Source organism: Cytobacillus sp. IB215316 (assembly GCF_033963865.1).
In the GTDB taxonomy this organism is placed as follows: domain Bacteria; phylum Bacillota; class Bacilli; order Bacillales; family SM2101; genus Nanhaiella; species Nanhaiella sioensis.
The window spans coordinates 1-230,686 of the sequence record NZ_JAXBMC010000001.1; the positions used below are offsets into that span (position 1 = coordinate 1).

General features: G+C 34.7%; 209 protein-coding genes, 1 riboswitch and 5 other annotated features (1 of these 215 cut by a window edge). Of the genes, 162 read left to right on the forward strand and 47 right to left on the reverse strand.

The features are described 5' to 3' along the window. The first annotated feature begins 722 nt into the window (after positions 1–722). The 6 genes from glgB (at position 723) to SLH48_RS00030 (ending at position 10,911) form a co-directional block, all read left to right on the forward strand. Complete coding sequence (glgB, locus tag SLH48_RS00005; protein ID WP_413785381.1) at positions 723–2,537, forward strand: 1,4-alpha-glucan branching protein GlgB; 1,815 nt, start codon at positions 723–725, stop codon at positions 2,535–2,537. Positions 2,538–2,541: 4 nt separating this feature from the next. Then, entirely contained in the window at positions 2,542–3,666 is a 1,125-nt protein-coding gene (locus SLH48_RS00010) for a glucose-1-phosphate adenylyltransferase (protein WP_320256586.1), read from the forward strand. An 85-nt stretch (positions 3,667–3,751) separates the two neighbouring features. Continuing rightward, complete coding sequence (locus SLH48_RS00015) at positions 3,752–4,777, forward strand: sugar phosphate nucleotidyltransferase (RefSeq protein WP_320256587.1); 1,026 nt, start codon at positions 3,752–3,754, stop codon at positions 4,775–4,777. Then, entirely contained in the window at positions 4,774–6,228 is a 1,455-nt protein-coding gene (glgA, locus tag SLH48_RS00020; protein WP_320256588.1) for a glycogen synthase GlgA, read from the forward strand. The genes SLH48_RS00015 and glgA overlap by 4 nt, the downstream gene beginning before the upstream one ends. Beyond that, the gene (locus SLH48_RS00025; RefSeq protein WP_320256589.1) at positions 6,218–8,626 is read left to right on the forward strand and encodes a glycogen/starch/alpha-glucan phosphorylase; all 2,409 of its coding nucleotides are present in this window, start codon (positions 6,218–6,220) and stop codon (positions 8,624–8,626) included. The genes glgA and SLH48_RS00025 overlap by 11 nt, the downstream gene beginning before the upstream one ends. A gap of 284 nt (positions 8,627–8,910) precedes the next feature. Continuing rightward, on the forward strand, positions 8,911–10,911 hold the full coding sequence (locus tag SLH48_RS00030; RefSeq protein ID WP_320256590.1) for a methyl-accepting chemotaxis protein: 2,001 nt from the start codon (positions 8,911–8,913) through the stop codon (positions 10,909–10,911). Positions 10,912–11,014: 103 nt separating this feature from the next. On the opposite strand, the gene SLH48_RS00035 is transcribed toward SLH48_RS00030, so the two are convergent. Beyond that, on the reverse strand, positions 11,015–11,812 hold the full coding sequence (locus SLH48_RS00035; protein ID WP_214483744.1) for a TIGR00266 family protein: 798 nt from the start codon (positions 11,810–11,812) through the stop codon (positions 11,015–11,017). Positions 11,813–12,264: 452 nt separating this feature from the next. On the opposite strand from SLH48_RS00035, the gene SLH48_RS00040 reads away from it, so the two are divergent. Then, entirely contained in the window at positions 12,265–12,465 is a 201-nt protein-coding gene (locus tag SLH48_RS00040) for a cold-shock protein (RefSeq protein ID WP_214483743.1), read from the forward strand. 151 nt (positions 12,466–12,616) lie between these two features. Here SLH48_RS00040 and SLH48_RS00045 read toward each other — a convergent pair whose 3' ends face one another. Then, entirely contained in the window at positions 12,617–13,381 is a 765-nt protein-coding gene (locus SLH48_RS00045; protein WP_320257130.1) for a yteA family sporulation protein, read from the reverse strand. A 364-nt stretch (positions 13,382–13,745) separates the two neighbouring features. Between SLH48_RS00045 and SLH48_RS00050 the strand changes: the two genes are divergently transcribed. Next, positions 13,746–14,432, forward strand: coding sequence for a DUF3885 domain-containing protein (locus SLH48_RS00050; RefSeq protein ID WP_320256591.1), 687 nt, complete (start codon positions 13,746–13,748; stop codon positions 14,430–14,432). Positions 14,433–14,502: 70 nt separating this feature from the next. Here SLH48_RS00050 and SLH48_RS00055 read toward each other — a convergent pair whose 3' ends face one another. Continuing rightward, entirely contained in the window at positions 14,503–15,441 is a 939-nt protein-coding gene (locus SLH48_RS00055) for a 1,4-dihydroxy-2-naphthoate polyprenyltransferase (protein ID WP_320256592.1), read from the reverse strand. Between the two features lie 523 nt (positions 15,442–15,964). On the opposite strand from SLH48_RS00055, the gene SLH48_RS00060 reads away from it, so the two are divergent. The 10 genes from SLH48_RS00060 (at position 15,965) to SLH48_RS00105 (ending at position 25,435) form a co-directional block, all read left to right on the forward strand. Next, entirely contained in the window at positions 15,965–17,383 is a 1,419-nt protein-coding gene (locus tag SLH48_RS00060; protein ID WP_214483740.1) for an isochorismate synthase MenF, read from the forward strand. Then, positions 17,376–19,124, forward strand: coding sequence for a 2-succinyl-5-enolpyruvyl-6-hydroxy-3-cyclohexene-1-carboxylic-acid synthase (gene menD / locus SLH48_RS00065; RefSeq protein ID WP_320257131.1), 1,749 nt, complete (start codon positions 17,376–17,378; stop codon positions 19,122–19,124). Before SLH48_RS00060 ends, menD begins: the two co-directional genes overlap by 8 nt. After that, positions 19,114–19,914 (forward strand): 2-succinyl-6-hydroxy-2,4-cyclohexadiene-1-carboxylate synthase, encoded by an 801-nt coding sequence (gene menH / locus SLH48_RS00070; protein ID WP_320256593.1) that lies wholly within the window; start codon positions 19,114–19,116, stop codon positions 19,912–19,914. The genes menD and menH overlap by 11 nt, the downstream gene beginning before the upstream one ends. A 35-nt stretch (positions 19,915–19,949) precedes the next feature. After that, positions 19,950–20,768, forward strand: coding sequence for a 1,4-dihydroxy-2-naphthoyl-CoA synthase (gene menB / locus SLH48_RS00075; protein ID WP_214483738.1), 819 nt, complete (start codon positions 19,950–19,952; stop codon positions 20,766–20,768). A gap of 132 nt (positions 20,769–20,900) precedes the next feature. Then, a complete protein-coding gene (locus tag SLH48_RS00080) occupies positions 20,901–22,379 on the forward strand; it encodes an o-succinylbenzoate--CoA ligase (RefSeq protein ID WP_320257132.1) in 1,479 nt (492 codons plus the stop codon). Positions 22,380–22,415: 36 nt separating this feature from the next. Continuing rightward, positions 22,416–23,525, forward strand: a complete 1,110-nt coding sequence (gene menC, locus SLH48_RS00085) for an o-succinylbenzoate synthase (RefSeq protein WP_410629437.1) — start codon at positions 22,416–22,418, stop codon at positions 23,523–23,525. A gap of 93 nt (positions 23,526–23,618) precedes the next feature. Next, entirely contained in the window at positions 23,619–23,966 is a 348-nt protein-coding gene (locus tag SLH48_RS00090) for a sulfurtransferase (RefSeq protein WP_320256595.1), read from the forward strand. A gap of 25 nt (positions 23,967–23,991) precedes the next feature. Continuing rightward, positions 23,992–24,252 carry a metal-sensitive transcriptional regulator gene (locus SLH48_RS00095; protein WP_214483736.1) on the forward strand — a complete coding sequence of 87 codons (261 nt, stop codon included), beginning with the start codon at positions 23,992–23,994 and terminating at the stop codon, positions 24,250–24,252. A 179-nt stretch (positions 24,253–24,431) separates the two neighbouring features. Beyond that, positions 24,432–24,746, forward strand: a complete 315-nt coding sequence (locus SLH48_RS00100; RefSeq protein WP_214483735.1) for a rhodanese-like domain-containing protein — start codon at positions 24,432–24,434, stop codon at positions 24,744–24,746. A 101-nt stretch (positions 24,747–24,847) separates the two neighbouring features. After that, complete coding sequence (locus tag SLH48_RS00105; protein WP_320256596.1) at positions 24,848–25,435, forward strand: nitrous oxide reductase accessory protein NosL; 588 nt, start codon at positions 24,848–24,850, stop codon at positions 25,433–25,435. Between the two features lie 599 nt (positions 25,436–26,034). Here the strand turns inward: SLH48_RS00105 and SLH48_RS00110 are convergent. Genes SLH48_RS00110 through nosD form a run of 4 tightly spaced genes read right to left on the reverse strand, consistent with a single transcriptional unit; the run spans position 26,035 to position 29,381 of the window. Next, the gene (locus tag SLH48_RS00110) at positions 26,035–26,766 is read right to left on the reverse strand and encodes an ABC transporter ATP-binding protein (RefSeq protein WP_320256597.1); all 732 of its coding nucleotides are present in this window, start codon (positions 26,764–26,766) and stop codon (positions 26,035–26,037) included. Further along, complete coding sequence (locus SLH48_RS00115; RefSeq protein ID WP_320256598.1) at positions 26,759–27,589, reverse strand: ABC transporter permease; 831 nt, start codon at positions 27,587–27,589, stop codon at positions 26,759–26,761. The genes SLH48_RS00110 and SLH48_RS00115 overlap by 8 nt, the downstream gene beginning before the upstream one ends. After that, positions 27,589–28,053 carry a nitrous oxide reductase accessory protein NosL gene (locus SLH48_RS00120; RefSeq protein WP_320256599.1) on the reverse strand — a complete coding sequence of 155 codons (465 nt, stop codon included), beginning with the start codon at positions 28,051–28,053 and terminating at the stop codon, positions 27,589–27,591. The genes SLH48_RS00115 and SLH48_RS00120 overlap by 1 nt, the downstream gene beginning before the upstream one ends. A 2-nt stretch (positions 28,054–28,055) precedes the next feature. Next, entirely contained in the window at positions 28,056–29,381 is a 1,326-nt protein-coding gene (nosD, locus tag SLH48_RS00125) for a nitrous oxide reductase family maturation protein NosD (protein ID WP_320256600.1), read from the reverse strand. 260 nt (positions 29,382–29,641) lie between these two features. Here nosD and SLH48_RS00130 point away from each other — a divergent pair, with 260 nt between their 5' ends. The 10 genes from SLH48_RS00130 to SLH48_RS00175 all read left to right on the forward strand — a co-directional run bounded on the left by SLH48_RS00130 (position 29,642) and on the right by SLH48_RS00175 (position 37,902). Further along, a complete protein-coding gene (locus tag SLH48_RS00130; RefSeq protein ID WP_214483730.1) occupies positions 29,642–30,121 on the forward strand; it encodes a DsrE/DsrF/DrsH-like family protein in 480 nt (159 codons plus the stop codon). A 158-nt stretch (positions 30,122–30,279) separates the two neighbouring features. Next, entirely contained in the window at positions 30,280–30,507 is a 228-nt protein-coding gene (locus tag SLH48_RS00135) for a sulfurtransferase TusA family protein (RefSeq protein WP_320256601.1), read from the forward strand. 45 nt (positions 30,508–30,552) lie between these two features. After that, the gene (locus SLH48_RS00140) at positions 30,553–31,125 is read left to right on the forward strand and encodes a sulfurtransferase TusA family protein (protein WP_320256602.1); all 573 of its coding nucleotides are present in this window, start codon (positions 30,553–30,555) and stop codon (positions 31,123–31,125) included. A 17-nt stretch (positions 31,126–31,142) separates the two neighbouring features. Next, positions 31,143–31,388, forward strand: a complete 246-nt coding sequence (locus SLH48_RS00145) for a glutaredoxin family protein (protein ID WP_214483727.1) — start codon at positions 31,143–31,145, stop codon at positions 31,386–31,388. A gap of 34 nt (positions 31,389–31,422) precedes the next feature. Continuing rightward, positions 31,423–31,818, forward strand: coding sequence for a DsrE/DsrF/DrsH-like family protein (locus tag SLH48_RS00150; RefSeq protein ID WP_320256603.1), 396 nt, complete (start codon positions 31,423–31,425; stop codon positions 31,816–31,818). An 18-nt stretch (positions 31,819–31,836) separates the two neighbouring features. Then, complete coding sequence (locus tag SLH48_RS00155) at positions 31,837–32,973, forward strand: MBL fold metallo-hydrolase (RefSeq protein ID WP_320256604.1); 1,137 nt, start codon at positions 31,837–31,839, stop codon at positions 32,971–32,973. Positions 32,974–33,417: 444 nt separating this feature from the next. Then, a complete protein-coding gene (locus SLH48_RS00160) occupies positions 33,418–35,073 on the forward strand; it encodes a solute carrier family 26 protein (RefSeq protein WP_320256605.1) in 1,656 nt (551 codons plus the stop codon). Positions 35,074–35,094: 21 nt separating this feature from the next. Continuing rightward, a complete protein-coding gene (locus tag SLH48_RS00165; RefSeq protein ID WP_320256606.1) occupies positions 35,095–35,640 on the forward strand; it encodes a carbonic anhydrase in 546 nt (181 codons plus the stop codon). A 248-nt stretch (positions 35,641–35,888) separates the two neighbouring features. Continuing rightward, entirely contained in the window at positions 35,889–36,242 is a 354-nt protein-coding gene (locus tag SLH48_RS00170) for a YidH family protein (protein ID WP_214483722.1), read from the forward strand. Positions 36,243–36,381: 139 nt separating this feature from the next. Beyond that, the gene (locus SLH48_RS00175) at positions 36,382–37,902 is read left to right on the forward strand and encodes a cobyric acid synthase (RefSeq protein ID WP_320256607.1); all 1,521 of its coding nucleotides are present in this window, start codon (positions 36,382–36,384) and stop codon (positions 37,900–37,902) included. A 228-nt stretch (positions 37,903–38,130) separates the two neighbouring features. Here the strand turns inward: SLH48_RS00175 and SLH48_RS00180 are convergent, their stop codons facing one another. Further along, positions 38,131–38,601, reverse strand: a complete 471-nt coding sequence (locus SLH48_RS00180; RefSeq protein ID WP_320256608.1) for an S-ribosylhomocysteine lyase — start codon at positions 38,599–38,601, stop codon at positions 38,131–38,133. A gap of 345 nt (positions 38,602–38,946) precedes the next feature. Here SLH48_RS00180 and yidD point away from each other — a divergent pair, with 345 nt between their 5' ends. The 3 genes from yidD (at position 38,947) to SLH48_RS00195 (ending at position 39,867) form a co-directional block, all read left to right on the forward strand. Continuing rightward, positions 38,947–39,198 carry a membrane protein insertion efficiency factor YidD gene (yidD, locus tag SLH48_RS00185; protein ID WP_320256609.1) on the forward strand — a complete coding sequence of 84 codons (252 nt, stop codon included), beginning with the start codon at positions 38,947–38,949 and terminating at the stop codon, positions 39,196–39,198. A gap of 238 nt (positions 39,199–39,436) precedes the next feature. Next, a complete protein-coding gene (locus tag SLH48_RS00190) occupies positions 39,437–39,589 on the forward strand; it encodes a DUF1540 domain-containing protein (protein ID WP_214483718.1) in 153 nt (50 codons plus the stop codon). Positions 39,590–39,672: 83 nt separating this feature from the next. Continuing rightward, on the forward strand, positions 39,673–39,867 hold the full coding sequence (locus tag SLH48_RS00195) for a hypothetical protein (RefSeq protein ID WP_320256610.1): 195 nt from the start codon (positions 39,673–39,675) through the stop codon (positions 39,865–39,867). A gap of 243 nt (positions 39,868–40,110) precedes the next feature. Here the strand turns inward: SLH48_RS00195 and ytzI are convergent, their stop codons facing one another. Beyond that, entirely contained in the window at positions 40,111–40,260 is a 150-nt protein-coding gene (gene ytzI / locus SLH48_RS00200) for a YtzI protein (protein WP_320256611.1), read from the reverse strand. Between the two features lie 235 nt (positions 40,261–40,495). Next, positions 40,496–40,756 carry a DUF6154 family protein gene (locus SLH48_RS00205; protein WP_214483716.1) on the reverse strand — a complete coding sequence of 87 codons (261 nt, stop codon included), beginning with the start codon at positions 40,754–40,756 and terminating at the stop codon, positions 40,496–40,498. Between the two features lie 189 nt (positions 40,757–40,945). Here SLH48_RS00205 and SLH48_RS00210 point away from each other — a divergent pair, with 189 nt between their 5' ends. Both SLH48_RS00210 and SLH48_RS00215 read left to right on the forward strand, forming a co-directional pair. After that, the gene (locus tag SLH48_RS00210; RefSeq protein WP_214483715.1) at positions 40,946–41,344 is read left to right on the forward strand and encodes a holin family protein; all 399 of its coding nucleotides are present in this window, start codon (positions 40,946–40,948) and stop codon (positions 41,342–41,344) included. A 79-nt stretch (positions 41,345–41,423) separates the two neighbouring features. Further along, complete coding sequence (locus SLH48_RS00215; RefSeq protein WP_214483714.1) at positions 41,424–41,762, forward strand: hydrolase; 339 nt, start codon at positions 41,424–41,426, stop codon at positions 41,760–41,762. Between the two features lie 381 nt (positions 41,763–42,143). Here SLH48_RS00215 and SLH48_RS00220 read toward each other — a convergent pair whose 3' ends face one another. Continuing rightward, positions 42,144–42,947, reverse strand: coding sequence for a DUF6612 family protein (locus SLH48_RS00220; RefSeq protein WP_214483713.1), 804 nt, complete (start codon positions 42,945–42,947; stop codon positions 42,144–42,146). Between the two features lie 245 nt (positions 42,948–43,192). Between SLH48_RS00220 and ytkD the strand changes: the two genes are divergently transcribed. Next, a complete protein-coding gene (ytkD, locus tag SLH48_RS00225; RefSeq protein ID WP_320256612.1) occupies positions 43,193–43,669 on the forward strand; it encodes an RNA deprotection pyrophosphohydrolase in 477 nt (158 codons plus the stop codon). Between the two features lie 113 nt (positions 43,670–43,782). On the opposite strand, the gene SLH48_RS00230 is transcribed toward ytkD, so the two are convergent. The 3 genes from SLH48_RS00230 to SLH48_RS00240 are packed head-to-tail and all read right to left on the reverse strand — an operon-like array spanning position 43,783 to position 46,352. Further along, positions 43,783–44,589: an ABC transporter permease gene (locus SLH48_RS00230; protein ID WP_320256613.1), complete on the reverse strand. Its 807-nt coding sequence runs from the start codon at positions 44,587–44,589 to the stop codon at positions 43,783–43,785. After that, the gene (locus SLH48_RS00235) at positions 44,567–45,346 is read right to left on the reverse strand and encodes an ABC transporter ATP-binding protein (protein ID WP_320256614.1); all 780 of its coding nucleotides are present in this window, start codon (positions 45,344–45,346) and stop codon (positions 44,567–44,569) included. The genes SLH48_RS00230 and SLH48_RS00235 overlap by 23 nt, the downstream gene beginning before the upstream one ends. A 13-nt stretch (positions 45,347–45,359) precedes the next feature. After that, the gene (locus SLH48_RS00240) at positions 45,360–46,352 is read right to left on the reverse strand and encodes an ABC transporter substrate-binding protein (RefSeq protein WP_320256615.1); all 993 of its coding nucleotides are present in this window, start codon (positions 46,350–46,352) and stop codon (positions 45,360–45,362) included. Positions 46,353–46,741: 389 nt separating this feature from the next. Between SLH48_RS00240 and SLH48_RS00245 the strand changes: the two genes are divergently transcribed. Further along, complete coding sequence (locus SLH48_RS00245) at positions 46,742–47,530, forward strand: alpha/beta hydrolase family protein (RefSeq protein ID WP_214483708.1); 789 nt, start codon at positions 46,742–46,744, stop codon at positions 47,528–47,530. 53 nt (positions 47,531–47,583) lie between these two features. Beyond that, entirely contained in the window at positions 47,584–47,826 is a 243-nt protein-coding gene (locus SLH48_RS00250) for a DUF2584 domain-containing protein (protein ID WP_214483707.1), read from the forward strand. 230 nt (positions 47,827–48,056) lie between these two features. Here SLH48_RS00250 and pckA read toward each other — a convergent pair whose 3' ends face one another. Next, positions 48,057–49,652 (reverse strand): phosphoenolpyruvate carboxykinase (ATP), encoded by a 1,596-nt coding sequence (gene pckA / locus SLH48_RS00255; RefSeq protein WP_320256616.1) that lies wholly within the window; start codon positions 49,650–49,652, stop codon positions 48,057–48,059. 235 nt (positions 49,653–49,887) lie between these two features. Continuing rightward, positions 49,888–50,033, forward strand: a riboswitch (SAM riboswitch). 164 nt (positions 50,034–50,197) lie between these two features. On the opposite strand from pckA, the gene metK reads away from it, so the two are divergent. Then, positions 50,198–51,406, forward strand: a complete 1,209-nt coding sequence (gene metK / locus SLH48_RS00260; RefSeq protein ID WP_320256617.1) for a methionine adenosyltransferase — start codon at positions 50,198–50,200, stop codon at positions 51,404–51,406. A 192-nt stretch (positions 51,407–51,598) separates the two neighbouring features. On the opposite strand, the gene SLH48_RS00265 is transcribed toward metK, so the two are convergent. After that, complete coding sequence (locus SLH48_RS00265; RefSeq protein ID WP_320256618.1) at positions 51,599–51,805, reverse strand: hypothetical protein; 207 nt, start codon at positions 51,803–51,805, stop codon at positions 51,599–51,601. A 503-nt stretch (positions 51,806–52,308) separates the two neighbouring features. Here SLH48_RS00265 and asnB point away from each other — a divergent pair. Beyond that, on the forward strand, positions 52,309–54,204 hold the full coding sequence (gene asnB, locus SLH48_RS00270; RefSeq protein WP_320256619.1) for an asparagine synthase (glutamine-hydrolyzing): 1,896 nt from the start codon (positions 52,309–52,311) through the stop codon (positions 54,202–54,204). 295 nt (positions 54,205–54,499) lie between these two features. Here the strand turns inward: asnB and SLH48_RS00275 are convergent, their stop codons facing one another. Together SLH48_RS00275 and SLH48_RS00280 are read right to left on the reverse strand one after the other, a co-directional pair. Next, on the reverse strand, positions 54,500–55,198 hold the full coding sequence (locus SLH48_RS00275; RefSeq protein WP_320256620.1) for a C39 family peptidase: 699 nt from the start codon (positions 55,196–55,198) through the stop codon (positions 54,500–54,502). Positions 55,199–55,481: 283 nt separating this feature from the next. After that, positions 55,482–56,000 (reverse strand): gamma carbonic anhydrase family protein, encoded by a 519-nt coding sequence (locus SLH48_RS00280; protein WP_320257133.1) that lies wholly within the window; start codon positions 55,998–56,000, stop codon positions 55,482–55,484. 369 nt (positions 56,001–56,369) lie between these two features. Here SLH48_RS00280 and SLH48_RS00285 point away from each other — a divergent pair, with 369 nt between their 5' ends. Then, on the forward strand, positions 56,370–57,170 hold the full coding sequence (locus tag SLH48_RS00285; protein WP_320256621.1) for an alpha/beta hydrolase: 801 nt from the start codon (positions 56,370–56,372) through the stop codon (positions 57,168–57,170). Between the two features lie 17 nt (positions 57,171–57,187). Continuing rightward, positions 57,188–58,285, forward strand: coding sequence for a tetraprenyl-beta-curcumene synthase family protein (locus SLH48_RS00290; RefSeq protein ID WP_320256622.1), 1,098 nt, complete (start codon positions 57,188–57,190; stop codon positions 58,283–58,285). Positions 58,286–58,365: 80 nt separating this feature from the next. On the opposite strand, the gene SLH48_RS00295 is transcribed toward SLH48_RS00290, so the two are convergent. Beyond that, the gene (locus SLH48_RS00295; protein ID WP_320256623.1) at positions 58,366–58,938 is read right to left on the reverse strand and encodes a class I SAM-dependent methyltransferase; all 573 of its coding nucleotides are present in this window, start codon (positions 58,936–58,938) and stop codon (positions 58,366–58,368) included. Next, a complete protein-coding gene (locus tag SLH48_RS00300; protein WP_214483697.1) occupies positions 58,935–59,897 on the reverse strand; it encodes a TIGR01212 family radical SAM protein in 963 nt (320 codons plus the stop codon). Before SLH48_RS00300 ends, SLH48_RS00295 begins: the two co-directional genes overlap by 4 nt. A gap of 217 nt (positions 59,898–60,114) precedes the next feature. On the opposite strand from SLH48_RS00300, the gene SLH48_RS00305 reads away from it, so the two are divergent. The 5 genes from SLH48_RS00305 to SLH48_RS00325 all read left to right on the forward strand — a co-directional run bounded on the left by SLH48_RS00305 (position 60,115) and on the right by SLH48_RS00325 (position 65,916). Continuing rightward, positions 60,115–60,378: a YtzC family protein gene (locus SLH48_RS00305; RefSeq protein WP_320211001.1), complete on the forward strand. Its 264-nt coding sequence runs from the start codon at positions 60,115–60,117 to the stop codon at positions 60,376–60,378. Between the two features lie 27 nt (positions 60,379–60,405). Beyond that, positions 60,406–60,576 carry a glycogen biosynthesis protein GlgD gene (locus tag SLH48_RS00310; RefSeq protein ID WP_320256624.1) on the forward strand — a complete coding sequence of 57 codons (171 nt, stop codon included), beginning with the start codon at positions 60,406–60,408 and terminating at the stop codon, positions 60,574–60,576. A gap of 642 nt (positions 60,577–61,218) precedes the next feature. After that, entirely contained in the window at positions 61,219–62,409 is a 1,191-nt protein-coding gene (locus tag SLH48_RS00315; RefSeq protein WP_320256625.1) for an MFS transporter, read from the forward strand. 95 nt (positions 62,410–62,504) lie between these two features. Then, positions 62,505–62,755 (forward strand) — a binding site (T-box leader). Between the two features lie 73 nt (positions 62,756–62,828). Then, entirely contained in the window at positions 62,829–65,246 is a 2,418-nt protein-coding gene (gene leuS, locus SLH48_RS00320; protein ID WP_320256626.1) for a leucine--tRNA ligase, read from the forward strand. A gap of 364 nt (positions 65,247–65,610) precedes the next feature. Next, positions 65,611–65,916 carry a rhodanese-like domain-containing protein gene (locus SLH48_RS00325; protein ID WP_320257134.1) on the forward strand — a complete coding sequence of 102 codons (306 nt, stop codon included), beginning with the start codon at positions 65,611–65,613 and terminating at the stop codon, positions 65,914–65,916. A gap of 168 nt (positions 65,917–66,084) precedes the next feature. Here the strand turns inward: SLH48_RS00325 and SLH48_RS00330 are convergent, their stop codons facing one another. Next, positions 66,085–67,347 carry an NAD(P)/FAD-dependent oxidoreductase gene (locus SLH48_RS00330; RefSeq protein WP_320256627.1) on the reverse strand — a complete coding sequence of 421 codons (1,263 nt, stop codon included), beginning with the start codon at positions 67,345–67,347 and terminating at the stop codon, positions 66,085–66,087. A gap of 556 nt (positions 67,348–67,903) precedes the next feature. On the opposite strand from SLH48_RS00330, the gene SLH48_RS00335 reads away from it, so the two are divergent. Both SLH48_RS00335 and SLH48_RS00340 read left to right on the forward strand, forming a co-directional pair. After that, entirely contained in the window at positions 67,904–69,535 is a 1,632-nt protein-coding gene (locus tag SLH48_RS00335; RefSeq protein ID WP_320256628.1) for a polysaccharide biosynthesis protein, read from the forward strand. 54 nt (positions 69,536–69,589) lie between these two features. Further along, complete coding sequence (locus SLH48_RS00340; RefSeq protein ID WP_320256629.1) at positions 69,590–70,318, forward strand: pseudouridine synthase; 729 nt, start codon at positions 69,590–69,592, stop codon at positions 70,316–70,318. 755 nt (positions 70,319–71,073) lie between these two features. Here SLH48_RS00340 and SLH48_RS00345 read toward each other — a convergent pair. Beyond that, positions 71,074–71,292 carry a DeoR family transcriptional regulator gene (locus SLH48_RS00345; protein WP_214481683.1) on the reverse strand — a complete coding sequence of 73 codons (219 nt, stop codon included), beginning with the start codon at positions 71,290–71,292 and terminating at the stop codon, positions 71,074–71,076. Between the two features lie 430 nt (positions 71,293–71,722). On the opposite strand from SLH48_RS00345, the gene SLH48_RS00350 reads away from it, so the two are divergent. The 10 genes from SLH48_RS00350 (at position 71,723) to SLH48_RS00395 (ending at position 83,760) form a co-directional block, all read left to right on the forward strand. Beyond that, positions 71,723–72,442 (forward strand): ABC transporter ATP-binding protein, encoded by a 720-nt coding sequence (locus SLH48_RS00350; RefSeq protein ID WP_320256630.1) that lies wholly within the window; start codon positions 71,723–71,725, stop codon positions 72,440–72,442. Further along, positions 72,429–73,574: an ABC transporter permease gene (locus SLH48_RS00355; RefSeq protein WP_320256631.1), complete on the forward strand. Its 1,146-nt coding sequence runs from the start codon at positions 72,429–72,431 to the stop codon at positions 73,572–73,574. The genes SLH48_RS00350 and SLH48_RS00355 overlap by 14 nt, the downstream gene beginning before the upstream one ends. A 117-nt stretch (positions 73,575–73,691) precedes the next feature. After that, positions 73,692–74,699 carry a potassium channel family protein gene (locus tag SLH48_RS00360; RefSeq protein WP_320256632.1) on the forward strand — a complete coding sequence of 336 codons (1,008 nt, stop codon included), beginning with the start codon at positions 73,692–73,694 and terminating at the stop codon, positions 74,697–74,699. Between the two features lie 29 nt (positions 74,700–74,728). Continuing rightward, positions 74,729–76,153, forward strand: a complete 1,425-nt coding sequence (gene pepV / locus SLH48_RS00365) for a dipeptidase PepV (RefSeq protein WP_320256633.1) — start codon at positions 74,729–74,731, stop codon at positions 76,151–76,153. A 149-nt stretch (positions 76,154–76,302) separates the two neighbouring features. Next, positions 76,303–77,490, forward strand: a complete 1,188-nt coding sequence (locus SLH48_RS00370) for an MFS transporter (RefSeq protein WP_320256634.1) — start codon at positions 76,303–76,305, stop codon at positions 77,488–77,490. 188 nt (positions 77,491–77,678) lie between these two features. After that, positions 77,679–78,260, forward strand: coding sequence for an RNA 2',3'-cyclic phosphodiesterase (gene thpR, locus SLH48_RS00375; protein ID WP_320256635.1), 582 nt, complete (start codon positions 77,679–77,681; stop codon positions 78,258–78,260). A 346-nt stretch (positions 78,261–78,606) separates the two neighbouring features. Further along, complete coding sequence (locus tag SLH48_RS00380) at positions 78,607–79,596, forward strand: NERD domain-containing protein (RefSeq protein WP_320256636.1); 990 nt, start codon at positions 78,607–78,609, stop codon at positions 79,594–79,596. A 12-nt stretch (positions 79,597–79,608) separates the two neighbouring features. Next, on the forward strand, positions 79,609–80,589 hold the full coding sequence (locus SLH48_RS00385; RefSeq protein ID WP_320256637.1) for a diacylglycerol kinase family lipid kinase: 981 nt from the start codon (positions 79,609–79,611) through the stop codon (positions 80,587–80,589). Positions 80,590–80,591: 2 nt separating this feature from the next. Continuing rightward, positions 80,592–82,748 carry a type I pullulanase gene (gene pulA / locus SLH48_RS00390; RefSeq protein ID WP_320256639.1) on the forward strand — a complete coding sequence of 719 codons (2,157 nt, stop codon included), beginning with the start codon at positions 80,592–80,594 and terminating at the stop codon, positions 82,746–82,748. Positions 82,749–82,974: 226 nt separating this feature from the next. Further along, positions 82,975–83,760, forward strand: a complete 786-nt coding sequence (locus tag SLH48_RS00395; RefSeq protein ID WP_214481674.1) for a phosphotransferase family protein — start codon at positions 82,975–82,977, stop codon at positions 83,758–83,760. Positions 83,761–84,079: 319 nt separating this feature from the next. Here SLH48_RS00395 and SLH48_RS00400 read toward each other — a convergent pair whose 3' ends face one another. After that, positions 84,080–84,358, reverse strand: coding sequence for a YtzH-like family protein (locus SLH48_RS00400; RefSeq protein ID WP_214481673.1), 279 nt, complete (start codon positions 84,356–84,358; stop codon positions 84,080–84,082). A gap of 192 nt (positions 84,359–84,550) precedes the next feature. On the opposite strand from SLH48_RS00400, the gene trmB reads away from it, so the two are divergent. Continuing rightward, a complete protein-coding gene (gene trmB, locus SLH48_RS00405; RefSeq protein ID WP_320256640.1) occupies positions 84,551–85,189 on the forward strand; it encodes a tRNA (guanosine(46)-N7)-methyltransferase TrmB in 639 nt (212 codons plus the stop codon). Between the two features lie 89 nt (positions 85,190–85,278). Then, the gene (locus tag SLH48_RS00410; RefSeq protein WP_320256641.1) at positions 85,279–86,121 is read left to right on the forward strand and encodes a YtnP family quorum-quenching lactonase; all 843 of its coding nucleotides are present in this window, start codon (positions 85,279–85,281) and stop codon (positions 86,119–86,121) included. Positions 86,122–86,346: 225 nt separating this feature from the next. On the opposite strand, the gene SLH48_RS00415 is transcribed toward SLH48_RS00410, so the two are convergent. Continuing rightward, the gene (locus tag SLH48_RS00415; RefSeq protein ID WP_320256642.1) at positions 86,347–86,649 is read right to left on the reverse strand and encodes a PepSY domain-containing protein; all 303 of its coding nucleotides are present in this window, start codon (positions 86,647–86,649) and stop codon (positions 86,347–86,349) included. Between the two features lie 358 nt (positions 86,650–87,007). Here SLH48_RS00415 and SLH48_RS00420 point away from each other — a divergent pair, with 358 nt between their 5' ends. The 8 genes from SLH48_RS00420 to murC all read left to right on the forward strand — a co-directional run bounded on the left by SLH48_RS00420 (position 87,008) and on the right by murC (position 95,950). After that, positions 87,008–87,145 (forward strand): hypothetical protein, encoded by a 138-nt coding sequence (locus SLH48_RS00420; protein ID WP_320256643.1) that lies wholly within the window; start codon positions 87,008–87,010, stop codon positions 87,143–87,145. 111 nt (positions 87,146–87,256) lie between these two features. Continuing rightward, on the forward strand, positions 87,257–88,333 hold the full coding sequence (locus tag SLH48_RS00425) for a M42 family metallopeptidase (protein WP_320256644.1): 1,077 nt from the start codon (positions 87,257–87,259) through the stop codon (positions 88,331–88,333). Between the two features lie 203 nt (positions 88,334–88,536). After that, positions 88,537–89,046, forward strand: a complete 510-nt coding sequence (locus SLH48_RS00430; protein WP_320256645.1) for a hypothetical protein — start codon at positions 88,537–88,539, stop codon at positions 89,044–89,046. Between the two features lie 415 nt (positions 89,047–89,461). Next, positions 89,462–89,773, forward strand: coding sequence for a thioredoxin family protein (locus SLH48_RS00435; RefSeq protein WP_214481667.1), 312 nt, complete (start codon positions 89,462–89,464; stop codon positions 89,771–89,773). A 66-nt stretch (positions 89,774–89,839) separates the two neighbouring features. Further along, positions 89,840–90,637 carry a DUF1444 domain-containing protein gene (locus SLH48_RS00440; RefSeq protein WP_320257135.1) on the forward strand — a complete coding sequence of 266 codons (798 nt, stop codon included), beginning with the start codon at positions 89,840–89,842 and terminating at the stop codon, positions 90,635–90,637. Between the two features lie 123 nt (positions 90,638–90,760). Then, positions 90,761–93,079, forward strand: coding sequence for a DNA translocase FtsK (locus SLH48_RS00445; RefSeq protein WP_320256646.1), 2,319 nt, complete (start codon positions 90,761–90,763; stop codon positions 93,077–93,079). A gap of 95 nt (positions 93,080–93,174) precedes the next feature. Next, positions 93,175–94,275, forward strand: a complete 1,101-nt coding sequence (locus tag SLH48_RS00450; protein WP_214481665.1) for a nicotinate phosphoribosyltransferase — start codon at positions 93,175–93,177, stop codon at positions 94,273–94,275. Positions 94,276–94,651: 376 nt separating this feature from the next. After that, positions 94,652–95,950: a UDP-N-acetylmuramate--L-alanine ligase gene (murC, locus tag SLH48_RS00455; protein ID WP_214481664.1), complete on the forward strand. Its 1,299-nt coding sequence runs from the start codon at positions 94,652–94,654 to the stop codon at positions 95,948–95,950. Positions 95,951–96,214: 264 nt separating this feature from the next. Here the strand turns inward: murC and SLH48_RS00460 are convergent, their stop codons facing one another. Then, positions 96,215–97,330, reverse strand: coding sequence for an aminopeptidase (locus SLH48_RS00460; protein WP_320256647.1), 1,116 nt, complete (start codon positions 97,328–97,330; stop codon positions 96,215–96,217). Between the two features lie 292 nt (positions 97,331–97,622). Between SLH48_RS00460 and SLH48_RS00465 the strand changes: the two genes are divergently transcribed. From SLH48_RS00465 to ytxJ, 3 genes are all read left to right on the forward strand, one after another. After that, positions 97,623–98,036, forward strand: a complete 414-nt coding sequence (locus tag SLH48_RS00465; protein WP_320211036.1) for a DUF948 domain-containing protein — start codon at positions 97,623–97,625, stop codon at positions 98,034–98,036. Positions 98,037–98,158: 122 nt separating this feature from the next. Continuing rightward, positions 98,159–98,629 (forward strand): YtxH domain-containing protein, encoded by a 471-nt coding sequence (locus tag SLH48_RS00470; protein ID WP_320256648.1) that lies wholly within the window; start codon positions 98,159–98,161, stop codon positions 98,627–98,629. Positions 98,630–98,849: 220 nt separating this feature from the next. After that, positions 98,850–99,176 (forward strand): bacillithiol system redox-active protein YtxJ, encoded by a 327-nt coding sequence (ytxJ, locus tag SLH48_RS00475; protein WP_214481660.1) that lies wholly within the window; start codon positions 98,850–98,852, stop codon positions 99,174–99,176. 116 nt (positions 99,177–99,292) lie between these two features. On the opposite strand, the gene SLH48_RS00480 is transcribed toward ytxJ, so the two are convergent. Continuing rightward, positions 99,293–101,458, reverse strand: a complete 2,166-nt coding sequence (locus SLH48_RS00480) for a cell division protein FtsA (RefSeq protein ID WP_320256649.1) — start codon at positions 101,456–101,458, stop codon at positions 99,293–99,295. A 277-nt stretch (positions 101,459–101,735) separates the two neighbouring features. On the opposite strand from SLH48_RS00480, the gene SLH48_RS00485 reads away from it, so the two are divergent. The 4 genes from SLH48_RS00485 (at position 101,736) to motS (ending at position 105,968) form a co-directional block, all read left to right on the forward strand. Then, positions 101,736–102,812 (forward strand): bifunctional 3-deoxy-7-phosphoheptulonate synthase/chorismate mutase, encoded by a 1,077-nt coding sequence (locus SLH48_RS00485; protein WP_214481658.1) that lies wholly within the window; start codon positions 101,736–101,738, stop codon positions 102,810–102,812. Positions 102,813–103,362: 550 nt separating this feature from the next. After that, positions 103,363–104,361, forward strand: coding sequence for a catabolite control protein A (gene ccpA, locus SLH48_RS00490; RefSeq protein WP_214481657.1), 999 nt, complete (start codon positions 103,363–103,365; stop codon positions 104,359–104,361). Between the two features lie 61 nt (positions 104,362–104,422). Then, positions 104,423–105,241 (forward strand): flagellar motor protein MotP, encoded by an 819-nt coding sequence (gene motP / locus SLH48_RS00495; protein WP_214481656.1) that lies wholly within the window; start codon positions 104,423–104,425, stop codon positions 105,239–105,241. Next, a complete protein-coding gene (motS, locus tag SLH48_RS00500; RefSeq protein WP_214481655.1) occupies positions 105,231–105,968 on the forward strand; it encodes a flagellar motor protein MotS in 738 nt (245 codons plus the stop codon). Before motP ends, motS begins: the two co-directional genes overlap by 11 nt. Before the next feature lie 129 nt (positions 105,969–106,097). On the opposite strand, the gene SLH48_RS00505 is transcribed toward motS, so the two are convergent. Genes SLH48_RS00505 through SLH48_RS00515 form a run of 3 tightly spaced genes read right to left on the reverse strand, consistent with a single transcriptional unit; the run spans position 106,098 to position 108,591 of the window. Beyond that, positions 106,098–107,273, reverse strand: coding sequence for an acetoin utilization protein AcuC (locus SLH48_RS00505; RefSeq protein WP_320256651.1), 1,176 nt, complete (start codon positions 107,271–107,273; stop codon positions 106,098–106,100). Continuing rightward, positions 107,270–107,917 carry an acetoin utilization AcuB family protein gene (locus SLH48_RS00510; protein ID WP_214481653.1) on the reverse strand — a complete coding sequence of 216 codons (648 nt, stop codon included), beginning with the start codon at positions 107,915–107,917 and terminating at the stop codon, positions 107,270–107,272. The genes SLH48_RS00505 and SLH48_RS00510 overlap by 4 nt, the downstream gene beginning before the upstream one ends. 41 nt (positions 107,918–107,958) lie before the next feature. Next, on the reverse strand, positions 107,959–108,591 hold the full coding sequence (locus tag SLH48_RS00515; RefSeq protein WP_214481652.1) for a GNAT family N-acetyltransferase: 633 nt from the start codon (positions 108,589–108,591) through the stop codon (positions 107,959–107,961). A gap of 215 nt (positions 108,592–108,806) precedes the next feature. On the opposite strand from SLH48_RS00515, the gene acsA reads away from it, so the two are divergent. Continuing rightward, positions 108,807–110,525, forward strand: coding sequence for an acetate--CoA ligase (gene acsA, locus SLH48_RS00520; protein ID WP_214481651.1), 1,719 nt, complete (start codon positions 108,807–108,809; stop codon positions 110,523–110,525). A gap of 190 nt (positions 110,526–110,715) precedes the next feature. Here the strand turns inward: acsA and SLH48_RS00525 are convergent, their stop codons facing one another. Next, positions 110,716–113,796 carry a transglycosylase domain-containing protein gene (locus SLH48_RS00525; protein WP_320256652.1) on the reverse strand — a complete coding sequence of 1,027 codons (3,081 nt, stop codon included), beginning with the start codon at positions 113,794–113,796 and terminating at the stop codon, positions 110,716–110,718. 612 nt (positions 113,797–114,408) lie between these two features. After that, positions 114,409–114,661: a binding site (T-box leader), on the forward strand. A 211-nt stretch (positions 114,662–114,872) separates the two neighbouring features. Here SLH48_RS00525 and tyrS point away from each other — a divergent pair. The 3 genes from tyrS (at position 114,873) to SLH48_RS00540 (ending at position 117,668) form a co-directional block, all read left to right on the forward strand. Continuing rightward, a complete protein-coding gene (gene tyrS, locus SLH48_RS00530; RefSeq protein WP_320256653.1) occupies positions 114,873–116,135 on the forward strand; it encodes a tyrosine--tRNA ligase in 1,263 nt (420 codons plus the stop codon). 549 nt (positions 116,136–116,684) lie between these two features. Further along, the gene (locus SLH48_RS00535) at positions 116,685–116,960 is read left to right on the forward strand and encodes a hypothetical protein (protein WP_320256654.1); all 276 of its coding nucleotides are present in this window, start codon (positions 116,685–116,687) and stop codon (positions 116,958–116,960) included. A gap of 84 nt (positions 116,961–117,044) precedes the next feature. After that, positions 117,045–117,668, forward strand: coding sequence for a histidine phosphatase family protein (locus SLH48_RS00540; protein WP_320256655.1), 624 nt, complete (start codon positions 117,045–117,047; stop codon positions 117,666–117,668). A gap of 112 nt (positions 117,669–117,780) precedes the next feature. Here SLH48_RS00540 and rpsD read toward each other — a convergent pair whose 3' ends face one another. After that, a complete protein-coding gene (rpsD, locus tag SLH48_RS00545; RefSeq protein WP_320256656.1) occupies positions 117,781–118,383 on the reverse strand; it encodes a 30S ribosomal protein S4 in 603 nt (200 codons plus the stop codon). 405 nt (positions 118,384–118,788) lie between these two features. On the opposite strand from rpsD, the gene SLH48_RS00550 reads away from it, so the two are divergent. After that, positions 118,789–120,657, forward strand: a complete 1,869-nt coding sequence (locus SLH48_RS00550) for a sensor domain-containing diguanylate cyclase (protein WP_320256657.1) — start codon at positions 118,789–118,791, stop codon at positions 120,655–120,657. Positions 120,658–120,960: 303 nt separating this feature from the next. Beyond that, the gene (gene megL, locus SLH48_RS00555) at positions 120,961–122,148 is read left to right on the forward strand and encodes a methionine gamma-lyase (protein ID WP_214481645.1); all 1,188 of its coding nucleotides are present in this window, start codon (positions 120,961–120,963) and stop codon (positions 122,146–122,148) included. A 223-nt stretch (positions 122,149–122,371) separates the two neighbouring features. Here the strand turns inward: megL and SLH48_RS00560 are convergent, their stop codons facing one another. Beyond that, on the reverse strand, positions 122,372–122,863 hold the full coding sequence (locus SLH48_RS00560; RefSeq protein WP_214481644.1) for a GAF domain-containing protein: 492 nt from the start codon (positions 122,861–122,863) through the stop codon (positions 122,372–122,374). A gap of 439 nt (positions 122,864–123,302) precedes the next feature. Between SLH48_RS00560 and refZ the strand changes: the two genes are divergently transcribed. Next, on the forward strand, positions 123,303–123,944 hold the full coding sequence (gene refZ / locus SLH48_RS00565; protein WP_320256658.1) for a forespore capture DNA-binding protein RefZ: 642 nt from the start codon (positions 123,303–123,305) through the stop codon (positions 123,942–123,944). Here refZ and hisJ read toward each other — a convergent pair. Beyond that, entirely contained in the window at positions 123,941–124,762 is an 822-nt protein-coding gene (hisJ, locus tag SLH48_RS00570; RefSeq protein WP_320256659.1) for a histidinol-phosphatase HisJ, read from the reverse strand. The genes refZ and hisJ overlap by 4 nt on opposite strands. A gap of 345 nt (positions 124,763–125,107) precedes the next feature. Between hisJ and ezrA the strand changes: the two genes are divergently transcribed. The 6 genes from ezrA (at position 125,108) to SLH48_RS00600 (ending at position 133,598) form a co-directional block, all read left to right on the forward strand. Further along, positions 125,108–126,799: a septation ring formation regulator EzrA gene (gene ezrA, locus SLH48_RS00575; protein ID WP_320256660.1), complete on the forward strand. Its 1,692-nt coding sequence runs from the start codon at positions 125,108–125,110 to the stop codon at positions 126,797–126,799. Positions 126,800–127,107: 308 nt separating this feature from the next. Then, the gene (locus SLH48_RS00580; RefSeq protein ID WP_320256662.1) at positions 127,108–128,247 is read left to right on the forward strand and encodes a cysteine desulfurase family protein; all 1,140 of its coding nucleotides are present in this window, start codon (positions 127,108–127,110) and stop codon (positions 128,245–128,247) included. A gap of 125 nt (positions 128,248–128,372) precedes the next feature. Continuing rightward, positions 128,373–129,584, forward strand: coding sequence for a tRNA uracil 4-sulfurtransferase ThiI (gene thiI / locus SLH48_RS00585; RefSeq protein ID WP_320256663.1), 1,212 nt, complete (start codon positions 128,373–128,375; stop codon positions 129,582–129,584). Between the two features lie 259 nt (positions 129,585–129,843). Beyond that, the gene (locus SLH48_RS00590) at positions 129,844–130,050 is read left to right on the forward strand and encodes an alpha/beta-type small acid-soluble spore protein (RefSeq protein ID WP_214481638.1); all 207 of its coding nucleotides are present in this window, start codon (positions 129,844–129,846) and stop codon (positions 130,048–130,050) included. Between the two features lie 216 nt (positions 130,051–130,266). Continuing rightward, positions 130,267–131,865 (forward strand): acyl-CoA synthetase MbcS, encoded by a 1,599-nt coding sequence (mbcS, locus tag SLH48_RS00595; protein WP_320256664.1) that lies wholly within the window; start codon positions 130,267–130,269, stop codon positions 131,863–131,865. A gap of 131 nt (positions 131,866–131,996) precedes the next feature. Continuing rightward, complete coding sequence (locus SLH48_RS00600; RefSeq protein ID WP_320256665.1) at positions 131,997–133,598, forward strand: amidohydrolase; 1,602 nt, start codon at positions 131,997–131,999, stop codon at positions 133,596–133,598. A gap of 117 nt (positions 133,599–133,715) precedes the next feature. On the opposite strand, the gene SLH48_RS00605 is transcribed toward SLH48_RS00600, so the two are convergent. Beyond that, positions 133,716–134,516, reverse strand: coding sequence for an NAD kinase (locus tag SLH48_RS00605; protein ID WP_214481635.1), 801 nt, complete (start codon positions 134,514–134,516; stop codon positions 133,716–133,718). A gap of 170 nt (positions 134,517–134,686) precedes the next feature. Here SLH48_RS00605 and sppA point away from each other — a divergent pair, with 170 nt between their 5' ends. From sppA to SLH48_RS00650, 9 genes are all read left to right on the forward strand, one after another. Next, positions 134,687–135,700 (forward strand): signal peptide peptidase SppA, encoded by a 1,014-nt coding sequence (sppA, locus tag SLH48_RS00610; protein WP_320256666.1) that lies wholly within the window; start codon positions 134,687–134,689, stop codon positions 135,698–135,700. A gap of 11 nt (positions 135,701–135,711) precedes the next feature. Next, complete coding sequence (locus SLH48_RS00615; protein WP_320256667.1) at positions 135,712–136,287, forward strand: RDD family protein; 576 nt, start codon at positions 135,712–135,714, stop codon at positions 136,285–136,287. Between the two features lie 99 nt (positions 136,288–136,386). Then, entirely contained in the window at positions 136,387–137,091 is a 705-nt protein-coding gene (locus SLH48_RS00620) for a DUF2953 domain-containing protein (protein WP_320256668.1), read from the forward strand. A gap of 18 nt (positions 137,092–137,109) precedes the next feature. Then, positions 137,110–137,589 carry a GerW family sporulation protein gene (gene ytfJ / locus SLH48_RS00625; RefSeq protein ID WP_320256669.1) on the forward strand — a complete coding sequence of 160 codons (480 nt, stop codon included), beginning with the start codon at positions 137,110–137,112 and terminating at the stop codon, positions 137,587–137,589. Positions 137,590–138,326: 737 nt separating this feature from the next. Next, a complete protein-coding gene (tpx, locus tag SLH48_RS00630; protein ID WP_214481630.1) occupies positions 138,327–138,827 on the forward strand; it encodes a thiol peroxidase in 501 nt (166 codons plus the stop codon). Between the two features lie 193 nt (positions 138,828–139,020). Further along, entirely contained in the window at positions 139,021–140,004 is a 984-nt protein-coding gene (locus SLH48_RS00635) for a class I SAM-dependent methyltransferase (RefSeq protein WP_320256670.1), read from the forward strand. 141 nt (positions 140,005–140,145) lie between these two features. Then, entirely contained in the window at positions 140,146–141,336 is a 1,191-nt protein-coding gene (locus tag SLH48_RS00640; RefSeq protein WP_320256671.1) for an acetate kinase, read from the forward strand. Between the two features lie 563 nt (positions 141,337–141,899). Next, entirely contained in the window at positions 141,900–142,742 is an 843-nt protein-coding gene (locus SLH48_RS00645) for an EcsC family protein (protein ID WP_320256672.1), read from the forward strand. Beyond that, positions 142,739–143,251, forward strand: coding sequence for a molybdenum cofactor biosynthesis protein B (locus tag SLH48_RS00650; RefSeq protein WP_214481626.1), 513 nt, complete (start codon positions 142,739–142,741; stop codon positions 143,249–143,251). Before SLH48_RS00645 ends, SLH48_RS00650 begins: the two co-directional genes overlap by 4 nt. A gap of 375 nt (positions 143,252–143,626) precedes the next feature. On the opposite strand, the gene SLH48_RS00655 is transcribed toward SLH48_RS00650, so the two are convergent. Beyond that, positions 143,627–143,941 (reverse strand): hypothetical protein, encoded by a 315-nt coding sequence (locus tag SLH48_RS00655; protein WP_214481624.1) that lies wholly within the window; start codon positions 143,939–143,941, stop codon positions 143,627–143,629. A 183-nt stretch (positions 143,942–144,124) separates the two neighbouring features. On the opposite strand from SLH48_RS00655, the gene SLH48_RS00660 reads away from it, so the two are divergent. After that, positions 144,125–145,330 (forward strand): argininosuccinate synthase, encoded by a 1,206-nt coding sequence (locus tag SLH48_RS00660; protein WP_320256673.1) that lies wholly within the window; start codon positions 144,125–144,127, stop codon positions 145,328–145,330. After that, a complete protein-coding gene (gene argH, locus SLH48_RS00665; protein WP_320256674.1) occupies positions 145,327–146,706 on the forward strand; it encodes an argininosuccinate lyase in 1,380 nt (459 codons plus the stop codon). Before SLH48_RS00660 ends, argH begins: the two co-directional genes overlap by 4 nt. Before the next feature lie 50 nt (positions 146,707–146,756). Here argH and SLH48_RS00670 read toward each other — a convergent pair whose 3' ends face one another. Continuing rightward, positions 146,757–147,206, reverse strand: a complete 450-nt coding sequence (locus SLH48_RS00670) for a universal stress protein (RefSeq protein ID WP_214481621.1) — start codon at positions 147,204–147,206, stop codon at positions 146,757–146,759. A gap of 116 nt (positions 147,207–147,322) precedes the next feature. Here SLH48_RS00670 and SLH48_RS00675 point away from each other — a divergent pair, with 116 nt between their 5' ends. Beyond that, complete coding sequence (locus SLH48_RS00675; protein WP_214481699.1) at positions 147,323–147,484, forward strand: hypothetical protein; 162 nt, start codon at positions 147,323–147,325, stop codon at positions 147,482–147,484. Between the two features lie 184 nt (positions 147,485–147,668). After that, positions 147,669–148,430: an SDR family oxidoreductase gene (locus tag SLH48_RS00680; RefSeq protein WP_214481620.1), complete on the forward strand. Its 762-nt coding sequence runs from the start codon at positions 147,669–147,671 to the stop codon at positions 148,428–148,430. A gap of 87 nt (positions 148,431–148,517) precedes the next feature. Here SLH48_RS00680 and thyX read toward each other — a convergent pair whose 3' ends face one another. Continuing rightward, positions 148,518–149,231, reverse strand: coding sequence for an FAD-dependent thymidylate synthase (thyX, locus tag SLH48_RS00685; RefSeq protein WP_214481619.1), 714 nt, complete (start codon positions 149,229–149,231; stop codon positions 148,518–148,520). A gap of 416 nt (positions 149,232–149,647) precedes the next feature. After that, entirely contained in the window at positions 149,648–150,742 is a 1,095-nt protein-coding gene (locus SLH48_RS00690) for a Xaa-Pro peptidase family protein (RefSeq protein WP_320256676.1), read from the reverse strand. A gap of 176 nt (positions 150,743–150,918) precedes the next feature. On the opposite strand from SLH48_RS00690, the gene SLH48_RS00695 reads away from it, so the two are divergent. The 3 genes from SLH48_RS00695 (at position 150,919) to SLH48_RS00705 (ending at position 154,925) form a co-directional block, all read left to right on the forward strand. Next, entirely contained in the window at positions 150,919–151,599 is a 681-nt protein-coding gene (locus SLH48_RS00695; protein WP_320256677.1) for a metal-dependent hydrolase, read from the forward strand. 417 nt (positions 151,600–152,016) lie between these two features. Next, positions 152,017–153,021, forward strand: a complete 1,005-nt coding sequence (locus SLH48_RS00700) for an aminoglycoside phosphotransferase family protein (protein ID WP_320256678.1) — start codon at positions 152,017–152,019, stop codon at positions 153,019–153,021. 584 nt (positions 153,022–153,605) lie between these two features. After that, positions 153,606–154,925, forward strand: coding sequence for a CBS domain-containing protein (locus tag SLH48_RS00705; RefSeq protein ID WP_320256680.1), 1,320 nt, complete (start codon positions 153,606–153,608; stop codon positions 154,923–154,925). Positions 154,926–155,052: 127 nt separating this feature from the next. Here SLH48_RS00705 and SLH48_RS00710 read toward each other — a convergent pair whose 3' ends face one another. Next, entirely contained in the window at positions 155,053–155,352 is a 300-nt protein-coding gene (locus tag SLH48_RS00710) for a YtpI family protein (protein WP_320256681.1), read from the reverse strand. 127 nt (positions 155,353–155,479) lie between these two features. Between SLH48_RS00710 and SLH48_RS00715 the strand changes: the two genes are divergently transcribed. Further along, positions 155,480–156,415 (forward strand): bifunctional oligoribonuclease/PAP phosphatase NrnA, encoded by a 936-nt coding sequence (locus SLH48_RS00715; protein WP_320256682.1) that lies wholly within the window; start codon positions 155,480–155,482, stop codon positions 156,413–156,415. 38 nt (positions 156,416–156,453) lie between these two features. Here SLH48_RS00715 and ytrI read toward each other — a convergent pair whose 3' ends face one another. Together ytrI and SLH48_RS00725 are read right to left on the reverse strand one after the other, a co-directional pair. Continuing rightward, positions 156,454–156,984 (reverse strand): sporulation membrane protein YtrI, encoded by a 531-nt coding sequence (ytrI, locus tag SLH48_RS00720; protein ID WP_320256683.1) that lies wholly within the window; start codon positions 156,982–156,984, stop codon positions 156,454–156,456. Then, positions 156,954–157,295, reverse strand: coding sequence for a YtrH family sporulation protein (locus SLH48_RS00725; RefSeq protein ID WP_214481611.1), 342 nt, complete (start codon positions 157,293–157,295; stop codon positions 156,954–156,956). Before SLH48_RS00725 ends, ytrI begins: the two co-directional genes overlap by 31 nt. Before the next feature lie 293 nt (positions 157,296–157,588). Between SLH48_RS00725 and dnaE the strand changes: the two genes are divergently transcribed. The 8 genes from dnaE (at position 157,589) to SLH48_RS00765 (ending at position 168,382) form a co-directional block, all read left to right on the forward strand. Beyond that, positions 157,589–160,951, forward strand: a complete 3,363-nt coding sequence (dnaE, locus tag SLH48_RS00730; protein ID WP_320256684.1) for a DNA polymerase III subunit alpha — start codon at positions 157,589–157,591, stop codon at positions 160,949–160,951. Between the two features lie 220 nt (positions 160,952–161,171). After that, positions 161,172–162,407 (forward strand): NADP-dependent malic enzyme, encoded by a 1,236-nt coding sequence (locus tag SLH48_RS00735; RefSeq protein ID WP_214481610.1) that lies wholly within the window; start codon positions 161,172–161,174, stop codon positions 162,405–162,407. A 2-nt stretch (positions 162,408–162,409) separates the two neighbouring features. After that, positions 162,410–163,030 carry a FadR/GntR family transcriptional regulator gene (locus SLH48_RS00740; protein ID WP_214481609.1) on the forward strand — a complete coding sequence of 207 codons (621 nt, stop codon included), beginning with the start codon at positions 162,410–162,412 and terminating at the stop codon, positions 163,028–163,030. Positions 163,031–163,108: 78 nt separating this feature from the next. Next, positions 163,109–163,969, forward strand: a complete 861-nt coding sequence (accD, locus tag SLH48_RS00745; protein ID WP_214481608.1) for an acetyl-CoA carboxylase, carboxyltransferase subunit beta — start codon at positions 163,109–163,111, stop codon at positions 163,967–163,969. Next, entirely contained in the window at positions 163,963–164,940 is a 978-nt protein-coding gene (gene accA, locus SLH48_RS00750; RefSeq protein ID WP_320256686.1) for an acetyl-CoA carboxylase carboxyl transferase subunit alpha, read from the forward strand. Before accD ends, accA begins: the two co-directional genes overlap by 7 nt. A gap of 195 nt (positions 164,941–165,135) precedes the next feature. After that, positions 165,136–166,095 carry a 6-phosphofructokinase gene (gene pfkA, locus SLH48_RS00755; RefSeq protein WP_320256687.1) on the forward strand — a complete coding sequence of 320 codons (960 nt, stop codon included), beginning with the start codon at positions 165,136–165,138 and terminating at the stop codon, positions 166,093–166,095. Between the two features lie 30 nt (positions 166,096–166,125). Further along, positions 166,126–167,886 (forward strand): pyruvate kinase, encoded by a 1,761-nt coding sequence (gene pyk / locus SLH48_RS00760; RefSeq protein ID WP_320256688.1) that lies wholly within the window; start codon positions 166,126–166,128, stop codon positions 167,884–167,886. A 106-nt stretch (positions 167,887–167,992) separates the two neighbouring features. After that, entirely contained in the window at positions 167,993–168,382 is a 390-nt protein-coding gene (locus SLH48_RS00765; protein WP_214481604.1) for an FxsA family protein, read from the forward strand. Positions 168,383–168,440: 58 nt separating this feature from the next. Here SLH48_RS00765 and ytvI read toward each other — a convergent pair whose 3' ends face one another. Beyond that, positions 168,441–169,559 carry a sporulation integral membrane protein YtvI gene (gene ytvI, locus SLH48_RS00770; protein WP_320256689.1) on the reverse strand — a complete coding sequence of 373 codons (1,119 nt, stop codon included), beginning with the start codon at positions 169,557–169,559 and terminating at the stop codon, positions 168,441–168,443. A gap of 154 nt (positions 169,560–169,713) precedes the next feature. On the opposite strand from ytvI, the gene SLH48_RS00775 reads away from it, so the two are divergent. From SLH48_RS00775 to SLH48_RS00900, 26 genes are all read left to right on the forward strand, one after another. Next, positions 169,714–170,181: a DUF441 domain-containing protein gene (locus SLH48_RS00775; protein ID WP_413785377.1), complete on the forward strand. Its 468-nt coding sequence runs from the start codon at positions 169,714–169,716 to the stop codon at positions 170,179–170,181. 496 nt (positions 170,182–170,677) lie between these two features. Continuing rightward, the gene (gene citZ / locus SLH48_RS00780) at positions 170,678–171,793 is read left to right on the forward strand and encodes a citrate synthase (RefSeq protein WP_320256691.1); all 1,116 of its coding nucleotides are present in this window, start codon (positions 170,678–170,680) and stop codon (positions 171,791–171,793) included. A 132-nt stretch (positions 171,794–171,925) separates the two neighbouring features. After that, a complete protein-coding gene (icd, locus tag SLH48_RS00785) occupies positions 171,926–173,194 on the forward strand; it encodes an NADP-dependent isocitrate dehydrogenase (RefSeq protein ID WP_320256692.1) in 1,269 nt (422 codons plus the stop codon). A 41-nt stretch (positions 173,195–173,235) separates the two neighbouring features. Further along, positions 173,236–174,174: a malate dehydrogenase gene (gene mdh, locus SLH48_RS00790; protein WP_320256693.1), complete on the forward strand. Its 939-nt coding sequence runs from the start codon at positions 173,236–173,238 to the stop codon at positions 174,172–174,174. 255 nt (positions 174,175–174,429) lie between these two features. After that, entirely contained in the window at positions 174,430–174,906 is a 477-nt protein-coding gene (locus SLH48_RS00795) for a MaoC/PaaZ C-terminal domain-containing protein (protein ID WP_214481598.1), read from the forward strand. Positions 174,907–175,593: 687 nt separating this feature from the next. Further along, positions 175,594–176,313, forward strand: coding sequence for a response regulator transcription factor (locus SLH48_RS00800; protein WP_214481597.1), 720 nt, complete (start codon positions 175,594–175,596; stop codon positions 176,311–176,313). After that, positions 176,306–178,066 carry a two-component system histidine kinase PnpS gene (gene pnpS / locus SLH48_RS00805; RefSeq protein ID WP_320256694.1) on the forward strand — a complete coding sequence of 587 codons (1,761 nt, stop codon included), beginning with the start codon at positions 176,306–176,308 and terminating at the stop codon, positions 178,064–178,066. Before SLH48_RS00800 ends, pnpS begins: the two co-directional genes overlap by 8 nt. A gap of 279 nt (positions 178,067–178,345) precedes the next feature. Next, positions 178,346–179,317 (forward strand): FtsH protease activity modulator HflK, encoded by a 972-nt coding sequence (hflK, locus tag SLH48_RS00810; RefSeq protein ID WP_320256695.1) that lies wholly within the window; start codon positions 178,346–178,348, stop codon positions 179,315–179,317. After that, positions 179,310–180,242: a protease modulator HflC gene (locus SLH48_RS00815; RefSeq protein WP_320256696.1), complete on the forward strand. Its 933-nt coding sequence runs from the start codon at positions 179,310–179,312 to the stop codon at positions 180,240–180,242. The genes hflK and SLH48_RS00815 overlap by 8 nt, the downstream gene beginning before the upstream one ends. Positions 180,243–180,339: 97 nt before the next feature. Next, positions 180,340–182,973, forward strand: coding sequence for a DNA polymerase I (gene polA / locus SLH48_RS00820; RefSeq protein ID WP_320256697.1), 2,634 nt, complete (start codon positions 180,340–180,342; stop codon positions 182,971–182,973). Positions 182,974–183,014: 41 nt separating this feature from the next. Next, complete coding sequence (mutM, locus tag SLH48_RS00825) at positions 183,015–183,887, forward strand: bifunctional DNA-formamidopyrimidine glycosylase/DNA-(apurinic or apyrimidinic site) lyase (protein WP_320257137.1); 873 nt, start codon at positions 183,015–183,017, stop codon at positions 183,885–183,887. Between the two features lie 318 nt (positions 183,888–184,205). Then, complete coding sequence (ytaF, locus tag SLH48_RS00830) at positions 184,206–184,841, forward strand: sporulation membrane protein YtaF (protein ID WP_320256698.1); 636 nt, start codon at positions 184,206–184,208, stop codon at positions 184,839–184,841. A gap of 72 nt (positions 184,842–184,913) precedes the next feature. After that, a complete protein-coding gene (gene coaE, locus SLH48_RS00835) occupies positions 184,914–185,528 on the forward strand; it encodes a dephospho-CoA kinase (protein WP_214481695.1) in 615 nt (204 codons plus the stop codon). A 337-nt stretch (positions 185,529–185,865) separates the two neighbouring features. Further along, the gene (locus SLH48_RS00840; RefSeq protein WP_320256699.1) at positions 185,866–186,897 is read left to right on the forward strand and encodes a glyceraldehyde-3-phosphate dehydrogenase; all 1,032 of its coding nucleotides are present in this window, start codon (positions 185,866–185,868) and stop codon (positions 186,895–186,897) included. A 394-nt stretch (positions 186,898–187,291) separates the two neighbouring features. Next, on the forward strand, positions 187,292–187,444 hold the full coding sequence (locus SLH48_RS00845) for a hypothetical protein (RefSeq protein WP_320256700.1): 153 nt from the start codon (positions 187,292–187,294) through the stop codon (positions 187,442–187,444). Between the two features lie 327 nt (positions 187,445–187,771). Further along, positions 187,772–188,155 carry an adenosylmethionine decarboxylase gene (gene speD / locus SLH48_RS00850; protein ID WP_214481590.1) on the forward strand — a complete coding sequence of 128 codons (384 nt, stop codon included), beginning with the start codon at positions 187,772–187,774 and terminating at the stop codon, positions 188,153–188,155. A 345-nt stretch (positions 188,156–188,500) separates the two neighbouring features. Next, on the forward strand, positions 188,501–188,959 hold the full coding sequence (gene nrdR / locus SLH48_RS00855; protein ID WP_214481694.1) for a transcriptional regulator NrdR: 459 nt from the start codon (positions 188,501–188,503) through the stop codon (positions 188,957–188,959). A gap of 89 nt (positions 188,960–189,048) precedes the next feature. Then, complete coding sequence (locus tag SLH48_RS00860; protein WP_320256701.1) at positions 189,049–190,461, forward strand: replication initiation and membrane attachment family protein; 1,413 nt, start codon at positions 189,049–189,051, stop codon at positions 190,459–190,461. Positions 190,462–190,478: 17 nt separating this feature from the next. Beyond that, positions 190,479–191,423 (forward strand): primosomal protein DnaI, encoded by a 945-nt coding sequence (gene dnaI, locus SLH48_RS00865; RefSeq protein WP_320256702.1) that lies wholly within the window; start codon positions 190,479–190,481, stop codon positions 191,421–191,423. 390 nt (positions 191,424–191,813) lie between these two features. Further along, positions 191,814–192,662, forward strand: a complete 849-nt coding sequence (gene ytxC, locus SLH48_RS00870; RefSeq protein WP_320256703.1) for a putative sporulation protein YtxC — start codon at positions 191,814–191,816, stop codon at positions 192,660–192,662. Positions 192,663–192,750: 88 nt separating this feature from the next. Then, positions 192,751–192,995, forward strand: a binding site (T-box leader). A gap of 93 nt (positions 192,996–193,088) precedes the next feature. After that, on the forward strand, positions 193,089–195,020 hold the full coding sequence (gene thrS / locus SLH48_RS00875) for a threonine--tRNA ligase (RefSeq protein WP_320256705.1): 1,932 nt from the start codon (positions 193,089–193,091) through the stop codon (positions 195,018–195,020). A gap of 133 nt (positions 195,021–195,153) precedes the next feature. Further along, positions 195,154–195,282, forward strand: a sequence feature (ribosomal protein L20 leader region). Between the two features lie 117 nt (positions 195,283–195,399). After that, positions 195,400–195,903 carry a translation initiation factor IF-3 gene (gene infC / locus SLH48_RS00880; RefSeq protein ID WP_214481693.1) on the forward strand — a complete coding sequence of 168 codons (504 nt, stop codon included), beginning with the start codon at positions 195,400–195,402 and terminating at the stop codon, positions 195,901–195,903. A 21-nt stretch (positions 195,904–195,924) separates the two neighbouring features. Further along, complete coding sequence (gene rpmI, locus SLH48_RS00885; protein ID WP_214481585.1) at positions 195,925–196,125, forward strand: 50S ribosomal protein L35; 201 nt, start codon at positions 195,925–195,927, stop codon at positions 196,123–196,125. A 155-nt stretch (positions 196,126–196,280) separates the two neighbouring features. Next, positions 196,281–196,640: a 50S ribosomal protein L20 gene (rplT, locus tag SLH48_RS00890; RefSeq protein WP_214481584.1), complete on the forward strand. Its 360-nt coding sequence runs from the start codon at positions 196,281–196,283 to the stop codon at positions 196,638–196,640. 232 nt (positions 196,641–196,872) lie between these two features. Then, on the forward strand, positions 196,873–197,145 hold the full coding sequence (locus SLH48_RS00895) for a DUF1294 domain-containing protein (RefSeq protein WP_214481583.1): 273 nt from the start codon (positions 196,873–196,875) through the stop codon (positions 197,143–197,145). Positions 197,146–197,282: 137 nt separating this feature from the next. Then, positions 197,283–197,852 carry a TVP38/TMEM64 family protein gene (locus tag SLH48_RS00900; protein WP_320256706.1) on the forward strand — a complete coding sequence of 190 codons (570 nt, stop codon included), beginning with the start codon at positions 197,283–197,285 and terminating at the stop codon, positions 197,850–197,852. Positions 197,853–198,042: 190 nt separating this feature from the next. Here the strand turns inward: SLH48_RS00900 and SLH48_RS00905 are convergent, their stop codons facing one another. After that, on the reverse strand, positions 198,043–198,423 hold the full coding sequence (locus SLH48_RS00905) for a sigma-w pathway protein ysdB (RefSeq protein ID WP_320256707.1): 381 nt from the start codon (positions 198,421–198,423) through the stop codon (positions 198,043–198,045). 143 nt (positions 198,424–198,566) lie between these two features. Between SLH48_RS00905 and SLH48_RS00910 the strand changes: the two genes are divergently transcribed. Beyond that, positions 198,567–199,655 carry a M42 family metallopeptidase gene (locus SLH48_RS00910; RefSeq protein ID WP_320256708.1) on the forward strand — a complete coding sequence of 363 codons (1,089 nt, stop codon included), beginning with the start codon at positions 198,567–198,569 and terminating at the stop codon, positions 199,653–199,655. Between the two features lie 351 nt (positions 199,656–200,006). On the opposite strand, the gene SLH48_RS00915 is transcribed toward SLH48_RS00910, so the two are convergent. After that, the gene (locus tag SLH48_RS00915) at positions 200,007–200,555 is read right to left on the reverse strand and encodes a PadR family transcriptional regulator (RefSeq protein WP_320256709.1); all 549 of its coding nucleotides are present in this window, start codon (positions 200,553–200,555) and stop codon (positions 200,007–200,009) included. Positions 200,556–200,742: 187 nt separating this feature from the next. Here SLH48_RS00915 and SLH48_RS00920 point away from each other — a divergent pair, with 187 nt between their 5' ends. Then, a complete protein-coding gene (locus SLH48_RS00920; RefSeq protein ID WP_320256710.1) occupies positions 200,743–202,260 on the forward strand; it encodes an NAD(P)/FAD-dependent oxidoreductase in 1,518 nt (505 codons plus the stop codon). Between the two features lie 81 nt (positions 202,261–202,341). Here the strand turns inward: SLH48_RS00920 and sspI are convergent, their stop codons facing one another. Continuing rightward, positions 202,342–202,551: a small acid-soluble spore protein SspI gene (gene sspI / locus SLH48_RS00925; protein ID WP_320256711.1), complete on the reverse strand. Its 210-nt coding sequence runs from the start codon at positions 202,549–202,551 to the stop codon at positions 202,342–202,344. A 287-nt stretch (positions 202,552–202,838) separates the two neighbouring features. Between sspI and SLH48_RS00930 the strand changes: the two genes are divergently transcribed. From SLH48_RS00930 to SLH48_RS00945, 4 genes are all read left to right on the forward strand, one after another. Next, positions 202,839–203,594, forward strand: coding sequence for an RNA methyltransferase (locus tag SLH48_RS00930; RefSeq protein WP_320256712.1), 756 nt, complete (start codon positions 202,839–202,841; stop codon positions 203,592–203,594). Between the two features lie 111 nt (positions 203,595–203,705). After that, positions 203,706–203,951: a binding site (T-box leader), on the forward strand. A gap of 247 nt (positions 203,952–204,198) precedes the next feature. Further along, positions 204,199–205,233, forward strand: a complete 1,035-nt coding sequence (gene pheS, locus SLH48_RS00935; RefSeq protein WP_320207690.1) for a phenylalanine--tRNA ligase subunit alpha — start codon at positions 204,199–204,201, stop codon at positions 205,231–205,233. Positions 205,234–205,248: 15 nt separating this feature from the next. Beyond that, on the forward strand, positions 205,249–207,663 hold the full coding sequence (pheT, locus tag SLH48_RS00940; protein WP_320256713.1) for a phenylalanine--tRNA ligase subunit beta: 2,415 nt from the start codon (positions 205,249–205,251) through the stop codon (positions 207,661–207,663). A gap of 175 nt (positions 207,664–207,838) precedes the next feature. Beyond that, entirely contained in the window at positions 207,839–208,459 is a 621-nt protein-coding gene (locus SLH48_RS00945; protein ID WP_320256714.1) for a C1q-like domain-containing protein, read from the forward strand. A 177-nt stretch (positions 208,460–208,636) separates the two neighbouring features. On the opposite strand, the gene rnhC is transcribed toward SLH48_RS00945, so the two are convergent. Next, positions 208,637–209,587: a ribonuclease HIII gene (gene rnhC, locus SLH48_RS00950; RefSeq protein WP_320256715.1), complete on the reverse strand. Its 951-nt coding sequence runs from the start codon at positions 209,585–209,587 to the stop codon at positions 208,637–208,639. A gap of 390 nt (positions 209,588–209,977) precedes the next feature. Here rnhC and zapA point away from each other — a divergent pair, with 390 nt between their 5' ends. The 10 genes from zapA to trxA all read left to right on the forward strand — a co-directional run bounded on the left by zapA (position 209,978) and on the right by trxA (position 220,647). Continuing rightward, positions 209,978–210,238 carry a cell division protein ZapA gene (gene zapA / locus SLH48_RS00955; protein ID WP_214481569.1) on the forward strand — a complete coding sequence of 87 codons (261 nt, stop codon included), beginning with the start codon at positions 209,978–209,980 and terminating at the stop codon, positions 210,236–210,238. A 7-nt stretch (positions 210,239–210,245) separates the two neighbouring features. Beyond that, the gene (locus tag SLH48_RS00960) at positions 210,246–210,788 is read left to right on the forward strand and encodes a CvpA family protein (RefSeq protein WP_214481568.1); all 543 of its coding nucleotides are present in this window, start codon (positions 210,246–210,248) and stop codon (positions 210,786–210,788) included. A gap of 568 nt (positions 210,789–211,356) precedes the next feature. After that, positions 211,357–213,072, forward strand: coding sequence for a DNA polymerase/3'-5' exonuclease PolX (gene polX / locus SLH48_RS00965; protein ID WP_320257138.1), 1,716 nt, complete (start codon positions 211,357–211,359; stop codon positions 213,070–213,072). 45 nt (positions 213,073–213,117) lie between these two features. Continuing rightward, complete coding sequence (locus SLH48_RS00970) at positions 213,118–215,475, forward strand: endonuclease MutS2 (RefSeq protein ID WP_320256716.1); 2,358 nt, start codon at positions 213,118–213,120, stop codon at positions 215,473–215,475. Positions 215,476–215,486: 11 nt separating this feature from the next. Next, positions 215,487–215,894 (forward strand): DUF350 domain-containing protein, encoded by a 408-nt coding sequence (locus SLH48_RS00975; RefSeq protein ID WP_214481566.1) that lies wholly within the window; start codon positions 215,487–215,489, stop codon positions 215,892–215,894. 402 nt (positions 215,895–216,296) lie between these two features. Further along, positions 216,297–216,890, forward strand: coding sequence for a TetR/AcrR family transcriptional regulator (locus SLH48_RS00980; protein WP_214481565.1), 594 nt, complete (start codon positions 216,297–216,299; stop codon positions 216,888–216,890). A 209-nt stretch (positions 216,891–217,099) separates the two neighbouring features. After that, positions 217,100–217,873, forward strand: a complete 774-nt coding sequence (locus tag SLH48_RS00985; RefSeq protein ID WP_320256717.1) for an enoyl-CoA hydratase — start codon at positions 217,100–217,102, stop codon at positions 217,871–217,873. 51 nt (positions 217,874–217,924) lie between these two features. Next, a complete protein-coding gene (locus SLH48_RS00990) occupies positions 217,925–218,698 on the forward strand; it encodes an electron transfer flavoprotein subunit beta/FixA family protein (protein ID WP_214481563.1) in 774 nt (257 codons plus the stop codon). A gap of 373 nt (positions 218,699–219,071) precedes the next feature. Beyond that, the gene (locus SLH48_RS00995; RefSeq protein WP_320256718.1) at positions 219,072–220,049 is read left to right on the forward strand and encodes an electron transfer flavoprotein subunit alpha/FixB family protein; all 978 of its coding nucleotides are present in this window, start codon (positions 219,072–219,074) and stop codon (positions 220,047–220,049) included. 283 nt (positions 220,050–220,332) lie between these two features. Continuing rightward, the gene (trxA, locus tag SLH48_RS01000; RefSeq protein WP_214481560.1) at positions 220,333–220,647 is read left to right on the forward strand and encodes a thioredoxin; all 315 of its coding nucleotides are present in this window, start codon (positions 220,333–220,335) and stop codon (positions 220,645–220,647) included. Positions 220,648–220,822: 175 nt separating this feature from the next. Here the strand turns inward: trxA and SLH48_RS01005 are convergent, their stop codons facing one another. Beyond that, positions 220,823–221,434 carry a cupin domain-containing protein gene (locus SLH48_RS01005; RefSeq protein ID WP_320256719.1) on the reverse strand — a complete coding sequence of 204 codons (612 nt, stop codon included), beginning with the start codon at positions 221,432–221,434 and terminating at the stop codon, positions 220,823–220,825. A gap of 358 nt (positions 221,435–221,792) precedes the next feature. On the opposite strand from SLH48_RS01005, the gene SLH48_RS01010 reads away from it, so the two are divergent. From SLH48_RS01010 to uvrC, 8 genes are all read left to right on the forward strand, one after another. Continuing rightward, complete coding sequence (locus tag SLH48_RS01010) at positions 221,793–223,001, forward strand: hypothetical protein (protein ID WP_320256720.1); 1,209 nt, start codon at positions 221,793–221,795, stop codon at positions 222,999–223,001. A 362-nt stretch (positions 223,002–223,363) separates the two neighbouring features. After that, positions 223,364–224,314: a lysylphosphatidylglycerol synthase transmembrane domain-containing protein gene (locus tag SLH48_RS01015; RefSeq protein WP_320256722.1), complete on the forward strand. Its 951-nt coding sequence runs from the start codon at positions 223,364–223,366 to the stop codon at positions 224,312–224,314. Further along, positions 224,311–225,768, forward strand: a complete 1,458-nt coding sequence (locus tag SLH48_RS01020; protein WP_320256723.1) for an alkaline phosphatase family protein — start codon at positions 224,311–224,313, stop codon at positions 225,766–225,768. Before SLH48_RS01015 ends, SLH48_RS01020 begins: the two co-directional genes overlap by 4 nt. Continuing rightward, a complete protein-coding gene (locus tag SLH48_RS01025; RefSeq protein ID WP_320257139.1) occupies positions 225,768–226,529 on the forward strand; it encodes a glycosyltransferase family 2 protein in 762 nt (253 codons plus the stop codon). Before SLH48_RS01020 ends, SLH48_RS01025 begins: the two co-directional genes overlap by 1 nt. Before the next feature lie 404 nt (positions 226,530–226,933). Next, the gene (locus SLH48_RS01030) at positions 226,934–227,695 is read left to right on the forward strand and encodes a hypothetical protein (protein WP_320256724.1); all 762 of its coding nucleotides are present in this window, start codon (positions 226,934–226,936) and stop codon (positions 227,693–227,695) included. Between the two features lie 70 nt (positions 227,696–227,765). Beyond that, positions 227,766–228,698, forward strand: coding sequence for an FTR1 family iron permease (locus tag SLH48_RS01035; protein WP_320256725.1), 933 nt, complete (start codon positions 227,766–227,768; stop codon positions 228,696–228,698). A 391-nt stretch (positions 228,699–229,089) separates the two neighbouring features. Further along, complete coding sequence (locus SLH48_RS01040; RefSeq protein WP_320256726.1) at positions 229,090–230,415, forward strand: nucleoporin-interacting protein; 1,326 nt, start codon at positions 229,090–229,092, stop codon at positions 230,413–230,415. A 17-nt stretch (positions 230,416–230,432) separates the two neighbouring features. Continuing rightward, positions 230,433–230,686: the 5' portion of an excinuclease ABC subunit UvrC gene (uvrC, locus tag SLH48_RS01045; protein WP_320256727.1), read on the forward strand. The gene runs 1,525 nt beyond the window's last position; only the first 254 of its 1,779 coding nucleotides appear in the window; its start codon is at positions 230,433–230,435; its stop codon lies off the right edge, out of view.

Consider the following 230,686-nt stretch of genomic DNA (forward strand, 5'->3'; position numbering starts at 1 on the left):
GTCAAGTGGTTAAGACACCGCCCTTTCACGGCGGTAACACGGGTTCGAATCCCGTACGGGTCATCCATTTAGACATTGCACATTGTGCAGTGTCTTTTTTGTGTTGTGTTTGGAATGACAAAAATAAAATATGAAGGGCGGATTGATTAATTGGTTTGCTTAGCAAGTTTTACTTTGTCATTTTTTTTACTCCTCTTCACAGTAGTTCCCTTTTGTTCATTCCATAAGGTAGATTCATACTGTTTATTCGAAGTACTTAATTTACGGAATCATAGTGTTTGAACTATATGAATGGTTAGGACGAAAGTAACTCCGAAACGAATAGATAATTTGATTACTTTTACAACGTGAGCATTCTCAGTGTAATTATTAACCCTCAAAGATAAATAATATTGTAAAGTTATTCTTCATATGAAAATGTAATTGCGTTTTTAAAAATATACCGAATAAATTAAATAACCTTTTATTTCAAATGAACATTCTAATTGTATGCGCTTACATTATTCGTTTTTTAACTATGATATGAGCTTTTATGACATATTATGTAGAATGATGTAGTAAAAATACGAATCATTTTAAAAGGAATTATTATTTTATTCGTGAATAATTAATATTAATGAAAACTATATTTTGAAAAGAGGGGAAATACATTGACAGTAAGCGCGCCTCCAACAGATTTTGATTTGCATTTATTTCATGAGGGCTCTTTATTCCAAAGTCATATGCTATTCGGTGCACATATTTGTCAAAAGGGTGACGTCATTGAGGGAACACGATTTTGTGTTTGGGCGCCACATGCTCAGAGTGTAAGTGTAGTAGGGACTTTTAATGATTGGAATGGAAAAAACTTTGAGCTTGAGAAAATAAATGATGAGGGAGTATGGCATCTTTTTATGCCTGTTAATTTAGCGGGTGAGATTTACAAGTATGAAATTGTCACACCGTCTAATCAAAAAATACTAAAATCAGATCCCTATGCATTTTACTCTGAAGAACGTCCTCAAACAGGGTCAATTGTTTATAATATGAGTTCCTATAAGTGGAAAGATAAAAAATGGCAAAATCGAAAACAAAAGAACGTACAATCTAAACCTGTTTTTATTTATGAGTTACATTTTGGGTCTTGGAAAACAAAAGCTGATGGGAGCCATTATTCATATAGTGAATTGGCGGAGTTGTTAATTCCGTATGTTGTAGAAAATGGCTATACACACATAGAACTATTACCACTTATTGAACATCCATTGGACATTTCTTGGGGTTATCAAGGAGTAGGTTATTTTTCAGCTACGAGTAGATATGGATCTCCACATGAGTTAATGAAGTTTATAGATCTATGCCATCAACAAGGAATTGGCGTTATTTTAGATTGGGTTCCAGGTCATTTCTGCAAGGATAATCATGGGCTATATATGTTTGATGGGCAGCCGACATATGAATATGAAAATTCACAAGATCGAGAAAATCCAGTTTGGGGAACTGCTAACTTTGATCTAGGCAAGCCTGAAGTTCAAAGCTTTCTAATTTCGAATGCACTTTTTTGGATTGAGCATTTTCATATTGATGGTTTTAGAGTTGATGCTGTAGCTAATATGATTTATTGGCCTAGTACAGATGGACATCAACATCTTAATAAAGGAGCCATATCATTTTTACAAAAAATTAATGAAGTTATTTCCTTTTATGCACCTGAAACGTTAGTAATTGCGGAGGATTCGACTGACTTCCCTCAAGTAACAGGAAGTGTATCAGCAGGAGGTTTAGGATTTAGTTACAAATGGAATATGGGTTGGATGAATGATATCTTGACTTACATGAAGGCTGAGTTCATTGACCGTCAATATTTACATGATAAAGTAACTTTCTCACTTCTATATGCATTTTCAGAGAAATTTGTATTACCACTATCGCATGACGAGGTTGTTCATGGTAAGAAATCACTGTTAAATAAAATGCCTGGTGACTATTGGCAGAAATTTGCCCAGCTTCGCCTTTTATACGGCTATTTAATAGCACATCCTGGTAAGAAATTGTTATTTATGGGTGGAGAATTTGGACAATTTGATGAATGGAAAGATCAAGAACAATTAGATTGGAACTTGCAAGATTTTGTCATGCATCAAAAACTTCATGCATATGTTAAAGAGTTACTTAAAATTTATAAAAGAAATAAAGCTTTATATGAAATGGATGATACTCATGACGGTTTCGAATGGATTGATGTAAACAATCATGAGCAATCAATATTTTCATTTATTAGAAAAGGAAAAAATGAACAGGACTTTTTAATTATCGTATGTAATTTCACTGCTACAGTTTACCATGATTATATAGTTGGTGTTCCGAGCAAAGGTGAGTATCGGGAAATTCTAAATAGTGACGAATTGGATTTTGGAGGTGCTGGAAATAGAAATAGCAAAAAAATAATTAGTAACAAAGGCACATATCATGGGAAGCCATATCACTTAGCAGTTACAATTCCTCCATTAGGGATATCGATTATACGTCCTATTAAAAAAAGAAAGGAGAAGAAGTAAACTGATGGGCAAAAAAAAATGCATAGCAATGATCTTAGCAGGAGGAAAAGGTAGCCGACTACGGTCATTAACAAAAGAGATAGCAAAACCAGCAGTGCCATTCGGAGGTAAATATCGAATTATTGACTTTGCGTTAAGTAATTGTACAAATTCAGGAATTGATACTGTTGGAATTCTTACTCAATATCAGCCATTAGAATTACATGATTATATTGGTATAGGCAGTGCTTGGGATCTTGATCGTAAAAATGGTGGCGTAACACTATTACCTCCGTACATTGCGGAGGCAGGAATGAAATGGTATACGGGGACAGCCTCAGCAATATATCAAAATATTAATTACATTAAACAGTATAACCCTGAATATGTACTGATTTTGTCTGGAGATCATATTTATAAAATGGATTATGCGTATATGCTTGATTACCACATTCAAAAACAGGCAGACGTATCTATTTCTGTCATCGAAGTTCCGTGGGAAGAAACGAGTCGCTTTGGCATTATGAATACCGACGAAACCATGAATATTACTGATTTTGAAGAGAAACCAACGAATCCTAAAAATAACCTTGCTTCAATGGGAATTTATATTTTTAAGACATCTATTTTACTTGATGTATTAGAAAGAGATGAACTTAACCCTGAATCAACGCATGATTTTGGCAAAGATATTATTCCTTTATTACTCGGTGAACAAAAAAAATTAGTCGCTTATCCTTTTCAAGGGTATTGGAAAGATGTGGGTACTGTTAATAGTTTATGGGAAGCCAATATGGATTTATTACACAATGATACAGATTTAAATATATATGATCATTCATGGCGAATTTACTCAGTTAATCCTAATCATCCTCCACAATATATAGCCCCAACTGGAGACATAAGAGAGTCCATTGTATGTGAAGGGTGTATCGTAGAAGGAGAGATTGATCAATCTGTTCTCTTCCAAGGTGTACATATTATGGAGGGAGCAGTTGTGAAAAATGCTGTAATTATGCCTGGAGCAACTATTGGGAAAAATGCTTATATAGATAACGCCATTATTTCTTCAGGTGTTAATATATGTGATGACATGATTATACGTAAAAAGGACGAAAGTGATGAAATCATTTTGGTTAGTGAGGAATAATTTGCATTATAAGAACATATGAAAATTATATTACTTATTTCACATATGTTTGTTCATAAATGAACAAGGAAAGGATGGCGAATAAATGAATCAAACGATGCTTGGGATCATTGATGCAACACAAAGCTTTGACTCTATACAACAACTAACTATCAATCGCTCAGTAGCAGCAATCCCATTTGCTGGGAGATATAGATTAATTGATTTTGTACTTTCCAATATGGTGAACTCTGGAATTACTAGTGTCGCTATTTTTCCGAAAGATCAATATCGTTCACTTATGGATCATATTGAATATGGCAAGCAGTGGGATTTAAATCGTAAAAGGGATGGATTATTCTTTTTTCCTTCTGCGGTAGATTCACAGAGTGAGGAATTCAATGTTTTCCGGCAGTATAAGAACAACATCGATTATTTTCTTCGTAGCAAACAGCAATACGTATTAATCTCAAATTGTTTTACAGTTTGTAATATTGACTATCAAGCTATTTTACAACAACATATAGAATCACAGTGTGATATTACTGAAATTGCACATAACGGCAAACCTATGGGTATGTACATCTTTAATTTTTCTCTATTGTTTGACTTAATCACTAACTATGAAAAGTTTGGATATACGACGATTCAAGACGTGGTATTAGATCCTTCACATCATTTACAAATATGTAGATACGAATATGAGGGATATGTTGCAAAAATAAACACCATAAAAGATTACTATACACATAGTCTAGAACTATTAAAACCTCAAGTATGGAAAGAGTTATTTAACCAAATTAATCCAATTTATACTAAGGTGAAAGATGAACCCCCTACAAAATATATGAATGGCTCGAGGATAAAAAATTCATTTATTGCAAATGGATGTAAAATTGAAGGTGAAGTTGAAAATAGTATCATCTTTCGCTCGGTTAACATAAGTAAAGGGACAGTAGTAAAAGACAGTATTATTATGCAAAAGAGTCAAATAGGTGAAAATTGTGTATTAAACGGTGTCATTTTAGATAAAGATGTTAAAGTAGAAAATAATGTCATACTTACAGGTGATTACACGACACCATATATAGTTCCAAAGGGAACAATTCAAGGAGCGTTGATGAATACATGAAAGTTTTATTTGCTGTTTCAGAATGTGTACCATTTGCAAAAACAGGCGGACTAGGTGATGTAGCAGGAGCGTTACCGAAAGAACTTAAACAACTCGGTACAGATATTAGAGTGATCTTACCAAAATACGGAACGATTCCTGTCCAGTATAGAGAAAAAATGAAAAAAGAAGCGAATATAACTGTTCAAGTCGGTTGGAGACAGCAGTATTGTGGAATTGAGTCATTAGAGCAAGATGGAGTCACATTTTATTTTATCGATAATGAATATTATTTCAAACGTGATTTTATCTTATATGGTCATTATGATGATGGTGAACGTTTTTCATTTTTTTGCCAGGCGGTATTAGCATCGTTACCCATCTTAGACTTTAAGCCAGATGTCATACATGCTCATGATTGGCATACTGGAATGATTAGTTATTTGTTAAAAGAAAAATATAGTAAAGTGCCCTTTTACGAGAAAATAAAGACTGTTTTCACTATTCATAATCTTCAGTATCAAGGCGTTTATCCGAAAGAAATTTTACCAGAATTATTTGGTTTAAATGAACAATCATTTGCATCAACTAGCCTGGAGTTTTATGGGAATGTAAACTTTATGAAAGCAGGTATAGTTACCTCAAATGTTGTTACAACGGTAAGTCCCACATACAAACATGAAGTTCAGACACCTTATTATGGTGAGAAATTAGATGGAGTTCTTAGAGATAGAAAACAGTCGCTCGTTGGAATATTAAATGGCATAGATGATCAATCGTATGATCCCAAAAATGATCCATATATTACTAAGAATTTCGATAGAACCTCTATAGATTCAAAAGTATTGAATAAACAACATCTACAAGAACATTTTTCATTACCTGTTAGAAAAAAAACACCAGTTATCGCAATGGTAACAAGGTTAACCCAACAAAAAGGGATTGATTTACTTATAAATATTTTCCATGAACTTATGCAAGAAGATATACAATTAATTGTCATTGGGTCTGGAGATCATCAATATGAGTCATTCTTTAATGAAATGGTAAATCATTATCCAGATAAGTGTAAAGCATACATCGGTTTTCACGAAGAGTTAGCCAGGATGATATATGCAGGAGCAGACCTATTCCTCATGCCTTCCTTATTTGAACCGTGTGGATTAGGTCAATTAATAGCAATGAGATATGGAGTTATTCCTATTGTAAGAGAAACAGGTGGCTTAAACGATACGGTTGAATCATTTATTGAAGAGACAATGACAGGAAATGGCTTTACATTTACGAATTATAATGCTCACGATATGTTGTATACAATTAAGAGAGCATTATCCTATTATCATAAAACTGATTTGTGGAATAAGTTGATTATAGAAGTGATGGGTCGTGATTTTAGTTGGGCACAATCGGCTTTTAAATACAATCAGCTATATGCTGATTTGATGACTCGGAGTGGTAATCGTGTTCTCTAACAAAGAGACGTTCAAAGAAGCATTTATCAAAAAATATGAGACCATATATGGGAAGGGATTTCGTTATTCAACTATACGCGATCAATATTTTACGCTAGGAAACATGGTAAGAGAACATATAAGCACCAAATGGATCGAAACTAATGAAAGGAACCGCCTGAATGAAAATAAACAGGTGTATTATTTATCAATTGAATTTTTACTAGGAAGATTGCTTGGTAATAATTTAATTAATTTAGAAATTAGAGAAGTTGTTGATGAGGGATTAGCGGAACTTGGTATTAGTTTAGCTGAAATAGAGGAAAGTGAAGCAGATGCAGGACTAGGTAACGGAGGATTAGGACGTCTTGCAGCATGTTTTCTAGATTCATTAGCTTCTTTAAATCTTCCGGGACATGGATTCGGTATTAGATATAAGCATGGGTTGTTTGATCAAAAAATAGTTGATGGATATCAAGTAGAACTACCTGAACAATGGTTGCGACATGGTAATGTGTGGGAGGTTCGAAGACCAGATGAAGCAGTAGAGGTCCGTTTTTGGGGTGAGGTTGAAACAACTAATAAAAATAATTATTTATCATTTCGACATGTTGAAACGGAAATAGTGATGGCTGTACCATACGATACACCAATTATAGGTTACGGCTTACATTCAGTTAATACCCTTAGAATTTGGAGCGCGGAAGTTTCTCCTCATGCAGTTCGTAAAAATATGATGGATTATAAAAGTGAAACTGAAGCAATTTCAGAATTTTTATATCCAGATGATACACATGTTGAAGGAAAGCTACTAAGGTTAAAACAGCAGTACTTTCTAGTATCTTCTAGTCTGCAAAGTATTGTTCGTTCATATAAGCTTAATCACAGTAGTTTAAGAGATTTTCACGAACATATTTCTATTCATATTAACGATACTCATCCTGTATTAGCTATTCCTGAATTAATGAGGATTCTACTTGATGAGGAGCGTATGAACTGGGATGAAGCGTGGAATATAACAACAAATACAATTTCATATACGAATCATACTACATTAACAGAAGCACTTGAGAAATGGCCAATTGACATTTTTCAACCGCTTCTTCCGAGAATTTATATGATTGTTGAAGAAATTAACGAGCGATTTTGTAGAGACTTGTGGCAAAGGTATCCTAATGACTGGGAACGAATTGAACGTATGGCTATTATTGCTCATGATGTTGTAAAGATGGCACATCTTGCTATCGTAGGCAGTCATAGTGTAAATGGAGTAGCAAAATTGCATTCTGAAATTTTAAAGAAGCGAGAAATGAAGTTATTTCATGATGTTTTTACTGATAAATTTAATAACAAAACAAATGGCATAGCGCATAGAAGATGGTTATTAAAGGCAAACCCTCAATTGACAATGCTATTAAATGAAACAATAGGAGATTCATGGATTTCATCACCTGAAAAACTAATTGAAGTCCAAAAATATTGTGAGAACTCAATCTTTCAGGAACAGTTGTATCATGTGAAGCAAGAGAGAAAAAAAATACTAGCACGCAGGATAAAGGATCAAACTGGTCTTGTCGTTGATACACATTCTATATTTGATGTCCAAGTTAAGAGGCTTCATGCATATAAAAGACAATTGTTAAATGTACTGCATATTATGTACTTATATAACAGGCTAAAAGAAGATAGAAGTTTCATGGTCTTCCCAAGAACTTTTATTTTTGGTGCTAAAGCATCACCAGGATATTTTTATGCAAAAAAAATAATTAAATTAATTAATTCAGTTGCCGACATTGTGAATAATGATTCGGATATAAACGACATAATAAAAGTAGTTTTTTTAGAAAACTATAAGGTATCACTGGCTGAAGAGATCTTTCCTGCTACAGATGTTAGTGAACAAATATCGACGGCGAGTAAGGAAGCCTCTGGAACAGGAAATATGAAATTTATGATGAATGGTGCTATTACTATTGGGACACTTGATGGAGCTAATGTAGAAATGAATGAGCGGATTGGTCAAGAAAATATGTTTACATTTGGCCTTTCGGCAAACGAAGTCATCCAATACTATGAACATGGAGGCTATCAATCTACTGAATACTACCATCATGACGAACGAATTAAACAAATAATTAATCAATTAATAAATGGCTTTTTTCCACATGTGTTAGATGAGTTCGAGGTCATTTATGACTCTTTACTTATACAAAATGACCATTATTTTGTTCTTCGAGACTTTGATTCTTATGTTTGTACACAAGAGAAGATAGGAATTTCCTATCAAATTAGGGATGAATGGTTAAAAAAGAGTGCTATAAATATTGCACATTCTGGCTACTTTTCTAGCGATAGAACAATACAACAATATGCAGACAACGTTTGGAAAATAACTGCTGGTTTATTAGAAAAAAACTGATCTAATATTTACTTGTTCATATAGAGAGTGGCGAACGATCATTTGATAGGCCACTCTCTTTTTTTTATTTACAGAGTTCAGACCCCGCCTCTTAAGGTGGGGTTTTGCAATTAGGTGGGATTAATTTTGCACCTGCTTATCCGAAGTTAAAGCTTACATAGGTTAAATACATTATTTCTATGGGTATAGTGTAATTTTATGCTTGTGTACTTTGTGAATTATGTTAAACTTTGAAAGGTGTGGAAAAAAACCAAAAATTATACAGCAGGATGGTGAATTAGCGATTGTTTACATCAATTAAGAGGAAGCTTCTAGTGTTATTTATGCTATTAATGATAGGTACGTTATTATTTGTTGCTTTGTTTTTGCAATATCAAACGGAGCAACAAATTGAAAAAGACGTCAAAATACAGGCTGAAAACCTTGTCGAGCAAATAAATAATTACGTAGATTCATTTGTTGAGAAATATGCGATTAGCATTGAAGAGATTAGTAGAGAAAAAGACTTTGAAGCATATGTATTAGCTATGTTATCTGCCAATGAAAGTGACATTAAGGAATTAGACCCTATTATTCTGGACAGATTTAATAATTACTTAGATCTTTATTCCGATGCGTATTTAATTTATGTGGCTGCTAGAAATGACACACTGAAAATTCAGCCACCCGTGGAATTAGGTGAAAACTTTACCGTGTTTGATAGACCTTGGTATACGTTAGCAGAGCAAACCAAGGATAAGGCCATATGGACAGAACCTTATATTAGTGAAGACGGTGAATTAGTAGTAACAGTGTCAAAAGCAATGATAATTGACAACGAGTTTAAAGGGGTCATTGCTGCTGATCTTAAGCTTGAACAATTAGAATCAGTGATGCAGAATATTGATCTAACGAATAACGGTTATCCTTTTATACTTGATAAAAATAAAAATGCCATTGTGCACCCGACAGAGAGAGGGAACAACTTATCTAATCTTGAATTTATAGGCAAGATGTATGGAGAAAATGAACAGGGCTTTTTCCATTATAATTTCAACGGTGAGGAGAAGGTACTTGCATTTGAAACTGTTGATCAAACGGGTTGGAAACTTGGGACGTCTTATACATATAAAGATTTAATGGCCAGTTCCAATAAATTACGTAGTTGGATTATGATTATTTCATTAACAGCTGTAGTTTTATCATTAATTATCGTTTATGTTGTTACGAGTCGCATATTAAACCCAATCATACATTTGAAGAAAGATGTAATGAAGGTAGCTGCTGGAGATTTAACTGTTAAGACAAAACAAAAAACAAGAGATGAAATAGGTGATTTGACTATTCACTTTAACGATATGGTGAAAAATATGCGCCATTTAATCTTAGCTATTGAACAATCTAACAACCATGTATTTGAATCGGTTCAAGGGTTAAGTGCTGTCTCAGAAGAAACAAATGCTTCAAGTGAAGAAATTGCCAAAGCGATAAATGAAATTGCACTTGGAGCATCACGATCAGCGGAGGATATAGAGAAATCCAATCAATTAATTAGTGTACTATCTACTCAAATAAAAAATGTTACAACTCTTACTGATAAGATGTCATTACTATCCGTAGATGCCGAGAAAGCAAATGAAAATGGGTTTGAGAAGATTGAGGAATTAAAAAGCATATTTTCAAAGACTGAAGAGAATTTTAATACAGTTGATGAAATTATCGTTCATTTAGAGAAGAAAATAGCGGAAATTGAATCTGTCATGAAGACGATTAATGATTTTTCTGAACAAACAAATTTATTGTCTTTGAATGCAAGTATTGAAGCTGCTAGAGCTGGGGAGCACGGTAAAGGATTTGCTGTAGTAGCAAACGAGGTTCGAAAATTAGCTGAGCAATCAACTGTTGCTACTGATCAGGTTCGTAGAACAATACAAAGTATTCAATCAGAATCAAAGCGAACGGTACATGAAATGGCAAATACAAAAAGATATTATAAAGAACAAGCCCTAGTTGTGAATGATACTGAACAAGCGTTTAATACGATTTCAACAATTGTAGACCAATTAAAGAGCTCAATAGATGATGTGCAAGAAGATATGACGAATATTCATAATCATCGACAAGAAGTTTCGCAATCAATTGAGAATATTGCGGCAATGTCACAACAGGCTGTTGCTGCTTGTGAAGAAGTGAGTGCTTCAACTGATGAGCAATCAATAGCATTTAATTCGGTTACAAAAGTATCAGAAGATTTATTAGAGTCAAGTGAAGAATTAACAGAGAGGATTAGCAGATTTAAAGTATAAGAAAGGAGTATATTTAATGTGACTTGGATGACTGGCAAGCGCTAAAGTATGATGGCTTGCCGAGTCACCTTGATATTTTTATAATTTTGACAGATTGTGCTTATTAGTTATCTCCGTCAAGGAAGTTACCTAAACCGCCCAAAATGCTACCTTCTCCTGTTGTTTTACCTGGAGTTTGAGGGGCACTTGCAAAAATACGATCAGCCAAGCGACTAAATGGCAATGATTGTACCCATACTGTACCTGGACCTCTGACAGTAGCAAAGAATAAGCCTTCACCACCAAAAAAAGCTGTTTTTACTTTTCCAACAAATTCAATATCATAATCTACTTCTTTTGTCATGGCAACTAAACAGCCAGTATCAATACGTAACATCTCGCCAGGCTGAAGCTCACGACGATGAATTGTACCACCAGCATGTAAGAATGCCATTCCATCTCCCTCTAGTTTTTGCATAATAAAGCCTTCGCCACCAAAGAATCCTGCACCAAGCTTACGCTGGAATTCAACGCCAACAGATACCCCTTTAGCAGCACATAAAAAAGCATCTTTTTGACAAATTACTTTCCCATCTAAATCACTTAAGTCAATAGGAATAATTTTACCAGGGTAAGGTGCGGCGAATGAAACGTGTTTTTTCTCGTTCCCTTCATTTGTAAATACAGTCATAAATAAACTTTCCCCAGTAATAACGCGTTTTCCTGCACCCATAAGTTTACCAAACAATCCAGATCCACCACGTTTTGAGCCATCCCCAAAAATTGTTTCCATCTCAATTCTATCTTCCATCATCATCATTGCGCCTGCTTCTGCAATGGTACTTTCACCAGGGTCTAGTTCAATTTCTACAAACTGCATGTCGTCTCCGTATAATTTGTATTCAATTTCATGTGCGTTCACGATAATCACCTCAATAAATTTTGTATCATTACGTATATTACATTCGATGTAAATAATGAATCTCCCTGTCTATTGTATAAGATTGTTTCATTTTATCAAATATAAAGTGATGAATTAATGTAGCAATGTGAAGAGATTTGTAACATTATGTATAGTTGTATAAATTGGTTTACTTAAGATCATCATTTTGTAGAAAAACCACTTAGGAAATATGCTAGAAACATGTAGAATATCAGTGTTTTATCGTGTTTGACTTAGGTTCAGATGGTATGCTATTGTAAGCTTACTATTGATTATAAAAGGGCGAAAGTAAGGCTGACAATAGACTTTTAAGAAGTGTGAGTTATATTTGTTACTCAATCTTCAAGTTTTCTTTTTAACCACCATCTTTTGCAATCGGTAGGAATCTTGTTTTACACGAGTTGAGTGTATATTTAGGAGGAAAAAGATTAATGCAAAACGGTACAGTAAAATGGTTTGATAAAGAAAAGGGTTATGGGTTTATAGAAGTGGATGGCGGTGGAGATGTATTTGTACATTACAGTGCAATTGCTGGAGATGGATTTAAAACTTTAGAAGAAGGCGAAAAAGTTAGTTTTGAGGTAGTTGAAGGAGCTCGAGGCCCACAAGCTTCAAACGTCGAAAAGCAATAACATTTGCTTACTTTTGATTGACCTCTTTCTATAGAGGTTATTTTTTTATTCCTATTGGTATATAGCATATTTTTTAATTAATTTACATAAAAAAAGCCATTCTTGTTTCGACTCACAAATGGCTTTTTATTTGAATACGAATCAATCTGTATCATTCTGAATCTTCTAAAGATTCTTCTGTGTACGGGTTTTTCTCGTAAGGTAGTAAATCACCAAATGGTGTCATCATACCTTCCTCGTCTAACAATTGTTCATATTTCTCATGCTGTATATTAGGGTATACCTTTACATTTTTTCCTTCGATATCTGTTCCCGCAAAGTTCTCATAGTCCTCTACATAACCTAAGTTTTCATCCGATTCAATATACATATCATTATAGTGGTCTGGTGGATTAACGAGATCAGATGGTGATTCTGAAGTACCAAAACGTGCTACTTCCTGCCATGAATCTTCAGCATCAAAACTCACAGCATCTTTATCATCATTATTAAACTTCCCATATGGAGGTAATAATACTCCCTCTTCAATAGGTCTGTTGTGAGATACAGCCTGATCAGGACTATGTTCTTTGCAATGTAATGCGGTAGGCAGAGCTTGCAAACGTTCTATCGGTATATCCTTTCCACAAACAATGCAAGTGCCATATGTTCCATTGTCTATTGCATCAAGAGCATTTTCGATATCAGTTATTTCTTTTTCAACGTGCTCTAAAAGTGATATATCCTTTTCACGTTCATATAACTCTGTCCCTAAGTCACCTGGATGGTTGTCATAGCTTGATAATTCACCAACCGAATCATGTGCGTCAGAAAGCTTCAGGTTAAAATGATTATTTGCTTCTAGTTGGGACTTAAGTTGGTTTCTAGTAGTAATCAAACTTGAACGGAAGGCTGAAGATTGGTCTTTTGTTAGCATAGCTAGTCTCCTTCCTGTATAGTCAATAATCGAAACGACAGTGCCTGCTTTGATATCCAAGGCATATTATTCAATGTCTAGCTCAAGTGTCAAACGCGTCGAGTGGTTGGCCTGTAGCGCTTAATTGAGCAGCCTGCATGGGTGATAACAGGGCACTTACGCATTATTATGTCTAGCTCAACATCGTAGCCTCTTTAGGTTCCTTCGCCATACCATTTCAAAACAAAAGCTCATTCAAATGATTATGCCTTAAATGCTTGGCGAGACTAACCTAGTAGGCTCTACTTTTCTTATTGTTTACTTATTGCGGAAAAAAATAATTAAAAATTGTCTTATTTGCAGATTAATTTTATGAGGTGTTGGAATGACATTAAACGATTTTATGCAGGAAACATTCCCTAATTTAGAGCTAAGACCACCTTTGTTTTATAGTTGGGATACTGGCATACGGTTTGAACTTGGGGTAGACTGGAAAAAGGACTATGATTATCCAAATAATCCATATGTATTAGGGTGCTATCAAAGAGCAATTACATTATTTGAAGCTCTACATTCTTCTACGGACGATATATTTGTAGTGATGGATGTAAATGATTTTAATCAAGGTAAAAACATTAAGCGTGTATTAACAAACTTTTCACCCTATGTTGAGAAGTCGTTATTGTATACTTTAAAGCACCAAATAATACCCTATATTTTTCCTGAAGTTGATGAACAAGGAACATATAGAACACATAGATTTACTCTAAAGTGTAAATCTACAGAATTTAAATACAAACGTTTGTTAATGGCATTATGCAATCATGATTTAGGAATAAAACCAAGTATTTATCATAGGGTTTATTTCATAAATATAGACAAGAAAACGATCTATCATGTTTACGATGACAGAGGTTGTGATTTATTGGCAACTTCACCTGAAACAATAAGAGGTATGTATAACAGGTATAATAATTGGATTTTGGATTATGACAAACCTGAAATTAACAAGATTTTTAAATTGAAATATGTTGAGGGAAACACCGTAGCTGGTGTTTCCCTCACATATTAATAATCAACATACCATTACTAAAAAACATTAATCGATGTGAACACAAAAAAAACACGACGATGAGCCGTGTTTAAAACCAGTAACTTAATAGTAAGCCAAGTGAGAGTAAAAAACCAAAATGAGTATTTGTTTTGGCTGTAGCCTTCATAGCGGGCATCATTTGTATCGGAATGTTTTTTCCAACGAAGCCCTTTGTAGCTTTAATTGCACTTGGAATACTTATCAATACTAACAAAACCCATGGTGAAGAAATATTAGCTAACACTAAGATAACAACCCAGCCATATGAGATGATAAACATACCAGCTAATAATTTTATTGCATTGGGTCTACCTAGAATAATAGCTAATGTATTTCGTCCATTTTCTTTATCACCATCTAAGTCACGAATATTATTTGCAAGCAGTATAGCTCCAACTAATATTGAGACGGGTATAGATACAAGTATACTTGCTATTGAAACCGTATCAGTTTGAATAAAATAGGAAAGTAATATGATAATTAGCCCCATAAATGTGCCAGCAACTATTTCTCCAAAAGGTGTGTACGCAATCGGGATAGGTCCGCCTGTATAATAATATCCAGCTAGCATACAAATTGTCCCTATAAGTGCTAACCACCAGCTACTATTCAAGCATATATATATACCTAAAAATGTTGCAATAGCAAACAAAAGAAAAGCGGCTATTAGGACAGTCTTTGGCTTTACTCCATCTCTTACTATTGCTCCTCCAATTCCGACTGACTCTTCATTGTCCAATCCCCGTTTAAAATCGAAATATTCATTAATCATATTTGTTGCTGCTTGAATGAGTATACAAGCAATTAACATGACTAGAAATAGCGGCGTATTTATCTGGGTTTGCTCTAAAGCAAGTGCTGTACCGATAAATACAGGGACGAAGGCAGCAGTAAGTGTATGTGGCCTTGTTAAATTCCACCACACCTTCCATCCTTTATTTTGTTTGGGCATTATGGATTTTTGTTTCATATTTATTTGTGATTCCATAATTTCTCCTCCCCTCTTAAAGAGAAATTTAACATAAAAAAGGCTGTTTTCATATCGATTGTTGTTTATAAATTAAAGCACGAATACAACGAGGATGTGTTAGCTTTTAAAAAGTTCCAACTTTAAAAGACCTCATCTAGCTATGCTTTAGTAAAATAGCAACAATTTTAACGAAAAGAGCTATAAAAAATTATGAATACAAATTAAGTGTAGAAAAAGGGTAAGACCCTGTCAATCATTTTAGGGGATTTTGACAAATACTTTTGCTGTTAACTTTTAGGTAAAGAAAATTGTATGTCATTTTAGTTTTCTTATTTTAAAAAGAGTAATATAATAATGAATGGATTCGTATAGAAAATTTGATATGAAGTATGAAGAAATGTAGCGGATATATCTTAGAAATTACCAATATTGACAGTGTATATGACTAAGTGTATCTTAAAATGTGTGTTTGTTAAAGTAGAAAGAGAATTAAGCATTTATTATATATAAGAATAACGTTTCATCATTCGGGGGGATTATTGTGGTTGCAGTACAACAAACTGCTGCGTATGAACAACTATTACAAGGAATTAGTAGATCGAAAAAACATACAAAGCCTATACTAACAAGTATAGTAAAAAAAACTCCATATAAAGATCCCCTGTTATTTTATGAGGCTGCGAAACAATCCTATGAAGGAGAACGCTTTTTTTGGACAGACCCTAGTGATGAAATCATTTTAGTCGGGCTAGGTACCGTATTTTCAATAGTAGCCCAAGAGCATAGATTTGAGACTGTTGAAAAAGAATGGGAACGCTTTTTAACTAATTGTGTTAAGCAAGAACAAACTTGTCCGTTTGGGACTGGGCCCATTCTGTTAGGTGGTTTTTCCTTTGATCCATTAAAACAATCAACTTCTTTATGGGGTAAATATCCCCCTGCGAAATTTATATTGCCAGAGCTCATGCTCACGATAAATAAAGGGGATGCTTGGATAACTTCTAATATCATTTGTCAACACTCATCTGATCCTATAGAAATATTGAAGGATTTGGAAAATAAAATGGAACATATTCTACAATCAGAATGGTCTTGGCAGCCTAATGATAAATGGAAACATTCATATCGTCAAACTGAAATTGAACCTGAACTTTGGATAGATTCTGTTGACAATGTAACACAAGATATTAAACAAGGTGAGCTAGATAAAGTTGTGTTAGCAAGGGAGACAAGACTTCATTTTGACAGTAAAGTAAACGTGACGTCTGTACTAAATAATCTTCGAGCTGAGCAGCCTATGAGTTATATATTTGCTTTCGAAAGTGGTGAAGATTGTTTTATTGGTGCCTCTCCCGAAAGATTAATAAAAAAAGAAAATAGTAAGGTATTATCTACATGTTTAGCAGGCTCTATCAAAAGAGGGAAAACATTGAACGAGGATAAAATGCTTGGTAATTCCTTATTATGTGATAAAAAGAATTTACATGAACATGAGCTTGTCGTCCAAATGATCAAAAAAGCAATGTTAAACTTCTGTAATACAATAGAAGCTCCTAGTCACCCAACATTGCTTAAAATGCGTCATATTCAGCATTTATATACACCTGTTATATGTACAGTAAAAGATCATATTTCGTTTTTATCTATGGTGGAAAAGCTTCACCCAACCCCTGCATTGGGAGGGTTTCCAACAGATAAAGCTATTAAGAAAATAAGAGAAGTTGAACAATTAGATAGAGGATGGTATGCAGCTCCTATCGGCTGGGTTGACGCTAATAATAGTGGAGAATTTGCAGTAGCTATTCGATCAGCTCTTTTTCAGGGACAGGAAGCTTCGCTATTCGCTGGTTGTGGGATTGTAGCTGATTCCGATCCACAAAGTGAATATGAAGAAACTAAATTAAAACTGAAGCCTATGCTCTCAGCAATAGGGGGTATGAGTCATGAAGAAAATGAATAATAATAATTCTTTAACTGCTTTTGTGTTGGCTTTTGTAGATGAATTAATAAAAGTCAATGTCACAGATGTTGTGATTAGTCCTGGATCTCGTTCCACACCTATGGCTATGATAATGGCTGAGCACCCAATGATGAATGTTTATGTAAACATTGATGAGCGCTCAGCCGCTTTTTTTGCTTTAGGTATAGCTAAGTCGAAAAGAAAGCCAGTAGCCATATTATGTACATCAGGAACAGCAGCTGCTAATTATATGCCTGCCATTGTCGAGGCATATTATTCAAGAGTTCCCTTAATCGTACTTACAGCAGATCGACCACATGAATTACGTGATATCGGTGCACCACAAGCTATAAATCAAATTGGATTATTTGGGGAGTATACGAAATGGTTTGCTGAGATGGCAATACCTGAAGATACACCTGAAATGCTTAATTATGTAAGAACCTTTGCAAGTCGAGCATCAGGAACAGCTATGCAAGCACCAAAAGGTCCTGTTCATTTGAATTTTCCATTTAGAGAACCACTTGTACCATTAATGGAAGCAATTGAACATCATGATCAAGGCAGTTATGTGAATGTTACAATAGGTGCGCCTAGCTTAACAACAAATCAATACGACAGTATTCACGATCGTATAGCAGCTAAGAAGAAAGGGCTAATTATTTGTGGAGCCATAGATGATCCTTCCTTTGCTGAAGCGGTAATAGAGTTAGCTGAAAAATTACAATATCCAATATTTGCTGATCCGTTATCTCAACTTAGAAGTGGTCACCATAATAAAGAACTAATTATTGATAGTTATGATACGATCTTAAGAAATAAACAAATTCTTCAATTGTATAAACCTGAGGTTATTATTCGATTTGGTGAAATGCCAGTTTCAAAAGCATTAACATTATACATAAAACAGCTTGATCATATTGATCATATAGTCATTGATGGTGGAGGGGGCTGGAGAGAGCCAACTTTATCTGCTTCAGACATGATTCATTGTGATGAAGTGAATTTTTGTAGTGGGCTTAGTGATGTTATTAAAGAACTTAATAATAAATCCCATTGGGTAACACAGTGGATAGAAATGAATGCGATGATAAAATCAATATGGAATGGTTTAGAATATGAAGAGGACTTGTTTGAAGGGAAAGTATTTTCTGAATTAACAAAAACACTTCCTTATAACACTACATTATTTGTAGGAAATAGTATGCCAATAAGAGACTTAGACTCCTTTTTTCTTACAAATGATAAATCAATTAGAGTATTGGCAAACAGGGGAGCTAACGGAATAGATGGGATTGTTTCTACGGCACTCGGTGCTAGTATAAAATGCTCACCTCTAGTACTTGTCATTGGAGATCTGTCATTCTATCATGATTTAAATGGATTGTTGGCAGCGAAAATGCACAAACTTAATATGACAATTATTGTTATAAATAATGATGGTGGTGGTATTTTTTCATTTTTACCACAGGCTCAACACCAAAATCATTTTGAGACTTTATTTGGAACACCATTGGGTCTTGATTATGAGTATGTTGTTAATATGTATGATGGTGAATTTAACCGTGTTACTAAGTGGAACGACTTTCGAGAAAAGGTTCAACAGTCTATTCACACTGATGGATTATCCGTTATTGAATTAACAACTGATAGAACTAAGAATGTTGAAATGCATCGCTCCTTATGGAACATGGCAGTCGCTGAAATTGATGCCTTTTTAGGTGTAGATCATGAAAATTGAGTTAAATAATGTGCTCTACAATATTGAGATTGTAGGGGAAGGTCCACCATTAATACTGTTACATGGCTTTACAGGCTCTATCAAGAGTTGGCAACCATTTATTCGTATGTGGGGAGCTAAGTCAACTCTTTATTTAATAGATATAATAGGTCATGGAGATACAGCATCACCCATAGATAGTAATAGATACAATATGGAATCTATTTTGTTAGATTTGGTTCAACTTCTAAACAATTTTCACATAACAAAAACGAATGTTCTCGGCTATTCAATGGGTGGTAGAATTGCATTATCACTAGCAATGTTATACCCTGAACGAGTAGATAAGCTAATACTAGAGAGCAGTTCACCAGGCTTAGAAAAAGAACAAGAACGACTACTCAGAAAAAAGACTGATGAACAATTAGCTGAAGCGATCGAACAATATGGAATGGAGTGGTTTGTGGATAAATGGACAAACCTCCCACTTTTTCATAATATGAAGCAACTACCTGTTCAAACCAAGGAGTTGATTCGTAAACAACGCCTGGAAAACAATCCAATTGGCTTAGCTAATAGCCTTAGAGGATTTGGAACAGGAGCGCAACCATCATGGTGGGACAAATTATCTTCGTTTCCTCATCGAACCTTATTAATAACAGGTATGGATGATATAAAGTTTCACAATGTCGCAAAAAAAATGGTAAAATTATTACCACATGCTAAGTGGGAGACAATTAATCATGCTGGTCATACAATTCATGTGGAACAACCAAGAATTTTTGGTAAAATAGTATATGAGTTTTTGTAAGCGTAAACTACATAAATATAAGGGGGATTACATAAGTGGGAAGAGAGTGGGTTTCTGAGAGAAAGTACGAAGATATTTTATATGAGACTTATAATGGCATTGCAAAGGTAACGATTAATCGTCCTGAAGTACGCAATGCATTCCGTCCAAAAACTGTAGTGGAGTTGATAGATGCTTTTGCATATGCTAGAGACGATGCTAATATTGGTGTTATTGTTTTAGCTGGTGCAGGTGATGAAGCGTTTTGTGCAGGAGGAGATCAAAAGGTTCGAGGGCATGGAGGCTATGTAGGTGAAGATGAAATTCCTCGTTTAAATGTATTAGACCTTCAGCGCTTAATTCGTGTCATTCCAAAGCCAGTAGTTGCGATGGTATCTGGATATGCTATTGGTGGAGGACATGTATTACATGTTGTGTGTGATTTGACAATTGCAGCAGAAAATGCTGTTTTTGGTCAAACAGGGCCTAAAGTCGGTAGCTTTGACGCTGGCTATGGATCTGGCTACCTAGCTAGAATTGTTGGACATAAAAAAGCTCGTGAAATATGGTATTTATGTCGACAATATAGTGCACAAGAAGCGATGGATATGGGATTAGTAAATACTGTTGTTCCTCTAGAACAACTTGAAGACGAAACCGTACAGTGGTGTGAAGAGATGCTAGAGAAAAGCCCAACAGCTCTTCGTTTCTTAAAAGCAGCATTTAATGCTGATACTGATGGCTTAGCAGGCATCCAGCAATTTGCAGGAGATGCCACTTTATTGTACTATACGACAGATGAGGCAAAAGAAGGTCGTGACGCATTTAAAGAAAAACGTAGCCCTGACTTTAAACAGTTTCCACGTTTTCCTTAATTTGAGCAATTAAATAAGATTTTTAGTCCTTTATAATAAATAGGATAAGTGTAAAAGACAGCTTGGTGGGTAACTTCATCAAGCTGTTTTACTATCGTTATAAGGACATCTTGTGAGGTGGTTTTCATGAGTATGCAACAAGTCATTCCAAACTTTTTACTACAACGGGCTAAATTAACTCCTAACCGTATTGCCGTTACTTATCATAAAGAGCAAATTACATTTTTAAATTTACACGAACGGGCTATAACGAAGGCAAGAAAGTTACACTCTTTTGGTGTGAAAAAGGATGATACAGTAGCAATATTAATGAATAATAGTATAGAATTTATCGAAATCATCCATGCGTTAAAACATATTGGTGCTATTACTGTTTTCCTTAATACTCGGCTAACTGAAGCAGAAATTGCATGGCAAATTGTTGATGCTAGAGTAGATTATTTTATTACTGAGGATGCATTTTCTAACATTTCTAAAGGGATAGCTAATGAAAATCCTTTATTGAATATAGTAAGTGTGAAACAACTTGATCGTTTACAAGAAACGGAATTTTCGTTAAATGAAGAATTTCCTTTACATGAAATCGATACAATCATGTATACATCAGGAACGACTGGCAAACCGAAAGGTGTTATTCAAACATACGGTAATCATTGGTGGAGTGCTGTTGGCTCTGCTTTGAATTTAGGTTTACATGAGAAGGATCGTTGGTTGTTGGCGGTTCCTATATTTCATATAAGTGGATTATCAATTTTGATGAGGAGTGTTATATATGGAATGACTGTCATTCTTCATGACCGGTTTATTCCATCTCAAATAAATCAATCGATCATGCGTGATGGGGTAACAATTGTTTCTGTCGTAGCTGTTATGCTTCAAAAAATGATAGATGAGCTAGAAGATCATTCTTACCCTCCCTATTTTCGATGCATGTTAACAGGTGGTGGGCCTGTGCCAACACCATTACTTAAAAAGTGTAAGGAAAGAGCCATACCGGTTTTTCAAACATATGGTATGACCGAAACAGCATCGCAAATCGTTACACTCACACCTGAAGATAGCCTCAACAAGGTCGGGTCGGCGGGAAAACCATTATTCCCTGCTCAAGTACGAATTGAGAAAGACGGAGACATAGTTGCAGCAAATGAAACTGGTGAAATTGTTGTAAAAGGTCCAAATGTAACAAGCGGTTATTTATTTCAAGAAGAAATTACTAGAAAAGCAATTATTAACGATTGGTTTTATACAGGAGATATAGGCTATATTGATGATGATGGATTTTTGTATGTACTCGATCGACGATCTGACCTCATTATATCTGGTGGGGAAAATATCTATCCAGCAGAAATAGAATCCGTCCTACTTTCACATCAAGATATTGACGAAGCAGGAGTAATAGGAGTGTTTGATAAAACGTGGGGACAAGTACCATGTGCTTTTATCAAATGTAAGAATGATGTAGACGTTTCAGAAAGTGAGCTTATTCAATATTGTTCGACTAGGCTTGCAAAGTATAAAGTTCCTAATAAAATTGTGTTTGTTCAGGAGCTGCCAAGAAACGCAAGCAATAAACTATTACGTAGGAAACTATATGAGTATATAAGAAATTAATTATCATGTGTGATAAATAGAGGGGGAAATGAGAAGCTGGATATACATACTATTACGCTCCATGTAACTAAAATGAAGTTATTATCCCCATTTGTGTCAAGCTTGGAAACTGTTCAAAATAGGGAATCAGTATTAATTGAAATAAAAGATCGTGAAGGTTTTATTGGGTGGGGAGAAGTAGTTGCGTTCTCTTCACCATGGTATACAGAGGAAACGATTAAAACGTCGCTACATATGTTAGAAGATTTTTTAATTCCAAAGCTATTTGCAGAGTCTATTACACATCCGTCCGAAGTATTTGGTGTGTTAGCTAATGTAAAACGAAATCGAATGGCAAAAGCAGGTTTGGAAACAGCAGTATGGGATTTATTTGCGAAAAGGCAAAATGTTTCACTAGCTAGCTTGCTTGGCGGTAAGAAGATGTCTGTTGATGCTGGGGTTGTAGTTGGGTTGGATAGCACGAAAAACATGCTGAAAACTATAGAAAGGAGATTGTTAGAAGGGTACCGAAGAATAAAAATAAAAATTGCACCTGATGAAGATGTGGAAATTATTAAGGAGATTAAAAAAGAATTTCCTAAGATTCCTTTAATGGTAGACGCCAATTCAGCTTACAACCTAGCAGACATAGATCGATTAAAGGCTTTAGATGAATATGAATTAATGATGATTGAGCAGCCCCTTGCCTCTGATGATATTATCGACCATGCTAAGGCTCAACGCGTGCTCAAAACACCAATTTGTTTGGATGAGAGTATAACATCATATGATGATGCTAGAAAAGCAATCGAGCTAGGCAGCTGTCAAATTATGAATGTTAAAATTGGTCGTGTAGGTGGTTTATATGAAGCTATTCGGATTCATGATATTTGTAAATCAAATAATATACCTGTGTGGTGTGGTGGCATGCTTGAAACAGGGATATCGAGGGCACATAATATAGCTTTAGCTTCTTTAGAAAACTTTTCTATTCCTGGAGATATTTCAGCGTCATCGAGGTATTGGGAACGAGATGTCATTATTCCTGAAGTTACTGTTAATCGTGGACAAGTGGATGTTCCGAACAACCCAGGGATTGGTTTTGATATTAATTATAAGTTCCTTGAAGAAATTACGATAACTAAAAAACAGTTCCTGAGGAAATAGTCTAGAAACTGTAATCGTAATGTGAATCTCTTGACATTATACCCTCTCAGGTATAGAATGAGTATAATTTTATAAGAGTGAGGGGGATGATGATTGGATTATCTCTTAATAATTATACTGATTAGCTTAACTTATTTATTTTACACAAGATATTTCCCTATAATCGGTGTACGATGTGTAGATGTAAAGCGACACGATAACCATCAAGAAAAATTTACATTAGTAGACATTAGGGATTATAATGTTTCGCATAAGTTACCTTATAAAAATGCTGTTAACGTACCTATGGCTTACTTGAAGCGAAATTATAATGACTTACCTAAAAATGATGTTCATATTATCGCCTCAGACAAAATAGAAAAAAACATGGGTATCCGTTTTTTACGTAGTAAAGGATATAAAATAATTAGTTATACGATGACTGACTGCACTTGTAAATGAATATAAGTTTTTAGGTGGTGTAAAAATGGAATACAATAATCAAGTGAAGAATAGAGTAAAAAGAACTGAAGGACAAATTAGAGGAGTCTTAAAAATGATGGAGGAAGACAAAGACTGTAAAGAGGTAATTACACAATTATCAGCAGCACGAGCTGCCATCGATCGTACAATTGGTGTAATCGTTAGCTCTAATTTAGTTGAGTGTGTCGAAAACGCTGATGAAAAGGGCTATAAAAAAGAAGAAATAGTGAAAGAAGCAGTAAATTTATTAGTTAAAAGTAGATAATTAATTTTTGAATGAGGACTCTTTGTTAAGATTTGCTGCTATTGATATTTACGATACTATAAGCAGTTGAATACGTGTTTATATCTTAGTACAAATAGCAATTAGCGTAAGTGAAAGGGCTGAGACCCTTTTTTTAGAAAAAAATATACCCTTATGGGTAAAAAGACTGGAGAATGAAGATGAAGCAGATAACTAGTAAAGAAGTTGAGGAAACGTTAAGAAATAATAAAACCTTAAATATCATTGATGTTCGTGAAGTAGATGAGGTAAGGACAGGGATCATTCCAAATGCGATTCATATACCATTAGGTTTATTAGAATTTCGTTTACATGAATTAGACAAATCTAAGGAGTATATTATAGTATGTCGTTCAGGAAATAGAAGTGGTCTAGCTACACGCTTCTTAGAAGGACAAGGTTTTAGAGCAATAAATATGATTGGTGGTATGCTCTCTTGGAAGGGAGAAATAGGATATCATGATTTAGTCGGATAAAAATGACAATATAGTGAAGAAAATACTTTTAAATAATTTTCTCATAGTTTCCTCACATTTAGTTGCTAAGCTAACGTAGAAAATACTAAGGGGGGATGCATATGAGGAAGTTTTTTATTTTCTCGGTTTTTCTTACGATTAGTTTAGGAGTATTGGTGGGGTGTAGCAATAGCGAAAATGGCGTAGAGAAAGCTTCGGAGGTGGCTAGTGGTGAGCAGCTATCCTCACAACAAAATATTGATACACATGAAGTTGTTGCTGTTGAACCCACTGATGAACATACGTGTGCGTTCTGTGATATGAAGGTATATGGTATGGAACATGAAATGGGGGTATTTACAGCACAAATTCAAATGGAAGATGGTGAGCATTATTTTTTTGATGATGTTGGCTGTTTACTTAATTATGAAAGAGGCAAGGATGAACAAGCAATTGCAAAATGGGTGAGAGATTACAATTCATCAGAGTGGATTGATCTGGACGGCTCAGTTCCGGTAAAAGCGGATATCATAACACCTATGAAATATGGTTACGCATTATTTAACTCAGAAAAAGCTGCTCAAACCTTTGTTGATGAGCGTAAAGACATCAATGCTGTTATCTCTTCATGGGATGAAATTGATCATGTGTCTCATGAACGTTACATGAAAAAAATGGGGCAAAACGAAGAAGGCCATGATGGGAATTAAGCATTAATAATAATAGATCATTACTTACACAAAACAATTGATTGAAAAAAGATGATGCCATATATTGCTGCCAGAACGTATATTGTGAAATATGTTAATGAAATCGTAATCCTGGTTAACGATGTAAAGCTGTTAATAACTTTAATGGATTCGTGTTTTTATACGTAGGCTCTTTTTGTAAATTTCGCTGTGTTTTATAAAAAATCTGAAAATTATCAAGGGTTGATCCGTGCCCCATAATTTAAAAGTAGTAAAGATGCTGTGAATGCGATTTGTGCAAGTGTAATAAACATCATACAACATAAAGTTAGCCTAAAGAAAAGACTGTACGCGATCATTAATTCGTATGGAAAAAACAATATTCTGTGCAATATGCAAAAATAGTTCTACTAAAAACACCGTCCAAGATTTAGATTCTGGTCGGTGTTTTTTAGTAGAGCTATTTTCGTAAACATTGTTGCTATTGTTATCAAATTAATATTATAAAAAGTGGTTTTATATTGTTCGGCATTGTTGTTCAGAAGAAAAGATTTTCTTAATAAAAAAACACAATCAATGAGAAAACAGCCTTTAGTATAATAAGTTTGTTCATTGGCTTATTATACGCTGGAGTGAACTGAATGAAAGAAAACTTCTTCAAGAGATCGATATTCGCCATCTCTACTGCACAGATTGTGAATTGAATCATTGATTAGCATTTGACCTTGATTGATAAAAACAACTGTATCTGCAAGATCTTCAACAACTGAAAGGACATGAGATGAAAAAATGATCGTTTTGCCTTTCTCTTGTTCATGTTTGATAATTTGTTTAAAGCGACGTACCCAGTATGGGTCCAGTCCGTTAGTTGGTTCATCTAATACGAGGATAGGTGATTCAGATAACAAAGCTTGAGCGAGTGCAAGTCTTTGCTGCATCCCCTTTGAATATTCTTTTACTTTTTTATGTTGGTCGTTCTCTAACCCGACTAAGCGAATAAATTTTGTTACTTGATTGAGTGGCAATTTTTCTAGCTTTGCAAAAAAAGTGAGTACTTCATATCCAGTTAAAGTTTTCGGGAAAACCATGCTATCCGGCATATAAGAAAACATTGATTTATAGAAGGTGTTTTTAGCAGAAACTGTATGTTTATTCAAATAGATTTCTCCAGATGTGGGAGTAATAATACCGATTAGCATCTTTATAATAGTACTTTTCCCAGCACCATTACTGCCACAAAGAGCAAGACATGTTCCTTTTTGAACTGTAAAATGGATATTTTGTACTTGATTATTGTTATTATAAATTTTTGTGACATTATGGCATTCTATCACGATGTCCAGTTTACTCATTTCTAATCCCCTTCTTCACAAATAGGTTTGCTAGTATTAATGGCGATATTATCCATAAGGTCGTTGCTGAAGAAAATGCGATATTGCCTATCATTCCTTGTGCCCAAACTGTGAAATCATACAATGTCGGTCCAAATATTTCTCCGCTATTCATCATCAATATTGTCCACACTCTTATAATTTCTACTGGATTTAATAATGTTGATACCGTAATGATTGGTAAAACAAATGAACGATCAACAAATGTAATTAAACCTACGACGCCAAATTCGTAAAATAACACGAGTGTAGCCCAAACTACTAGACTAAGTCCTAATGCTTCAAAACGATTAGTAGATATAACTCCGATGCATATTGCAACCGCTAAAAACATCATCGTTAATAGTAATGTAAAAAATACGAATAATAAAAATAATGTAGTTGATATACTACCATGCTGTAATAATAGTATCACTCCAGCTAAGCCATAGCCTAGGAAAATAACAGAAGCTAGAGCTATCAACATGCCAATATATTTCCCAATTAGAATCTTTCGAGGCGGTAGCGCGTATGTTAATAACAAAGAAAAGCCACCGTCTTCCTTTTCACCAGCAATAAATGAGCTCCCTGTTAATAGAGTGACTAAAGGAATAAGAAATAAAGATAGATTTAAAAGACTACCAGTCATTCTAGTAAAACCATCGTAGCCCGCTTCAGTATTTATTCCACTAAAATAAACAATAGTAACTGCTAAGGTCGTAAATAACAAAGCAAAACTTGGAATCCATCTACTTCTCGTCATAAGCTTTAGTTCTTGTTTCGCTATAATCCATATGCTCATCATTAAAATCCATCCCAGTTATGATTGAACAAATCAACATATTTTAGCAGCTCACCTTTTTTTTCTTCTTCAATATAAGACTCGGCTTGTTGTTTCGTGGCAAAAGATATAACTCCATAAGCCATCGGTGTCCAAAATTCTTGATGATAGGCAAAGTGTGCATCTTGTAATTCAATCCATTCGTTAGATTTAATATCGCGAACATATGATTTGTTGATTGCTGTATTATTTTCTTCACTACTTTCTATGTATTCGATCATACAACCAATATCATCGAAAGTTAGAATTTCACCATTGTCTAATATGACCTCTGTTGCATGATCGATATGTGCAACACTCATGTTACAAATCGTACAAATATCTATATCTGGATTAATTTCTCGTGGTTTAAAAGAAATCTCTTTACTACAAGATGATAATAGGATTGTAATCATTATTGTAGAAAGCAGTACATAATTTCGTTGCATCACTACATCCTCCCAATATAAAATATAAAGCTACTTATAAGTAGAAACAATATTGCAATAAAGCCAATGGCTATATTTCTTTCATGCATCTCAGTAATGTCTGTTGAAATAGAAATTGGTTCCACAAGTGGAAATGGATCAACAATGTTTGCAACGCTTAACGATGGGACCATTGATTCAACGGTAGTCCATATTTTAATAGCAGGACTTTCAAAATAGAACTGAATATAAGGCTGCTTACTTAGTATTTCGTTATACATTGAACCTGTTTTATATGGTAGTTCTCCTATGCCATCCCCGCTTAAATCAAATGAGCGATAATCATCCCAATAGTTGTTGTAAAATCCCTTTTCTTCTGTGATCAATTTTATTTGAGCTACGTTTCCTATAAAGTTATTGTTAGTAATCTTGCAATCTTCATTGTTAGCTAAAATACTTATACCTACATGATTTCCAGCAACGACATTATGATTGACTTCACATTGACGTGCATTTTGTAGAGCTATACCGTTACTATTTTGTATCATTTTGTTGTCAATTAAGGAAATATCATCGGAATCATAAATAAGCGCTCCGTATCCATGGTAGCTAAGCTGCTTTGCGAAAGTATTGGCATAAATGTAAATTCTTTCGGATGCCATAATCATTAATCCATTGATGTTGGAGACTAAATAATTCCCCTGTACAACTCCACCTTCACCATACATGAAATGTACAGCATAACGTGATTGAGTGATTTCATTATCAATAACTTTACTATTTGTTGCAAAATCAATATACACGCCATCTTGCACTTTGTTAATTGTATTTTCTTTCACAACATTGTTATTGCCAGAAAACAGGTGAACACCGTTACCACGTTTAGCAAAATGTACAGGGTAGCTCGTGATAAAATTATTAACAATGAGGTTGTCATTTCCTTCAACGTAAATACCAAAATGAACATCAGTAAATGTATTAGATTTAATTGTCACGTTAGAGGACTTGACGAAGATACCTGCATCATTGTCATCTCTTCCGCTTTGAGTAATGTGAAAACCTTCTACAATCACCTCTGGTGATTTGATTGTAATTACTGAACCGGTGTTATTTCCGTGTAGGATTACCCCTTCTTCAGCAATTAAGTAAATAGGTTTTTCAATAAAGATGTTTTCCTTGTATACTCCTTTTGTTATAACGACTTTTCCTCCTTCTGGTGCTTTGTTTATAACCTGTTGAATAGAAGTGCCAGGCATTACGATCAATAAATGGCTCTGTTGAGCGTTTGACTCCATTGGAAACATAGTAAAACTAATAAATAATGTGAAGGTAATCATTTTCTTTATCATTGATTTCCACCCTAGAACACTTTTTTATCGGTAGTATACTTAAGAGTTGTGAAAAAACAAGAAAGTTTCAGTGACATAACGTTGACAAATACGTGTTTTAAAAAAAAATTCATAAATAAGATTTATTTGTTGATAAAAATTAAAATATATAATAAAATACTCATAGGGGTAAAGGTAATAAGTCGAAACATTAAATATGGTATCTAAATTTTTTTGTTAAACAATATACCCTTAGGGGTAAAAAAGGGAGGGTTGAAGCAATGGGAGAAGTAAAAAAGACAACAATTGTCTTATTCAGTGGTGATTATGATAAGGCAATGGCAGCATATATTATTGCGAATGGTGCCGCAGCATATGATCATGAAGTAACTATTTTTCATACTTTTTGGGGCTTAAATGCTTTAAGAAAGGATCAGTCAATTCAAGTGAAAAAAGGCTTTGTTGAAAAAATGTTTGGCAAAATGATGCCTAGAGGTGCAGATAGAATGGGACTATCCAGGATGAACTTTGGAGGAATGGGTCCAAAACTAATTAAAAATATTATTAAAAAGCATAATGCTGTGCCTGTTCCGCAGTTGATAGATATGGCGAAGGAGCAAGAAATAAAACTGGTAGCTTGTCAAATGACTGTAGACTTATTAGGGCTTAAAAAGGAAGAAATTATCGATGGCGTTGAGTTTGCTGGAGTTGGTGCTTATTTAGCGGACGCAGAGGATGGAAATGTAAACCTGTTCATCTGAGACTATTTGCGTATATTGCTCGTAGTTCTAGCCGTTTGTAACAGCTGAGATAATACCCCGAATGTATATTGAATAAACTATTTAATTACACTTGATCATATTGAATAAAAAAATTTATATATATAAATACCCTTATGGGTATATAAGGAGGAGACAAATTGATTTCAAATAAAGTACTCGACACAAAAGGCTTATCATGTCCAATGCCAATCGTAAAAACAAAGAGAGCAATTAATGAAATGAATTCAGGTGAAATTTTAGAAATACATGCTACTGACAAAGGTGCAACAAAAGATCTTACAGCATGGGCAAATGCTACAGGCCATGAATTGTTGAAATCGACTGATGAAAACAACGTATTTAAATTTTGGATTAAAAAAGGGTAGATGTGAGTAAGTGATTCAGAAATTATTATTTTGGAGGTATTTCAAGTGAACTCGATTAAAACAGATCATGTTTTAGATGCAAAAAATTTATCATGTCCAATGCCTATCGTGAAAACAAAAAAAGCTATGAATGACATACGGCCAGGTCAAGTACTAGAAATTCAAGCAACAGATAAAGGCTCTACAGCAGACCTTAAGGCTTGGTCAGAAAATACAGGAAATCAATATTTAGGAACGATAGAAGAAGGTGCCATCATAAGACACTATTTACGTAAATCAGCTGATGAAGAATTAGCTGAAACAAAACATCCCATTGTAATAAACAATGAACAGTTATTAACAAAAATAAATACAGATGAGGATATTGTAATCCTAGACGTAAGAGAACCATCTGAATTTGTCTTTAATCATATTCCAGGTTCAGTATCAATTCCGTTTGGTGAATTAGCAAGCCGCATCCATGAAGTAAATGAAGATGATGATATTTATGTAATATGTCGAACTGGTAGTAGGAGTGATTTAGCAGCACAGCAATTAACAAAAAAAGGATTTAAAAAAGTTACTAATGTCATCCCTGGTATGAGTACTTGGAAAGGTAAAACCACTAAATTAATTTAATGAAAGGGGGATTGGTTATGGCAAATGTAACTGTCTATACGACGTCTACATGTCCTTATTGTACTAAAATGAAAAATTTTTTAGCCTATAAAGGAATTCCCTATAAAGAGGTTAACCTTGAGAGTAATCAGCAAGCTGTAGAAAAAATTCTTGCCGCAACTGGTCATATGGGTGTTCCTCAAACAGAAGTAAATGGAAAATGGGTATTAGGATACGATCCGAACAAGTTGATGGAATTGGTAGAGCCTTTAATAAACAATTAAAAAAAATTTAAAAAATGATACGGAGGAAAAAAAGATGTCAAACAAAGTAGCAATCATTGCATCCAATGGAGGATTATTTGATGCTTATAAAGTGTTTAATATAGCCACTGCTTCAGCTGCAACTGACGCAGAGGTTGGTATTTTCTTCACCTTTGAAGGACTTAACCTGATTCATAAGGAAGCACATATGAACCTCCCGCTTCCACAAGGCAAGGAGCATTTTGAAGAAGGTTTTACAGCTGCTAAAGTACCACCGATTGCAGAGTTAGTTCAAATGGCAAAAGATTTAGGTGTGAAAATGATTGCATGTCAAATGACAATGGATGTTATGCAATTACAAAAAGAGGATTTTGTTGAAGGTATTGATGTCGGCGGTGCGGTGACGTTTTTAGATTTTGCTAAGGATGCAAATGTTTCACTAACATTTTAATGAAAGAAGGGAAAATACATGAGTGTAAGAGAAATTACAAGCGCTGAAATATTAGAGAATATCCTTGAACGAGAACAAGTATTTATTCTTGACGTGCGAAATGAGAGCGACTTTAAAGATTGGAAAATTGAAGGGGTGAATATTGACCATTTAAACATACCTTATTTTGAACTGTTAGATGGTGTTGAAGATATTATTGAGCAATTACCAAAAGATACAGAAATACTTGTTGTTTGTGCCAAAGAGGGATCTTCGAAAATGGTAGCTGAAATGCTCAGTGAGGAAGGGTTAGCTGCCTCTTATTTAAAAGGTGGTATGAAGTCGTGGAGTGAATATTTGTATAAAACAGAAGTTTATCGTGATAAAGATATGAAAGTATATCAGTTTATTAGAGTTGGTAAAGGGTGCCTATCATATATGATCGTTTCTGGCGAAGAAATATTAATCGTAGATCCCGCACGTTTTACTAATATTTATAAAGAAATAGCGGATGATGAAGGGGCTACAATTACGCATGTTGTTGACTCTCACCTCCATGCTGACCATATATCGGGTGGGCGTCAACTTGCAGTAGAAACAGGCGCTAAATATTATGTCATGAAAAGTGAAGGCGCAGTGTTCAATCATGAACCGTTTGAGGAGCATGAAACAATTGAGTTTGAAAAGGTTACTCTTGAAGTCATTGCTATTAAAACACCTGGACATACCCCAGGGAGTGTTTCTTTCTTTGTGAATGACAAGCTACTCTTTTCAGGAGATACAATTTTTGTAAGTGGATTAGGACGACCAGATTTAGGTGGTAAGGTAAGAGAATGGGCAAAGGACTTATATACCACTGTATACGATAAAGTAGCTAAAATTGCTGATGATGTAATTGTACTACCAGCTCATTATGCTGACTTTGATGATGAAGTCAATCAACAAGGTTATATTGGTGAGAAATTAGGAACCATTCGTGAGCAAAATGAAGTGATGTTAAACCAAAGAGAAGATGAATTTGTTGAATTTGTAGCACAGTCAGCAAGTACAGAAACTCCACCAAACTTTGAAGAAATCATAGCGATTAACCGTGGGGTTGAGAATGCGTCAGTAGAGAAGCAACAAGAATTAGAAATTGGACCTAATCGCTGTGCAGTTCATCATACACATTCATAAGTAATAAAAGGCTGTTTTTGTATGGACAGTTGGTTTTCGAAGGATCTTTTCTTAAACTTTGTTGCCTATATCACTTAAATTAGAGCCACCGATGTGTATTATATGATTCTTATCACATTTTGAGGTGGAAAGGTGCCTAGAAGGTTAGATATATTCGTGTTTAGTTTATATTACGTAAACTATCAATTAAAGCGAAAATAGCCTTTTCGAAATACACACAAAAAGAGAGTACGAGGCAATTTATCTTTTTCAAGGGGATAAAGCGCCCCTTTTACTGTTGTAATTCAGTTTTAAATAGCACCAGAATTAACAAAAGAGAATTTATAATAAGATAAATTTTTTGGACAATGTTCATGTAAGTGACATTGTCCTAAACACCCTTTTGTTACACCCAAACTAAACATTTTATACAATAATTATGATAAAATGAAGGAATGATTAAAGATGTTAAAGAACCTTATCCCTGCTGTTGATTGGATGAAGAGTTATAAAGGGTCATATCTTAAGGGAGATTTATCTGCTGGTCTTATCGTTGCTATCATGTTAATTCCTCAAGGTATGGCCTATGCAATGCTCGCGGGCTTACCTCCTGTGATAGGACTTTACGCCTCCACTATCCCCTTAATCATTTATGCTTTATTTGGATCATCAAAACAATTAGCAGTAGGCCCTGTAGCAATGGTGTCTTTACTTGTATTTTCAGGTGTATCAACATTGGCTGAACCTGGATCAAGTGAATACTTGTCTTATGCATTATTGCTCTCACTCATGGTTGGGGTGATTCAGTTCGGAATGGGTATATTTCGACTCGGGTTCATCGTTAACTTTTTGTCACATGCAGTTATTAGTGGATTTACATCTGCAGCAGCACTAATTATAGGTTTAAGTCAGCTAAAGCATTTATTAGGAGTTGATATCGCAAGAGGAAGTGTATTCGAAGTATTATATGGTGCAATTGTTCAAATTGGAAATGTCAATTTTATCACTTTATCAATAGGGGCATTAAGCATTGCGATTTTACTTTACTTTAAGAAAAACTATCCCCGTTTCCCTGCAGCATTAATTGTTGTAGTCGGTGGATCATTACTTGTATACTTTTTAAACCTTCAAGCGTTAGGTGTAAGTATTGTTGGAGAAGTCCCTAGAGGGATACCATCAATATCATTACCTGCATTTGACATCAGCTCGATCACAAGCTTGCTTCCGATTGCTTTGACTATTTCATTTGTTGGTTTTATGGAATCAATTGCAGTTGCAAAAGCAATTGCAGCGAAGGAAAATGATAAAATAAACTCAAATCAAGAATTATCAGGTTTAGGACTAGCCAATATTGTCGGTTCTTTCTTTTCAGCATACCCAGTGACGGGTGGATTTTCGAGATCAGCAGTTAACTATCAAGCAGGTGCTAAAACTGGATTAGCTTCAATCATTACCGCAGTTTTAATTATTATCTCATTGTTATTTTTTACACCATTATTTTACTATTTGCCTAACGTCGTGTTAGCGGCGATTATTATGGTAGCTGTCTTTGGCTTAATTGATGTGAAAGAAGCAGTGCATTTGTTTAAAATAAAAAAGGTAGACGGTTGGACACTTATCGTAGCCTTTATAGCTACATTAGTTACAAGTATCGAAGAAGGTATTTTAATTGGTATTGCTTTTTCACTACTTGTGTTTATTTGGAGAAGCGCATATCCTCATGTTGCACAATTAGGGTATATTGAACAAGAAAATGTGTTCCGAAATATTAAACGGTATGAAAACGCAAAAACGTTCAAAGACACCATTATTTTTCGGATAGATGCTTCATTATATTTTGCAAATATGGGTTTCTTCGAAGAACAACTAAGAAAAGAAATTGCAGACCATCCCACTACGACTAAGATCGTCTTAGACTTTTCAAGTGTCAATGCGATAGATGCTGTTTCAATTGATGAGCTTGAAAAGATCATTGATGACTACAAGCAAGCGAATATAGAAATATTAATTGCTGGCATGAAGGGTCCAGTAAAAGATTTAGTGAAACGAGCAGATTGGGAGAGCAAATATGGGAAAAATATTAATTATCTTTCCTTACAGCATGCGTTAAATCTGCAATAAGACCATTACAGGAGGCTTATAATGGACATTCAAAAACAAAATGAACTATTTGTTAAGGAAACTATATCTGAAAATAAACTATATTTCTCAGAGCTTTCAAAAGGACAAAGCCCTGAATATTTCGTGTTAAGTTGTTGTGATTCAAGAGTCAGTCCTTCAGTGATAAGCCAAATGCCGTTGGGTACAATGTTTGTTCATCGTAATATTGCCAATCAAGTAAATAAAGACGATGAGAGTTTTTCGGCGAGTTTATACTATGCTCTTCATCATCTGAAAGTAAAAAAAATAATTATAGAGGGTCATACAAATTGTGGTGGTGTTGCAGCTGCATGTAATAATAATCAAGAACCAGAGCTCCAATACTGGGTTAATAGTATTAAGGAAAACTTACCGTTAGAAGACCGATCAGAGAGTTTATCCTTAGACGATATGTCTAGAGTCAATGTCATAAAGCAAATTGAAAAGCTAAAAAGTCATCCAATCTATAAAAAGTATGGGGAAGGGATACAAATCTTAGGCTTTTTATTTCATTTAGATTCTGGAAGACTAGAGCAGTTAGAGAATTAACTTTAAAAATGGGACTTTTGATAATACAAACGTCTCATTTTTTCATTTAAGCTCTTTTCGTAAAGCTCTTTTCGTAAACAATGTTGCCATTGAGACTATTTTAGGACAGCATCAAATAAATTGATGCAATTGACGTCATATAACATAAGAAAAGATACCAGGACCGCTTGGCTTAAGCGTATTTTAATTCTTAGAGGGAAAAGCAACAAACGATGTGAAAATAGCCATAATTTAAGAAGGTGAATTTTATGAAGGAAACGACTGATTCAAAATATATACAACAACATTTAGCTAATGAAAGAACGTATTTAGCTTGGATTAGAACTGCAATAGCTATTATTGGAGTGGGTTTTCTCATTGCAAATTTACATTTTACGTTTCCACGAACTATGACAAAGTCTGTGAGTTTTATTGCGAATATTGTTGAAATTCTATCTGTAATATTGGGGATAGCCACAATCATTTTTTCTACAAAGAACTATCTACAAAAACAACATGATATAAATGAAGGGACATTTCAATCACCAAAGTTATTCATTTTCTTTTTATCTTCATTCTTTATTGTCATCATTATAATTTTTACAATTTATTTCTTGTTGTAATTACAAACTCTCGGGTTTTGATATAAACATTGAAACAAATTTTTCTCAAATTCACAAAATATTGAGTTTGTTTTGTTTCAGAACACAACATTTTATATGATCTAACATGATAATAATCTATTAAATTGAGGGGATAACAGTGGAAAAAGGATTTCCAATTATGATTCAGGGTACACATTCAGATAGTGGAAAAAGCGTAATTGCGACAGCATTTTGTCGGATGTTTGCTAATGCTGGATATAAAACAGCACCCTTTAAATCACAAAATATGGCTTTGAACTCCTATATTACACAAGATGGTAAAGAAATAGGGAGAGCACAAGGCGTTCAAGCTGAAGCTGCTCGTGTTCTACCAACAACAGATATGAATCCCATATTAATTAAACCTACTGGAGATAGCCAATCTCAAATTGTTGTGCACGGTAAGCCTATGAAAAATATGAAGGCTACCGAGTATCGGCAAGATTTCTTTGAACAAGGCTTACAGATTATTACTGATTCATATCAGAGGCTTGCTGAAAAATATGACCGCATCGTGATTGAGGGAGCAGGAAGCCCAGCAGAAATAAATTTAAATGACCGAGAGCTTGTTAATATGCGGGTAGCCAAAATGGCTAACGCTCCTGTAATCTTGGTTGGGGATATTGACAAAGGAGGGGTATTTGCGAGCTTAGTTGGTACATTACAGTTACTTACAAAAGAAGAGCGTGACAGAGTGGTAGGTGTAATAATTAATAAGTTTCGTGGAGATATAAACTTATTAACATCAGGGCTAACATGGTTCGAAGGTTATACGGGTAAAAAAGTATTAGGTGTGGTCCCTTTTATTCCTAAGCTTCATATAGATGCCGAAGATTCTGTTGTTTTAGATACATACAATAGGTCTCAAAATGGTGTAAAAGATATTGATATTGCTGTCATAAGGTATCCATTTATCTCAAATTTTACAGATATAGATCCATTTCATATTGAAGAAGATTGCCATGTGAGGTTTGTCTCAAACATAGAGGAGTTGGGCAAGCCAGATTTAGTTATTTTACCTGGAAGTAAAAATACAATTGATGATTGTACATTTTTGCATAATAGCGGATTGACAGAGGGGATTCAGTACCTTCATCAAGAACAAAATACGCTTATTTTTGGCATTTGCGGTGGTTATCAAATGCTAGGTGAAATGATTGAAGATCCATTTTTAATTGAAACATCACAAGTTAGTTGTCATGGGCTAGGTATTTTACCTATTCAAACGACAATTACAAAGGAAAAGAAGACGACCCTTTCTGAGGGTTATGTGGAATTTGAAGATGAGCAAGTATTTGTAACAGGATATGAAATACATATGGGAGTGACTAGCAAGCTTAACCAATGTAATCCTTTTGTTATTACAGGCAAACATACAGATGGATGTGTAAAAGGCAAGTATGATGTCATCGGCACATATTTTCATGGTATTATGCATAATGATTTATTTCGAACAAAGCTGTTGAATCACCTTAGAGTTAAGAAAGGTTTGTCGCCGATTAATTTGCGTCCATCATTTAATGGATTAAGGGAGGAAAGCTTTGAAAAATTAGCTGAAATCGTAGAACAACATCTTGATCTTGACACTATTCAAACAGAAATGAAGAAATTCAGTAACAACTTTAGTGGAATGAAGTGATTTGTCTTTTATACGGGTCAGACCCCACAACATATAGTACTTATTTATACTATATGAAGTGAGGTCTGCCCTTTGTTAGATTTGGTTTTGTGGAATAGATTGATAATTATCATACTAAGAAAAAACTGTATATACAGTTTGTGCGATGTTGTCTTCTTTATAAGCACGTCGATTTTATCCAGCTGAGTTTTTCAGTGAAAATAGCACACAGTCTTTCAGAAGAACATGTTAAAATACTTGGTGAAGGTCTTCCTTGGTTTGTTCTAACCAAAAACGCATAAGGCGTTTAGCACCTTCAAGGTCATGTAGCTTCGCTTGACCACATTGTTTTTCGTTCGCAGCTGGAATTTCAGTAATTTCTACAGCCTCTTTAAATGTATCTTCTAATAAATCAATGATTTCACTTACAGATGGTTCTCCACTGACAACTAAATAGAAGCCAGTTTGACATCCCATAGGAGACACATCAATGATATCAAAGTGGTTGTATCTTTCAGCATATTTACGAATATTAAAAGCTAATAAATGTTCAAGTGTATGAATGGCGTCAGGGTTCATCGCCTGTTTATTTGGCTGACAAAAGCGAATATCAAATTTATTGACTAAACCGTCGCTTCCTACTTTGTGAACGCCACAATGTCTTACAAAAGGCGCTTTTACAATACAATGATCTAATTCAAAACTTTCAACAGATGGCATGGATGACCACTCCTATATAAATTGTCATTTTTTCTTTTTTTATTATACATGTCCAAGCACAAATTTTCACTAATGATGATTGTGTAATGAGTCCCGATAAACATAATATTTTCTATACAGCTAAAAATAGTATATCATTTATTAAGGCTGTTTTCGCATTCATTGTTGCTTGTTCGTAAAAAGGAGCTAAACACGTATACAACTAACCTTTGGGGCATCTTTTCTTCTCCAAAGACTATAAAAACCATATAATACACTTCAGTTACTCATATGTAAAGTAAAGAAAAGTCACAAGTTTACGAAATGACCTTTATTAAAGGTATTATAAAGTTAGGGTGAGTCACTTTGCTTAAAAAAATATTTATTGGATTTATTCGTTTTTATCAACTTGTTATATCGCCTTTAAAACCACCAACATGTCGTTTTTATCCAACTTGTTCTCACTATGGACTTGAAGCTATTAAGCGCTTTGGACCGCTAAAGGGTGGCTGGTTAACAATGAGACGCATTGTAAAATGTCATCCTTTTCATCCGGGTGGCTTTGATCCAGTACCAGAAAAAAATTCATCAATGCATCCATCAAAAATTGAGAAGTAGGATACTTACCGACATTGTTTTTGCATAGATTGTTGTTTTGTATACTAAAAATACATGGACAATAACTTTCGTTATTGGATATTAAACAGCTTCTGTTTGTTTAGAAAAAAGAAATCCAATTAATTTATGCAAATGAATGTAAAGTGAATAGGGGTAATTTTACAATTATTATATGGTATGAAAAATTCCTAAAAACAAATGATATATTATGTATCATTTTTTTAGGGGGTAAGGAATTATGGCAAAAGATGTTTTATGTGAGGTAAATAATTGTCATTATTGGAAACAGGGAAACCAATGCAATGCGCAGGAAATATATGTAATTAGCCACAGTGGTACTTCTGCAAATAGCACAGAAGAGACAGACTGTAGAACATTCACACCAAGTTAATCATTTTTCATAAGGAAAATAAGCTGGCGCAGGCTCTTCATCGGGTCTGCCCTATTTATTTATTCACTAAGGAGAGATAAATGATGGTTATGAATCAAGAAAGTCTAATTAAGGCGTTTAAAGAAGAAGCTAAGTATGCTAATCAATTAACATTTCCATCGTGTGTTGATTCATTTGCTAACATTTGGGAACATGAATTTGGATCTTTGGACGGTCTACCAAGCGATGTAGATGATTTAATCGCTCATCGTGCAGTTGAACTAGGGTTAATGGAGTGAGGTTTACATATCGTGAAAAGTTTAACATAACTTAATATTAAAGGAGGGTCTTTTATTCTCTCCACGGAACGAAAAATTTATGGTAATGTTTTATTGTACTTGCCCCACCTCTTCCAAGGTGGGTTTTTTGCAATTTAGTTACTAAACTGTCAACTGTTTCATCGATAACAATAACGAATAGTAAGATCAGTTTTTGGCTTGTACACAATGATTTGTAATTTATGTAAATATAGCAGTTGTTAGTTAAGGTGTTTTATCTTCGGTTTTGATATTGGGGTTTTCTTGTAAATCGTCAACTGTATGCTCATATTGATATGCTTTTGAGGTTGTCATTAAGGTTATAAAAAGAACACCAAGGACGATAATAATTGATATTATTAAAACAGCAAGCAAAATTTACCCTCCTTCATGAATACTCATAATGACCGAATATGTTGTTTATAAAAGGCTATTTTCGCATAGTTTGTTTGTTTTTCGTATAAATAATATAAATACGTATACACCTAGATTTCGTGTCATTTTCTCTTACAACGATGACTGTTGGGTAAATCGACATCTATATCTTCTAGTTTAGGAACTGTTACAACAAAGTTTACGAAAAGAGTCTTATGAAATGAAGGAGAGAAAATCAATGAAGATTTCGTAATTCAGAAATGGATGATCGTCTGTTATTACCTACTCCATCTCGCGCTATTTTCCCCTTTAGCTTTTCAGTGATATATAAGCTAACTAAACCAACTAATTCATAATCACTTAGTTCCTCAACCATTGACAAGATATCATTTCGATCTAATTGTTCTAGTAGCGCCAATGTAAGAATTTCAGCATCTTCTTCGTCACCTGTTAATTTATGACGATACATATCATAAAGTTCATCGACTAACTTCATTCTTCTCACTCCAATATATTGATTATCCTATAGTCTATGACTGTCAAACAAAATAAATTCATAATAATTAGGTTACAATGTCCACTTTATAAGGCATTCACTCAATCAATATGTTAAGTTTCTCATAACTTGAAGTAAGGGAAAAGCTTAATTTCACTTGTTAACCAGATATCCAAAGAAAGGAAGGTAATGTTGGAAAAATATATTTTTATCGTGGCTTTTTCATTTTTATGTTCCACAGTGACATTCCTATTCGGTGGTTGGGACAAATTAATGGTAATTTTACTCGTATTTGTAATCATTGATTATGTGACCGGAATGATATCTGCAACTATAGAGGGGTCTTTGTCCAGCAGAATAGGGTTTAAAGGAATTATGCAAAAGATATTTATATTTGCATTAGTTGCAATTGCTCATTTAATAGACCTCATTCTAGGAGAATATCATTTTTTACGTGATACCACAATCTTTTTTTATCTTTCTAATGAATTGCTATCGATTATTGAAAATGCCGGAAGGGCTGGAGTACCTGTTCCAAAAGTTCTTACTCGAGCGATTAAATTGTTAAGAGATCGCAATAATCAGTAAGCAAGAGGGATATATTATGTGTATATTTTACTCTTGATAGAAAAACCTATATTTAAGCAAATATAGGAGTTGAATAATTATGAGTAAAGAGAAGGAAGCTTATTATATCTCTTTAGGAAGTGGAGAAATTTCTAGATTAAGTACAGCATCTCCTTGGAATTATAAAGTATTTGCAACAGACGAAGAAATTACAACATTACGTGAATATTTTGACCAAAATTATTCAACAGAATGGCAAAATTTTTTCAGGGCACACATCCCGTATATTCAATATCATGATGATAAACAAAATGACGCCTATGATGAAACCCTCGAAAAAATACTTCAATTAATTTACCAATTAGGGGATAAAAAAACTAGAGAATTTATTGAAGAGCAAGGACTGTTACATGATGTATTTTTCAATGAAAAAACATAAAATGTATTACTTGTATAGTTTATGTCGTGAGTAAAGCTGTGGAGAAGTGCACTGAAATTCATAGTACAATAGGTGGGTTTGGAACGACAAATTTTAAGATAGGTTCTTTCTATAAAATTGTTTAATTTTTTCTAAATTAAAGACTGTTTTCGATTAATTGTTGATTTTCGTTCCTAGCGTTCGTGTCATCTTTTCTACTACTAAAATTATCGAGTTTTCATAAGACCATCATACTGTCCAGTTTTAGAAAAAAATAGTAAAAAAGTTAACGAAAAGAGCCTAATCAAAGCAGTTTCTTGGTGCTTTGTTAGAAGAGGTGAAGGTGCCTTGGAACACTTTATGGAGAAAGGTCACTCTTAACTATGAGTGACCTCAATATGATTAAAAAGGACTTTCAGTTGCTGTGTTTATAACTTCTTCAGGAACAGAAATTTCATTGACTTCATTAAAGTTAGAGTATTCACCTGTCATTTCTTGGTAGAATCCGACAGTCTCTCCCTCCATTGTCATCGTTGAGTCCATAATCATTGAAATATTTTTTGGATAGTAAGTCTCTTTATCAATAGTTATCTCATATTCTAACGTTGAGATAGTCATATTCTCCATTAATTGGTCTATATCGTCTGCCATTCCAGCACCAGCAAGTTGATCCTGTGGAATCATTGAAGTAATTAAATCTTTCATTTTTTCATCTGTAGAAGAAAGTTTAAAGATGTATTGGCTATCTTCTTCGATAAGTTCAAAATCATCAACAAACTTTTCCATTTGCTTCAGAGAATTGATAGGTGATTGTTGATTATCAGCCATTTGCATAATGTTTTCAAATTGCTCACTAGGAAGTTTTTGCCACATGTTACTCATTGAATCATACATGAAAAATCCTTCATCAGTAAAATATGATTCTGTATCTATATTCATCATATCGCCCATAGATATAGACATCTGTTGATACATCGTTAGTGGTTCTTGCACCATATCTAAATAAATTTCCATGTTTTGGGGCATACTCTCTGTTCCCACTTCAATTGTTTGATCCATTACCATATCAACTGAAAAACTATTTAGATCTTTAGCAGCTTCCATTGATTTGTTAAACAAATCATTTACATCAGCATCTGATGAAGAACAAGCTGCGAGTAGTAATATAAAAGATACAGCAAACATAGTAGTTATTAGCTTTTTCAATATCGTTCCTCCTCATAAAGTGTATACTATGTATACGATTTAACATAAAGGAAGTTTCACAAACCTTATTTTTAATATATATTAGTAGATAAATCTGGGAGATTTGTTTGATTCGTTCCTCAATATGTATTATAACAAGTGTACTTTTAATTGAAAATAAAAATTTACAAATCTTACTAGTCATGATAAATTTAATAAATTATGTTAATATTTTTATAATTAAACAGTTGGAGCGGAGAAGTGCAATGGAAATACAATTTAAGGACTATTATTTTAATGATGTTTACCTCTCATTTGACAATCATCCATTTTCTTTATCTCCTAAGCATGTATGGGTCATATGTAGGTTTTACAAACAATGGCTTGTAACAAATCATGCTACACGAGGTCTAGAATTTCCTGGAGGTAATGTCGAAGAAGGAGAAACTCCAGAACAAGCGGCAATTCGTGAAGTGAAGGAGGAAACAGGTGGTAACATTATTGATCTTCGGTATATCGGTCAATATATGGTGATGGGAAAAGAGAAGAGGATTATAAAAAATATCTATTTTGCAAATATCAATTCAGTTGAGGAACAACCAACATACTACGAAACAAAGGGGCCTGTGTTACTCGATCATCTCCCTGATAATATTGCTTATAATGATTCTTATAGCTTTATCATGAAGGATGGGGTACTACAAAATAGTCTTAAACGAATAAGAGAATTAATTAATGAATAACCAATAAGCTCGCAACAAGGTCTATATATCTTCAGGTCCTTGTGCGAGCTTTAAATGTCTTTAGCTTTCGATTAGGAAGACTGTTGCACATTTCTTTTACCCTTTAGCTCCATTTAAACATCTTTGATCAGTTTTCTTTCTAGGTATTCAACGCCATGGTACATAATTGTAGCAAAAACTGCAATAATTAATAAACTTAGGAGAACGAGTGTGAAGTTAAATACTTGAAAACCATATATAATCATGTACCCAAGTCCTTTACCAGATACTAAAAATTCCCCTACGATTACACCAACCCATGAAAGTCCTACATTGACTTTAAGTGTCGAAATAATCGTTGGAAATGAAGAAGGAAGTACTGCTTCAAAAAATGATTGTCTTTTGGAAGCTCCAAATGAGTGTAATACTTTTAAATAATTTGGATCTAACTCTTTAAAAGAGGTATAAACAACAATCGTTGTAATAATTACTGATATGATAGTTCCCATAGCGATAATGGAAGTAAATCCAGGTCCTAAGGCAACGATTAATATAGGTCCTAGTGCAACCTTTGGCATCGCATTTAAAATAACAAGGTAAGGGTCTAGTATGTTGGAAAGGCGTGGTGACCACCATAAGAGTGCAGCCAAGATGGTTCCTAATAAGGTGCCTAAAATAAAGCCAAGCACGGTTTCGAATAATGTGACACCTATATGAACAAATAGCGTCCCATCTGTTACTTTTTCAATTAATAATTTTGTGATTTTTGAAGGAGAACTGAATAATAGTGGATCTATCAACTTAAAGTAGCTAGCTATTTCCCAACTTGAAAAAAATACAATAAAAATGAGCAGTTGATAAATTCTTACTACGCGTTTTTCTTTTTTTAGCTGATACAAGTATTGGGCATGAAGGTCGCTATATTTTGTTTGAGATGTCAAGTTTATCCAACTCCTTCCAAACCTTCTGGAAAAGATCAGCATATATGGGGTGTTGCCTTGCATTAAATGGAGGTAGTTTACTTAATGTGTTTGGAATAACGAATGTTTCGGATATTCTACCTGGATTTGCATTCAGTAATATAATGCGGTCGCTCATTGCAATTGCTTCTCCAATATCATGTGTTACAAGTAGGGTAGTTTTTTTGTATTCCTTTAAAGTGTTTGATACGAGATCTTCTAATTTAAGTTTCGTTTGAAAGTCAAGTGCAGAAAAAGGTTCATCTAGTAAAAAAATTTGTGGGTCAGTAACTAAAGTTCTAACTAGCGCTGCTCTTTGACGCATCCCCCCAGAGAGCTGCCTTGGGTACAGCTTTTCGGTTCCCTCTAACCCGATTTCTTGTAATAGTTGAATAGCTTTCTCTTTTGTTCTCTCACATAACTTATGATTGAGTTTTAATCCTAATAAAATATTTTCTTCAATCGTTCTCCAAGGAAATAAATAATCTTGCTGGAGCATGTAGCCGATAGTGTGGGCAGCTGCTGTCACTTTTGTGTCTTTTAGAAGAACATCACCTTTAGTAGGCTGTAAAAGTCCAGCAATAATGGAAAGTAGCGTTGTCTTCCCACAGCCACTTGGTCCAATAAATGAAATAAATTCCCCTTCGTTAATTGCTAGGTTAATATTTTCGAGTGCGGTGGTTGCTGATGATTTAGAAAAGTATGTGTGATGAATATTGTTGATTAATAAAAAACTCATGAATCATCACCTCTTATTTGGACATCACCTTTTCGGCAATATCAGTGTTGACTAATGTTTCATGATCTACTCGTAAAGGTAGTTCACCAGCTTCGTCCATTATGTCCTGAAGGTTATTCCATTCAGTTGCATCTAAAATTGGATTGGTTGCATATGAGCCTTGACTTTTGTATCGATCAACTACTGTTTCAATTAATTCTATTGATGTATCCTCAAAAAAGCTATGAATTGATTGAGCAATTTCTGCTGCATCATGAGAGTCAACCCATTGTTGTGCTTGATATATCGCTCGAGTAAATTTTTCTATTGCTTCACTATTCTCTTCCATAAAGCTGTTTTTTGCCATAAAAGTAGTATATGGGACATATCCAGACTCCTTGCCAAATGATGCAATAATATATCCTGTTCCTTCTTGTTCAAATATACTTGCTGTTGGTTCAAAAAGCTGCACATAATCTCCTGTTCCAGCTGCAAATGCGCTTGCAATGTTAGCAAATTCAATATTTTGAATTAAATCTAAATCTTTGTGTGGATCAATACCTTGTTTCTTCAACACGAACTCTCCAACCATTTGAGGCATGCCACCTTTGCGTTGACCGAGGAAAGTACTTCCTTTCAGTTGATCCCAGGAAAAGTTATCGATGTTTTTGCGTGAAACTAAAAAAGTCCCATCCGTTTGAGTTAGTTGAGCAAAATTTATTACTGGATCATTAGCATCTTGAGCATGGACGTATATTGTCGTTTCTGAGCCAACTAATGCAATATCGGCACCGTCAGATAGTAAAGTAGTCATCGTTTTATCGCCGCCCCATGTCGTTGTCAACTCTACCTCCAGCCCTTCCTTTTCAAAGAACCCTTCAGAAAATGCGACATACTGTGGAGCATAAAATATTGAATGGGTTACTTCAGCAACACGTAATTTTTGTATTTGTTGTTCATTACACCCAGACAATGGTATGAAGATTAGAAATGCTACAAGAAATATAAAGCTTATTTTTTTCTTCATCGCCAGTTCCTCCTATATACTTTTCTAAGCTAAGATAGTTTATGAAGCACCATTCGAAAAGGTGAACGCCTATGAATGTCACTTCAATACTTACACTGTTTGAATGTAGTTGTTGACATGTGAAAATAGTATGTAGAGAATTTAACATAGAAGCTAATAATAACTTTAGTTACTTATTTTGATTGTTTACCCAGGGATTGTTGTTTTTCGGGCCTAAGAGATAAATTGTTCTACAACCATCCTCTTGTTATCATCTTGCTTCTCAAAGTCTACCTAACTGTACAGAATTAGTAACAATTGTTGCTTTATTAATTCATTGTGGGTATCGCAGCATAAACAACATAAATACTCTGCCATGCTATATTCTTAAGTAGAAGGAGGAGATCAGCTTGGAATGTAGAGATGGACATATTATTGAAAGACAACGGCTACCTTCGCCTAATCCAAATATCCATTTATATGAATTAACATATTTAAGTAAAGGTTTGAAAGTGAAGGGATTATTAGCTGAACCGAAAAACGTTGGTAAGTATGATGGTTTTTTATATTTAAGAGGTGGAATAAAAAATGTTGGTAAAGTTCGAGTTGGACGCATCGTCCAATTTGCTTCAGAAGGTTTTGTAGTCATGGCGCCCTTTTACCGTGGAAATCAAGGTGGAGAAGGTAATGAGGACTTTGCTGGAAATGATCGGCACGATGCCGTTGCAAGTTATCGAGTACTAGAACAGCTTGAAAGCGTTCATGAAGATAGGATTCACGTTTTTGGTTTTTCACGAGGAGGTGTCATGGCGCTTTTCACAGGGATTATAGAACACAATGTAAAATCAGTTGTCACTTGGGGTGGTGTTTCTGATATGACGCTTACATATAACGAAAGAATTGATTTACGACGTATGCTGAAAAGAGTTATTGGAGGAACGCCTAATAAATATCCAGATAGATACAAAATTCGTACACCTCTTTTTATGCTAGAACAAATACATGCACCAATTTTAATTATCCACGGTAAAAACGATAGCAATGTGACCATTCAACATGCATATAGACTTGAAAATAGACTGAAAGAGCTTAATAAAAGCGTAACTACATGGTATTTTGACGAATATACTCATTACTTTCCTCCTGCTGAAAATAGAAAAATTGTAAAAAGACTTACTGAGTGGATGAAAAATCAATAAACACCATGATAAAATAGTCATAAAAGGATAACTATGTTAAAGGAGCGTTTAAAATGGGTATGCCTCTTGAATTAAATACAATGATTGTTACGAAGGGAAAAGAAAAAAGGTTAGGAGAAAATATTTTCACTCTTGAAAAAACAGGTTACCGTCTATATCCACTCGACATCCCATTAGAGGTAAAAAGAACTATAGGGGGAGATATAAGTGGAGAAGGGGTTATTGATAAGGTGGAATTAGCAAATAATAAAACTGTGATCACTTACCGGCTGATTTCTTTACATTCAACAAACTAAGGAATGGAGATACTATATCGAGCAAAAACAAAGCTGTTTTGCATTTTGAGGTTGTTGTACAACATATAACAGTAAGAATACAGCAATCCTAGTCGAATGATTAAAATAATACTAACCTTAGTAAAGAGTAAAAGGGTCAGACCCATTTCAATTGATGGGGTCAGACCCTTTATTGTTATCATTATTCTAAGTATCGTGCATGATGAAAGTGTAATTAGAGTAGTAAGTAATTAGTTAGCTGTTAATGGAGGTCCACCTAATTGTCCTATCTTCTCATCAATATTATTAAACTTTTTGAAGTTTTCCTGGAATTTTGCTGCTAGTTCAGTTGCTTTATCAACGTATTCTTGCTGGTTTGCCCATGTTTTTATTGGCTGTAGTACATCATCAGGAACACCAGGAACATGTAATGGTATTTCTAAACCAAATATACCTTCTTTTATTGTTTCAACGTTGGTTAATTCTCCTTCTAAAGCAGAACGAACCATTGAACGAGTAAATTCAAGCTTCATTCGGTTGCCTACACCATATTCTCCACCAGTCCAGCCTGTATTCACAAGATATACTTGAGCACCATGTTCATCAATCTTATCACCTAACATTTTTGCATACCTAGTTGCTGGCAATGGTAAGAATGGTGAACCAAAGCAAGTTGAAAATGTAGCTTGTGGAGAAGTGATTCCTCGTTCTGTTCCAGCAAGCTTACTCGTATATCCACTTAGAAAATGGTACATTGCTTGTTCCTTCGATAGTTTACTAATAGGAGGTAAAACACCGAAGGCATCAGCTGTTAAAAAAATGATCGTATTAGGATGACTTGCAATGCTAGGAAAAATGATATTATCGATTGCCTGTATAGGGTAAGCAGCTCGAGTGTTTTCTGTAAGAGAAGAATTGTCATAATCAGGGTTTCTTGAGCAATCATCAACGATGACATTTTCTAGTACTGAACCGAATCGAATCGCATCGTAAATTTGTGGTTCTTTCTCTCGGGATAGGTTTATACACTTGGCGTAACAGCCACCCTCTATATTAAACACTCCATTTGCTGACCATCCATGTTCATCGTCCCCTATTAATCGTCTGTTGGCATCAGCTGAAAGGGTTGTTTTACCCGTTCCTGACAACCCGAAGAATAAAGCGACATCTCCTTCTTGACCAATATTGGCTGAACAATGCATGGATAAAATCTCTTTTTCAGGGAGAACATAGTTCATAACAGAAAATATGGATTTTTTCATCTCACCTGCATACTCTGTTCCACCAATAAGTACTGTGCGCTTTTCAAATGAAATAATAATAAATGTTTCCGATCTCGTTCCATCAATTGCAGGATCTGCTTTAAAATTTGGTGCAGAAATGACAGTGAAGTCAGCGATATGCGATTGTAATTCCTCCTCAGTAGGACGAATAAATAGCTGATGTGCAAATAAATTGTGCCATGCATATTCATTAATCACTTGAATAGGAAGTTGGTATTTTTTATCAGCACCTGCGAACCCATTAAATACATAAATTTCATCTTTGTTAGCTAAATAATCGAGTACTTTATTATAGAGATTGTCAAAAGATTCTTGTGAAATAGGCTGATTTACTGTTCCCCAATCTATTTTACCTTTTGTAGATGGTTCATCTACAATATATTTATCTTTAGGTGATCGTCCAGTATATTTTCCTGTTGTAGATAGTATGGCACCTGAAGAAGTTAAAGTGCCTTCTTTTCTATTTAACACACTTTCAACGAGAGTAGGGACGGATAAATTGTGTAATGTATTTTTACGAGCTAGTAAACTTGATAATTCGCATGATACACTAACAGAATTCATGATCAAAACCTTCCTTTACGTTTTAATAATGTCGTTAACAATTCATAACTTAAAAATAGTATAACACATTAACTCAAATAGTCTATACTATTTATAATTATTTTATACTGGATTCAACATAATCGTACCATTCTTTGTAAAAGATACATAACGAAAATTTAATGAACAATTCAGCTCTTAACTATGTTGACATGTAACGGTTTACTACGTTAATATATTGTGTTGAACGGATACTCTCTTATCCCGAGCTGGTGGAGGGACAGGCCCTATGAAGCCCAGCAACCATCACTATATTTTCAGATTATGAGAAAATAATCTGCTTTGTTCTTAATGTGATAAGGTGCTAACCTGGTGCAAGGCACTTGTCTTGAACGATAAGAGTGAAAGGCGTGAATCGAGTATCTCAAACCTTTCCTCATGATTTGTAGGAGAGGTTTTATTTATTTCCAGTAAAAAGTTTGAAATTTTGGAAAGTAATATGGGAATGAGTTCCGTTTCAAAATATAACTATATGAAGTGGTTGCTTCATAAAGGAGGAAAAAGCTATGACAAAAAAACGTCACTTATTTACTTCTGAATCTGTAACTGAAGGTCACCCTGATAAAATTTGTGACCAAATATCAGATTCCATTCTTGATGCTATATTAACAAATGACCCTAACGCTCGTGTTGCATGTGAAACGACCGTGACAACAGGGATGGCCTTGGTTGCTGGGGAAATTACTACATCGACGTATGTTGATATTCCTAAGATCGTACGTGAAACTGTACGGAGCATTGGCTACACACGTGCAAAATATGGTTTTGATTCAGAAACCTGTGCGGTATTAACATCTATTGATGAGCAGTCTCCTGACATTGCAATGGGTGTCGATCAAGCACTTGAAGCTCGTGAAGGGTCAATGACAGATGAAGAGATAGATGCGATAGGAGCTGGTGACCAGGGCTTAATGTTCGGATATGCTTGTAATGAAACAAAAGAATTAATGCCGTTACCAATCTCATTAGCTCATAAATTAGCACAACGCTTAACAAAGGTAAGAAAAGAAGAAATTCTTCCATACTTACGACCTGATGGTAAGACCCAAGTAACTGTTGAGTATGATGAAAATGATAAACCTGTTCGCATAGATACGATTGTAATTTCTACTCAACATCACCCTGAGATCACATTAGAACAAATTCAACGAAATATTAAGGAGCATGTTATAAACCATGTTGTTCCTAAAGAATTGATTGATGCTGATACAAAATACTTTATAAATCCGACAGGTCGATTTGTAATAGGTGGCCCACAAGGAGACGCTGGATTAACAGGGCGTAAAATAATTGTTGATACGTATGGAGGATATGCCCGTCACGGTGGGGGAGCATTCTCTGGTAAGGATCCTACAAAAGTTGATCGATCAGCTGCATATGCTGCACGTTATGTTGCGAAGAATTTGGTGGCAGCTGGCTTAGCTGATAAGTTGGAAGTTCAGTTAGCGTATGCAATCGGCGTTGCACAGCCTGTATCCATTTCAGTTAATACATTCGAAACAGGTAAGGTTGCTGATGAAGTGTTAGTTGACCTCATTCGTAATAATTTTGATTTACGTCCAGCAGGGATTATAAATATGCTTGACTTACGACGTCCAATTTATAAGCAAACAGCAGCATATGGTCATTTTGGACGCACTGATGTTGATCTTACGTGGGAACGTACTGATAAAGCAGAAGTGTTAAAAGAACAAGCATTATCTCGAAGTAATTAATAAAGGTTGTTTTTGCAATGATTGTTGCTTTTCATATTAAGGAATCATTATTGCTGTTCTATTTTAATGATAATAGCTACAAAATATACGAAAATTACCTTAATAAATAACTAGTGCATATCCCACATACAACATATTCTGTATGTGAGATATGCCCTTACTATGAATGACAATATTTTTTATAGGTAATAACTAAGATGGACTCTTAACTTCTGCCACATTAGGAAATATCGTTTTAACACTATCAGCATAAGGACAGTAGTATACGAATATCTCATAGCCATTAATATCTATAATTCGTTTGCCAAAAGGAAACAAAGACAAGTTCTGAATTTCAAGTTCTAGGTTAGGAAAATTTTCGTAAATGAATTTTAGTACCTCATGTTCACGGTAGTCCACAAGTAACCCTCCTGATTTTTCAGAATTTTACAAACTATTTCTCTACTCTTATAAAAAATTCCTTTATAAATGAAAGAAAATAATTCATACTAAGCGAAATATAGGAGAGTTAAATTTTTGCCGCTGGCTGTTTTGACATTGATTTTTGTTTTTTCTTCTAGGATTTTAGGATGTATATATCTAGTGTTCGTGGCATTTTTTCTTCTGTACAACGATGACTAACATATAAAACAACTTTTTACGGAACTAGTTTGGTACCAACAACAGAGTTTTACAAAAAAGCATTTAGTAAACATAGCAATTTTACAAAAAAAAGCATTTAGTAAACATAGCAAGTTTACAAAAAAAAGCATTTAGTAAACATAGCAACAAAGTTTACGAAAAGAGCGTTTCTGATTAGACAAAAAGGAAAATTGTGTATACTACTAACACTGCTCAATTCACTAGCTAAATATGATATAATTCTTAAATATATAAATACGAATTAGTAGGTGACTTACATAATGTGTGGATTCATTGGCTGTGTAAACAATACAGCAAATCATCAACGTAACGAAAATGACAAAGCTTTGTTTGAAAATATGAATAATATTATTACTCATAGAGGACCAGACGATGAAGGGTTTTATTTCGATGAACATATACAGCTAGGTTTTAGACGTTTAAGTATTATTGATCTTGAAGGGGGACATCAGCCTCTTACTTATGAAAATGAACGTTATTGGATAATCTTTAACGGTGAAATATATAATTATGTAGAGCTTCGTGAATCTTTAGTCAAGGAAGGCTTTCATTTTAATACGAGCTCTGATACAGAAGTTATATTAGCTCTTTATAGCCACGAAAAGGAAAAAGCTGTAGAAAAGCTAAGAGGAATGTTTGCATTCGTCATTTGGGATAAAGAGACGAAAACTATATTTGGGGCACGGGATCAATTTGGAATTAAACCGTTTTTCTATATGGAGCAGGATGATTTAACATATTTTGCATCAGAAAAAAAGAGTATTTTGGCAGCGCTGAAGAACGGCTTAATAAACTATGAGGCATTGCAAAACTATTTAACGTATCAATATGTACCTGAACCGGAAACGATGTCATATGGCATTCGTAAATTGGAGCCTGGGCACTACTTTACAAAAAAAATTGGTGAGCCTATGAATATCTCACAATATTGGAAAGCCAGTTTTCATACGATGCATAAGTCAGAGGATAAGCTCATCAAGGAAATTCGTGATGTATTATACGATTCGGTGAAAATACATATGCGTAGTGATGTGCCTGTTGGATCCTTTCTTTCAGGTGGAATCGATTCTTCGATTATCGCATCAATAGCAAAGGAATTTCACCCTAATATAAAAACTTTTTCTGTAGGCTTTGAACGTGATGGTTTCAGTGAAATAGATGTAGCGAAGGAGACAGCTGCAAAGCTTGGTTTGGAAAATATAAGCTATGTTATCTCTCCAGAAGAGTATATGCAAGAGCTTCCAAAAATTATTTGGCACATGGACGATCCGCTTGCTGACCCTGCAGCAGTTCCGTTATATTTTGTCGCCAGAGAAGCCAGAAAACATGTTACTGTTGTATTATCTGGAGAAGGTGCAGATGAATTGTTTGGTGGGTATAACATTTATCGTGAGCCGCAATCTCTTGAAATGTTTAGTAATTTACCTAACTTTGCAAAATCTGCTCTTGCTAAAATTGCTACAATGTTACCGGATGGTGTGAAGGGAAAAAGTTTTATTGAGCGAGGAATAACACCAATGGAGGAGCGGTACATTGGTAATGCCAAAATGTTTGAAGAAGCAGATAAACGTAAGCTTTTACGTGACTATAACTCACAACTAGACTATCGAAAAATTACAGCACCATTTTATGAGGATATCCAAGGCTATGAACCTGTAAACAAAATGCAGTACATTGATATTCATACGTGGTTGCGTGGTGATATTTTATTAAAGGCAGATAAAATGACGATGGCTCATTCACTTGAATTACGTGTTCCCTTTTTAGATAAAGAAGTTTTCAAAGTGGCTTCAAAAATTTCACCAGAAATGAAAACAGCTCAAAATACAACGAAATATATTTTACGCAAAGCTGTTGAAGGAATTGTACCAGCTCACGTGCTACAAAGAAAGAAGCTAGGTTTTCCAGTACCAATTCGTCACTGGCTGAAAGATGAGATGTACGATTGGGTAAAACAGATCATTCAAACTAGCGAAACAGATCATATCTTTAATAAAGAGGTACTTTTATCACTACTAGATGATCATTGTGCTAATAAGGGTGATTACAGTAGGAAAATTTGGACAGTTGTTATATTTATGATTTGGCATCAGGTGTATATTGAAAAGAAGTTTGATTTCGAGTCAATGTATGAGCAAGCAAATGAAACAGCTTAAACGATAAGATAAGTGCAAGTGTATTGCACTCTCACGAGAAGCGCTAGAGTTGACTCACTCGAAGGCGCTTTTTGTCTTTGGAAAAGAATGGTGTAGCGAGGTTAAGGGATAATCTCTAAGCACTTAATGTAGCTTAAATAAAAATTTTTTGTTGCTATTATTACTTATATAGAAGAGTTAGAACTGCTTTTAGGTGACATTCATTTTAACGAAGAAAAAGGATCCTCCAAGCGCTAGTCATTGTGATTATTTTGCGAGAATGCGAAAACAGACATGCATGAAAAAAGCCAGGTCATTACTCCATGTAGGTAATGGCCTGACTCCCCATTTGTTGCCAAGCTGCGATGAAATGGTCTCTAGGAACTTTTTTATTTTTTTCGCCAGTAAGAGGGTCATTAAAATAGATGAACTCTGAATCGTATCCTGTAATTAGAACCGAGTGTTCAAAATAAGTAATTTTTATTTTTCCATTAGGAGTTTCCCAGTGTTCAAATTTATCATTAGATAATTTTTGATATGTAGTATTAGTAATCACCCATACAGGTGATCCAATTGATAAATACATTTCAATTTCTTTGAAGTCACGATCAGTTAGATCAATAATCTTTGAAGGTAAATATTGATCTGCAAGCTGTTTTATTGGTTTAACATACACACCATACCCTCTGTTATTACGATTATACATATCTCCTACAAACCCATTGTTTGGATGCCCGTAAGAAATAATGCCATTTTTCTTTTTGTATGGTGTTGGATCTTTTGCTATTTTTTCAGCTAATTCCATTTTATCAACAACGACACCCGCATATTGTAAAAACATTGCTAATGCCGTTACTTCACAACCACGAGGAAGTTCAGGAAGTTGTGAAAGTGCTGGTGCTTGTAATAGTACAGAATCTTTGATTTTTATCATCGTATTTTGTATGATTTCAACATCATTTTCAGGTGCTTGAGCTTCTACCGAAGTATGATTTGCTTCTCTCAATGTCGACACAGGTAGTTTTTTTATGAGCAAAATAATACATATTATGAATAGAATGAGTATACAGGATATAATTGTTTTCTTTGCTTTTTTTTGAGTTTTGTATAGGTATACAAGATACCCAATTATGATAATAATTAGTAGCCAAAATAAAAATATCATTTTTTCTCCTCAAATATTATATAATACAAGTCAATTGTAGCCATTGTAATTCTATTGTTGAATTTATGATTTTCTGCTAGAATATCCCCACTTTAAATAGAATAAATATTTCAACTTTAGCTGCTCTGCAGTATTATTGTTTATCTTGTAGACTCTTATAATATTGGCCCTTCTCTACATATTCACTGCGAATTCTGTGCATTTCCTTTAGATCATCTTCAGTTAATTTCCTAATAACTTTTGCAGGACGCCCAAAGGCTAATGTATACGGTGGGATTGTCTTGCCTTGTGGTACAAGGCTTCCCGCTCCAATAAATGCGCCTTCTCCAATCTCTGCCCCATCAAGAACAATTGAGCCCATACCAATTAGTGCTTTTTTTCGAATAATTGAGCTATGGAGAATCACCTGATGGCCAACTGTCACATCATCTTCTATAATTAAAGGTTTATTGGGACTTTGATGTAAAACAGAGTTATCTTGAATATTAACACGGTTGCCTAAAGTAGTCGGTGCAACATCACCACGAATGACAGTATTAAACCAAATTGAGCACTCATCACCTATAGATACATCACCAGTGATTGTCACGTAATCAGCAATAAATGCTGTATTTGCTATTGTAGGGGTTATACCCTTGTACGGATAGATCATGTTCACAATCCCTTTCATTAATAGTAATAAACGCATTTCAATCTGTCCAGCTTCAGTGCCTATCTCCTCGAGTCGCTTCACCAATACACCCGAAGTCAAAAAGCGCCTTCATGTGTATTGGTTCCAGCGCTTGTCGGAGATGAACAAGTCACTTCCGCATTTCAATCTGTCCAGCTGCGCCTCCTAGCCTCTCGAGTCGTTTCGTCAATGCCCATAAAGGAAAAAGCGCCTTCATGGCAATTTACTCCAACGCTTGTCGAGACTGTACAAGTCGGCTTCGCATTTCTTACTAAGTATAGTTTTAAATAAGTGTAACAAATTATTAACACATTCGAAATGAATTTATTATACGATTAAGGGGGGATCATAATGAGATTATGGCATGCTGAACAGCCTCTAGGGGTGATCGTGATCATTCATGGTGCTTGTGAGCATATAGGAAGGTATAAGTGGCTTCTGGAGATGTGGAGGTCGATCGGTATGCATGTTGCGATGGGGGATTTACCTGGACAAGGTACGTCAAGAAGAAGACACCGAGGTCATATTGATTCTTTTGATGATTATATTGAGGAAATAGAAATGTGGGTGCAAGAAGCACTTACATTTAAACTCCCTGTTTTTATATTAGGTCATAGTATGGGTGGACTTGTTGCAATTAGAGCCATGCAGGAAAAACAATTACCTATTCATGGTTTAATGCTATCTTCTCCTTGCTTAGGGCTAGTGGAACATCCTCCAAAGGGTTTGGAGTGGGTCTCAAAGGGGTTAAATTACCTATTTCCTGAAAAACTGTTTGAAGCAAAGTTGTCTGCTGAAATAGCAACTCGTAATAAAGATATTCAAGAGCAGGATAATAATGATTCTTTGTACGTTACAAAAGTGTCGGTTCGTTGGTATCATGAATTATTAAAGGCAATGAAACTTGCTTATCGAAATATTCATAAACTACCAGATATACCGTTGTTGCTAATGCAAGGTGGTAGCGATAAAATTGTTGATAAAGTTGTTGTAAAAGAATGGTTTGATCACGTAAAATGTACAGATAAAACATATAAAGAGTGGATTGGCTTATACCATGAAATATTTAATGAACCAGAACGTGAAAATGTGTTTAACTTCGCAAAAAGTTTTGTTGAAAAAGAAATTAAGCTATATGAAAACTTGAATTGATACATAGAGGTGATTTTTTGAAAATACCAAGTGAACCAGTAGGCTTGATGAAAAAAGTGTATAAAGAGGTATTACCGACTGTACATCATTATTTAGCATATTGGCGACACAAAGCGGAAAACATACCGAATAAAGAGCTTAGAAAGCAGGCAATTGCTAGCATAAATGACAAGACATTTCATTGTGAAGGTGGATCTATTTTGGCACTGCTTGCGAAAGAGCACCTGGATGATTGTATAGAATTTATTGTCGCATATCAAACGATCAGCGATTATTTAGATAATTTATGCGATCGCAGTACATCACTTGATCCAAATGATTTTCGTGCCTTACACAATTCAATGCCGCATGCACTTACGATTCACAGTGATAAGGAGAATTATTACAGATACCGTGATGAACAAGCTGATGGTGGATATTTACATGATTTAGTAACTACTTGTCAAAGAATTTTACAAAAGAGTAAGCATTATGAGCAGATTGCTCCTTATTTACTAGAGCTTTCTCTTTACTATTGTGATCTACAAGTCCATAAGCATGTAACTGTCGAAGAAAGGGTACCACGTTTAGAAAAGTGGTTTGAAGATTATGAATCGCAGTTACCAAAAATGGAGTGGTACGAATTTTCAGCTTGTTCAGGATCTACATTAGGAATCTTTTGTTTAGTTGCCTATTCATTTAATGACTATTTTGAAGAAGGTATGGCACAAAAAATTCGTAATAGCTATTTTCCTTATATTCAAGGTCTGCACATACTATTGGATTATTTTATTGACCAGGAAGAAGATCGACAAGGTGGAGATTTGAATTTTTGTTTTTATTATCAGAATCAGGAAGAAATGATTCAGAGATTTATCCATTTTGTTGAAGAGGCAGATAAAAATACAGCTGGGTTACCTGACGAGAAGTTTCATCGTCTAATTAACAGAGGGTTATTAGGCATTTATTTATCAGATGAAAAGGTTAGTAAACAAAAGGATGTTAAGCAAGCAGCTAAGAAGATTATTAAACTCGGCGGATCAATATCAAAGTTTTTTTATTTTAATGGTCGAGCATATCGAAGGCTACAACGTTGGAAACCAAATTTGAATGTAGCGACAGCCAAACCGAATTAGGGTATACCATTTTGTTGTAATTCGGATAAAGAATTAATTTTCGTGAAATAACATGACTAAAGCCCAATTGATATTGGGCTTTAACGTTTTTCAATGGCTATAATGAACGGTGGATTATTAATTTGATTAATAAACTTATATTGTAATACACTGGCATCCTTTTGATTGAGGGTGGAAGCGTAATGTAATATTTCATCACGTTCAATTTTCCCTTCAGGGTGCCCAGAATAAATAACAATTATAATAATTCCTCCTACTGCCAAAACCGATAACAACTGTTCTAGAGCTTGAATCGTGCTAGTGGGCTTTGTTACAATTTCCTTATTTCCTCCAGGCAAATATCCTAAATTAAAAACAGCTGCTTTTATATGACCGTGTAGCTCAGTTGGAATCGTATCGATGATCGTATCATGACTAGCCTGATATAGTGTAACGCCGTTATAAACATTATGAGTTTCTAACAGCTTCGTTGTACTTAAAATTGCTTGTTCCTGTATATCAAATCCATATATATGTCCAGATTCTCCGACAAGCTGGGATAGAAATAATGTATCATTACCATTTCCAACTGTTGCATCAATTGCGAGATCACCTTTAGATAATGTTGCTTGTAATAATGTTCTCATATACGGTAAGACACGTTCTAATTTCATTTAATGCTCACCTTGTGTACTGCGTGCTTACCTTGATAGCTGTCACGACGCTTGAGTTCCGCATCAATTGCGTTAAGAACTTCCCACTTATTCACACTCCACATTGGACCAACCATTAAATCGATTGGACCATCACCTGTAATACGGTGAATGACCATTTCAGGTGGTAATATTTCCAACTGGTCACATACTAAATTGACATAATCCTCGAATGATAAAAATTCAAGTAAGCCCTTTTCGTATTGTTTGACCATAGGTGTCCCTTTTAACAAGTGTAATAGGTGAATTTTCATGCCTTGAACGTCCAATCCAGCAACAAATTTAGCCGTTTCCATCATCATTTCGTTTGTTTCTTGAGGTAAGCCATTAATTATATGAGAACAAATATTAATATTGTGCTTTCTAAGCTTCTGTACGCCCTCAACATAGCAAGCTAAATCATGTGCTCGATTAATAAGATCGGCTGTACTTTGGTGCATTGTCTGTAATCCTAGCTCCACCCATAAATATGTTTTCTCGTTTAATTCTGCTAAATATTCTACTACATCATCAGGCAAGCAATCAGGTCTTGTTGCAATTGATAGTCCAACAACTCCATCTAAATTTAACACGGATTCGAATTTTTCCCTTAAGACATCAACAGGGGCATGTGTATTCGTATATGCTTGGAAATAAGCTAAATACTTACCGTCTTTCCATTTATCATGCATTTTATTTTTTATTGAATGAAATTGCGTAATAAGATCATCAACACGATTTCCTGCAAAATCTCCTGAGCCTGCTGCACTACAAAATGTGCATCCTCCATGTGCAACAGTGCCGTCTCGATTGGGGCAGTCAAATCCCCCATCTAAGGCAACCTTAAAAACTTTATGGCCAAATGTTTGTCGTAAATGGTAATTCCAAGTATGGTATCGTTTATCATCAGTAGCATATTGAAATAGGTTATTCTGAGTCAAGTCAGTAACCTCCTTATAAAAATTTCCAAAGAATAGCACAAATAGGCTGTAACTTAGCCAACGTCCATATCTTAAGCATTTTATCACGATTAATAAAATTTATACAAATGTAATTATTGTGTTGGAAATGATTAGATGGAGTCTTAAATGATAGAAAAGAACGAATAGGTAAAACTAATTATTGAATTAAATTGAAATAAAGGAGGCAAGTAGCGAGATGGCTACACGTCAGTCAGTACAAGAATTTATTCACAGATGTGAAGAAACATTAAACTTTGCGGAAGAGCAACTAACTGAGGCGAGAAGACAAGAGCATTACAATGATTATGAGTTCTCTCAAGCACAGCAGCAGCTGGAGAATGCAAATAATGATTTAGCTCATCTTGCCCTTAGCTGTAATGCCCAACAAAAAGAACAATTGCACAGAATGCGGCTACAAATTCAGGAACTACAGAACGAGATGATCTTACAAGATCATTAGGAATATTCAATATAGCTGGAGGGTATTATGAAAAAAAGATCTAAACAAAACAATCCTGAGCAGAAAACGAAAAATGGAATAAATAATAATAATAATGATATTGAATTAGGTCGTGAGTTTGATCCTAAAAAAATTGCTAAGCAAAATTACGCCGAAAAGGGGCAACCAGTAACATCAAAACAACACAAAAATAAATAAAGTAAAAATAATTAGAAAGCAGTGTTAGCAATTATGGACACTGCTTTTGTTAGGCTTTTTTCGCAAACTCTGTAGCTATGTTTACTAAAGGCTTTTTTTTTGTAAACACTGTTGTCGTTACCAAATTAGTACCATAACGGTTTTATATGTTAGTCATCGTTGTCCAGAAGAAACAATAACAAGGATGCTAGTTGTCTATCTGGTTATTTCTTAATACGAAAAAAAACAATCCATGAGAAGATGGCATTACTTTACTTGGACAATATGACAGTTTTATGAAAGCTTATTAATTTTTTATGGGACTATATATGCAAAAATAAGCAATAACCAATATGAAAACAGCCTTCGTTAATTAACCAATAATGTAAACTGTTAGGGATTTTCACACGGATATATTCAAGCTTGTGTTGGGGAATTTTAGGATGTGTTGTTGCTTTTCGTGTTATTCCGTTTGAATTTTGAGGTGCCATTTCTTCAACTAAATCGTTTACTTCTCGTTCTACTGTTATGTATGAAAAAGCAACAAATTTCAGAAAAGGTGTCTATTTTAAAGATATTTTTTATTGCTATTCTAGCTTAGAGCGAATACAATATGTGCGGTGAACTATGTAACAATTTAAGCGCATATGAGGAGGAATATTTATGCCTCGGTCATTGTATTTTGTTGTGGTTGGTATGGCAATTTTAGTTACAGGGTCATCGTTTCTTTGGCCTTTAAGTACGATTTATGTTCATGATTATTTAGGTAAAAGCTTAACAACAGCAGGTGTCGTTATTATGTTTAATTCTGCTGCTGGTGTAGTAGGAAATTTGCTAGGTGGAGTCATTTATGATAAGTTTGGAAGCTTTAAAACAATTGTTTCAGGTGTATCTGTTACTTTATGTGCCTCAATAATGTTGATATTCTTTCATGATTGGCCTCATTTTGTATTGTTATTAATAATTATTGGATTTGGCTCTGGAATAATATTTCCAGCTATGTATGCTCTAGCTGGTGCGGTGTGGCCTGAGGGCGAAAGGAAAGCATTTAATGCAATTTATGTTGCTCAAAATATAGGTGTAGCACTTGGAACAGCACTTTGCGGTTTTATTGCGTCATATTCATTTAACTATACGTTTATGGCAAGTGGCCTATTGTATTTAATCTTCTTTTTAATTGGAGTGATATGGTATCGACAGTTAGATGTTAAAGGGAAGAGTTCAGCTAATCATGACACAGAAACGATAGCAAGGAAAAGCAAGGTTAACTTTTATTCATTAATTATTCTTTGTGTGGGATATTTATTATGCTGGGCTGGATATGTGCAGTGGTCTACTACGATATCAACATATACCCAGGAATTAAACATTAGCTTAAAGCAATACAGTGTGCTGTGGACAGTAAATGGAATATTAATCGTCTTGGGACAACCATTGGTCTCTGCTTTTGTAAAACGCTTTGCAAAAACATTGAAATCTCAGATAGTCGTCGGAAACATCATATTTATTTGTTCATTCATTGTCGTTGCGAATGCGTCGGAGTATTCCTCTTTTATTACTGCGATGGTAATCTTAACAATTGGTGAAATGTTAGTATGGCCGGCTGTTCCAACTATTGCTCATCAACTTGCGCCTGAGGGACGAGAAGGATTTTATCAAGGTATTGTAAATAGCACAGCTACAGGTGGAAGAATGGTTGGACCATTGCTTGGTGGATTGTTGGCTGATATTTATGGAATGAATATATTATTCATCGTTTTAATTATCTTCTTGGTAATATCAATCATAACGACTACCTCATATGATTACAGGTTAAACCGACAAAATCAACAAGAGGAAATCAAGATGATGTGATAGGTAATATGTTAGTTTTGAAAAAATTTCTATATACAACTTGCAGTTTTATTTTAAATTCTATACAATACATAATAATGATGAAATATAATGATATAACAACATTGATAAGGAATAGTAATGAATGTTACACGTTATAGAGAGCTGGCGGGTGGTGCAAGCCAGACGTTGTATATTCATGAACTCACCTTTAAGTTGCAAGTGTGAAAATTCTGAGGTATGTTAAAACCCTCATAAGTAATGCTTGCCGTTGTCCGCGTTATGGAATGAAAAGCGAGTGTCATATTATGATACTAATGTGGGTGGTACCGCGGGAAGAATTAATTCTAATCCTCTCGTCCCTTTTTAGGGATGGGAGGTTTTTTACTTTATTTTAATGGTTAAATTTGTAAATAAGATGTTTGTAAGGAGGAAATACAATGAGTTTTAATCATGAACAAATTGAACAGAAGTGGCAATCATATTGGGAAGGGAACAAAACATTCAAAACATCTGAAGATAAAGGAAAAGAAAATTTTTATGCTTTAGATATGTTTCCTTTCCCTTCTGGAGCAGGGCTTCATGTAGGTCACCCAGAGGGGTATACTGCAACTGATATTATATCTAGAATGAAGCGCATGCAAGGTTTTAACGTTTTACATCCAATCGGCTGGGATGCATTTGGCTTACCTGCGGAGCAATATGCATTAGATACAGGGAATGATCCAGCTGAATTTACCGAACATAATATTAATACTTTTCGTCGACAAATTAAATCTTTAGGATTTTCGTATGATTGGGACCGAGAAGTGAAAACGACTGATCCAAATTATTTTAAATGGACACAATGGATTTTTTTAAAGCTGTATGAAAAGGGTCTTGCATATGTTGATGAAGTTGCAGTGAACTGGTGTCCTGCTTTAGGGACTGTGCTTTCTAATGAAGAAGTGATAGATGGAAAAAGTGAACGTGGAGGTCACCCTGTTGAACGACGTCCAATGAAGCAATGGATGTTAAAAATTACTGCTTATGCTGATCGTTTATTAGAGGATTTAGATGATCTAGACTGGCCTGAAAGCGTAAAGGATATGCAACGCAATTGGATCGGACGTTCAGAAGGTGCTGAGGTTACTTTTAATATTGCAAATTCCAAGGAAACGTTCACAGTATTTACTACTCGTCCGGACACTTTATTCGGTGCTACTTATACTGTACTTTCACCAGAGCATCCTTTAGTAGACATTATTACAACTAATGAGCAAAAGGAAGCAGTGAATGTATATGTAGACAAAGTAAAAAGCAAAAGTGATTTAGAACGTACAGATTTAGCCAAAGATAAAACAGGTGTGTTTACTGGTGCATATGCAATAAATCCAGTGAATGATGCAAAAATGCCGATTTGGATTGCAGATTATGTGTTGATGAGCTATGGTACTGGTTCAATAATGGCTGTTCCAGGACATGACGAGCGTGACTGGGAGTTTGCCACAAAATTCGGACTGGAGATTACAGAAGTTGTAGCAGGTGGTAATGTTTCTGAAGAAGCATACACAGGAGACGGTGAACATGTGAATTCAGACTTCCTTAACGGGTTAAATAAAGAAGAGGCCATTTCTAAAATGATTGAATGGTTAGTAACAAATGATCGAGGAGAAAAGAAGATTACTTATCGCCTTCGTGATTGGTTGTTTAGTCGTCAAAGATACTGGGGAGAGCCAATACCGGTCATCCATTGGGAAGACGGCTCGATTGAAGCGATCCCGGAAGAGGAATTACCGTTAACACTTCCAAAGGTTGATGACATTAAACCTTCGGGTACTGGGGAATCACCTCTAGCAAAAATTACTGACTGGGTAAATGTGGTTGATGAAAAGACTGGAAGAAAGGGTCGTCGTGAAACAAATACGATGCCTAACTGGGCAGGAAGTTGCTGGTATTATTTGCGCTATATTGACCCAGTAAACGAAGAAAAACTAGCTGATCCTAAAAAATTAGAAGATTGGCTGCCGGTCGATATATATATTGGTGGGCAAGAGCATGCTGTATTACATTTGCTTTATGCTCGATTCTGGCATAAGTTCTTATACGATATCGGTGTTGTACCAACGAAAGAACCTTTCCAAAAATTATTTAACCAAGGCATGGTTCTTGGAGAAAACAATGAAAAAATGAGTAAATCAAAAGGGAATGTTGTTAATCCAGATGATATAGTCGCTAGTCACGGAGCTGACACACTAAGGTTATACGAAATGTTTATGGGGCCACTTGATGCATCAATTGCATGGTCAACTACTGGCTTAGATGGAGCTCGTCGTTTTATAGACCGCGTGTGGAGATTAATTATGGATGATAACGACAACTTAAGTTCGAAAATTGTTGCTAATGACAATACTGGTGCATTAGAGAAAACGTATCATCAAACGGTAAAAAAGGTAACGGAAGACTATGAGGGGCTAAGGTTTAATACAGCTGTATCACAGTTGATGGTATTTATTAATGAAGCATACAAAGCTGATGATTTACCAATACGTTATATCGAAGGTTTTGTAAAACTATTGGCACCTATATGCCCACATGTAGCTGAAGAACTGTGGGAAAAGCTAGGACATTCCGAAACGATTGCATATAGTGCATGGCCTGCATACGATGAAGCTAAGCTAGTTGATAATGAAGTTGAGATTGTTGTACAAATTAACGGCAAAGTGCGTGCAAAGCTGAATGTTCCTACAGAGATTTCAAAAGAACAGCTTGAACAAATCGCTATGGACGACATGAAGGTAAAAGAACAAATTGAAGGGAAAACAGTACGGAAAGTCATTGCTGTTCCTGGAAAATTAGTTAACATTGTTGCAAATTAATATTTAAAGGCTCTTTCCGTAAAACCTGTTGCTATTACTAACAAATTAGTACCATAAAAAGTAGCTGTATATATTAGTCATCATTGTACAGAAGAAAAGATGCGACGAACGCTAGATGTATACGTGCTTTTATCTAAGGACGCAAAGTAACAATCAATGCGACAACAGGTTATGTAAAAGACAAACGCATAAAGATCTCCTAAAATAGCCCACATTCTGTGGGCTATGGCGGGTTGTTGTCATTTGGATTCAAGGTGCTTGTTGCTTCTTTTTACAAGGAGATATTTTTTTTGATACTTTGTGCATACTTAAAACTATAATAAATGTGGATATGTTTTTATTAAAGGAGGCATTTTTCTATATGATGAATTCGGTAAAAGAGATTTCAACAACTGAGTTAGAAGAGAAGTTGAATAGAGAAGAAAAGCTAAACTTAGTAGATGTGCGAGAAGATGATGAAGTAGCTACAGGTATCATTCCTAGTGCCAAGCATATAAAAATGGGGGATATCCCTAATCATCTCGATCACTTTTCAAAAGATGAAGAATATATATTCATATGTCGTTCTGGTGCGCGAAGTGAGCGTGTATGTCAATACATGCAGCAGCAAGGTTATAATGTGAAAAATATGGTTGGTGGTATGTTAGAATGGTCAGGGGATAAAGCATAAGTGATCTATTCTGAGTAGAGAAAGAGGTATTTTTCTCTACTCTCTTTTTTTTGTGCATTACGATAAAAGTATGGAATTGACCCAAAAATAAATATAATTGATCGTAAAAAGAATGAAATTGACCGATAAACAATGTAAATCGGTCAATAATTACGCTAGCCCTAACAACTAGTTAGCATTTTCACCTGCATTTATTCCAGCTAGTCTTCCTGTGACTAATGCGGCTGTAATATTATAGCCACCTGTGTATCCATGGATATCAAGAATTTCCCCACAGAAATATAGCCCTCTCGTTAGCTTCGAAGACATTTGTTTCGGATTAATTTCTTTTACAGAAACGCCGCCACCCGTAACGAAGGCTTTTTCAATTGATAAAGTCCCATTTACTTTAAAAGAAAATTGTTTGCAGTCGACAACAAGAGCCCGAAGCTTGTCTTTTGCTATATGTGACATTGTGGATTGTGGATCAATGTCATTCTTATCAAATAAAAATAGTAAATATCTTTCTGGCACGATACCTTTCAAAACATTCCTAATTGCTTTTTTCGGTTCATTCTCCATTTTCCTTAATATCATTTGGTAGAGTTGCTCAGTATTTTTGCCTGGTAGTGCATCAAGTTGCATCTCTACTTCTTTTAGATTAAATTTCTTCATTGTTTTTAATACAAATTGACTACAGCGCAGTGCAGCTGGACCCGATATGCCGAAATGTGTAAAAATCATATCCATTTGATGTGCAATGACATTTTTTCCTTTTGGATTTATCACCTTTAATTCAACATCTCGTAGGGAAAGGCCTTGCAATGATTTTTCTTTAATAAACTGTTCATTAGATGTAATTGGCACTTCTGTTGGATAGAGTTCGGTAATCGTATGTCCTGCTTTTTTAGCCCATGCATAGCCATCCCCAGTTGATCCTGTATGCGGAACTGATTTACCACCAACTGCGATTACTACACTTTTAGCACGGATAAGTTCATCATTTTTTAATTCCACACCTATCACTTTTCCATCGTCATATATTACTTTTTTTACAGGTGTATTTGTTCTTATATGGACTTTTAAACGCCTAAGCTCATCAAGAAGAGCGTTAACAACAGATTGGGCATTATCTGTTATCGGGAACATTCTTCCGTGGTCTTCTTCCTTTAGTTGTATTTTTAGCCGTTCAAAAAAAGAGATGATATCTTCATTGTTATAAATCGAGAAAGCACTATGGAGAAAACGGCCATTACCTGGGATATGTTTAATTATTTCATCCACTGGTAGACGGTTAGTTACATTACAGCGTCCACCACCTGAAATTGCTAGCTTTCTGCCAAGCTTTTCTCCTTTATCAAGTAATAAAACGCGTTTTTTTTGTTCTGCTGCTGCAATGGCTGCCATTAAGCCTGATGGACCTCCACCGATTACAACTACATCATATTTCATAGCATTACACCAACCTTATGTTTAAATACGAAATGTGTTATTTGTTCAAAACTGCTTTAACCATGCTATTGATATTGGCTAGTTATATTACTTAGTCTAATTTATTGTTGTCAATGACTATCGAGGCGAAAGGTGCTCTCTTAGTCAAAAACTACAAAGGTTACCGATTAAGCTGTTTATACCCTACTTACTATACTATCCACTATGCCCTACCGATCACTACACATTACATCCGAAAGCCTAATCTACCTTCTAGTGATGTGACTCGAGCTATTTCCTCTTTGTCCACAGCATCCACTGTTCCCTTAAGGTCATAAGCTATCCAAAAAGAAGGTTCAAAAAACACCTCAGATGTGTCAAAAAAGTAGGGTGACGACATCCACTGTGACTCACTGGAAAGTGGAGCGATTTTAAGTCGATTCTAGGAACAAGCTTTTCTAAACTACCAACCATTATAACTGTAACAAAAGCAACATGAAAGTGATCATTATGATACAATACATAAGTATTTATACTAATTTTACTTTTTGAAGTTTAATGATAGGGTAGTGATCATATGAGTTCGAAGCTTTTAAGAGGTACTTTTATTTTAACGTTAGGTACAATGCTATCCAAGGTGTTGGGTATATTATACGTCATTCCTTTTACTGCAATTGTTGGGTCTGAAGGGACAACATTGTTTTCATATGCTTATGTCCCATATACAATCTTTTTAAGCATAGCTACAGCTGGTGTCCCATTAGCAGTCTCAAAATATGTAGCCAAGTATAATGCTATGGGAGAATACGGAGTAAGCAGAAGACTGTTCGAATCAGGCAAGGTCGTTATGCTTATTACTGGTATCCTATCATTTTTGTTATTATATAGTATTACTCCTCTGATTACTCCTTTTGTCATCTCAGAGGGTGAGAACACATTTTCAGAAGAAGACGTGGCTCTGGTCATTAGATCTGTAAGTTTTGCACTATTAATCGTTCCTGTAATGAGTTTAATTCGTGGTTTTTTCCAAGGTCATGAATCGATGGGTCCAACGTCTGTTTCCCAAGTCATTGAGCAAATAGCTAGAATACTATTTATCCTAATGAGTACATTTATCGTGGTTGTTATATTAGATAGGAGTGTGACAGTAGCAATAAGTTTTGCGACGTTTGGAGCTTTTATTGGTGCACTAGGTGGTTTGGGGGCATTAATTTGGTATTGGTATAAACGAAGAGATCATCTTAATCAAACTTTAACGCATGCAAAAGGGCAAGTACAAGTGTCTTTAACAGATATGTATAAAGAGCTCCTTTTATATGCAGCACCATTTGTTTTTGTTGGAATTGCAAACCCGCTATTTCAAGCTATAGATATGTTTACTTTTAATCGAGCGATGGGGGCAATTGGCAAAGCTGATGTTGCTGAAAGTGCCTTTGGTATTTTAACGTTTCAAACCCATAAGCTTGTATTGATTCCTGTATCTTTAGCTGTATCCTTTGGGCTAGCTTTAATTCCGACAATTACAAAAGCATTTGTTGAGCAGAAGGGACAGTTGTTAACAAAACATTTAAATCAAACTTTTCAAATTGTATTTTTTGTAACTTTCCCAGCTGTAATTGGGTTATCTCTATTAGCTGATCCAGCATATATCATGTTTTTCGGACTTGAAGATGTAGAAATTGGTGGGAAGATATTACGCTGGTATGCACCTGTTGCCATTTTATTTGCTCTATTTTCTGTGACAGCGGCTATTTTGCAAGGAATCAATCAACAGAAATTTACGGTGATTAGTTTAGGAATCGGACTTTTTGTTAAACTATGCTTAAACTATATTCTTATTATCCAGCTTGGAGAAATCGGAGCTGTTATTGGTACAGGGCTAGGCTATGCAGTTAGTGTGCTATTTAACTTTTGGGTTATTCGCAAATATGCTAATTATAGTTATCACTTAGTAATCCGTAGAACCATGTTAATGACTGTTTTTACGGTTATCATGGTCATTGTAGTTGCCACTACACTATTCATCATGTCCAGCTTAGGAATATCATCTGAAAGTAGCAGAGTTTTATCGATTGGAATTGTAATCATATGTGCTATAACCGGCGGAGCGAGTTATTTTTATTTAAGTTATCGTACAAAATTATTATATCTTTTACTTGGAAATAGACTACCATTTTTACGAAAAAGGCAGGCTGTTGGTAAAGAATAAAATGATAAAAAAATTAGCGAGCAGAAAAACAATCTCAGGAGGGAGTTTGTCAAAATGAGAATTGATAAATTGTTGGCAAACGTTGGCTATGGTAGTAGAAAAGAAGTAAAGAAACTATTAAAGTCAGGAGCTGTCAAGGTAGACGGTGTGACTATAAAAGATGCAAAGACTCATATTAATCCAAATGAACAACAAATTTCTTTACTTGGTGAAATAGTTGAATATAAAGAGTTCATTTATTTAATGATGAATAAACCTCAAGGGATTATATCTGCAACTGAGGATGAAAGACATGAAACGGTGATTGATTTACTTGAATTTGAGGATGTAATCTACGAACCATTTCCAGTTGGGAGACTTGATAAAGATACGGAGGGACTTTTACTCATTACAAATGATGGTAAGCTGTCTCATCAGCTCTTATCTCCTAAAAAACATATACCGAAGACGTATTATGCAATTATTAATATGGAAGTAACAGAAGAAGATATTACTGCATTTAAAAACGGTGTTCAATTGGATGATGGGTATATAACAAAACCAGGTCACTTAACGATTATAAGATCTGGTATTCGTTCTGAAATAGAATTAACGATAACAGAAGGAAAGTTTCATCAAGTGAAACGAATGTTTGAAGCTGTTGGAAAAAAAGTAACATATTTAAAACGTCTTAAGATGGGAAGTCTTAAATTAGATGAATCACTTGAGCTTGGGGAATATCGAGAGTTGACAGATGAAGAAATAGATTTGTTAAAAACGGGAAACACTTCAATATCGGATTAGCTATAAGTTCGTCATGTTTGTGAAGGATAATGTTAAGTGCCATTAATAATGGCACTTTTTATTGTGTTAAATATAGGAATCATTAGTGATGAAAGTCCACTGTGTGGGTACACAAGTCCAAGGTGCTTATCATCATGTAAGTAGAGAGATGGATAAAGGCGTGGATTAAATTCTTGGCTTACGAACAGACAGCTGATACGAACGCTTTAAATAGGAATGAGACTTCACGTCAAATCAAAAGATGTTTGTAACTCTATAAAGTAATCAGGTTACTAAAAGAGGAAAGATAGTTATCTTACTATGTGAGATCATTCAGTCGCACATTAGTACAGTCCAAAAATATTAGCCGCAAGAAGTCACCAGTTGAAGCAATAGGTGGCTCCTAAGAAAAAAACAAATCGTTAACTCAACTAGGGAGGTTGGAGGAGGAAGCGAACGGTGTGTGGGGAGAAAATAAATCCTTATATTCTTTTCCTCATTTTATAGTTGAATTACAAAGAAAAAAGGACCTGTTTTAGGTCCGTATGTAACAGCTTTTATAATTAATATTAGTTGTTTTAAGATTGATTGTTATTTATTTGTACAAAGTAATAAACACGTATACGATAAGAGTTCAGGCACCTTTAACTAATAAAATCTCATTTGGTTAGTTTATAGAAAAAAACTATTTATATTTGAGATTATTAGAATTAGATGTAACTGGAACTTCATTACATTGTACGTGTATACCATTTCCTATATTTTAAATTAGTTGGCTAAGAAATTTTAACTCTCTTTTTTGTTGTTGTCCATTTACCTCGACTAGGACTGCGTACTAAATTGTTGAATGCTAGTACGTGAAGGTCTCGTTGAATTGTTCTTTGAGTTGTACCGAATTCTTCTACTAGCTCCTTTGTTGTGACAGTTCCTTTTTCATTAATAAACATGTAAACTGATTTAATACGAGTTAGCATACGATCTGTTGTAGGTTTCAAAAAACCACTCCTTATAGTATGGTTTCGCATAGTACAACGTACTCATCTAGCTGTATTCATGTTTTACTGTCATACGTATATATTTATTTTACACAAAAAAAAGAGAAAAAAACCATAAAAATTTATAATTTACAAAATAATTATACATTTTTGTGGTTTTTAATAAGACGCAAACAGTTCCTAGTAAATTAAAATGATTCATTTTTAAAGGCTGTTTTCGCAATGATTGTTACTTTACGTACTAAGAAATAAATACGTATTGACTTATTTAATTTTGGCATCAAATTATTTATTGCTGTGTTAAATTAATTTCAATAGCAACTAGTTTTCAAAAAGAGCTTCTGTAAGGGATTGATGAGAATCACCCTAGCCCTCTAATTGAGGAAACCTTTTTTATGTTTAACCGTATAAGAATTAGGGGGAGATATACATGCAATTACTCGATGTGAATATTAATAAAGCAGGCTACGATGCACAAGACCTAATCATTTCAGACATCCATTTTAGCTTGCAAAAAGGTGAATTAGTTGGATTAATTGGCCCAAACGGTGCTGGTAAAAGTACGACGATTAAAGCGATATTAGGAGTACTTAATTATTTAGAAGGGGATATTAATTTTAGTAATGAAACGACTTACGCATATATACCTGAACAGCCAATCTTTTACGATGAACTTACCTTATGGGAGCATTTAGACTTAGCTGCTTCGACTATGAATATTGATGATCGAACATTTAAGAATCGAGCAGAACATCTATTAGAAGTGTTTAAGCTTAATCATGTCATTCATCAATTGCCTAGCACCTTTTCTAAAGGCATGCAGCAAAAAGTAATGATTATAATAGCGTTTTTAATTAAGCCAGACATTTTCATTATAGATGAACCTTTTATAGGTTTGGATCCACGAGCCGTAAAAGACTTGTTATTTTTACTTGATAAAGAGAGAGAGCAAGGAGCTAGTATTCTTATGTCAACACATGTATTAGATACAGCTGAAAAAATTTGTGAACGATTTTTACTTGTTTCTAATGGGGAGTTGCTCGCAAATGGAACGATGCAAGACATTAGGAATAAAAGTGGGTTAATAGATGGTTCTTTATTTGATTGCTTTTATCATCTAACAGAGGTGGATGATAATGATAGGAAGTAGCTTGTTTTTTGAAAGGTTGAAACGGGAATGGAAGTTTCAATGGGGGATTTTTCGTTCGATTGCAGACTGGACGATTATTGTTTATATAATCATACCTACATTATTAGCATGTAGTTACATATATGGTTTATGGTGGATTACAATTCCAAGTTGGATCGTTCCTGTACCAGAGTTATATTTATTTTTAGTAGTATATCTATATTGTTGGCTAGGTGCATGTAGATTTTTTATTGAGGAAGCTGATCAGCTTTATTTAATTCAAAAGAAGCAAATCGTTAGGAATTTGAAAAAAATAGCCGTGAGTTATAATGTCATTAGTAATAGCATTAAAATGAGTATCATAATGATAATATTTGCACCCTTTTTGTTTATTCATTACAATTTGAACGTGCAAACAGTAATGATTGCATTTATATTTTTTTTAAGTCTGAAACTTCTAATCTTAATGCTAAAAAAATGGCTATCTGTTATTAAACGTAGCTGGCTTAAAAAGGGTATTTTATTAATATTGTTCTTAATATTAGGGAGTATCATATGTTTTACAAATATGTTATACAATCCTCAGTTCATCATTACGATGACGTTTGTATTTTTGCTAACATATTTATTTATAGTAAGACGAATGATCCGTCAAACTGGTACTTTTTTTGAAGATGTTATTACAGAAAAAGAGGAAAAGTTAAAATATGCGAGTACTATATTACAAATATCAAAAATTGACCAACCTGCGAAAATAAAAAGAAAACGACCATTGTTGTTTAGCAAATCACAGCGAATTTTTTCATATTGGACTAAACAGAATACGCTCGTTGAAGTTTTTATAAAAATTCTGTTGAGAAATAAGCAGTACATATTTTCGCTTTTAAGGCTAATTGGTATTTCAGTACCTACGGTAATCATCGTTCCTGCTATTTGGTTGAAATGGTTACTATGTATTGGAATCATTATCGTCATAAAAATATGGCTATCATCGATGTGGGATCACATCCAAAATAAGCACTTTATTATGCATGTTAATCAAGATCAGAAGGAGCTAGCTCTAGCAAGAACAAAGGCAGTTAATATATTTTGGGTGCCGTCCATGCTGTTTATTATCACACTATTATTAGGGGCCACAATGATTAGTCTTTAACCATTGCTTTAATAAATCAATCTTTAATCCACAATTATAGTTTGATAAGCTAAAAGAAGATCAAAAAGTGAAAAATATTAAATCATTATCCTATGACTCTGGGAGAGGGGGGGAATTGTGATTATTATTAAAAAAATTATTGTCAAATTAGTAAGGTTTAATAATTGGATTTTATTCACTTCCACAATTGCACTAATAGCATGTAGTTCACTTATTATGATGTATCTAGAGCCAGAAACATTTACTACACCTTTTGAAGGTGTATGGTGGGTGATGACAACTGTCACAACTGTAGGATACGGTGATCTCTATCCTGTCACTACGCTAGGAAGATTATATGCTATATTTCTCTATTTAGTTGGAATTGGTTTAATTGGTGTCATTATTGGTAAGATTGTTGACTTCTTTGCTACATTCAGAAGGAAGAGGGAGGAAGGAAGAGTGCATTATAAAGGCGAAAATCATCTAGTTATTATTGGGTGGTCAAGAAAAGCAAATTTTGCCATCGAAGAAATACTACAATCAGAAAGTAAAATCGAGTTAGTCATCATTGATACACTGGAAAAGTCACCGATCATAAATGATAGGGTTCACTATGTGCAAGGCTATGCTGCTGATAATGAAACGCTGTCGAAAGCAAATATTTCAAAATGTAAAGCAGCTATCATCTTTGCAGATGACTCAATTCACGATGTTCAATTAATTGATGGAAAATCATTGCTTATTGCTACTGCAATTGAACGTCTTGTTCCGAATATACATACGACTGTGGAAATTTTATCGGAGGAACATATTCAAAATTTTGTCCATGTAAAGGTAGATGAATTTGTCTTAACCCATGAAACTGTCTCGCGTATGGCTGTCCGTTCTGCATTTACAAAAGGAATATCTGCTGTATATACTCAATTAATAAGCAGAAATGTTGGTGACGATCTATATCAAATTAAGGCGAAATCTGAGTGGAAAACGTATCGTGATGCTTTCGAACAGTTGTTAGAAGCAGGTGCGACTTTAATCGCAGATAAGGATAAACTAAATATAAATCGCATGTTAGATAAACCTATTCCGAAGAATACATACTTATATGTCATTTGTGATAAAAATACATACCAAAAGATAAGTTAGCAGGAGCAAAAATTATAGAAGAGGTGAAGATGATGGTTGAGCAAATAAATTGGTTAGCTGAGGTTAACAAGCAAAAAGATAGCATCATTCAGACTACACAGGAGTTATTAAAAATTAAAAGTATTTTAGACGAAGAGAATACATCAAAGGAATTCCCTTTCGGGGAAGGCGTTGCTCAAGCTTTGCATTATTTACTTAACAAAGGTAGTGAAGATGGGTTTCAATCAAAGAATGTTGACAACTATGCTGGTCATATAGAATTTGGAGAGGGAGAAGAAAGCGTTGGTGTTCTATGTCATGTCGATGTTGTGCCTGAAGGTAGCGGCTGGTCAAGTGACCCATTTGGTGCAGAAATTAGAGACGGAAAAATCTATGCACGTGGTGCGATAGATGACAAAGGCCCAACGATTGCTGCATATTATGCTATGAAAATCGTTAAAGAACTTAGCTTACCATTATCACGCCGTGTCCGTATGATTATCGGTACAGATGAGGAAAGTAACTGGCGCTGTGTAGAGCACTACTTTAAGCATGAAGAAATGCCGACGATGGGATTTGCTCCAGATGCTGACTTCCCGATTATATATGCTGAAAAAGGAATAGCTGATATTCATCTCATTAAGAAAAAAAATCAAAATCATATATCATCACAAAGCGATATCGTATTAGAAAGCTTTCAATCAGGTAGCCGCTTTAACATGGTTCCAGAGTTCGCTGAAGCAAAGCTAACAATCAAAGGAGATGCTGAGCAAATACTGCTACATTTTGATTCCTTTAAATCTGAGCATAAGCTTCAAGGGAAGGGCTATGTTGAAGACACCGATATTATATTACAGCTTGAAGGAAAATCTGCACATGGATCACTACCTCATCTCGGTATTAATGCTGGTATACATTTATTAAGCTTTTTGAAAAAAATACAGCTAGATGAGGAAGCTCAAACGTTTGTTACATTTGTTACTGATTATTTTGAAGAAGATACTAAAGGAAAAGCGCTTAACGTAGAATTTGAAGATGACATAACGGGAGAGCTTACAATCAATGCTGGGATCCTATCTTATCATCGTAACCGTGAAAGCAAAATTGGGATAAATGTCCGTTACCCAGTAACAAACGATTTCGAAAAAACTAAATCATCAATAGAGGCAGCATGTGAGAAGTATGATATGACAGTACAAATTGTCTCACATATGGAGCCAAACCATGTGGATAAAGACCATGAATTAATTAAGACATTACAAAGAGTTTACCAAGAACAAACAGGTGAAGATGCTACTTTATTATCAATTGGTGGGGGGACGTATGCTCGTTCATTAGAAGCAGGAGTAGCTTTTGGTCCATTATTTCCAGGGCGAGAAGAAACAGCACATCAAAAGGATGAGTATATCATTATTGATGATCTATTAAAAGCAACAGCAATTTATGCACAAGCTATTTACGAATTAGCTCAATAATTTAAAATTGTCCGTAAGACATTAAATTGAAGATGTCTTGCGGACTAATACTGTATATAGACATAATAATAAGATTAGTGAAATTGCACACTAATTGTTTTGTCGTTATTTAAGAAAGAATGGAATAATCTAGTTGGATGGTGCTTTTTATGGAATTACTTATGAAACGAAACATCAATGTTCAATTGTACTTCGTCTTATTTTATTTTTTCGTTTTCTTTGGAATAGGATCTTTATACCCACTTCTAGGTGTTTATTTAAAAGATGATATAGGATTAACGGGTACACAAATTGGTATCATTATGTCTATTAGTCCTGTTGTAATGATTGTCATTCAACCTATGTGGGGAATGTTAAGTGATTATACACAAAAGCCTAGACAATTGTTAACGTTAGCAATTGTATTGACAGGCGTAGTTGGTATTGTATATTCATACGCTTCATCGTACATGATGTTTATTATAATTGCTGCATTATTAGCAGTCATGCAAAGTGCTATCGTTCCAATTTCAGATAGTATGACGCTGACATATACTGAAAGACATCGTAAAAATTATGGGTCTATTCGTTTATGGGGGGCAATTGGTTTTGCATTCTCTGTGTTTATCGTTGGTAAATTAGCTGATTTTTATGGTTTAGGTGTCATTTTTTTTGCTTTTGCAATTATTTTATTTATTTCAGCCCTTTTTGCAATAAAGTTACCAAATGAAAGCCAATCTATGAAAGTAAATCTTAGAGCAGGTCTCTCTCAACTCATTCGATTGCGAAGATTTGTTTTGTTTTTATTAACCACTTTCCTTATTTTTGGTCCTATTCACGCAAATAACACTTACTTCGGTATTTTAATAACTGAAATGGGTGGTTCAACTGGACAGGTAGGAATGGCCTTTCTTTTAGCTGCTGGTAGTGAGGCTCCATTTATGCTATTTGCAGGTCGGTGGATTAAGCGTATTGGAATATTACAAGTACTTTTATTCGCTTCTTTTGTTTCTGGTGCAAGATGGTTATTTTATTTTTTTGAACCTTCTCTAACCGTTATCTATGCTACAACAATTGCACAAGGAATTTCTGTAGGCTTTTTTATTCCTGCTGCTCTGCAGTATGTTAGAGATATTGCCCCTAGTAAAGTGCGCGCAACAGCTATTTCTCTTTATTCAGCTGCGGGGATTGGCTTAGGGTCATGGTTTTGTAATTTTTTTGGAGGTGTCATTTTAGAGCGTTTTTCAATAAATAATGTCTATTTATTTTTTAGTCTTCTTACTGTTGTAGGATTAATTACATTACTTTTTGTTATAATTATTGATAATAAAAGAAGAACAGTAAGCTCATTATCTTAGCACGAACATCAATTTTTAAAAATTACTAAGCCAGCTTGAAGAAGATTTCTGGATTTGTCATTATTATTTAAGTAAAGAAGACGCTTCCATGTTTAGTTATATGTGCTTTCAGTCATTGTACGGTACGAAAATTAGTGTGAATTATGTTCTAAAGAGCTAAGACAAATTAAATTAGATAGGTGAGAATAATGGGTAGAAAACCACATTATTTTTTGGCAATTGGCTTACCAGATGAAACGAAAAGAGAATTATATTTAAATAATGAAAAAATTAAATCTCATTTTCCTTTTAAGACGTGGGTTTATGAACAAGATTATCATATTACATTAGCGTTTTTAGGAAGTATAGAAGATCCACAGCAATTATTAGCATTGATAGAAAAAGTTTCAACAATCGCTGAACAATACAATCGCTTTCAGCTTGAGCTTACGTCTTTCGGTACTTTTGGACAAGATGAACATCCACGCATTTTATGGTATGGAATACATAACAATGAAACTCTTTTTTTGCTGCAGAAGGATATCTACAAAGCATGTATTGAACTAGGTTTCTTATTAGATACTCGACCGTATTCCCCTCATATTACTATAGGGAGGAAATGGAAGGGTGAAAAAATATTTAATATAAAAGCACTAAACAACGCGTCGTGGCTTTTAACTAATCATAAGGTATTTAAAGTCAATCAACTTTCACTCTATCAGACCGATATAGAAAGCATACCAAAATATAAACCGATTAAGTTTTTTTCTCTTGAAAATAATCGTCAATAAATATTAATTAACATAGCAACTAAGTTACGAAAAGAGCCTTGGAAAATGATTATGTAAGGCTGTATTAGCATGAGTTCTTTTCGTATAAAGCTAAACAAGTATGTAACTAAAGTTCGAGGAATCTTTTCTTCTCTAATGACTATAGATACTCTATAACACTTCAGTGACTTAAATATAAGTGTGAAAAGCAACAAAGTTACGAAAAGAGCCTTAGTAAAAATCCGAGTAATGATACTTACAATAAGTTACCAGTAATATAATAGTTAATACGGTCGTTAAACTTCGCATGAACATGTGTGAGAGATGTAAAATGATGAAAACTTCAAGTTGAAAGTTGGTGAAGTTGATGGGACAACTTATAAAACTTCAAAATTATGTTTCACGTTACGAAATAGATACTTATCGTTATCCAAGTCAATATATTAGAATGAAGAAGCAACAATGGAATAGAATTCGATTAGCTTGGGAAAATGGAGATTTAGCGACAAAGGAAGATTTTGCTCATGATAGGGACTGGGATTCTTTACTAGATAATAAAGATGACAATATTCTATTAAAGTTAAAATCTATGTTTCAACGTAAGCAAAAGGATTCTCAAATAAATAATCACTTGGTAAATGATGCGGAGAATAATGATAATAAGGTTGAATGGCAATTGAATCATAAAGAAAATAACCCTGAAACAATGGAAGAGCTAATGCAACTATTTTTAGATCGTTTGTTTCATATTCAAATGAAGTGGGCTAGTTCAACGATACGTGAAAAGTCGTTAATTGATCGAGATTATTATTACAATCAAGAAATTAAATTTTTTCTTCAAAGATTTCCCGATACATTCTTAGTTTTGTATAAGCCCATTTTTTTAGTAAAGCAAGCACCTGTTGAATTTGATATTGTTGTTATTACACCTATTCATACGTATTGTATTGCAATACTAGAAGATGAGGAAGACAGTGTATTCATTGGCTCGAACAAACGATTTTGGTTAAAAAAACATGCTGGCAAAGAAAATAAAGTGTTATCACCTACGATATCTTTAAATAGAATGGAAAAGATTGTTCGAAACATATATGACACTGAAGAAATTGAGATGCCGGTGAAAAAGATAATATTGAATCGTTCTGGATATGTTGATTATCTTGATAAACCAATCGATCTTGATATTATTGAGAAAAGAAATTATAACGATTGGTTTAATCAGCAGCGACAGATGGTTTCGCCACTAAAACATGTCCAATTAAAGGCGGCAAAGTCATTATTATCATATTGTCAAACATCATCTATCAAACGCTATGAATGGGAAGATGATCATACAGATCTTATGAAATTAACATAGAAGGTAGATACTATGAAAATTCTTTTTTTTATTGTAAATATTGCTGCTGGAAATGGCAAAGCAAAAACAATTTGGAACGAGGTCAAACAGGAGCTTGGTAAACAGAATATTGAATATCGATCTTTTTTGACAAAGTCACCTGGACACGCAGAGCATCTAGCGAAAGGAATTGTTAAGAGACATCCGTGGAAGGTTGCTGGCATTGTTGTTGTTGGTGGTGATGGGACAATGCATGAAGTAATTAACGGCTTAGCAGGTACTTCTAATATAAATGTAGGCTTTATTTCAGCAGGCTCAGGAAATGATTTTGCAAGAGGCTATTCTGTTCCTCAAGCACCAATAGAGGCTCTAAAACATATAATAGATGATAAGGAGCCAAGTCATTCTTTATTTGATTTAGGGCAATATACTATAAGTAACCCTCTTAAGAAAGTAAGGTACTTTGTTAATAATTTGGGGGTTGGCTTTGATGCTGAAATTTCTAGTAAAGCGAATCAATCATATCTAAAAAAACGCTTAAATAAAATTGGCTTAGGATCACTTATTTACGTCATTATTTTAATACAATCTTTATTTACTTATAAAAGAACAGATGTAACTATAACGATAGATGGAAATATTCATCGTTTTCAAAATGTATGGTTTATTACTGTTTCCAATCAAGCATATTATGGTGGAGGGATGAAAATAGCTCCACTTGCACAACCAGATGATGGAATATTAGATGTAACAATTGTTCATAATGTATCACGTATAAAATTATTAGCGGTATTTATGAGTGTGTTTTTTGGTCTGCACACAAAGTTTAAAGGTGTAAATATGAAATCAGGTGAGTGTATTGATATTTCAAGTAGAGACTCACTTTTAGTACATGCTGACGGTGAGATAGTAGGCATGTCACCAGTAAATGTAAAAATACAGAACAAAGCAGTCTCCTTTTTTACGACTCACTCTGTAGGAAAATCACATGGAGAAACAATTAGGAGTGAATGAATTTGTTACAGATTAGACGTACCTATGAGGCATTTTTAGATGAAATGAATTTGATCACGATTATTATGCCAAAAATATATAGACAAGGGTTGTCTAACTCTTTTACACTCCAAGGTGACGAGGATGTTAACGAACCATTACAAATTTGTTCTACATTTGATGATCGTTTGTATATAAAGTATGAATGTAAAGCCGCTTGCCATATAGAAGTAGGTAAAGCATATGCTGTTTATGATGATGAAGGCTGTAGTACTGATTTACAGGTTGGGGCTGTTATTAGAACAGCTAAATTTGATGAGCTATATGCTTATGATGGGAATGATTTAGGAGTTACATTTTCTAAAGAATACTCACTATTTAAATTATGGGCTCCAAGTGCAACGAAGGTGAAATTAAAAATAACGAATCCCATCGATCACGAGAAGAAATATTACGAGATGAATCGTGGAAATCATGGAGTATGGGATTTACTAGTACATGAAGACCTAGAAGGTGTATATTACTCATACCTTGTTTGTGTAAATCTTATTTGGAAGGAAGCCATCGATCCGTATGCTGTAGCTTTATCTGTAAATAGTGAGTATGGTGTCATTGTCGATTTAAATAAAACAGCTATGCAAGATTATAAATTGCCACCTTTAGAGCATGCAACAGATGCGGTTATTTACGAAGTCCATACACGGGATTTTTCAAAACATCCTAATAGCGGTATTAACGAGAAAGGTAAGTATAAAGGACTAATTGAATCGCAAACTTCTGAAAGTAGTGGTTCATATACAGGACTTTCTTACTTGGTAGATTTAGGTGTTACACATGTAGAACTTATGCCTTGTAATGATTTTGCTGGTGTGGATGATCTTACTCCAGAAAAAACATATAATTGGGGATACAATCCACTGCACTATAATGCTCCAGAGGGTAGTTATTCTAGTAATCCTCAAAACCCTTATAATCGTATTAATGAGTTAAAAAAAGTTATTACTACTTTTCATAAAAATGGCTTAAGAGTCGTGTTGGATGTCGTATATAACCACGTATATATTCGAGAACAATCATCGTTCGAAAAAATTGTGCCAGGGTATTTTTTTCGACACGATGAGAATGGGCTTCCATCAGATGGAACGGGTGTTGGCAATGATATTGCTTCAGAACGACGAATGGTGAGAAAGTTCATTATTGACTCTGTTCTCTTTTGGCTTAATGAGTATCATGTTGATGGCTTTCGTTTTGATTTAATGGGTATTTTAGATGTTGATACGATGAATAGAATTAGAACAGCTGTAGATAAGATTGATTCAAGTATCATTTTATTTGGAGAAGGATGGGATTTACCAACATCACTGCCAACTGAAATGAAAGCTACAATACAAAATGCAAAAAAACTCCCTAGAATTGGACATTTCAATGACCAATTTAGAGACCGTATAAAAGGTAGTACTTTTAAACTTGAGGATAAAGGATTTTCTTTAGGTAATAGCTTTCAACTCGATAAGGTTAAGGAAGTTATTACGGGAAGTATAAGCTATGATCAAGCTAAGATAGGTATGTTTGATGATCCTGTACAATCAATTAATTATGTAGAATCACACGATAATCATACGATGTGGGATAAGATGATTAAAAGCAACCCAGATGAAAATGAAGAAACTCGAATGAAAAGACAGCGCTTAGCTACAGCAATCGTACTCCTATCGCAAGGTATTCCATTTGTTCATAGTGGCCAAGAATTTTTTCGTACTAAATTGGGTGTTGAAAATAGTTATAAATCACCTGATGAAATCAATTGGCTGGACTGGGATAGAAAAGGCATATATGAATCTAGTGTGCATTATACGAAAGGATTGCTGTTACTCAGAAAAAAGCATCGCGCCTTTCGATTTCCTGACTCCAGCCTCATTAGAAAACATTTAAAGTTTATTTCAGATAATGATCAAGTAATTGCTTACCAATTGCTTGATGTTGGTAACTATGGTCAGTGGGCATATATAACTGTTATACACAATAATAGTAAAGATGAACAATTGGTTAAAATTGATAGTGGAGAGGTTTGGGAAGCTATTTGTCATGGGGATAAAACAGGTATTACACCGCTAGTAAAAATGACAGGAAATCAAATAATTGTACCATCAATTAGTACATTGGTATTAATTCGTAATTAGAACTTGTTATTTTTACTTGACTAAAAAAGTAAAAGAGATATAAAATTTAAAGGATGGCTATTATTAAATACTCATATAGCCGTCTTTTTTATTCTAATGAAAAATAAGTATAACTTTATCTGAGCTATTTTTCGTAGTTCATCTAAGAATAGATATAGCGCCTATCCCCAAGAGGTGACTTTTCTTATACAAGACGACATGTGTGTTGACATTGAGGGTGAAATAGTTGGAGCATATATTAGGTAATGAGTGGGAGATATATCCTGCTGGTGGAGCAACTGGAGAAGCGTACTTTGCTCGATTCAATGAACGAAAATTATTTTTAAAACGTAATTCTTCACCATTTCTAGCTGTGTTATCAGCTGAAGGAATCGTACCTAAGTTGGTATGGACAAAACGTATGGCAAATGGTGATGTAATTACAGCTCAACAATGGTTGAATGGTCGCGAGTTAAAGCATGCGGATATGATTGATATTAGAGTTGTGGATTTATTAAAGAAAATTCATAACTCGACAGAATTATTACGGATGCTTACACGGTTAGAGAAAAAACCACTGTTACCAGAGATGATTATAAATGAACTGTTAATTTATTTTCCTATTGAAGAAACAGCAATTCCGGACATCAAGTCTGCGATAACATTTTTACAAGAAGAGCTTCCAGCTATAGAATACAATAATAAAGTTGTTTGTCATTGTGATATTAATCATAATAATTGGTTATTATCTGAAACAAATGAACTTTATTTAATTGATTGGGATGGAGCGATGATAGCTGATCCTGCTATTGATATAGGTATGCTATTGTACCGTTATATTCCAAAGCATGAATGGAGTTCATGGCTTGAGCGTTACGGAATAGAACTGACTTCAAATTTACATGCACGAATGAAGTGGTACGTTATCGCTCAAACATTAATGTCTATACATTGGTATAAAACGAAGAATAAAGAAAAAGAATTTCAAAACTGGTTAAGCTATTTAAATGAACTTTTAAATATTGATAAATAAAGGCAATCGGATTAATTTCCGATTGCCTCATATTATGTGATATAACAAAGGTTTTGTCATAAACTTTGTAGCTGTTGTTACTAATAATAGACAGTTTAAAGAGGTTGATAAAAATGCCACCAACGCTAGATGTATACTTGCTTATATCTAAGGGCAAAAAGCTACAACTAATGTGAAAACAGCCAATTAAATTAGAATAGTAACAAATGACTTTAATCAGTTCTCATCTTTTTAACAAGACAAGATGTAATGAACGCAGGGTTGTACGTGTCTATTCATTTGTACGAAAAGGAACAATCAATGCAATAAGAGCAATGGTTTATGTTAATTGTGTAATATCATCAACCCATTGAGACAACTCTTCTCGATGTGTAGAAATATGATTTTCTAAATTATGGCTGTTCTTTCCGCTTTGACTGTAACTATATATGTTCTCGAATGTGTCATTCAATTTTAATTGACTGTTCGTGTTATTCATTAACGATTTAACAAGACGTTCTACTTGTTCACATTCTGAAACTGTTCCACAGCAATCGGATAGATGGTTTTCTAATATATCTTTTAATAAATTTATTTGATGATTTTGGTCTAGAGGCATTATGACACATCCTTTATGTGATTTTGAAAATGATTTATTGTTAGTGTTAATGATATATGCAAGATCTTCATTATCTGAGAGGGATATAAACCTTCAATAGTAGGATAAAGCTAATGACAATGAATGATTAAAACCACGCTTTTCTTAAAGTATGTAATAAGACAGTTTTTATTCAATATGGAGGGAATTATCATGCGTTTACGTAATAAACCTTGGGCAAAAGAACACCTACTTCAATATCCTCAATTTGCAATACAACACCCTGAGAATAATCGAGGGAAATGGCATGAGGTTTTTGGAAATAAGAATCCAATTCATATTGAAGTAGGAACAGGAAAAGGAAATTTTATTACAGAAATGGCGAAGGAACATCCACATATAAATTATATCGGGATTGAGGTCTATGAAAGTGTAATCGTGTCAGCACTTGATAAGCTAATTGAGGCTGATCTTCCTAATGTTAAAATAATTAATGCAAATGCAGTTGATTTAGCAGAGCTTTTTGCTAAGGGTGATATTGAAAGAGTTTATTTGAATTTCTCTGATCCATGGCCAAAAAATCGACATGAGAAACGTAGGTTAACATACCAGTCATTTCTGCAATTATATGAGAATTTATTAGTTGACGGTGGAGAAATTCATTTTAAAACAGATAATCAGTCATTATTCGAGTACTCATTAATGAGCTTTTCAAAATATGGCTTGCAGTTAACTTATGTTAGTTTGGACCTTCATAAAAGTGATTTTGAAGGCAATATTATGACTGAATATGAACAAAAGTTTTCAGCTAAAGGACAAAGGATTTACCGGTGTGAAGTGAAATATTTATGAAATAAGAGAGATAGACACATATGAGAACTCATATGTGTCTATTTTTGCTCTAAGTGTTAAAATGTATTAAATAGGAGAGGTGGGATAATATGGAGCAATTACGTCTTGGAAATTTTACATTAACATGGTTAAATGGTGGGGTAACTCATCTGGATGGTGGAGCTATGTTTGGTGTAGTACCAAGGCCTCTTTGGTCAAAGAAATACGCCGTAAATGACTTCAATCAAATTGAACTAAGGACTGATCCGATTTTAATACAATATGAACATAAAAACTACTTAATAGAGTCTGGGATCGGGAACAATAAATTAACGAGTAAACAATTACGTAATTTTGGAGTAATTGAAGAGTCGTCAATAGATCAATCCTTAGCAAAGCTAAATTTAACAACAGCCGACATTGATTTTGTATTAATGACACATATGCATTTTGATCATGCCTGTGGATTAACAAAGTGGGAAAACGATAAGCTTATGCCTACATTTCCAAAAGCACAAATAATTACATCTGAGGTTGAATGGCATGAAATGAAGCATCCCAATATACGTTCAAAAAACACATATTGGGAAAACAATTGGGTACCCATTGAAACACAGATTAGAACATTTACTGATGAAATTGAACTCGTCAAAGGTTTGAAGATGATTCATACTGGTGGTCATAGTGATGGCCATTCAATTATTGTCATCGAAGAGGGAGACGAAATGTTAATACATATGGCAGACTTAATGCCAACACATGCACACCAAAACCCATTATGGGTAATGGCATACGATGACTATCCAATGAATTCTATTGAGCAAAAGCAGGAATGGATGCAGCATGGAATGAAAATGGGAGCATGGTATAGCTTTTACCATGATGCATTATATCGAGCGATAAAATGGGATGAAGTGGGAGAGGTTATTTCTACAATTAAAAGAGAGAAATGAGTAAGGTCACATATTCCCAATCACCTTTGAGTTAATTGAACTTTTTAATAGGATCTTAACGGAAACTACATGTCCCTTATTTACAAAATTACAACAGCAGGTTATATGTACTTACAGTAAATGAAAATAACAAGCTTATGCGAGCACTGCTATCTAAAATAGCGAGTTTCACCATTTCTATTCACTATAGTATAGGAAATGGTGAAACTGATCTATGTACGTTAGTTAAACTACTTCTAATATGGTACCTGTTTGTGCATCAACAATAAATGTATATTGTGTGCTTTGCCCATCCTCATTTCTACTAATACCGCCCTCATATACTCTGTAATTAATATGATCCTTTTTTATACTCTTTGGGGACATATTGATCCAAGATCCATTAATACTACCATTTTCCTTAAAGGTATCTTTCACTATTTTTAGCGCTTTTTCAGGTGATAATAAAGTGTTTGACATTGAATTTTGAATAACATATGCTCCTGCTAGTCCAACACCAATACCAAGGATAAACTTTTTCCAACCCATCTAAAATCTCTCCTTTGCAAATAAAAGTAGTGTCATTTCTTTTAAGCAATATTTAGACGATTACGCTATTTTTCAGAAACGATATTTCTCTCTTTTAGATAATTCTACTAATATGTGTAATTTTAATCAAATGAAGGATATACAGTGTTTGTTGTGGATGAGCAAGGGTCTATCACTTTTATTATTGTCCAGCACCAGTGCCAATCCCCTCTAGTCGTTTCACTAATTCACCCGAAGGCAAAAAGCGCCTTTACGTGAATTAGTTCCAACGCTTGTTAGGGATGAGTAAGGCACTTCCGTATTTATTTAAGTATACAAAACTGTTTGCTTAATTGTAAGGATTTTGAAGTGAAAAAGGTTGAAGTGGAAACAATATAAAAAATTCGCTACAATGAACGATGTACAAACTAAATATAATGTTGCAAAGTTTTCATCTGAATTATTCGAAGAGAGTATACTTGGTGTACGTTTGACAAGAAATCTATTAATGATTTAGTAACCCCTGATTTTTGACGAATGAAGAGTGAGATATTATGCATTAGCACATTTAATACAATTTAAGAACTTCAACGACAAAAGAAATAGCACTAAAGAGAGGAAAATGAAAATGAATAAAGACACACTAGATTTGTTTAAAACTTTAACGGAATTGCCAGGAGCACCTGGGAATGAGCATGCAGTTCGTAATTTTATGCGACAAGAAATTGAAAAATATTCAGATGAGATTGTGCAAGATGGACTCGGTAGTATTTTTGGTGTTAGAAGAGGGGATAAGAATGGTCCAACTATAATGGTAGCGGGACATATGGACGAAGTAGGCTTTATGGTAACCCAAATTACTTCTAGTGGACTTATTCGTTTTCAAACACTAGGTGGTTGGTGGAGTCAAGTGTTACTTGCACAACGTGTACAGATAATTACTGACAATGGTCCAGTTATTGGTGTAATTAGCTCAATTTCACCACATTTGTTGGAAGAGGAACAAAGAAACAAACCAATGAAAATTAAGGATATGCTAATCGATATTGGTGCAGACAACAGAGAGGATGCTTTGGAAATTGGAATTAGACCAGGTCAACAGATAGTGCCTTTCTCTCCATTCACACCTATGGCAAATAGTAAAAAGATACTGGCTAAGGCATGGGATAATCGGTATGGATGTGGACTTTCGATTGAATTATTAAAGGAGCTAAAAGGTGAACAATTACCTAATGTTCTTTATTCAGGAGCAACTGTACAAGAAGAGGTAGGATTAAGAGGTGCACAAACAGCAGCAAATATGATAAAACCAGACCTCTTTTTTGCTTTAGATGCCAGTGCTGCCAATGATACTACAGGGGATAAAAGTGCTTTTGGACATCTTGGACAGGGAGCACTTCTCAGAATATTTGATCGCTCTATGATCACACATCGTGGTATGCGAGAATTTGTTTTAGATACAGCAGAATCAAATAACATTCCTTATCAATTTTTTGTTATGCCTACAGGTGGTACAGATGCAGGGAGAGTCCATATGTCTAATAACGGTGTACCTTCAGCTGTAATTGGTATTTGTTCACGCTATATTCATACTCACGGTTCGATTATTCATGTCGATGATTATGCTGCAGCCAAAGAGCTAATCGTAACATTAGTAAAAGCGTGTGATCAAACAACGGTTGACACAATACGTAATAATAGCTAGGAAAGATATTTTCTCCAATAGGACTTTTCTATGATTATTACAAAATTAGTAAAGCTTTTGTCATACTCAACAATAGAAAGTTATGATAGTATATAGGGTATGGTTTAGGTATTTTGTCTGATAGAGGATGACCTATGTAGAAGAACAATAGAATTCATTTATAGCCAATCATCTTGTTTTTCAAAGGAGGAGAAAATAATCATATGAAAAAAATATTTAGTGTACTTTTCATAAGTATCCTTTCTCTTGTGCTATTTGGTTGCAATGCTTCAATAGAAGAAGAAATTACACAAACAAAAGATCAAATGACAACATTGTCTCAAAGTGAACCTTCAGAACCAAATAAGAGTAATGAACAATTTTCCTATTTTTTGCCGGATAATATGAGGATAGAAGATGATGAATCGTTAAATAATATTGTATTTATCGAAGGTAAACAGCAATATATATTATTTGTTAATCCTCAAGAGGATGTAAAAAGTAAGGTATTGTATGAGGATATTAAGAAATCTAATGGTGACAACATAATTGATGAGACAATAGAAAGTGATGAGGATTTTACCTATACTGTAGTGAATCAAACAGAAGATAAGTCGTATGAAGTAACTGTTGGAATTGGGGGAGTTAAAATGACGACCGTTACTAAAGCGAATGCTATCTCTGAGAGTGCTGAAAAAATGTTGAATATTGTAAAATCAGTATCTGTTAAATAGTTTTTTTCTGAAAAGTGGGGAATTCGAAATGGCAGCTGTCATTAGAATTCCTTTTTTTGTTAGTCTCCTATTCTTATTAAATTGGACAGGATGATGAGTTTTACGTGAGCTCATAATTGTAAGGGGAGAAAAAGTTCCACGTTAAATCAAGGTAATAACCAATGGCTGTTTTCACATTGATTGTTGCTTTTCTTTCTAAGGTATAAGCACATATTCATATAGCAGTTAAACTTTTTATGTTATCTCATACGAGCACAAGGTAAGAAGAGCTTCATTGGTTTAAAACTACGTTTTTTAGGCTAAATAAGTCCGCTTTGTTTTTCTTAAGTACTGTTTACTTGTATGAGATTAATTAGTTTGGTATGATCCGAATTAAGAAAATGAAATGATGAAACATAGGGGGCATGAATTTATTATGCAAAAGTTAGAAAGTGTACAGCAGTACAATGAGGTTATTCAAAATGATAAAGTGATTCTCATGTTTTCAGCAGACTGGTGTCCTGATTGTAGAGTAATCGAACCTGTTCTTCCAGAAATTATGGAAAAATATAATACTTACTCATTTTATTATGTAGATCGGGATAAGTTTGTAGATTTATGTGTGGAATTAAATATATTTGGTATTCCTAGCTTTCTTGCATTTCACAATGGTGAAGAAGTTGGTCGGTTTGTAAGTAAAGATAGAAAAACAAAAGAAGAGATTGAGCAGTTTATTAATGAATTGTAAATAAATCTTTATAACCTGAACACATGAGATTATAAGAGAGAAGGGCGAGGTGGGATAAAGTTGAAGATGGACAGTAACAAAATGAGAAATAAGCTTACTGAAAGATTATCCCGTCCCAATTGGAACATAGTTTACGATCGCGAAAAGGATAATCTACGTATAGAAGATGTAAAAACTAAAAAAGGGCTAACTCTTTCATTACCTGGAATTATATCAAAATGGGAAAATGAGAAAGAAAAGGCGATCGATGAGGTTGTTTATTATATCGAGGAATCGCTAACAGTTATGAATGAGCAGCTACATTTAGAAGGGAAAGAAAAGAATATTTTCCCGGTCATTCGCTCAACATCTTTTCCAACGAAATCAAATGAAGATTCTAAATTAGTATTTGATGAACATACTGCGGAAACAAGAATCTTTTATGCACTCGATTTAGGAAAGACATATCGGTTAATAGATGAAAAAATGTTAGATCAAGAAAATTGGAATATTGATCAAGTAAGAGAAATTGCAAGTTTTAATGTGCGATCCTTAGACGTCCCAGTTAAAGAAGATCAAGTTGCTAATAATATTTATTATTTTATTAATTCTAATGATGGTTATGATGCGAGCAGGATATTAAACGAGCGGCTTCTACAAACATTTGACGATAAAATAGAAGGAACGATGGTCGTTGCAGTACCACATCAAGATGTATTAATAATAGCAGATGTTAGAAATGAAACTGGGTATGATGTTCTAGCTCAAATGACAATGAGCTTTTTCTCTAACGGGAGAGTCCCTATCACTGCACTTTCTTTTTTATATGAACAAGGAGATTTAGAACCGATATTTATTTTAGGGAAAAATAAGCGACAACATTAAATTTGTCAAAGATAGATCTGATTTTTAGTCACTAGTCTAACTAGTGGCTTTTCTTATTTACTCCTTCGTTGTACACTAATAATAAGTGAGAGTAGAAAGTTAGTAATGAAAGAGTGATTTATGATGAATTGGATAAAAAAATTTTTCCAGCCTGATGAAGAGGAAATTGCTAACGAACATAATAGTAATGAAGAACTAACAAATATCCGATACAATAGCAAAATCGAAGCTAAAATGACATATAAGTATCCAAAAGGAAAATTTCGTTTTCCAGTCATCCCTGATGAGGAAGTTAGGTCATCTGCAAAAACTCCATCACCAACACCTGTACAAGAGGAAACAAATATTAAACATCAAACGAGCAAAATGACTCGTAAAGTTACGATCCAAAAAGAAATTAAAAAAACGCCCTTTCGTCCAACAGAAGTGGCTTCACCAATTTACGGTTATGCTCCTCGGGAGGACCAAGAAGTTGTAGAGATTGAAATACCAGCCACTAAAGTTGAAGAGGTGCTATCTTCTGAGGATATGATTACAAGTATTACAAGTAATCTTGAAATAAAACCTGAACCGATTAATGTGCTCTCAGATGCAGACATTGCAAGTGATGAAAAAGATGAGCAGGTAAATCAAGATTCCGAGTCTAGAATTACTGATATGAGTTCGAGCGATAACAACAATGTACAAGAAGAACAAGTGGATAATGGAGTTCAAGATATTCAAACGACTAATCATCATTCAAATGACGAGACAAGCAGTCGTTTTCAGCCTAAGAAAAGAAGTCGAATCCCCTTTAATGTTATCATGCTCAAACAGGATAAGAAGAAGCTTAAAAGCGATAACAATAAAACAGATAACAATAGAACAGAAAACAATAGAACAGAAAACAATAGAACAGAAAACAATAGAACAGAAAACAATAGAACAGAAAACAATAGAACAGAAAACAATAGAACAGAAAACAATAGAACAGAAAACAATAGAACAGATAACAATAAAACAGATAAAAAAAATGGGTCATACCTTTTTCCACAAATCTCTTTATTACATAATCCACCTGAACAACAAACGGAAAATAGCGAATGGCTCAACCAACAGCGAGAGTTATTAGATCATACGTTAGCTAATTTTAAAGTAGGAGCTAGTGTTGTAAATGTGACACAAGGACCATCGGTTACTAGGTTTGAAGTTCACCCGCAGCCGGGTGTTAAAGTAAATAAAATAACGAATTTAGCAGATGATATCAAATTAAGTTTGTCTGCGAAGGATATTCGTATCGAAGCACCAATACCAGGGAAAAATACTATTGGTATAGAAGTGCCCAACATAAAAAGTAAACCGGTGTATCTACGCCAAATAATAAAAAGCAAGCAGTTTACAGAGCAATCTTCAGCATTAACAGTTGCACTCGGGTTGGATATTTCTGGAATTCCGATTGTTACTGATTTAAATAAAATGCCTCATGGTCTTATTGCTGGAGCAACTGGCTCAGGAAAAAGTGTTTGCATCAATGCGATGTTAATTAGTTTACTTTATAATGCAGCACCACATGAAGTAAAATTATTATTAATTGATCCAAAGATGGTTGAATTAGCGCCGTATAATCATATCCCGCATTTAGTTAGTCCTGTTATTACCGATGTAAAGGCAGCGACAGCAGCATTAAAGTGGGCGGTAGAGGAAATGGAGCGTCGATATGAATTATTTGCTCATAGCGGTGTAAGGGACATTAATAGATATAACGAATTGGTTAAAAATAAACGAGAAGCAAGTGGAGAATTACCTTATCTAGTAATTATTATCGATGAATTAGCTGATTTAATGATGGTATCACCAGGTGATGTTGAAGAAGCGATTTGTCGTATCGCTCAAAAAGCAAGAGCATGTGGGATTCATTTAATAGTCGCAACTCAACGTCCTTCAGTTGATGTAATTACTGGCTTAATTAAAGCAAACATACCTACTAGAATCGCGTTTTCTGTATCGTCTCAAGTTGATTCTCGAACAATTATTGACACGAGTGGAGCGGAAAAGCTATTAGGTAAAGGTGATATGTTATTTTTAGAAAACGGTTCATCAAAGACATTACGTGTTCAAGGAAATTTTGTATCTGATGATGAAATTGAGCAAATAGTTGGCCATGTGAAAAATCAAATGAAACCTTCTTACATTTTTGAAGAAGAAGAGCTGTTAAAAACAAGTGTTGTTAACGACAACAGTGATGATTTATTTTTACCAGCTTGTGAGTATGTAGTTGAACATGGTGGTGCTTCTACTTCAGCATTACAACGGAGCTTTCGAATTGGCTATAATCGTGCTGCCCGTTTGATCGATATGATGGAGGAACAAGGAATAATTTCAGAGGCAAAAGGAACAAAGCCGCGTGATGTTCTAATTACAAGAGAAGAGCTTAGCTTGTTACAAGAAACTAGTACATCCTAAAAAGAAATGGTATTCTGAATAATATAAACTAGTAGCAATAGCTTATGTTTGCGTATTATGATACATATTAGAATGATATAAGGAGTTCCTTAGGTATGAAAGAAATAGAATTAAAGTTACAAGGGAAAATTAGCAGGCTTACTAATCAGACATTTAAGTTTGACGAACGTGTAAAAGACGGATGGTTTTCGGCTGTTTATTTTTTGAAAACAAAAGAAATCATTGAAAAGTTTAAGCCCGATAATATTGTTACGATGCAGTTCTTTCAGAAAAATCATGCAGTTTTATGTGGTACGGATGAAGTGATTGCACTATTAAATACTTTTGTTGATAATCCAAAAGAACTAGAAGTTTATTCTTTGAAGGACGGTGACAAAATTAGTCCTTTTGAGACGGTGTTAACCGTAACTGGTCCCTATCAAAGTTTTGGTTATTTAGAGGGAATTATTGATGGCATATTAGCACGAAGAACATCAGTTGCTACTAATGTATATAACGTTGTAAAAGCAGCGGGATTATCTGGTATACAAAAGCCAATTATATTTATGGGTGATCGTGATGATCATTTTACACAGCAAGCGGGGGATGGATACGCAGCTTATATAGGTGGTTCCACTGCACAAGCTACTCATGCGATGAATGAGTGGTGGGGTAAAAAAGGTATGGGAACGATGCCACATGCTCTTATCCAGTTATTTGATGGTGACATTGTTGCAGCGACGAAAGCATATCATGATGTTTTTCAAGAAGAAGAGCTTATAGTATTGGTCGATTATAATAATGACAGTATAGTTGATGCTCTAAAAGTTGCTAGAGAGTTCGGAGAAAAACTGAAAGCTGTTAGAGTTGATACATCAAGAACGATGATTGACCAATATTTTGTTAGACATCCTGAAGTCCTTGGTACGTTTGATCCAAGGGGAGTAAACCCTCCACTTATCTTTGCCTTAAGGGAAGCACTTGATCGAGAAGGATTTGATCATGTGAAAATAGTTGTAAGTGGTGGATTTAATGAAAAGAGAATTACTGAATTTGAAAAACAAAATGTACCAGTGGATATATATGGTGTCGGGAGCAGTTTATTAAAAATCCATATTGGTTTTACAGGAGACAATGTTTTACTGGATGGAGTTCCCCAAGCTAAAGTAGGACGACGTTTTAGACCGAATGAAAGACTTGAAAAGGTTGAACTATAATAACAAAGACCCTTTTCAAATGGGTGTTGTTTTTCGTTTTTTTTTAAACGAAAGTATCAATCTGATTTTTTTATATTTTTCCAATAGCAGTAGACGATTATTTAAAACGACTTTACTATTTTAATTTAGTAACATAGCATCCAAGTATTAGTAAAGAGCCTAATAACACTTACTTTTTTAGAACAATTCTACTTTAACTGAAGATGGTTTTATAACTGTAAGTATCTGTATTACAAATTACATGGTTTTCATCTACAATCAATGGTATAATGTTCAAATATGAAATCATTGAGGTTTAATGTTTTCAAAGGTTAGCAAATCTAGATAAGTGTCATATACTGTCTTACAGATATACGAAAAGTTGGAGGTTCTTCATATGACAGTTTACCATTTTGTCGGTATTAAAGGTACTGGAATGAGTCCGCTAGCTCAAATACTTCATGATATGAATTACGAGGTTCAAGGCTCTGATATTGATAAGCGTTTATTTACACAACAAGGACTTGAAGAAAGAAGAATACCATTTTTTTCTTTTGATAAGGAAAATATTAAGCCAGATCATACTGTAATTGCTGGTAATGCTTTTCCTGATACACATGAAGAATTAGATGCAGCGAATAAATTAGGCGTACCAGTCATAAGATATCACCGTTTTTTAGGTGATTTTATGCAGAAATTTACTAGTGTTGCAATTACAGGATCTCATGGGAAAACATCTACAACTGGACTTTTATCTCATGTAATGAGAGGCGCACATCCTACTTCATTTTTAATTGGTGATGGTACTGGAAAGGGAGTAGAAAACAGTAGATATTTTATTGTGGAAGCGTGTGAATATCGACGCCATTTCCTTTCTTATTATCCTGATTACGCAATCATGACAAATGTTGATTTTGATCATCCTGATTATTTCTCAAATGTGGATGATGTATTTGATGCGTTTCAAGAATTAGCATTACAAGTTCAAAAAGGAATCATTGCGTGTGGTGATGATGAACATTTACAAAAAATTCAAGCTAAAGTACCAGTATTGTACTATGGCTTGAATGATGATAATGATTTTCAAGCTAGAAATGTAGAAAAAAGTTCTGATGGAACCACGTTTGATGTATTTGTTAGAAATACTTTTTTCTCATCTTTTAAGATACCTACTTTTGGTGATCATAATGTATTAAATGCCCTTTCAGTCATTGCTTTATGTCATTATGAAAATATTGATTTAGCCGTTATTAAAGAGCAACTTCAAACATTTGAGGGTGTGAAAAGAAGGTTCAGTGAAAAGAGAATAGGTAATCAGGTATTGATCGATGATTATGCGCATCATCCGACAGAAGTGAAAGCAACGGTAGAGTCAGCAAGGCAAAAATATCCTGACAGAGAAATTGTCGCTGTGTTTCAACCGCATACGTATACTAGAACCAAAACTTTCTTAGATGAATTTGCTACTAGCTTACAACTTGCTGACCAAGTATATTTGTGCGATATTTTTGGATCAGCCCGTGAAAACCAAGGTAAGCTTTCTATCTTTGATTTACAAGCAAAGATAGATGGGAGCATGTTAATAAATGAGAAAGAAATTGAACGATTGAAGCGTCATGAAAATAGTGTGCTGTTATTTATGGGTGCTGGTGATATTCAAAAGTTTGAAGAAGCATATGAAAAGACAATTAAATAAACACGCATACAAATTAGAGCTTGTGGCATAGCGTCTCTTATATACGATGACTGTACGTAAAAACACATCGTTCTCTTCAAGATATATTAAATTTTACAGTAGCAGCCTAAATAAATGACCAAGCAATTTACTAATATATACACATACACTAAACGCTCAGAGCTTATGCTCTGAGCGTTTTTAACGGTTAGTGTAGTACGTTTTTCTTTTAAATTAATGGTGAAGCTTGCAGAAGTATCCAAGGTAATTCTGCTTTGTTATTGTTTATTTTAGATTTTCTGGATTTAATGCTTCAAGTTCTGGGATAACGAAACGACCGTCCTTACGAATGAGGACATCATCGAAATATATTTCTCCACCTCCATATTCAGGGCGTTGGATCATGACCATATCCCAATGAATATTTGAGCTGTTCCCATTATATGCTTCATCGTAACATTGCCCAGGAGTAAAGTGGAAGCTACCATCTATTTTTTCATCAAATAAGATATCTTGCATTGGATGTTGGATGTATGGATTTACACCAATTGCAAATTCACCTACATATCTAGCACCTTCATCAGTATCAAAAATTTTATTTATTCGTTCATTATCATTAGAGGTTGCCTCGATTATTTTGCCATCTTTAAATGTAAGCTTTACATTTTCATATGTAAAACCTTGGTATGGAGATGGGGTATTATAAGTAATTGTTCCGTTTACCGATTCCCGTACAGGGGCAGTATAAACTTCACCATCAGGAATATTTCTGAGGCCAGCACATTTAACTGCTGGAATATTGTTAATAGAGAAAGTTAAATCAGTTTCTACACCCGTTATTCGAACCTTGTCAGTTTTATTCATTAAATCGACTAAGCTATTCATGGCAGTGGCCATTTTACCATAATCTAAATTACAAACATTAAAATAGAAATCCTCAAACGATTCAGTACTCATTTTCGCTAATTGAGCCATTGAAGAGGTTGGATAACGCAATACAACCCACTTTGTTTTTGGTACACGTATTTCTCGATGTACTTTATTTAGTATTGTGTTTCCGTATACTTTCATATTTTCATCAGGGACGTCCGATAATTCATTAATGTTATTACCTGAGCGAAGGCCAATATAAGCATCCATATCTTTCATCACGTTTGCTTCATAGTCAGCTATCATATTATAGTGCTCATCTTCTGCTCCCATTAATAATGCACGGTCAACTTGTTGATCCTTTAATGAAACAAATGGTTGACCACCTGCAGCATATGCTTCTTTAACTAATGCTACAACAAGCTCTTTTTCCAGTCCAAAATTCTCTATTAGAACCTTTTCACCCTTTTGTAAACTAACGGAATAGTTTATTAAATTTTTAGCCAATGTGTTAATTCTTGGATCCTTCATGATAAATTCCTCCAAATTGTTATAAGAATTGTGAAGCAACATTGTTTAACCCAAAACCTTATATAAAGTATATACATAATGTTACTAACAGATTAATACAATTAATTGATCTTGAGCTATCCTATATTATTGTAACCGAAAATATTTGTTTTGTATTACTGAAATACTACGAGTATCAATTTAATAAATGCAAAAATGTAACTTTATACATTTTTAGAGAGGAACATAATAGACATACGTCGAATTTAAAAGATAATTAGGTTATTATAGCTGAAAAGGAGGTAACGTTAGGTTGATGTGGATAGTTTATATTAGTGTAGCTATTGTAGCTGTTGCTTTTGTTGTACTAGTAATTTTTTTAGCAAAGACATTAGTTTCATTACAACTTACGTTAAAAAGTGTAGCACATACGCTGTCTTCACTAGAAAAACAAGTGGAGGGAGTTACATCAGAAACAACTGATTTATTAAAGAAAACAAACATTCTCGCTGAAGATATTCAAAAAAAATCCGAAAAGTTAAATTCAGTTGTAGATGCTGTTAATGATGTGGGTACGTCTGTACATCGATTTAATAAGTCAGTACAAGAGGTTTCTACATCAGTAGTGAATCAATTAGAAGATAATCAAGAGAAAGTAACTCAAGTAGTTCAATGGGGAAGTGCAGCAATTGACTTATGGAATAAGTGGAAAAGTAAATCTAAGTAAGTCATTAAAGCAAATTAGCTTCAGTGGTTTGTAAAAGTCTACTCCGCTTGAAGAAGCATGATACTTTGTGGGGGAGCTTGAATATACATTTTGAATACATTAATGAAGGAGGAGATAATACGATGAGCAAAGATGGGATCAATACAAAAGATTTTCTGATTGGTGCTTTAGTCGGTGGTATTGTGGGAGCTTGTACTACTCTATTCTTGACACCTAAATCAGGAAAAGAATTAAGAAGTGATATTAATGAACAAGCAGTAATTGTTAAGGATAAAACTGGTCAAATTAAAAATACAGTCATGGAAAAAGGTTCATCGATTGCAGGTTCAGCAAAGGATAAAACAGCAGGGTTCAGAAAAACAGTTGCTCAACAATCTTCTAACATCGTAACTAAAATGAAAGAAATGAAAAGAAATGGCGATTCTGACATACCAACTACTATAACAAATGAGAAAGAGGAACCAACACTAGCTAAACAAAAAAATGAATATATTACCATTGGACAAAATGATATTGATATTCAAAAAAAGCTCCAAGAAACTGAAAAAGCTATTGAGGATATGGAAAGTTCAATTCAATTGAGTAATAAGTAGTGGAGTGTTATGATTACTTCACTACCTATTTTTTTGGAAGAATTTCAGAGATAACTAAGGAGATTGCTCATTTCTTGTTGTCTAGATTCAGCACCTATGCCCTTGTGAGTCGCAATAGATTTGGATGAAGATACTGTATAAGTTCAAGAGAAAGAAAGTCATGGCATGCTGGGATTAGATAGAAGAACAATTGCGATTTTTAAGGTTAGGGGGATTTATATTGGCTAAAGTAAAAATATCATCTAAGGAACAATTTGAAAAGCTTATTAATGAGCATTCAAAGTTTTTAGTAATGAAACACAGCTTAACATGTCCGATTAGCAGTTCAGCTTTTAAGGAATTTGAAAAATATAATAATGAAAATGAAGAGCTTCAAATATTGTATTTATATGTACAGGAATCAAGAGCTCTTTCAAATTTTATAGCTGAAAAATATAGTACTAAACATGAATCTCCACAAGTTTTACTAGTGAAGGATGGCAAGGTCATTTGGCATGCATCTCACTGGAACATCACTTACGATACATTAAAAAAGCAGGTAGGATAAAGGAGTGGGAGGATCATCCTCCCACTCCTTAACGTTTGGCTGTTTTCGCATAAATTGTTATTTTTCGCACTGTTTCTAATTAGATAGCAATATAGCTTATGAGAAGAGCCTTATGCTTACACATATGTGTTTTTATCCTGAAAGACGATACGTAGCTCATCTCCTGGCTCTATAATATCTTTAAACGATACTTCTTCATTGTTTCTAAGTAATGCGTAACCGCCATGCGCATTGTCAGGTAAATTGAATTCTATATGTGAAAATATATCTTGAAAGATAAATGGCTCAACGGTTTTGCTTTCTATTTCAATGTGATCGCCGCTATATAAAATATCGGCTTCATTCAGTTTCGTTCCATTTTTATAAATCTCATTTATACTTTTTGTTAATAATATTTGCTTATGATTAAACTGAATTGGAATCGTTTGAGATAACATAATTCCCTTTAATTCAGCTAAGTCTTTAACAGTTAATGTAGATTTAGAGAAATTAATAACGATATTATCATTATTTGTAAAGCTAGATGTTGGAGGCACTTTCACACCATTACGAGTTATGTATCCAGACATAGAGGGAATTTTTGTCTCTTGTTTATTAATCACTAAGGAATATGTAAGTAACTCAGAGTGCATATTTTCATTTTGTATAAAATTTAGTAACCCTTTAATATTAGAAGGAAATTCACAATGAATGCTATCATGATCAATAACGAAACTATCTGCATTCACCTCTTGCTTGTTTTTTAAAAATCTTGCAGCTATTTTATGCTTTTGTCCATTAATCGTGATGTGTGCTGTAGGTATTTGATCAATAATATCTTTGATTTGTACTCGAGCTGGACTTCCATCGCGGCCTTTTTCAATCGTAATATGGTCACCTTGTTGAATTAAATCATCGAGTGAGCACGGTTCATTGTTTTTTAATAACGTTGGTGGAAGACCATAATTTCCTGGCAAAGTAATTTTTTGTCCATTTAATGTAATAATGCTTGCCATACCAGGCTTGCCGTACAGTTTATTCATTTCTATGCCCGCTGATAGTAAACAATCACCAACAGTTAGTTTTTTTATATCAAATAGTCTAATAGATTTGTCATTTACTGTCACGCTTAAATACTGAACAGGCATTTGTTTAGCTGCAATTCCTATTCCAATAGGAGTGACTAGTTCAGGCCCTTTTTGAATATTTTCAGATAAAATTAGTCTTTGAATTGCATCAATGCCACGAATCGCGACTCGATTGTCTGGTAGCTCTAGGTATGAAGCAATTCGTTTTGGCAATTCAGGTGTTAAACTACCACCACCTACTAGCATCACTGCCTTTGGAGATTTATGCTGATTTAATGTTAGTATTTCACTTACTATGGAGGATGCCAGCTTGTCTATGGAGGAAGAAATTTGTTTAATAACCTCATGTTTCGGAACCTCTGTCTCAAATCCTAAAATATCTGTAATCGTAATGGTCCCTTGCGTAAATAGCTCTCGTTTTGCTTTTTCAGCGAGTGGAAAATCTAGTAAGTAGCCATCGCTTATAGCTTCAGTAATTTCATCACCTGCAATTGGTACCATCCCGTAAGAAACAACTGTTCCAGCATCAGTAATCGCAATATCTGAAGTACCTGCACCTATATCAACTAAAGCTACATTTAATCGACGCATTGTTTGGGGTATCAGTACATTAATGGCAGCGATCGGTTCCAGTGTGAGAGCTTCCATTTCTAAATTAGAGCGCTGTAATGCTGATATAAGAGATTCGACAACGACTCTAGGCAAAAATGTGGCAATTATTTCAACAGAAGCAGTTTCACCTTGCTGGTCAATTAAATTGCCAATTTCTTCATCATCTAGCTTATAGCATATGACAGAATATCCTACACAATAATAATGATAGCTTTTATCTTCCTTATTATTTGACGCTAAGTTTATTTGGGCCTGCTGAACAGCGCTTAATTCAAAATGCAGTACGTCTTGCTTTGTCATGATCGGTTTTCCTGAAATGGGCATAGTAACTAGACCACGTTCAGTTTTTAATGCTCTCCCTGCTGCAGCTACACATACTTTAGCTAATTTCCCATGTCTACTTTCTAGTTCTGTTTTTATTTCTGTTATAACTTTTGAGACAGCCAATACATCATGAATTTGCCCATCAAGCATTGCTCTTTCAGAATGTTCTTTTGTTACAATGTCAACAATTTCAAAATTGTTATCTTTTTCCTTAACTATTATGCCGTTGACAGATCTTGTTCCTATATCTAATGCAAAAATCGTAGGTAGTAAGGTCAAAGCTTCTCACCTTCTTCACAATTAATCAAAACACTTTAACACTTAAAAGCGTTTAAATATTAAAGTTTTTTAGTGACAACACAATTGAATTCGTATATAATAAACTCTAATTACATGAAATGTACCACACTTTCCACATCTAATAAAGTAATCTGAGCATAATATATTTGCTATATCATTATTAGATGAGGAATCAAACTTATAATTTGTCATTCAAAAAGGGGAACCAAAGTTCTTGATTTGAATACACTTTATCATAGTCGAAAGGATGAAAGAGATGAGTAATAAACAATTAGACGAGCTAAGGTTAAAAGTAGAAGAGATTAACATGCAATTATTGAAGTTAATAAATGAACGTGCATCACTTGTACAAGAAATAGGAAAAGTGAAAGAAGCACAAGGTGTTAATCGTTTTGATCCTGTTAGAGAACGAAAAATGTTGGATTTAATTAATGAACAAAATGATGGGCCATTTGAGACTTCAACATTGCAACATATTTTTAAAGAAATATTTAAGGCAGGGCTGGAACTACAAAAAGATGATCACCGTAAAGCATTATTAGTTTCTAGAAAGAAAAAACCAGAAGACACAATTATTGATATAAAAGGTGAACAAATTGGTGATGGAAATCATCACTTTGTAATGGGGCCGTGTGCGGTTGAAAGCTATGAACAAGTTGCATCAGTAGCAAACGAAATTAAGAAGCATGGATTAAAGCTTCTACGTGGAGGAGCGTTTAAGCCACGAACATCACCATATGACTTCCAAGGTTTAGGTGTAGAAGGATTGAAAATACTTAAACAAGTTGCAGATGAATATGATTTAGCAGTTATTAGTGAAATTGTTAATCCAGCTGATGTTGAAAAAGCAGTGGATTACATTGATGTTATACAAATTGGCGCAAGAAATATGCAGAACTTTGATTTACTCAAAGCTGCAGGGGCAGTGAATAAACCAGTATTACTGAAGCGTGGTTTAGCAGCTACTATAGATGAGTTTATCAACGCTGCAGAATATATTATTTCTCAAGGCAATGGACAAATTATTCTTTGTGAACGTGGTATTCGTACTTATGAAAGAGCCACAAGAAACACATTAGATATATCAGCGGTACCAATCTTAAAGAAAGAGACACACCTTCCAGTATTTGTTGATGTTACACACTCTACTGGTCGTAGAGACTTGTTATTACCTGCCGCTAAAGCAGCGTTAGCAATTGGGGCAGATGGTGTAATGGCAGAGGTTCATCCAGATCCAGCTGTAGCACTTTCTGATTCAGCACAACAAATGGATTTCAATCAATTTAACGATTTTATCAATGAAATTAAATCAGCTAGCACTGTTAAAGCTTAATTAATAGCTCTTTTTGCTTTATACTGTTACTGTTTTAATAAAAATTTATAAAAGCGTGATGTGACACCAGTTACAACGGTTTTTAGTGTACAGATGTTACGAAATATAGCTATATTTGTGTTAAATATGTATTACTCCTGTTATGGCAGGAGTTTTTTTTTGTGAAAATAATTTGTATATTGATTGCGGTCTATTTCATAGTATCGTATGATATGTTACATATAACTTAAGAAATGTCACCTACATAATATTTATAATTAAATCTCTGTTCAAAAACTTTGCAGCTATATTTATATATTAACAATGAACATGAAGATGTGTTTTTGTCCGAAACTGTTAAAGTGATAGTAGAAAAGATGCACGAATGTTAGTTTTTTACACCTTAGTATGAATAGTAAGGATTGATGTGAAAATAGCCCTTATTAAGGCCGTTTGTGAAACTCTATACAATACTAAAACAATTCTTGCTTATTAATATAAGTAGTGGTTCTGTTAAATATAAAATTTAAGCAAATAATAGCATAAAGAAAATAATTAGGAGCTGATAATGATGAATGTTACTATATATGATGTTGCACGTGAGGCTAATGTATCAATGGCAACTGTTTCAAGGGTTGTAAATGGGAACCCAAATGTAAAACCAGCGACGAGGAAAAAAGTATTAGAGACAATTGAACAACTTGGATATCGACCAAATGCAGTGGCACGTGGTTTAGCGAGTAAAAAAACTACAACTGTCGGTGTGATCATTCCTGATATATCAAGTATCTTCTACGCTGAGCTAGCGAGAGGGATAGAAGATATAGCAACAATGTATAAATATAACATTATTTTAAGCAACTCCGATCAAAATAAAGAAAAAGAGCTTCATTTAATTAATACAATGCTTGGAAAACAAGTCGATGGAATCGTTTATATGAGTGGGAATATTACAAAAGATCATGTTGAACAATTTAAAAAATCACAAGTACCAGTAGTTTTAGCAGCATCTATTGAAGAAGAAAATATTATCCCTTCTGTCAACATTGATTATGAACAAGCTGCATTTGATGCGACAACTAGCTTTATTAATAATGGCCATAAAAAAATTGCATACGTCAGTGGCCCACTTGATAATCAAATTAGTAGTATAAAGAAGCTAGAAGGATATAAAAAAGCACTTTCAGAAGCTGGACTACAATATGTAGATGAATATGTTCTTGAAGGTGATTATACTTATGATTCAGGGATTGAGGCTTACAAAAAGATAGAGGAGATGCCAAATAAACCAACGGCTGTTTTTGCTGGGAATGATGAAATGGCTTTAGGTGTCATTCATGGGGCGCAAGATCATGGCACAGTGATTCCTAAAGATATGGAAGTGATTGGCTTTGATAATACAAGGTTATCTTTTATGGTGCGACCACAATTAACGACAGTTGTTCAACCTATGTATGATATCGGTGCAGTAGCAATGCGGTTGTTAACAAAATATATGAATAAAGAGAAGGTAGAGGATAGTGTCGTAGTACTTCCTCATAGAATTGAGTTTCGTCATTCAACAAATTAAAAATCCTGTCGATATATAGAATAGAGAGGTTGGATTCTATATATGCACAGGGAGAGAAATTATGAAAAAAAAATTCGATTTACTAACACCTAGTGGATTAGTTCTTGCAGTAGCTATGTTTTTATTCGGTATAATATCAAATAGTGGATCGACAGGATTATCCTCATTTATCCATTTCCCATCAATGTATATTGTTTTGGGCGGTTTAACTGCTGGGTTGTTAACAAGTTTTCCCTTAAAAGACATTAAACTTTTATTTAAGGTGTTAAAAGAAGCATTTAGTCAAAATGAACAGGAGCTACAAGGATTAATTAATACATTTGTCAATTTATCTGATAGAGCGAGAAGGGAAGGTTTACTTGCATTAGAAGCTGAAATTGAAAATGTTAACGATCCGTTTATTAAGAAAGGTGTCCTATTAGCTGTAGATGGTATCGAACCTGATGTTATTAATGATATTATGGATGCTGAAATTTCTGCAATGGAAGAAAGACATCGGAAGGGAAGAAGTATTCTTGAAAGGGCTGGAGAACTAGCACCTGCCTGGGGAATGATTGGTACCTTAACAGGATTAGTATTAATGCTCAAAAATTTGAATGATCCAACGACTTTAGGTCCCAATATGGCAATTGCTTTAATAACTACATTGTATGGCTCATTACTCGCTAATATAGTTTTCATTCCATTAGCATCAAAACTTGCTTTGAAAACAGAAAAAGAAGTATTTTTGAAGCAAATTATCATTGAAGGGGTGATTGGGGTTCAATCTGGTCAAAACCCTAAAATTTTGGAAGAAAAGCTCAGTGCCTTTTTATCTTATAAGGAGCGAGTGGGCATCGAAGATGAGGAGGTAGAGGAGGCAGCTCAAAATGAGAGATAGGAAAAGAGTGCATACTGCAAGAAAAAAAGGTGCACCTGCTTGGATGGTTACTTTTTCTGACCTTATAACTTTAATTCTTGTTTTTTTCATATTAATGTTTTCAATGTCGCAAATTGATATTGTTAAGTTTAAAGCTGTTGCTAATTCATTTAAAACGAACCATATTTTAGACTTTGATCCATCTCCTATCCCCTTCGATCCATTATCAGCAGAAGATATACATTTGAAAGAGGGTAGTGGGGAGACCACTATATCAGATCCATTAAATGAATTAGTTGTAGAAATACAACTATTCCTCGAAGAGAATGGTCTTGAAGATGTCATTGTAGCTAATCGTTATGAGCGTGGAGTTGTTTTAGTTTTACAAGAAAAGGTTTTATTTAACACTGCGGAAGCAATTATTCAGCCATCCGCTTATCCATTTTTAGATAAGGTTGGAAATTTATTAGGTGACATGTCAAATCTAGTTAAAGTGGAAGGGCATACAGATAATCGTCCAATCGAAACTTTTAGATACCCATCAAATTGGGAATTATCTACAGCTCGGGCTAGCAGTGTTATTCGTTATTTAATAGAAGAGCATCAGCTAGATGATATCCGCTTTGAAGCTGTCGGATTTAGTGATACTAGACCCGTTGCTCCTAACTCTAATCCAGAAAATTGGGAGAAAAATCGAAGAGTTGAAATAGTCATTTCTGATCCAGAATACATTGAACAAACTAATTAATTTTTAACTTTCGAACATGCCTTAACGCTTGTAGTAGAAAAAGCTTCTTTTAAGCATATTAAATGAAATGTTATTAGGACATAAAATTATAAAATGGCTTATAAATCAATTTGATTTATAAGCCATTTTTTATATAGAATTCGGTTGTTGTTTATTTTCTCTAATGATTTGAAGCGCTTTCATGACTGTGTGCAAGTTTTTCTCAGAAATTTCATTTTTACGCGGTATTGGAGAGTAAAGGTCTGCTGGATCATCCCATTTTAACGGTAGTTGTACTGGAGAAGCGTCTTGCCATGCTTTGATCCATTCCTCAGGTATATCAGAAATATTATGTGATTTTTCAATCATCTCAATCCAAATTAAGGACCACGCCCTAGGAACAACACGCCATATATCATAACCCCCTCCACCTACTGCGATCCATCTACCACTACAATACTTATGAGCAATTTCATGAGCTAGCTTTGGAATTTCTCGATATATTTTCATCGTCGAAGAAAGGTGTGTAAGTGGGTCATAATAATGAGAGTCAGCTCCATTTTGAGTTATAATGACGTCTGGTTTAAAATAGTCTGCAATTTCTAAAAAAGATTGTTTATAAGCATGCAACCAAGAGTCATCTTCTGTGAAAGCATCAACTGGGATATTAAATGAATACCCATAACCTTTCCCATGTCCTCTTTCATTTACATGTCCTGTACCAGGGAATAAATATCGTCCAGTTTCATGTATAGATAATGTACATACTTCAGGGTCATCATAAAATGTCCATTGTACTCCATCCCCATGATGAGCATCTGTATCGACATACATTACTCGTACCCCATATTTTTCTTGCATATATTTAATGGCTACAGAGCTATCATTATAAATGCAAAAGCCAGATGCCTTTCCTCTAAATCCATGGTGTAATCCTCCTCCAAGGCTTAGTGCATGTGTAGCCTTTCCTGTTAACACATGGTCTACAGCCGTTAACGTACCGCCTACTAACAGAGCACTTGCTGTATGCATATCTTTAAAAATGGGGGTATCTTCGGTGCCAATTCCATATGCTTGAGCTTTTTCCGCTGAAAGTTGACCTTTGCCAGCTAATTTTACTGCTTGTATATAGTTTGGGTCATGAATAAGCGTCAGTTCCTCATCTGTTGCAATTCTAGGAGGGATAATTTGATTATCATCGAGTAAATGAAGCTTTCTAAGGAGGTCATAAGTTAATTTCACCCTCAATTGATTAAAAGGATGGTCATCACTAAATTTGTATAATTGAAATTGGTCCGAATAAATAAAGACTGAGTTTCCGCTCATAAAGAAATACCTGGTTGAGTTGGCCATAAGACTGTATAACCTTCATTTTTCAATTCATTTACGATTTTCAGTGGGTTCATCGTTTGGACACGAAAAACGAGTATTTTATAGCTCTCATCTACATCTGGATATACTAGGACACTATTGATGTTGATATTTCGGTCTTTAAAAATTGAGGCAATATCGCTTAGCATGCCGGTTTTGTTACTAGCTTTAATTTCAATGTGTGAACTAGGTTGGTGAGCACCAGTAAGTTGTACAAGGGTATGAAGGACGTCTGTTTCTGTAACTATACCTACCAATTTATTATTATTTGTTAACGGCATACAACCGATCCGATGCTCATAAAATACAGCGGCCACTTCCTCAACAAAATCTAACGGGTGACCAGTAATAACGTCAGTTTTCATAATGTTCTTTATTGGCTGTTTAAGTATGTGTTTATTATCATTGTTAAGTTCCAAAATAGAAGGGCTTGCATCACGTAAGTCACGATCTGAGATAACCCCAATTATGTGATGGCTTTTGTCTACAATAGGGATATGTCTAATATCTTTTTTGTGCAACGTGATGATAGCAGTTTCAATCGTATCATTTGGGAAGAGTGTTGTTACATCTGTTTTCATTATTTGTTCAACTATCATTGTATTTCCCCCTTCAAGCTGTATTTCAATTTAAAGGCTATCTAATACATAAATCTATTCATAAATCTTAATCGATCGAATTTTTGTATGGATTCATTATCAACTCTTGTTCCTATTCTAGCCATTAAACAGTTTGCTGGATGAGAACTTATTTCTGGATCATCGGTGGCATACCATTCTAGACCGCCAGCATTCATCATTTTCTCCATTACCTTCCTATACTCCCAAACATTAAGCCCTGTACCTTTTAAATCCCAGTGCCAGTAGTATTCGGTCGTAATAATAATGTAGTCATTCATTACATCATCCATCATTGATACATTAATAAGGTTTTTGCCGACTGATGAACCTCGGAATTTAGGAATCACTTCTATTGCCCCGAGTTCAATTAAATTTTCCATGTTGCCTTCAGACCAGCGTTCTAGAGGATCAGGGTATAAGAAAGTAACATATCCAACTATGGTATGTTGGTGTCTTGCGATAATAATTCTACCTTCAGGCAAATCTGCTATCCCTATTAATGCCTTATGTTGTTGATCTGGTTGGCGAAATGCTATAAGATCGTGATGAAAATCGTAGCTTGATAGTTTAGCAGATGAAATGGGTCCTTCTAAAATTAAGTTTCCCTGTGGTGTTTTTAATTCTTTTGCATTATAAGTTTTTTTATGTTCCATTAGGTCACCACCTTATTACATGTTTTATTCTATTATACATAATATTAGTAATATATAATTACTCTCAGTGCATTTTTTTCATCTTCATTTTTGTGGCAATTCGTTAACAATGTATTGTAGAACTACAAATGTTATTTTAATATTTTTAAAATTGAGAACAGTATGTATTTATAATATAATATTCTTTGAAGAGATTTACAAAGGGGGAATTGTAAATGAAGGTGGAATCGTTAGCTGTTACGAAAGGGGATTACAATTTAACAGACTACGAAGAAATTTATAGTCAGTTTAATTGGTCCGATGTGGAAAATAACTTTTCTTGGTCAAAAACAGGTAGAGTGAATATGGCATATGAGGCGATTGATCGTCATGCATATACCTTTAGGAAAAATAAAATTGCATTATATTATCAAGATTCTGTTCGAAAAGAGAAATATACATTTAAGGAAATGAGTGAATTCTCTAACCGAGCAGGGAATGTACTTAAGCAAGCAGCTGATGTTGAAAAAGGTGATCGTGTTTTTGTGTTTATGCCTCGTTCTCCCGAATTATATTTTATTATTCTAGGGGCAATAAAACTAGGAGCAATTGTTGGTCCGTTATTTGAAGCTTTTATGGAAGGGGCAGTACGTGATAGGTTAGAAGATAGTGAGGCAAAAGTGTTAGTAACGACTCCTGAGTTATTAGATAGAGTTCCAGTTAATGAGCTTCCAGCATTAAAGCATATCGTTTTAGTTGGTGATGGCTTAGAAGATGATGAAAGGTTTATTAATTATTATAAAGAAATGGAAAGTGCTAGTGACCGTTTAAGTATTGAATGGGTCGATAGATCAGATGGACTTATTATTCATTATACTTCAGGCTCAACAGGTAAACCAAAAGGAGTATTGCACGTCCATAATGCTATGATTCAGCACTATCAAACAGCAAAGTGGGTATTGGACTTAAAAGAAGATGATGTTTATTGGTGTACTGCTGACCCTGGATGGGTTACAGGGACTGCGTATGGTATTTTTGCTCCATGGCTTGTGGGTGCTGCAAATGTAGTTATTGGAGGAAGATTTAGCCCAGCTACATGGTATGAAGCGATTGAACAGTTCGGTGTTACTATTTGGTATAGTGCTCCAACTGCATTTAGAATGTTAATGGGTGCTGGAGATGATTTAGTAAAGCAAAATGATTTGAGTACCCTTAGACATATTTTAAGTGTAGGTGAACCATTAAATCCTGAAGTCATACGTTGGGGTGTTAAAGTATTCAATAATCGTATTCATGATACATGGTGGATGACTGAAACAGGTGCCCAATTAATATGTAATTATCCATGTATGGAAATAAGGCCCGGTTCAATGGGGAAACCTATTCCAGGAATTAAGGCTGCGATTGTTGATGATCAAGGAAATGAATTACCACCAAACCGGATGGGGAATTTGGCTATACAAAAAGGATGGCCATCGATGATGTATACGATTTGGAATAATCAACAAAAATATGAGTCATACTTTATGCCAGGTGATTGGTATGTATCAGGGGACTCAGCTTATATGGATGAAGAGGGGTATTTTTGGTTCCAAGGTAGGATAGATGATGTGATTATGACTTCCGGTGAAAGAGTTGGGCCTTTTGAAGTTGAAAGTAAGCTTGTTGAACATCCAGCAATAGCAGAAGCTGGGGTGATAGGAAAACCTGACCCAGTACGTGGAGAAATTATTAAAGCATTCGTTGCACTTAGACATGGCTACGATGTTACTGATGAATTAAAGGAAGAAATCAGGCTTTTCGTGAAAAAAGGTCTGTCAGCTCATGCAGCTCCACGTGAAATTGAGTTTTGTGAAAAGTTACCTAAAACAAGAAGTGGAAAAATTATGCGTAGAGTGTTAAAAGCCTGGGAATTAGATTTACCTACGGGTGATTTATCAACTATGGAAGATTAGCTGCAGGTATAAACGATGTTTTTCGTATTAAGAACGAAACAAATATTTAATAGGTAGCATCTTATACGTCTAACTATTAATAGTTCTTATATATGAAAATATGATATTTTTAATAAAGGGTTAAAAAAAGAAGGTTGCTCAGTATTAACTTTTGAGCAACCTTCTTTTTAATAGGCCCTAAACTTTACTATTAAGGATTTGATGGGTCTGTAGGTGTACTTGGATCTTCTGGTTCAGTTATATCACCGGGTTGATCGTTTCCTGGATCATTCTCACCGTCACTAGGTTGATCGTTGTCCTCATCACCAGGGTCCTCACCGTCACCAGGTTGATCGTTATCCTCATCACCAGGGTTCTCACCGTCACCAGGTTGATCATTATCGTTATCACCTGTATCAGGATCGTCGCCCTCACCAGGTTGATCATTATCATCGTTACCAGGATCATCCTCACCGTCACCAGGTTGGTCATTGTCCCCGTTGTTAGGGTCTTCATTATCATCAGGTTCTTCCTGCCAATCACCATTAATGACTTTATTAGACTCAGCAGATTCTCTTCCAAATATATCGACCGCAGTCACATAATAAGCACTATCAGTATTACCTACTGTAAACCCTAAATCTTCGCCAACAGGTACGATACCTATTTCAGAAACATTCTCCCCATAATTGGATATTTCGTACACTCGATACCCAATAACAGTTTGTTGATAATGAGCAGGCCATGAGATGGAGTTTCCATTTAGTTTAACACCGCCCATTGTATCAGGTACCTCTCCTGTATCTTCTAATTCCTCTAATTCTGGAAAAATAATATTGCTCCATTTTTCACTATTTGGAATGAGTTGCTTAGCTACTTTTATATCGGTAATGCCAATTTCTTCAAGGAATGCTTCAGTAAACATAAATCCTTCATTAGTAAATTCTTCAGGGGTCGTTTCTAAAGCTCGATATATTTTTTCACCAATTTCAACATAATTAGCTTTTTCTAAGCTATTGTCCTCTTTTGTAGGTACATATTTTGCGTTAAAAAGATCTGTTTCAATAAGCCCAGCCTCTTCACATGCTTTTGAAGGCAATAGACCTGATGCAGCACAATAAGAACGACTAATGATTCCACCAGGCATTTTAAACCTTTCTTCAGGAGCAACTAGTTCAGGTTTAATAGCATAAGCGGCATTCATTAAATCTGCCCACAAGTATATGTTTCTTTGGCCATATGTTGGCCCTGACGTCGTTTTTACTGACTTTGGTGTGTCATACCCATTCCAAACTCCAAAGGTTACATTTGGATTTGTTGCAACAAACCATGCATCTTTAAAATCTTGTGCTGTACCAGTTTTACCTGCCCAATCTGACTTAAAATCAAGTCTGCCCGGGAGTGATGCAGCTGTTCCACTGCTAATGACATCTCTCATCATGTCAATCATTAAGTAAGATGTTTGTGGGCTAAATACTTCGACAGGCTCACTTTCATGCTCATAAATTATCTCACCGTCATTTGTTTCAATTCGTTCAATCATATAAGCATCGACAAATTGACCATCATTTCCAAAGGTAGCATATGCATTAACATTCTCTTCAACAGTGACACCATATGTTAATCCACCGATTGCCATTGACAAATTATAATGATCACCTTCAGTTAAGTTTGTATAACCCATTTTTTCTAAATAAGACACAGGATTTTGGTCAATGATAGACATATATGATCTAACAGCTGGTATATTATACGATTTCTGCAAAGCATATCGAACAGAAGTCAGACCGTGTGTTCTACCATCATAGTTCCCTGGCGAATAAGTCTTTCCACCAGCTGGAACTTTTAATTCGACATCAGCTAATACTGAACCAGGCTGAACTTTTCCTAACTCCATTGCAGGACCGTAAGCTAATAAAGGCTTCATTGTGGAACCGTTTGAACGTGGTGCATTGGTAGCATGGTTCAGCTGTTCTCGATCATGGTCTCGTCCACCAACAAAGCTGATGATTTTACCAGTTGTATTTTCAATTAGTACAGCTCCAGCTTCAATAGGCTCCATTACTTGAACCATTTCCCCAGTTTCAGGATCTTCTTTTTCTTCTGGCTTGTCAGGTGCGAAATATTCAAAGTTTTGAACTACAGTTTGCATTTCATCATAGATTTCTTTATCAATTGTCGTATGGATTTTATAGCCATTTTGTCGTAAGTTTTTACTCGCACGATTTATATAATCGTTGTATAGATCGTCGTTTTCCGCTAAATCGGTCATTTCGTACCCGTCGTTTTCAGCTAATATTTCGGCTAATATTTCCTCTGCACGATCCTCAATCTCAAAAGTAAGCCAAGGGTAATTATCTATTGGAGATGGCTTAGGTGGTGCAAAATCTGCTGTTATATCGTAATTTAATGCAGATTCATATTCATCCTTCGTAATAAACTCAGCTTGCAGCATACGGCTAAGTACAGTGTGCATTCTATTCATAGATGATTCTAAATTCTCTTTTATCTCACCTTTATTTGTAAATGGTGTATAGCTAAAGCTTTGAAATAAACCAGCAATAAATGCGCTTTGAGGTATGTTTAAATCTTTCGCATCAACATCAAAAATACCTTGAGCAGCTGTTTGGATACCAGCAATGTTCCTACCTGAAGAATTTCTTCCGAGAGTAGAAACATTTAAGTAAGCTTCAAGAATTTCATTTTTGTCAAAAGATTGTTCAAGTCGCAGAGCAAGTAACATTTCCTTTGCCTTACGTTCGAATGATACTTCGTTTGAAAGTATTTGGTTTTTTATTAACTGTTGGGTAAGCGTACTACCACCAGTTCTTACAGATGAATTTGTAACTTCTTGGAAAAGGGCACGCATGATTGCTTTTGGTACAATTCCACTATGATCCCAAAAAAACTCATCTTCTGTTGCAACGACTGCATTTATTAGGTGCTGAGAAACATCATCTATACTAACTTCTTCACGATCAAGATCGGAACGAAGCTTACCTAAATAAACATTATCATCAAAATATAATTCAGTCGTTTCTTCATAATTATAAATGTCTTTTTTCATACTATCATAAGAGCGGATTGGTTCATCCTTTACTAACGACGCGAAGTAGCCAGCTCCAACACCACCAGCAAAAAAGAATCCGATTAATCCAATAATAATAAAGAGTAAGGTGATGTTCCAAAACACACCGTAGGTAATTCTTGCACCTTTAACAGCATCTTTGCTACTGAACATCTTTTGTACTTTTTGTAATCGATCTTGCCAATTAGATCTATTATCACTCATATTCAATATTTCCCCCCTGGGTACAATCAACTAAAAATCTCTATCTAATTTATAATTTTTAATCATTGAAGTTTTATTAAAAAGCTGCTTTCGCATGGGCTGTTGCTTTTCGTACTAAGAGTTAAATACATATTCATTTAGTTTTCGTGTCATTTTTTCTACTTTAAAATTTTTAGTAACAATAGCAGCAAAGTTTACGAAAAGAGCCTATTAAAAAGCTCTCTCCCAAAAGTTTGTAGTTATTGTCTAGCAACAAATTAATTTCATTCAGTTATTATTTTGCTGTAGAAAAAGTTGCATTGTATGCTAGTTTTCTATGTATTTATTCCTTTGCCACAATAAACAACTATCATTTGGAAAACCACTTTATAAAAAGACAAAATCATTACAATTATAGCATAAGTCATTTTCCTTGTTCTAAAATATTTTTGTTTCCATATTTTAAATGTAAATTGTATGATATGGCTTAAGGCCAATGAATAAAATATCATTTTTCGTATGGAAGATTTGAACTTACAAATCGTTAAATTTGTAAAGCTTAATTCAAAATGATTAAATGTGTTCTTGACATTTATGATGCTAATATGATAAAAATATTCTTAACTCAAATACATGAATGCAATGATAGGAATTAGTAGTGAAATATCTCCCTGTAAACATGGTTGTTAGGTCAATTTAACAACTTCACTTAGAGAGCTGGTGTTTGGTGAGAACCAGTACAAAGATATGCATGAATTACCTCCTAGAGCATCTTTTGCGAACGGTTTGTTGACTAAGTAGCAAAGGACGGTTTTACCGTTATCTTTTTAAGCCGGAGGATATATTCCTCAAGTAGGGTGGTACCGCGAATACACTCGTCCCTTCATTTTTAGGGGCGAGTTTTTTATTTGTCTAGCTTAAGGCTTCGTCGGCTTTAGATCATTAGCCGATCTACAAAAATGTTAACAAGTAACCTTCTTGTTAGGTTGCCTTATGCGAGTCTTGGGAGTTGACCCGATTACAACATTATCCACAGGACGTTGGCAATAATGAGGCCCCTTGCGTTGTTCTAATTTAACGAAAAGGAGATGATCTGTATGAATCTAATTGAGGATTTGCAGTTCAGAGGATTAATTAATCAAATTACTGATGAAGATGGGTTGGAAAAGCTTTTAAATGAGGAGACAGTAAAATTATACAGTGGATTTGATCCGACAGCAGATAGCTTACACATTGGTCATTTATTACCAATATTGGTTTTAAAGAGGTTTCAATTAGCTGGCCATCAACCAATTGCACTTGTCGGTGGAGGAACAGGGTTAATTGGTGACCCAAGTGGTAGAAGTAGTGAGAGGTCATTAAATACAGAAGATGTAGTCATTGAATGGTCGAATCGTATAAAGCAACAGCTGTCTCGTTTTCTAGATTTTGATAATGGTGAAAATAAAGCCCTGTTAGCAAATAATTTTGATTGGATTGGCAAGCTAGATGTTGTTACATTTTTGCGAGATGTAGGTAAAAATTTTGGGATCAATTATATGCTTGCAAAAGATTCCGTTCAATCAAGAATTGAGTCGGGGATTTCATTTACAGAATTCAGCTATATGATATTACAATCATTAGACTTTTTACATTTATATAAAGAACAAAATTGTAAAGTACAAATTGGTGGTAGTGACCAATGGGGGAATATTACTGCAGGCTTAGAATTAATTAGAAAATCTTCTGAAGAAGAGGAAAAAGCATTTGGATTAACGATACCACTCGTCACGAAAGCAGACGGTACAAAATTCGGCAAAACTGCTGGTGGAGCCGTATGGTTAGATAAGGAAAAAACATCTCCATACGAGTTTTATCAGTTCTTTATTAATTCTGATGACAGAGATGTAATCAATTTTCTTAAGTATTTTACATTCTTATCTAAGGATGAAATTGAGCAATTAGAGCAAGAATTACGTGACGCACCTGAACAAAGAACGGCTCATAAAGCGCTTGCGCAAGAAGTGACCAAGTTAGTTCATGGAGAAGAGGCATTAAATCAGGCAATTAAAATATCTAATTCACTATTCAATGGAGAGATTTCGGCACTGACAGCTGAAGAAATTAAACAAGGATTTAAAGATGTCCCTTCATACAATTTTGAAGGTGAAGATGAAATAGGTTTAGTTGATTTGCTAGTTACTAGCAAGGTTTCCCCATCAAAGCGTCAAGCAAGAGAAGATATAAAAAATGGAGCTATATATATTAATGGTGAACGAACACAAGAAATTGATCGTGTCATAACTAACACGGATAGAATCGAAGGCCAATTCACTGTTATTCGCCGAGGTAAGAAAAAATACTTCCTAATCAAGTATTAATAGCAAAGCGCAACTGACATGGTGCTCATTTTATAAATCACAACAATGATAAAATATATTAATTAACAAAATAAAAACCCTAGAAAATTATTTCTAGGGTTTTTGCACTTATTAACGAGAGTAGAAATCAATACAATTAAAAAGCCTATTAACACTAATATTTTTGAGAAAACCTAGTTAGAGGTTTAAAGCCTGCTCAAATGCTTGAACAGATTCTTATTCTATGTCCTTGAAAGAATGACTATAAATGACCAAAATCATTTGTGGAGTGTTACCTAAACGGGCAGGTATACATTCACAGGAATTCTCTGACTAATTAAAATTGTTGCATGAGAATGTCTTAAACATGTGGTGTTATCTTTTTTTGCCATTTTTTTTATAATTCGTTTAATAAAGTATTTGTTGGTGTGGTAAATGAGTAGATTTCTTGATTGATGGAAGATAAAGACAGCATCATTCTTCCGAGAGATAATTTTTAAATTGTGATTCGGAGTTAGAACTTCTTTATTATCACGAGTTGGGTGTATCCATACTTTTCAAAAGGCTGATTTGAATTATGGTGGAGTTATATTAGGAGAGGAAATTGATTGTGACCATGCTGGCGAAGAAAATGGAAGCTATGATCTAAGTAAAGCAAATATTATTGTTATCTCTCAAATCTTGCTCAACATGCAAAGTGGAGACAGTATACTAGGTATGCAGACGACATTAAAAAGGTTCTTTATGGACCTTATGATGGAAAATCCATTTATAGAGAGGTTAGAAGTTTTTGATAGTGAATTAAGGCTAATTAATGAGCTCAATATGTATCGTATATTGATGTAATTATTAAACATTAATAAACATCAAAAAACAAAAAAATAAGTATCAGCTGGGTGTTAAATTACCACTGTAAGGTAGGGGATAAGAATGGAGATATTAATAATAAGACATGGTGAATCAGAAGCAGATATTCTTAATGTACATGAAGGAAGAGCTAATTTCTCATTAACACAAAAAGGAACAATTCAAGCGAAATCTTTAGCTTCACATTTAGTTGAAAATTTTGGGGAATTTGATGCAATTTGGACAAGCACATTAAAAAGGGCTTCTGAAACAGCAAAGATTTTGGGAGCAAAATTAAATTGTAATATTACTTATAGTGACGACCTTAGAGAGAGGAACAATGGTATTTTAGCTGGGCAGCCTATTACAAAAGAAAACATGAATTCTCACTATGACTTAAAACCATTTGAGAGTATTCTAGAAGGAGAAACAGATATAGAGTTTAGAGCAAGAGCAGAAACTATCCTATTAAAAATATTAGATGAACATAATGATTCTAACAGAATTATTATATTGTCACATGGTGGTATGATTGAAAAATTGATACATGTTTTATTAAAATTACCTCCTGTTCCTAATTGTTTTATTCATACTCAAGATACAGGAGTACATTTAATTGAGTATAACTCATCTAATATTGTAATAAAATATTTTAATAATACAGATCATTTGAGTCAATTAGCTTCCCAAAAAATCTCCTCCAAATAACTTGAGGAGAATACATTATTCTACAAAGTAAAAAACAAACAAAAAACCCTAGAAACTTTGATAAGCCAAGGTTTCTAGGGTTTTTACCATCGCTAGATATAAAGCGATTTAATTAACGAGAGTAGAACTCAACGATTAATGATTCGTTAATTTCAGCTGGTAATTCAGAACGTTCAGGTAAACGAGTGAATGTACCTTCTAGGTTATCAGCATTGAAGTTTACGTACTCAGGTACGAAGTTTGTAGCTTCAATAGCTTCTTTAATAATGTCAAGATTACGAGATTTCTCACGTACAGAAATCGTTTGACCAGGTTTAACTTTATATGAAGGAATGTCTACTCGACCTCCATCAACGATAATATGACCATGGTTAACTAATTGACGTGCTTGACGACGAGTACGAGCTAATCCTAAGCGATATACTAAGTTATCAAGACGAGATTCTAAAAGAACCATAAAGTTTTCACCATGTTTACCAGCCATTTTACCAGCTGCATCAAACAAGTTACGGAATTGACGTTCGTTTACACCGTACATGTGACGAAGCTTCTGTTTTTCTTGTAACTGTAAACCATATTCAGAAAGTTTTTTACGTTGACCTGGGCCATGTTGACCTGGTGCATAAGGGCGTTTCTCTAATTCTTTTCCCGTTCCACTTAGTGAAATTCCAAGACGACGAGATAATTTCCATGCTGGACCTGTATAACGAGCCATGATGACTCCTCCTTCAATGTTTTTATTTTGTATAAAATAAAAACAGACGTAATGTATTTCATTCAGCCCATTTTGTTTTTCATGTATCCTCGCTCTAGCAGCAGAGAGTTACACGATACACCTCCAATAGAGAGGAACAAACTGAGAACCCAATGTACATCACATAAGCTGCGATATTTTACACAACGAACATTATATGTTTTTTCTTCATGAAAGTCAAGAAGGTTATAATAAGAAAGTACATATACAGAAAATTTTCAGGATAAAAGTAGTGTTATGGGACAAATTGACTATAAAATTTGAAAAAAATTAGGAAAAATTAATTGTTTTAAGATATAATATTGATAAGACAGAATTATTTAAACTTTCCATATATGAACCAAACCTTAATAAACGGGTGATAAAATGGAATTAGTGGAAGAGCAAATATATACACGTATTAAAGCAGAGTTATTCGATCTGTTATTAATTGATGACAATCATAGTAATTATTATCATATACCATCGGAGTTAACCTACCTTATTAAAACTAATTTACAAGCGTTAGAAGTTAGTTTGTTTTTATATAACCACGAAATCGATCATTTTTTTCTAGAAGCTTCAACTATGACAAGTGTTGTTGAAGAGCTAGATCAGTTCTTCATTTCATCTGCAAAAATTTTACCGCATCTTCTCAATAAGACTATTATAAGACAGCCGCTAGTTGTACTTGATCAATTAGGAGATTCTTCTGTAACGATCCCTTTTAAAACTTTAATAGAAGAAAATGGTTTTTTATTAATAAAACAGAGTAACGTCAATGAGTATAGCAATCAATTTTTACAGAAGATAGGAAGAGAGTGCGAAAAATTTGTTAACCAAGTGAGGAAGTTCACAAATATTATTAATGAGGAAAAACGCTATGAGCAACTGAATCAAATAACAGCAAAGTTTCATTCCTCCATGTCTATCGACAGCGTTTTAGAGGAAATAATTGAGACACTTGAAGATATTTTTCCATCATTTACACATCATTTACTTCTTTCACATGACAACAACAATCAGAATCACATGCAAATTAGAGATTTGAATTATGATGATAACCATATTCATGAGCTCGCAATGAAAGCATATGTCAATGGTGATGTGTTTTTTGAACAGAAGGAAAAACAATCGATCTTGTATGCTCCTCTTAGGGGTAAGCAAGGTGTGTACGGAGTGTTACAAATTACAGCACATAATAGTATCGCTTTTCCTAAACGGGAAGTAGATTTTATTATATTGCTAGCAAATACTGCAGGTAGCGCGATAGAGAATGCACAATTATATCAACAGTCGAAACGATTGATTGTTGATTTACAGCTAATAAATGCAACTTCACATACGTTAAATTCTAACCTTCGTTTAAGAGAAATAATGGCATTTATGACAGACCAAATGATAAATTCGTTCAATGCACAAGAAGTGGTTTTTGTGTTAATTGACGATAACAACGAGCTTACGGTATTACCAGGAAGTACAAGCTTTTTTGAAACTAAGGATAGTGAGGAATATATCCACTTTATCCATAAAAAAATAAAAGAAGAAATGGATTCGCTCTTTATAGGAGAGCTTCAAACTGATCATATAGTGAATGCTATTTACCGATCTTTAATGTCAGTACCAATGGTACATAGTGATAAATTAAAAGGGTTTGCACTTGTTTTACATAAACAACCACATCATTTTACCTTTGAATATTTTAAATTAATGCAATCGTTAATTCATCATTCTACGTTGGCATTTTCTAATTCTATGTTAAGAGAAGAATTGGAAAAGCTAGTTATTACTGACCATTTAACGAAGCTTTATTCAAGGAAATATCTAGATGAAAAGATTTTGTATTCATTAAGTGAAGATCCCCAAGGAACGCTATTACTTATTGATATCGACAATTTCAAAGAGGTCAATGACACATATGGTCATCAAGTAGGAGATGATATTCTTATTCAAGTGGCCGACATTATTAAAATGCATATACGAGAGAAAGACATAGGTGCGAGGTGGGGTGGAGAAGAATTTGCTATTTACCTCCCAAGGGTAGATTGTAAAATTGGTAAGGAAGTTGCTAAACGTCTAATAAAAAAGATTGAAAATGGTACAAATCCAAAAATTACGATTTCATGTGGGCTGTCTTATTGGGGAAATGACTATAAAAACAGTTTAAACGATTTGATCTTTCACGCAGATAAAGCGCTGTATAAAGCGAAAGGTTCAGGAAAAAATCAACTTGTCACTTATAATGTTGAGAACTGAAGAAAGTGTCTATACAGGTGCTCCGATGGATAATCATGTTTTTTCCGAGCTGCTCTTTTCGTAAACTTTGTTGATGAACATTTATTGGATTTCGTTGTTATTAAGATGTAAAGATACACGAACTCTAATTGGATAAGAGGTAATCTTTTAGAACGAAAACAATAATTTATGCAATACAGCAAGGAGAAAAATTGGAGCTCCTTTTTTTATTACCAAAAGAAAACGCTTTCATTTTTGTCCGCTTTTTCATATGATATAGGAGGTTGTATTAATAACCTATACAATTAAGGGGGGCATACGGAGATGAAAGATCATAAGTATCGAAATATTGAGACCTTAGTTATACACGGTGGGTATGAATCAAGTGAACATTTAGGCAGTCTAACGCCTCCATTGTTTCAGTCTTCCACATTTACTTTTGAAACTGCACAACAAGGAGAGAGAAGATTTGCTGGGGAAGAAGACGGCTATATATACTCCAGATTAAGCAATCCAACAGTGAAAATTTTAGAAGAACGTATTGCTACTTTAGAACATGGAGAGGCAGGATTAGCATTTGGCTCAGGAATGGCAGCAGTATCTGCTGTTTTGTTAGCAATGACCAAATCAGGAGATCATATCGTTTGTTCACAAGGACTATATGGTTGTACGTTTGGTTTATTACAGCTTATTGACGAAAAATATGGAATTACACATGATTTCTGTTCTATGGAAACAGAGGATAAATTAAAAAAAGAAATTAGACCGAATACTGCTTGCATATACATTGAAACACCCATTAATCCCACTATGAAGCTGATTGATATAGAAATGGTTGTTAAGGTTGCGAAGGAATATGACATACCAGTAATCGTTGACAATACGTTTAGTTCACCATATTTACAACAACCCCTTAAATTAGGTTGTGATGTGGTTGTTCATAGTGCAACAAAATATATTGGTGGACATGGTGATGTCATTGCTGGCTTAATAGTTGGAAAAAAAGACTTCATAGACACAGTTGCAAAAACAACACAAAAAGATATTGGGGGTGTAATTTCTCCTTTTGATGCTTGGTTATTATTACGTGGATTAAAAACATTACCTGTCAGAATGGATCGTCACTGTTCAAATGCGGAGCAAATTGCTCAACAATTACAAGAACATCCAAAAGTCGAACAAGTTTTTTATCCAGGAGATAGTTCTAGCAATCAGTTCAACATAATGCAGAAGCAAATGAAAAAACCAGGAGGCTTAATTTCGTTTACGATAAAAGGAGATAAGGTAGAAGCACAATCTTTATTAAATAAACTTAAGTTAATTAAGATCGCTGTTAGTCTAGGCGATGCAGAAACTCTAATTCAACATCCCGCAACTATGACACACTCAGTTATTCCAGAATCTGCTCGGTTAAAAATGGGCATTCATGACAATTTATTAAGATTATCTTTAGGACTGGAAGCTTGTGAAGATATATGGTCAGATTTAAGTCAGGCTTTGGATCAAATATAAGAACTTTTTTCGTAAACTTTGTTGCTAAGCAGTTTTCGTTTTAAAAGAGCAAAGATACCACAACCTCTAGTGTTATGTGTGTATAGCTTAGTGTAAAAAAACAATCAATGCGAAAACAAACAATATGAAAAGAGCAGTTTTTATCAGTAAAATGGGCGTCGAAAGTGAAGGGCAGGACGCCCATTTTACTATTGATATGAATCATTTAGTCCTAGATGGCTTGCTACATAGCGAAGGCTTCTTCTAATTTGCGAGTAAATTTTTCTAGGAATTTTTCATCCTGTTCATTAAAGCGATTTTTAATTGGACTATCAATATCTAGCACTCCAATCACTTTGTTGTTTTTTACTAATGGTATAACTATTTCTGATTGTGTTACTGCATCACAGGCAATGTGCCCTGGGAATTGATGTACATCAGCAACTCTAATAGTTTTGTTTTGTTTTGCAGCTGTCCCACATACTCCTTTACCGAAAGGAATTCTGACACATGCAGGTAAGCCCTGAAACGGCCCTAAAACTAGTTCGTCATGTGGATGATCTGTTAAATAAAAACCTACCCAGTTAATATTATCCAAAAACTGATTTAGCAACGCTGCTGCATTAGCTAAATTGGCTATATCGTTCTTTTCGCCCTCTATAAGAGCATGAAGCTGCTTAATTACGAGCTCATAATTCTCTTCTTTATTTTCCTTATACTTCTTCACTTCAAACATATAAATCCCCCTATCTAAAATAAGTAACTAAAAATTATCGTGATTATTTAAGGCTCATTCGTAAACTTTGTTGGTTTATACAAAATTGCTAAAATATAGAGTATAGATGGCCCGAAACAATCGTTGTATTCGTGTGTTTTTATTAATACGAGAAAACATACGAAAACAGCTTTATATAAATCGACATGTACCGTGTTGGTGGACACGATTCACCATTTATTTTGCTCCTTCATGCTCTAGGACTTACCAACATTTTCGCAAAGAAACTTATTATAAATAAGAAATGGTAAGTTCATATTGAATGAGCCTAGATTCAAGGTTTTACTAATCATATCAAAAAACGTTGATTTATGCATGACTTTGTCGATAGAAATAGGAAGGTTTCAATAAAGATCTAAAGAATGTATTATATTAACTATTTTCTTAGGGGTGATAACATATGACAACCACTATGAAAACAAAACAAAAAATTATAAATGCAGCCATTGAGTTATTTAATGTTAATGGCTATACAGGCACATCGGTTAGAGATATAGCTAATAGGGCGAAGGTAAATGTTGCAAATATTTCTTATTATTTCGTTAGTAAAGAAGGATTGTTAGAATACCTAGTATCAAATTTTTTTGAAGGTTATTTTTTAGTAATAGAAAATGTGCTTCGTTCATCAGAGAAAACATCTGCAAAGGAAACATTGAAACAATTTGTTCTCGAAACGTTAATCTACCAAAAGCAACATCATCTATTAACAAGATTTGTCTGCAGAGAAATTACTCTAGAAACAACCTTGATTAGGGAAGTTATGACCACTTACTTAACGAAGGAAAAATACTATTTGATTGCATTATTTGAAAAAGGCATAAAAGATGGCGAGTTTAGGGATATTTCAATCCCCTACACGATTATTCAATTAAAAGGCTTTCTTAGTACACCATATCTACAGAGTCAATACATTTCTGAAGTTCTCCACATTATTCCTACTGAGGAGTATTTTTTAAACCAATATATGAAGCAAATTGAAGTTTGGTTAGAAGGTATGGTATACATGCCAATCACTGAAGAGCGATCATTAACAGCGATTTAAATACTAGTAGGGTTTTTGAGATAATCCTTACAAATGATGTGAGAATAACCTTGACCTAGGTCATTTACACTATGAGCATCAGACCCATATACTAGAGGAATTCCTTGCTTTATTGCTTCTAGTATTATCCAATCTGAAGGGTATGCTTCCTTGCATAAAGGTTTATTTACCCCGGCTCCATTGTAATCAAGCTGCATTTTTTCCTTTTTCACCATGGATAGAAGCTCTACTATTTCGTCTGAGAAAGTCAATTTACATGGGAATTTTTTTTGGAATTTTTTCACGAGGGTGATATGTCCAATTCTTTTTGGTTTATGTTCCCCTAAATCTGCAATAACAGACCGATACACAGTCTCATAATATTGTTGATATACCTTTTCTATTGAACCAATTTTTTGAATAATTGTGTGGAACATTTCCGGACTATAATCTATACAATGGTATGCTCCATTGTTCAGTAAAAAATGGACAGATAGAATAGAATCATCTAATACAGCTCCATATGTATTTAGGAATTCTTTCGTTTCTGATTCGAACCCTTGAATATAGTCAACTTCTAAACCAATATTAATTTTAATTTCACTTTTATACTTCTCTTTTAAGGTTGAAATAGTTGCTATGTATTCTTCAAGCTGTGAAGGTTTCATAGCGCTATCTTGCTGTGGAGTAGGATCCTCAAATCCCACTGGTAAAGGTGCATGTTCAGTAAAAGATATTTCTGATAAGTTTAGGCTAAGCGCCCTATTTATATATTGTTCAATTGAATGATCTGTACCATGTGGACAATAAGGTGTGTGGACGTGACCGTCACTTTTCATAGCAATTCTCCTTTCGACAAATGTAAAACTTTCATGACCAAACTAGGGGATGATTATGGAGCTTAAACTTTTAATATTTATTCTAAAAAAAAACGGGAAAAAATGCTAATTTTTATAAAAATTTTTAAATTATTGCTCAAAAAATGTCGTTTACATGTTATCATAAAAACATTGATATGTAGAGTGCTAGCTCATATTCACGAACAAAACCGAGTGATTAATTTGAACGACAGCATTCTTGCCTACTACCTTTATATCGTACGTCTATGTTCAAAGTGTCAACCATTTTGAACTTCTTGTTTACATAGTTGAATGGCAGAGAACGATAGCGCAAGGGAGCTAATTATGGATATATTATTATATGGAATAATTTCAATCATTCTTATTACAATTATTTTTAGTATATATATGAGAAAAAAGATGTATAAAGAAATTGATCGATTAGATGCTATAAAAATAGAAATTATGAATCGTCCTGTTACTGATGAAATGTCTAAGGTGAAAGATCTTCATATGACTGGACAAACAGAAGAGCTTTTTGAACGTTGGCGTAAAGAGTGGGATGAAATTATTACATTGCACTTGCCAAATGTAGAAGAATTATTGTTTGACGCAGAAGAATATACAGACAAATACAGATTTAATAAATCAAAGGAAGTTTTACTGAAAATTGATCAATTGATAAAAGACGTAGAAGACAATATTGCTACAATCTTAAAAGAGCTGGAAGAATTGGTAGGCAGTGAAGAGCAAAATAGATTAGACGTAGAAGAGTTTAGAACTATCTTTAAGAATATAAAAAAGGATTTACTAGCAAGACGCCACTTATATGGTAAGGCGGAAACAAATTTAGAAAATCAATTAGATGAACTAGAAAAAGAATTTTTACATGTTGATGAAATTACTGCTAATGGAGATTATTTAGAGGCAAAAGAGGCTTTAATAGATTTAAGTAATAATCTTCAAGAAATGCAAAGTAAGATGGAACAATTACCTCAATTATTAACAGAATGTCAAGGGACGATACCTAACCAACTTGAAGAAATTCATAGTGGATACCTTGAGATGAGTGAACAGGGGTACAAATTAGATCATATACCAGTTGAGATTGAAGTTGAACGAATACGAACACAACTTAGTAAGTATATAGATTTAATAGAAAAAACAGAAATACATGATGTTTCAAAAGGGCTAGAAGAAACTAAAGAAAATATTGAGACACTATATGATCTTTTAGAGAAAGAAGTATTGGCTCATCATTTTATCAATCATAATCAACATAACGTAAGTGAACTAATACGTTCTCTAAAAGAAGAGACAAATGAGACACGAGAAGAAACATTGTTTGTTCAACAATTATATCATCTAGATGAAGAAGAAATTGCAAAGTACCACAATATAGAAAATCAAATCGGTCAGCTTCAAAAACGATATACAGCAATTGTAAATAAAAAAGATGAAGAACAATTGGCCTATACAATTGTCAGAGAAGAACTTGAGAGTTGTTTAGAAGGAATCAACGATTTAACAGAGCAACATGAACAATTTAAAGAGATGCTTCAAAATTTACGTAAAGATGAACTATTTGCAAGAGAAAAAACAACTGAGATGAAGAAGCAGCTCATGGAACTAAAAAGAAAAGTTCAAAAGAGTAATATTCCGGGTATTCCCGCTTCATACCAAGCTGTATTAAGTGAGACTAGAAATGCGCTTGAACAGGTCTTTTTAAAACTTGAAGAAAAACCTCTAGATATGGTTGCTATTAATCAGTTGCTTGCAAAAGCAGTTGAGCAGGTAAATGCATCCTCCACAATGACAGATGAAATGATTGAGCAAGCTTACTTAGTTGAAAAGTTAATACAGTATGGGAATCGGTATAGAAGCAAAAATAAGAAGCTTGCTGAACAACTGAAAGAGTCTGAAGTATCATTTAGAAGTTATGATTACTCATTATCACTTGAACAAGCAGCTACTGCTATTGAAGAAATAGAGCCAGGTGCTTTAAGTAAAATAGAGGAAATGTTAGAGGATAAATAAGTCATTTTTCTGTTAAGTTGATTAAGCTGGATATGTTATTTTATAGGCTTTTTTCATAACCTTTGTTGCTATACTTCACAAAATATAAGCAGGAAAGATTTTATAGCCTTTAGAGAAGAAAAGATACCAGGTGCTTTATTTCCTAGTAAAAAAACGACAATCACTGTGATAACAGCCATTTTAAAAGATATACCTTTTAATTAAGGTATATCTTTTTTATTGTGATTAAATTATCGATTTTATGGGAATTTAAATGAAAATATGATATTATAGATAGTTGCAAAATGACACTAATCGGGGGACTTATTGTGATATATTTAGATAATAGTGCTACAACAAATCCATATGAGGATGTCATTGATTCACTAGTTACTGTGTCTCGTAAATTTTATGGGAACCCTTCTTCATTACATAAGCTTGGTGGTGAAGCAGAGCGTCTATTGACACACTCACGAGAAACAACAGCAAAGCTATTAAATGTTAAACCGAATGAAATTACATTTAATTCAGGTGGTACGGAGGGAAATAATCATGCAATAAAAGGTATTGCATTTGCTAACCGTAATCGAGGAAAACACATTATTACAACGACTATAGAACATCCTTCCGTTACGGAAGCATGTAAGCAACTTGAGGAAATTGGATATGATGTTACTTATTTACCTGTAAATTCAAATGGAATGGTACAAATAGATGATGTTAAAAAGGCAATCAGAGATGATACAATCCTTGTATCTATCATACACGTGAACAATGAGGTTGGCTCAGTTCAGCCGATTGCGGAATTTGGGAAATTACTAAAAGCTTACCCAAAAATTATATTTCATGTAGACCATGTACAAGGGTTAGGGAAAGTGCCGCTAGATTTTAAAAAAAATTTTATTGATTTATGTTCAATGTCTGGGCATAAATTTCATGGCTTAAAAGGTAACGGAATTCTTTATATTCGAGAAGGAGTTACTGTATCCCCACTACTTGCTGGGGGCTCTCAGGAGTACAATAATCGTTCAGGAACGGAAAATGTAGCTGGGATCGTAGCAATGACAAAAGCACTTCGCCTTACATTAGAAAATTATCAAATGAAAATTAAAGATCTGGTAAAAATAAAAGATGCGTATATGGATGAGTTAAGTAAATTACCATTTATTACACTTAATACATCTACTAAAAGCTCGGCACCACATATTATTAATATGACAATACATGGAATAAAGCCGGAAGTGTTTGTCCACTCATTAGAAGTGGAACAAATTTATTTGTCAACAACATCAGCATGCTCTTCAAAGAAAAGGGTGGCAAGTAAAACATTGTTAGCAATGGGAAAAAATGAGCAAGAAGCTGAAAGTGCAATTCGTATCAGTTTATCCTATAATAATTCCATACATGAAGTACCTAAAGTATTAACTGCTATTCAAAAATCGGCTAAAAAATTAAGGCTCTTTGCGTAAATTTAGTAGTTTATGGTTACTTAATAGATCGTGCTTTCTCCGTCTGTTATCGTAGTACAGAAATAACAAACAATTTTTAGAGTAACAATAGTCCAAATTAAAGATAGTAATGAGGTAATGACAACATGCAATATGAACATATATTAATTCGTTATGGCGAATTATCAACAAAAAAACGTAATAGAAATTATTTTGTAAATCGTCTAAAGAAAAATATAAAGGGCAAGTTAAGAGAGTTTGAAAACATCGAGATTGAAAAACAGCGTGATAGAATGTATATCAAATTAAATGATGAGCCTTACGAGAAAATTATTGAAAAACTATCATCAATTTTTGGGATTCATTCATTTAGCCTAGCGATCAAAACCTTAAGTGATATCGAAAAAATTAAAGAAGGGGCTCTTGAGGCAATTAAGGAGTTAGGCCCTGAAGGAAAAACATTTAAGGTAACTGCAAAAAGAGCGAATAAACAATTTCCTCTCAATTCAAATGAATTAAATTATGAAATTGGTAGTCATATTTTGCGAAATATCCAAGATTTAACGGTAAATGTACATGAGCCAGATATTAATTTACGTGTAGAAGTTCGTCATAATGCAACATATATCACCTTTAAAGATATAAGCGGTGCCGGAGGGTTCCCAGTGGGTACTAGTGGTAAGGCAATGCTCATGTTGTCAGGTGGAATTGATAGCCCTGTTGCTGGATACTTAGCGATGAAACGAGGACTAGAAGTAGAAGCAGTACATTTCTATAGCCCGCCTTTTACGAGTGAACGGTCAAAACAAAAGGTCATTGATTTAGCTAAGAAGCTAACTGATTATACAGACTCAATTAAGCTTCATATTGTCCCATTTACAAATATTCAACAAGTTATTCAACAAAAAATACCTGATAATTATACGATGACTTCAACGAGGCGTTTAATGCTACAAATCACTGATCAATTGAGGCAAAAGAATGATGCCTTAGCAATTATTAATGGTGAAAGCCTTGGTCAAGTGGCATCTCAAACACTCGAAAGTATGTATACGATTAATGAAGTTACATCAACGCCAATCATCAGACCATTAATAACGATGGATAAATTAGAAATTATAGATATATCTAAGCAAATTGATACTCATGATATATCAATACGTCCTTATGAGGATTGTTGTACGATATTTACACCAACCTCACCTAAAACGAAACCAAAGCGTGATAAAATAAATCATTTTGAGAGTTTTGTCGATTTTGATTCATTAATTAGCGAGGCGGTTTCAGGTACTGAAACTATTGTTATAAGAAATGATAAAGAATTGACAAACAAGGAAAATATTGAAAGTTTATTTTAATTAGCTGTAGTGTCCACTCAGTTGTAAACTAAATAGAGCATAAAGGCTTTAATGGCTTTTATGTTCTAGGTTTTCTATATATTTCAGTAGAGAAGCCGTCTATTTGCTATCGTCAAAAAATCCTTCAAGACACCTCTGTCCAGCGATTTTCAGCGCTATTAACCTATGCCCCTTTGCAAATTTTGAACAATTACCAACATTTACGTGAATTATGCCTATTGTTTTAACACACTCTATTACCACAAGGAGGTGATAACACATGGCATACAACAGTTCAAATCAATTAGTAGTTCCTGGTGTACAGCAAGCTCTTGATCAAATGAAGTACGAAATCGCTTCTGAATTTGGAGTGAACCTAGGGCCTGACACTACTTCTCGTGCAAACGGTTCTGTCGGTGGAGAAATAACGAAGCGCCTTGTACAAATGGCTGAGCAGCAAATAGGTGGAGGCTACCAACAACAATAAATAAATATTATGGCTACAAAGAGCGGGATCATATCCCGCTCTTTTTTATTATTTATTTTTGAGCTTATAATTTTTAGCATACGAAGATAATAGGAGACTATATAGTGTGATATAGTACTTCGTTGTTTTTATAATTTACTACACCATTACAAAAATTTTGATAATTTAGTATAATATGAAATATTAAGATAATTTTTTTGAATGGAGGAGTTGTTCATGAATCGACAAGATTTAATTGCGCCAGATATTTATAATTTATCTGAAGAAGTAGAACGCTTTTCAAGTGATAGTTCAAGAATTGCCTTAAAATACGAAAGTGAGCTAGGTGTCAAAAGAGAGATTACATATGGTAGCTTAATGAAGGAAGCAAATAAAATAGGGAATGCATTATTAAATGATGGGTTTCAACAAGGTGATAAGGTGCTCGTGCTCATACCAAGAATGATTGAGGCATATAGTATATATTTAGGTGCAATTAAAGCGGGATTAGTTGTTATCCCCTGTTCAGAAATGCTTCGAACTAAAGACTTACAGTATCGTATTCAACATGGAGAAGTGAAAGGTATCATATGCTACCATCCTTTTGTCGAGCAATTTGAAGAAGTCAAAAATATTGAAACAATAACTAAGTATATTGTTGGAAAAGAAGATAAAGCTGGATGGAAAAATCTTAGGGAAAAATGTAAAGGTAGCAGTGATAAATTAGTGACTGCACAAACTAAACGAGATGATATTGTTTTTTTATCATATACGTCAGGAACAACTGGAAATCCAAAAGGGGTTGTCCATACACATGGATGGGGATATGCTCATTTGAAAACAGCAGCATCGAGCTGGTTAAGCATTAGAGATAACGACACAGTTTGGGCAACTGCGGGTCCTGGATGGCAAAAATGGATTTGGAGTCCTTTTGTTTCAACACTAGGAACTGGTGCTACTGGAATAGTTTATGATGGGAAATTTGAACCTAAAAAATATTTACAGCTGTTAAGTGATTATGAAGTGAATGTATTATGTTGTACCCCAACAGAATATCGTCTTATGGCGAAAGTAGATAACATTGGTGATTACAAACTTCCATCTTTACATAGTGCGGTCTCAGCTGGAGAACCTCTGAATCGTGAAGTGATTAAGACGTTTAATAAATATTTTCATGTTGACGTTCGGGACGGGTACGGGCAAACAGAGAATACTTTATTAGTAGGGGTCATGAAAGGAATGGAAATTAAACCAGGTTCTATGGGAAAACCGACGCCGGGTAATACAATTGAAATCATTAACGATTTAGGAGAGCCATGTGATATTGGAGAAGTTGGTGATATTGCAGTTCATGTTGAAACCCCAGCATTATTTAAACATTATTATAAAGATCCAGAAAGAACCGCTAAGCAATTTCGTGGAGAATACTATATCACAGGAGATAAGGCGAAGAAAGATAAAGATGGGTATTATTGGTTTGAAGGGAGGAGTGATGATATTATTATAAGTTCTGGTTACACCATTGGTCCGTTTGAAGTTGAAGATGCTTTAGTCAAACATCCGTCCGTAAAAGAATGTGCTGTAGTTGGTAGCCCAGATGATGTTCGCGGGTTAATCGTTAAAGCATTTATAGTTCTGCGTGAGGGGTTATCTGAACATAATGAAGAGCTTATTAAACAACTACAAGATCATGTCAAAGATCTAACAGCTCCTTACAAATATCCTCGGAAAATAGAATTTGTTGAAGACTTACCAAAAACAACATCAGGAAAAATTCGTCGTATAGAATTACGAAATCAAGAACTTCGGAAAGAGAGGTCTTTCAAACAAAAATAAAGGCTATATTTCTCTCCTTCGAATGTTTTGATAAAATAAATGTCAAGAAGGAAATATAGATAGGACAGTTCCAAGATGTAAATTACAAGTCTATCAGAACTGCTCTACGATTGATATTGGGAGAGGTAAAAATGGGTACACTTTGGTTTGGCGGAACAATTTATACGATGTGCAATGAAAATGACAAAGCAGAAGCAGTATACGTGGAAGAAGGTATGATTAAAGATATCGGTTCCGAAGAGCAGTTGCGGAAAGAATATGGTGAGTATATTACTAAAAATGTTGACCTGCAAAATGCTGTTATGTTTCCAGGCTTTGTAGATAGTCATATACATCTAATAGGACTTGGAGAAAAATTGTTAACAATGGATTTATCTTCAAAAACTACTTCAGATGATATAAGAACAACATTGAAAGAATATGTGAAATCATACAATAGTGGTGATTGGGTTATTGCAGAAGGCTGGAATGAAAATAATCTTAAAGATAAAAAAATTTTCAACCGATTTGATCTAGATGAGATTTCTCCGAACAATCCGATGGTTTTAAAACGCATTTGTCATCATGCAGCAATTGTTAACTCAAAAGCACTTCAGTTAGCGGGAATAACAGCAGAAACAACGGATCCTAAAGGTGGGGTAATTGTTCGGAATGATAAAGGTGAGCCAACAGGGTATTTGTTAGACAAGGCGGTTGATCTTGTGACGAAAGCTATCCCAGCAGTAACAACAGACTACTTGAACAAGGCATTGGCAACATCGATTGATCATTGTTTTTCATTAGGTCTAGTTGGTGCACATACTGAAGATTTGAATTATTATAATAGTTTTTCACAAACGTATGAAACATTTCTTCATGTGATTAATGGACAAAGCAAAAAATTCAGGGCAAATTTATTAGTTCATCATGAAGTAATTGATGACATGATTCAAAGGGAATTAAATGATAGTAGCAACGAAGAATTCATCAAATTTGGTGCGATGAAAATTTTTGCTGATGGCGCATTAGGTGGTCGAACTGCTCTATTATCTGAACCATATCATGATCAATCAAGCACGTCAGGAATTGCAATTCATTCTCAAGATGAATTAAAGGAGCTCGTTAAAAAAGCAAGGCTGTATAATATGCCGGTGGCTATCCATGTTATTGGAGATTTAGCATTTGAGTATGCAATTTCTGCAATTGAAGCATACCCACCACCTAAAGGAGAAAGGGATCGGTTGATTCACGCACAAATTCTTCGTAAAGAATTAATAGAGAGAGCAAAGCACCTTTCAGTCATTTTGGATATACAGCCAACATTTGTAATGTCGGATTTCCCTTGGGTTATCGATAGGCTTGGTGAAGACAGAATGCAATATAGCTATGCTTGGCGTACTCTGATAGATGAAGGATTTCATTGTGCTGGAGGGTCCGATGCACCGATAGAAAGTGCAAATCCTCTACTTGGAATTTACGCTGCTATTATGAGGAAGTCCCCTTCTGATAAACATGAAGGCTATTATCAAGATGAAAAACTAACACCGTTTGAGGCTGTTTGTCTTTATACACGTGGCAGTGCTTACGCAGTGAAAATGGAACAAACACATGGAAAAATAACGCCCGGGTTTGTAGCTGATTTTACAATATTAGATAGAGATATTTTACAAATTGATCCGGAAGATATTCCGTTAACAAATGTTGTGATGACCGTTGTTGATAATAATATTGTCTATAAAAGTGACACAAACTGAGAAGCTAGGAATTGTTCAAAGATTAAGAGCCTGTTTAGAAATGAATCGAAACAGGCTTTTTTTACTATATTGTTATTTAAGGCATAATCCTACTGTATGAATTGAGGCTAAAACCAGTTACAAAAATCTCCTTTTAACCTTCTCCCAAAAAGAATTGTCTCGTAATTTTACAGTTTTTATTTTTTTGTCACTAAGCTGAATTTCAATTTTATTTACATGGCGTATGCTAACCGCTTCATTATCCATACCGATAGTTGGAAAATCATTTCCATCTTGAACTACCTTAAGCGTAAGCTTACGTGCACCACTTAAAATAAACGATGAACCTAATGTTCTATAACGGTTATTATTCAATGAGGCAATCTCACTTACTTGCATACATGGAAGTAGTGGGTCTACAACGGCTCCATTAACAGATTTATTATATGCCGTACTGCCTGTAGGTGTAGCTATAACCATGCCATCACCACGGAAAGTTTCAAAATGAAGGTCATCTATATGTACATCAATGACAAACGTTTTAATAATTGTTGAACGAATTGAACATTCATTCAAACATTGGAACGAGGTCATATCATCTACAGATACATTAATCGTAGGATATTTTCTTACTTCCACTTCTTCATTTTTTAATGCTTCTATCATTTTATCGGTATCATCTATGTGGAAATCACAATATAAACTAAGAGAGCCTGTGTTGGAAATTCCAGCGTACAAACAATCCTCCTGGAAGCCAGTCTTTCTTACTGCTTGAAGGAATGTCCCATCTCCACCTATACTTACAATAATATTTGCATCTTTGTAGTCATTTACGATTTTAAATCCGTATTGTTCAGCTATTGTGTATAATGATTCTACTTGTTTGTCGAGGACTGGATCACTTTTATAAAACAAAAAGATGTTACGGCGATTAAACATAAATCATACCTCCTACTAAGTATCAAGACAGAATATTGTTTCCAAGTATTCACTATTTTGCTAAAAAATCTGTTACAATTGATTATTGTGTATATAGTGTATCATTTTTATGAAACTAAATGTATGACAAAATAGGAAATGATACTGTGATTAAGAAGGAGTGAATGTTGATGAGTTTGAAAAGATGGGCGGCACTAGGCATAGCTGTATTACTTTTCGTTATTTCAGTTTTAGTTAATACAGTAAGTTCAATTGCTTTTTCTGGTTTTGGTGATATATCTGAGGAAATTTTTACAACAGACAAGGAATTTGATGAAAAAGTAATTGAAGAGGGGAAGAGCCCTTTATCAAAAATCCTTGTTTTAGAAGTAAATGGGGCGATTCAAGACACTACGAATGTAACATCAATCTTTGAATCAGTGGGGTATAATCATCGACGATTTTTAAGTATGATAGACAGTGCTAAAGAAGATAATGCGATCAAAGCGATTTTACTTCGTGTGAACTCACCTGGTGGAGGAGTTGTTGAAAGCGCTGAAATACATAAGAAATTAACAGAATACAGAGAAGAAACGGGTAAACCAGTCTATGTATCGATGGGAAGTATGGCAGCATCAGGTGGATATTATATTTCAGCATTGGCAGATAAAATCATTGCGAGTCCTGAAACTTTAACAGGCTCGTTAGGTGTTATCATGCAGGGGGTTAATTACGCTGGCTTAGCTGAGAAATATGGAGTAGAGTTTGTGACAATCAAAAGTGGTCAATTTAAAGACATTATGAGCCCTTCAAGAGAGATGACAGAAGAAGAGCGAAACATACTGCAATCTATGCTTAATAATTCGTACGATGGCTTCGTTAAGGTGATATCGGAGGGAAGAAACATTCCAGAAGGTACAGTACGAGAAATTGCGGATGGGCGCATTTATGACGGAAGGCAAGCAAAAGAGCTAAATCTCATTGATGAATTCGGATACTATGATGATGCTCTAGATATATTAAAAGAAGACATGGACCTTAAAAATGCACAAGTAATTAAGTATGAAGAAAACTTAGGGTTGAATTGGTCAATATTTGAGATAACAGCAAATAAATTTATGAATAAAGAAATTGAAATGGCTGGACTCATGAAAATGTTATCTCAACCAAATTCCCCAAGACCTATGTATTTATATGCTGAATAGGGGGGATTTATATGGAAACAAAGAATAATGGAACCGAAAACAAGGAAATTAGTCCTGCAGAAACAAAAACTGTTTTAGAAGGTCATAATGACAATATAGTTCATAATGGAACTGTTCATTCTCATCATCAAGAACATGATAATGTTGGCATTTCTAATAAAGGACAATCACTACATTATAACGCAGGATTTTGGATGAGATTTTGGTCATATTTATTTGATCTAGCTGTCATAGGAAGTATTAATCGCATCATTATATATCCGTTGTTCCGTTTGCTTGATTTACCACTAAAGGACAGTGGGATGTTTGCAGCAATTTCAATTGCAACTGCGTGTACCTTCTACTTATATTTCGTTTTAATGACAAAGTACTTTCATAAAACACTTGGAAAAATGGTGTTTGGTCTACGTGTCATTAACATAAAAGGCGATCAGTTAACTTGGTCTACTATCCTGTTTAGAGAGTTTATTGGTAGGTTTATTTCAAAGTTTTTTATGATTGGCTATATTTTAGTAGCATTTTTACCGAAAAAACAAGGTTTACATGACATATTTGCTGATACGACTGTAGTTCATGAAAGAAAATAACATACGAATTTTCATTTTAAAAACCTATGAAGGCTAGTGTCTTCATAGGTTTATTTTATTTGGTGAAGGTGATAATAGGTTAGTAGAAGGGAGGAGTATATGTTGGTAATGATAACTATCATAGCAAGCTCTGTTGTTGTCATCCTATGTTTGCTCTTCATGAAGGTTACTGTTCGTGTACTTCTACTACATGAAAAGGACAATGATCAAATTAAGATTCAACTAAGAACTTTGTTTGGGATCATACGCTATACGTACAATGTGCCATTTATAAAAGTAGATAAGAAAGATGCTAATCTTGTCGTGGGACAAAACAAATCGTCAAAAAATGTAGGGGAAGAACATACTGACAATAAAGATGTTGAACACATTTCAGTAAATGATGTTATTGAAGGGATACAAAACGCAAAGGAGCTTATAGAACATATTGTTGGGTTTCATCAAATTATCAGAAATTTTTTTAAAAAAGTTCACGTAACGAAGTTTGAATGGCAAACTCAATTAGGTGCTCGTGATGCAGCTATGACAGCTATACTTTCTGGACTTGCATGGGGTGTAAAGGGAGGAGTTATTGGTTTGGTTAGCAATAATATGAAACTTGATACGAACCCTTATATAGAGATAGCTCCTTCATATCAAAAACCTAGTTCGCATACAAAATTAAAGTGTATGTTATACTTTCGAATCGGGTATGCTATTTTAGGAGGAATAAGGTTATTGAAATTATGGAAAGGGGGACGGCCACATTTTAGGCATGGTCACCCTCCATTACATAAAAATAAAAAAATGAAAGAATCGATATAAACTATAGGAGGTGTTAATATGTCTGATCATCCTATACAAGGTTTAATGACCACTGCTATGGAGAATTTAAAAGAGATGATTGACGTAAATACGATAATTGGAGATCCTGTTGAAACACCTGATGGTAGTGTGATCTTAACTGTTTCAAAAGTAGGGTTTGGGTTTGCAGCAGGAGGAAGTGAATTTTATATCGAAGAACGGAGTAGTCAACAAGGGCAACAAGGGCAAAATTCTAAGAAACATCCCTTTGGAGGTGGAAGTGGTGGAGGAGTTTCGATTACTCCTATTGCTTTTTTAATTGTTAATCCTTCAGGAGTAAAGCTGTTGCACCTTGATGAAAATACACATTTGTATGAAAGAATATTAGAATTAGCTCCACAGGCAGTAGAAAAAATACAACAAATGTTTTCGAAAAATGATCAAAATGCTGAACGGGAGATAAAAGGAAATAAAGCAAAAGATCACCAAGATATGCCAAAGCAAGATTTTGATATATGAGCTAAAGTAAAATTTCTTTAATTAAATCATTTGGTCTAGATTGTTATTTTTGCAACAGCAAATCAGGTTTCATCCGATTGTCATCGCGTTATTAATGAAAAGATACCACAAAACAATGGTTGTATATTTTTAATATCTTAATATGAAAACAAATTTACGAAAAACATCGACATAGTTGTTATGGGAACACGGGTAGATAAAGTACAATGTAACTTGTGCCTTATCTATCCGTTATGTACGATCTAATAGGAAAAAATTAGTGCTATTGCAGGCAGTGGAAATTTAAACTGTGAGCATTCATAAACACTATTTTCTTACCCTCATTATCTGCCCTTTAGTATCATCAATTATTCGGCTACGTTAATTTTTACTACGGTAATAGTGGACCCTCCACCTGTATAAACATATTCCAATTCACGCACTTTATTATCCATTAGCAAAGTTGCATGAAAACCATAGGCTGTTTTCGAATTGATTATTGTTTCTCGTACTAAGAACGCAACGAGAGTTCCTTTTCTAAAACAGAGAAGAAAAGGTGGCTAATAAAGTTTCTAATTATGGAGAGTGACCCCACTCACTAGTATTAACACGTAAGCCAGGTTTTTTCTTTGCAATCTATAATAAGAAAAGTTATGATTATCACTATACATACTAAAAATATTAGATTGTTTAAAGATTTAGGAGAAAAGTAGTTGTTCAAGAAACTTGAACTTACACTAATAAGGGGGAATTTTAATATGGCAAATATCACGTTTAAAGGTAATCCAGTTACATTACTAGGTAATGAGGTTAAGGTTGGTGACAAGGCTCCTGATTATACGGTGTTAGCAAATGATTTGTCGCCTGTGACGTTAGCTAATTCTAAAGGTTCAGTTCGCCTAATCAGTGTTGTCCCTTCAGTTGATACTGGGGTATGTGATGCGCAAACTAGACGTTTTAATGAAGAGGTAGCTAGCCTAGATAATGTACAAGTGTTAACAGTAAGTGTAGACTTACCTTTTGCTCAAAAGCGTTGGTGTGGAGCAAGCGGTATAGATAACGTCGTTACTTTATCTGACCATCGTGATCTATCATTTGGTGAAGCATACGGAGTTGTAATTAAAGAACTTCGTCTATTAGCACGTGCCGTATTCGTCATTGATAGCAATGATAATATCACGTACGTAGAGTATGTTTCAGAAGGTACGAACCATCCAAACTACGAAGCAGCAATCGAAGCAGTAAAGGCCGCAAAGTAACAAGCAAAGCGAAGCCGACTTGAATTGCCCTGACAAGTACTAACGAACGATAATACGCTGCATATGCTAAAAGACCTCGATGTTGAGGTCTTTTTCCTTCTTTTTTGATCGGATTAAATTAATATAATTATTTTCTGTATAGGAGAATATTAAATTGCAATTAGTATACATTTACATTTAGGAGGTTTTTAATTTGTCAACCAATATCGAACAAATCTTTACAGTAATAGACAGTACAGCTAATCTATTGCAGGAGGACCTAGCATGCTCATATTTAGAAGCAGTGGCAGAAACAGGTGAAAACATATTTCATGAAACAATTTTACAGGAAGAACTTAGTGAACTTTCAAAGAAAAGATTAAATAAAGAGTACGAAAAGCTCATTGTACAAAAATATTCAAATGAGGAAATCAGAAAAGCATACCAGCTTGCAGTTTTAAAGGGGATGCGCGAATCGACACAGCCAAATCATCAAATGACACCAGATTCAGTTGGGGTTTTCGTAAGTTATCTTGTTTCTAAATTCATGAGAAACTATGAATCCTTCAAAGTTGTTGACCCTGCTGTAGGGACAGGAAATTTACTTACGACTGTTCTAAACCATACTTCCGATAAACAAATAACGAGTTTCGGTGTAGATGTGGATGATTTATTAATTAAGCTTGCGTATGTGAATGCTAACCTTCAGCAGCACCCAATTCAATTTTTTAATCAAGATAGTTTAGAGCCATTATTAATTGATCCTGTTGATCTTGTTGTATGTGATTTGCCAATTGGATACTATCCAAACGATGTTGTGGCCGATGGGTATGAATTGAAGTCACCGGAAGGACATTCTTATGCACATCATTTATTTATTGAACAATGCATGAACTACACGAAAGAGGGAGGGTATTTGTTCTTCCTTGTACCCAATAACCTTTTTGAAAGTGAGCTAGCACCATCATTACATAAGTATTTAAAAGAAACGAGTATAATTCAAGGGTTATTACAGTTGCCTTTATCTTTGTTTCAACATGAGAAGCATGCAAAAAGTATTTTTATTTTACAGAAAAAGGGGGCAGAAGTTAAGGTGCCAAAGCAGGCACTGCTAGTTGACCTCCCTAGTTTTTCCAAGAAAGAGGCAATCCAAGGAATTATTCAAAGAATTGATAGTTGGATTAAAGTAGAAAAATAATAAAGTAAAATCAGAAAATAAAGAAATTATGACGAAAACGGTACCATTTTTACATTAATATTGCATTGTAATAAAGTGAGTGGTTAAATGATAGAGGCGGATATGAAATTGTGTCGATTTTTAAAGGAGCTGTGAAATAACATGTCTAAAGTTATTGCTATAAATGCAGGTAGTTCTTCTCTTAAATTTCAATTATTTGAAATGCCGAGTGAAGATGTTGTTACAAAGGGGATTGTAGAACGAATTGGATTTGACGATGCAATTTTTAATATAACAGTTAATGGTGAGAAACAAACAGAAGTTAGCCCTATCACTGATCATTCAGTTGCGGTTAAGATGCTTCTTGATAAGCTGACATCATTAAACATTATTCAATCATTAGATGAGATTGAGGGCATCGGTCATCGTGTCGTTCACGGTGGTGAAAAATTCAATGACTCTGTATTAATTACTGAAGATGTAATTAAGGATATCGAAGAGTTATCTGAATTAGCACCATTGCATAATCCAGCAAACCTTACTGGTGTAAAAGCATTTAAGGAAGTACTACCTAATGTACCGTCTATCGCTGTGTTTGATACCGCATTTCATCAAACGATGCCGGATCAATCATTTCTATATAGTTTGCCATATCATTATTATAGTGAATATGGAATTCGTAAATATGGATTCCATGGTACCTCACATAAATATGTTTCAGAACGTGCAGCAGAACTTTTAGGACGTCCGTTGGAACAGCTACGTCTTATATCATGTCACTTAGGTAATGGTGCAAGTATAGCTGCAATCGAAGGTGGTAAATCAATTGATACCTCAATGGGCTTCACTCCACTCGCAGGTGTGGCTATGGGTACACGTTCAGGTGATATTGATCCTGCGTTGATTCCGTTTATTATGGAGAAGACGGGGAAAACTGCCGATGAAGTACTAGATGTATTAAATAAACGCAGTGGAATGCTTGGTGTATCTGGTTTCTCAAGTGATTTACGTGATATTGAGCAAGAAGCTGAACAAGGGAATGAACGTGCCGAATTAGCTTTACAAGTATTTGCAGATAGAATTCATAAGTATATAGGCTCATATGCATCTAAAATGTATGGTGTAGACGCGATTATATTCACTGCAGGTATTGGTGAAAATAGTGACGTTATACGTACTCGTGTGTTAAAAGGACTTGAGTTTATGGGAGTATACTGGGATCCGTCACTTAATAAAGTTCGTGGTAAAGAAGCGTTTATTAATTATCCGCATTCACCTGTTAAGGTTATTGTCATACCGACGGATGAAGAAGTTATGATTGCTCGTGATGTTGTGAAAATTGCATTACACTAATAAAGTTATCATTTAATAAATGAGAGTCTTGTTTTGCGTTATTTGCTGAACAAGACTCTTTTTGTATTTGTTAAAAGGTAAGAAAGTATAAAATTACTTCGTAGTTTCATTCACTGTATGATATTTATCCATGTGTAATCTCAAGCACCTATCCCCTCCAGGGTCACTTCACCATTTCACCCTAAGGCAAAAACGCCTTCATGTAAAATGCCTCCAGTGCTTGTCGGGGATGATCAAGGCGCTTGCGCTTTTCTAAGTTGTCTAGCTCCAGCGCCTATCCCCTCGAGGTCACTTCACCATTTCACCCGAAGGCAAAAAGCGCCTTCATGTGGAATGCCTCCAGTGTTTGTCGGGGATAATCAAGGCGCTTGCGCTTTTCTAAGTTGTCTAGCTCCAGCGCCTATCCCCTCGAGGTCACTTCACCATTTCACCCGAAGGCAAAAAGCGCCTTCGTGTAAAATGCTTCCAGTGCTTGTCGGGGATGATCAAGGCGCTTGCGCTTTTCTTAATTAGTCAGCATGTTATAATAAAAATAGGCTAAGTTTGGAAATAGGAGGAATAAGATGACAGTGACTGATCGTGAACAACAAGTTTTAAATGATATAATTGCTTGGGAAAGTCGATTCTCTCAATTGAACCCGACAGACTTTGAATTATTATATGACAAATGGCTGCATAAATCTTTTCAACTTCTTCCTGATGATATAAGAACAGAGTTTTTTGTGAAGCTAGATAACTGGTTATTTCATTTACATGCAATGATTCAAGGATCACAGCCACAAATAGATACGAGAGAACAAATCATTACTTCTGCAAGATTATTTGATGAAGGCATAAATCAATTAACAGATTTACAAACATTATCCATAGATCAGCTTACATATTTATGTGAACAGCAAGTTGCGAAGAGTAGATTATATTCTTTTGTTCAAGGTGGGATTACTGGTACAGGAGGAGCTCCGTTTTTAGGAATAGATTTACCTCTTATGTTAATTATCAACTTAAGGGCAGTTCAATTAATTGCTATGTCATATGGCAATGAAATAAATACACCATCCGAAATGATGACAGCATTGAAGGTATTTCACGGTGCGACACTTCCAAAAAGATTACAAGGCAATGCATGGGGAAATTTGTTGAACGATATGGAAAATTCAACTCAGTCATTTTTTTATGAAGGAAATGAAAAACTAATGAATGAAGAGTGGCTGGACCAACCTCTTAAACAGATACTAAAAACAATGATGATTTACTTTTTCCGTAGAAAAATGATTCAAGGAATACCAATTGTCGGTATAGCGATTGGAGCGGGTATAAACTATCAATTAACTAGAAATGTTACAACCTTTGCACAAAAATATTACCAATACTCTTATCTACATAAGAAAGGTGGGAATCCTTTATGAGCACAATAGAACATAAAAAAGAGGCCCCAAAGCTGGTTAGATGTAAAGTGATAACAATTAGTGATACGAGAGATAAAATGACAGATAAAAGTGGACAATTAATGATCTCTTTATTAAAGGATAGTGGTCATCAAGTTGTTGATTATGACATTGTGAAGGATGAACAGCAGCTTATTCACCGTTCAATAATAGCTGGGTGTGATCAACAAGATATTGATGTTGTTCTCACAAATGGTGGCACTGGTATTGCAAGACGAGATGTGACTATTGAAACAGTTAAAGATATGATAGACAAGGAGATAGTAGGTTTTGGAGAATTGTTTAGAATGTTAAGCTACACTGAAGATATCGGTTCTGCAGCTATTTTATCACGTGCGATAGCTGGTGTAGCAGGTGATACAGCAATTTTTTCTACACCGGGTTCTTCTGGAGCCGTTAAGCTTGCAATGAATAAACTTATTCTTCCGGAGCTTGGCCATGTAGTCCGTGAAATACGAAAGGACTTATAGTATTTATTTAGTTGCAGTGCTAACATGTGCAACTATCCTCTCTAGTCACTCCACCATCGACCCGAAGGCAAAAAACGCCTTCGGGTCGATGGCTTCTAATAATCAAGGTGCCTTCTGCTTTTTCTTATTGTCTAGCTCCGCCTCCTAGCCTCTCGAGTCGTTTCACCTTTACATCAGAAGACAAAAAACGTCTTCAGTCGTAAAGGTTCCAACGCTTATCGAGTCTGACCAGTCGGCACCGCTTTTCTTAATTGTCTAGCTCCAGGCGCCATCGGCTCGAGGGCATAAGTCAAGCCGATGCGAAAGTTAAAAAGCAACCCTCTCGTCGGCTCGTCTTATGCTTGTCGCCGATGACCGGGCGCCTTCCGCTTTTCTTTACACATGTATTTTTTCGGTTACATTTTGGTTGATTCGATACCATAGCCATAAATCATTAATAATGGAGGCTAATTCCGCTATTTCTGAATTGAGTATGCATGAACGCTGAAAATCATTTTCATTTCCAAGTGCCGCTTGTTTGTTATTTATTATCTTTTCTAAATCTGCAATACGGTCAGGGATTTTCCCTCGAACCTTCTCCCAATGCAACAATATTGCTTGCTGATCATTTTTAGTAAAGTCTTCCCAATTCTTCTGAAGTTTAGGAATGGATATTCCTAAACGTTTATCCATTATAAAATTTTCTATCATTAACGTTCCTCCAAGACTAGTTACTTATCGTTATTGTACATTACTAAGTTCTTTTTATCCAATAGAGAATTTTTGTACTTATTATAAAAATTCTATTGAATTCTTGTAAAAGTGCTGTTAATATGTATGAATAAATATAAGTTAATAAGAATAAATATACAAAATAAATGAGGGAGAGTTAAAATGACTAATAAAAAAATTGTTTTAGCATATTCAGGTGGCTTGGATACTTCTGTAGCAATTAAATGGCTTCAGGAGCATGGATACGGGGTTATAGCGTGTTGTTTAGACGTTGGGGAGGGAAAGGATCTTCAATTTGTTAAGGATAAGGCGTTAAAGGTTGGAGCAATCAAATCATATGTCATTGATGCTAAGGAGGAATTTGCAAATGATTACGCTTTAATATCATTGCAAGCACATACGTTATATGAAGGGAAATATCCATTAGTATCTGCATTATCAAGACCACTAATTGCAAAAAAGTTAGTAGAAGTTGCAGAGCTTGAAGGTGCAGTTGCTGTCGCTCATGGTTGTACTGGTAAAGGAAACGATCAGGTACGTTTTGAGGTGGCTATTAAAGCACTCAATCCTAAATTGGAAGTGTTAGCACCAGTTAGAGATTGGAGTTGGTCTCGTGAAGAAGAAATTGCATATGCAAAAAACAAAAACATACCTATACCGGTTAATTTGGATAGTCCATTTTCCATTGACCAAAATCTTTGGGGAAGAAGTAACGAATGTGGTGTACTAGAAGATCCATGGGTAGCCCCTCCAGAAGAGGCTTACGAACTAACAGCTAGCATAGACAACACGCCAACTATACCTGATATTGTAGAAATTAGCTTTGAGAAGGGGGTTCCTGTATCTTTAAATGGCAAAAAATACTCCTTAGCAGAGCTTATATTAGAATTGAATTTATTAGCTGGAAAGCATGGGGTAGGTAGAATCGATCATGTTGAGAATCGTTTAGTCGGTATCAAATCTCGGGAGGTGTATGAATGCCCGGGAGCAATGACACTTATAAAAGCTCATAAAGAACTAGAAGATATAACATTAGTCAAGGAAGTGGCACATTTCAAACCACTCATTGAAAAACAGCTCACTGAATTAATTTATAATGGACTGTGGTTTTCACCATTAAAAGATGCGTTACTAGCATTTTTAGCTGAAACACAACAGTTTGTGAACGGTATCGTACGTGTGAAATTATTTAAAGGGCATGCGATCGTTGAAGGAAGAAAATCGCCAAACTCATTATATGATGAAAAATTAGCAACCTATTCTACGGAGGACGAATTTGATCATTCTTCAGCAGTAGGTTTTATAACACTGTGGGGGTTACCAACGAAAGTGAGCAGTATCGTTAACAATGAGAAGGTGATAGTGTGAAGAAACTTTGGGGAGGCCGTTTTACACAAACAGCTGAGGAGTGGGTTGAAGAGTTCGGTGCTTCTATTCCCTTTGACCAAGAACTAGTAGAAGAAGACATTAAGGGTAGCCTTGCACATGTAGCGATGTTAGGTAAATGTGGAATATTACTTGAAGGTGATGTTCAAAAGATTAAGCAAGGGCTTCAGTTATTAGAACAAAAAGCATTAAACAATGAATTGTCTTTTTCTGTGAGTGAAGAAGATATTCATCTTAATATTGAAAAAATGTTAATTGAAGAGATAGGGCCTGTGGGTGGAAAGTTACACACAGGCCGAAGTAGAAATGATCAAGTAGCAACGGATATGCATTTATATTTACAAAAAAATGTGAATGAAATTATATTATTAATTTGTGAATTCCAAGCTGCACTTGTTACGCAAGCAGAGCACCATATTGAAGCGATTATACCAGGTTATACACATCTACAACGGGCCCAGCCAATATCCTTTGCACATCACTTAATGGCTTATTTCTGGATGCTTGAGAGGGATAAAACTCGATATAAGGAATCATTAAAGCGTATAAACCAATCCCCGCTTGGTGCTGGAGCATTGGCTGGAACAACATTTCCCATTGACCGTGAATATAGCGCTTCATTGTTAGGCTTTAATAGTATTTATGAAAATAGTATAGACGCAGTTAGTGATAGAGATTTTATTGTTGAATTTTTAAGTAACAGCTCTATGCTAATGATGCACTTATCACGCTTATGTGAAGAAATGATTTTATGGTCAAGTCAAGAATTTCAATTTATTGAAATCGATGATCGTTTTGCAACAGGAAGTAGTATTATGCCACAAAAGAAAAATCCAGATATGGCCGAGCTAATTCGTGGGAAAACTGGCAGGGTTTATGGAAATTTATTTGGATTATTAACTGTCTTAAAGGGGACGCCGTTAGCTTATAACAAAGATATGCAAGAAGATAAGGAAGGAATGTTCGATACTGTAAAAACTGTTATTGGTTCACTACAAATTTTTACAGGCATGATTGCATCAATGGTTATTAACAAAAATCAAATGTCAGCAGCGACTAAGCAAGATTTTTCAAATGCAACTGAATTAGCTGACTACTTAGCATCGAAAGGATTGCCATTTCGTGAAGCTCATGAAATTGTAGGGAAGCTTGTACTAACATGTATTGATAGAGAATTTTATTTGTTAGATTTACCATTCAATGAATACAAAAATGCATGTCATTTATTCGAAGAAGATATATTTGATTATTTGGACCCATATACTGCTGTGAATCGTAGAAATAGTGTAGGAGGGACTGGGTTTCGGGAAGTAGAAAATGCAATATTACAAGCTAAATTACGCTTAGAAAAAAAGTAATCCAGGGTTATAAAACCCTGGATCATTTATTATAGTTAATTATTCAAAAGTTACAAATCTTTTTCAGTTCTAACGATTAATACGTCACATTTTGCATAACGTGTAATCGCTTCCGAAACGCTTCCGATAAAAAACCTTTCAATTGCATTTAGCCCTGTAGCGCCACAAATGATAAGGTCTACATTGTGTTTAGGTGCTATCTCTTTTGCAATATGTGCTTTAGGTGACCCAAAGTCTATATCAATAGTTATTTCTTCTACACCAGCCTTATTTGCTAGATCTTGATATTCTCCTAGGAGCTCTGTAGCATATTTCTCAGCTCTTTCTGCTATCATTCTGTCATAAGTCTCAACCGTGGCAAATGATCTTGTATCAACAATATGTGTTAGAACAATACCAGCATTATTTCTTTTGGCAATTTCAACAGCTTTCTTAAAAGCCCATTCAGCCTCTTTTGACCCATCCACTGCTACTAGAATTTTGTTATAAGTTATGCTCATATAAAAATCACCCCTTAGGATTTATATTTCTTTATATTACCAGTATAGCATGTTAAAAAAATTAGAAACTAATGATGTCTTGAAAATATTATGACAATTAAAAAGGGGTGTTGATGATGAACAAACATAAAAATAATACAGGTACTAAAAATCAGTATAACTATTTCGAAGAGGCTTCAGAGGAAATTAGTCAACAAATAACAGAGGCATACTCAAGTGGTGTAATTGAGCAACGATATGATAAACAACAAGAAGCGGAGGATATTAATAATAAATAATAAATAGTAAATAGTATAAACTAAGACATCATGACTTAAGAGGTCATGGTGTTTTTGGTTGGGAAAATATACAAAGAGAAACATCTTGTAATATAATAACAATGTACAACTTTACATATATAGAACATAGCCAATTAATGTTGGAAAAAATACATGTAATGATATTTAGGGAGAGGGTGAAATTGTGAGACATGCACTGATTACTGCAGGGGCAAAGGGGCTTGGTCGGAAAGTAACAGAAAAACTGTTAGAGAAGGGATACTCTGTGACAGTGAATTATCGTACGTATGATAGAGCTGTTAAAGATTTTCAAGATCAGTATAAGCACTTGGACGACCGATTGCAATTTATCCAAGGAGATGTAACGGATAAAACAAATTTAATTCAACTCGTTGATAAAACAATGGAGAGGTTTGGACGAATTGACTTCTTAATTAACAATGCAGGACCTTATATTTTTGAACGCAAAAATCTTATAGATTATGAAGAGGCTGAATGGTATGAAATGATTGAGGGCAATCTTAATAGTGTCTTTCATTTGCTCAAAAAAACGCTCCCGATAATGCGAAAACAACATTTTGGTCGAATCATTACATATGGCTTCCAAGGTGCTGATGCTGCTCAAGGTTGGATTCATAGGTCTGGGTTCAGTGCAGCTAAAGTTGGCCTAGTATCGTTAACTAAAACAATTGCATTAGAAGAGGCTTCATATGGAATTACTGCAAATATGGTATGTCCAGGTAATATATTGGGTGATATGAAGGAAGCTTCTATTTCGGACGCTAGAAGCATGACAGGTATGAATCACACACCAATAGGTAGGTCTGCTACAGGAGAAGATATTGCAAGAACGATTACTTTCTTATGTGAAAATGACTCAGACATGATAACAGGTTCTATCATTGATGTGACAGGAGGGGAAAATGTAATAAACAGATTTAGGTAATTCAAACCACCTATTTTTGTAGCATTTAACTCCATTGTTCCTACAATCAGGTGAAGGTGGTTCTCCACCTGATTGTAAAGTGTGGTTTTACTCGAAAAATCCTTGAAGCCAAGGTTCAACATCTAAGATTTCATCTCGCATTTTAACTGCAAGTTCTTGAATTTCAGCCTGAGCATGAGTACCAGGCTTTCTTTTGCTATAAAAACTTAAGAAAGATGTTAGATTGCATGTCATTACAATATTTGTGTTTACAGATTGTGGTAAAATAGCACGTGCGTCTTCAGGCTTAACCTTCATTTCTATTAGTTTATTATACATATTTTGTATATCATCCATGTAAGTTGAAAAAACCTCTAATTGTTCTTCATTTAATGAAACAGGGCTTGAATAAGTAAAGCCACCACTTTTACTATCACTGCCGTAATTTACATACCTTTGAGATTCGATGGAATATGAAAAGCCAACTCGGTGGCGCGTTAATTGAGCCATAAGCGCTCTTGAAACACCTTCAAGAGCAAACGTAAATGAGATATGTTCCATCGTAGAAGTATGTCCGCTATGAACAATATGTCGTATTAATCTGTCCATATCATTTCCACTTCCACCGTCTGTAGCAGGTTTGTTTAGGTATCTATGCCCTTCTTGTTCAACAATTTCGGTTGGTAAAAGATAGGAATAACAGTTTCTTATTGCGGTAAAGGCAACTAATTTGCCATCTGTTACCCCTAAGTCTAGTACATCTTTTAGTTGTTCTCGTTTTTTATTGGATAGCTGGGTGTGAGAAAATAATTCAACTTTCATAATATACCTCCTGATTGTCTTGGTCAGTCTGCTTTTCCTGATTGTCTAGCTCCACGCGCCATCGGCTCGAGGTCATAAGTCAATCCGTCAAGAAGGTTAAAAAGCAACCTTCCAGCCGTCTTGTCTTATGCTTGTCGCCGATAACCAGGCGCCTTCCGCTTTTCTTAATTGTCTAGCTCCACGCGCCATCGGCTCGAGGTCATAAGTCAATCCGTCAAGAAGGTTAAAAAGCAACCTTCCAGCCGTCTTGTCTTATGCATGTCGCCGATAACCAGGCGCCTTCCGCTTTTCCTGATTGTCTAGCTCCACGCGCATATCCCCTCGAGTCACTTCACCATTTCACCCCAAGGCAAAAAGCGCCTTCATGTGAAATGCCTCCAGTGCTTGTCGGGGATGATCAAGGCGCTTGCGCTTTTCTATATAATAGTTAACTCCTTAGGGAATTTTGTTAAGGTTTCAATGCCGTTTTCAGTAATTACGACATCGTCTTCAATTCTAACCCCACCTATTTCAGGTATGTAAATTCCAGGTTCAATAGTATATACCATCCCCGGTTGTAATAGCATGTTGTTAGTTGCGCTCATTGAAGGATACTCATGTACTTCAATACCGAGTCCGTGTCCAATTCTATGAGTAAAGTATTCACCATATCCCGCACTAGTAATAATATCACGGGCAGTCTTGTCTACTTTTCCAACTTCAACCCCAGGTTTGCTAGCCTCAAGTGCAGCTAATTCTGCTTTTAAAACAGTCTCATAAATCTGCTGTTGTTGGTCACTTATGTTACCTAATACTACTGTTCTTGTTATATCTGAGCAATAGCCATCAATAACAACCCCTAAGTCAAACAAAATAAAATCTCCTTGCTGGATTTTATCAGTACTTGGGTTTCCATGAGGAGAAGCTGTTTTCTTTCCTGTTAAGACCATTGTTTGGAAAGACATTTGTTGAATCCCTTTTTTCTTGAGTTCATATTCAATCGTAGCCAGAATCTCCATCTCTGTTTTACCCTCTTTAATCTCGGAAACTCCAACTTCAATGCCGTAATCAGCTAGTTCTGCAGCCTGTCGCAAAATGTCAATCTCTTTGCTATCCTTTAACATTCTAAGCGTGTTTAGTTTTTCTTCTGCACGAATAAACGAAGCATTTGGATATAAGCTCTGAAGTAATTCTAGACGGCTAACATTCAGGTGGTCTTTTTCTACTGCAAGTGAATGGATGTTTATTTTTCTTTTGGCTATGGCAGTAGCAATAAATTCCCACGGATTGTCGGTATCGCTATATCCTATAATTTCATATGTCCAACCTGCGTCTTTTACTTGCTGTGTTTCCATTTGTGGACACACTAGAATAGGTTCTTCTTGCTGAAATACAAGTAACGCTAATAATCTTTCATGAGGGTCACTCAAGAAACCGCTATAATAGAAGACATTTGACGGGTTCGTAACAAAGCACATAGAGATATCTTGCTCCGTTAGCCACTCTGAGAGTAGTTTAAGACGTTGATTCATTTAACAACACCATCCCTTTTGAAAAATCTTATTAATCTTGAGCCTAGCAGGGAAAGGTGAGAATGTAAACAGTTAATTACGATTAGCAACGAAAAATAGTTTGAAAATAACAGCTATAGGATTATACTCATGAGTGTAAGGAGATTTTCATACATATAAAAAAAGGAGGGATTTTTGTGCAAGTATCGTTTCATGGCCATTCAGTTGTTGTGATAGAAACGAAAGGCAAAAAATTGATCATCGATCCATTTATTAATGGGAACGATTTAACAGATTTACAAGTGTCAGATTTACTAGTAGATGTGATTTTAATAACACACGGACATAAGGATCATGTTGGTGATACCGTTCAATTAGCTAAAAAAAATGATGCTCTTGTTATTGCTCCATATGAATTAGCTACTTTCCTAAGCTGGCAAGGTGTAAAGGTCCACGGTATGCATATCGGTGGGTCTTTTGACTTTGATTTTGGTACTGTCAAGCTAACACAAGCATTTCACGGCTCTAGCTACATAGATGAAGAAAAGAAAGAAATTATTTATACCGGTATGCCTAGTGGTATACTATTTGCTTCAGAGGGTAAAACCATATACCATGCAGGAGATACCGCGCTATTTTCTGACATGAAAATGATTGGTGAGCTGAATAATATAGATGTTGCATTTATTCCTATTGGAGATAATTTCACGATGGGTCCTACTGATGCACTTGTTGCTGCGGAATGGTTGCAGGCAAAGCTCGTTGTGCCAATTCATTTCAATACATTCCCAGTGATTGAACAAAATGCCGAACAATTTGTTAGCCAATTAAAAGGTAATGGAAAAGTATTACAGGTAGGAGAAGGCATTCGCGTCTAGATTAAATAAATGTTAATCAACAAGATAAATTAACATTTGAATAATGGTTTATACATTGAATGTTGAAATAAAGAGTTTGTTTTGAAAGCGATCAAAACAAGCTTTTTTTATTTGAAAAGGGAATGAGTAAATCATAAAGAAAAGTATATAACAAGGAAAAATCTTTTTCGTAAATCATGTTGCGAATAGTAAAATAAGATCCTAAGCTAGTTTCATCCAATAACAACCAAAGAATCTTTTCGTAAGTTTTCTTGATACTTTTAACAGTTTGATGAGTTTTATGAAAGCTTAATAATTGTAAAAGTAGAGAAGATGGTACGAATGCTATTTGTATACGTGCTTTTAGAACGAAAAGCAACAAATAATACGAAAACAGCCAGGTGAAACGTAAAAAAAGCTTTATTTAGGGGGATAAGATTGACTACTGAAATTATTTTTGCTTCGAAAAAATTGGGACATATTACTGATACACAGTTACAGTCTATGCTTCATAGATTTAACTTAGGTAAATTTGTCTCTTCAGAAAAAACAGCAAATGGTGTTATGGGACAAACCTTGCTTGTTACGTCTACTGAAGGAAGGTTTGTTCTCAAAGGAAATCCGCTTTTTTCTGGGCAGTTTGCTGAAGAGAAGTTTTTTGTAGAAAAAATACGTGATCGAATAAGCATAGCTGTTCCTACACCTTATCTTGTTGATGATAATGAAGATATATTTGGTTGGAAATATGCAATCATGCCATTACTTCCAGGTAAACATTTAAGAGAAATTAGTAGTAGGCTGTTTTTAGAGGACAAATTTAAAATTGCTGAAGTGATAGCTGAAACGCTTACTGCACTACATAGTTGGAAAGTAAATGACTTTGGTGAGTTAAATACGAAAGATTTCAGTATACGTCCTTTTGATGGTACATACAGAACATGGCTATATAACAGAATTAATTATTGGTTGAATGATGCAAAAAAGTATTCAACTATAACTACTGAAGACATATTGTGGGTAGAGGAATTATTAAACAGTGCAAAAGGATATTTTGATAGGATCACTTCACCCGCATTCGTTATGGGAGACTTTAAACCTGAAAACTTTTTGTTACATACAAATGATAGAGGATGGAGTATTAGTGGTTTATTTGATTTCACGAACTCCTATTTTGGAGACCCAGTTTCAGATTTAATAAAGATGCTCATACTGTATATTGATAATGGCGAACAGGAAATTGCACGACATTTATTGTCTGTATACTTACATAATGTAGAGGAAAAAGAATCTTATCAACAACGAATAAAAGTACACATGCTCCAACAAAATGTACTAGATTGGGGCTGTGCGAAAGCTATGGGGATGGTTACATGGAAGCATGATCTATCATTTTCTAACTGGGCACAACAATATGTTGAAGCAGTAGCCGATTTAATAAACTAATAACACATACATAATTAGATGTTTTACCCTGGTAACTTGTTCCACATGTGAAAGTAGGAAATACGAAAGAGCCTTTTCCTTTTGTAAATGAGAGGAATTTATCTATTTTATGAATCCACTCGATCAGCTACTTCTTTTTAAGGCATAAGGTGCATATTAATTAGTACAAACTCTATTTGAAAGGATTGAAACAAATGAAAAATAGATTGTTGCTATGCCTTCTTATTAGTAGTGCGATCATATATATTGCGGTACCCTCTTTGTCTTTTACAACAGATACCTTGCATGGTGTTTATTCGCTCGTCTGGATTAGCTTTGGGATCATTGTTATAGGAGGCAATTTAGTGGGATTGTTGTATTTACCTAAGAACAAATCATCACAAAAGGTTAGATTATCTAAAAATCAAGTAAAAAAAGTAAAACAGTACCAATAGCTTCATTGAATCAATTTGCTCACACCTTTATAATAAAGAAAAATAGGGTTAGATAATCCAAGCGGTGTCCATATTTGGTAGTGTAATAGTAGGATTTTAACAAACTTCTAGCTACTACCAATAATGAAACCGAGAAAAAGGGTGAATAAATTGGCTACAAAACATGAACAAATATTACAATACATTGATAGCTTACCGGTAGGGGAAAAAATTTCAGTTCGCCAAATTGCAAAAGATATGAGTGTAAGTGAGGGAACAGCGTACCGTGCAATAAAGGATGCAGAAAATAAAGGCTATGTGAGTACGATTGAACGTGTCGGAACAATTAGAATTGAACGTAAGAAAAAAGAAAACTTTGAAAAGCTTACATATGCCGAGGTTGTAAATATTGTAGATGGGCAAGTTTTAGGTGGAAGAGAAGGCTTACATAAAACACTGAACAAAATGGTCATCGGTGCAATGAAGCTCGAAGCAATGATGCGATACACTGGGGCAGGAAATCTATTAATAGTTGGAAACCGGACGAAAGCACATGAACTTGCATTAGAGGCGGGAGCAGCTGTATTAATTACTGGTGGCTTCGATACTGATGATTATGTGAAAAAGCTAGCAGATGAACTACAATTGCCGATTATTTCTAGTAGTTACGATACGTTTACTGTTGCAACAATGATCAATCGAGCCATATATGATCAATTAATTAAAAAAGAAATTGTGTTAGTTGAGGATATATTGACTCCTATCGAAAATACCATTTATTTAAAGGTGAATGATCCGGTTTCAAAATGGTATGAATATAATACTGAGACAAAACATAGTCGATATCCAGTAGTTGATGATCAATTGAAAATTCAAGGCATGGTTACCGCAAAAGACATTATGGGGAGTAACAATGACACGGTGATAGAGAAAATAATGACGAAAAATCCATTGAACGTAAGTGGGAAAACGTCAGTAGCATCATGTTCTCATATGATGGTTTGGGAAGGGATTGAAATGCTCCCTGTTGTGAACCAATCAAATAAGCTTCAAGGAATAATTAGTCGGCAAGACGTGTTAAAAGCATTGCAAATGATTCAACGACAACCTCAAATCGGAGAGACAATTGATGATCTAGTGACGAGTCATTTTGTAAATATATCTACTAGTTCAAAAGAAAGTGAAATGTATCGGTGTGAAGTAACACCACAAATGACAAACCATCTTGGAACAATCTCTTACGGTGTATTTACGACAATCGTAACGGAAGCTGCTAATAGAGTTCTTCGTTCTTTTAAAAAAGGAGATATAGTTGTAGAAAACATTACAATCTATTTCATTAAACCTGTACAAATTGAGAGTATGATTGAAATACGTCCAAAAGTATTAGAAGTGGGTCGTAAATTCGGCAAAGTAGATGTAGAGGTTTACAATGAAGGGGTGGTTGTTGGAAAAGCTTTAATGATGTGTCAACTTATTGACAGGTCATAAGTGCTTTACCTTATCTTAGAGAATATGTGTGCGACCGAATTCTACTAAATACAAACACCTTACACGGTAGATTGTCATCGTCCAAGTAATAACAGAAGCGGAGATATGCTATCTCCGCTTTCATCCTTTATTTAAGTTCTTCAGCTTCTTTAATCGCTAGTGGTAAAAAATATTTATACGCTCGATACCCTGCCCAAATACTACCTCCACCAAACAATATCAATATCGTTCCAACAATGAATGTAATCGTTGTTGGGAATAATATTAGCTGGTTAATTGCAAATAATAAAACGAAGGTACCAAGTGCAATACTGGATTTAGAAGATATCCACTGACGTTCAATCGGCCTTTTTGTTCTGAAGTATTTTATTTTATAAAATAAATAAAATGAAATAGATAAAACGATAAATATAACGAATACAGGCATGCAGTTAAACCTCCATCTTGTTTGTCCATTATTATTTTAGCGATTAATAGCCTAAAAAGCTACAACTAACTATGCTAAGCTCTTTCATGTTATGATAAAGAAAACCATTGAATGTTAGGAGATACTAATGAAGGATAATATATTGCAAGCAATAAAACAGTTCGACACAATTATAGTTCATAGGCATGTTCGCCCCGATCCTGATGCATACGGTTCCCAATGTGGGTTGTCAGAAATCATTAGAGCGTCTTTTCCAGAAAAAAAAGTATTTTCAGTAGGTAGTGAGGAAAAGTCTTTGAACTTTTTAAGTAGATTAGATGACATCACGGATATAACATATAATGATGCTCTCGTGATAGTATGTGATACTGCCAATGAAGAAAGAATTGATGATACGAGGTATTCCTTAGGAAAGAAACTAATTAAAATAGATCATCACCCTAATGAAACGCCTTATGGTGATATTATTTGGGTAGATACAACTGCAAGTTCAACGAGTGAAATGATTTATGAGTTTTATAAATATGGTGAAAATGAAGGATTAGTATTAAATAAAAAGGCGGCAGAGTTGATATATGCAGGTATTGTAGGAGATACTGGGAGGTTTATGTTTCCTAATACGAACCCAATAACTTTTAAGTATGCAAGTGAACTAATTGAATATGGTTTTTCAATTAATAATCTTTATAATCAGCTATACGAAACGAAACTGAATGTTGCAAAGTTAAATGGTTATGTATTTCAAAACCTTACTGTGTCAGAAAATGGTGCTGCTTCTGTTATTATAACAAAGGAAATGCTAGATGAATTTGAGGTTACTCCTATGGAAGCTTCTCAATTGGTAAGTACAATCGGACATATTCAAGGGATAAAAGCTTGGGTATTTTTTGTTGAAGAGGAAGATGTAATTAGGGTACGTCTACGCTCGAAAGCGCCTGTAATAAATGGGGTAGCGAAAAAATACAATGGTGGGGGGCACCCACTCGCCGCAGGGGCATCAATTTATTCTTGGGATACAATTAATGATGTATTGGCAGATTTAGAAAAGGTTTGTGCTGAATAAAATAACGGGAATGAATCTCACTCATTCCTGTTATTTGCTTACTTTACGATTTCAATCGTTCCATGAATATATAATGTTGTGAAATATCCAATCTTTTTTATTCTTACTCGGTATGATTTTTCATTAATTGTAAATGGTTTGTTTTCAATTGATTTCTCTAACAAAGTACTATTTTTATAAACTGTTTCAATATCTTTCGCAAGCAAAGAGCTTAGTTCTTTTCTGATTTCTTCCTGAATAAAGATGATGCTATTTTGATCTAAGTTAAATTTTTCATGTGCGGTGATGTCTATTATTATTTCTTGTAAAGTTAGTTGTTTTTTATTCTTCTCATTTAACTCTCGATAATCATCCTGCCAAATTTTTATGTCATTATTAAGTTTGAAAATTTCTTTTTGCTGACGCTCAATCATACTAACTTGTTTTTCCTGTAAAACGCCAAACATATATAGAAACACTAACCAACTAATAATGGCACCAATAGCTACTCCAGCAAAAAATCGCTGCCAATTCGGTAATTGAAAATGTGGCGGTATCCTCATCGTGATATATGTTCCTGTGTAAACCAATGAATGATTTCCGTCCCTGTTTGAGCGCCTCCCATAGCTGAAACAATAAGTAAAATTTGTTTAAATACATCACGAGTTTCTCCAGAAAATATGCCGCGCTCAAAGCTATAAATCGCATCAAACGTGCCACCAATTGCCGCTACCAATGCCCATATCTTTAATCTGTTTGACAGACGAAACATTTCAGTTAAGGGTGGTTGCCCAGATATAAATGCTCCTAAACCACCAATTAAAGCCCCACCGAGTAGAACACCGAAGGCTATAAAATAGCTTTTTATAAACATTGGGATAAACGCTTCCTTCAATTCCATACTCATCATCCTTTCGATACATGTATATGGACAAACATAAGGAAATATGTTTTTGATTTGTATAGCTTGGTTACAACAAATATAATTATTAATAGAGGGATTTGAATGAAGTAAGGAACAAAACTGTACTTGTATGAAAGTGCTATATTCTGTTAACAAAAAAATGCAACAGCTTCTGTCATTCGACGGCTAAGCTAGCTACATATTTAAATGAATCTAAGTCTACAAGTGCATTCAATTCGGATTATTTATAAATGAACTCTAAAAGTAATGATGATAAGGTGGGGGTTTCTGTGTCTTTTGTTCACCTTCAAATAAAAAGTGCGTACAGCTTATTGAACAGCGCAGCATCAATTGAAAGTTTAGTTTTAAAAGCAAAACATCACGGTTATAGTGCTTTGGCATTAACAGATGAAAATGTCATGTACGGAGCTGTTACCTTTTATAAAACATGTTTAAAGCATTCAATAAAACCTATCATTGGTCTTACAGTCTCTGTACTTGTAAATGAAAATTCAGATGCGCCTAGTGCTTATCCGTTAGTACTGCTCGCAAAAAATAATAATGGCTATCAAAACTTAATGAAAATTAGTAGTTCGGTATTAACAAAAGCGAAGGACGGTATTCCATTAAAATGGCTCCAGCATTATAGACAAGATCTTATTGCAATTACACCTGGTCGTCATGGTGAAATAGAACAATTGTTACTTAATAATGAGGTTGAAAAAGCAAGAGAACGTGCTAATTTCTACAAAAGTTTTTTTGCTAATCATTGCTTTTTCTTTTCAATTCAACAACATAGACAACAAGATCGTGAATTAACTGAGATGCTAGTAACGTTAAGTAAAGATGTTGATCTCAGTGTTGTAGCAACAAATGATGTACATTATACCGAAAAGAAAGATGCTATTGCTTATGATTGCTTAACAGCTATTAAACAAGGGTTAAAATTATCCGACGATCATTTAACTAAACTAGCCTCAAATGAGTATTATTTAAAGAATCCAGAAGAGATGCTTGAACTTTTTAATAGCTATCCAAGCGCAGTAGCAAATTCTGTTGAAATAGCAAATAGATGTAATGCTGAGATAGCACTTGGTACGGCACAATTGCCAAGGTTTCCTGTTCCAGATGGCAAGCAGTCGAATGATTACTTAGCTTCTTTATGTTTGAAAGGGTTAAAGGAACGTTATCAAGAGCCGACGGACGAACATTATGACCGTCTAATGTATGAATTAGAAATTATAAATCGAATGAAATTTAGCGATTATTTTTTAATCGTTTGGGACTTTATGAAGTATGCGCACCATAACGGTATCCTAACTGGTCCAGGAAGGGGATCTGCTGCAGGTTCGCTAGTTGCATATGTCTTATACATAACTAATATAGATCCAATAAAGCACCAATTGTTGTTTGAGAGGTTTTTAAATCCACAAAGGGTTACGATGCCTGATATAGATATTGACTTTCCAGATACCCGTCGTGACGAGATGATCCATTATGTAAAGAATAAGTACGGGCAATTGCATGTCGCTCAAATCATTACATTTGGTACGCTTGGTGCAAGAGCAGCATTACGTGATGTAGGAAGAGTAGTGGGGGCATCACCAAAAGAAGTGGACTTTTTAGCTAAAAAAATACCGATGAAGCAAGGAATCACACTTGAGGAGGCGTATCGTCAATCTTCTGAGTTTAGGGAGCGTATACAACAAACCGATGTGGCGAAAAGAATATATGAAATAGCGTTAACAATAGAAGGCTTACCACGACATACATCTACTCATGCTGCGGGTGTAATTATAAGTGATCGACAATTAACGAATATCATTCCCATTCAAGAAGGTCATGCAGATGTATATTTAACACAGTATCCAATGGATATTTTAGAGGATATTGGTCTACTAAAGATGGATTTTTTAGGCTTACGTAACCTTACATTGATAGAAAATATTATAACTATGGTTGAAAGAAAGACTGGGAATAACATTAACCTAGATCAAACTCCAATGGATGATAAGATCACATACTCTCTCCTTAGTCAAGGGCAAACAACAGGTGTTTTTCAGCTTGAATCCGAAGGCATGAGGCAGGTGCTCAAAAGATTGAAGCCGAGTAGCTTTGAGGATATTGTTGCTGTAAATGCACTATATAGACCTGGACCAATGGATAACATACCGATTTATATTGACAGGAAGCATAATAAGTCTCCAATTTCATATCCGCATCCTGATTTAGAGTCTATATTAGCTAAGACGTACGGTGTGATTGTGTATCAAGAACAAATTATGCAAATTGCTGCGGTAATGGCAGGATTTTCGTTAGGTGAAGCGGATCTATTAAGAAGGGCAGTATCAAAGAAGAAAAAGGATGTATTAGACGAAGAAAGGGAACACTTTGTCAATGGCAGCGTTAGCAAAGGATACTCTGTGTCGGTTGCAAATTCTATTTATGATTTAATAGTTCGCTTTGCTAATTATGGATTTAATAGAAGTCACTCAGTTGCATATAGCATGATTGCGTATCATTTAGCTTATCTAAAAGCAAATTATCCAATCTATTTTTATGCATCAATCTTAACAAGCGTCATAAGTAAGGATGATAAGCTCGCTTCCTATATTAGAGAAGCTAAGCAGCAAGGCATAAAAATATTACCACCATCCATAAATCACAGCTTCTTTGGTTTTTCAGTTGAAAGACATGGACTTAGGTTTGGACTAGCTGCTATTAACCATGTTGGAGGAGCTGCTTTAAAAGAAATCTTTCGTAGCCGAAAACAAAAAAAGTTTAGTGATCTATTCGATTTTTGCATACGAACTTCCGCGAAGCAAATTAATAGACAAACGATAGAGTCATTAGTAATGGCAGGTTGCTTTGATGAGTTTGGAGAAAACAGAGCTACTATATTAGCTAGTATAGATATTGCAATAGAGCATGCTGAACTAGTTAGACCAGATAGCAAAGATCAAATTGAGTTATTTCATGAGGAATTTATGCTCAAGCCAAAATATGCTCAAGTTGCAGAATTATCCGAAGATCAAATGTTAAAGCTGGAGAAAGAAGCTGTTGGATTCTATCTCTCAAGTTATCCAACAACGATGTATGAAGATTTATTCTTCTCCATACGTACGAGAAAAATTCATCAGCTTGCAGATAATAAATCAAATGAATTAGTGAAATTAGGTGTATATGTTACAAATGATCGAGTAATACGTACAAAAAAAGGGGAAGTAATGTCATTTTATACGTTTAGTGATGATTCAGGAGATGTTGATGCGGTTGCGTTTCCAGCTGTTTATAAACAATATAGTAATATTCTGCACAAGGGCAATATCGTGGTCGTAGAAGGGAAATGTGAAAAAAGGTTAGAAAAGCTACAAATTATTATTAAAACCGTTTATACAATGGATGAAATGATCAAGTCATCTTCTAATAAATCTCTTTATTTGAGATTTGAAGACACACAAATGGCTGAAGGGAAAGTTCAAGAAATAAAAAATATATTATCATCATTCCCTGGAGAAACTGCGGTACTTATATATTATGAAAGAGAACAAAGAACAATTCGCCTACCTGAAGAATTTTTGGTAAACCCTTCACAAGAATGTATAGAGCAGATGACCGAGGTATTGGGTGAAAGAAACGTTGTTTTAAAATGATATACTTCTTTACTTCTATCACTATTATGTTATATTGTATAGGTATCATTGGTCAGACCAATCTGCTGCTGTTTGTGAGATGAGTTATATTAACATATTGAAGGAAACGTGAGTTAATAAAACAATAGGAACATTGAGTGGCAGTAAGAGAGGTAGTAAGAGAGGTAGATTTTTGCTATATATTTCGCTAACTTTGTAGTACATTAAGGAGTGAAATGACATGTCATTAAGAGAAGAAGCATTACATATGCATAGTATTCATAGAGGAAAGTTAGAGTCCAAATCTAAAGTTCCTGTTCGAAATGCAAAGGACTTAAGCTTAGCCTATTCACCTGGTGTAGCAGAACCTTGTAAGGATATTTATGATGATGTACAAAAAGTCTATGAATATACGATGAAGGGAAATATGGTTGCTGTTGTCTCTGACGGTACAGCTGTATTGGGGCTTGGTAACATAGGACCAGAAGCAGCTATGCCTGTCATGGAAGGGAAAGCTGTACTTTTCAAAAGCTTTGCAGGAGTTGACGCCTTTCCAATTTGTTTGAACACAACAGATGTTGATAAAATTGTTGAAACAGTGAAATTATTGGAACCGACATTCGGTGGGGTTAACCTTGAGGATATTGCAGCTCCAAATTGTTTCATCATTGAAGAACGCTTAAAGAAAGAAACGAATATCCCTATTTTCCATGATGACCAACACGGAACAGCTATTGTTACAGTAGCCGGTTTGGTGAACGCACTTAAATTAGTTGGGAAAAAGATGTCTGAAATCAAAATAGTAGCTAATGGAGCGGGTGCAGCTGGAATAGCAATTATCAAATTATTATATAACTTTGGTGTAAGAGATATAGTGATGTGCGATTCTAAAGGTGCTATATTTGAAGGCAGATCGTACGGGATGAACAATGTAAAAAATGAAGTAGCGAAGTACACTAATCGGGAAAAAATGGAGGGAACATTAGCCGATGTTATCAAAGGTGCTGATGTTTTTATAGGTGTTTCTGTTGAAGGTGCACTAACTAAGGAAATGATTCAAAATATGGATGATGATCCCATTATTTTTGCAATGGCAAATCCTAATCCTGAAATCATGCCTGATCAGGCGAAGGAAGCTGGAGCAAAGGTTGTTGGAACAGGTCGATCTGATTTTCCAAATCAAGTAAATAACGTCCTGGCTTTTCCTGGAATATTTCGAGGTGCGCTAGATATTCGTGCTACTCACATAAATGAGCAAATGAAGATCGCTGCCGTTAAAGCGATTGCAAGGCTTGTTTCAGATGAAGATCTACAGGCAGACTATGTCATTCCAGCTCCATTTGATCCTAGAGTAGCTCCAATGGTTGCTGCAGCTGTTGCGAAAGCTGCAATGGAAACAGGTGTAGCACGTATCCAATTAGACCCAGAGAGTATTGCAGAAAAAACCCGCAAACTTTCAATTATTGGTAATGAATAATAATGTCATCAAGATCTAAAGTATATATAGAAATTGTTCATCAATTACAATGCATAATTACAGAAGATAGATTAAAAGCTGGTGATAAAATCCCATCAGAACGTGAGCTTGCTGTTAGATTAAAAGCAGGCCGTTCTTCTGTACGTGAGGCACTGAGAGCGTTAGAATTACTAGGCATAATTGAAACACGACAGGGTGAAGGAACGTTCATCAAAGAATTTGGTGACCACAGTCTTATTGAGCTAATTGGAAGCTTCATTTTACAGGATGATAAGGCTAAAGAAGATATACTAGAGACCAAATATTTACTCGAGCGCAATTCTATTTTTTTATGTTGCAAAGTAAGTAATAAAAGCTATTTACAATGTTTGAAGTCGTTAACTTCTGGTAATAACTTTGATCATGATCAATTTATGAAAACAGTTGTAGAAGCGACAAATAATAGGCTGTTGCTAAGAATTTGGCTAGTGTTATTTGATTATTATAAGTTGGAATATCATTCTTATAACCTTCCGTTAGACTATTATACAGAACTCATAAATGCGCTTGAGGAAGAAAAAGTAGACTTAGCCCTTAGCACTTATGAAAACATAGCTGTAAAACAATTGTCGATAGATGCATGACAAACTTTGACAAAATTATTTATAACATTTAGTTAAAGTAGAGGTAGTATATAGAATTTGGTAAAGGGGATTTACACAATGCTTAAGGATTTTTTTGTAAAAAAGAAAAAGTATGCATCCATTCCCTCAGAGCAAGCAAAACAAGATGTACCCGAAGGTATCATGACAAAATGTCCAAGCTGTAAAAAAATTATGTATACGAAGGAATTAAACAAAAATTTACGTGTATGCTTAAATTGTGATCACCATCATAGAATGACAGCTTTCGAAAGAATTGGCAGTTTGATAGATGAAGGGACTTTTCGTGAGTATGATCAAGGCTTGATCTCGGATAATCCACTAAACTTTCCTGGATATGAAGAAAAGATAGAAAAAGATCGTATCAAAACAGGTCTTAACGAAGGAATAGTTACTGGTGAGGGAGAAATTAGTGGCTTTAAAACAGTTATAGCTGTTATGGATTCACACTTTCGAATGGGTAGTATGGGGTCTGTAATTGGAGAAAAAATTACTCTTGCAATTGAAAAGGCCATGGAGCTGAATGTACCTTTTATTATATTTACTACTTCAGGTGGTGCGAGAATGCAGGAGGGTGTATTAAGTTTAATGCAAATGGCTAAAACAAGTGCAGCCCTCAAACTTTTTAGTGATCAAGGAGGACTCATAATATCTGTAATGACAGATCCAACAACCGGCGGGGTTTCAGCGAGTTTTGCATCTTTAGGAGATTATAATTTTGCTGAACCAGGTGCTTTAATAGGGTTTGCTGGTAGACGTATTATAGAGCAAACAATACGAGAAGAGCTTCCGGAGGATTTTCAAACTGCTGAATTTTTATTGGAAAAAGGGCAGCTTGATGCTGTAGTTCATCGGCATAATATGAAAGAAACTTTAGAGAATGTACTATCCATACATATAGGAGGTGATTTGGAATGGTAGCTGAGTTAGAATTTGAACGCCCTGTAATTGAACTAACTAAAAAAATTGCTGAACTGAAGGAATTTACTCAAAATTCTGATGTGGATTTATCTGCTGAAATTGAAAAACTTGAGCAACGGTTAAAGAAATTAGAAAGTGAAATATATGGAAATATGAAAACGTGGGATCGGGTTCAAATAGCTCGTCACCCAAATCGCCCAACAACATTAGATTATATTGAACGTTTGTTTACTAATTTTATGGAGTGTCACGGAGACCGATATTTTGGAGATGACGGGGCAATCGTTGGAGGAATAGCAAAATATTATGGGCTTCCTGTAACTGTTATAGGACATCAACGGGGTAAAGATACGAAAGAAAATATTCGTAGAAATTTTGGAATGCCTCATCCAGAGGGATACCGTAAAGCATTACGTTTAATGAAACAGGCAGAAAAATTTCAGCGTACGATCGTTTGTTTTATTGATACGAAAGGTGCTTACCCTGGAAAAGCAGCTGAAGAAAGAGGACAGAGTGAAGCGATTGCAAAGAACTTGTTTGAAATGGCTGGATTAACAGTCCCAGTTGTTTGTATTGTCATTGGAGAAGGTGGAAGTGGAGGAGCTTTAGGTATTGGAGTTGGAAACCATATTCATATGTTAGAGAATTCAACATATTCAGTAATCACTCCAGAAGGTGCCGCATCTATTTTATGGAAGGATGCAGCCTTAGCCAAAAAAGCTGCTGAATCGATGAAAATTACTGCACCAGATTTAAAAGAGTTAGGTGTTATTGACGAAATCATTCCTGAAATTAAAGGTGGAGCTCACCGAGATGTTGATGAGCAAGCTAAGCTAATTGATGTAGTTTTAAAGCAATCAATTAGTGAGCTAAAGGAATTAGACGCCGCAACTTTGGTTCAGGAAAGGTATAGAAAATACAAAACTATCGGACAAATTTCTTATGAAAACGGTTACGTAGAGGTAAAATAATGCAACGTGCATCCAAAATCAATTTTGGATGCACGTTTTCCTTTTTTTTTCACATTTGTGATATTGTTTTCGTCGTAATGAAATGTTATTTTAAGAATACTTAGGTTCTGATGATGGAGGTCGGATGTATTTTTTTGTAAATCTCTCGCCTTCTCTTCTCAAGGCCGTTCATACAAATTAATGAGGTGAGACGTAATGAAAAGAATTGGTGTGTTAACGAGTGGTGGAGACTCCCCAGGAATGAATGCGGCAGTTAGAGCAGTTGTTAGAAAAGCAATTTATCATAATGTTGAAGTATATGGAGTGTACCAAGGCTATGCAGGTTTAATGAGTGGTAATATTAAAAAGTTAGAACTTGGTTCCGTTGGAGATATCATTCATCGAGGTGGGACAATGCTCTATTCTGCAAGGTGTGAAGAGTTCAAAACACCTGAAGGGCAGAAACAAGGTATTGAGCAGTTAAATAAGCATGGAATTGAAGGGCTTGTTGTTGTTGGTGGAGATGGATCGTACAGAGGAGCAAAAGCGCTAACGGAGCATGGTTACCCTTGTGTAGGCGTACCTGGAACAATTGATAATGATATTCCTGGAACTGATTTTACTATTGGGTTTGACACTGCATTAAATACTGTAATAGATGCGATAGATAAGATTCGTGATACAGCTACTTCTCATGAACGCACTTATGTTATCGAAGTAATGGGAAGATTAGCGGGTGATATAGCGTTATGGGCTGGCTTAGCAGGTGGAGCAGAAACAATTCTAATACCTGAAGCTAACTATGACATGAATGAGATTACTAATAGATTAAGAAGTGGACATGAAAGAGGTAAGAAGCATAGTATCATTATCGTTGCAGAGGGTGTAGGCAGTGGTGTTGATATCGGTAATAAGATTCAAGAGGAAACTGACTTTGAAACACGTGTGTCTGTATTAGGTCATATTCAACGTGGTGGATCACCTACTGCATTTGACAGAGTATTAGCAAGCCGACTAGGTGCGAAAGCTGTAGAGCTTTTATTAGCTAGTAAAGGTGGCCGAGCTGTCGGTATTCAAAATAATAAACTCGTTGATCATGATATTATCGAAGCGTTGGCACAGCAACATCATATTGATGAAGATATGTATAAATTATCAAAAGAATTATCAATATAGAAAGAAAATTACTATTGGGGGTAGAAATTGATGAGAAAAACAAAGATTGTATGTACAATAGGTCCGGCTAGTGAAAGTGTAGATAAGTTAGTTGAGTTAATGGAAACAGGGATGAACGTAACTAGATTGAATTTTTCACATGGTGATTTTGAGGAGCATGGAGCACGTATAAAAAATATTCGTGAAGCTGCCAAAAAGACTGGAAAAAATATCGCTATTCTTCTCGATACGAAGGGTCCGGAAATTAGAACACATACGATGGAAAGCGGTGCAATTGAGTTAATTGATGGTTCTGAAGTAATTATTTCAATGGAAGAGGTTATTGGTACACCTCAAAAGTTTTCTATCACTTATCCAGGTTTAATTGAAGATGTTGAAGTTGGTTCTAAAATTTTGCTAGATGATGGTTTAATTGGCCTTGAAGTAATTGCAATTAATACAGAACTTGGGGAAATAACAACAAAAGTATTAAATAACGGTGTATTAAAAAATAAAAAAGGGGTAAATGTTCCAGGGGTTAAGGTGAAATTACCAGGAATCACCGAGAAAGATGCTAACGATATCATTTTTGGTATCGAACAAGGTGTAGATTTTATCGCAGCTTCTTTTGTTCGCCGTGCTAGTGATGTTCTAGATATTCGTGAGATATTAGAAAAACATGATGCACCAAATATACAAATTATACCAAAAATTGAAAACCAAGAAGGCGTTGATAATATCGACGATATACTTGAGGTTTCAGATGGATTAATGGTAGCTCGTGGAGATTTAGGTGTTGAAATACCAGCAGAAGAAGTTCCTCTTGTACAAAAAGAACTTATTAAAAAATGTAATGAGCTTGGAAAGCCTGTTATCACAGCAACTCAAATGTTAGATTCTATGCAACGAAATCCAAGACCTACACGTGCTGAGGCGAGTGATGTTGCAAATGCTATTTTTGATGGTACTGATGCTATCATGTTATCTGGGGAAACTGCTGCTGGATCGTATCCAGTAGAAGCTGTAGGTACAATGCACAGCATTGCATCCCGTGCCGAAACAGCATTGGAATACTCTCAAATTTTAGCAAAGCGTAGTAAACAAACAAATCCAACGATCCCTGATGCTCTTAGCCAATCGGTTGCTCATACTGCACTTAATTTAGGAGTTAATGCGATTATCGCTCCAACAGCGAGTGGATATACTGCTAGAATGATTTCTAAATATCGTCCAAAAGCACCAATTATTGCAGTAACAGGAGATAAATCTACTTCTCGCAAGCTTGCTCTTACTTGGGGTGTCTATCCAATAACGGCTAAACAAGCGAACTCAACTGACGAAATGCTTGAAGTAGCTGTCCAGGCATCATTAGACGCCAAACTTATTTCATGCGGTGATTTAGTCGTAATTACAGCAGGAGTTCCAACTGGTGAAAAAGGTGCTACCAACTTAATGAAAATTCATGTGGTTGGCAATGTCATCGCTAAAGGACAAGGTGTAGGTCGTAAATCAGCATTTGGAAAAGCGGTTGTTGTATCTAGCCAAAAAGATGCTAAACAAAAAATGACAGAGGGAGCTATATTAGTTACTCAATGTACAGATGCTGATATGATGTCATCTTTAGAAATGGCTTCAGCTATTATTACTGAAGAAGGTGGCCTTACAAGTCATGCAGCAGTAGTTGGACTGAGCTTAGGTATACCTGTCATCGTTGGTGTGGAAAATGCGACTAAGATTATTAAAGATGGAAATGAAATAACTGTTGATGGCGGTTTAGGAACGATTTATGAAGGAAGAACTAGTGTATTATAAATCCATCACTGGAGAAGGTGTTATGCCTTCTCTTTTTTTTATTTTAAGGTATAATAAGGACAAATAGATCAATATTGTTCAATGGTGATTGGAGGACCACAACATAATGTTGCAAATGATGATTGCACTTATCATTATAGTTCCAGCACTAGAAATTGGCTTATTAATATTGTCGGGTAATACTTTAGGTATATTTCCGACGATCGTTTTAATTATTTTAACTGGTGTTTTAGGAGCATGGCTAGCTAAAAAGCAAGGAATAGAGACATTACGTAATTTTCAACAACAGGTGAGCTACGGACGACCCCCAGGAGATGCAATTATAGATGGACTTTGTATACTAGTTGGTGGTGTAGTATTATTAACCCCTGGCTTTATTACCGATGCAATAGGTTTTATGCTACTAATCCCGATGACAAGAAATATTTTAAAGCCATTCCTACTCAAAGTCATCAAAAAGATGATCGACCGTGGAAATATAACGATTATAAGATAACACAATGGGATGGGTATACGAGTAGAAAATTTGCCCATAGATAAAAAAGAGTCCTTGTTTAGGACTCTTTTTTACCTATGATATAAGCATATAATTCATTAAATATATTTGCACTATGCAAGGTTTTAATAATTACCAATATAACAGGTCCAGCGATTAGCCCCAAAAACCCTAGCAGTTTAAATCCAATGAATAATGATACGAGCGTTGCTAAAGGATCTAAACCAATACTAGATGATAATACTTTAGGTTCCATAATTTGTCTTGTAATAAGGATGATGATATATAGTATCCCTAACCCAATTGCTAGAGATATATCTCCACTTACAGCTGCATAAACGATCCATGGCACTAAAATAAGTCCTGTTCCTAAGTACGGAAGTAGATCAACAAAACCTATTATTAAAGCAATTGTTATTGCATAATTTACTCTTAAAATGAGCAACCCTATTAATACGATAATTGCGGTAATCGATATTAAAGTTGCTTGAGCTTTTAAAAATCCGAAAAGAGCTTTTTTTAAGTCAAAAAAGACTTTTTTACCGCTAGTTCTTGCTTTTCTAGGTAACAGTTTACTCATTAATCCAGACAGACGATCCCAGTCCTTACTAATGAAAAAAGTAGCTAGTAGTGAAAAAACGACAACTGTTCCAGTGTTAGGAACCCAAGCTAATAAGTTTGGAATGTTTTCTAGTACTTGTTGGATGAAATCTCCGACACTTGACGCAATATTCGTACCGACTGATGAAATGTTTTGCATAATTGTATCTTGTTGCCCAGCATCTAGATTTTTAAAGAACACTGCAAGCTGGTTGTAGAACGGAATGATTTTACTTGCAATAAACACTTCAATATATTGCATTAGTGTGTTAAAGTGTTCAGGTACAACTTTAGCTAAATATTCTGTGCCTGAAACTATTTCGACAACTAATAGTGTAATTAAGCCTGCAATGATTCCGAATAATAAAATTAAGGTAATAAAGATTGATAGTGATCGTGGTATTTTTGCTTTACGTTCCAAGAGGTTTACGATCGGGTTTATTAAATAAGCGATTATTAGCGCAATAATGAACGGATATGTAACAGTTGATACATAATAAAGTCCTATGATTCCTATCGTTATTACTGCTAATACAAATAGTAGGCGTAGCCCACGGTAAACATATTCAAGATTCAATAAACAGCCCCCCTATCCCATATAAGTATTTTATAATAATATGGTTAAGAATGGAAAGGATAGTTTTGTGAATTTTATACATTATAAGGCGATTCTTTTACATTGACCAATTGTTTGTTATGATTGACCTGGTAGAGCGCAGCAAGGAGGATTGATGATATTGTTCTCTCAATCAACAGCATTCTTATTAATCTTACTAGCAATTGGAATCATCGCGAAAAATCAATCACTAATCATTGCTATTTTTGTCCTGCTACTAATAAAATTGCTTGGATTTGATTCAAAGCTATATCCTTATATTCAAGGTAACGGAATTAATTGGGGTGTAACGATCATTACAGTTGCTGTTTTAGTTCCTATTGCGACAGGTGAAATTGGGTTTAAACAACTTGTTGAAGCTCTTAAATCTCCATATGCTTGGATTGCATTACTGTCTGGAATGGCTGTTGCGATCATTGCAAAAAGTGGTTTAACGTTATTGGAGAATGATCCTCATATTACAGCAGCACTTGTATTCGGCACAATTTTAGCAGTAGCACTGTTTAAAGCTGTAGCAGTTGGCCCTTTAATTGGAGCAGGGATTGCATATATATGTATGAGAATTTTTAATATTTTTGGTTGATTATTTTCTTGTAATAATATTTTTTTAAATAAATAAGGTTCTTTTCATTCACAAGAGTCTGATAATTGTTTATAATAATACTAATATGTTATCTTTCTTATATTAATGCCCTTACTCACAATAAAATAGTAGAGGGGTATTTTTACATGTCTTAGCAGGAATGTTAATCTTTTGAAAAAAGCATAAAATGTAAGCATTTTCTTTTTGTGAGATAAGATCATTCGCACTTCCCCGTTTGTGAAAAAACAAATTTGCTCATATAAATGAGAGGGACTATAGACTAGGCAGCATGTTTTCTTAATTTAAGGAGGGAAACTTTCTCATGCTTATTAGTGTATTAGTGCACATATTTTCTTATTATATATAAATAGAATAACCTTGCTGTTGATGTGTATATGAAATAAGTAAGTTTTTTCCTAATTTGAGCAACCGCTCAATTTCTAGTACAGTAAATATAAAGGCTATGGGGAATTTTATTTAAAAAGGAGAGATTTTTATGACAGTAACACGCGGTCTGGAAGGGATAGTAGCAACAACATCATCTATTAGTTCAATCATAGATGACACACTAACATACGCAGGATATGACATTGATGATCTTGCAGAAAATGCTAGTTTTGAAGAGGTCATTTACCTACTTTGGAACCGCAAATTACCTAACAAGAATGAGCTTGCACAACTAACAAATGAATTAGCTGAAAATGCAAGCATTCCACAAGAAATCATTAAACATTTTAATATGTATCCTATTAACGAGGTTCACCCTATGGCGGCGTTACGCTCAGCTATTTCCTTGTTAGGATTATATGACGCTGAAGCTGATAAAATGGATGAAGAAGCAAATTATCGTAAAGCTATTCGTTTACAAGCAAAGATACCTACAATTGTTACTTCTTTTTCACGTATACGAAAAGGTCTTGAGCCAATATCACCACGTACAGATTTAGGTTTTGCTGCTAATTTCTTGTACATGCTTACAGGTGAAGAGCCAAGTGACATCGCTATAGAAGCTTTCAATAAAGCGTTGGTATTACATGCGGACCATGAGCTCAATGCTTCAACCTTTACTGGCCGTGTGTGTGTCGCAACGCTATCTGATGTGTATTCTGGTATTACTGCTGCAATTGGTGCACTTAAAGGGCCTCTTCATGGCGGTGCAAATGAAGCTGTAATGAAAATGCTTACAGAAATCGGATCTGTAGAAAATGTAGATTCTTATATTAAAAATAAATTTGATCAGAAAGAAAAAATTATGGGCTTTGGTCATCGAGTATATAGAAAAGGCGATCCTCGTGCGAAGCATTTAAAGGAAATGTCTGAGAAACTAACAAGAATTACAGGTGAAACAAAGTGGTTTGAAATGTCTGTGAAAATTGAAGACCTAGTAACATCTGAAAAACCACTTCCTCCTAATGTAGATTTTTACTCTGCATCTGTCTACCACAGCTTAGGAATTGATCACGATATATTTACACCTATATTTGCTGTAAGCCGTATCTCAGGCTGGTTAGCACACATATTAGAACAATATGATAACAACCGTTTAATTCGTCCAAGAGCAGAATATACAGGACCGAGTAAACAGGTTTATATCCCTATGGAACAGAGATAATATAGAAAGTATTTTATGTAAGGAAGTATTAAATGATAAAATAGTATTTGGTTGGAAAGGGAGCTCTTTCTCTTTCCAATGGATAATGTATTAATAAAAATAACAACAGCATCATGGATGGAGGTTTTTATATTGACACAAGGGAAAAAAATTACGGTTGAAAATGGAAAATTAAATGTACCAAATAATCCTATTATTCCTTTTATCGAAGGTGATGGTACGGGGCCAGACATTTGGGCAGCAGCATCACGAGTGTTGGAGGCTGCAGTAGAAAAAGCGTACAATGGTGAGAAATCAATTGTTTGGAAAGAAGTTCTTGCTGGTGAAAAAGCATTTAACCAAACAGGTGAATGGCTTCCTGAGGCAACACTTGATGACATTAGAGAGTACATAATTGCTATCAAAGGACCACTTACTACACCTATTGGTGGAGGGATACGTTCTTTAAATGTAGCTCTTCGTCAGGAACTAGATTTGTTTGTATGTTTAAGACCTGTTCGTTATTTCCAAGGTGTTCCATCACCTGTTAAGCGCCCAGAGGATACTGATATGGTTATTTTCCGTGAAAACACAGAAGATATCTATGCAGGGATTGAGTATGCAAAAGGCTCAGATGAAGTGAAAAAAGTGATTGAATTCCTACAAAATGAAATGGGAGTTGCCAAGATTCGCTTCCCAGAAACATCAGGTATCGGAATTAAGCCAGTGTCAGAAGAAGGCACATATCGCTTAGTACGTTCAGCAATAAATTACGCTATCAAAGAAGGACGTAAATCTGTAACGCTTGTTCATAAAGGTAACATCATGAAATTTACTGAAGGTGCATTTAAAAATTGGGGATATGAACTTGCGGAAAAAGAGTTTGGGGATAAAGTATTTACTTGGGCTGAGTATGATCGCATCGTTGAAGCAGAAGGAAAAGAGGCAGCGAATAAAGCTCAATCTGAAGCTGAAGCAGCAGGGAAAATTATCGTTAAAGATGCAATTGCTGATATTTTCCTACAACAAATATTAACTCGTCCAAAAGAATTTGATGTCGTTGCTACAATGAATTTGAATGGTGACTATATTTCTGATGCATTAGCAGCACAAGTTGGTGGTATTGGTATTGCCCCTGGTGCTAACATCAATTATGAATCAGGACATGCTATCTTTGAAGCGACACACGGTACAGCTCCTAAATATGCAGGTTTAGATAAAGTTAACCCATCTTCTGTACTTTTATCTGGGGTACTAATGCTTGAGCATTTAGGGTGGAATGAAGCTGCTGATTTAATCACAAAGTCTATGGAGAAGTCTATTGCTTCTAAAGTTGTAACTTATGATTTCGCACGTTTAATGGATGGTGCTACAGAAGTGAAATGTTCAGAGTTTGCTGATGAATTAATTAATAACTTATAAGCATTAATGACAAAATAGATGTTGATTAGGGGGAAATTTTCATGACATTAAAAAGAAAAAAAATCTCTGTCATCGGTGGAGGATTTACTGGTGCAACGACAGCATTTTTATTAGGGCAAAAGGAACTTGGAGATGTTGTATTAGTGGACATTCCTCAAATGGAAAATCCTACTAAGGGTAAGGCATTAGATATGTTAGAAGCAAGTCCTGTTCAAGGGTTTGATTCAAATATAATCGGAACATCTGATTATGCTGATACTGCTGATTCAGATATCGTAGTAATTACCGCTGGTATAGCACGTAAACCAGGAATGAGTCGCGATGATCTAGTGCAAACAAATCAAAAAGTAATGAAAAGTGTGACACAAGAAATTGTGAAATACTCGCCAAACTGTTATATCATTGTTTTAACGAATCCTGTTGATGCAATGACTTACACTGTATTCACAGAATCTGGATTTCCAAAAAATCGTGTCATAGGTCAATCAGGGGTACTCGATACTGCACGTTTTAGAACATTTATTTCACAAGAACTGAATATATCAGTTAAAGATATAACTGGCTTCGTATTAGGTGGTCATGGTGATGATATGGTGCCATTAGTACGTTATTCATATGCAGGTGGTATTCCACTCGAAACGTTAATTCCAAAGGAACGTCTAGATGCAATTGTAGAACGTACGCGTAAAGGTGGAGGAGAAATTGTTAACTTACTAGGGAATGGTAGTGCATATTATGCTCCAGCTGCTTCCCTTGTTGAAATGGTAGAGGCAATTCTTAAAGACCAACGTCGAGTATTACCATCGATCGCTTATTTAGAAGGTGAATATGGCTTTGAGGGCATATATCTTGGTGTGCCAACTATCCTTGGAGCTAATGGTATTGAAAAAGTTATTGAGTTAGAGTTAACAGAGGAAGAAAAGAGTGCTCTGTCCAAATCAGCTGAAGCTGTGAAAAGTGTAATGAAAGTTCTCGCATAATCATTAGCATTCAAAAGGGTCTAACTCCACATACTATACAGTATATAGGGAATAACTACCCTAAATGTTATAGAAATGTGGAGTATGACCCTTTTATTTTCATTGTGTTATTACATAATTTCTAGTATGTTCTATTTTTATATACGCACTGTGATGGTTCAAGCATAATCATATAAAGGTCTTCAGTGCTTTTTCGGGAATGAGTATGAACTAGCGCATTCAATTATACTGTATTTCGAATATAGGAGGTTTTGTATGTTGTTAGGCAAAAAAAGAAAATTAGGAAGATTGATTAATGAAATTTCAGTTGGTGAAAAATTATCTTTAACTGAAAAAATTGAGGATAAAGATTTATTACTCTATTTAGGACTAACAAATGATTCAAATCCATTATATATTCAGCATGACTATGCATCTCAGACACCTTATAAAAAACCAATAGCCCCTAATATTATGTTAACAGGAATTATTACCTCTGCAATCTCAAAGTATTTACCTGGACCAGGCAGTCATATACTCAAACAAGATATTTCCTTTATTCATCCTGTATATCATTATGGAACCGTACAATTTCTTTTTGAAGTCATAAACGTTGACGAAAGTAACCATACGATTGAAATTAAGATTGAAGCAACAAATGAGGAAGATGAAAAAGTATTAGAAGGTACTACACTTGTATGTCCACCCCATCGCTTAGAATCATTAGACGGGAATGCTTTAGAAAACTTTTAATATATACTGAAGAACGAAGAGAATTGATCCTCTTCGTTCTTTTAATTTTCGCATTGATTCTTAAATATAGGCAAGTTTACTTTAGCGTTGGTGGCATTTTTTCTGTGTTAAAATTACTGAGTTTTCTATAAACGCATCATGCTGTTCAATGTTAATAAAAATAGTGAAAGGGTCTATATTAAAAAGGGTTAAATAAAGGCAGATAACATCGGTTACTACAATGTAAGTGAAAGAAAATCAACAAAGTTTATGAAAAGAGCCTATAATAAAAAAAGTTGGTTTGTCTATTTCTAATCGATTATAATTTATGTATGTAGGCTCTTTTCGTACACTTTCGTACTATAATATACAAAAGAACAAATAGTCGAAGTTGATGTGTTTCAATTCGTTTGTTTACCTCGAAAAGATGACCGAATGCTTATTAAAGGCTGTATTCGCATCGATTGTGTTTTTCGTATTAGAACACGTACACAACTAACGTTCGTGGCATCTTTTCTTATGGACAACGATGAATAACTTTATAAAACCATTTTTTATCGTAATGATTTGATAACAATAGCAACAATGTTTACGAAAAGAGATTTATTGAAAGATGTGTGAAATTCTGGATATGAAAACAAAAACACTGAATATGTAACAGAGTTCTGAGTGATGGATGGGGTTTAATACGTATACTTGGAGGTACATATGAGTACAAAAATATTAGTGGTTGATGATGAACAGTCTATTGTGACATTACTTACATATAACTTGCAGAAAGCTGGGTTTGAAGTTATTGTAGCGACTGATGGACAATCAGGTAAACAAAAAGCGAAAAGTGAAAAGCCTGATTTAATCATTCTTGACTTAATGCTACCTCAAATTGATGGTATTGAAGTATGTAAACAACTGAGATTAGAAAAGGTTTTTACGCCAATTTTAATGCTTACTGCAAAGGACGATGAATTTGATAAAGTACTTGGCTTAGAACTAGGGGCAGATGATTATATGACCAAGCCTTTTAGTCCAAGAGAGGTTGTCGCTAGAGTAAAAGCAATTTTACGGCGTATGCAAATATCAAATCAAGTCAACAGTGAATCTGTTGAAGATCAAGAAGCAATCATCATTGGAAATTTAAAAATCATTCCAGAGCACTATGAAGCGTATTTTCTTGGTGAAAAATTAGAACTGACGCCGAAGGAATTTGAATTACTATTATACTTGTGCAAAAACAAAGGAAGAGTCTTAACGAGAGATCAACTACTAAGTGCAGTGTGGAATTATGACTTTGCTGGAGATACACGTATAGTTGATGTTCATGTTAGTCACCTTAGAGAAAAAATTGAAATGAACACAAGAAAGCCAATATATATTAAAACGATTCGGGGATTAGGTTATAAACTGGAGGAGCCTAAACTAGATGCTTAAATTTCGATCTCGCCTTCTCTTTGCATTGATTTCATTAATCGTCACAGTATTATTAGCCTTAGGTCTATTTATAGGACAATTATTTGAGTCATATTATAATAATTCATTTTACGAGCAGATTGAAAAGGATGCAAAAATGGCTGCGTATACTATAGCTGAAGAAGGGATTGAAAGCGCGAATATTAACGAGAAGGCTAATTCAATAGGAGAGATTTTAAACACTGATGTTACCATTTTGGATCAACGAGGTAGAGAGAAATACCAATCAAATCCTAATAACAATATATTAACAAATGGAGATCTACAATATCTTCTAAAGCAAAATAAGGAAAATGACAATGGATTTCATATAACTAACGAAGATGAGAACTTATATTCATATGGCATGTCTATTATAAAAGAAGATAGTTTACTTGGTTATATCATTTTAACAACATCTCAGGCCTCATTAGATAAAATTAGCACACAGATTTGGGGACTAGTGATAAGTAGCCTTGGAGTCGGGCTAGTGATTATCATGCTATTAGCTATTAAAATAACAACACAATATACAAAGCCGCTTGAATCAGCTACTAAGGTAGCTATGGAGCTAGCAAAAGGAAATTATAAAGCGAGGACATATGAAGGTGAATTAGATGAAACTGGAATGTTAAGCCAGTCCATCAATGTTCTAGCTCGAACGCTCCAGGATATGAAAAAATCTCATGAAATGCAACAAGATAGATTGGAAACATTAATCGAAAATATGGGTAGCGGTTTACTCTTAATTGATAGTAAAGGTTACATTCATTTAGTAAATAAAGCTTTTACTGAAATCTTTCAAGTAAACTCTAATGATTTTTTGTATAAATATTATTATGAAGCTTTTAGTTATAAGGAAGTGACTTCTCTCGTTGAAGAAATTTTTATGACTGAAGAAAAGGTAAGAAAGCAATTACGCCTACCTATTTCAATTGAACGAAAGCATTTTGAGGTGTATGGTGGACCAATTATTGGAAATAACGATGAGTGGAAAGGTATAGTTGTAGTTTTCCACGATATTACTGAATTAAAAATGCTTGAACAAATGAGAAAGGACTTCGTAGCAAATGTTTCTCATGAATTAAGAACGCCAATTACTTCTATTAAAGGTTTTAGTGAAACATTATTAGAGGGGGCAATGAAGGACGAAAACACTTTGCAGTACTTTCTTTCCATCATATTGAAAGAAAGTGAAAGGATGCAAAGCTTAATTCAAGATTTACTAGATCTTTCTAAAATTGAGCAACATGGATTTACTTTAAATATTGATCAAGTTGATATAAAGGTACTTATTGAAGAAATAATGGTCATTTTAGCTGGAAAAGCTGATGAAAAAAATATTAAAGTTACTATGAATGCCGAAGCGACAGAAAACTTATTTGTGGCAGGGGATGCTGACCGTTTAAAGCAAGTATTTATAAATCTAATATCAAATTCGATTGTCTATACTGGACCTGAGGGAAAGGTAGATATCATGATTGCTGAAAATACAGAAGAGGTATCTGTCAAAATAATAGACACTGGTATAGGTATAAAAGAGAAAGAAATTTCACGGATTTTTGAACGCTTTTACCGAGTTGATAGGGATCGAAGTCGAAATTCAGGTGGGACTGGATTAGGACTTGCGATTGTAAAGCATATTATAGAAGCGCATCATGGGTTAATCTTTGTCGAAAGTAAGGTTGGGGAAGGAACGGTTTTTACAGTAGTATTGAAAAAACAATACGTCTAGCGTACAGTTAACATCATGGGATATGTTAACAATTAATTTACAGGGCGTTTAAGCAACCTTTACAATACTCTGCTAGTATATATAATGAAAACCCCTTCATCCAGAAGGAACCATCTTTGGGAACATGGAAACATGTTCTCTTTTTTTTTGTGTGTTTTTACAATGTTTTTGCTATTTTCTTTGTTAATATTCCGTTAAAATAAAATTGGGAAGCATATGAAACCTTTTTATGTTTTGAACCGTACTACATATTAAGGCCTAAGAAAGAGAGGGAGATACATGGTTAGTATGAAGAGGATATATTCATTTATAGGGTTAGCAATTTTAGTCGTTCTGTTAGGTGTGAGCGCTTTAACGTCTTGGTACACCGTTGATGAATCAGAACAAGCAGTTATTTTAACTTTTGGTAAAGTAGAAGAAGGTATTAGTGAACCAGGGCTTCATTTTAAATTGCCTTGGCCTATCCAAAGTGTTCAAAAGCTGTCAAAGGAGACATTTAGTTTACAGTTTGGATATGAGGAAAGGAATAATGAGGTAGTTCGTGAAAACCGTAATGATACGAAGATGATTACTGGTGACGAAAATATTGTTTTAGCAGATCTTGTAGTTCAGTGGAAAATAACAAACCCAGGGAAATTCTTATATAATTCCTTAGATCCTGAGCAAATTTTATACAATACTACATCCGCTTCACTAAGAAGTATTATCGGTAGCTCAGCCATTGATGATGCTCTTACATCTGGGAAAGCAGAAATTGAGGCGGAAGTCTTTGAATTATTAACTTCACTCGTTGATAAATATGACATTGGAATCTCCGTGTTAGCGGTTAAATTGCAAGATGTTGAATTACCAAATGATGAAGTAAGAAAAGCATTTACAAATGTTACTGACGCTAGAGAAACGATGAATACGAAGATCAATGAGGCAGAAAAATATGAAAACAAACGTAAGCAAGAGGCTGAAGGGGAAAAAGACGCCATTATCTACAATGCAGAAGGAGATAAGGTGGCAAGAATTCAAAAAGCCGTTGGTGATGTAGCGTTATTTAATTCAATATATAGTGAATATAAAAATTCACCAGAAATTACGAAACAACGTTTAATCATTGAAACATTAGAGCAGGTGTTACCTAACACTCAGCTGTATATTATGAATGATGACGGAAATACATTAAAATACTTACCTCTTAAACCACTTGAAAGTCAAACACCGCCAGTTAAGCAGGAAGGAAGTGAAGGTAATAATGAGTGATCAAAACATAGTTGATATTAATGAGCGTAAAGGGAATGTGGATTGGAAGAAATATAGAACTTCTGGAATTTTCTTAATTATATTCCTCGTCTTAGTTGGAATTATATTAAGTAACCTTTTTATCGTAAAAGAAGGTGAATATAAAGTCATCCGTCAATTTGGGGAAGTAGTAGATTATAAAGATGAACCAGGGCTAAGCTATAAAATCCCTTTTATCCAAACAGTAACTACTTTACCAAAGTATCAAATGATATATGATGTGGAAGAGGCTGAAATTAATACGAGAGATAAAAAACGATTAATTATTGATAATTATTCCGTATGGAAAATTGAGAACCCTAAGCTGATGATTGCAAATGCAAGAACTGTTGCAGGTGCAGAAGCTAAGATGGGCGAGTTCATTTATTCTGTCGTCCGCGCTGAGTTAGGGAAGCTAAACTATGATGAAGTTATTAATGATGAAAAATCATCAAGAGGTAGTTTGAACGATGTAGTTACCGCAAAAGTGAATGAGTTGCTAGTACGTGATAACTATGGGATTCAAGTAATTGATGTACGGATGAAAAGAACAGATTTACCTGTAGAAAATGAACAAACTGTTTTCACACGAATGATTTCTGATCGTGAAAAGATTGCTCAGGAGTATTTATCAAGAGGAGATGCTGATAAAAATCGTATAATTGCAAATACTGATAAAGTAGTTAAAGAAATTTTATCTAAAGCAAAGGCTGATGCGGAAGTAATTCGAGGGGAAGGGGAAGCTGAAGCTGCTAAAATATACAATGAATCATTTTCTAAAGATGCTGAGTTTTATCAATTATTCCGAACTTTAGAGTCGTATAAAACGACGATTAATGGTGAGACGATGATAATCCTTCCTAGTGATTCACCTTATGCAAATCTACTGATGGGCAATTTACAATAACAAACATTTAAAAGTCGTTATTTTCCTTTCTTTTCTATATCATGCTACAATAGAAAGAAGGAATAACGGCTTTTTTTTGCGTTGAGGAGGGCTTTAATTGGATAAAAACAAGTTAGTGTTGATAGATGGAAACAGTATCGCATACCGTGCATTTTTTGCTCTACCTTTACTGAGCAACAATAAAGGGATACATACAAATGCAATTTATGGTTTTACGATGATGTTAAATAAAATTATAGATGAAGAAAAACCAACACATATGTTAGTAGCATTCGATGCTGGAAAAACGACTTTCAGGCATGAAACTTATAGTGAATATAAGGGAGGAAGGCAAAAAACTCCTCCAGAGTTATCAGAACAATTTCCATTTATTAGAGAACTATTAGATGCCTATAAAATTACTCGCTATGAACTCGAAAACTATGAAGCAGACGATATAATTGGCACTTTATCAAAACAAGCTGAACTGGATGGTTTTGATGTCAAAGTTATCACAGGTGATAAAGATTTAACTCAGCTTTCTACAAGTAATATTACTGTTAATATTACTCGTAAGGGTATTACTGATGTTGACACGTATACACCTGAGTTTATTGCAGAAAAATATGGTATTAAACCTGCTCAAATCATTGATTTAAAAGGTTTAATGGGTGATAGTTCAGATAATATTCCTGGAGTACCAGGAGTTGGAGAAAAGACTGCATTAAAGCTCTTAAAAGAATTTGGAACAGTGGAACAAGTGCTTGCATCAATTGATCAAGTAAGTGGAAAAAAGTTAAAGGAAAAATTAACTGATCATACAGAGCTTGCAATATTGAGTAAAGAGTTAGCAACTATTAACTGTGAAGCTCCTCTTAGTATTACTGTTAATGATGCTAACTTTAAGGGTATAGACAAAGAAAAAGTAAGTGGCATTTATAAAGATTTAGGTTTTGAATCAATGTTAGCAAAACTTGGCTACTCTGAGGAGGTAAATCAGGAGGAGTTTAACGAAATAGAATTTACAGTTGCTACTGAGGTAACTCAAGATATGCTAGCTGATCATTGTTCATTAGTTGTTGAGGTATTAGAAGAAAACTATCATTTGGGAGATATTTTAGGCATTGCAATTGAAAATACGAATGGCCGCTATTTTATTTCTACAGAAGTAGCAGTAAATTCTAATATATTTAAAGACTGGGCAAAAAATGAGGAAATGAAGAAAACTGTTTTTGATGGAAAAAAAGCAATGGTTTCCTTACATTGGAATGGCATACAATTAGCAGGAATTGATTTCGATACCATTATTGCTTCCTATATATTAGATCCATCCGACACGAATGATGAGGTCACAAGTATAGCAAAACGTTATGGTATGTCAGATATATTAACTGATGAACAAGTTTATGGAAAGGGTGCCAAGAGAAAAATTCCCGAGCAACAACAATTGATGGAACACCTCATACGTAAAGCAAATGCATTATATAAGATGAAGGATCAACTTATAAATGATTTGCAAGAAAATGAACAATTAGATTTGTTACTGAATTTAGAAATGCCACTCTCTTCTATATTAGCAAAGATGGAAGAAATCGGTGTAAATGTGAACATAGACAAGCTTAAACTAATGGGAGATGAGCTATCAAAGCAATTATCTAACTTAGAGAATGCAATATATGAACTAGCTGGAGAGAGCTTTAATATTAATTCTCCTAAACAATTAGGTGTTATTTTATTTGAGAAATTAAACTTACCTGTTATTAAGAAGACGAAAACTGGCTACTCTACTTCTGCTGACGTTCTTGAGAAACTACAATCTAAACACAATATTATTGATAAAATTTTACATTATCGACAATTAGGTAAACTAAAATCAACATATATTGAAGGATTATTAAAGGTTGTACATAAGGATACATCCAAAATCCATACTCGATTTAATCAAGTTTTAACACAGACAGGGAGATTGAGTTCAATTGACCCTAACTTACAAAACATACCAATAAGATTGGAGGAAGGACGCAAAATTAGGCAGGCTTTTGTTCCTTCTAAAGAGGACTGGGTCATCTTTGCTGCAGATTACTCACAAATTGAATTAAGAGTGTTAGCACATATTGCAAATGATGCTAATTTAATTGCTGCATTTAATCAAGATTTAGATATACATACAAAAACTGCGATGGATGTGTTTCATGTAAATGAAAATGATATAACATCAAACATGCGTAGGCAAGCAAAAGCTGTGAATTTTGGAATTGTTTATGGAATCAGTGATTACGGCTTGTCACAAAATCTTGGGATTACTAGAAAAGAGGCAGCAAACTTTATCCAGCGTTACTTTGATAGCTTCCCTGGTGTGAAAAACTATATGGATGATATCATTCAAGAGGCAAAACAAAGAGGTTATGTATCAACCCTTTTGCAAAGAAGGCGTTATATTCCTGAAATAACGAGTAGGAATTTTAATGTGAGAAGTTTTGCTGAACGAACTGCAATGAACACACCAATACAAGGAAGTGCAGCCGATATTATTAAATTGGCGATGATCAAAATGGCTAATCGCATACACCACGAGGGCTTAGCAGCAAAGCTGTTACTTCAAGTACATGATGAATTAATCTTTGAAGCACCACAAGAAGAAATAGAAATACTGAAACAACTTGTTCCTGATGTCATGGAGAGTGCAGTAGAATTAACTGTTCCACTGAAGGTTGATTACTCATATGGCCCTACATGGTATGATGCAAAGTAGTGGTATAGCATATAGGGAATGGTTGAAAGGAGGAGTTCCTCATCCCGGAAGGACCTGAAGTACAACAAGTTTTAAACTCAATAGAGCCTAAAGTACTAGGCAAAATAATTTCAGAGGTATCTGTTCTACATCCGAAGATTACTATGCCTTTTAAAAAAATAGGAAGGCAAGAAGTTGAAACATTCTCTCAACGTCTAGAAGGAGGAAGTATAGAAAAGCTTGAAAGGAAAGGTAAGTACTTAATTTTCAATTTAAATCAAGCTGATACTTCCACCTTATACTTAGTCACCCATCTTGGCATGACTGGTGCTATTTTTCATGTAAACGACTTAGATGAAATTGCACCAAATTATCGAAAACATGTTCATATCATATTTAAATTAAATGACAAGTCATTAATGGTTTATTCAGATCAAAGGAGATTTGGATGGATGGGCGCTTTGAATAAACAAGAGTATACCGCTTATCGACCTCTTCAAGAGGTTGGTCCCGATCCAGCTTCTGAAGATGCTCCAAGGATTTTTTTGGAAATAATAAGAAATAAAGCTTTCATTAATAAACCGATAAAACGTGTAATTATGCAACCAAATGTCATTCAAGGTGTGGGAAATATATACGCATCCGAATGTCTTTATAAAGCTAAGCTAAACCCATTAACATCTGTTGGGGAGGTTTCAGATGAAAAGCTGTTAGAATTATTGGGTCATATTAAAGAAACGTTTGAACTTGCAATAAAACTAGGAGGCTCATCTATAAGAGATTATGTAAATTCCGAAGGGAAAAAAGGAACATTCCAAGAGCTGCATATGGTTTATAATAAAGACTTTTGTCCTGAATGTGGAAGCTCTATTGAAAACCTAAAAATAGATCAGCGTTCATCATTTTATTGCCCTAACTGCCAAGCAAAAAGTTGATTATGTTTTCAAGCATATTTGTTGTAGTACTGCGCTTTTTACATGCAATCAACAGTGAAAACAGCCCTGTACAAAAGGCTCTTTTTCAAAAAGGTTATTGTTCGTAAAATAGAAGATTAAGATGCAGTTACACGCAACAGTCGTCAATATATAGAAGAAAAGATGCCACGAAATCTTACCAAATACGTGTTTATTTTTTGTGTGACAAGCAACAATCGATGCGAAAGAACCGCCTGTAAAAAACATAGAGCTTCTTTTTGAACTTTGGATGGGCTTCTTCCATATACTACTGTAGCTAAATCGGAAGGAGCTCATGCAATGGTTCAATATATGTCGCTCATAATTTTAGCTTTTGCAGTTAGTTTAGATAGTTTTACTGTTGGCTTCACTTATGGCTTGCGAAAAATGAGTTTGCCAATAAAGTCAATTATTATCATTGCATTCTGTTCAGCAATTACTTTAAGTGTAGCAATGTTTTTTGGAAATATGATTTCAATGATACTATCTCCAAGCATTGCAGAAAAAATTGGTGCGGTAGTGCTTGTATGTATAGGTGCTTGGGTATTATTCCAGTTTTTTCGTCCTGCGAAAAATATGTTAGATGAGGATGAAGAAAAAATTTTATTTAATTTGGAAATTAGATCGTTAGGTGTAGTTATTAATATTCTTAGAAAGCCGATGGCGGCCGATCTAGACAAATCGGGAACAATTACTGGTATTGAAGCATTCCTACTTGGAGCAGCCCTTTCGTTAGATGCGTTTGGTGCAGGGCTTGGAGCAGCCCTTTTAGGTTATTCCCCGATGTTAATGGCTGCTTCAGTTGCATTGATGAGCATGCTTTTTTTATCATTAGGGTTAAAAAGTGGTATTTTATTTTCAGGACTAACATGGGTAAAAAAGTTCTCTTTTTTACCAGGAGTTATTTTAATTGTCTTAGGAATATGGAAGTTATAACGTTAAAACAAAGAGGAATGGGGTTACTACCCATTCCGAATATAATTACTTGCAGAAAATGGGGGATCGGTAATGACGCTTATCATAGGGCTAACAGGAGGAATAGCAAGCGGTAAAAGCACAGTAGCAAAAATGCTTGAAAAGCTGGGATTTCCTATAGTTGATGCAGATATAATTGCGAGAGAGGTAGTCACAGCTGGTGAATCTGCATATAAAAAAATAATTGCAACATTTGGTGAGAAGGTTACACAACCTAATGGAGAGTTAGATAGAGAGAAACTAGGTAATATTATCTTTCATGATGAAGAAAAAAGGCAACAATTGAACAGTATCGTGCATCCAGCAGTACGTAAAAAGATGTTCGAACGAATGGATGAATACATGAAGCAAGGTTTACAAGTGGTTATTTTAGACATACCGCTATTGTTTGAAAGTAAATTAACTGATATGGTCGACAAAACGCTACTTGTATATGTAGACCCAGATGTTCAATTACATAGACTAATGCAAAGAAATAACTACCTTAAGCATGAAGCCCAAGCTCGAATTAATTCGCAAATGCCTCTAAAGGATAAAATCCCTTTAGCTAGTGCGGTGTTAAATAATAATGGTTCTATATTAAATACTGAGGAACAACTCCACAAACTCCTCCAAAACTGGAGTATACAAATATTGCCGAATCAGTAAGCTCATTAATCTTAGGTTGATTTAAGGCTTTTCCTACATGGGATACGCGCTGGTTTTCAATGCGGTGAGTAGAATATTTCGCCTTATTCACTCAGCGTTTACTAACTAAAGTATACATAAAACTACTTCTAGTTCATGACCAACATAGTTTACGAAAAGAACATAAGCTTAGAGAACATTCCCCCACTTCTTATCGATAGATATAGAGGTAGGGGGTCTTTTTGTATGTTGGAAAAAAATATGTGTATTTTAATTATCACAATTCTAGATAATTATGTTATACTAATTACACGAATGTAATGAAAAGTATAACATTATTTTCGAGGGGAGTAATATTATGAATACAAGAATTGCGATTAATGGTTTTGGAAGAATTGGAAGAATGGTATTTCGTCAAGCGATGACAAACAGCGAATTAGAAATAGTTGCAATAAATGCTAGCTATCCAGCTGAAACATTGGCACATTTAATTAAGTATGATACGAATCATGGCAAATTTAATGGTGAAGTGGTTGCAGAAAATGATTGCCTCGTCGTAAATGGAAAAAAAATAAAGCTGTTAAGTACACGTGACCCAAAAGAATTACCTTGGGGAAGTCTTAATATAGATATTGTTATTGAAGCTACTGGTCAATTTAATGACCGAGCTAAAGCTAGTTTACACTTAGATGCAGGGGCAAAAAAAGTAATATTAACAGCACCTGGAAAAAATGAAGATATTACAGTCGTAATGGGAGTAAATGAGAGTAAATTTAATACAGAAGAGCACGATATTATTTCAAATGCTTCATGTACAACAAATTGCTTGGCACCAGTTGCCAAAATAATTGATGAACAATTTGGAATAGAAAGTGGTCTAATGACCACAGTACATGCATATACGAATGACCAAAAAAATATTGACAATCCTCATAAAGATCTACGTCGTGCGCGTGCGTGTGCGCAATCAATTATTCCTACAAGTACAGGTGCTGCGAAAGCGTTATCACTTGTTCTACCACAGTTAAAAGGAAAATTACACGGTATGGCGCTACGTGTCCCAACTTCAAACGTATCACTAGTGGATTTAGTCGTGGATGTAAAGAGAGATGTAACAATTGATGAAATAAATGATGCATTTATCATTGCATCTAATACGTATTTAAAAGGGATTATTGATTTTACAACAGAGCCGTTAGTATCAGTTGATTTTAATACAAATCCCCATTCTTCGATCATTGATGGTTTATCAACAATGGTTTTAAATAATCGTAAAATAAAAATTCTTGCTTGGTATGATAATGAGTGGGGTTATTCATGTCGAGTTGTAGATTTAGTTAAATATGTAGCATGTGAAATGATGAAAAAAACAGAAATGAAGGTTGGGTAAAAAAGCATAATGATATGGTTTATATAGCTAAAGAGTATGTTTATTTAAATATACTCTTTTTTCTTTGGTTGTCATCGTATAGATAGTTATTTTTGAGCTACGGATTCTACTAGGGTTCGTGTCATCGTTACTTCAATTTAACGATGACAATCGTATATAACCACTACTAGCTGTTCAATTGGATACAAATAACAACATTTACGATTATAGTGTTATTAAATCATGAATTGTTGTTCGTATATTAAGAAATAACCCTACTAATAGAAAATGGGATAAAATCACATTGTAGACGTAATTTAGTTACAATCGCAATAAACTTTTCACTATATAGTTTTAATGGATATGGACATATTATTTATTATCATGAGATGTAAATAATCTTTTTGAGTGAGCAATGTTATTTCTCAGAAAAGAAAATGTTTCTTTCGATGAGGCAATGTTAATGGAAGTTGCAGTAAAATACCCATTCCAAGATCAAGAGCTCGTCTTCTACTTGCCGTTGACATCAGCAAGAAGACATCAGACAGACATTCTGCAGTGCAGTTAATCATAAGACTTAGGAGGAATTGACGTGCAACTTTTGTTATTTCCACAAGTTTTATCGGATATTTGTTATAAAAAAGGAAAATGTAAATAGTATCACCACAAATCAATACTGCCCTTAACTTACGCGAATAAAAATAGAAAAGGTTGTTGCAAAAATCACACAAACAAAGTATACTATTTTTCGTGAACTTCTTGATGAATAGATACTGTAGCTACTTAAAGGGTTAGGACCTCTTTGGACTAACTTTCCCCCGTGGTAGTTATGAAAAATATCTGTTAGAAGAAATTCATGTCTGAATAATATTTATCGCTTAAGGGGGACTAGCATATGGAAACAATGGGTAGACACGTTATTTCTGAGCTGTGGGGTTGTAATTTTGAGAAGTTAAATGATATCAATGAAATTGAAAAGATTTTTGTTGATGCAGCATTAAAGTCAGGTGCTGAAGTTAGAGAAGTTGCTTTCCATAAATTTGCTCCTCACGGAGTAAGTGGTGTCGTAATTATTTCTGAATCTCATTTAACAATACACAGCTTTCCCGAGCATGGTTATGCTAGCATAGACGTTTATACATGTGGTGATCGTATTGACCCTAATGTTGCTGCTCAACATATTGCAGAAGCTTTAGGTGCTGAATCACGTGAGAATATTGAATTACCTCGTGGAATGGGTCCAGTGCAAGTGCAAAAATCAAAATTAAAAGTTCTATAACAATCATATAAATGTTCGAACAAAAAAGGGGTATATCAATATACCTCTTTATTTTTATGCTTGTACTTAGTTTCGTCTTTTTATATCATTAGAGTATAGAGAATAAGAAACTTAAGGAAAGCTATGTTCTCTTCTATTAAGGCTCTTAGCGTAAATTTTGTTGCTTTTTTACTTACATTAGAAAAACTGATATGTATTATATGCTTCTTATAGTCTTTAGAAAAGATGTACCAAAACCTAGTAGTTGTATACGTTAGTACGAGAACAGCTTATTAAGACAAGTAACAATTAATGCGAAAGAAGCCTATATTAAAAACTCAGCAAGAAAAGAACGGAGCTGATTGTATGAAATGCCCTTCTTGTCAACATAATGGAACTAGGGTATTAGATTCTCGGCCTGTAGATGAAGGACGCGCTATAAGAAGAAGACGTGAATGTGAAGTGTGTCAATATCGGGTTACAACGTTTGAAAAAGTGGAAGAACTACCACTTATCGTTGTTAAAAAAGAAGGAACAAGAGAAGAGTTCAGTCGCGAAAAGATTCTACGTGGCCTTATTAAAGCTTGTGAAAAAAGGCCTGTTTCCTTAACTCAATTAGAAGATATCATTAACTTCATTGAGAAGGACTTAAGAAGCCAAGGTTATTCCGAAGTAGGTAGCGAGATGATAGGTGAGATGGTCATGGAAAAGTTGGCCAAAATTGATGAAGTATCATACGTTCGTTTTGCTTCTGTTTACAGACAATTTAAAGATATCAACGTTTTTATAGAAGAATTAAAAGAACTAATTAAAAAAGAAATTTAGATAGGAGCTTAAGAATATTCTTCAAGCTCTTTTTTTAATATATTGAACATAGGAATAGTTAGAATATCTATGAAAGGTTAGGTTATATAGTGGAACATCATTGGAAAGAATTAATTCCTGTAGATCGATATTATGTGAGTTGTAAAACAATTTTACAAGAGTTTGATCGAAAAATAATAACGTTGCTCTATCAACCATTAATTGAAAATGGTGCTTTTAGTTTATTTATGACTCTATGGGCTGAACTTGAAGAAAATAGATTGTGGAGTGAAGAATCTACACACCATAGTTTAATGGGGCTTATGCAGTGTAATTTACATGAAATTTTTAGACAAAGGCTTAAGCTTGAGGGAATTGGACTATTAAAAACATATGAAAAAAAAGAAAATGATGTTCGTCATTTTATTTATGAGCTGCAACCACCATTATCTCCTGATCAATTTTTTAATGACGGAGTATTAAATGTTTTTTTGTATAATAGAGTTGGGAAAAATAAATATGCAAAGCTAAAACGTTTCTTCTCAGACAAACAAATCGACAGCATTCAATATACACCTATAACAAAATCGTTTAATGAGATTTTTAAATCTATTCACCCTTCCGAAATGGTATCTAACGCTAACGATGAGATCATTGAACAGTTAATACCTCAAGAAGGAAATAACTATATCAATAATGTTGCAAAAAATGAACCAACTTATTTGCAAGAAGCATTTAACTTTAATTTATTTTTCGCTGGCTTATCCGAAAGTATGGTACCAAAAAAGGCGATTACTGATAAAGTAAAAGACATGATAACAAAGCTATCGTTTTTATATGAAATAGATCCAATAGAAATGCAAAAAATTACGATGAGTTCGTTAACTATGGATGATAAAATTGATATAGAAAAACTTCGCAAAGAAGCACGAGACTGGTATAAATTTGAGAATGGTGATCGGCTACCTTCTATTGTCGAGCAAGTACAACCGATCACACAAAGGACAATGAATGATCAACAAGTAGAAACGAAGGAAGACCAACTGATAAAACAACTTGAATTAATATCACCTAAGAAGGTTTTAATGGATCTTGCTGATGGTTCTGTACCATCAGCTGCTGACCTTCAAATTATTGAAGATGTGATGGTTAATCAGAAATTATTACCAGGAGTTGTGAACGTCTTAATATATTATGTGTTGCTTCGTACTGATATGAAGCTCACAAGAGGCTACGTTGAAAAGATAGCTAGTCATTGGTCGAGAAAAAATATTAAAACCGTGAAACAAGCGATGGAGCTTGCTAAACAAGAGCATCGGCAATATCAAACATGGGCGAATACAAATAATAAAAAACGTTCTGCCTCAACAAAAAAACCAGTTCGTAAAGAATTGTTACCTGATTGGTTTGTTGAAGAGAAACAGGATCAGGTAAGTGAAGAAAAAGTGGAAGAAGTAGATTTTGAAAAGGAAAGGCAAAAGCTTCAGGAGCGAATTAATAAGTATAAAGGAAACTCAAAATAGGAAAAGAGGGGAGCAGAGTGGAGCGAATTAACGAAACGATGTCTAAATTGTTCCAAAATGATAAGTTTCAACTACGTCTAAATCAGATGAAAACTGAAATACTGCAAAATCCTGATATCCAACAATTTTTAAATCAACATCATGATAGAGTCACAGGAGATATGATTGACCGTAGCTTAAATAAATTATATGAATATATTAGCCAGTCGAAAAATTGTCAGAAATGTATATCTTTCGATCGGTGTTCAAATATGATCAAAGGGTACGAGCCAACTTTAATTATTAGTGGAAATTCAATTGATATACAATATGATAAATGTAATAAAAAACTAAAATACGATGAGCAAAAAAAGCAACAAGATCTTATACAGTCCATTAATATTCCAAGTGAAATACTTCTAGCTACTATTGATCAAGTTGCTTTAGATGATAAAAGTAGACTAAAAGCTGTTCATTTAATACAAGACTTTATAGAAAAGTATGATAAAGACAAGAACGGAGGGAGAGGTTTATTCTTTCATGGCCCGTTTGGAGTAGGTAAGACATATCTTTTAGGGGCCATTGCAAATGAATTAGCAAGCAAAAACGTCGCTACAATGCTAATATATCTCCCAGAATTTTTACGTGAACTGAAAGGTTCATTTCAGGATCAATCGTTAAATCATAAAATTGAAGTGGTAAAAAAGGTGTCGGTACTTATGCTTGATGATATTGGAGCTGAATCTATGACAAGCTGGACACGTGATGAGATTTTAGGGCCCATTTTACAGTATCGAATGCTTGAGAACTTACCAACATTCTTTACATCCAATTTTAGTTATGATCAACTTCAGCATCATCTATCTTATTCTCAACGGGGCGAAGAAGAAAAGCTGAAAGCAGCGAGGATTATGGAACGAATAAAATATTTAACGATTCCTGTTGAAATTACTGGGAAAAATAGAAGATACGACAAGAATTGATCTGATACGGCTATCCTTACTATGGATACGCCGTTTTTAGTTGGTTGTATAGTTTTGCGTTTTACCACAAAGCTTCCTCTCCACCTTCTTAGTATGAAAAACCACCAGTTGTCGAGATGTATATATACTTTTTACTATTGCACTGTTATAGGGAATCTTTAAAAGTGAATTTCGTCTCTAATGGTCTTTACAAGCTTACAGTAGCAAAACGGTGTTATATGTGACTAAAGGGTTTGTAGATAAAATTCAAATTGTATACGGTGCTATTTCGTAGAAGGACAAGTAATAATGGGTAAACGGCCTTTCTTATAAACAGCGAAAATGAAACTTCTAAAATAATCATATCCCCCATATATATATAAACAGGTGTTGGCAAAAGGGGGGACAAACTTGATTGAAATTTATTTTCAAAATAAATTAGATGCAAGTGAAGTGTGTGAGAGGTTAAAAAGTGGAGCTGACCATTCAGTTCTAATTACATATGATTTTGCCCATTTAGTTAAAATCGGCCCTGACAAAGATATGAAAAAGATTATAGATATGCTTGTTATCCCTGTGCTTCTAAACTACATAATTGATAAAAAGGAGGATGAGTGGTTACAATCATTTATTGTAAATTCATTTTATTTTAAGAATACGGACGAGCAAAGACAAATAATCGAGATAGCACATACAATATTTAATGGGGAGAGGAATGATCTCCCGGCTATGAAATGTGCCCGATCTAGAATAACACTTATTAGACAATCATTAGAAGATTTTTTGCACGAATCTATATCGTTTTCATTCGATTCATTTATCCGTTTTCGCTTAAAGAAATATTTTGAACAATTATTGGAATACACTGAACTAGCTATAGATGAGTATAAGCTTGAGCAGGAATATCAAAATTTTATTCAAACATTACGTGACTTACTACATGTACGACAAGCGGTTTATTCTAAGATCCATCTGTTACATGACAATGGGCATTTATTCCATTTTTTTAATGATCGATATGTACAATTGCAAAGGGAAGATTTGACGAAACAAATAGATCGGAAAATGATGATTTCACAATCTATTTACATAGATTCATCTGTCATTGCACCTCTTGTATCGCTAGCACCACAATCTGTAATGATTTATAGTGATGAAATTGATCATAGTTTAATACAAACCATCCACAACATCTTTCAAGAACGTGTAAAGATCTATCCAAAGCAAGATTTCCAGCAATTAAGTCACTACAATAGATAATGGACTGAAAAATAATTGTATAATAGGCTTGATTTTCGACACTAATAAAAATATAATTACCTACATAAATAATTTTTGAACAACTTCTTTAAAGGTTATGATGAGGACATGGGTATCATTTTTACGGTTAATAGAGAGGGAAGACTCGGCTGAAATCTTCCTAACACGAAAAATATACTTACCACCTCTAAACTTCAGTAGTGAACGATTGTTTCAATTTATTAATTACTGGCGGGATATCCGTTATCTATGTCTTGAGCTTACTATATCTATCTTTGCATGCAGATAAGTAAGAAACAAGGGTGGAACCACGAGACCAAACTCGTCCCTTTTCTAGGGATGAGTTTTTTTGTTTTCGATGTTTTCTACAACGGATTGTTATTTTTGAGGTAGTTACATTAAATGATGAAAAAAGGAGTGAGTAGGATGTCAGAAATGATTAACATGACATTTCCAGATGGAGCTATTAAGGAGTATGAGAAAGGAATCACGACAGAAGATATTGCGGCATCCATAAGTCCGGGGTTAAAGAAAAAGGCAATTGCAGGAAAATTAAATGGTGAGCTTATTGATCTTCGATCACCAATTTTACAAGATGGTACTATTTCAATCATTACACAAAGTGAGGATGAGGCGTTAGAAATTTTGCGTCATAGTACAGCTCACTTATTGGCACAGGCAATCAAACGTGTTTATAAAAATGTGAAGCTTGGTGTAGGTCCAGTAATTGAAAATGGATTTTATTACGATATTGATATGGAAGAATCTATTCGTCCAGACGATTTACAAAAAATAGAAAAAGAAATGAAAAAAATTATTAATGAAAATATTGAAATTGTACGTCATGAAGTGAGTCGTGAAGAGGCAATAAAGCGTTTTGAAGAAATAGATGATAATCTAAAGCTTGAGTTAATAAATGATATTCCAGCAGGTGAGACTGTATCAATTTATGAGCAAGGCGAATTTTTTGACCTTTGCAGAGGAGTTCATGTACCCTTTACGAGCAAAATTAAAGAATTTAAGCTACTAAGCATCGCTGGAGCATACTGGCGTGGCGATAGTAAAAATAAGATGCTTCAACGTATTTATGGAACAGCTTTCTTTAAAAAAGAAGAGTTGAAGGAACATTTACGCTTTCTAGAAGAGGCAAAAGAACGCGACCATCGAAAAATAGGAAAAGAACTAAACTTATTTTCTAATTCAATAACAGTTGGGCAAGGCTTACCGTTATGGCTACCAAAAGGTGCTACTATTCGAAGAGTCATTGAGCGTTATATCGTTGATAAAGAAGAGAAGCTAGGATATCAACACGTATATACTCCAGTATTAGGAAGTGTAGATTTATACAAGACTTCTGGACACTGGGATCATTATCAAGAAGACATGTTTCCAAAGATGGAAATGGATAATGAAGAATTAGTATTAAGACCGATGAATTGCCCACATCATATGATGATTTATAAAAATGAAATCCATAGCTATCGAAAACTACCAATTCGAATTGCTGAGCTTGGTACGATGCATCGTTACGAAATGTCAGGTGCTTTATCCGGCTTACAACGTGTACGGGGTATGACATTAAATGACGCTCATATTTTTACTAGGCCTGATCAAATCAAAGATGAATTTATTCGTGTTGTCCGACTTATTCAAGAAGTATATAAAGACTTCGGTATTAATGACTATTCCTTCCGTTTGTCTTATCGGGATCCTGAAGATAAAGAAAAATATTTTGACGATGATGTGATGTGGGAAAAAGCACAAAGTATGCTAAAAGAAGCGATGGATGATCTCCAATTAGAATATTATGAAGCAGATGGAGAAGCGGCTTTTTATGGACCAAAGCTTGATGTTCAAGTTAGAACTGCATTAGGTAAAGATGAAACTTTATCAACTGTACAACTTGACTTTTTATTACCTGAACGTTTTGATCTCACATACGTTGGTGAGGATGGGAAACAGCATCGCCCAGTTGTTATTCACCGTGGGGTTGTATCTACAATGGAAAGGTTCGTAGCCTTTTTAATTGAGGAGTACAAGGGAGCCTTCCCTACATGGTTAGCTCCTGTACAAGTTGAGGTCATTCCAGTCTCTCCTGATGTTCACCTAGCGTATGCTAAAGAGGTACAGGAACAGCTTCAAGCTCAAGGGTTCCGAGTTGAATTAGATGAACGTGATGAAAAGATTGGATATAAAATTCGTGAGCATCAAATTCAAAAAGTTCCTTATATGCTTGTTGTTGGTGATAATGAAATTAGTGAAAAAGCAGTGAATGTGCGAAAATATGGAGAGCAGAAATCTGAGACAGTTCCATTTGTTGAATTCTTAGAAGGATTAACAAAAGAAGTTAATCGTTAAGTACTAATATTTTCATGTTGCATATTAAAATGGAATTTGATAGAATAATAAACGTTGCTTGTTAATATTCTTTTTCTTGACACAATAAATTGTTAATGATAAAATAGCTAAGGTGATAAAAGAATACTTGTTTGTTAAAAAGAAGAAGCACCCGCTTCTCACCTGTTTGACGCATGTTTGCAGTTGCCAGGTATACGATATGTGTCTTTACTAATAAATCGTAAAGTGTGGGTGCCTTGTGTACTCACACTTTTTTGCATGATTGGTCATAATTATCCATGATTACAGTGGAACAATACTTATCAATTGTTGTAGAGTACACAATAGTTCAAATAATGTGTTTAAAAAACCTTGGAGGTGGCTACTTATTAGCAAGGATATGTTCGTCAATGAGAGCATACGTGCTCGCGAAGTTCGTTTAATTGGTAAAGATGGTGATCAGCTTGGAATTAAATCTAAGCATGAAGCATTAGAAATTGCAGCCAGAGCGAATCTTGATTTAGTTTTAGTTGCTCCAAACGCGAAACCGCCAGTTTGTCGTATTATGGACTATGGAAAATTCCGTTTTGAACAACAGAAAAAAGATAAAGAAGCACGCAAGAATCAAAAAGTTATTAGTCTGAAAGAAGTTCGCTTAAGTCCAACTATTGAAGAGCATGACTTTAACACAAAACTTCGTAACGCTCGTAAGTTCCTTGAAAAAGGAGACAAAGTTAAGGCGTCAATTCGTTTTAAAGGGCGAGCAATTACGCATAAAGAAATTGGTCAACGTGTATTAGATCGCTTTTCAGAAGCTTGTAATGATATAAGTGTAGTTGAATCAAAGCCCAAAATGGAAGGGCGTAGCATGTTTTTAATATTAGCACCAAATAATGAAAAGTAATGAAATGAGGAGGAACACCTTATGCCTAAAATGAAAACTCATCGTGGCGCTGCAAAGCGTTTTAAGAAAACTGGATCAGGGAAACTGAAGCGTTCACACGCTTATACTAGCCATTTATTTGCTAACAAATCTACAAAGCAAAAACGTAAACTACGTAAAGGTACATTAGTAAGCTCAGGCGATTACAAACGTATTCGTCACTTGCTTGATAACTTAAAATAATTCGTTTTATATACAGGGAGTTCAAATTAGTGGAGAAGAACAAGCCGATGATTAGTGTATAGATTCACGAAGAGTGAAAGTAAGCTAACACACTTATCTAAAGCTTAATTCTCCTGATATTTTGATCATCTTATCGATTTTAGGAGGAAACTACTATGCCAAGAGTAAAAGGCGGTACAGTGACGCGTCAACGTCGTAAAAAAGTAATAAAATTAGCTAAGGGATATTACGGTTCTAAACATACATTATATAAAGTTGCTAATCAACAAGTAATGAAATCATTAATGTATGCATACCGTGATCGTCGTCAGAAAAAACGTGACTTCCGTAAGCTATGGATCACTCGTATTAACGCAGCAGCACGTATGAATGGTCTTTCATATAGCCGCATGATGAACGGTTTGAAAATTGCTGGTATTGAAGTAAACCGTAAAATGCTAGCTGATCTTGCTATTCATGATGAAAAAGCATTTGCTGAGTTAGCTACAGTTGCAAAAAACAGCTTAAATAAATAATGATAAAAAAGGTCATTCTCATACATTGAGAATGGCCTTTTTATGAGATAAGAAAGTTTATATTTTTCAAAGTTATAAATGCTGTATGTCGGTAAATCTAGTGGTTAGGAAAAAACGTATTTAAGTGAAAAGTGTTGGTAGATGGAGCCTGGATGACATTGACATACAGGACCTGGGTGTTCTTAGATTAATTTGGAGGCACTTGGCAGTTTGTAGGAGGGAGGGAGAATGAATGAAAGAGGTATTCTTACTTTTATATGTAATACTAAATTTAGTTGGATATGTTGTCATGTATATTGATAAAAGGAAAGCAAAACAGCAAAAGTGGAGAATTTCAGAGAAGTCACTTTGGTATACCGCGCTAGTTGGAGGAGCGTTCGGTTTATGGATAGGAATGTACCGACATAGACATAAAACAAAACATAAAATGTTTACGATTGGACTCCCTATAGTAGCAACCGCCCACTTATTAATTTTTGCATCAATATTGGTTGTTTTGTCATAATTGCTACTTGCGAAGTATATCATGAAATAGCACTGCTATTGTCGTTCACATTATAAATGCCTTTAGAATCAAAACCAAAGATAAATATCCTCTCTTGCACTTAATAGTTGTGCAGCATAGATCGATGGGGTGAGCTTGTGAATGAAGCTATGACAATGTTATTTGTTATTACTGATTCTAGTGGTTACATGGCACCGATCATTTTTATTTTTTTTCATTTGGTTCGACAATTTATTTTTATTCCAGTACCGATTGTATGTATAGCAGGTGGAGTGTTGTTTGGATCTGTTTTAGGAACGGTATATTCAATCATTGGTTTATCAATGGCGGGTATTATGTTTTTTATTTTATTTCAATATATTCCTAAAGTATTTCAAAAAATGCTATCTTTAAAAAAGAAATGGTTAGGAGATCACGTGAATTTTACAATTGCTCAAATATCAATTTTGCGCTTAATTCCTTTTATCCACTATCATTTGTTATCGTTGTGTATAGTAGAAATATCCAAAAACTTCAAAGACTATTTAAAGTTCTCTGTAATGGCAAATATTCCAGTAGCCTTATTTTACACAGTATTTGGCCAGTTTATGAAACAGTTTTCTCCAACGCTAATTATTACAATTTTGCTATCATTGACTTTATTATTTTACCTTTTAAGGGAAAAGCAAGTGATCATTAAGTGGGGAGATTTTTTTTCAGAAAAATAAAAATAAAGGTAACTTCTGCGCTCAGTTACCTTTATTTTTGAGTTTTCACTTCAGTGTACAAAAAATTTCAAATGGTACGATTTCTACCGCATGGATCAAGAGTTCCGTTATTGTTTTTGTATGGATGTGTTTGCACAACTAGCTCTCCTGATCTAACTATTTAATCTAGAAACAATAGCAACATCAAAGTCTAATTTAAAAATTCTTTAATAGGACTTTTCCAATCGATTTTTGCATTTGGATAGTGTGTTTTTAAGTGCTGTTCAATAATTAAAAAATCGTCACGATTGAGTCCTTGTAATGTTGAAACATCTTTTGCCCACACAAACATTGATACTACCTCAAACGCTTTATCGGTTGTCCCTAAATACTTCTCACCTTCAAAAAGAACCCCTTGGTACGTTAACAGAAAGTTTTTATGAACGTTATTTGGATTATCTAATAAGAAATATTTTTTTTGCTCGTGTGCCAGTTCAAGTTTTCTTTTAGGATTTAAAACGTATTTGACCATTCTATATATAATAAAAATAAGAAGTACAATGATAGCAAGACGAATGAATAATACAAACATGTTCAACACCCTCACAAAATATAGTTTGCTATCTATACGAATGAAATTTAAAAAGGTTTCAAATATATTTTAATTTGTTATAATTTTTTTATTAAATAGTACAGAATATTTTTATGTGGTTAATGTAGTATAGGAGGATATATATGACGAAGCAATTAGATGAAACGTTAATGATGCTAAAAGATTTAACAGATGCAAAAGGAATTTCTGGAAATGAGCGAGAAGTACGTGAAGTAATGGAGAAATACATATCCCCATTTGCCGATGAAGTGATGATAGATGGTTTAGGAAGCTTAGTTGCGAGAAAAACGGGTATGGAAAAAGGGCCAAGAATCATGCTAGCAGCACACTTAGATGAAGTAGGCTTTATCGTAACACAAATTGATAAAAATGGTTTTATTCGTTTTCAAACAATTGGTGGTTGGTGGTCTCAGGTTATGCTCGCACAACGAGTGACTATCGTAACTAAATTAGGTGAGATAACAGGTGTAATAGGTTCAAAACCTCCTCATCTTCTTCCTTTACAAGCGCGGAAGAAGCCAGCCGATATTAAAAACATGTATATTGATGTTGGTGCTTCAAGTAAGGAAGAAGCAGCTGCATGGGGGATTAGTCCTGGTGATCAAATTGTTCCTCATACAGAATTTACAGTGATGAAAAATGAAAAAATGCTACTTGCTAAAGCGTGGGATAACAGAGTTGGGTGTGCCGTAGCGATCGAAGTAATGAAAAGATTGGACATTGAGAATCATCCTAACGTCTTCTACGGGGTTGGGACAGCTCAAGAAGAAATAGGTTTACGTGGTGCGAAAACGTCTGCACATATGATTCAACCTGATATCGCAATAAGTGTTGATGTAGGAATTGCTGGTGATACGCCAGGTGTTAATGAAAGTGAAGCTGTAGGAAAAATGGGAGAAGGCCCTCAAGTAATATTGTATGATGCATCAATGATAGCCCACAAGGGCTTACGAGATTTCGTAACAAATATTGCTGAAGCGCATAATATTCCTTATCAATTTGATCTTATTACAGGTGGAACAACTGATTCGGGTGCAATTCATTTAACTGGTAAAGGAGTTCCTACACTCACAATAACAATCCCTACTCGGTATATTCACACAAATGCTGCTTTGCTTCATCGTGATGATTATGAAAACACTATTAAGCTAGTTGTAGAAGTTATTAAACAGTTAGATGAAAGTAATGTCCAAAAAATTACTTTTAATTAACAATTGTTCACACAGTTGTCTATAGTAAGTTGTTGTTCATATTTTCAACGTAGCTTATCATTTGAAAAGTAACTGATCTTATTGTACAACTTAAGCGTCCAATAGTAACAAAGCTTACAAAAAGATGTAAGCTTTGTTACTTATTTTTTATACAGCTGTTTTCGTATTGATTGTTGTTTTTCGTTGTAGGGTATAAGCACGTATACACCTAATGTTCGCGGCATCTTTTACCACTTTTTATAGCACTTGATAACATTAGCAACAATGTTTACGAATAGAGCCTTAAATAATAGTGAAATATTGAAGAATCAGGTGGTAAAATATCTTCATCTTATTGCTAAGCTTTAAAGATTATTTATTGGATAATATGTCTATACTATCCTCGCACCATTGTATTGTTGCTTTTACGATTGATTGTCCATGTGATAAAGTAAGCATCCAATAATCAAAGTGTGGATCGTCCTTTTTTCTAGATATTAAGAATTGCTCAGTAGTATTTAAAGTTTGTAATATATCTTCCATTTTTTGTCGGTATTGAATTATCTGTTCAATATTTTGTTCTACAGTTAGATATTGGCCATAAAAAACCTTTAGTAATAATTCATTTTTATGGATAGGAATTTTTTCAATCGGTTTTTCCAGCCAATTTATGAACTCTTGTCTCCCTTGCTCAGTAATCGTATAAACTTTTCGATCAGGCTTTCCTTCTACTTTTTCAATATGTACAACTGCAAGTTCCTGATCTACTAGTTTCTTAAGGGTTGGATAGATTTGTCCATAACTTTCCTGCCAAAAATGCTTGATACTACTCTCAATGGTCCTTTTTATTTCATATCCAGTTAAAGGTGAATACATTAACAAGCCTAAAAGTGTGTACATCGTCTTATTCTCTCTTGACATACAATTACCTCAATTCAAATACGATTATATATATCTAAAAGTTATATATCTAAATGATATATAAAGTTTGTTAAAATGTCAAACTAAAGTTAAATATACCATTTATTTTCTATCTTGACATCTTTTGTAGCTATTTATACAATTATATCTATAAGATATATATCTTTTTGATAAAGGGGGAAGGAAAATGTCTAGTTATGATGTATTAGTTATTGGGTCAGGAATTGGTGGACTTTGTTCTGCAGCGAGGTTATCAAAGCTTGGATACAAGGTAGCAGTTTTTGACCATCATGTTCGTCCAGGTGGTTATGCAACTAATTTTCCACGAAAAGGGCGATATGAATTTGACGTATCTTTACACGGTATTGCAAGTTTGGAAGAAGGTCAGATTTGTTATGACATCTTTTCAAAATGTGGGATGATGGATCGAATCACTCCTATAAAAAAAGAACATCCATATACTGTTGTATGGGACGGGAAGAAGATTGATATCCCACAAGACCCTGATGAATATTTAACTTATTTGCATAAAATGTTCCCACATGAAAAAGAAGGTATATCGAATTTATTTAAGGACTTAATTTCTTTCAGTAAAGAGATGAAGTTTTTGACCGATGCAACTATACCTAAGGATGAAAAGAAACAAACAATATTTATGCATGCACAGTTATTTATTAAATGGTCACAAATGTCTACTGAAGAAGTATTGAAAGAGTATGTAACAGATGAGGAGTTTATTGCAATTTTCACGTTGCTATGGCCTTACTACGGTCTGCCACCTAAAACTCTTTCCGCTCATTACTTTTTTGTACCGTGGATAGGCTATCATCTGGACGGTACTTACTATGTAAAAGGTGGTGCACAAGCAATCGCAGATGCCTTAGTTGATGTTATCCATGAAAATGGTGGAGATGTATTTTTACGTCAAGAAGTAACGGAAATTATTGTGTCAGAGCAAAAAGCGACGGGGTTAAAAACAAAAAAAGGTGATGTATTTGAAGGGAAATGGATTATTTCAAATGCGAGTCCACAAACGACATTCGCCAATTTATTAGGTAATGAGTACAAAGGTAGCTCTTATGTTCAGGATTTAGAGAAATTAGAAATCGGCCCTTCAGTAACTCAACTATATATTGGGTTAAAAGATGATCCAGCAAAATATAATTTAGTTGATGAGGATATTGTGTTTGTGAAGGAAAAGGACCCTAGTAAAGATTACAATTACTTACAGGAAGGGAAATATACACAAGCTAATTTTGGTATAACTAATTATTACAAATTAGATCCTGAATTAAGTCCAAATGGAAAACCAATCATTGCGCTAGCCTTTATTGACTTTATTACTAATTGGCCTGAAGACAAGGAAAAATACGCGCAGAAGAAAGAAGAAGTAACAAATTATTTATTAACACAATTAGAAGAGAATTATCCAGGTATCACTAGCAGTATAGAAGTATTGGAGTTAGGTACGCCAAGAACGATGCAAAGATATACAAAGAATCCTGCAGGTGCGGTATATGGATTTTCCCAAACTGTTGATCAATCTGGATTAAATAGGTTAAGTAGACAAACACCTATTGAAAACCTGTCGTTAGTAGGGGCATGGACACGCCCTGGGGGTGGTTATCAAGGTGCTGCATTATCAGGAGCAAGTGAAGCGGATAAAATTCATGGTTGCTTACAACAATTAGTTGAATCAAGTTAATCATTAACATTGCTTTAGCACAGCGTAGGGGAGACCCTTTCTCTCCCCTATATGTTCAAAATTTCTTTCATTTGCTGTTTATCATTGTTTCAATCCATCTTCAAGTGTTTGCAACATTTCATGTTTTTCCTCTTCAGATGCATTCTCCCAAATTACTTCAAATAAAACGCCTAGCCCAGGTAACATTTTTTCTTCTCCTCGTTGAATGGCATCAACAATTGTATTTTCTAATTCTTGTTGTGAATTTCCAGATACGTTTGTAAGGATTGCTTGACGCAAGTTTAAGTTCATATTTATCATCCTCTTCATTGTGTAATGTAATATAGCGATAGTTTTTGTGTATTTCACTGTTATTATGTATAATAGGTAAAGTTTAAATATGGCTCTTTTCGTAAATTTTATTGCTATGGTCCCCATATTAGTTCCAAAAAAAGTGGTTTTACATGTTAGTTATCGTTGTATGGAAGAAAAGATGCCATGAATACTAGTTGTGTACGTGTTTATTTCTTAATACGAAAAACAATAATTAATGCAAAAACAGCCTTAAATATTGAGCAAAATAAAAGGAGTTTACTTAGTTGAGACGAATTGAATCCTCTAAAAATCCAAAAGTGAAGCAATGGAAAAAGCTTCATACAAGAAAAGAACGAGAAAAAAAAGGACTTTTTCTCGTTGAAGGTTTTCATATGGTGGAAGAAGCACTATATACAAATGGTACGGTGAATGAGCTAATTATAAATGAAAAAACTGAAATACCATCAAAGTGGGATATAACGAATATAGATGTTACATACGTCAATGATGAAATAATAGCAGTTATAAGTGAAACTGAAGCACCTCAAGGTATATTTGCAGTTTGTAACAAATTAACATTGGACACTAGTTTAGATAATAAAAATAAATATTTACTTATTGATGCTGTACAGGATCCAGGAAATGTTGGAACGATCATCCGAACTGCAGAAGCGGTTGGCATTGATGCGATTGTTTTAGGAAATGGGACTGTTGATGCATATAATCCAAAGGTACTTAGGGCAACTCAAGGAGCGATCTTTCATGTACCAGTTGTAAAAGGAAGCCTTGTCGATTGGGTGAGACTATTGAAAGAAAAGAATGTATCTATCTTTGGTACATCTTTACAAAATGGTGTCGATTATCGGGAGATTACCCCACGATCCAAATTTGCTTTATTAGTTGGAAACGAAGGTAATGGGGTAAATGAAGAACTGCTAAAAAGTACGACATCTAACATTTATATACCTATATATGGAAAAAGTGAATCATTAAATGTTGCCGTTGCAACGGGGATTGTACTTTATCATTTTCAACAATAAGGTTGCATAAGCAATTATTTTTAAATATAATAAAGCAATAGTTATTTTGTATAAATCAAAATAGTGTAAATGAGTGTTCTGTTTCAGTACTTTGAACAACCTCTATAAATATTAAAAACTTTGACAGAGAAGAGTAGCTTATCGATCGCCATGTAGGGAGAAAATGCCGATGACTGAAAGCATTTTTATGGTAGAAATAAGTGAATTCACCTCTTGAGTTGGCACTTAGACCATTTTGGCGTTGGCTAAAATGTAAAGGTGTACCGGGCCTAGTTCCGTTATCTAAATGAAGTGAACAGCTTTCAAGACTTCGTAGCTGTTAACAAGGGTGGTACCGCGATATACCTCGTCCCTTCTTTTAGGGACGGGGTTTTATTATGCTTTCAAAGTTTGTTAAGAATTGTCTAGCTCCATTACTTGTAGGGGAGTGATTGAAGACAACAATTCACAGTTACTTAACAGTTGTTATTGAATGTCATATGTTTTCTGAGATATGTAGCTGTATTTATATGCTCGAAATCATGGCTATTTCATGGGAGATCGCGCTATAATCCAGCGTTTGTTAAAAAGCATGAAGCTTGTTAATTAAAAGGAGGTATAAAACATGCAAGAACGATTAAAGGAGCTTCAACAAGAAGCAATTGAAAAAGTTAACTTAGTAGAAGATTTAAAGCAGTTAAATGATATTCGTGTCCAATATTTAGGAAAGAAAGGCCCTATTACAGAAGTATTAAGAGGTATGGGTAAGCTATCCGCTGAGGAAAGACCTAAAATGGGGGCTTTAGCGAACGAGGTAAGAGAAGCTATTCAAACTGCATTAGAAGAAAAGAAAACGAAACTAGAAAAACAAGCAGTCGAAGAGCAATTAGCATCCGAAACAATTGATGTCACGCTGCCAGGTAGGCCGATTGCTGCTGGGAATCCACATCCTTTAACGGTCGTTATTGAAGAAATTGAAGATTTGTTCCTTGGTATGGGTTATACGATAGCAGAGGGGCCAGAGGTTGAGCAAGATTACTATAATTTTGAAGCATTAAATCTACCTAAAGGACACCCTGCCCGTGATATGCAGGATTCCTTCTTTATATTAAACGATATTTTACTTCGGACACATACTTCACCAGTGCAAGTAAGAACGATGGAAAAACATCAAGGTAAAGGGCCTGTGAAAATCATTTGTCCAGGGAGAGTGTATCGACGAGATACCGACGATGCAACACACTCGCATCAATTTATGCAAATAGAAGGACTTGTAGTTGATGAAAATATTAGCTTAAGCGATTTAAAAGGTACGTTAGAAGTATTCGCAAAGAAAATGTTTGGTGATGAAAGGGAAATTCGTCTTCGTCCTAGCTTTTTCCCGTTTACAGAACCATCGGTTGAAGTTGATATTTCATGTATGAAATGTAGTGGTAAAGGTTGTAACATTTGTAAAGGTACAGGCTGGATTGAAGTACTAGGGTCAGGGATGGTGCATCCAAACGTGCTTGAAATGGCGGGTTTTGACTCGAAAAAATATTCAGGCTTTGCCTTTGGAATGGGTCCAGATCGAATAGCGATGTTGAAATACGGAATTGATGACATACGTCACTTATATACAAATGATCTTCGTTTCTTAAAACAATTTAACCGAGCTTAATGAGGAGGGATAAACATGTTAGTCTCATATAAATGGTTACAGCAATATGTCGATGCATCTGCTGTAACTCCTGAAGAACTTGCAGAAAAATTTAATCGTACTGGTATTGAAGTAGAAGTAGTAGAATCTTTAAATAAGGGCATAAAAAATGTTGTTGTTGGTCATGTGTTGTCAAAGGAGCAGCATCCAAATGCTGATAAACTAAGCGTATGTAGCGTTGATATCGGTGATAGTGAACCTGTTCAAATTATTTGTGGTGCGGCAAATGTCGCTGCAGGACAAAAGGTAGCCGTTGCAAAAGTAGGTGCGGTATTACCTGGAAACTTCAAAATTAAAAAAGCGAAGTTAAGAGGCGAGGAATCCCATGGGATGATTTGTTCACTTCAAGAGTTAGGAATTGAAGCGAAGGTCATTCAAAAAGATTATGCAACAGGTATCTTTGTTTTTCCTAACGATGTTGAAGTTGGTAGTGACGCACTCGAACAGCTTAACTTAGATGATCATGTGTTGGAGTTGGAGTTAACAGCGAATCGATCTGATTGTTTAAATATGTTAGGTGTGGCGTATGAAGTAGGTGCAATGTTGGGGAAAGAGGTTGAACTTCCTCGTTTTCAACTACAGGAAAGCAATGACATGGCTTCAGATTTAGTTTCAGTGAATATTGAAGATCATGACGCTAATCCACTATATATTGCTAAGGTAATAAAAAATGTCAAAGTAGGTCCATCACCTTTGTGGTTACAAACTCGCCTCATGGCAGCGGGTATTAGACCGATCAATAATGTAGTTGATATTACGAATTATGTCCTACTTGAATACGGTCAACCATTACATGCGTTTGATTATGACCGTTTTGGATCAAAAGAGGTACTTGTGCGTCGTGCTAAACCTGGAGAGGAGCTTACTACGCTAGATGATGTAAAACGCTCATTAACAGAAGATGACCTTGTCATTACAAATGGAAATGAGCCTGTAGCGCTTGCTGGGGTTATGGGTGGAGCTGATTCTGAGGTCCGTGCAGATACTACAACGATTTTATTGGAAGCTGCTTACTTTAACAGTGGTGTCGTACGAAGTAGTTCTAAAAGCCATGGATTAAGGAGCGATTCAAGTGCGCGTTTTGAAAAAGGTATAGATCCGAAACGAACGCAAGAAGCGGCAAATCGAGCAGCATATTTAATGATGGAATATGCTGGAGGAGAAATCGCTAGTGGTGAGGCCATCAGTGATACACTACAACTACAACCTGTTGTCGTGTCGGTGTCTGTTCAACAAATCAATCGTTTACTCGGGACGTCAATTTCGAATGAAGAAGTTGCTAGCATTTTTCATAATCTCCAGTTCTCATATACTGTAGATAATGATGTTTTTGTTGTCACTGTTCCAACAAGAAGAAACGATATTTCAATTCCAGAAGATTTAGTTGAAGAAGTAGGGAGATTATACGGTTATGATAATGTCAAATCGACTCTCCCTATCGGTGAAGCTAGACCAGGTATATTGACTCCTTATCAAGCGAAACGTCGTAAAGTACGTCGTTATCTTGAAGGAGCAGGCTTATATCAAGTAGTGAATTACTCATTAACGAGTGAGGAAAAAGTGAAACAGTTTGCATTAGAAGAGGCAGATCCAGTGCGTTTAGCCATGCCGATGAGTGAAGAGCGTAGCATGCTACGTTTAAGTTTAATACCTCATTTACTTGATGTAGTAAAACATAATAGTGCTCGACAAATTGAAGATATTGCAATTTATGAAACAGCATCGGTATTTGTATCATCTGATAAAGATGCACTGCCAAATGAAAAGGAACATGTTGCTGGAGCATTGACTGGCCTTTGGTCATCCCACTTATGGCAAGGTGAGAAGAAAGCAGTAGATTTCTATGTCGCAAAAGGTGTTTTAGATGGCTTATTTAGCCACTTAGGTTTGGAGGAGCGCATTCAATACAAACAAATAAAACAAGATCTTCTTCATCCAGGACGAACTGCACAAATCTTATTTGATGGAGACGTATTAGGTATCATTGGTCAACTTCATCCAATCACCCAAAATGAACTTGATTTACAAGAGACTTACGTATTTGAATTGTCATTAGAAAAGCTACTTCAAGCTGAAGTTTCGGAACTTAAATATAATCTCATTCCGCGCTTCCCTTCAATTACTAGAGATATAGCACTCGTTGTCAATAGTGAAGTAGCAGTTGGTGATTTAAAGAAAACAATTATAGAAACGGGTGGAGATCTGTTAAAGAATGTTTCGATCTTTGATTTATACGAAGGTGAGCATATGGAGCAAGGCAAAAAATCAGTAGCCTTCTCTTTACGCTATTTAGATCCAGAACGTACGCTTACTGATGAAGAGGTAACCTCTGTCCATGAAAATGTTTTAAAGGCTGTCGAAAATCAGTTCGATGCAAAATTAAGAGGTTAGTTTTGAACTATCATACTAAACGTGTTAATAAACATTAACAAAAGGTGTCTCGAGTTATATCGGGACACTTTTTTTATGTTAAGGCCTTTATTGTAAAAAAATGTATATGAATCCAAACACATATAAAGGTTTTTCATATATATGATTACAACTATGCAAGATGAGAGGTGAGAGAATGGAAAGTGAAAATTGTAAGTGTAAAGTGGTTCCACAACTACCATCTGGCCCACAAGGACCACCAGGTCCACCTGGATTAAGAGGGCTACAAGGAGCACGAGGACCGCAAGGACTACAAGGAACACAAGGAGCTACTGGTCCACCTGGATTAGATGGTGTTCAAGGCCCACAAGGAGCTACTGGTCCACCAGGCCCAGTACCGATGCTTAGTTTTAGAGCAGAAACTGGTGGTCAGGATATTCCAGATCCTTCAACCGCTTTAAAAGTAACATTCCCAAATGAAGATTTTGAATTTGGTGGAAACAATTATGATACTAGTACTTCCATATTTACTGCACCTTCGGATGGTGTTTATCATTTTAGTACATCGATACAAATTGAGACTTCGGATGGTGATGCCCAAACTACAATTAATTTAGTACTAAATAGCTTAACTAACATATCATGTCAATCAATTGAGGGACCGGGATGTTGTACCACAGATACGTTAATTCAATTGCAAAGCTTAGATACAATATGCGTTACAATAGATTATGATAGCCAACAGAGTGCGAATGGAAGTATTCCAATTAATAGAGTATCATGCCTCACTGGACATATGGTTCATACAACATCATGAACTTCAAAGGAAGTCATGAATATGACAAAGTGTCTCGGATCAATACTACGAGACACTTTTTTATATGCATGCTCTTCTTCTAGTTAGTTCATAATTTTGTACATACATAAGGGAAGAAAGGCGCTATGGTGTTTGTGCAATAGCATTATATAATGGTTATCCTATCACTGTTTATCTTTATACTAATTTCTTCGCCTTCTCGGTATTTGCGAAATGGTATTTAGTAAATTGTTTTAGCTTTTGAATACCGAACTTTGAAATTACTTTCGCAGCTGCTTTGTCAACCTGGGCGCCAGCTCCTTTTGGTAGCTCCATCCCACATTCTTTACTCAATTTAGTCATTTCTTTCAAAAATGCGTAACGTGCAATTATTGACGCAGCAGCTACAGCCATATGGATACCTTCAGCTTTCGTACTGAAATAAACATGGTCTTTAACGATTGTTCGCTCTTTTTGTAAATGTTTATAATAAGTCGACGGTTCAGCGAATTGATCAATTAATATCCCGTCATGCTTCGCTGGTTCAATTTTCTTTAATACGTGTTGAATAGCACGGTTATGTAGAATAGCTTTCATTTTTCCTTGGGTCATACCGCTAGTTTGTAGGTCATTATATTTTTCATTATGTAAAATAAGTAAACTATATGGAATGATTGATATGATGTCTTTTGCAATAGAACAAATCTTTTCATCTGTTAAGCCTTTCGAATCTTTCACTCCTAATTCCTTCAATAACGGAATGTGTTTTGTTTCAACGAAGGTAGCGACTACAGTAATAGGTCCGAAATAGTCGCCAGTCCCTACTTCATCAGAGCCGATAATTGAAAGAGTTGAAATGTTATCTGGCGGGGAATACTTTGTTTTCGCAGCTCCTTGTGTGGAACTCTTGTTAATCTTTTTACTAGAAGTTGAAGAGCTGTTTTGTTGTGACTCCCAAAGCTGTGCTTCCTGGCTTCCTTCTTTGCCTTGAAATAATACTTTTCCTGAACGATATGCAGTTATAGTAAACGTTGGTCCCTTAGCTATAAAAATAGCTCCTGGTGGTAAAGCACCACCACTGATATTTTCATAGTGTTTTTTCATTTTATTGATGGTAGCTTTATCAACTGTAATAACAGAATTAGCCAACTATAAACAACCCCTTCACAGATTCATTTTATGAAGTAATGCTCTTTTCCAAAATTTCGTTACTATTGATGTGAAAAACGAATAGCTAGATTATATATGATAGGTATAGTGTTTCAAGAATAAAGGTGTTACGGGTGTTGTATTCGTCTATGTCATAGAATACGAAAATACAATGAGGATGAAAGCTGCCAAAAGGAAGCTAATAGCATCAACTATCATACACTAGAGGCAAATTCAGAGATTTATATAAATATAGTACCCCATGATCTTTATACCCTCATTATACCTTCATTATACTCTGTATTCATTTCTATTATGGAATTCTTTCCACAACTACTTTTTTCATGGTATGATAAAGATTAGGATTTTGATGAAATGGGGGACAACAAGTTGTCAGAGAAATCTAAAACGAGAACAACTGTTGATATATATGGTCAGCAATATTCAATTGTAGGCTCAGAGAATACTAGTCATGTGCTAAAAGTAGCTTCAATAGTAGATGAAAAGATGAGAGAGATAGGTCGGAAAAACCCTTATTTAGACGTTCATAAATTAGCGGTGTTAACCGCTGTTAACGTAGTTCATGATTACGTAAAGCTGACCGAAAAATATGAAAAACTAGAACAACAAGTAAATAAAGAAAAGGATTGAATTTTAAATGCTTGATCTTATTTTAATAATTATTCTTATTGCAGGATTTTTAATAGGCTTAAAGAGAGGATTCGTGCTTCAAATTATTCACTTCTTTGGGTTGATTGTTGCATTTGTTTTAGCATCAATCTATTATGACACTCTAGCACCCAAATTAATTCTTTGGATCCCATATCCAACAATTGGTGAAGGAAGCGCATTAAATTCTTTATTTGAAAATATGAACCTTGAGGATGCATATTATAGAGCGATCGCTTTTGTAATCATATTTATAATGGTCAAGATCATTATGCAGATCCTTGGATCGATGCTAGACTTTGTTGCTCATTTACCAATCTTAAAACAAATCAATGGATGGGCAGGAGCTATTCTAGGTTTCTTAGAAGTTTACATCATCTTATTTGTTGTGCTTTATATTGTAGCATTGTTACCAATAGACTTTATTCAAATGCCTATACAAGATTCATTTGTGGCTAATATGATGATAAAACACACCCCGATTTTTTCATCAATGATAAAAGATCTTTGGTTTGAGTATGTTGCGGGATAAATTAGGAGTGAGATCCGTCTTTAGAGGATAGTTCATCGACCAGTTGTTTTTGGTGTGAATTACCCTCTTTTTGTTTTCGCACTAAATAATAAACCCTTAGATATGTAACGTTCGTGGCATCTTTTGCATGAAGTCAGTTGATCACGGTTTTAATTTTGTCATAAGCAATAAATTTTACGACAATAGCCTTTGCTAGTTCGTAGTTGTACATTTTTTGAAAAAAACTGTATTATTTTTATAGAAAAGTAAGGCTTTTCACGATATACGCTCTTATGGTATGTTCAATTTTGGATACACCTTCTTATTGGCTCATCAGGAGCAATTTACGCCATTATTTCTAAGTGGCTGTTTTTACATAAAATGTTATTTTATACACAAAAGAATAAACATGAATACGACTAGGTTTCGTGGCAGTTGTTATAAAACAATGATTTTTGAGTAAAAACCTTCTAGTTAGGAGCTATAGCAAAAAAGTTAATAAAAAGAGCCTTTTGATAAGAATAAAGTAATGATAGCCATGACACTTTTCTTATAGTTAGAAAGAATTAAAGGAGTGGTATCGTTGGAGATGAATAAAAAAGAAATTATTAAGCTACTCGAAACAATTGCAATATATATGGAACTAAAAGGAGAAAATCCTTTTAAAATATCAGCATTTCGTAAAGCAGCAACAGCGTTAGAAAACGACGATCGAAGCCTTTCTTCAATTAATACCTTTACTGATATACCAGGAATAGGTAAAGGTACATCTGCGGTGATTTCGGAGTTTATTGAAAGTGGAGAGTCCTCTTTATTAACAGAATTGAAAAAAGAAGTACCAACGGGTCTTATTCCATTATTGAAATTACCTGGGGTAGGCGGCAAAAAAATTGCAAAGCTCTATAAAGAATTAGCGGTTGTTGACGCTGCTTCATTAAAGGAGGCTTGTATTGCAAATAAGGTACAAGCATTAGCAGGATTCGGGAAGAAAACAGAAGAAAAGATCCTTGCTGCTATTGAAGATATGGGCTCTCGTCCCGAAAGGTTACCCATTGCATTCATGCTTCCGATAGCTAATGAAATTGAACAGGCATTAGCATCCATGGAGGGCGTGATACAATATTCAAGAGCTGGCAGTTTAAGAAGAATGAAAGAAACAATAAAAGATTTAGACTTTATTATTGCTACAAATGAGCGTGATAAAGTTAGAAAACAACTTATTGAGCTTAAACATATGACCACTATCATTTCAAATGGAGACACAAAGGTTTCGGTTCAATTACAATATGATTATGAAGTTTCCGTCGATTTTCGCTTGGTTGCACCTCTTGAATTTGCGACGACTCTACACCATTTCACTGGTTCTAAAGACCACAATGTTCGAATGCGTCAATTAGCAAAAGAACGTGGTGAAAAAATTAGTGAATATGGTGTCGAGAATATAAATACAGGAGAAACGACGACCTTTTCTTCAGAAGAAGATTTCTATTCTTATTTTGACTTGAATTATATTCCACCTGAACTTCGTGAAGATGGTAGTGAAGTAACTACATCCTTTCATTCAAAAGACTTAATTTCCTTAGAAGATATTCAAGGTGATCTACATATGCATTCGACTTGGAGCGATGGTGCGTATTCAATAGAAGAGATGGCTGAAGTGTGTAGGGATAAGGGATATAAATATATGGCCATTACGGATCATTCACAATTCTTACGAGTAGCTAATGGCTTAACAGTTGAACGCTTAAAGGCTCAAAGAGAGGAAATTAGAAGGTTAAATAAAAAATATGATGATTTTGTCATATTCGCTGGTGTAGAAATGGACATATTACCAGATGGTACATTAGATTATGATGATTCAGTCATGAAGGATATGGATATTGTTATTGCATCCATTCACTCTAGTTTCTCTCAACCAAAAGAGGTCATCATGGAGAGGTTAACAACAGCATTACGTAATCATCATGTTGATATAATTGCTCACCCTACAGGCAGGTTGATTGGGAGGCGTATTGGGTATGATGTAGATGTTGATATGCTAATTGAACTCGCAAAGGAGACTAATACCGCGTTAGAGTTGAATGCAAACCCAAACCGTTTAGACCTTTCATCAGATCACCTTCGAAAAGCGCAACAGGCAGGATTGAAGATTGTCATAAATACGGATGCTCATAATATTGAAATGCTTGAGGATATGTCGATCGGTGTATCAACTGCAATGAAGGGTTGGGTAAAAAGCGGAAATGTGATTAATACATGGGACGTAGAAAGTGTTCGGGCTTTTTTACATCGACATGAGAAATAATACTAACATATATTTTACCTCTCCAAGCATAAGGAGGAAAACATCATGCTAGAACGAGTTTTAAAAACATTAGAATTTAACAAAATAAAAGATTTATTGGTTACTCATGTTGCTTCTTCATTAGGGAAAGCAAAGGTAGATACGTTATTGCCAGCTACAAAATTTGAAGAAGTAGTTAAATTACAAGAGCAAACAGATGAGGCTGTCAAAATACTTCGATTAAAAGGGAATGTTCCTTTAGGGGGTATTTTTGATATTCGATCAAACGTGAAAAGAGCAAAGATCAACAGTACGTTACATCCTGAAGAACTATTGGATATTGCAAATACAATATATGCGGGAAGGCAAATTCAAAAATTTACGAGTGATATGATTGAAGATGATCATGACATCCCATATTTTCACGAGTTAAGTTCTGAACTAATTCCATTTAGAGAATTGGAAGACTCAATTAAGCAATGTATAAATGATTATGGAGACATTTATGATCATGCTAGTTCTAAGCTGCGAACAATAAGACAGCAGTTAAGAACGAGTGAAGCCCGCATTCGTGAAAAATTAGAAAGTATTATTAGGTCGAGCTCAGCTCAAAAAAAGCTATCAGATGTTATTATTACAATTAGAAATGATCGCTTTGTTATCCCAGTAAAACAAGAATATCGGAGTTCTTACGGTGGTATCGTTCATGATCAATCTTCATCTGGTGCAACATTGTTTATTGAGCCGCAAGTTGTCGTTGAACTAAATAACCTTTTACATGAGGCAAAAATAAAAGAGAAGCAAGAAATTGAGAAAATACTGCATGAATTAACGGTAAATGTAGCAGAAGAAGCTGATGGGTTACTACATAATATTGATATACTAGCTGAAATTGACTTTATGTTTACAAAGGCAAAATATGCTCGCAGTATCAAAGCATCAAAGCCAGTGATGAACAATGATCGTTATATTAGATTGGTTAAAGCAAAGCATCCATTAATTGATCCTGATGAGGTGGTACCTAACGATATAGAGCTAGGAAAAGATTATTCTACGATCTTAATAACTGGACCAAATACTGGGGGGAAAACAGTTGCGCTAAAAACGATTGGTTTATGTACGTTAATGGCACAGTCTGGGCTGCAAATCCCTGCTGAAGATGGTTCTGAAATGTCTGTTTTCTCCTCGATTTATGCAGATATAGGTGATGAACAATCTATAGAACAAAGTTTAAGTACTTTTTCGTCGCATATGGTAAATATTGTAGACATTTTACAGCAGTTTAATAGTGAAAGCCTTGTGCTGTTTGATGAGTTAGGAGCGGGAACAGATCCACAGGAAGGTGCGGCATTAGCTATTTCTATATTGGACGAAGTCTACCAAAAAGGTGCAAGGGTGGTAGCTACGACACACTATCCAGAGCTTAAAGCATATGGATATAATAGAGATGGAGTAATTAATGCTAGTGTGGAATTTGATGTAGAGACGTTGAGTCCTACATATCGTTTGCTTATTGGAGTTCCTGGGAGAAGTAATGCTTTTGACATATCAAGACGTTTAGGCTTAGACGAACAGGTCATATATCGAGCTAAAAAGCAAATTAGTACTGAAAGTAATACTGTGGAGAATATGATTGCTTCCTTGGAAGATAGTAAAAAGCATGCGGAAGAGAAGCTAGAGGAAGCTGAGAGACTTAGGAAAGAAGCAAAGTATCTTCATAAGAAGCTTGAAGATCAAATGACTGAGCTTGCTAGTCAAAAAGATGTGATATTCGAACAAGCAGAACAAAAAGCTCGTGAAACTGTTAATATTGCAAAACAAGAAGCAGAATCGATTATTGGGGATTTACGTAAAATCCAAAAGGAACAATATGCACAGGTGAAAGAGCACGAGCTTATTGATGCAAAGAAACGACTTGAAGCTGCAGCTCCAAAGCTTAATAAAAGTAAGAATAATATCATTCGCAAAAAGAATGAACAAAGCCTCCAACCTGGTGACGAAGTGAAAGTAATTAGCCTTGATCAAAAAGGTCATTTACTAGAAAAGGCTTCATCGAAAGAGTGGCTAGTGCAACTTGGAATTATGAAAATGAAAGTGAAAGAATCAGATCTTCAATATGCTAGTCGCCCAAAACCGATAGAAACGAAGCCTCTTGTAGCAATCAAAGGAAAAGAGTACCATGTCAGCCTTGAATTAGATTTACGAGGTGAAAGATTTGAAAATGCGATACTTCGTGTAGAGAAGTATCTTGATGATGCAATACTTGCTGGATACCCACGTGTTTCTATCATACATGGAAAAGGAACTGGCGCTCTAAGAAAAGGAGTTCAGGACCTTTTAAAAAATCACAGAGCTGTTAAAAAAGTTCGTTATGGTGAGGCGAGTGAAGGTGGTTCAGGAATTTCTATTGTAGAATTGAAATAGGGGGAGCGAAAATGAGCTCATTTTGGGAAAATGAACTTGTGCAAACAGCAGCATATTACAGTGTTGTTGTGCTTTCAATTATTATATTTTTATCGATTTTTGAGATTGTAACAAAGTATAAAAATTGGGAACAAATAAAGAAAGGAAACATTGCTGTTGCCATGGCTACCGGAGGTAAGATTTTCGGTTTAGCGAATATTTTTCGATTTTCCATCGGTCATCATGATTCTTTATTAACGATGATGGGGTGGGGACTTTTTGGTTTTATATTACTCCTCAGTGGCTACTTTATTTACGAGTTTTTAACACCAATGTTTAAAATTGATGAAGAAATTGAGAGTGATAATAGGGCTGTCGGTTTTATTTCAATGATTATTTCAGTAGGATTATCCTATGTGATTGGAGCAGGGATAGGTTAGGAGAGATTAGTAAGAATGGAAACTTTAGCAAAAGTTCTACTTGTATTATGTGGAATCTTTGTATTAATAGGCATCATATATATGCTTTTCTTTACGGGGTAAGAAAAAGGATAGCTAGTCTACGTAAGTGTAATATACAATAATATTTAGTACCCTTTCACATGAGCATACGGTGAAAGGGTCTATTTAGTCACTATATACTTGACAAGAAAAACAGTCCTGTTTTATTATTAAAATATGAATGACGATTCATTCATTTAATGAGGTGAGTGTTCAAAAGGAGGATAAGAAGGTTAGAAGAGCAGGGCGTGTAACTTGCTGTATTGGCATAGACTGCTGTAACGTCCAAAAGCATCATTTTTACCATTCTTTTTGAACATCCTTTTGAAGGGACGAGTTATAGTGAAGCGTAACAAACCGAAATACAAGAAAATCATTGATGCAGCTGTAATCGTAATTGCAGAGAATGGCTATCATCAAGCTCAAGTTTCAAAAATTGCAAAACAAGCTGGGGTTGCAGATGGAACTATATATTTATATTTTAAAAACAAAGAAGATATATTGATATCTTTATTTCAAGAGAAAATGGGGAGTTTTATAGAAAAAATTAGTGAAGAAATTGCAGGAATGGAATCAGCTAAAGAGAAGTTATTACTGTTGATTGAAAAACACTTCAAATTATTATCAGATGATCATCATTTAGCGATCGTTACTCAGTTAGAATTACGTCAATCTAATAAAGAGCTACGTGTGAAAATAAACGATGTGTTAAAAGGCTATTTAAAAGTATTGGACCATATAATACTTGCAGGAATCGATAGAGGTGAATTTCGCAAAAATTTAGACATACGCCTTGCAAGACAGATGATATTTGGAACGATTGATGAAACAGTAACATCGTGGGTAATGAATGATCAAAAGTATGATCTAGTGACATTAGCATATCCTCTGCACCATTTAGTAGTTAGCGGATGTGGGTCAACTGAGATTAGTTAATTAAACAAATGGTCAAAACTGGAGTTCTTTTCCAGTTTTGACACTGCAAATGGCTTGTCTTCACACATAAGTGTACCACTATGGTTTTATGATCATTTCCTTGAAATGAAAATTTCACCAATTGCATAAAACCTCGCTTTGATGTTGTAGTATTAAAATATAACAATAAAAGTTGTGAAAAGAGCCTTTCAGAAAGAAGGGGTGAACGTATGGAATATACAAAATGTCATATAGCAAACTATGTCGCAACAGTTTCACTGGATCATCCTCCAGCGAATGCTGTGTCATCTTTAGTTTTGAAAGAGCTTTCAAAAAGATTAGATGACTTAGAAAAGAATGAAGATGTGAGAGTCATTTTATTACAAGGTGAGGGGCGCTTCTTTTCCGCAGGAGCTGATATAAAGGAATTTACGACTGTATCGAGCAGTGAAGAGTTTTCAGTCTTATCAGAAGCTGGTCAACAATTATTTGAAAGAATTGAGTTATTTTCAAAACCTGTTATTGCAGCAATTCATGGAGCTGCGCTTGGCGGAGGCTTAGAGCTTGCAATGAGCTGTCATATACGCATTGTAACCGACAACGCAAAGCTTGGCTTGCCAGAACTTCAATTAGGTTTAATACCAGGTTTTGCAGGAACACAGCGTTTACCACGTTATGTAGGTACTGCTAAGGCAGCTGAATTGATGTTAACGAGCGAGCCAATTTCAGGTTTGGAAGCTGTAAAGTTAGGCTTAGCTAACCACGCATTTCCAGAAGAAGTTATGTTAGAAGAAGCTAATAAACTAGCTTTAAAAATAGCTGCAAAAAGTCCAATATCTGTTTCAGCTGTAATTGAATTATTAAGATACACAAAAGCTGATCAATACTATGCTGGAGTTAAGCGGGAAGCAGAGCTTTTTGGGAAAGTATTTGCAACAGAAGATGCTAGCGAAGGTATTAGTGCATTTCTAGAAAAAAGAGCACCAACTTTTAAAGGAAAGTAACAATAGTTTGTGATGTTAAAATATTTTGAAGAGTAAATTGGAGGGAATAGAATGAACATCTATGTATTATTAAAAAGAACATTTGATACTGAGGAAAAAATTGTTATTTCAAATGGTGAAATAAATGAAGATGGGGCTGAATTCATTATTAACCCTTACGATGAATATGCTGTTGAGGAAGCAATTCAAATTCGAGATGAGCATGGTGGAGAAATAACTGTCATAACTGTTGGAGGAGAAGAATCTGAAAAGGAACTTCGAACAGCGTTAGCGATGGGATGCGATAAGGCTGTATTAATTAACACAGAAGAAGATTTAGAAGAGAGCGATCAATATTCAACTGCTAAAATAATTGCAGAGTATTTAAAGGAACAGGAAGTTGATTTAATTTTAGCAGGGAATGTAGCAATTGATAGTGGCTCTGGTCAAGTTGGTCCACGCGTTGCAGAAATACTTGGGATACCGTATGTTACTACAATAACAAAACTAGACATTGATGGTAGTAAAGCTACAGTTGTCCGTGATGTAGAAGGAGATTCAGAGATTATTGAAACGACATTACCATTACTTATCACAGCTCAACAAGGTTTAAATGAGCCGCGTTATCCATCACTTCCAGGTATTATGAAAGCTAAGAAAAAGCCGTTAGAAGAGCTTGAACTAGATGATTTAGATTTAGATGAAGACGATGTAGCTCCAAAAACGAAGACAATTGAAATATATTTACCGCCTAAAAAAGAAGCAGGAAAAATATTAGCAGGCGACATTCCTGATCAAGTAAAAGAACTCGTATCGTTACTACATTCTGAAGCGAAGGTTTTATAAATTTATTCTTAGGTAAAGGCTCTTTTCTTAAACTTTATTACTATAGTTCCTAAACGAGAAGTTAAAGGTGTCGTTTTACTCAATAATCATCTTTTTATAGAAGAAAAGATGCCACGAAATCCAGTTGTATTCGTGTTTAACTATTAATACGAAAAACAACAATCTATGCGAAAACAGCCTAGGTAAATGAGGATTGCATGGAAGTTATTCAAGATGGCAAGGGCTGACTTTGGGTGGAGTAGGGGTTCCATGTGCCATGCTCCAGTATGCATTATCAAGTGGTCACTTAGTCATTTCTACATGAAGGCACTTGTCGGAGGAGATAAAACCGCTTGTGCTAATCTTAAAAATAGTGTATTCGGGAGGAATAAAAATGGCTAGAAAAGTTTTAGTACTAGGTGAAGTTCGTGATAACACATTACGTAATGTGTCGTTTGAAGCGGTTGCAGCTGCAAAAACAGTTGCAGAAGGCGGCGAAGTAGTTGCAGTACTAATAGGAGATGCTGTATCAAGTGTAGCTAATGAAATGATCTATTTCGGTTCAGACCGTGTTGTTATAGTAGAAAATGAAAAATTAAATGCATATACTACAGATGGTTATTCTCAGGCACTTCTTGCTGCAATTGATGCTGAGCAACCGGACGGAATCGTGATTGGGCATACCGCTCTAGGTAAAGATTTAGCACCAAAAATTGCGAGTAAACTTGACAGTGGATTAATATCTGATGCAACTGCTGTGGAAAGTGTAGGAGGGAATATTGTATTTACTCGCCCTATCTATTCTGGTAAAGCATTTGAAAAGAAGATTGTAACGGGTGACAAAATCTTTGTTACAGTACGTCCAAATAACATTGCTCCACTAGAAAAGGATGAAGCTAATACAGGTGAAGTTTCTTCATTAACAGTAGATATTAAGGACCTCAGAACAATTATTAAAGAAGTCGTTAGAAAGGCTTCCGAGGGAGTAGATCTGTCAGAAGCTAAAGTAGTTATAGCTGGTGGTAGAGGTGTAAAAAGTGAAGAAGGGTTTGAGCCATTAAAAGAGTTAGCAGATGTACTTGGCGGGGCAGTTGGTGCTTCACGTGGGGCTTGTGATGCGGAATACTGTGACTACTCGTTACAAATTGGTCAGACTGGAAAAGTTGTCACACCTGATCTATATATAGCATGTGGCATTTCAGGCGCTATTCAACATTTAGCAGGTATGTCTAATTCGAAAGTTATCGTTGCAATTAATAAGGATGCAGAGGCAAATATCTTTAATGTAGCAGACTATGGAATTGTCGGTGATTTGTTTGATGTTGTGCCGTTACTAACAGAGGAATTTAAGAAATTAAAAGTTCTTTCATAAATTTAAACACAAAATGGTGTAGTCAATAGAAATAACCTTTTGACATGTGCTAAAAGGACTTTCCCTGTGCTTACTAAATAAGTAACAAGGGTGAAGTCCTTTTTACAATGCTAGACGACAGAAAATCCCCTTAAAGAACAAGATTAGTTAATTTGAAATTTACTGAAGTAAAATATAATCTTGAAGGTAAAAATACAACTGAAGCAAAAAATTAGCATCCAAAACCATACAGTGATATACTTTGATGTATCAAAAGAAGTAGATAATTAGGAGGAAGATAAACATGGCAATTTCACATGTTACTGATCAAAATTTTACAGCTGAAACTAGTGATGGAGTAGTACTAGCAGACTTTTGGGCACCATGGTGCGGACCTTGTAAGATGATTGCTCCAGTACTTGAAGAGTTAGATCAAGAAATGGGAGATAAAGTTAAAATTGTTAAGCTTGACGTTGATGATAACCAAGAAACTGCAGCAAAATTTGGTGTGATGAGCATCCCAACATTATTAGTTTTCAAAAATGGTGAAGTAGTTGATAAAGTGGTTGGTTTCCAACCTAAAGAAGCATTAGCTGATTTATTGTCAAAGCACGTTTAAGCGATAAATAACATTGTAAATTAGCAGGGAGATAATGACAAAATGTATAAGTGTCTTATCTCCTTTTTTATTATTATTTACTAAGGTTCTTTTCATTTTTACTAACGAATGATGATTATCACACAGAAGTCTCTAACTTGGCTGCTTCGGTTTATCGTAATAGAGGTAATCGTTATTAGTAAGAGTATTCATATTTAATGAAATATGTGGTTTGGTTTACTTGTAAATCAACAGGCTCATCTTCATATATATAAACTCTTTTATTTTTATAGTCTACAAATGCTTGCACCTCCTTGTTATATTCCCCTTGGTGTACTCCTTCTATTTGAAGAGTGGAGAAAGAAGAATATTGTGATTCTACTACTCTTTGTTGGTTTGAACGAATGATACGCTGTTCTATTGGTAGATGAATAACCATTGGATCATCATCGGCTACATATTTATACTCGATTGCTGTTGATGAAATAAAAAACTCTCGTGGCGATGCAAAAATAAGCAGATGAAGTGGGTTTTTTGTATTATTTTTGTAGCCATGAATAACATTTTTCCATCCTAAAACAAGATCTCCTTCTGTAGCAGTTATCGATTGATTGTTAGATACGTAATAAGTCAATTCTCCTGAAAGAACGACTGCGCAGTCTTCACCAAAGGAGTGTATATGTGGTTTGATCTCCTCTTGAGGTAGTAGCACACATTCGAATAGTGCCGTATTTTTGGAAGCACTTTTAAAGATGGCTTCTAATTTTGAAGCTGAAACAGGTGTATTCACTAAATCTAAAACCTTCATTTATATTCCCCCTTTGAATAATGCTCTTTTTTCTTAAATTAGTTGCTATTATGAGAATAGGAAAGACGCCACTATTGCTAGATGTATATATTCGTTTATATGTAAGGGCGAAAAGCAACAATCAATGCGGAAGCAACCTTGAATAATTTAAGCTTACATAACAAACTTGACCTCAGCATCGTAAAGAAGGATGAGAATTGTTACAACTTTTGGTTGAATTGACTAGTAATCTATGAACTAGCAATCAACCTTTTTTATGAAATACCATTGACATTGAAAATCATTCTCTGTATAATTCAACCTGTAATGAAAATCATTATCAATAAACAAACACAACACATTCAGGGAGAGGTTTTTAGTGAATAAGAAAAAAGTTATTACTTTATTTTCAAGTATAGTATTTGCTGGCGGTGTGCTAGCAGGATGTAGTTCTGATACAGAGGAAACATCTACTGATAAAAAAGAAGAAGCATCTGTTGAACAAGTTGAGGAACAACAAACTTCTGATGAAACTACTGAGGTATCTGTAGAAGATTCGATTACATCAAAGCAAATTGAAGCATATAAATTAATGATTGAAGAGCTAGGTAATGCAAAAGAAGGAAATCCAGTAGATTGGGATAAGGTAGGTAGCTTATACGAGGCAGACCTTCAAGATGCGGTCACTGAAACAAATGGTGATTTCGATCAAGCGATTGTAACGGCAAAGGATGCAGCAGCAGCAGGTGAGCTAGATGCAAATATTGCCAAACAAATAATTGATAAGTTAACACAATCCTACTTCTATCATAAGCAAAAGAGTTTACATAAAGATGTGATTGCATTTTTAGAAGAGGAAAAGCAAGCAGATGCTGAATTAGCTTTTGCAGAATTAAAGCTTTTAGCAGAAGAAGTGATTATACCAACAGCTGTGAAACGTGATAGTTACTATGAATTAACTGATACTTCTAGTATGGAACAGAGCATTCAAGCAGGGCTTGCGGCTCAAGAGATAGCATTAAATGAAGGAAATATTGAAGATTTTTCAGTACTTGTTCAATTAACTGATAAATCAATTTACCGTAGCTACTATTTAGCAGCTCAATCTTACGCAGAAAAAATTGAAGCAGCAGTAGCAGAAGGTAATGCTGATGAATTAAACCTAACGATCATGCAAGCTGAAGCATGGGGCTTCTTCCAAGCAATTAAAGGATCTTTATCAGGTGGTGATGAAGCTGCTGCTCAACAGCTAGATGAATTATTCTCTCTGAATATGACAAATCCTGTTGACATCAAAGCAGAGCAAGTACATGACTTATTTACAAAAGCATTTGTAGGAAAATCAAAGGTATACCACGGGAAAGTAGTAACTGCTTTAGAAGAAGGTAACGTGAATGAAGCGACAATCGAAGCATTAGAAGGAAATATGTTTGTTAAAGCTATCGAGCTAGAGCTTGGAGATGACAGAATAGCACTCCTAGAACAAGCAGAAAAATGGTATGATGCAGTTAGCGAGAATAAGGGTGATGAAGCAGCGCCTATTAGTGAATCAATCGTTGCTACACTTGACAAATTAATCAATGAATAACATAGAAGCCGCTCTTTGCGGCTCTTTGTTTGAGAAAAAATAACATTGCGAAAAGGAACTTTTCGTAGGGCACTGTTCGTAAACTTTGTTGTAAGATGAGTTTTAAGAGAGTTAAATATTATCAAAAAGTTGCCACAAACACTAGATGTTTACGTGATTATATCTCAGAAGGAAGAGCAACAATCAATGCGTAAGCAGTCTTTCGTAAACTTCAATGCAATTTAAACTTGTTAGGTAAGGTAGGTCATTGGATAAATGTCATGGACTATAGTGTATCCAAACAGCCTTTGTAAAAAATATATTTTAAGTATTATTTATGGTAATATCTTAAGGTACAGAGTAAAGATGAATGGGAAGAGAGTATGAAAAGAAGTAATCTTTCACTGTTGGTAAAAGCAATTGGGATTTGTTCTGTAGTTATCTTTATAATCTTATCATCCACGCTGTTTAATAGTTCTGACTTGCTATTATCAATAAAAAAACTTATAAATACACCACTATTATTGGCTGTCATGTTTGTAGTTTATGGATTGTCATTTATCTTGCGGTCGTTAGCCTGGAAATGGTATGTAAATGGTAAGGTTACGTTAATCACTTGTATGCAAGGCATCTTCTTAAGCCTTTTTGTTAATCATGTAGTACCTTTCAAAGTTGGAGACGTTGTTAGAGTCGGAGTGATGGCAAAGAAGGAGAAGCTAATCCGACTAGATGAGGTATTACATTCAGTCGTTGTATTACGCATCATCGATATGGCCATCTTAATGTCAATATCAGGGTTTGGATTTATAATTATATTAAAAAGCTTCCCATTGCAGCAATCTATTTTTTTCTATGGTGCTGTTTTTTTCATGGTTACTATTATGGCCATTTTTTTTATAAGAAAGTTTGCCAATCTTGTGAGAAGGCATTTTGCTTTGTTGAAAAATGCGTTAAAAGGTTGGAAGGGGTTTTTAATCATTTCGACAGTTTTATTAAGCTGGATATGTGAAGGAATTGTCGTATACGGTGTCGCTCTCCTTTATCAAGGTAATCTCGCTTTTTTGCATTCAGTATGGGTAAATAGTTTAACTGTCGGTGGCCAAGTGTTTCAGGTAACTCCTGGCGGACTTGCCACCTATGAAACGGTTATGACATTTGCCATTACTAGTATAAAAAACATCACAATGAAAGAGGCATACGAGATTGCAATTATTAGTCATGGTTTTAAATTTATTTTTTCGTTTATTGTAGGTATAATAACAATTATTTTCACACCAGTTTCTGTTAGTTCTATCATCACTTGGATAAAAAGAAAAGGAGGCTATTCTTCATGAAAAAGGCGTCAAAATTTGAGAAGTTTGCAGCTCGGTGCTGGAATCTTTTGAATGAAGGGAAGCCATTCACACCTATTTTTGTAATAGGAACGATGCTTCTATTTAATCTTACGACTCTTTTTGAGGGACAATCGTTTTCAGCATTTCTATTAAGCTTTATTTTAATACTCCCTGTGTTTATTCTATATTTCATTTATGATTTTCCATTGTTTTTACGTAATTATTTATGGATACCATTTGTTATTTATTTAATTATTTGGAACAGTGTTAATGTCCCATTACTACTATTTGCTTTAGGGTTATATTTCTTTTTTACTGTCTTTTTTTGGGGTACATTGTATTATCATTTGCGCATTGGAACAACGTGGTGGAACTTTACGCGTTTTTGGAAGCTCGTACTAAAAAATAGTGATTCAACGAGTGGTAATGCACAAGAGCAATTACCAAAGTTCTTATTACTTCTGTCATTGTGGAATTTAACATTTGAACAAATGCACATGGATTTTGAATTATCATACTCACCTTTATTAGCATTTTATGTCTTTTTATTATTATTTGCATGGATATTACATCGAAATTTGTTTGATTGGAAGCCAAAAATAATAAGTGAAAAAACAAATAACGCTCCAGAACAAAAGGAAGCGATGAGTGATAAAGTAGTTGTCTTGGTCGTTGATGGTATGAGAAAAGAGCGATTTGAAGAGGCGAATACACCCTTCTTAGATTATTTAAGAAAAAATGGTACAGACTATTCTCAAATGGAAACGTTATATCCAGCTAGAACAGTTGTATGCTTTACTTCAATGTTTACTGGAACATATCCTTTTGAACACGGTATTAAATCAAATATGGTGTGGAAATTAGGAATTAAAGTTGAGAGTATCTTTGACTCATTGCGAAAAGTAGGTAAAAAAGGAAGGCTGCTAGGCATCGCACATTTAGTTGACTCAATGGGTGATGATGTGGAAACCGTTACAGCAGTTATGCATAATGATGTTGCAGACAGAAACATCATTGATAGAGCAAAGCTAATTATGAGCGAACAAGATCCGGATTTACTAGTCGCCCAGTTAATTAGTACAGACCAAACAGGTCATAGCCGTGGTGTTCTATATGATGAATATATTCAAAAAATTGAAGAAGCAGATACTTTACTAAAGGAATATGTTGATTGGCTAGAAGAACAAGGAAAGATGACAAACACAACAATTATCGTTTGTGCTGACCATGGACAAGCTGATGGGATAGGTGGTCATGGACATTTAGATGAGGGAGAACGCTATGTTCCATTTTTTATGTATGGAGCAAATATCGAAAAAGGTAAGCGAATTGACGACAAGCAAAGTCTCGTTTCAGTTGCGCCTACAATCGCATACTTATTAGGTGCTCCCTACCCTAGTCATAGCCGTGGACCAGTTTTAGTAGATGCGATAAGAAAGGGCGTTCACAAATGATGATGAAGCAAACTGTAATCGTATTTTTACCAGCCCACAATGAAGAAAAATCAATCGCTGAGGTTATTAAAGCAATCCCTAGATACTTTCATGACAGGTTAGAAGTAAAAGTACTCGTTATTGATGATGGCTCCACAGATCAAACGGTGAAAGTAGCACGAGAGGCAGGCGCGGATTATTTTTATCAATTTTCATCAAACCAAGGTTTAGGAGCAGCTGTTAGAAAGGGGTTAGAGGAAAGTGTTAGGTTAGGTGGACACATCAGTGTAATGATAGATGCTGATAATGAATATCCAGCAACACAAATCCCTGATCTTTTACAGCCAATCTTATCAGGTGAATATGATTATGTAATGGGTTCACGCTTTCTTGGGACAATTCAAGGAATGAAGCTTCATCGCAGGTTAGGAAATTATTGCTTTACATTTATGCAATCCATCCTACTAAGAAAATGGATACATGATGGACAATCGGGTATGCGGGCATTCTCACTACAGGCGATGAAAAATGCTGAGATTATTCATGATTACAATTATGCCCAAGTTATCACGCTAAATTTAGTAAGAAAAGGATTTCGTGTGAAGGAAGTTCCCATTAAGTATCATGTGAGGACAAAAGGCAAATCTTTTATTAAATTTAATTCTTATATGACAAGTGTCCTACCTGCAATAATAAAAGAAATAACAAGGCCAGTCGAACAAGTAGAAATAGATTACAATTATCACATATTACCATTAGAAGCAGCGAAAAAGAGTAGCTAATTTCACAAAATTATGTCAGTAAAATATGGTTTTGTATCATCAATGGATAGAAGATACATGTCACTAGTACGAAAAGCTATAATTCTAACTTGTTAAGAGATCTACAGAATGACGTATGAATAGCTAAAATGCTTTTTTAAAGATGTAGGAGGTGTTTGTGCCTATTGCAACACCTTCAAGCCTCTCAAACCGTATCGGTCTGATTTGAAATCACTTAATATGTGCTAAAGCTTCGTCACATTTTAATGAAATTTTTCCTGACAGGCTTCAAGCAAGAACTTTACGTTTAAATAACATTGAACAGAGCAAGAAACATTAGTAATGACACTTATGCTTTTCTTAATATATAGTATTGACATTAATGATGATAATCATTATCATTAATGTGTGGGAGGAAATATTATATGAAAAAGGTATTATTTTTTTGGGTGACATTGATATTCATTTTCAATTCGCTATTATCGACTCAAGTTTTTGCATATTCATACGGTGATCCAAATAAGGAGCCGATTGCTGAAGCATATAAGGATATGCTTATAAAATTAAATGAAGAACCACCTAATTTTTCTGAGGTTAAAGCCATTTACGAGACAGTCAAAGAAGATGTTGACCTCCATATGGGCTCAGAGCCAACAGAAACTATTACAAAACATATAGAGGATGAAAATAAAGATGCAGTCATTAAGGACTTAGAAAAAATCCTCGTTTTGAATATAGCACGTCGACTTGAAAGTATTGAACTAAACTTTGAAGATTTTGATACATCTAAGCGTTTATTAGCAAAAGGATTTGCTACATATGAAGCATTATCACCACTTATCGAGAGTAAAGATCAAGAATTGGATCAATCGTTAAGAAATGAGTTTGATCTTGCATTATCTGCCCTTGGAAATCCTGGATTATTTGGTGTAGGTGAGAAAGAAGCAGATATTAATAGTTTTATAGAAAGTAAAGAAATCATTATTTCGACAATTCAAGAGCAGCTTAATGTGTTAAATATTGAAGTTGGACATTTTAACGAAGAAGATGTTGAGTCTACTTTGACGGATACTGGAAAAAAAGAATGGACAGATTTATCTAACTTTACAAACTGGATTCCAATTCTTTTAATCATTGGTGTGATAATAGCTATCGTTATATATTCTATGAAGAAAAAAAGAAAGTAAGATATGAGCATCATTTAAGTGTTTCGAAATTCGTCTTATGAGATACTCCTAGTGGGGAAGGAGAAAAGCTATGCAAATTCAAGCATTATTAATTACGTTTCGAGAGGTTCTGGAAGCCCTGCTCATTGTTGGGATCATTACGACCTACTTAAAAAGAATGGACCATTCAAAATATACTAAATATGTGTGGTTAGGAGCAGGATTAGCAGTATTAGCAAGTGTCGGGATAGCGATGTTGTTCCAAGTTGTTTTTACCGGTTTTGCAGCTATGGGAAACGAGATGTACTTAAAGATTGGAATTATTTTAGTTTCTACGTTGCTACTTACCCAAATGGTGTTTTGGATGGCAGCACATAGTAAAGATATTAAGGGTAATGTAGAAGGAAAAATGAACCGATTTATTTCAACAGGTAATATAATTGGTATGGTTATTCATTCATTTCTAGTCGTTTTGCGAGAGGGTGTCGAAACAGTATTTTTCTTTGCAGCTATTACCGGGGGGAATATTGGTGCAGCACTTGAAGGTTGGGGAGCAATAACGGGTATGCTCATTGCTGTAGTCATTTGTTACTTCTTCTTTAAAGGGACAATGCGTATTCCATTAAAGACATTCTTTAAAGTTACTGGTGCATTTATTATCTTAATAGCAGCTGGTTTATTAGTTCAAGGAATTGGAATGCTCCAAGATTTAGAAATTATCGGTAGTGTAATGCCACATGTCTATGACATTACTTGGTTTTTACCAGAACATCCAATCGATTACGCGCACTATGTGCGAGATAACGGAGTAGCACCTCTCTTATCTGGTGATATTGGCATATTCTTAAAAGCACTTTTCGGTTATTCTTCTATGCCGTCAATTGAAGAAATGTTGGCATATATAGGGTACTTCGTAGTCATCTATTTACTAATTAAATCCCATTATGGCCAAGAACAGCAGGAGAACAGCAAACAAGAACAAACAAACAATGTTAAGGTGCTTGAACCCCAAACAAAGCTTTAAAAAATATACTTTTAAAAAGTACGAGACAGTAGTCTTGTACTTTTTTCAGCATATTAAAGTATTCTTATATTGATGTATAAGGAACAAATAAATTCATAAACCTATGTAGTGTCGAGGTTGAATAATGTTTTTGAAACTGCAATATGAGCAGAAAAGTCGCTTTTATGCTTCTCTATTTAGAAGAATTAAGGAGGTTAGCCTGGGGGATTATCAGCGTTTTGTTGATTTTCAATAACCTTAAAACCTAATGAATCATTTCCTAGAAAATAATAAAAAGCATATACTTTCACTTTGTGTTACTGTTTGTATCATTTGTTTAACTTATTATTATTATTTGCAATTAATATATAGTAGTCCTTTTGCTGCAACATGGGATCAGGTAGATTTTACTTTGGCACTTACACGTTATGATTTATTATCAATGCAACCACATTTCCCTGGTTATCCTTATTTTATATTAGGTGGTATGTTAATAAATACGGTCATTGATAATGGAGCCAAGGCACTAGCGGTTTTTAATGTTTTAGCGATGATCACTTCTGTTATACCCATTTATTTGATGGCTAGACAATATATTAATAGACAACAAAGCCTTTTGGTCGTAGCTGTCATACAAACGGCAAGCTACGTAGGCTTAATTGTTACTCAACCTATGTCAGAAGGTTCAGCGATTGCATTTCTTTGGTGGTATATATGGAGTTTATTTCAAGCAAAAAATTCAGATCGATTTGTTTTGCAGTTATTGCCTCTGCTTTTTTTTAGTATCGTATTAGGCATTCGTCTATCTTATTTACCCTTTGGGATTGGTATTATACTTCTTTGGTTATATGATTGGAAAAGGTTTGAATCTTTTGGGAGACTTAGTCGTTTAGTTGTATTTGCAATCATTTTTCAATTATGTTGGGTTATAGGGTTAATAATGACTGAAGGAAGTGTTAGTGGCTTTATTAAATTAGCTCTATCTTTTACATCCGGTCACTTCAATGACTGGGGTGGAACACAAGTTACTGCTAGCGAGTCTGTTTTTTATCGATTATTAACATTAATCGGAATAAACATAGTCTGGAATGGAGTAGCTGCTAAATCATTATTATTATTGTTAGTATATAGTGTACTATTCATTTTTTGTTGCTATAAATTACTTACACAAAAACTTTACACACGCTCGGATTATTGGTTATTAATCATCGGGGCAACGTATTTCATCTGGGCATTGTTTGCGCAAAACATTGATAAGCCTAGACATATAACGCCTCTAGTTGGTATGGTTCTTTTTCAATTACTCATTTTGATTTTAAAGAGATCCTTTCACATATTCCTTGTTGTGATGTTAACAGTTATTGTCCTTAGTCAAGTTATTGTAGGATATAAATTAATTTACGAACAAGCAACAGAGCAACCAGCTACACATCAATTAGGCAATTATTTAGATGCACAGAACGAATTTGTTGTATTATATACTTGGGAGGAAACGAGGGTGCTAAAGTATAATAACGTATCCTTTCCTCACAAAAGAATATTTACTTATGAAAGGTTTCTACAAGATAAATTATATTATAAGAATGCAACAATTTATGTTACTGATCATGTACTCAAAGGATTTGAATCACAAGGGGTTAATGTTTCAGGATTTATTGAGAAAGTGACTTCATTCTCTTCGAGTATCATGTCGGACCCTTCATATGGAGAAATCACTTTATATAAGTGGAAAGATTAAAGGTTGGAGCGATTGTCATGTCAGATCATTTAAAAGAAAAAATTTCAATTGTACCAGAACATCCAGGATGTTATTTAATGAAGGATAAGAATGGGACAGTCATCTATGTAGGGAAGGCGAAAGTTCTTAGGAATCGTGTCAGGTCTTACTTTACAGGCTCTCATGATGGAAAGACGTTACGGCTAGTAAATGAAATTGTTGATTTTGAATATATCGTGACCTCTTCAAATATAGAAGCTTTAATTCTTGAAATTAATTTAATTAAAAAGTT

Bases quoted from the DNA above. Each gene is read 5' to 3' on its own strand.
- glgB (WP_413785381.1), top strand. From the start codon at position 723: ATGCTATTCGGTGCACATATTTGTCAAAAGGGTGACGTCATTGAGGGA.
- SLH48_RS00010 (WP_320256586.1), top strand. From the start codon at position 2,542: ATGGGCAAAAAAAAATGCATAGCAATGATCTTAGCAGGAGGAAAAGGT.
- SLH48_RS00015 (WP_320256587.1), top strand. From the start codon at position 3,752: ATGAATCAAACGATGCTTGGGATCATTGATGCAACACAAAGCTTTGAC.
- glgA (WP_320256588.1), top strand. From the start codon at position 4,774: ATGAAAGTTTTATTTGCTGTTTCAGAATGTGTACCATTTGCAAAAACA.
- SLH48_RS00040 (WP_214483743.1), top strand. From the start codon at position 12,265: ATGCAAAACGGTACAGTAAAATGGTTTGATAAAGAAAAGGGTTATGGG.
- SLH48_RS00045 (WP_320257130.1), bottom strand. From the start codon at position 13,381: ATGCTAACAAAAGACCAATCTTCAGCCTTCCGTTCAAGTTTGATTACT.
- SLH48_RS00050 (WP_320256591.1), top strand. From the start codon at position 13,746: ATGACATTAAACGATTTTATGCAGGAAACATTCCCTAATTTAGAGCTA.
- SLH48_RS00055 (WP_320256592.1), bottom strand. From the start codon at position 15,441: ATGGAATCACAAATAAATATGAAACAAAAATCCATAATGCCCAAACAA.
- menD (WP_320257131.1), top strand. From the start codon at position 17,376: ATGAATAATAATAATTCTTTAACTGCTTTTGTGTTGGCTTTTGTAGAT.
- menH (WP_320256593.1), top strand. From the start codon at position 19,114: ATGAAAATTGAGTTAAATAATGTGCTCTACAATATTGAGATTGTAGGG.
- SLH48_RS00080 (WP_320257132.1), top strand. From the start codon at position 20,901: ATGCAACAAGTCATTCCAAACTTTTTACTACAACGGGCTAAATTAACT.
- SLH48_RS00095 (WP_214483736.1), top strand. From the start codon at position 23,992: ATGGAATACAATAATCAAGTGAAGAATAGAGTAAAAAGAACTGAAGGA.
- SLH48_RS00100 (WP_214483735.1), top strand. From the start codon at position 24,432: ATGAAGCAGATAACTAGTAAAGAAGTTGAGGAAACGTTAAGAAATAAT.
- SLH48_RS00105 (WP_320256596.1), top strand. From the start codon at position 24,848: ATGAGGAAGTTTTTTATTTTCTCGGTTTTTCTTACGATTAGTTTAGGA.
- SLH48_RS00110 (WP_320256597.1), bottom strand. From the start codon at position 26,766: ATGAGTAAACTGGACATCGTGATAGAATGCCATAATGTCACAAAAATT.
- SLH48_RS00115 (WP_320256598.1), bottom strand. From the start codon at position 27,589: ATGATGAGCATATGGATTATAGCGAAACAAGAACTAAAGCTTATGACG.
- SLH48_RS00120 (WP_320256599.1), bottom strand. From the start codon at position 28,053: ATGCAACGAAATTATGTACTGCTTTCTACAATAATGATTACAATCCTA.
- nosD (WP_320256600.1), bottom strand. From the start codon at position 29,381: ATGATAAAGAAAATGATTACCTTCACATTATTTATTAGTTTTACTATG.
- SLH48_RS00130 (WP_214483730.1), top strand. From the start codon at position 29,642: ATGGGAGAAGTAAAAAAGACAACAATTGTCTTATTCAGTGGTGATTAT.
- SLH48_RS00145 (WP_214483727.1), top strand. From the start codon at position 31,143: ATGGCAAATGTAACTGTCTATACGACGTCTACATGTCCTTATTGTACT.
- SLH48_RS00150 (WP_320256603.1), top strand. From the start codon at position 31,423: ATGTCAAACAAAGTAGCAATCATTGCATCCAATGGAGGATTATTTGAT.
- SLH48_RS00155 (WP_320256604.1), top strand. From the start codon at position 31,837: ATGAGTGTAAGAGAAATTACAAGCGCTGAAATATTAGAGAATATCCTT.
- SLH48_RS00160 (WP_320256605.1), top strand. From the start codon at position 33,418: ATGTTAAAGAACCTTATCCCTGCTGTTGATTGGATGAAGAGTTATAAA.
- SLH48_RS00165 (WP_320256606.1), top strand. From the start codon at position 35,095: ATGGACATTCAAAAACAAAATGAACTATTTGTTAAGGAAACTATATCT.
- SLH48_RS00170 (WP_214483722.1), top strand. From the start codon at position 35,889: ATGAAGGAAACGACTGATTCAAAATATATACAACAACATTTAGCTAAT.
- SLH48_RS00180 (WP_320256608.1), bottom strand. From the start codon at position 38,601: ATGCCATCTGTTGAAAGTTTTGAATTAGATCATTGTATTGTAAAAGCG.
- SLH48_RS00190 (WP_214483718.1), top strand. From the start codon at position 39,437: ATGGCAAAAGATGTTTTATGTGAGGTAAATAATTGTCATTATTGGAAA.
- SLH48_RS00195 (WP_320256610.1), top strand. From the start codon at position 39,673: ATGGTTATGAATCAAGAAAGTCTAATTAAGGCGTTTAAAGAAGAAGCT.
- SLH48_RS00205 (WP_214483716.1), bottom strand. From the start codon at position 40,756: ATGAAGTTAGTCGATGAACTTTATGATATGTATCGTCATAAATTAACA.
- SLH48_RS00210 (WP_214483715.1), top strand. From the start codon at position 40,946: ATGTTGGAAAAATATATTTTTATCGTGGCTTTTTCATTTTTATGTTCC.
- SLH48_RS00215 (WP_214483714.1), top strand. From the start codon at position 41,424: ATGAGTAAAGAGAAGGAAGCTTATTATATCTCTTTAGGAAGTGGAGAA.
- ytkD (WP_320256612.1), top strand. From the start codon at position 43,193: ATGGAAATACAATTTAAGGACTATTATTTTAATGATGTTTACCTCTCA.
- SLH48_RS00235 (WP_320256614.1), bottom strand. From the start codon at position 45,346: ATGAGTTTTTTATTAATCAACAATATTCATCACACATACTTTTCTAAA.
- SLH48_RS00240 (WP_320256615.1), bottom strand. From the start codon at position 46,352: ATGAAGAAAAAAATAAGCTTTATATTTCTTGTAGCATTTCTAATCTTC.
- SLH48_RS00250 (WP_214483707.1), top strand. From the start codon at position 47,584: ATGGGTATGCCTCTTGAATTAAATACAATGATTGTTACGAAGGGAAAA.
- pckA (WP_320256616.1), bottom strand. From the start codon at position 49,652: ATGAATTCTGTTAGTGTATCATGCGAATTATCAAGTTTACTAGCTCGT.
- metK (WP_320256617.1), top strand. From the start codon at position 50,198: ATGACAAAAAAACGTCACTTATTTACTTCTGAATCTGTAACTGAAGGT.
- asnB (WP_320256619.1), top strand. From the start codon at position 52,309: ATGTGTGGATTCATTGGCTGTGTAAACAATACAGCAAATCATCAACGT.
- SLH48_RS00280 (WP_320257133.1), bottom strand. From the start codon at position 56,000: ATGATCTATCCGTACAAGGGTATAACCCCTACAATAGCAAATACAGCA.
- SLH48_RS00285 (WP_320256621.1), top strand. From the start codon at position 56,370: ATGAGATTATGGCATGCTGAACAGCCTCTAGGGGTGATCGTGATCATT.
- SLH48_RS00295 (WP_320256623.1), bottom strand. From the start codon at position 58,938: ATGAAATTAGAACGTGTCTTACCGTATATGAGAACATTATTACAAGCA.
- SLH48_RS00305 (WP_320211001.1), top strand. From the start codon at position 60,115: ATGGCTACACGTCAGTCAGTACAAGAATTTATTCACAGATGTGAAGAA.
- SLH48_RS00310 (WP_320256624.1), top strand. From the start codon at position 60,406: ATGAAAAAAAGATCTAAACAAAACAATCCTGAGCAGAAAACGAAAAAT.
- SLH48_RS00315 (WP_320256625.1), top strand. From the start codon at position 61,219: ATGCCTCGGTCATTGTATTTTGTTGTGGTTGGTATGGCAATTTTAGTT.
- leuS (WP_320256626.1), top strand. From the start codon at position 62,829: ATGAGTTTTAATCATGAACAAATTGAACAGAAGTGGCAATCATATTGG.
- SLH48_RS00325 (WP_320257134.1), top strand. From the start codon at position 65,611: ATGAATTCGGTAAAAGAGATTTCAACAACTGAGTTAGAAGAGAAGTTG.
- SLH48_RS00330 (WP_320256627.1), bottom strand. From the start codon at position 67,347: ATGAAATATGATGTAGTTGTAATCGGTGGAGGTCCATCAGGCTTAATG.
- SLH48_RS00335 (WP_320256628.1), top strand. From the start codon at position 67,904: ATGAGTTCGAAGCTTTTAAGAGGTACTTTTATTTTAACGTTAGGTACA.
- SLH48_RS00340 (WP_320256629.1), top strand. From the start codon at position 69,590: ATGAGAATTGATAAATTGTTGGCAAACGTTGGCTATGGTAGTAGAAAA.
- SLH48_RS00350 (WP_320256630.1), top strand. From the start codon at position 71,723: ATGCAATTACTCGATGTGAATATTAATAAAGCAGGCTACGATGCACAA.
- SLH48_RS00355 (WP_320256631.1), top strand. From the start codon at position 72,429: ATGATAGGAAGTAGCTTGTTTTTTGAAAGGTTGAAACGGGAATGGAAG.
- pepV (WP_320256633.1), top strand. From the start codon at position 74,729: ATGATGGTTGAGCAAATAAATTGGTTAGCTGAGGTTAACAAGCAAAAA.
- SLH48_RS00370 (WP_320256634.1), top strand. From the start codon at position 76,303: ATGGAATTACTTATGAAACGAAACATCAATGTTCAATTGTACTTCGTC.
- thpR (WP_320256635.1), top strand. From the start codon at position 77,679: ATGGGTAGAAAACCACATTATTTTTTGGCAATTGGCTTACCAGATGAA.
- SLH48_RS00380 (WP_320256636.1), top strand. From the start codon at position 78,607: ATGGGACAACTTATAAAACTTCAAAATTATGTTTCACGTTACGAAATA.
- SLH48_RS00385 (WP_320256637.1), top strand. From the start codon at position 79,609: ATGAAAATTCTTTTTTTTATTGTAAATATTGCTGCTGGAAATGGCAAA.
- SLH48_RS00400 (WP_214481673.1), bottom strand. From the start codon at position 84,358: ATGCCTCTAGACCAAAATCATCAAATAAATTTATTAAAAGATATATTA.
- trmB (WP_320256640.1), top strand. From the start codon at position 84,551: ATGCGTTTACGTAATAAACCTTGGGCAAAAGAACACCTACTTCAATAT.
- SLH48_RS00410 (WP_320256641.1), top strand. From the start codon at position 85,279: ATGGAGCAATTACGTCTTGGAAATTTTACATTAACATGGTTAAATGGT.
- SLH48_RS00415 (WP_320256642.1), bottom strand. From the start codon at position 86,649: ATGGGTTGGAAAAAGTTTATCCTTGGTATTGGTGTTGGACTAGCAGGA.
- SLH48_RS00425 (WP_320256644.1), top strand. From the start codon at position 87,257: ATGAATAAAGACACACTAGATTTGTTTAAAACTTTAACGGAATTGCCA.
- SLH48_RS00430 (WP_320256645.1), top strand. From the start codon at position 88,537: ATGAAAAAAATATTTAGTGTACTTTTCATAAGTATCCTTTCTCTTGTG.
- SLH48_RS00435 (WP_214481667.1), top strand. From the start codon at position 89,462: ATGCAAAAGTTAGAAAGTGTACAGCAGTACAATGAGGTTATTCAAAAT.
- SLH48_RS00440 (WP_320257135.1), top strand. From the start codon at position 89,840: ATGGACAGTAACAAAATGAGAAATAAGCTTACTGAAAGATTATCCCGT.
- SLH48_RS00445 (WP_320256646.1), top strand. From the start codon at position 90,761: ATGAATTGGATAAAAAAATTTTTCCAGCCTGATGAAGAGGAAATTGCT.
- SLH48_RS00450 (WP_214481665.1), top strand. From the start codon at position 93,175: ATGAAAGAAATAGAATTAAAGTTACAAGGGAAAATTAGCAGGCTTACT.
- murC (WP_214481664.1), top strand. From the start codon at position 94,652: ATGACAGTTTACCATTTTGTCGGTATTAAAGGTACTGGAATGAGTCCG.
- SLH48_RS00460 (WP_320256647.1), bottom strand. From the start codon at position 97,330: ATGAAGGATCCAAGAATTAACACATTGGCTAAAAATTTAATAAACTAT.
- SLH48_RS00470 (WP_320256648.1), top strand. From the start codon at position 98,159: ATGAGCAAAGATGGGATCAATACAAAAGATTTTCTGATTGGTGCTTTA.
- SLH48_RS00485 (WP_214481658.1), top strand. From the start codon at position 101,736: ATGAGTAATAAACAATTAGACGAGCTAAGGTTAAAAGTAGAAGAGATT.
- ccpA (WP_214481657.1), top strand. From the start codon at position 103,363: ATGAATGTTACTATATATGATGTTGCACGTGAGGCTAATGTATCAATG.
- motP (WP_214481656.1), top strand. From the start codon at position 104,423: ATGAAAAAAAAATTCGATTTACTAACACCTAGTGGATTAGTTCTTGCA.
- motS (WP_214481655.1), top strand. From the start codon at position 105,231: ATGAGAGATAGGAAAAGAGTGCATACTGCAAGAAAAAAAGGTGCACCT.
- SLH48_RS00505 (WP_320256651.1), bottom strand. From the start codon at position 107,273: ATGAGCGGAAACTCAGTCTTTATTTATTCGGACCAATTTCAATTATAC.
- SLH48_RS00510 (WP_214481653.1), bottom strand. From the start codon at position 107,917: ATGATAGTTGAACAAATAATGAAAACAGATGTAACAACACTCTTCCCA.
- SLH48_RS00515 (WP_214481652.1), bottom strand. From the start codon at position 108,591: ATGGAACATAAAAAAACTTATAATGCAAAAGAATTAAAAACACCACAG.
- acsA (WP_214481651.1), top strand. From the start codon at position 108,807: ATGAAGGTGGAATCGTTAGCTGTTACGAAAGGGGATTACAATTTAACA.
- SLH48_RS00525 (WP_320256652.1), bottom strand. From the start codon at position 113,796: ATGAGTGATAATAGATCTAATTGGCAAGATCGATTACAAAAAGTACAA.
- tyrS (WP_320256653.1), top strand. From the start codon at position 114,873: ATGAATCTAATTGAGGATTTGCAGTTCAGAGGATTAATTAATCAAATT.
- SLH48_RS00540 (WP_320256655.1), top strand. From the start codon at position 117,045: ATGGAGATATTAATAATAAGACATGGTGAATCAGAAGCAGATATTCTT.
- rpsD (WP_320256656.1), bottom strand. From the start codon at position 118,383: ATGGCTCGTTATACAGGTCCAGCATGGAAATTATCTCGTCGTCTTGGA.
- SLH48_RS00550 (WP_320256657.1), top strand. From the start codon at position 118,789: ATGGAATTAGTGGAAGAGCAAATATATACACGTATTAAAGCAGAGTTA.
- megL (WP_214481645.1), top strand. From the start codon at position 120,961: ATGAAAGATCATAAGTATCGAAATATTGAGACCTTAGTTATACACGGT.
- SLH48_RS00560 (WP_214481644.1), bottom strand. From the start codon at position 122,863: ATGTTTGAAGTGAAGAAGTATAAGGAAAATAAAGAAGAGAATTATGAG.
- refZ (WP_320256658.1), top strand. From the start codon at position 123,303: ATGACAACCACTATGAAAACAAAACAAAAAATTATAAATGCAGCCATT.
- hisJ (WP_320256659.1), bottom strand. From the start codon at position 124,762: ATGAAAAGTGACGGTCACGTCCACACACCTTATTGTCCACATGGTACA.
- ezrA (WP_320256660.1), top strand. From the start codon at position 125,108: ATGGATATATTATTATATGGAATAATTTCAATCATTCTTATTACAATT.
- thiI (WP_320256663.1), top strand. From the start codon at position 128,373: ATGCAATATGAACATATATTAATTCGTTATGGCGAATTATCAACAAAA.
- SLH48_RS00590 (WP_214481638.1), top strand. From the start codon at position 129,844: ATGGCATACAACAGTTCAAATCAATTAGTAGTTCCTGGTGTACAGCAA.
- mbcS (WP_320256664.1), top strand. From the start codon at position 130,267: ATGAATCGACAAGATTTAATTGCGCCAGATATTTATAATTTATCTGAA.
- SLH48_RS00600 (WP_320256665.1), top strand. From the start codon at position 131,997: ATGGGTACACTTTGGTTTGGCGGAACAATTTATACGATGTGCAATGAA.
- SLH48_RS00605 (WP_214481635.1), bottom strand. From the start codon at position 134,516: ATGTTTAATCGCCGTAACATCTTTTTGTTTTATAAAAGTGATCCAGTC.
- sppA (WP_320256666.1), top strand. From the start codon at position 134,687: ATGAGTTTGAAAAGATGGGCGGCACTAGGCATAGCTGTATTACTTTTC.
- SLH48_RS00615 (WP_320256667.1), top strand. From the start codon at position 135,712: ATGGAAACAAAGAATAATGGAACCGAAAACAAGGAAATTAGTCCTGCA.
- SLH48_RS00620 (WP_320256668.1), top strand. From the start codon at position 136,387: ATGTTGGTAATGATAACTATCATAGCAAGCTCTGTTGTTGTCATCCTA.
- ytfJ (WP_320256669.1), top strand. From the start codon at position 137,110: ATGTCTGATCATCCTATACAAGGTTTAATGACCACTGCTATGGAGAAT.
- tpx (WP_214481630.1), top strand. From the start codon at position 138,327: ATGGCAAATATCACGTTTAAAGGTAATCCAGTTACATTACTAGGTAAT.
- SLH48_RS00640 (WP_320256671.1), top strand. From the start codon at position 140,146: ATGTCTAAAGTTATTGCTATAAATGCAGGTAGTTCTTCTCTTAAATTT.
- SLH48_RS00645 (WP_320256672.1), top strand. From the start codon at position 141,900: ATGACAGTGACTGATCGTGAACAACAAGTTTTAAATGATATAATTGCT.
- SLH48_RS00650 (WP_214481626.1), top strand. From the start codon at position 142,739: ATGAGCACAATAGAACATAAAAAAGAGGCCCCAAAGCTGGTTAGATGT.
- SLH48_RS00655 (WP_214481624.1), bottom strand. From the start codon at position 143,941: ATGATAGAAAATTTTATAATGGATAAACGTTTAGGAATATCCATTCCT.
- SLH48_RS00660 (WP_320256673.1), top strand. From the start codon at position 144,125: ATGACTAATAAAAAAATTGTTTTAGCATATTCAGGTGGCTTGGATACT.
- SLH48_RS00670 (WP_214481621.1), bottom strand. From the start codon at position 147,206: ATGAGCATAACTTATAACAAAATTCTAGTAGCAGTGGATGGGTCAAAA.
- SLH48_RS00675 (WP_214481699.1), top strand. From the start codon at position 147,323: ATGAACAAACATAAAAATAATACAGGTACTAAAAATCAGTATAACTAT.
- thyX (WP_214481619.1), bottom strand. From the start codon at position 149,231: ATGAAAGTTGAATTATTTTCTCACACCCAGCTATCCAATAAAAAACGA.
- SLH48_RS00690 (WP_320256676.1), bottom strand. From the start codon at position 150,742: ATGAATCAACGTCTTAAACTACTCTCAGAGTGGCTAACGGAGCAAGAT.
- SLH48_RS00710 (WP_320256681.1), bottom strand. From the start codon at position 155,352: ATGCCTGTATTCGTTATATTTATCGTTTTATCTATTTCATTTTATTTA.
- SLH48_RS00715 (WP_320256682.1), top strand. From the start codon at position 155,480: ATGAAGGATAATATATTGCAAGCAATAAAACAGTTCGACACAATTATA.
- SLH48_RS00725 (WP_214481611.1), bottom strand. From the start codon at position 157,295: ATGGAATTGAAGGAAGCGTTTATCCCAATGTTTATAAAAAGCTATTTT.
- SLH48_RS00735 (WP_214481610.1), top strand. From the start codon at position 161,172: ATGTCATTAAGAGAAGAAGCATTACATATGCATAGTATTCATAGAGGA.
- SLH48_RS00740 (WP_214481609.1), top strand. From the start codon at position 162,410: ATGTCATCAAGATCTAAAGTATATATAGAAATTGTTCATCAATTACAA.
- accD (WP_214481608.1), top strand. From the start codon at position 163,109: ATGCTTAAGGATTTTTTTGTAAAAAAGAAAAAGTATGCATCCATTCCC.
- accA (WP_320256686.1), top strand. From the start codon at position 163,963: ATGGTAGCTGAGTTAGAATTTGAACGCCCTGTAATTGAACTAACTAAA.
- pfkA (WP_320256687.1), top strand. From the start codon at position 165,136: ATGAAAAGAATTGGTGTGTTAACGAGTGGTGGAGACTCCCCAGGAATG.
- pyk (WP_320256688.1), top strand. From the start codon at position 166,126: ATGAGAAAAACAAAGATTGTATGTACAATAGGTCCGGCTAGTGAAAGT.
- SLH48_RS00765 (WP_214481604.1), top strand. From the start codon at position 167,993: ATGTTGCAAATGATGATTGCACTTATCATTATAGTTCCAGCACTAGAA.
- SLH48_RS00775 (WP_413785377.1), top strand. From the start codon at position 169,714: ATGATATTGTTCTCTCAATCAACAGCATTCTTATTAATCTTACTAGCA.
- citZ (WP_320256691.1), top strand. From the start codon at position 170,678: ATGACAGTAACACGCGGTCTGGAAGGGATAGTAGCAACAACATCATCT.
- mdh (WP_320256693.1), top strand. From the start codon at position 173,236: ATGACATTAAAAAGAAAAAAAATCTCTGTCATCGGTGGAGGATTTACT.
- SLH48_RS00795 (WP_214481598.1), top strand. From the start codon at position 174,430: ATGTTGTTAGGCAAAAAAAGAAAATTAGGAAGATTGATTAATGAAATT.
- SLH48_RS00800 (WP_214481597.1), top strand. From the start codon at position 175,594: ATGAGTACAAAAATATTAGTGGTTGATGATGAACAGTCTATTGTGACA.
- pnpS (WP_320256694.1), top strand. From the start codon at position 176,306: ATGCTTAAATTTCGATCTCGCCTTCTCTTTGCATTGATTTCATTAATC.
- hflK (WP_320256695.1), top strand. From the start codon at position 178,346: ATGGTTAGTATGAAGAGGATATATTCATTTATAGGGTTAGCAATTTTA.
- SLH48_RS00815 (WP_320256696.1), top strand. From the start codon at position 179,310: ATGAGTGATCAAAACATAGTTGATATTAATGAGCGTAAAGGGAATGTG.
- ytaF (WP_320256698.1), top strand. From the start codon at position 184,206: ATGGTTCAATATATGTCGCTCATAATTTTAGCTTTTGCAGTTAGTTTA.
- coaE (WP_214481695.1), top strand. From the start codon at position 184,914: ATGACGCTTATCATAGGGCTAACAGGAGGAATAGCAAGCGGTAAAAGC.
- SLH48_RS00840 (WP_320256699.1), top strand. From the start codon at position 185,866: ATGAATACAAGAATTGCGATTAATGGTTTTGGAAGAATTGGAAGAATG.
- SLH48_RS00845 (WP_320256700.1), top strand. From the start codon at position 187,292: ATGTTATTTCTCAGAAAAGAAAATGTTTCTTTCGATGAGGCAATGTTA.
- speD (WP_214481590.1), top strand. From the start codon at position 187,772: ATGGAAACAATGGGTAGACACGTTATTTCTGAGCTGTGGGGTTGTAAT.
- nrdR (WP_214481694.1), top strand. From the start codon at position 188,501: ATGAAATGCCCTTCTTGTCAACATAATGGAACTAGGGTATTAGATTCT.
- thrS (WP_320256705.1), top strand. From the start codon at position 193,089: ATGTCAGAAATGATTAACATGACATTTCCAGATGGAGCTATTAAGGAG.
- infC (WP_214481693.1), top strand. From the start codon at position 195,400: ATGTTCGTCAATGAGAGCATACGTGCTCGCGAAGTTCGTTTAATTGGT.
- rpmI (WP_214481585.1), top strand. From the start codon at position 195,925: ATGCCTAAAATGAAAACTCATCGTGGCGCTGCAAAGCGTTTTAAGAAA.
- rplT (WP_214481584.1), top strand. From the start codon at position 196,281: ATGCCAAGAGTAAAAGGCGGTACAGTGACGCGTCAACGTCGTAAAAAA.
- SLH48_RS00895 (WP_214481583.1), top strand. From the start codon at position 196,873: ATGAAAGAGGTATTCTTACTTTTATATGTAATACTAAATTTAGTTGGA.
- SLH48_RS00905 (WP_320256707.1), bottom strand. From the start codon at position 198,423: ATGTTTGTATTATTCATTCGTCTTGCTATCATTGTACTTCTTATTTTT.
- SLH48_RS00910 (WP_320256708.1), top strand. From the start codon at position 198,567: ATGACGAAGCAATTAGATGAAACGTTAATGATGCTAAAAGATTTAACA.
- SLH48_RS00915 (WP_320256709.1), bottom strand. From the start codon at position 200,555: ATGTCAAGAGAGAATAAGACGATGTACACACTTTTAGGCTTGTTAATG.
- SLH48_RS00920 (WP_320256710.1), top strand. From the start codon at position 200,743: ATGTCTAGTTATGATGTATTAGTTATTGGGTCAGGAATTGGTGGACTT.
- sspI (WP_320256711.1), bottom strand. From the start codon at position 202,551: ATGAACTTAAACTTGCGTCAAGCAATCCTTACAAACGTATCTGGAAAT.
- pheS (WP_320207690.1), top strand. From the start codon at position 204,199: ATGCAAGAACGATTAAAGGAGCTTCAACAAGAAGCAATTGAAAAAGTT.
- pheT (WP_320256713.1), top strand. From the start codon at position 205,249: ATGTTAGTCTCATATAAATGGTTACAGCAATATGTCGATGCATCTGCT.
- SLH48_RS00945 (WP_320256714.1), top strand. From the start codon at position 207,839: ATGGAAAGTGAAAATTGTAAGTGTAAAGTGGTTCCACAACTACCATCT.
- SLH48_RS00960 (WP_214481568.1), top strand. From the start codon at position 210,246: ATGCTTGATCTTATTTTAATAATTATTCTTATTGCAGGATTTTTAATA.
- polX (WP_320257138.1), top strand. From the start codon at position 211,357: ATGAATAAAAAAGAAATTATTAAGCTACTCGAAACAATTGCAATATAT.
- SLH48_RS00970 (WP_320256716.1), top strand. From the start codon at position 213,118: ATGCTAGAACGAGTTTTAAAAACATTAGAATTTAACAAAATAAAAGAT.
- SLH48_RS00975 (WP_214481566.1), top strand. From the start codon at position 215,487: ATGAGCTCATTTTGGGAAAATGAACTTGTGCAAACAGCAGCATATTAC.
- SLH48_RS00985 (WP_320256717.1), top strand. From the start codon at position 217,100: ATGGAATATACAAAATGTCATATAGCAAACTATGTCGCAACAGTTTCA.
- SLH48_RS00990 (WP_214481563.1), top strand. From the start codon at position 217,925: ATGAACATCTATGTATTATTAAAAAGAACATTTGATACTGAGGAAAAA.
- SLH48_RS00995 (WP_320256718.1), top strand. From the start codon at position 219,072: ATGGCTAGAAAAGTTTTAGTACTAGGTGAAGTTCGTGATAACACATTA.
- trxA (WP_214481560.1), top strand. From the start codon at position 220,333: ATGGCAATTTCACATGTTACTGATCAAAATTTTACAGCTGAAACTAGT.
- SLH48_RS01005 (WP_320256719.1), bottom strand. From the start codon at position 221,434: ATGAAGGTTTTAGATTTAGTGAATACACCTGTTTCAGCTTCAAAATTA.
- SLH48_RS01015 (WP_320256722.1), top strand. From the start codon at position 223,364: ATGAAAAGAAGTAATCTTTCACTGTTGGTAAAAGCAATTGGGATTTGT.
- SLH48_RS01020 (WP_320256723.1), top strand. From the start codon at position 224,311: ATGAAAAAGGCGTCAAAATTTGAGAAGTTTGCAGCTCGGTGCTGGAAT.
- SLH48_RS01025 (WP_320257139.1), top strand. From the start codon at position 225,768: ATGATGAAGCAAACTGTAATCGTATTTTTACCAGCCCACAATGAAGAA.
- SLH48_RS01030 (WP_320256724.1), top strand. From the start codon at position 226,934: ATGAAAAAGGTATTATTTTTTTGGGTGACATTGATATTCATTTTCAAT.
- SLH48_RS01035 (WP_320256725.1), top strand. From the start codon at position 227,766: ATGCAAATTCAAGCATTATTAATTACGTTTCGAGAGGTTCTGGAAGCC.